This is a genomic window from Thermosynechococcus sp. TG215 (assembly GCF_031583455.1).
Classification (GTDB): Bacteria; Cyanobacteriota; Cyanobacteriia; order Thermosynechococcales; family Thermosynechococcaceae; genus Thermosynechococcus.
This window is the reverse complement of record NZ_CP134178.1, coordinates 401,315-632,000: the sequence shown is the minus strand read 5'-3', so window position 1 is coordinate 632,000 and position 230,686 is coordinate 401,315. Positions and strand designations below refer to the sequence as shown.

Genomic DNA, 230,686 nt, shown 5'->3' with positions numbered 1-230,686 from the left:
GTTGATTGTGGCGTTTCTCACGGGGGCAGCAGCAGCGCAGCACTGGAGTTGGAGAACCACGCTGGCTCTGGTGACTGCCTTTAGTGCCTTTCAGGCGGAGCATCCCTTAACACTACAAATCAAGCAGCGGCGAAGTTGGAAACCCCGTTGCCTGATGTGGGGAGGCGTCTACAGTGCCCTTGCCCTTGGCCTTGCTTTTTATCTTTACCTTGAGGTGCCACGGTTACTTTGGATTTACCTAGGGGCGATCGCCATTTTTGTGATTGATAGTATTGCCGTAGTTTATCGTCAACGCAAAGCCATCTGGAACGAGTTACTCACCTTTGCAGGGGTCTGCTTGGTGGCTCCCCTAACGGAGATGGCCACCACTGAAGAGGTCTCTTTCCTGTCTGTTGGATTATGGCTGTTGAATACCCTTTTCTTTGGCAGTGCGATTTTTGCTGTGAAGCTGCGTAAGCACAAAACCGCCTTTTGGCTCCCTGGTTTGATTTATCACAGTGTTGCCGCTCTCCTCATTGGTCTTTTGTGGTGGCTAGGGTGGTTGCCCCCCTTGGCAGCGGCGGCCTTTGCCATTGCACTGCTCAAGTTTGGCCTCATTGTTTGGCAAGCCAACTGGTACAGAAACACAGCCATAAAAAACGTTGCCTTGCTGGAAACAGGCTCAGCATTTTTATTTCTCAGCCTGATCCTTGCGGCGCTGTTGCCTGCCCATTTGCCTCGACCTTAGCTTTTTTAGCGGTTTTGGCCCAATGCGCCGCCCTTCAGGAGAGGGAGGATTCAAAGCTGTGGAGAGCCTCAGGGGTGCCAACGATCCCCAAGGCTGTAGCCCCTAATGGGAGTAGGAACTACTGTCCGAGGTAAGCGGTCAGAACCTCAGGATTGGTTTGAATCTCAGTGGGGGAACCATCAGCCAGATTTTTCCCCTCTGCTAAGACCCAGATGTGCTGACACAGGGACATGACCACGTCCATATTGTGTTCAATAATCAAAAATGTCACGCCCTGTTGGTTCCACCGCACAATGTGCTCACAAATTTGATGGATCAAGGTGGGGTTAACACCTGCTGCTGGCTCATCGAGGAGCACCATGCGGGGATGGTGCATCATCACCCGTGCCATTTCTAAAAGTTTGCGTTGCCCTCCCGACAAGGCGCCAGCGTAGTCATGGGCCTTAGCGGTTAACCCCACAGACTCCAAAATCTCCCACGCCCGTTGCCGCAGCTTTTGTTCCTCTTGACGAATGCGCAGCGGTTGTAGCCAACTATTCCAGAATTTCTCCCCTGTTTGCAGCGGCGCAGCCAAGAGCATATTTTCGAGAACCGAGAGGCGCGAGAGCACACGGGGCACTTGGAATGTTCGCAGGAGTCCTTGGAGAGCAACTTGGTGGGCGGGCAAATGGCTAATTGGGACGCCGTCAAAGATCACGCGGCCTTGATCGGGGATGAGGAAGTTGCACAACAGGTTGAATAGGGTGGTTTTGCCCGCACCATTGGGGCCAATGAGACCGGTGATGCTGCCGCGGGCAACCCGAATTTCCACATGATCGACAGCGCGAATGCCACCAAAACTTTTGCACAGCCCCGTGGCCACTAGGAGATCCGAAGGCAAGACTTGACTGATACCGCTAGAGACGGGCGCAAGAGAAGATTCATCGACCAAGGCTGAGTTCCTCCTTTTTGCCCAAAATACCTTGGGGTCGCCACATCATCAAGATAATGAGGACAAGGCCAATGAGCATCATCCGCAAGGCCTCTAGGCGACCGCCATCAAGGGGAATAAAGCGGGTCAGGGCAGTGTAGGCCCAAAAGAGAGCAGCGCCGAGGAGGGTACCCATGTTATTGCCTGCGCCCCCCAAAACCACAATGGTCCACGCCTGAAATGTAATCAGGGATACAAAGCCGTCGGGGTTAATAAAGGTCAGCTGCCACGCATAAAACGACCCGGCCACCGCCGCGATCGCCCCCCCCAGAAGGAAGGATTGCATTTTGTAGGCAAAGACATTTTTACCCAAGGCCTTGGCCACTTCTTCATCCTCACGGATGGCTTTGAGCACCCGTCCCCAAGGAGAACGGATCAAACGCTCCAGCTGCCACACCACCAAAGCAAGCACCAATACCAGCAGCCACAACAACCCAGCGCGGTAGCTAAAGGCCCACAGACCAAGGGTCAGGGCTTTGACCACCAGACCCACCAAAGCAGCGGCCAAGGTATTCAGGGCAATGGGAACCACGGCTCGTTTTTCTGGATGGCAATAATAGCTCACAAGGGCGATCGCCCCACCCAGCGTCACCAGTGTCAACCCAAGAGGAAAAATGGCCATTCCCCGGCCTAAGCTTAAGGGGAGCAACGTGGCCCAAAGGCTGAGGGTACCGGCAATGAATAAAGCTGCATAGCTAGGCAGTAACCAGCGGGGGTGCGATCGCCCATACTGCCGCTGTAGCCATTGCCACCACTGCCCTGCAGCCACCCCCACCACAGCCCAAAAAAGAGCAATCATCCCCAGTTTGGTCGGCAGATTGGGATTGAACTGAGCAAGGGGCAGCGGAAACCCATACACCCCCCGACCGCCTCGGGTTAGCCAATCCTCATTGAGGGCAATCAAGCGGACAATTTCTGCCATGCCGATCGTCACAATTGCGAGGTAATCTTCCCGCAGCCGCAGCGTCGCAATCCCCATTAAAAAGCCCAGTCCCATCGCCAGCACCACGCCAGCAAGGACAGCAAAGAACATGGGGACGCCAGCAATCCCCAACAAAATCGTGGTGTAGGAACCAATAGCCAAAAAACCAACATGGCCAAAGTTAATTAGCCCCGTATAGCCCCAGTGCAAATTCAGCCCCAAGCTAAAAAGGGCAAAGGTGGCAGTAAAGATACCAAGGGAAATGAGATAGCCAACCATTTAGATCATCGAAGTTAAGGGCGAGACAGTTGCGCTGCGCTGTTGCGATCGCGCCAGTGGATGAAGGAATCAAAATGAGTATATTTTATACACCTGCCTAGCGATAACCATAGAACCGGGTGGCAAAGTTTTGCGATCGCGTCGGGGACAGTTGACGCGCTTTCAAAATCGCGGCGGTGAGAAATACATAGGCCAAAATCCCCACCACTGCCAAACCCATCGGACCAAAACGGGCGGCAGCCGTATTCCAAAGGGCATGCAGAAAGGCCGCTAGACCTAGGCCAACCATTAAAATCAAGGGCGCTCGATGGGGGCGCAATACACTCAATCCCACACAATAGCCCAAGTAGCCCGTGTAGGCCATGTGCCCCGTTAGGGATCCCAAGACCCGAGGAATCAGTACTTGCAGACCAGCTAAATTACCAAATTGACCGGCAATACTAGGGACATACTGCCCAAGGGTTTCTATCCAAGTAAAACCCAGACCGGCAGCCGCTCCCAAGAGAATGCCATCGAGGGGTTCCCATACGCCCACCTTTTGTTTCCACGGACTCGGCAGCCATCGCCCTAAGCCATAGGCCACAACAATGGGTAACGCCTTGAGGAGTTCTTCCATTAAGCCGGCACCAATGAAGTTGCGGCTGAATAACACCCAAAATGAAGGATGGGGCGGATGCAGTTGGCCGGGTAAAATGGTGCGAAAGAGATAGATCATGGCTGGCAAAATTGGGCTTTGCAGAATCAACATTTCCAGCGTTAATGTGCCCAGTAGAACCCATGCGGGTTTGCGCTTGCCACAGAGTTGATAGATAAAGTAATAGGCAGCACTGCCCAAATAGAGCGCCAAGATGACCTTGAAGGCATCGGGGGAGCCAGCCGTGGCGAAAAGGAGGATAACCGCAACAACCGTAACAATCCCCGGTACCAGATAGGCTTTGCGTACCCAGTCGGGATGAATGGCAAAAATAGGCAGGAGTTGGGTAAGGGTGAGGGGTTGATCGGGCTGGGTACTCACGACTTCGGTGAGGGGAAGATATTCTAGGACAAATTCAGGCCCTTGGCGCCCCAATTGAATGCGATCGCCGGCATTGAGCACAGTTAAGCTCTCTACTCGCTGTTGATTGACATAGGTGCCATTGACACTGCCGAGGTCAGCGATCGCCCACACGGGAATACTGCCACGCTTTTGACAGGTGAGTTGGGCATGGTGGCGGGAAACAGAAGTATAGATGTGAGCGTCAAGGACAATGTGGCAGGTAGCGGGGTCACGACCAATAATGGTCACCTCCTCCTGAGACAGCCAAAACTGCCCCATTTCAGGGGAAACTTGCCGCAGCACACCCGCATACTTCAGCGTTGGATGGAGAGGGGAGCGATCGCGATTCATTGGTACCCGTATCAACTGCAAGGGGGACGATGAGACTCCCAAAGTCCGACCTGCTCAGCACTCACACCCACTATACACTGGGTACTTGATACTTCCTTTGAGCGAAAGGGCGATCGCGAGGGGAAACCATGGTTGTCCATCCTAGGCAGAGGGTTACTTTGGGGGCAGGAGTTGACAAAGGGCAGCATTTTGCGCAATGATAAAGTTCTGCTGATGCGGGGCTATAGCTCAGTTGGTAGAGCACTTCAATGGCATTGAAGGGGTCAGCGGTTCGAATCCGCTTAGCTCCAGTGGAAACGCAAACCATGCTTTTTGTTAGACCGAGGGGTGCAGTCAGTATAGGCTGTCACTTCAAATTAGCACTGCAATGAACCATGGCACCCGCGATCGCATCCACCCGAAACAAGGAGCGCTTAATCCTCCCTTCCAGACCGACCCACAGGCCGAACCGTTGCCCACAGGTCGAGATTCAGGTTTGACTTCCATGTTGGTGAGCGATGAGAACCATGACAAAATCCAGACAGCGGGTTGTGGATTACGGCGAGGTTCTGACGCCGCCGCATATCGTCAACGCCATGCTCGATCTGGTTAAACAGGAAACAGAGCGGATTGATTCGCGCTTCCTAGAGCCGGCCTGCGGCACGGGGAACTTTCTCGTCGAAATCCTGAACCGGAAACTACGCGTGGTGGAAGCGCGCTATGCTAGGGTCCAACTGGAATACGAGCGCTACGCCATCTTGGCCGTGTCGTCGCTCTACGGGATTGACATTCTGGAAGACAACGCTGCGGAATGCCGGCAGCGGCTGTTTGCCGTTTTTGATGAAGCCTACACGCGGCTTTTCAAAGACAAGGCCAAAGCGCCATGCCAAGAAACAGTGCGCTATATCCTCAGCAAAAATATTGTTCATGGCGACGCGCTGACCTTGAAAACCGTAGGGGCGAACCCCCAACCGATTATTTTTCCTGAATGGTCGCTGGTCAATGGCAGCCTGCTCAAGCGGCGGGACTTTGCCTTCCATGAACTGGTGAACCAGGGAGCGATGCGGGAGTTACCGCTCTTTTCGGATGCCGGCGAGGAGGTATTCATCCCTGAACCGGTCAAAGACTACCCGCCGGTGCATTTTCTGGAGGTTGCCCATGCCTACGATGAGTAGCCACAACCCGGACGTGCTCTTGTGCCTAGCCAATCTCTCCAGCGACGAGGTCTTCACCCCGCCGGCGCTGGCTAACCAGATGCTGGATCTGCTGCCGCCCGATCTCTGGAGTAACCCCGACGCCCGTTTTCTCGATCCGGCCTGCAAGTCGGGGGTGTTTTTGCGCGAGATCGCCAAGCGGCTGGACAAGGGCCTGGAAACCCAAATCCCCGATCGCCAAGAGCGCATCAACCACATCATGAAAAACCAGCTCTTCGGCATCGCCATCACCGAACTGACGGCGCTCATCGCGCGGCGCACGCTCTACTGCTCCAAACACGCCAACGGCAAATACTCCATTTGCACCGCCTTTAACACCGAAGAAGGCAACATCCGCTACCGCCGCACCGAGCACACTTGGCGAAACGGCCGCTGCCTCTTCTGCGGCGCCAACGAAGCCAACTACGCCCGCGGCGAGGAACTGGAAACCCACGCCTATGAGTTCATCCATACGGAAAACCCACTCCGTCTTTTCGACGAGCACAGCGAGCCATGTCATTTCGACGAGCACAGCGAGCCATGTCATTTCGACGAGCACAGCGAGCCATGTCATTTCGACGAGCACAGCGAGGAGAAATCGATGAAATTCGATGTCATCATCGGCAATCCGCCGTATCAGTTGAGCGACGGGGGGTTTGGTAGAAGCGCAACGCCCATTTACAACAAGTTTGTCCATCAAGCAAAAAAACTGAATCCACGCTATCTGGTGATGATCATCCCTTCCCGCTGGTTTGCTGGCGGTAAGGGCTTGGATTCCTTCCGAGCCGAGATGCTTGGCGATGATCGCATCCGAAAACTGGTGGACTTCGAGGATGCATCAGAGGTCTTCCCCGGCGTAGATATTGCTGGCGGTGTGTGTTATTTCCTTTGGGAACGGGACGCGCGTGGGACTTGCGAAGTGACCAATGTGCATAAAGGAGAAAAGGTCGTTTCGACACGAAAACTCGATGAATTCCCAACCTTCATCCGCCATAGTCAGGCCGTGTCCATTGTAAGGAAAGTACTCGCTAAGAAAGAAAGGAGTATGAGCGAACAGGTATCAGCTAGTAAACCTTTCGGATTGCGCACTTTCGTGCGCCCCCAAAAATCTGGCGATCTCATACTGCGCTGGCAAAATGGCGAAGGTCCGTATAAAAGGGAGGATATAACCGTTGGCGTGGAAATGATCGACAAATGGAAGGTGATTACATCCTACGTGGGCTATGACCATGCCGGAAATCCCGGAACAGACGGAAGGAGAAGGGTTTTTTCCAAAATAGACATACTACCCCCGAGAACCATCTGCACAGAAACGTATCTGGTAATTGGAGCTTATGATTCCCAAAAGCAGGCTGAACATTTGGCGGCCTATATGAAGACGCGGTTCTTTCGTTTCCTAGTATCGCAGTTCATGTATTCGCATCACATTACAAAAGATGCCTACGCCTTCGTCCCCATCCTTGACATGAACACCGAATGGACCGACGAAAAGCTCTACGAGCGATACGGGCTTACGGAAGAAGAAATTGCCTTTATCGAGTCGAAAATTCGCCCGATGGAGGCTGGTGATGCCTGACACCTGCTTCCCGTTGCGCCGGAAGGAATAGAACATGTCATTTCGCAGGAGCGGAGCGACCTTGTCATTTCGCAGGAGCGCAGCAACGCTGTCATTTCGAAGGAGCGCAGCGACGCTGTCATTTCGCAGGAGCGCAGCGACTGAGAAATCCTACCCATCATGGCATGACGATTTCTCGCTTCGCTCGAAATGACGCACGCACGGCCCGAATGGCGCAACACACCCTTGTCATTGCGCAGGAGCACAGCAACCATGTCATTTCGAAAGAGCGCAGCGACTGAGAAATCCTACCCATCGTGGCATGACGATTTCTCGCTTCACTCGAAATGACGCACGCACGGCTCGAATGGCGCAACACACCCTTGTCATTGCGCAGGAGCACAGTAACCATGTCATTTCGAAGGAGCGCAGCGACTGAGAAATCCTACCCATCGTGGCATGACGATTTCTCGCTTCGCTCGAAATGACGCACGCACGGCCCGAATGGCGCAACACACCCTTGTCATTTCGAAGGAGCGCAGCGACCATGTCATTTCGAAGGAGCGCAGCGACTGAGAAATCCTACCCATCGTGGCATGACGATTTCTCGCTTCGCTCGAAATGACGCACGCACGGCTCGAATGGCGCAACACACCCTTGTCATTGCGCAGGAGCGAAGCGACTATGTCATTTCGAAAGAGCGCAGCGACCATGTCATTTCGAAGGAGCGCAGCGACCTTGTCATTTCGAAGGAGCGCAGCGACTGAGAAATCCTACCCATCGTGGCATGACGATTTCTCGCTTCGGTCGAAATGACGTACGCTGTGCTTGGAATGAGAATTGCTAAGATGAAACCATGACAAAAGATTTTTTCCCGCCCCGTCCCAAAATCGAGCCGAAAATCTACGCCTACGAGGACACCAACCCGCAGTATGCGGGCCTGCTCAAGATCGGCTACACCACGAAGAGCGTGCAGGAGCGGGTGGCGCAGCAGTATCCTACGCTCCGTCCTGGCGAGAAGCCCTACCGCATTGTGCTGGAGGAGCCGGCCATCCGCAACGACGGCACGGGCTTTACCGACCACGATGTGCACCGCATGCTGCGCATCAACGGCATCGCGCATGCCGGCGGCGAGTGGTTCCGCTGCACGGTCAAAGATGTGAAGTCCGCTATCAATGCTGTGCGGGCAGGTCAATTGATAGAAGAACAGCGATCGCTTAACTTCCCCCTGCGCCCAGAGCAGCAAGCAGCGGTTGAGAAGACCATGGCCTATTTCCAGAACTATCGCCGGGAAAACGGCAAGCCGCCCCATTTCCTCTGGAACTGCAAGATGCGCTTCGGCAAGACCTTCGCCGCCTACCAACTGGCCAAGCGCATGGGCTGGAAAAAGATGCTGGTGCTCACCTTCAAGCCGGCGGTGCAAAACGCCTGGGAAGAAGACCTGCGCACGCATGTGGATTTCGTGGGTTGGCAGTTCATCAAGCCGGGCGGCCTCACCTACGAACAGGCGGACAAGAACAGACCCATCGTCTGCTTCGGTTCCTTTCAGGATTATCTGGGCCGCAATCCGAGCACGAACGGGATCAAGACCAAAAACGAATGGGTCCATGCTACCCATTGGGACTGCGTGATTTTTGACGAATATCACTTCGGCGCCTGGCGAGAGAAAGCCAAAGACCTTTTTGAATCCGAAGACGAGCGCGAGCGCAAAGCGGCGGAAGGCGAAGCCATCGACTACTTTGATGAAGACATTCTGCCCATCACCGCGGATCACTACTTGTATCTCTCAGGCACGCCGTTCCGAGCCATTGCCACCGGCGAATTCATCGAAGAGCAGATCTACAACTGGACTTATTCTGACGAACAGAAAGCTAAAGAAGAGTGGCAGGGAGACAATAACCCCTACGCTGCATTGCCGCGGATGGTGCTGATGACCTATCAACTGCCGGATGACATCCGCGACGTGGCGATGAAAGGCGAATTCAACGAATTTGACCTGAACGTATTCTTTTCAGCAGAGGGCGTCGGCGAGCAGGCGCGGTTCACGTATGAAGAGGAAGTCCAGAAGTGGCTCGATCTGATTCGCGGCGCACACTTGCCAACGAGTTTAGACAACTTGCGTTTGGGTGCGCAGAAACCGCCCTTGCCTTATTCTGATGTGCGGCTGTTGAATGTGCTGTCGCATACGCTTTGGTTTTTGCCCAGCGTTGCCTCTTGCTACGCTATGCAGAATCTGCTGGCAAAGAGCCAAAATAAATTCTACCACGATTACAAAGTCATCGTTGCTGCCGGTGCAGCTGCGGGTATTGGGGTCAATGCTCTACCGCCTGTTCTCGAAGCAATGGGTGATCCCCTCAAGACCAAAACCATCACCCTCACCTGCGGTAAGCTCACCACCGGCGTGACGGTGCGGCCCTGGACAGGGATCTTCATGCTGCGCAACACCTCCAGCCCAGAGACCTACTTTCAGGCCGCCTTTCGCGTGCAAAGCCCTTGGATCATCAAAAATCCCGACGGCGTTTCGCCCAATGAGGAGCTGATCCTCAAAAAGGAGTGCTACGTCTTCGATTTTGCGCCGGATCGGGCCTTGCGCCAGATCGCCGACTACAGTTGCCGCCTGAACGTCAACGGGGAAGACCCGGAAAGGAAGGTGGCGGAATTTATCCAATTTTTGCCGGTGTTGGCCTACGACGGCAGTTCCATGAAGCAGATTGACGCCGCCGGGGTGCTCGATATGGCCATGGCCGGGACCACGGCAACCCTGTTGGCTCGCCGCTGGGAAAGCGCGCTGCTGGTGAACGTGGACGACGACACGCTGCGGCGGTTGATGAACAATGAAGAGGCGATGCAGGCGCTGATGCGCATCGAGGGGTTCCGCAATCTCAATCAGGAGATCGAGACCATCATCAACAAATCTGAAGCGGTCAAGAAGGCGAAGAAAGAGGCAAATGACCAGAAACTTTCCTCTCAAAAGAAAAAGCAGCTCACAGAAGAAGAAAAGGAATTCAAGAGCAAGCGTAAGCAAATTCAGGAAAAACTGATCAAATTTGCCACCCGCATCCCCATTTTCATGTACCTGACCGATTACCGGGAACGAACACTGCGGGACGTGATCACGCAATTGGAGCCGGGGTTGTTCAAGAAGGTCACAGGGTTGACGGTCAAAGACTTTGAACTGCTCGTCAGCTTGGGGGTGTTCAACAGCGCGTTGATGAACGATGCGGTGTATAAGTTCAAAAGATATGAAGACCCGAGCTTGGCTTACACAGGGATTAATAAGCATGAAGGGAAAGAGATCGGCTTGTATGATACCGTCCTCTGTCGAGGAAATTGCCCCTCATCCCTGCCTGAAGTTAGCAATTTATAGGAATTGATCTCGGAAGTGAGCGCTTGCTGGCGCAGTTCGAATACCACATCAAGCTCTATGAGGCGCTCTTTATCCAGCACATGATGAATGCCCTGCGCCCCGCTGGGCGCGCCGCTGTGGTGCTCAAGGAAGGGCTGCTGTTTGACTCCATTTGACTCCAAGAAGATGCTGCGCCACATCTGCCGCAAGCTTGTGGAGCAGTTCGAGATCCTAGCGGTCATCAGCCTGCCCAACGGCGTCTTCAACCCCTACAGCGGAGCCAAGACCAGCGTCGGGGTTTTCCGCAAGCCCCTAGGCAGGGACGATGTGCGGACTTCCAAGGTGTGGTTCTATCGGGTGGAAAGCGACGGGCGTGACCTCGGCGCCACCCGCCGCCCGCTACCCGATTTTGCAACCGACGGGGATCTCGCACACATGGTTTCGCTCTGGCTCTACACCTAGCGGCAGGAAAAGGACAGCGGTGTAAGGGCGATCCTCAAAGCCGATGACCTCAAGCAGTTTGAAAGCGAAAAATCCTAGTGGGCAACGATAGACCAGATTCGCGCGATCGACGACAACCCGACCGCACGCCGCTACTGCCGGCACCAAGCCGAGGCCGTCGAGCACGAAAAGCCGGAGGTGCTCATCAATCGCCTGCTGGAGCTAGAGGAGGAAATATACTGAAGACCTGCGCCAGCTTCTGGCGATGGTATCGGGAAATAATTTTGTCAGCAGTTCACAACGCTCGATAAATGCTTAATGATAAATGCTTAATAAATTAGCTTAGTCATGAGGAGGTGCGCACCATGAACGGGAAGACTTCACTGTTGACCCTGATTTTAGAAGGCAGGTTTGTCCGCTCAGGTCGAATAGCTGTTTCACAGCTTTCAGAGCTTTTGTCGAGCCTTCAAAAAGTCTTTTACCGAACCGGCCAAGTGCTCTTAGGCGAAACCGATAGTATTCGCAAAGGACCCAAGTCGAAACAGCTCAAGCAGCTTCTGGAATTAGACCTTATTGAGATTAACCACGGAAGCCCATCAACCCTACTCCGCTTCGACAGGCGAGCTGAACCAAGCTTGTTCCCCGAAGAGGATTTTTTACTTCACATCTTAGAGACTGCTCTTACAGGCATACACGAAGTCCAGGAGCCGGGTGATGTCCTTCCTCGTGGATTTGATCGGGGAGTCTTACTTGCATGGCGTGATGTCGGCAGGCTTTTCCAGAAAGAAGTATATTCAATAACTTTTGAACTCAATCATCGTCCGAGTCCGCTACAGGTTCAGTACACCCCCCAAGCGTTCCAAGTAATCCAGCAGCGGATTCAGGGACCCAAAACTCACCTCACCACCATTGAAGGCCGCTTGCTTATGGCGGACTTCAAAGAAGAAGGTATGCGGTTACGGGTTCATCCTCCTGTTGGTGATCCAGTCGTATGCGTGTTCGACGAGGAGCAAAAGGAAGAGGTACTTGAGAATCTTCTGCGTCGCGTCCGCATAATCGGTGAAGCACTCAGCGATCCTGAGACCGGCAAGATTAACCGAGTGCGTATCCACGACATCGAACCTTTAGAGGAACTCACGGAGGCGATAGAGGAAATTCCGCTCGCTCCAGCAGAAGTTTATGATTTCTGGACTTCAAGAACACTGAAAGAACTTGCCCAAATGCAGGGCGTCCAGCCTGTAGCTAATCTTGCTACTTTATATGGCACTTGGCCCGGCGAACGCAACGATAGCTTTGAGGAGTTTATTCAAGAATTGCGACAAGGCAATGTCATCGGGAGGCATGGCTCGTGACATCCGCCTATCTGCTCTTGAATACTAACATTCTCTCATACATCATGAAAGGTGCGCCAGAGGCGAGGCTTTATGAGAATCATCTCTTCGGCAAAACCTTGGCGATTTCCTTCATCACCGTTGGCGAACTTTGGGCAGGGGCAGAATACGCTGGGTGGGGAGAGCAGAAGCGAAAGAAGCTTGAGAGCGTGCTCCGTAACTTTGTGGTGATTCCTTATGACTACGAAATCGCAAAAAAGTACGGCGAGATTGTTGCAGGACGAAAGCGTATCGGTAAGCCGATTTCCTTTGCCGATGCTTGGATCGCTGCTTGTGCACTGTGCTATCAGGTGCCGCTCGTTACTCATAACGAGAAAGACTTCCAGAATATACCCAACCTTTCCGTAATCACACAGCAAGGTGGTCAGACACCATGACCACGTTTGCCATCACAGTATTCGGCTGAGTCAATACTGTTTGCCGGCGTTAGAGAGACCATCGCTGTTGATGATGGACAATGCACCAATCCATCTGCAAGGGGCGATTCAGGTAGTGGTGAAAGCGGCAGGTCACGCGGTGTTATTTTTACCGAAATCCTCTCCTGATTTGAATGTGATTGAGCACGACTTCAGTGCGCTGAAGCGAGCGCGGAGGTATGCAGGGTCAAACAGTTCGATTGATGAGGTGATTCGCAAGTATTGTGCTGCATAATATCTCATTCTTTATTGGAGTAGCTATATAGGGATTGATTCGGAAGTGAGCGCTTGTTGGCGCAGTAGTCGCAGTAGTTTTTGCCAATGCTCTGGCAGAGGGGCGATCGCCACAATCTCCTCACCTGTACGGGGATGCTGCAACGCTAAGCGATAGGCATGGAGCGCTTGGCCGGGCAGTTTTACTTTTAGCGGTGCACCGCGGCCATAGACAGGATCCCCCAACAGCGGCCAACCCAAGTGGGCGGCATGAACGCGGATTTGATGGGTGCGACCGGTTTCAAGGCGAAACTCCACAAGGGCACAGTGGCGGAAGCGCTCCTGCACGTACCAGTGGGTAATTGCTGTGCGGCCTTTTTCTGGAGGCACCACCGCCATCTTTTTGCGATCCACCGGGTGACGACCAATGGGCGTAATTACCGTTCCACTGTCCTGCGGGGGCTGGCCATAGACGACACCAAGGTAATGGCGCTGCATTTGCCGTGCTTTCAATTGCTGTTGCAGATGGTGTAGGGCAAACTCCGTTTTGGCAACAACCATCACCCCAGAGGTGTCTTTGTCTAGGCGATGCACAATCCCCGGTCGCTGGACACCGCCAATGTCTGTCAACTCAGGGCAATGGGCTAACAGACCATGAACCAGGGTGCCGTGGCGATGACCGGGGGCAGGATGCACCACTAGATCCACGGGTTTATTGAGAATCAGTAACTCATCATCCTCATAGAGAATACTCAGGGGTAGGGGTTCAGGGATTAAATCCAACGGCTCTGGTTCAGGGAGCACCACCTGCAGTACCTCACCACCACTGAGGGGCTGATTTTTGCGATCGCACACTTGGCCATTAATCCGCACATAGCCCTGTTGGATCAGCTGCTGCCAGCGCGATCGCGAGAGTTCAGGATGCCGCTGTGCAAGAAACGTATCGAGGCGATCGCCCCCCTGTTCTACCTTGAAGGTCAGCGATGTCGTCATGCCCCCAACTACACCAGTGTATGCCCAAGGGCTAAACCCACCACTAGCATCCCTAAGACGAGAAAGGGTTGAGCACTGGCTTGGTACTTGACATCGTTTTTCAAGGGATCCCGCAGGAAGTACATATCCTGAAAGACGATTTGGGGAATAATCAGCAAAATCAGCAGCACTGCATAAAGATTGGCATGAATCGCCATCAGGTAGCCCGCAATCCCCAACTGGAAAATGTCAATCATCAGAACACAAATCCATGCGGCGGTAGTAACGCCAAACATCACCGGCAAGGAAGCCAAGCCGAGTTGGCGATCGCCCTCAACGCTTTTGAAGTCATTGACAATGGCAATACCCAAGCCCGCCAAACTGTAAATCAACGTCAAGATCACAATCGTCGGTGTCAATTCGCCAAAAAGGGCGTGACCTGCCCACCACGGTAAAGCAATGTAGCTGGCTCCGAGGGCATAATTCCCCAGCCAACCATTCTTTTTCAGCTTCAGGGGCGGTGCGGAATAAATATACGCCAAAAAGCCTCCCAGCAAAGCAATTTTGGTCACAGGGAACGTGGGATGGTCAGCCCATAGATCGAGTAGAACAGCTAGACCCAAACCTGCGACAACGAGGAAGATAATCTGCGCCCGCACTTGGTTAAGGGAAATCGCCCCTGAAGGAATGGGACGGTAGGGTTCGTTAATCGCATCAATCTCGCGATCGTAGTAATCGTTGAGCGTTTGCGTATAGCCCGCCATCAAAGGTCCCGACAGCAGCATACAGGTCGCTGCCTTGAGCACATCCTCCAGACTCCAGGTAAATCCCCCCGACGAGGCTGCACCACAGACCACGCCCCAAATGAGGGGGATCCATGTAATCGGCTTCATTAGTTGCAGGCGAATTTTCCAGATATTGGTCTCGCCGCTTTTGGCACCCTTCATGCCCAGCAGTTGCCGTGCGGCTGCAGTAGTGGTTTCCGTGGATGTTGAAGTCGTCGTTGAATCGGGGGTTTCCGTCATAGCGCTTGTTGTGCTCAGCAATCACCTCAATGATTATAGTCGTTTCACCTTCCGCCACCTAGGGGGATCATGTTGCCCTCTAGCGTGGGCAGGATGTTAAAAGTTGTCCTCGTAAATTTGCCGATCGCCCGTGGTGTAGGTCAGGATAGAAGCGAAACTCCTTTTAGAATCCTTCTAGAATCCTTCAGCGTCAGTGGAACAACCGCAGATTGTGCCATGACCCCTGTCTCCATCCCTGATTATCTTAAACGCGCTCTACCGGCGGCCATTGCCACGGCGATCGCCACGGTGGGTGTCCTTGCGCTGCGAGTGGGGGGCCTGCTGGAACCGTTGGAATTAAGAGCCTATGACCAATGGCTGCGCTGGCGATCGACACCGGCCACGTCCCAGCGACTGCTGATTGTTGAAATTACCGAGGCTGATATTCAAACCCTCAAGCAGTACCCCATTCCCGACGAGGTGCTCATTCAAGCTGTCAATGAATTGCAGGAGCACCAACCCAAGGTCATTGGCATTGACATTTTTCGCGATTTTCCGGTGCCCGATCGCTTCAAGCTGCCAAGCGATGTGCTGCCCTCCCTCGGACGGGTGATGATGACCCAGCCCAACACCGTTATTGTCTGTAAAGTGGGGGGCGAAACAGATCCCGGAATTGCCCCACCCGCTGGACTGCTCAATGATCAGGTGGGATTTGCAGACATTCCCATTGATGAGGATGGTGTGGTGCGGCGGGCGATTTTGGCAACTCAACCCGAAGCCAGCGATCGCTGCTCTACCCCTCAATCCTTCGCTTTAGCGTTGGCGCGTCTTTTTTTAGGGGTGAATCCCCAAGCAGTGACTCAGAACCGCCTTGACTTGGGAACAGCACGCTTTCAAGCCTTAACCAGTAACTGGGGAGGCTACAGCCACTTAGATGCAGCCGGGTTTCAAATCCTGATCAACTACGCCCGCCCAACCCAGCCCTATGAAACCGTGACCCTGAGCGAGGTGCTCAAGGGGCAAGTCTTGCCCTCTAAGGTGCGCGATCGCGCCGTCCTCATTGGCCTCACTGGCAGTAGTAGTAACGATAAGTTTTTGATTCCAATGACACTGCCGGGGCAAACCAACCGCCTGACCCCCGGTGTTGTGGTTCAAGCAGCGATCCTTGAAGATTTGCTAGCAGCGGCTCTCGATAACCGTTCTCCTATGGGTACATGGCCGCAGGGGGCGATCGCCCTTTGGATTCTGGCTTGGTCTGGCCTTGGTGCCCTGATCATCGCCAAGGGACAGCGCTGGGTGATTGTGCCGCTGCTGGTTGCTGGGGGACTGGGTCTCAGTGGCCTGACATTCCTCCTCTTTTTACAGGGGAGTTGGATTCCGCTGGTGGCACCTCTGGTTGGCTTTGGCAGTGCGGCGGTTTTGATGCTGGGCTATCGTGCCTTCAGTCCTGCAGAATCCACCCCTACCCCCTCTACACCGACGGCTGTTCCCGGTGGCTGCTCAGCAACTCCCTTGGAGTTCATGACTGAAGGCATCAGTCAATCAACCACACCTGAATCAGCCCCCATTCTGGAAATCCCCGAAACCTCGCCAACAGAAGTCTCTCGCCTAGAGACGGATGCCAATGCAACGGTGCTGCAACCGGAAACAGCAATTTCCTTTACCCCCATCGAACCTACCCCACCCCCTAGAGATCAACCCCACACCGCACCTACCCTCCTCACCTCCGTCGTTGATCAAATTCCCCCCACAGAGATCCGCGAGACACCACCACAATCCATCACTGAGCGGGAAACCTTCTTAGTGGTTCACCCTGAGGATGCTGCCACTGCCGCCACCGAATTGCCAGAAACTCCCACAACTGCTCCTGAACCTACCCATATTGATCTTCCTGAAACCCAGAGGGTGGTTCCTACCCCGCAGCCAACAGTTCCCTCAGAGATCCCCTCGACACTGCGCCCTGATTTACCAGAAACCCAACTGACGGTTCCCGAAGCCTTAACAACGATGCCAGAGACCCCTAGCATCCCTACTGTTGATTTACCCGAAACGCAACTCACCCTACCTGAGCCACTAACGACCCCAGAACTGACCTCGACGCCCTCAACCCAATTTGCAACCAGTGTGGACTTGCCTGAAACGCAACTATCCATTCCTAAGACGGCACCGGACATCACCTCAACTCCACCCACCCAATTTACAACCAGCGCAGATTTGCCCGAAACCCAATTGTCAATCCCAGCCACCCCCAAGGGAGACCTACCAGCAACCCAGCCATCCAACCCTGACCCCTTAACCGCGGCGCCTGTGGATCCCACCCAGCGGCCAGAGGTGATTCCCACCACGACAGTCCCCTCGCCGCCCCCCCCAACGACAGAGACGCAAACACCGAGCGGCACCCAACCCAAAACCACCGTCATTTCTGACATCAGCGAAGAACCCAGTGAACCCTTACCACAAACTGTGGGGGGACGCTACCGTGTCCTCAGTCAACTCGGCGAAGGGGGATTTGGGCGCACGTTCTTGGCTGCGGATTTACATCTGCCAGATCATCCGATCTGCGTGGTCAAGCAGTTGGTGCCCTCCCGTAAGGATGAACGTTTTTTGGCCATTGCCCGTCGCCTCTTTCAGCGGGAAGCAGAAACCTTAGCCCAATTGGGTCAACATGAGCGTATCCCTCGATTACTGGCTTACTTTGAAGAGGGGGGATATTTCTATCTCACCCAAGAGTATGTGGATGGGGAATCCCTCAAGGAGGAGTTTGAAAAGAAAATTACCCTCTCCCAAGCCGAAGCCCTCACCATTCTCAAGAGCATTCTGGAAATTTTGCAGTATGTGCATCAGTTTGGGGTGGTGCATCGCGACATTAAGCCTGCCAATATCATGCGCCGCCGCAGTGATCAACAACTGTTTTTGATTGACTTTGGGGCGGTACGCCATGTCCAGCCCGAGGAGTTGCTCCAGCACGGCAAATATACGATCTCCATTGGTACCCGTGGGTATGCCCCTAGCGAGCAAATGGCAGGACGACCGGTGATTGCCAGTGATATTTACTCTTTGGGTATGGTTATTGTTGAAGGTCTGACGGGACTCGCCCCGATGGATTTGCCCTCTGATCGCAACACGGGTGATATGATTTGGCAGCCGGGACGGCATCTTTCGCCGCAGTTTGTTGCCATTATCAATAAAATGATCAAGTATAACTTTCGCGATCGCTACCAGAGTGCTGCAGAGGTGCTCACCGATTTGGCCAAGGCTGGACTTTAGGCCTATAGACCCAAGTTTTAGCGCTGTAGAGGGGGCTTGCAGTTCTTATTTATGCGGCTCAATCGTTGTGAAAAAAGGCTGTATGATAGATAGTACCGTTTCCTTTTTTTAACATTAGACACTTTGGAGGCATCGCAACGTGGCTGGAACGACAGGAGAACGACCATTTTCCGACATTATTACCAGTGTCCGTTATTGGGTGATTCATAGCATCACCATTCCGGCGTTGTTCATTGCTGGCTGGCTCTTTGTCAGCACCGGTTTGGCCTATGATGTGTTTGGCACACCACGCCCCGATAGCTACTATGCTCAGGAACAGCGGTCGATTCCTCTGGTGACCGATCGCTTTCAAGCTAAACAACAAGTTGAAACCTTCTTAGAACAGGTGAAGTAGGATTGCCATGACCAGTAATACCCCCAATCAAGAACCCGTTTCTTACCCGATTTTTACGGTCCGCTGGTTGGCCGTTCACACGCTTGCTGTGCCCACGATTTTCTTCCTCGGGGCGATCGCGGCTATGCAGTTTATCCAACGTTAGGAAGGTGCAGCCATGGAACCGAATCCCAATCGTCAGCCGGTCGAACTGAATCGCACATCCCTGTACCTAGGGTTGTTGCTGATCTTCGTCCTTGCGTTGCTCTTTTCAAGCTACTTCTTTAACTAAATTCTTCTCTATAACTGAATCTGCTTAGGAGGAATTGATCATGTTGTCTGAAGGCGGACGCATTCCCCTGTGGGTTGTGGCCACGGTGGCTGGCATGGGGGTCATTGTGATTGTCGGGCTGTTCTTCTACGGTGCTTACGCTGGTCTTGGCTCCTCTCTCTAACGATTGGGGTCTTGGCGCGTACGCAATTGTAGCCAGATCAGTCCTAGGGTGACTCCCAAAAGAACCGTTGCTGCGGCAGCGGCATAGCCAAAGTCAAATAACGCAAACGCCTGTTGGTAAATATAAAATACCAGCAGGTTTGTTGTATCTAAGGGGCCGCCACCGGTCACCACATAGACCTGTTCAAAACTGCGCAATGTGAAAATCGTTGTTGTGACAAACACCAAAATTAAGGTGGGTCGCAACCCCGGCAGCGTAATGTAGCGAAACTGTTGCCAAGCATTGGCACCATCGAGAAGTGCCGCTTCATAGCGATCGCGAGGAATGGTTTGCAACCCCGCCAAAAAGACCACTAAATTAAACCCCAACTGCTTCCAGCTACTGAGCAAAATTAGCACTGGCATTGCCCAAGCGGGATCACTCAGCCAAGCAATCGGTTGTCCCCCTAAGGTTTGCACCAGTTGATTCACCGGGCCATCGGTTTGAAACAGCCAACGAAACCCTAAACCCACCGCCACAATCGAGGTCATTGTTGGCAAAAAGTAGGCCGTGCGCAGCAGATCCCGTCCCCTGATCCCTTGGTTGAGACCCACCGCCAAGAGTAAGGGCAGCACAATCGTGGGGAGCACCGTTGCCCCTGTGAAATAAACGGTATTGCCAATCACCTGCCAAAAGTCTGGACTCAGGAGCAATTGCTGATAATTTTGCAGGCCAACCCAACGCACCCCTTCTTGACTAAAACTCCCCGTCGTAAAACTAAGATAGACAAGGTACAAAATCGGCAAAAAAACAAAAATTGTCAGAAACAAAAGTGCAGGTAAAAGGAATAACCAAGCGACTCCTATCGGTGACAAAAAAACATCCCCCAATCGTGGGAGTTGCGATCGCGCCATTGGCAAAGGTGATGACCTCAAAATTCATCTTTCTATAAATTCAATCCTAGGGTAGTGGCTCCCAAAATTGGAAATGATAAGATCAAAATCAAAATGCACGCCATCTTGGGGAGATGCTGTGATTCACACTGCGCCATTGCCCACGACTACCCCCTCTCACATTTCTGATCATAGTCGTCTAAAGCTGTTTTCGGGTTCTGCCAACACTGCCCTTGCTCAGGAAATTGCCCGCTACCTCGGTATTGATCTCGGCCCAATGGTGCGCAAGCGATTTGCTGATGGCGAGCTGTATGTGCAGATTCAAGAATCCATTCGCGGTTGTGATGTCTATCTGATCCAGCCCTGTTGCCGACCCGTCAATGACCACCTGATGGAACTGCTGATCATGGTGGATGCCTGCCGCCGCGCTTCAGCCCGCCAAGTGACTGCGGTGATTCCCTACTATGGCTATGCCCGTGCCGATCGCAAGACCGCTGGCCGCGAGTCCATTACCGCTAAACTAGTAGCCAACCTGATTACTCAAGCGGGAGCGAGTCGCGTTCTGGCCATGGATCTGCACTCAGCGCAAATTCAAGGCTATTTTGACATTCCCGTGGATCATGTCTATGGTTCACCCGTGCTCCTTGACTACCTGCGCAGCAAAAATCTTGAGGATATTGTGGTGGTGTCCCCCGACGTGGGTGGGGTGGCTCGTGCCCGTGCCTTTGCCAATAAGCTTGATGATGCGCCCCTAGCCATTATTGATAAACGACGCCAAGCCCACAATGTGGCTGAAGTGATGAACGTGGTGGGGGATGTTAAGGGCAAGACAGCGGTGCTCGTGGATGACATGATTGATACAGCCGGCACGATTTTAGAAGGAGCACGGTTACTGCGGCGGGAAGGTGCCAAGGAAGTCTATGCCTGTGCCACCCATGCGGTTTTTTCACCGCCAGCGATCGAGCGACTCCAAGGAGGGGATTTTGAAGAGGTGATTGTCACCAACACGATTCCTGTACCGGAGACGCAACGCTTTCCCCAACTCACGGTGCTGTCGGTGGCGAGTATTCTCGGCGAAACCATTTGGCGCATCCATGAAGATAGCTCTGTGAGCAGTATGTTCCGCTAAAACCGCTAAAATAGGTGTTCTTAGTCGCCTAGGAGGATTGCAGGCATGGGGCGAATGGCCTTACTCAGCACCAGCAATAAGCAGGGACTGGTGGCGTTGGCTACGGCCTTGGTGCAGGAGTTTGGCTTTACGCTCCTGAGTAGTGGTGGCACCGCAAAGACCTTACAGGCAGCGGGGATTCCCGTGACAACGGTCTCGGAGTACACAGGGGCACCGGAAATCCTTGGTGGGCGGGTCAAGACCCTGCATCCCAAAATTCACGGCGGTATTTTGGCACGGCGCGATCGCCCCGAAGACGCGGCTGATCTGCAAGCCCAAGGGATTCATCCGATTGATCTGGTGGTTGTCAATCTCTATCCCTTTGCCGAAACAATTGCCCAGCCCAACGTGACCCTTGCCGAGGCGATCGAGCAAATTGATATTGGTGGGCCGACGCTGATTCGCGCTGCTGCCAAAAACCATGCCCATGTGACAGTATTGGTGGATCCCAGCCAGTATGAAACTTACCTTCAGGAATTACGATTACACGGGGAAGCTCAACCTGCTTTTCGCCTTGCCTGTGCCCAGCGGGCGTTTGCGCTGACGGCCAGTTACGATCAGGCGATCGCCGAGTATCTCCAAGAAATCACGTCCCCTGGTACTGAACCAGAAATTCTGCCGCCGGTCTTCCACCTGACGGGGCAGCAAAAACAAGTCTTGCGCTATGGCGAAAATCCCCATCAACGGGCTGCTTGGTACATCAGTGGGGCACACCCCAGTGGTTGGGCAGCCGCCGACCTGCTTCAGGGCAAAGAACTTAGCTACAACAACCTGCTAGATCTAGAAGCGGCACGGGCAGTGATCAGTGAATTTTTAGGGGAGGGTGCCCCCGCTGCCGTCATTATTAAACACACCAATCCCTGTGGCGTGGCTGAGGGCAAAACCCTTGTGGAAGCCTACGAACGTGCCTTTGCAGCCGACAGTGTTTCTGCCTTTGGCGGCATTGTTGCCCTGAATCGCCCCTTGGATGTGGCCACCGCTGAAGCCTTCACCCGTACCTTTTTAGAGTGTGTGGTGGCTCCCGCCTGTGAGGAAGCAGCGCTACCGATCCTGAAAACCAAACCCAAGATGCGGGTTCTCACCTTACCTGAGTTGCAGACGGCTCCCACGACGGCGATTCAAACCATTGCTGGCGGCTTTCTTGTCCAAGATATTCACCCCGTCCCCATTGATCCAGAGGCGTGGCAAGTGGTCACCGCCACCGCACCCAGTCCAGAGTTGATGGCAGAACTGATCTTTGCTTGGAAAGTGGTGAAACACGTTAAGTCCAATGCCATTGTGGTCAGTCGCGATCGCCAAACCCGCGGCATTGGCGCCGGTCAAATGAATCGGGTGGGTGCTGTACACATTGCCCTCAGGGAGGCCGGTGAGGCTGCCCGCGGCGCTGTACTGGCCAGTGATGGCTTTTTCCCCTTTGCCGATTCTGTGCAAGCCGCTGCCCTTGCTGGTATTGCGGCGATTATTCAACCGGGGGGCAGTTTGCGGGATAATGAGTCTATCCAAGCAGCCAATGAAGCGGGAATTGCCATGGTCTTTACCAACCGGCGACACTTCCGCCACTAGGAAATAGCGATGGCGGTGCGGCTCGGTATTATCAGTGATCCCCACATTGCTCTGCCGGAGACGATTCCGACGGATCATCCCCCCATTTTTCTCTATGAAGTGAGTATTCCTGCTTTTGAAGCAGCCGTCACTCATCTTCTTGATCTGGGTATTGATGCTTTGTTGATGCCCGGTGACCTGACACGGGATGGCGAAGTCGTTAACCACCGCTGGCTCAGTCGCTATCTGCAAACCCTGCCCATTCCCTGCTATGTGATTCCGGGGAATCACGATGTGCCTCTGCCGCTAGGAGATCACAAGCGTATTGGTTGGGCTGACTTTCCCCAGTGGTATCCCCATGCGGGCTATGGCAAGGGCGCCAAGCATTACTATCAAACCCTGCTTGCAGACAACCTACAACTGATTGCCCTGAATTCCAACCAATTTAGCCCGACAGGTCAGCAGATGGGGGCAGTCGATCAAGGACAACTGGCATGGTTGGCGGCTCTATTGGCAAAACCTTTTGCCGGACTGCGCCTTGTAATGATTCACCACAATGTCCTTGAGCATTGGCCACAACAGAGCCAAAGTCCAATGGGGCAGCGCTACCTCTTGGAGAATCGGGTGGAACTCCTCAACCTCCTGCGATCGGCGGGGGTGGCCTTGGTCTTAACCGGACATCTCCATGTCCAAGACATTGCCTATGAGCAGGGGCTGTTTGATCTAACGACGGGTTCCCTCGTCAGCTATCCCCATCCCTATCGCCGGCTCATTTTGCAGCAACATCCCCAAGGGGGCTGGCAAGTGGATGTGGAATCCTACCGCATTGAATCTCTGAAGACCTATCCCACCTTGAGTGATCTCTCCCGCCAATGGATGCTGCAGCGGGGTGCGGGGTTTATGGTGCGCTTTCTCACCTTACCGCCCTTTAATTTATCGGAAACTGAGGCCCAGCCCCTCGCCCAAGCCCTATCGTCCCTCTGGCCAGAAATTGCCCAAGGAGATACCCAAGTCACACTACCGACCCTACCCGAACCCTTGGCCGCCTACTTTGCCCAGTTTAACCACAGAGCACCAGCGGAGTATCCCCAGCTGCGGGACAACAATACGGTCTTTGTCATTTAGCACCTCGCAATTCCTTTGGTTGGGATGGTAGAGTCCCAAAACCTGCTCTAATAGGGGGTTGAGGCACGAATTGGACGCAAAGTAGTGACGTTTGGTCAGTGGATTGGCTTGCTGGTACTGGGGGTGTGTCTCTACATCCTCTGGGAAATTCGCCAAGTGTTACTCTTGGTCTTTTTGGCGGTGGTCTTGGCAACGGCACTCAACTGGCTGCAATTGCGACTCCAGAGCTGGGGACTACAACGAGGCCGGGCGATCGCCATCAGTATTAGCTTGACTTTCCTGATCATCTTTGGTTTCTTTTGGATGATCATTCCCCCCTTTTTGCAGGAAGCGCAGCAACTGGGTGTATTGATTCCCAAGGGGTTAGGACGGGTGGAAGCATGGCTGGATGAGATGGCTTACCTTTTGCCAAGGAGCGGCTTTGATGATACCCCTGTCATTAATCGGCTGATTACCCAGTTAGAGCCATTCCTTGAGCAAATCTTTAATAACTTCCTTGCCCTCTTTTCCAATACACTGGCAGTCTTATTAAATACGCTGTTGGTCTTGGTGCTGACGGTGATGCTAGTGATTGATCCTCAGTCCTACCGTCGGGGATTCATTCGCCTCTTTCCAGCGTTTTATCGGTCTCGCATTGACACGATTCTCACCGAAAGTGAACAGGCGCTCTTGGCATGGCTGGCGGGCACAGGCTTGAATATGCTGGTCATTGGTGTGGTCAGTGGCATTGCTCTTGCGCTACTGGGGGTGCGGTTGGTCTTGGCCAATGCTTTCCTAGCCGGTTTGCTGGAGGCGATTCCCAATATTGGCCCTGCCCTGAGTGTGATTCCGCCGATGATCATTGCTTTTATTGACAATCCGTGGCGGGCGGTGGCCGTTCTCATTGCCTACATTGTGATTCAACAGTTGGAGCAATACCTGCTGGTGCCTGTCGTCATGGCCAAACAGGTGGCTCTACTGCCCGCTGTGACGCTGGTTTCACAAATTATTTTTGCCATTTTCTTTGGCTTTCTGGGCTTACTGCTGGCACTGCCTCTGGTGATTGTGGGTCAAATTTGGTTTACAGAAATTGTGCTCAAGGACATTCTCGATCGCTGGCAGCCCAGCCCGCCACCTGCAGGGTCAAATCCACCAATTTTGCCGCTGCCCCCGCCGCCCCCACCTGCTGCCGCAAATCCTGCCGCATCTGATGCAATTTCTGAGGATGGCTCAATAGAGACTTAATCTGATCAGCAACCACCGCCGGCTCAATCGGACCCACCAGTTCTGGTACAATTTCTCTGCCTGCCCAGATATTCGGCCACGCCTTGTAGCCGAGACCCTGTTTCACTAAGTCCCAATCCATCTCTGGCGATCGCCACAACTGCCAAAATCGCCGCCAGCCCAATCCCTTGGCCACCAGTGCCCAAAACACCAATGCCGTCCACTGTCGCCCGATCTCTGGCAAGCCCACCAGCAACCCGGCTAACCCATCCCAAGGGTGTGCCCGCTGTACCCGCAGTTGTTGGGCCGGCAAAAGAACAATCATCGGCACATTCAAGGCGGCCAGTTCAGCGGTATTGGCGCCAACGGTCGTCACACAGAGGGCAACCTGCCGCAGCAGGGGATAGTTGGGTAACTGCTGCCAGAGATAGACCTTCGTACCCCTCGGCGTCTCCAGATAGGGTAGCCCCTCACTGGGTTGGATGAGTGTCGCCGTCGTGCCCTCAACGTGCTTGAGTTCGGGGTTAAAGCGGGGATCGGCGTAGCAACTGAGGGTCTTGAGCGTCAGGGTGGGTGCCACTGGAATCACACACTGAATCGGGGGATGAGCAGCAGCTAAATGGTCGGCGATCGCCAGCGAAAGGGGCACCCCCAGCTTGAGCTTATTGGGCTTGGAACCCACCATCAGACCCACAAGGGGAGCATCTGCAGCAACGCCTAACTGTTGGCGCACATCAGGCAGGGAATCGAGGGCAAGGGCTTGCACATCGGTCATCAGATCCCCCACCACCGCCACCTTAGCTCTTGTTTTGCCCACGGGGAGCGGACGCCGCAACCCAATGCCATCCACCCACCCTTGCCAGCGTGCCTGCCACTCACAGTAGAGCACACAGCGATAGCCCAGACGCTTGGCCAACAGCACCGCAAAGAGTTGATCGCCCCCCAAGAAGACCACAACCCCTTGGGCAAACCAATCCCAATTACTACGGGTGGTCTTTGTGCGCAGGAGGTGCCAGAACTCTGCCGCGGGCAGCACCCGATCCACCCCCGCATAGCGGCGCGCAATCCCCGCCTCCTGACCACTGGCATGGGGACAGGGAACAATGACCACTGAAACCCGCAGCCCCTCTCTGACCTGTTGCCGCAGCGTTGTTACAAAGGGATACACCCAAGTGGCCAGTTCACCGGGGCCATTGCTGACAACCACAATTTCAAGGGGAGATGTCATGGGTTATGTTCCCCTTGAATGCAAAATTGGCTGCCGTCAGTCTCCCTAAGACATTTCTTGAATAATGTAGTCAAAGTAGGGTGCCGCCACTTCAGCATCTTCAGTGCTGAGCAGTGCCAAGGAGGCGTCCTTGAGGCAACGAATGGCTTCTGCCATCCCTGTCATTGGCACACCAAGGGAGTTGTACATTTCCCGCACCCCAATAATACCCGTGCGCTCAATGGGGTCTTTGTCACCCGCGAGGATGCCATAGGTAATCAGGCGCATGTACCAGCCATAGTCACGCAGACAGAGGGCACGCTGTTTCTGGCCGTAGGCATTGCCCCCCGGTGAGATGAAGTCAGGCCGCTTCTGCCACAGTTGTTTGCTGGCTTGCTCAACAATGCGTTTCTCATTTTCGGCCAGTGTCGTGGCAATGCGGAGGCGTTGCTCACCCGTTTGGAAAAAGTCACTAATCGTCTGGAGTTCGCCCGTGGTGGGGTAGCGCAATTCATCGTCCGCTTTAAGAAGAACCTGACTAATGACACTCATATTGCTAACACCGCTTAATACATCCCTCATTTTAGAGGACGGCGACCCCTTGTTGACGCCACTCCTGATCAAAATCTCGACGGTTGATAGAGGAATTTAGCGGTGTCGATGGCAAACCACAGCAAGACAGCCCCCTAGAGCCAATCTGCTCCCTTGGTGATAGGATCAATGCGGTTTGCACTGGTTTTCGTTCACCTGTGATTGATCTCAAACAACTGCGAGAAAATCCCCAAGCCTTTGGCGATCGCCTGCGGCGGCGCGGCGGTGACTTTGACCTTGACCGCATTTTAGAATTGGATGCCCAGCAGCGTCAGCTGGAACAACAGCGATCGCACCTCCAAGCCCGCAGTAACGAAATTGGTGCCCTCGTCGGCAAAAAGATCAAGTCCGGCGTTGCCGCCACTGACCCCGAAATTCAAGCCCTCAAGGCCGAGGCCAACGATCTCAAGCAGCAACTCAGTGATCTTGAACCCCAAGAACGGCAACTTAAGGAAGAATTGGAACGCCTGCTGCTAACGATTCCCAACCCCCCCAGTGAGACCACCCCCATTGGCCGCGATGAAACCGAAAACGTTGAGGTACGCCGCTGGGGTGAGGAGTATAAACCGAGCCAGCCTTGTCAGCCCCACTGGGACATTGCGACTCAATTGGGACTCTGGGATGTGGAGCGATCGGTGAAAGTAGCGCAGAGTCGCTTTGTTACCCTCTTGGGCATGGGGGCTGCCCTTGAGCGAGCCTTGATCCAATTCATGCTTGATACGCACCGCGATCGCGGCTATGTGGAGGTCTTGCCGCCCTTGTTGGTCAATAGTGCCTCACTGACGGGAACGGGGCAGTTACCCAAATTTGCCGAGGAAAGTTTTCGCTGTGCCGATGATGATCTCTGGCTGATTCCGACAGCGGAAGTGCCGGTGACGAATCTCTACCGCGATGAAATTTTAGCTGCCGATCAATTGCCCATTTACCACTGTGCCTACACCCCCTGTTTTCGCCGTGAAGCGGGGAGCTATGGCAAAGATACACGTGGCCTGATTCGCCTACACCAATTCAACAAAGTGGAGTTGGTCAAGTTTGTTCACCCGGAAACCTCTGCCGCTGAACATGAAGCCCTTGTGGCCGATGCCGAGTATATTCTCCAAGCCCTGAAGTTGCCCTATCGAGTGATTGAACTGTGTACTGGCGATTTGGGCTTTGGCGCCATGAAGTGCTACGACTTAGAGGTGTGGCTGCCCGCTGCCGGCTGTTACCGCGAAATTTCCAGTTGCTCGAACTTTGGCGATTTCCAAGCGCGGCGTGCCAAGATTCGCTTCAAAGCTGCCAAGCAAAAAGGGACACAGTTTGTCCACACCCTCAATGGCTCTGGCCTAGCCGTTGGACGAACCATGGCAGCCATTCTCGAAAACTACCAACAACCCGATGGGACGGTGCGGGTACCAGCGGTGCTGCAACCTTACTTGAAGTGTAGCCACATTGGCGGGGCAAAATCGTGAACACCACTCTCGGGGCGATCGCCCAAGCTTTGGGGTTAGATACAACTCATCCAGATCTGCCAATCACAGGCATTTCCACTGACTCCCGCCAAATCGCAACTGGCAATCTCTTTGTTGCTCTGCGGGGGGAAACCTTTGATGGCCATCAATTTGTCGATCTGGCCGCCGCCGCCGGCGCGATCGCCCTAATTGTCGAGGTGCCGGTGTCTTCTGCTCTGCCGCAACTTCAGGTAGCCAATACCCTGAGTGCCTATCAACGCTTGGGACAGTGGTGGCGGCAGCAATGTCCAGCCAAAGTCATTGCCGTCACTGGCTCCGTGGGCAAAACCACCACCAAGGAAATGATTGCCGCTGTTCTGAGTCACTATGGCGCCGTCCTCAAAACCGAAGCCAACTTCAATAACGAGATTGGCGTGCCCAAAACCCTTTTACAACTGGAACCCCACCACCAATTTGCCGTGATTGAAATGGGGATGCGGGCGCGCGGTGAAATTGCCCTTTTGAGCCAGATTGTCCAACCGGATGTTGCCGTGATTACCAATGTGGGTACTGCCCATATTGGCCGCCTCGGTTCCCGCGAAGCCATTGCCCAAGCCAAATGCGAACTGCTTGCCGAAATGCCCCAAGGGGGAACAGCCGTGCTCAATGCCGATAGTCCCCTACTTTTGCCGACAGCGGCGCAGGTCTGGTCAGGGCCCACAATTACCTATGGCCTTGAGGGGGGCACCCTACGGGGAATCTATCAACCGCCCCAAACCCTCCACGTGGCTGGACGCACCTACACCGTTCCCCTTGCGGGGGCACACCATGCCTTGAACTTTCTGGCTGTCCTTGGGGTGCTGCAAGCCTTGGACTTAAAGAGCGATCGCCTGCCCCGACAGTTGACGTTAGAATTGCCCAGTGGTCGGGGCGGTCGCTATCGCCTCGAACCCGATATTTGGCTACTGGATGAAACCTACAACGCGGGTCTGGAATCGATGGTCGCCGCCTTGCACCTGTTGCGATCGCTCCCCGGTCAGCGGCATCTGGCAGTTCTTGGCCCCATGCGGGAACTGGGGGACTTTGCGGTTGCCTTCCATGAGCAGGTGGGAGCCACGGTTGCCCAATTAGACCTCGATGGCCTTTTAATTCTCGATAAGGGCGATGAGGGAGCAGCTCTTGCGCGGGGGGCAGGGCGCGTTCCCAGTCAGCAATTTGCTTCCCATGAAGAATTGGTGGCCTATTTGCTGCAGCATTTACAGCCGGGCGATCGCCTCCTCTTTAAGGCCTCCCATGCCGTTGCCTTGGATCGCGTAGTGAATGAACTGCGGCAGCGCTGGCCAAAACTTCAGTCCGGTTGAGACTTGCCAAGAGCGGTGAACTACGCTACATTAAAAAATCGTCAATATTCCTCAGTAGCTCAGCGGTAGAGCGGTCGGCTGTTAACCGATTGGTCGCTGGTTCGAATCCAGCCTGGGGAGTTTAATAACTTGAGCCACGATAGCGACGGCGGCGCTGCCCATCATGCCCATATCTAACAGCAGCAATTGGGGCAACGCTAGGCCAGCCGTCTCCATGCCCTCTAGCACAGCAAGGATGTCAGCATCAAGGTTTTCCCAGATGACCGTAAGGTTTTGACTGCTGAGGATGTTGTGCCAAATTTCTCCCTGCCGTTGGAGGGCTTGTGTCATGAGTATCGTTGTCATCAATGCCTAAATCCTTCGACGGTTGCGAGGGCGATCGCGATGTTAAAAAGACTTAACACTACAATGACAGGTTGGCGATCGCAGAAATGTTCATAGAGAACAGTCGCGCCAACTCTCCCTAGGGAACGGCTACCGTTTCCAACAATTCTGCCACACAGGCCCGCCCTGAGCGCCCTGCTGCTGTAATCAGACGATGAGCTAGAACATGGGGCGCCAATTGCTTGACATCATCGGGGAGGACATAGTCACGGCCATTGAGAAAGGCCAAGGCCTGAGCTGTGCGCTGGAGCATCACGGTACCGCGAGGACTCACCCCCAAGGTAATGCGATCGCTCTCGCGGCTCGCCCGCACAAGGGCAAGAATGTACTTTTGCAACACTGAATCTACCCGCACCTGTAGCACCTGCTGCCGCAACTGTTGGATCTCCGCCAAGCTGAGGCACGGTTCCAGTTGATTGACATCTAAGCCCCCCTGCACCCGTTGCAGCATTTGTAGTTCCTCTTCCTCGGTGGGGTAGCCCAAGCTAAAACACAGGGCAAAGCGATCCAACTGGGCTTCGGGCAGCGGAAAGGTGCCTTGGTATTCCACGGGGTTCTGGGTGGCAATGACAAAAAAGGGCTGGGGCAGGGGGTAGGTGACGCCATCAATGGTGACTTGGTACTCCTCCATGACCTCTAGGAGTGCCGATTGGGTGCGGGGTGTGGCGCGGTTAATTTCATCCGCCAGCAGGATATTGCAGAAGACAGGACCTGGGCGAAACTCAAACTCCGCTGTTTTGGGATTCCAGATATTGGTGCCCGATAAATCCGTGGGCAGGAGATCGGGTGTGGCTTGGATGCGCTGAAAGGTACCCGCCAGCGATCGCGCCAAGGCTTTGGCCAAGAGGGTTTTTCCCACCCCCGGTACATCCTCCAGCAAAACGTGTCCCCCCGCCAGCAACCCCACTAGCATGAGTTCAATGGCAGCTTTTTTGCCCACCATGACCTGTCCAAGGTTATTGATCAGTCGCTGTAGGGGTTCACGCATAGGAGACCACTCGTTCAAGAAGATCAGCCGCTACTTGGCAATCGGCAGCAATTTGCGCCTGTAGGGCAGCCAAACTGGGAAACCGTACCTCTGGGCGAATAAAGGCCTCTAAATGAAGTGTGATCTCTTGATTGTAAAGATTCCCCTGCCAGTTGAATAGATGCACCTCTGTGGTCACTTGCCGACCCGTCACCGTCGGTCGCATCCCAATATTCACCACCCCCAATTGCTCAGTGGCGAACGCTGCCCCCGTAACGCGGCAAGCATAAACGCCGTGGCGAGGCAATAATTTGTCTGGGGGGAGGGCTAGATTGGCGGTGGGAAATCCCAACTGCCGTCCCAACTGTTCCCCTTGAATCACGGTGCCGGTCAATTGGTAGGGGCGTCCCAAAAGCTCCCGTGCCAAGCCCACATCTCCCTCGGCGAGGGCGGCCCTTACTGCTGAGCTACTGACGCGATCGCTCCCCCGACAATAGGGGGGCACAATATGCACTGGAATACCAAAGGCAGCACAGAGGGTGCGCAAATCCGCCGCTGTCCCCGATCGCCCACGGCCAAAGCCAAAATTAAAACCCACACTCAATACCTTGGCCTGCAACTGCTGTACCAAAATCTGCTCAACAAACTCCAAGGGCGACAGTTGGGCAAGAGCATGGGTAAAGGGCAGGACAATCACCTGCTCAATGCCATAGTGGTTCAAAAGGGCACGTTTTTCCGCCTCTGGGGTCAGCAGCAGGCGCTCTTCTCCCGTAAAAAATGCCTGCGGATGGGGCGAAAACGTAATCACTGATCGGTAACAGTCGGGAGGCGCTGCTTCAACAAGCGTACGGATAACCTCCTGGTGCCCGCGATGGACACCGTCAAAATTGCCAAGGGCGATCGCCGTAGGAGTTTGCAAGGGTAGGCCGCTGTTAAATTGACACAGGAAACATTTTGACACATTTAACCAAGGAGCAATAGTCCGGGAAAGCCTTCATTAAGATTTTCTATTCACGTCATAGAAGAACTTCTCTTGAATCCCCCAAGAGGCCTATGCTACGTTGAGTAGCAATTTATCTTTTTGTGCCTAATCTAAGCCTTGGCAGCTTGGAGCGGAGGAACCAACGAATCAGGGGCGCATTCTCCACCGAGAAAGGATACCACTGAATCCTAGCCCGTCAGCTAACTTCGTCGGCATTCAGTTGGAGACTGGCTGTTTTTCACAACTGCTCAGTGTTCCAGTGATTCGGTTTCGTGGGGTTGACCGAATTTGTTACCTTAGAAACTTTTAGGAAGCCCAATGCTGATTGAACACTGGCATACATTCGCTGCTGGCACGATCTTCCTAGGCGTGATCCTCCTGATCATGACCGAGTGGATCAACATTACCATTGCAGCCTTTTTGGGCGCGATTCTCCTTGTCTTTCTCAACATTATGACCCTTGGGGAGGCCATTAGCTACATTGGCCGCAGTCACGGTACTCTCGCTCTCTTTTTCGGCGTCATGGTTCTGGTGCGAGCCTTTGAACCCACTAAGGTGTTCGAGTATCTGGCCACCCAAATGGTTCTGCTTGCCCGCGGTCAGGGAAAACGCCTGCTGCTGGGGATCGTGGCTCTGACAACCCCCATCTGTGCCGTACTGCCCAATGCCACAACAGTGATGCTCCTTGCCCCCCTGTTGCCCCCCATGGCGGCTGAAGTGGGGGTGGACTTTGTCCCCCTGATTATCTTGATGGTGATTGTCTCCAATAGTGCGGGGTTACTCACCCTCGTGGGCGATCCGGCAACCTACATTGTGGGGGATGCCATCAACCTCAGCTTTAGCGATTATCTGTTGCGGTTAAGTTTAGGGGGTGTGCTGGCGATCGCCGTCATTGTCTTTTGTCTGCCGGTTCTCTTTCGCCGCATTTGGCGCAAAGAACTCAACTCCCTTGATCACTTGCCCCACCCCAAAATTAATCATCCCCGCACCCTAGCGGTGGGTTGTGTGATCATCGTCTTTGTCTTGACCTTCTTTGTTATTGGCGATGGCATGGTCGTCAAAGTGTCTCCCCCTGCGGTCGCTTTAATGGGGGCTGCCCTTGCACTCCTTTTATCCCATCAAAGCAAAATCGATACGGTGACCCACATTCTGCGGGATGTGGACTGGGCCACCCTGATCTTTTTTATGAGCATTTTTGTCTTGATCGGTGGCCTAGAAAAAACCGGCATCATTGGTCAACTCTCCCACCTCCTCGCCATTCTCATTGGCCAAAATATCTTTTTTGGCTCACTGCTGCTCTTATTTGCGATTGGCATTCTCTCTAGCGTCATTCCCAATATCCCCCTTGTGGTGGCGATGGTGCCACTGCTGAAAAAATACCTTGTCGATGTGGGTCTAGCAGGTTCAGAAATTCTCCACCCTGGTTATGGGGGTGATTTGCCCCCCCAGGTGCTGCCCCTGTTCTATGCCATGATGCTAGGGGCAACGTTGGGCGGCAATGCCACACTGGTGGGCGCCTCTGCCAACATTGTTGGTGCGGGTGTGGCCGAACTCCATGGCCGCCGCATTAGCTTCAAAACCTTTCTGCGCTATGGGGTGCCGATTACGGCCTTGCAGTTGGGGGTTTCAGCACTCTTTCTAACTGTGCGCTTTCTCATTTGGCGCTAACAGCTCTGGCCTTGGCTTACCATGTGGGATCCCGAAAGAGATAAGCGGTAATGGAGCCATCCTGCTTGCGATCGCCCGCAATCGTAGAAATACAGGCGCGAATTTCCTCGCCATCCTCCAATTCCAACGTACAGGCGCCACAACTGCCCATGCAACAACCCGTGGGAATGTCGACCCCAGCGCGCGCTGCAACGCTCAGCCAACTTTCACCCACTTCGGCCTCAACGGAAACCTGATCCGGCACAAAGGTGACCTTAATCATGGCCTGCCTCCATGATACGTTCCCATCAAATACAGTAACGCCATCCGTACCGCCACCCCACTGGTCACCTGCTGATTCACTAAACTGAACTGCGGATCATCCAGCAATGCCGAACTCAATTCCACGCCGCGATTCACCGGTCCCGGATGCAAAACCCGCACCTCCGGTCGGCACAGGCGCAGCCGTTCATGGGTGATACCAAACTGCTGATGGTACTCCCGCAAACTGGGAATCAGGTGCTGATCCATGCGTTCCCGTTGCAGGCGCAGCGTCATCACAATATCGGCATCAGCAAGGGCAGGTTCCAGTGTCCAGTGGAGCGTTGCTCCATAGTCTGCAAATTCTGGCGGCAAGAGGGTGGGGGGGCCGGCCAAATGCACGTCAGCACCGGCCGTTTTCAGGCTGTAGAGGTTCGATCGCGCCACACGGGAATGGCGAATATCCCCGACAATGGCAATTTTCTTCCCCTGCAACAGGGCACAGCGGGGCTGACGCGGATCGTAGAGTTGACAAAGGGTAAACAAATCTAGCAGGGCTTGGGAGGGATGCTCGTGCAAGCCATCACCGGCATTGAGAACCGCCACCTGACCGCCAAGGCGATCCATTTCTGCTGCAATCGTATGGGGCACCCCCGACTGCTGATGGCGAATCACCATGAACTCTGCCCCCATCGCCCACAGGGTCTTAGCGGTATCGAGGATCGTTTCCCCTTTACTCAGGGCCGAGGTACCGGGCGAAAAGTTGAGAATATCCGCAGAAAGACGTTTGGCCGCCAGTTCAAAGCTATTGCGGGTGCGCGTCGAGCTTTCAAAGAAAAGATTAGCAACCACCCGCGCTTGCAGGGTGGGGACTTTTTTGGTGCGACGATTCAGGACTTCCTGAAAACTGAGCGCTGTTTGCAGCACAATATCTAGTTCCGCCACCGTAAAGTCTTGCAGGGAGAGGACGTGGCGACGCTGCCATTGGAGGGGGGGAGTGAGGGTAGGCGTCATGGACAGGGGGTTAGGGTTTGAGCAAGATCAGCCGCTGTCAGTTGTTCGTAGCGTTCAAAGGGTTGATGGATCCACGGATTTTCCGGCAGGTAATGAACATAGTAGTCCGGACGAATACAAGAGGCCGCTTTGTACCAGAGAACGGCAGTGCGCACTTCCTCCACCGCAAAGCCATATTTGACCTCTAGCCAGCGCAGGGTTTTCTGCAAGGAAAGGCCAGAATCTACCAAATCATCCACTAAGAGGACATGACTGCCAAGGGTAGCGGTGGTCATGGTTAAATCTCGCGCAAAGGTGATGCGACCCCGCTCTTGGTTATTGACACCGCCATAGGAGGACACCGCCAGAATCGCGAGGGGTTGATTAAACAAGCGGCTGAGAATGTCCCCTACCCGCAGCCCCCCCTTGGCCAAGCAGAGGATTTGATTGAACTGCCATCCCGATTCATAGATAGCGATCGCCAACTGTTCAATGGTGCGATGATACTCGTCCCAATCCACGTACAGATCTGCCATGGTGCTAGAAGCTGGCCTTGAACCAAGAAATAGGGATAAACAGCAGCTTGCGCCAATCAGAGACAAAAGCGCGCCGATTAAAGACATCGTAATCGTTGGCTTCGATGACATCAAGAATCTGGCGATAGAGCATCAATGCCGACCACACGGGCCAACGGGCATCCCGCTCTAGGTAAGCCACCCCCACTTCGGCTTCCCGATAAAATTGCCGTGCCCGCTGAATTTGAAAGCGCATCAATGCCCGCCAGCGATCGTCAATCACTCCCCGCTGCAAGTCTTCTGCGGTGTAGTTAAAGGCAGCCAAGTCCTCTAAGGGCAGATAAATCCGCCCCCGCCGCATATCTTCGCCCACATCCCGCAGGATATTGGTCAGTTGATTGGCAATGCCAAGGGCAATGGCTTGATCCTTGAGGGTACCTTTAGCCTGATAGGGATCCACCCAAGGGGAACACAGGCGATCGCTGTAGGGGTTTCCCCCCATCACCTCAAGGGACATGAGGCCGACGGTACCGGCAACGCGGTAGCAATAGAGTTCCAATTCAGCAAAGGTTTCATAGCGACTGCGGTGCAAGTCCATCCGCTGGCCAGCAATCATGTCCCGAAAGGGCTGGATGTCGAGGGGGTACTGTTCCAGCGTTGCCGTTAGAGCTAAATCCATGCCATCGTGGGGACGTCCAGCAAAAATATCCTCAAGGCGCGCTTCCCACTCATCAAGGGTGGCCATGGTTGTCGTTGCGGCTTGGGGGCCATCCACCAGTTCATCGGTGCGCCGACACCAGACGTAAATTGCCCAAATGGCGCGGCGCTTGGCGGGGGGCATCAACAGCGTGCCGAGGTAAAACGTCTTGGCATAGGCGGCAGTGACCTGACGACACAACTCGTAGGCCTCGTCGAGGGAAATCAGGGGAGGGACGTACTCGGCTCTAGGCAGTTGCAGCATTGGCGGCAGTTTGAATAGAGGTTTTAGGGGGCTGCGGGGCGTTGCTCTCTGCGAGCCGCTTCGCGATCGCCTGCGCTGTCAGCTTACCAGAAAGTACCGCACCTTCCATACTCCCTAGGTAGGGCTGCATCGTGTAGCTCCCCGCAAGGAAGAAGTTGGGAATGGGTGTGGCCTGATCCGGACGAAAGGCTTGGCGACCGGGGGTGGCTTTATAGACTGAGCGGGGGGTTTTCACCACCGCCGTTTTCAGCACTTTAGCAGGTTCCGGTAGGTGATTGGGGAAGAGTTTGGCCAGTTCCGCAAGGGTCGCCTCAACAATCTCCTCATCGCTGCGGCCAATCCACTCCGCAGCAGGCGCCAATACCAGCTCTAGCATTGACTTGTCGGGATCGGCATAGCCCTTGCAGGTTTCGCTCATGTCGGCATAAACACTCAACAGGGGCGATCGCGAGAAGAGGAGATGATCCACTGTCGGCAATTTGCGATCAAACCAGATTTGGACGTTAATCACCGGGACGCCTTCGAGGCCATTGAGTTTCTGGAAAAAGGATAGGTCTTGCCACGGCTTCGGCAGCAGCAGTTTAATGGCATCCACCGACATTGCTGAGACATAGGCATCCGCTGTGACTTCAAAGCGCTGTTGTCCCTCGCGATCGGCCATGACAAAGGACTGCACCGAGAGATCCTCATTGAGGACAATCTCCCGCAGAGCCACATTGGTGTGCACTTCACCGCCCCGCGCGGTCACATAATCCACAATGGGCTGACACAACCGTTCGGGGGGTGCCCCATCCAAGAAGGCAATTTTTGAACCATAGCGTTCCCGCAGAAAGCGGTTCATCGCCGTCAGGGGAATCGTGGCCGAGACCTCATCGGGGTTCAGGAAGGTCAGTGCCTTTGAGGCCGCAATAAAAATGTCGGAGTTTACCCGCTCATCAATCCCTTGGCGTTGCAGCCATTCGAGGAGGGTGTACTTGTCCATTGCCTCGACGTATTTTTGGCCGCGCACGATCGCTGGCCACAGCCCCAAGGCAAAGCGGAATTTCTGCTCCCACGTCAGCATATCGTTGTTGCGCAAAATGGAGAGCAGTACATTAAAAGGCGCAGGAATATCGGGAACATCAAACCACGAGAGCACCCCCGGCTTTTCCGGTTGGTTAAAAATCAGGGCATGGCGTTTCCATTGCAGGCGATCGCTAATCCCCAATTCCGCTAGGAGTTGCAGCATATTGGGGTAGGCACCAAAAAAGGCGTGCAAGCCTGTTTCCACCCAATCCCCATCGGCATCCTGCCATGCCGCCACCAAGCCACCAAGGACATTGGCACGCTCAAACACCATGGGGGTATGTCCTGCATCCACTAGATACTTGGCGCAAGCTAAGCCCGCTAAGCCACCACCGGCAATTGCAACTCGCATGAATGACGCTACCCTAACTGACGAAGATGAACGCAACCCCCTAGGGGGACAAAAAGCTGTTCATATTATATTTACAAAACGTTACGGAGGCAGCCGCTTTAGGCTAATGTTGAGCCTGAATTTGCCAAATAGGCCGTACTTCCCATCGGACCAAGGTAGCGGCAGAGGTAGGGCGAAAAGACTTCATAAATCAGCGTAATGGGACGGCGATCGTGCCAAAAGAGATAATGCCGCCCCCAAAAAGGCCCCGCCTCGCCAAAGGCTGCCGCCAAGGTTTCAGAGTGCCCGAGATACACCGCCTGAATGTCGCGATAAAGCTCCACCTTGCGTTGGGCGAGGTTCGTCCAAATGGGCATGGCACGGTTTTGCAAATACTCATCCACATGAGCCGCTTCCCACCAAGAGGTGGCATAGGCCAAACGCTGACCTGAAGCGGTGCGTAGCCACACTTGACGCCGCAGCCGCGGGCCGGGAATGAGTTGCAGTTGCGCCGGGGCGCGATCGCTGGCATGGCCAATGGCGGACATATCTATCACGTCCACTTCCGTGGTTTCACCCGTCAGCAGTTGCAGGTGGCGGGTGGGGGAGCCATCCCCAAGAATCAGGATTTGCCACGCCGGCGCTAAAAGATCATGAGGTAATCCTTGGGCGATCGCCACCGCGTCCCCCTGCCAAATGGGATCAAGGGCATACCAAGGGGTTGAGCAGGTGGAGGGCAACAGCGAAACAGTCAAGGACGGGACACAGTGCTTAACAAAACTTCGTCAATTGTAGCAAGGATTTTATCCGTCCTTCAGGATGGCACGAAAGACCCAGACCTAGAGTACAGTCGTAGTGAGCAGCAATCTTGGGGCAATCTCTATGGCAACCACCGCAGCATCTACCCTAGAACTGACACCGGAACAAACGGCCATTTGGATTAAGGGTCTCTTGAGCATTGCCGGCGCCGATGGTCACTTTGATCCCGAAGAGAAGCAACTGATTGCGAGCCTGATTCGCGAGGAAATTGCCCCAGAAATAGATCTTGAACATTTTGCTCCAGTCACTAATGAAGAACTGGTGGCCACCTTTGGCGGCGATCGCGCCCTTGCGGAAAATTTCGTGCGTACAGCCGTGATGGTGGCGCTTGCCAATGGCATTTACTCCCAATCGGAGGATGCCGAACTGCAACGCTTCTGCAACGCCTTGGGACTGGAAATTACTGCCCTTGAGTCCCTGAAGCACACCCTTGATGGTCAGCACGAGAGCAATGAACAAACCCTGCGCCTATTGGATCCCGTGCGCCACTGGCTGGATGGTTTAGAGGTCAAAGATGCCAAGGTAGCTCGCTTTCTCTGCCGCCTGATTCCCCCCCAATGCCCCTTTGAGCGCGACATTACCCTTTTTGGTCGCAAGATTGTCCATATTCCCCCCCTCTGTAAACTCAATCCCCTTTATGATCAATTAGTGGGGTTGCGCTTCCGCTCGCTCAGCTATTTGGCCGACGAGTGTGGTGAAGATATTACCCCCTACTGTTAGATGGTGCTGACCCGTTTAGATGCCAAACCCAACCAAACCGAAAATTGCCTTTGCCCACCTTGGCTGTGATAAGAACCGCGTGGATACGGAGCACATGATTGGTCTCCTTGCGGCAGCGGGCTATGGGGTGGGTACCGATGAAACCGAAGCCGACTACGTTATTGTCAATACCTGTAGCTTTATCCAAGCCGCCCGCGAAGAGTCGGTGCGCACACTGGTAGAACTGGCAGAAGCCAATAAGAAGATTGTGATCACAGGCTGCTTAGCGCAGCATTTTCAAGGGGAACTCTTGGCGGAGCTTCCTGAGGCGGTGGCCGTCGTTGGCAGTGGCGATTACCAGCACATTGTTGAGGTGATTGAGCGGGTAGAAACGGGTGAGCGGGTGCAACAAATTAGTGCTGTGCCCACCTACATTGCCGATGAAACCGTTCCTCGCTACCGCACCACGCCGGAACCGGTGGCCTATCTGCGGATTGCTGAGGGCTGTGACTATCGCTGTGCCTTTTGTATCATTCCCCATCTGCGGGGCAACCAGCGATCGCGCCCCATTGAGTCCATTGTTAAGGAAGCCCATCAACTCGCCAGCGAGGGCGTCCAAGAAATCATTATTGTTTCGCAAATTACCACCAACTATGGCATTGATCTCTATGGTCAACCCCAACTCGCGGCGCTGATCCGTGCCCTTGGGGAGGTGGATGTACCTTGGATTCGGTTGCATTACGCCTATCCTACGGGGCTAACGCCTGAGGTGATTGCAGCGATACGAGAAACCCCCAATATCTTGCCCTATCTCGATTTGCCGTTGCAACATTCCCATCCAGAGGTGCTGCGCGCGATGAATCGGCCGTGGCAAGCGGGGGTGAACGATCGCCTGATTGAACGGTTACGGCAGGAATTACCCGAAGCAGTGATGCGGACGACGTTTATTGTTGGCTTCCCCGGTGAGACTGAGCACCACTTTGAGCATCTTTGCCAGTTTGTGCAGCGCCATGAATTTGACCATGTGGGGGTCTTTACCTACTCCGCTGAGGAAGGGACTGCCGCCTATGATCTGCCGGATCAGGTTCCAGAGGAAATCAAAATGGCGCGGCGCGATCGCCTGATGCAACTGCAACAACCCATTGCCCAGCGCAAAAATGCCGCTGAAGTGGGCAAAACCATGCCTGTGCTCATTGAGCAGGAAAACCCACAAACTGGGGAATTGATTGGACGATCGCCCCGATTTGCCCCCGATGTTGATGGTGTGGTCTATGTGAAGGGAAGAGCCACCTTGGGCACAATTGTCCCCGTGAAGATTACTGCTGCTGATATTTACGACCTGTACGGCATCATCCCTGCCTAAGTACGGTTTTACTCCTAGGCAGATTGGAATTATTGGGGCTATGGTCAAGGCAGTTGGGGACGTTGCATCGGCTGCTATGGGACGCTCTCATTCCACCATTGATCGGTATGATACCCGTGCTGGCGATCGCTTTTGGCAGTGGCAAGCGGGGGTTGCTGCCTTAGAAAGATTATTGGCAGTCACGCATCCCATTGAGGGCTTTTTAGTTTCCTTCCCCAGCCTCATTCTTCAAGATTGTCCCCTAAAAACCTATGTCCTCATGCCCCAAGGGCGATCGCTGCCCTACCTGCCCCCTACAGACGCCAATCCTGCTTTGCCAGCAATGACCCTTTTGCCCGCAGCGCGAGAAGGCATGAATCCCTTTTGCCTGCTTCTGAGTCCAGAGGTCAATCTTTTACTGATCTATCAAGGGGAGCGCGGACTGCACTTTTCCTTTGCCCCTGAGGAAATTCATGCTTTTTGGCAGCAATTGCGGCAGCAACTTCCCTTAGCCAATCTCCACCCCATTGATCAGTGGCTGGCCAGTGTCGAGATGGTGCCCCCCAGCTATCGTTTGGTGAGTCAGTTTGCTCAATGGCTGCTGGACTATAGTCAACCGGCGGCCACGCCCCTGACTGTGACTTCTACCCCCATGGCTGCGGATATTAGCCTGCTGCAAGCCCTTTCCCACGAGGTGCGCACTCCCCTCACCACCATCAATACCTTTATCCAATTGCTACAACGGCAAGAGAATCTACCGCAGCGCACGTACCAGTATCTGCAAAAGATTGGTCAAGAGATTCAGGATCAAATCACCCGCTTTAATCTCCTGAGTGATGCCGCCGAAATCTTCACTAGTCCTAGCCCCAAACCCCCCCTTGCGTTTGGGCAAACCCACTTGACGGAACTCTTCACGACCAACTTGGCTCGCTGGCAAAAACAGGCGGCGCGTCGTCAAGTCAAATTGGTTCTCGACTATCCGCCCAATTTACCCCTTGTTCTCAGTGATCCAGCGTCTTTGGATCAGGTCTTGACTGGGTTAGTGGAATACTATAGCCAAACCCTTGCCCCAGAGAGTGAACTGAAATTGGTGGTGCAGCGGGCAGGGCAGCACGTGAAGCTAGAATTGCGATCGCCCCAGTACAAACACCGCAGCGATCTGGCCGCCTTGGGGCACCTGCTCCTGTGGCATCCCGCAACCGGCCAACTGAGTCTCAACTTTCAGGCGGCAAAACTCTTAATAGAAGCAGTCGGCGCTAAGGTCATTCAACGGCGCGATCGCCAAGCGGGCGAAATTCTCACCCTTTATTTGCCCATTGCGGAAGACAGCGGCTGACAGCGGGGACAATAGTGACTGGAGCGTCCTGCCAAGCGCAGCCGTTCAATCGTTGTGCCACAGACGCGGCAGGCTTCCCCCTTGCGACCATAGACCCATGCTTGACCCCCATAGCGACCATTCACCCCCGCCGGAGTGACGAAGCTACGAATTGTCGTACCGCCCGCTGCAATCGCTTCCCTCAGCACTTGGCGAATCACCTGATGGAGGTGAACGATCTGCTCAATCGTTAGGGTGTAGGTGGGTAGGGCGGGGTGCAGACCACTCAAGAAAAGACTTTCATCGGCATAGATATTCCCCATGCCGGCAACAACGGTTTGATCCAAAAGTGCCGTTTTTAGCGCGCGACGATAATGCACCAACCGCTCCGCCAAGAACCAAACTGTAAAGGCCTCACTCAGGGGTTCTGGTGCCAAGCTGGCCAGTGTGGGAATCGCCGTTTCGGGGCGGCAGTGTGCAGGAATCCACCAACAGCGACCAAACGTCCGTTGATCCACAAAGCGGAGTTCCGCCCCCGTTGCGAAAAACCAGCGTACACGGGTATGGGAACAAAGGGGCACCGGATCAGTGAGCCACAGTAACTGACCACTCATGCGCAGATGAATGACGAGGTGGCTGCCGTCATCTAGGGTGGCTAAAAGATACTTGCCGCGCCGTTGCCATTGTTGCAGGGCGCGATCGCGCAGGTGATCAATAAACGCTTGCGGCTCTTCAGGAAGCGCAATAGAACGGGCTAGAAGCACCTCCACCCCCACAATGGGTTGCCCAAGGGTGACCACCTCTAGCCCACGACGTACGGTTTCAACTTCCGGTAATTCCGGCACGGTCTGAGAAACTATTTACCTTTTTTGGGCGGAGCCACTTCTTGCACTTCGTGCAGCGCAAAGTTATTGGTGTTCACACCGCTGGCACTGCCGCTGTAGCCGGTGTAATTGACTTTGTCGAAGCGCACAATCACAGGATATTTGACGCCGGGGGTTTGATCCACAGAGGCGACGGTGCCCACTTCGTTGTACCAGTAGGATTCAGGGCGGAGAATCTTGACTTTAGAACCACGTTGCACCATGAGTTATCGTCCTAAAAATTTCTCAACGGCTAGAGTTAAGCCTACTATGACTACTACGGCCTGTTACGCTCACTCCACAAAATTTCACAGAGCACCCCATCTCTGGAACCCAGCAAAGGGCGGTTATGGGTTGGTCGCGTGACGAATCTCGGTGAAAAAAAGGCTGTATACTAGCGGGGAACTCCTTTCCATCATCCTGTTATGGCTAATACTGTCGAAGTGATTAAGCTGTCTGGGGTCTTTGGTGGCCCCCAAGCTCAGGAATTTCGTCAAACCATTGGTGAGCTGGTTCAAGGGGGGACTCAAGCCCTATTGCTGGATTGTGGTGAGGTCACCTTCATTGACAGTTCTGGCTTAGGCGCTCTTGTTGTTGCCCTAAAAACCGTCCGGGCAGGTGGGGGACAGCTTTACCTATGCAATATTCCCAAGCAGATGATGATGCTCTTTGAACTCACGAGCATGGATAAGGTCTTTCACATCCTCAAAAATGAGGAAGAGTTCTTTTCATTGAATCTACCTTCCCAAGGGGCAAGTAACTAGCTTCCCCTGCTACAATAGGCGATTCAGTTATCTGGCAACCAGTTGTGACCCCACCGCACTAGCCAATTGTTCGAGCATCGTTACTGTTGTCGCAAAGTCCACGCAGGGATCGGTAATACTTTGGCCATAGACCAATTGCGAGAGATCCTTGGGAATCGGTTGATTACCCGCCTTGAGATGGCTCTCGATCATCACACCCGCCAAATAACGGGAACCTTGCTGTACCTGCTGGGCAAGATTTTCACACACTAGCACTTGGCGTTGGGCATCTTTGGCAGCGTTGGCATGGCTACAATCCACCATCAGGCGGGGGGTGAGTCCCTTACGCTCTAGGAGGGCAGCCGCCATTTCGATGTGAGCGGCAGAATAGTTAGGGCCCTCTTTGCCGCCGCGCAGTACAAGGTGAGTATCGGGATTCCCAGTGGTGGCAACAATACTGGCACGGCCTTCAGCATTAATTCCCAGAAAATGGTGTGACTGCTGTGCCGCGATCATGGCATTAATTGCGGAATCTAAGTGACCATCGGTGCCATTTTTGAAGCCTACGGGCATCGAGAGACCCGACGCCATTTGACGGTGGGTTTGGCTTTCCGTCGTACGAGCACCAATGGCGGTCCAACTCACAACGTCAGCAATGTACTGGGGAATGATTGGATCGAGCAATTCTGTAGCGGCGGGCATCCCCAAGTTGGCCAAATCCAGCAGCAGCTTCCGTGCGAGGCGTAAGCCGGTGTTGATATCATAGCTGCCATCGAGGTGCGGATCGTTGATCAGCCCTTTCCAGCCTACAGAGGTGCGGGGTTTTTCAAAATAAACCCGCATGACAATTTCAAGACTATCCCGCAGGCGATCGCGCAGCCGCGCCAACTTTTCCCCGTATTCCAAGGCTGCCTTGACATCGTGAATTGAACAAGGCCCCACAATGACCAGCAGTCGGCGATCGCGCCCCTTAAAAATGTCACGAATGCGATCGCGGGTTGTGGCCACAAGGGTGGCTTGGGATTCGGTCAGCGGTAAATCCGCCAGCAGGGTAGCAGGCGTCAACAAGGGTCGCGTCTCAACAACGTGAAGATCAAACGTTTGCGGCATGGATCAGCAATCAGCACTTTTTTCATCATACCTCTCTAGCTACGATCCGCGCGCCACAGTAGGGCGATCGCCACCACCAAGCCAATACCGTGGGGCAACCACGCTGCTGCAAGGGGGGAGAGGGTGCCAATCGTCCCCAGTGCACCGAGAAAAAACGTGAGCACGTACTGACCAAACACCACTGCCACACTAATGCCAAATCCTTGGCGCCCCCGCCGTTGGGAGGGACTGAGGCCAAACCCCACCCCCAAAAGGGCAAAGACCACCGCCAAGAAGGGCTGAGCATAGGCCTGAGCCAGATGAACCTTGAGGGCACGCACCAGTTCTGGCTCTTGATTGGGATCGAGACGTTGCAGGGCACGGCGTGCTTGGGTGATCGAGAGTTCATCCACATCTGTTGGCCGCAGTTGTTGAGATTGGGCAGGCCGCGGCAAGCGGATCTCCTGTTGATCAAATTGCAAGAGATTGCGGCTGACTCCCGTGTGGGTAATCAAATAGGCTACCCCCTGAGAGAGTAACCAGCGACTCTCACGCACATTCCACTCAGCGGATTCAGCGCTAATGACCTGAGTCACCTGTGGTTGTGAAAAGTCCAAAACCGTGATTCCCTGAATGCGGCTGCCATCAAAGCGATGCCCATAATACAGTCGCCGCACATCTCCTTGGCGATCGTACTCAGGGTAGAAAATATCGGTGCCTGAGCCGAGGGTACGCTCCTGTTGCAGTAACTCCCGCATGAGTTTTTGCGATTCATACTTGGCGATGGGTACGGCGATTTCATTGAGCGCAAGGGTCAACCCACTCACAAACAACGCAAAAACCACCACAGGGACGAGGACACGGCGCAGACAAATCCCCACACTGCGCAGCGCAATCCACTCCCCCTCCTCTGAGAGCCGACTCATCGCCCCCACAACCGCGAGCAACACGGCCATCGGAAACACCAAGACCAAGACGCTGGGCAGTTGATAGCCAATCAATTGCAGCAAAATCGTTAGGGGCAGTTGAGCATCGGCAATTTGTCGCACCAGATCAAAAATCGTGCCGACGGTCAGCGCCAAAGTGGTAAAGATTGTAACGCCAAAAACAAACCCCGGCAGCAGTAGCGAGAGAAGATACTGATCTAACTTGGGAAGGGTCGGCAACCAGATCCGCCGCAGTGCTCTGATCATGTCTAGAAGCGAAAATCCTCACCGAGGTAGTATTGCCGCACTTTGGCATCCTGGGCCAATTCCCAGCTATTCCCTGCGGCTAAAATCTGCCCTTCCCGTAAAATGTAGGCGCGGTCAATAATTTCCAGCGTTTCCCGCACATTGTGATCGGTAATGAGAATGCCCATTTGGCGATCGCGCAGCTTGGCAATCATGTCCTGAAGGTCATGCACGGCAATGGGATCCACGCCCGCAAAGGGTTCATCGAGCAGTAAAAAACTGGGGCCTTGCTTACCTGCTGCCAAGGCACGGGCTAATTCGGTGCGCCGCCGTTCTCCCCCTGAGACTCGCCGACCGAGGGTGTGGGCAATGTGGGTGAGGCGGAATTCCGTGAGCAGTTGATCCAAGCGATCGCGCCACTGCCGCCGCGGCACTCCCGTCTCCTCTAAAACCAAGAGAATATTTTCAGCAACCGTCAACTGGCGAAAGATACTCGGTTCTTGGGGCAGATAGCCAATGCCCCGCCGTGCTCGCTGATGTAAGGGAGCTTGGGTAATATCCTCATCATCCAGCCATACTCGGCCATCATCCGGTCGTTCAATCCCCGTTGCCATGTAAAAGGTTGTCGTTTTCCCTGCACCATTGGGCCCCAGCAGACCCACCACCTCTCCGCGAGCCACCGAGAGACTGACGTGATCCACCACCCAACGACTGCCATACCGTTTACATACCCCCTCTAGGCGAAGCGTGGTCGGTAGCGCAAACCGCCCATTAGGGCTGCACAGGTGTAAGAATTTGTTGGTTAGGGTCATCGGGGATCATTAAAATAGATTCGACTTGGCGGCTGGGGGCGGGCAGAGCGACAAATTTTGCTTCCTCAATAAGATATGTGATGGTGTCAGCGCGGAGACTGTTCCCCTGTTGCAAAACATACACATTCCCACTGAGGACAATGCGCCCCTCCCGGCTAAAGTATTGTGCTTGTGCCGCCGTGGCCTGAATTTGGCGGGCGGGATAACGCAGTTGCACATTGCCCCGTGCCGTGATCACGCCTGTGACGGCATTCGCCTGCTGCACATCGGCCAAAATGGTAAGTGCTTGGGAAGGCGTTTCTTGGGAGTCTGCGGGCTGCCAAAAGAGGGGAGCGATTGCTAACCCTACCCCCAGTGTACCCAGCGCCAAAAGGCGGGATGGCCATCGGGAACAAGAGTGCAACATTTCCTTAAAGTCTCCGCCACAATGTCTTTATCCTAGTGGATAAGGGAAAATTTCCGCATCATGCCCGTTTACTTCTATTGGGGGGAGGATCAATTCCGACTCGAGCAGGCCGTGAAAGACCTACGGCAACAAGTGGTCGATCCCCTGTGGGAGAGTTTTAACTTCGAAAAATTTGCTGGGGAGGATGCTGAGGCCGTTCAAGCCGCGTTGGCGCAGGTGATGACGCCGCCCTTTGGAGAAGGCGATCGCTTGGTGTGGCTAGTGAATACAACGCTAGGTCAACGCTGTAGTGCGGAACTACTCGCAGATTTAGAACTCACCTTGCCACAAATTCCCCCGAACTGTCATTTTCTTCTTACCAGTCGCCAAAAGCCCGACAGCCGCAGTAAAGCCGTCAAGCTGCTGCAACAGCATGGCACGATTCAGGAATTTAGTCCGATTGCCGCTTGGAAAACCGCTGAGATTGAACAGCAAATCCGTGAGGCGACTCAACGCTATCCAGTCCGCCTGCCCCCAGAAGGAATACAACTGCTTGCCGAAGCCGTGGGCAATGACAGTCGCCAACTCCACAATGAATTAGAAAAATTGGCCTTGTTTGCGGGCGATCGCCCCCTTACCGCTGAAGACATCACCACCCTTGTTCATGCCACCCAACAAAGTAGCCTCACCCTTGCCAGTACGCTGCTGCGGGGAGACACAGCCACTGCCCTGAGCCAACTGGAGGACTTGCTACTCCAAAATGAACCCCCCTTGCGCCTTTTGGCCACCCTGACGAAACAATTTCGCACCTGGTTGTGGGTCAAGTTGCTCAGCCATGAGCGCGACCATCAACGCATTGCCAAGCTCGCCGAAGTGGGAAATCCGAAACGGGTCTATTTCCTGCAAAAAGAAGTGAACGCTGTTGCTTTGCCGGCCCTTCAAGCCTGTTTGCAGATTCTCTTAACCACGGAGTATCAACTCAAGCTAGGGGCTGAGCCAGTGGCGACTCTACGCCAAGGGATGATTCAGCTTTCCTTGGCCTGCTCACGGCGTTCTTGGGGCGATCGCTCGGGCGGCGGTGACAATTGACTCGGCGGCAACCGCGAAGGTTTGCGACTGGGACGATTCCACGTTTGCCATGCGGCTTTTACCCCGGCAAAAACACTACGGGTGGTCACTTTCGCCTCTTGAACTTGGCGTTTTGCCGCTGCAATTCCTTGATCCACCTGCTTGACGACATTGCCTGCACTTTCTACCCCTTGGCTAATGTCGTCGGTGAGATCGCTAATCTCTAGACCCGTCAAGCGAATTGCTTCTAGGGTAGGGGGCAATTCACGCCCCAAGGTATCAAAGAGCTTTTCGGCACTGCGCGCCGCCCGTGCCAATTCCATAAACGCCGGAATCGCAGCAACCAGAACGGCTGCCAAGCATACGGCCACTAATACCAGTGACACCGCCAACCAAAAAATTGGTTCTGTCACGTTGGTTCGTCCACTGAATCCTGCGGGGGATGTGTCCCGATACTATCACGACTTTCCTAGGGACAACAGTTACGGGAGTGACGCCCAAGGCAAACGCCCACTTGAAAATTTAGGAAAGAGCCGTCACATTCATGGCCAAAACCAAGCGCAGCTAGCAAGTTTGCTACCAAAATTCGCCGCAGTGCTCCGTCTATACCGCAAAGCGGTTAGGTGGTGGTGAGGCGGCGGGCGACCGCAGGGAGCAGCCACTCAATCTCAGCTTGTTGCTGGATATATTGAGCTAGCACCGAACATCGGGCGTGACTAATCGCTATAATGCACTCATGCTCACCCTGACGTACGAGTACAAACTCAAACTAACCCAGCAGCAGGCCAAGCAGATCGACCACGATCTAGACGTGTGTCGCCAAGTTTGGAATGATCCGCTGAGGGAACGCAAAGACTGGATTGCTTCGCGCAAATGTCCAGTCAATGCCTGCTCTGTGCGTAGCGAGTACATCATCCCAGCGGATGCCCCTTACCCCAGCTTCAACGTGCAGTGCCAACGATTGACTGAAGCAAAGCAGTTCAACCCTGATTTAGCGTCGGTTAACGCCCAAGCATTGCAGCAAGTCTTGAAGCGGCTAGACCAAGCGTTTGAGCGGCGGCATTGGTGATGAGCTTACGGGAGATGCTGCAACGAACACATTTTGCGGCTGCTTTAGAAGTCCAACAAGTTCTCAGCCCTGCTCAGCGCCAACAACCGGCGGCTATGAATCGCCAACGCTTAGTGAATTTAAGAAATTATTTTCAACAGGGAGCAACACAACCCTAGTTCCTAATCTGTTGAATATTCTGTTGAATAGGTTGATTGTTGTACTGATTGTTTAGGACTATTTGCCGTGGGCACTGAATTCCATTCCCATTCTTCTCCTTCCCTGCATTCCCATCCCCATCATCACAGTGAGGAATCGCTGCGGGCGATCGTCAATCGGCTCTCGCGCATTGAAGGGCACGTGCGTGGTATCAAAACGATGGTTCAGGATAGTCGCCCTTGCCCAGAGGTACTGATTCAAATTGCCGCAGTGCGGGGAGCGTTGGATCGGGTGGCACGGCTGATTCTCGATGAGCATTTGAATGAATGTGTGACTCGTGCCGCTCAAGAGGGACGCATTGATCAGGAACTCGCAGAACTTAAAGCTGCCCTTGATCATTTTTTGGGATAATGATTTGGGATAGTGTAAGCGATGCCAATGCCTGTGGTTGTTGTCATCAATTGGGTACTGGGAATCATCCTCGCCATTTTTACCCTGATCTTTCTGGTGCGGATTGTCCTCACGTGGTACCCCCAGATTAACCTCACCCAAGGGCCATTGAAAGTGATTTACTGGCTTTCAGAGCCTGTGCTGGCACCAACTCGCTGCGTTGTGCCGCCTCTTGGGGGAGTGGATATTAGTCCCATTATCTGGGTGGGCATTGTCACGCTCCTACGAGAATTGCTCGTGGGGCAGCAGGGACTGTTGTTCATCCTGTTTCCACCGGTCTAGTGGGGACAACAACGATCCTCAGCCCGAAGCCATTTCTCAAGTGGGCGGGGGGCAAGTCGCAATTGTTGAGCCAAATGGCTCCCTATTTACCCCATCAATGTCGCTGTTATGCTGAGCCGTTTTGTGGCAGTGCAGCGCTCTACTGGTATCTCTTTGGCCAAGCCCAACAGGGCGAATTTCAGTTTCAGCAGGTGCGGTTGAGCGATCGCAACCCTGAACTAATGAACTGCTACCAAATTGTGCGCGATCGCGTGGAGGACTTAATTCAAGAACTCACGGCATATCGCCAACAGCACAGCGAAGCTTTTTACTACCACATTCGTAGCTTAGATCAGCAGCAACTTGATCCCCTCACGCGAGCAGCTCGCTTCATCTATCTGAACAAAACCTGTTTTAACGGCCTCTATCGTGTTAATCGTGCCGGGCAGTTCAACGTTCCCATGGGTCGTTATCGCAATCCCCAAATTTTTGATCCAGAGGCTCTGCGCCAAGCGAGCCTTGCTCTGCAAAAGGTGACATTGAGTGTGGCGGATTTTCAAGAGGTCTTAACTTGGGCAACGGCGGGGGATTTTATCTACTTTGATCCACCTTACTATCCTCTTTCTAAAACAGCCAGCTTCACCAGTTACACTGATCAGCCCTTTGGCGAAGCAGAACAGATTGCCCTGGCCAACGTTGTCGCTGAGTTGGCTCAACGGGGATGCTACGTCATGCTTAGCAATGCTTGGGTTGAACCCATGCTGCACCTGTATCGCTCTTGGCACTGTATTGAACTCAAGGCCAGCCGTGTGATCAACTCCAATCGCCACAAACGCGGTAAGATTAGCGAGCTGCTGGTTGTCACCTATGGCTATTTCGAAAGGGAGTGAGATATTTTCAAGAGGGATAAGCTATACTCAAAAATTCATGAATATCACTCAAGAAGCCACGGAATGTTGTGCCTGTGTTTGCCCCCGAGGTCAATCCCATGGAGCGGTTGTGGCAACATCTGCGAGCAGCATGAGCATGGCAGTCGTTCGAGGCGCTGGAAGCCCTGCGTCAAAACCTGCAAGCTGTATTGTTACAACTGACGACGGCAGTGATTCGTTCTTTGACGGGCTGGTCATTCATTACACAGCCTTTATTAACCCTATCTTCAAATTGAATTGGTATTATAAAGCAAATATAAAAACAAAGATTAAAAACCATAATATTGAATCTCTTTATTTGATAAGATTAAAAAAATTATTAAAGTTTTTAAGCGTTAACCAATTTCTTGAATTCCAATTACTTAATAGCCTTCTTAATAACCCTGCGATTTGAAAAATGATCAAATAAAACATCAATGATCAAGAATAAAAATTTTACTGGTAATTCCCTAGGCGATTAAACTACGTTATAGTGGCAGTGCTATTTCGATATTTTCGATAGCAGTACCGCAGATAGGTTTTCAGGAGGTGTCCAATGCTCACGGAAACTCGTCCCCGTGATGTTCAAGTCGCAGAAATTGCGCCCGGGGTTTTGGTCTTGCGATCGCGCACTTGGGATCGGCTGAAGTTTGAAGTGGAGTACGGCCGTCAGCAGGGAACCACCTCCAATTCCTACCTGATCCGAGCACCCCAACCCGCCCTGCTGGATCCGCCAGGGGAATCCTTTACCCAAATTTATTTGCAGGAACTCCAGCAGCACATTGATCTGAGTCAACTGCGGTACCTGATTCTTAGTCATGTCAACTCCAACCGTCTGGCGACCGTCAAGGTTTTGCTGGAAAAAGCGCCCCAGATCATTATCGTCTGCTCTAAGGCAGGGGCAGTAACCTTGCGCTCCACCCTTGGCGAGCAATTGAATCTCTGGATTCCCCGTGCGGAAACACCCCTAGAGTTAGGGGGCGATCGCCAACTGGAGTTTATTGCTGCTGCTACGCCCCGCTGGCCCGATGGCTTGATCACCGTTGATCCTCAGAATCAAATTGTGTTTACCGATAAGCTCTTTGGTGCCCATGTCTGTGGCGATAGCCTCTACGATGAGCAGTGGAAAAAACTCGATGCGGATCGTGCCTACTACTTTGAATGTTTGCATGCGGCGCAAACCCGCCAAGTGGAAAGCATTTTGGATCGCTTGGTAGAACTGACACCGCCACCGCGCCTCTATGCCCCCGCCCACGGCCCGATCGTCAAGTTTAGCCGTAGCCGCCTCTTTCAGGACTATCGCGACTGGTGCCAAGCCCAAACGGAACAGGACACCAAGGTAGCACTTTTCTATGCCTCTGCCTATGGCAATACAGCAATTCTAGCCAACGCGATCGCCCAAGCCCTAACGGCAGCCGGTGTGCAAGTGGAGGCCATTAACTGTGAAACCACACCCCCAGCAGAAATGCAAGCCCTGATCCACAGTAGCGACGGCTTTATTATTGGCTCGCCCACCCTAGGGGGACACATGCCGACACAGGTGCAGACCGCCTTGGGGTTTATTTTGGCGGAGGGCAGCAAAACAAAGTTAGCGGGGGTCTTTGGCTCCTACGGCTGGAGTGGTGAGGCCATTGATGACATTGAACAAAAGTTGCTTGATGCTGGTTATACCCTTGGCTTTGAAACGCTGCGGGTGAAGTTTACCCCCACGGCGAGCGATCTTGAAAAATGCCAAATTGCCGCCAACGAGTTTGCCCAAGCCCTGAAGAAACTGCGCAAGAGTCGCACCGTCCGCCCCCCCAGTCTCGTCGAGGCACAGGTGGATCGCACCGAGCAGGCAGTGAATCGGGTCGTGGGTTCCCTGTGTGTTCTGACCACCCTACCGGAAGGGTGTTTTCACCTCACCCAAGCGGCAGCGATTTTGGTGTCGTCGGTCTCCCAAGCCTCGTTTAATCCCCCCGGTATCACAGTGTCCTTGCCGCAGGAATGGGCAGAAAGCCTCTGCTTGGTGGGCGATCGCTTTGTCTTGAATATTCTCAAGGAAGGCAGTCCCCTCGTTCGCCAATTTCAGCAGGCACAACGCCTTGGTGAGCAACAATTAGCCACCCTTGGCCTCAAAAGCGCTGAGAGTGGTGCCCCGATTTTGCTCGATGCCCTTGCCTATTTGGAATGTACGGTAGAGTCCCGCATGAACTGTGGCAACCACTCGCTGATCTATGCCGTGGTCGAGAGTGGTGAATTGCTGCAAACCAGTGGCTTAACGGCCATCCAACATCGCAAAACCAGTGGTTAGTCCCGAGATCTAAAAGGCAGTTTCCGCCGTCAACTCAGCCGCTTGTTGCTGTGCTAGCTCCTCGGGATGGGTGAGCAGGTAGAGCATTGGCAGATCTTCTTCGCGAATATGGCGCACGACTAGAGCACCAATCGCCTCAATCGTCTCTGGTGTCAGCTTTTCGGGATGACCCTGCACCTGCTCAAGCACCCCACTCAAATCCCGTAGCAGATTTTGGTGAGCCGCACGGTGGGAGAGATAGAGGGGATGGTTGGCAGCAGCCATCAGAGTTTCTTCGTGCTGGAAGTGGCGTTCTGTTTCGCTGGCGCACTCTAGTAATTGCGGCTTCACTTGCGAAAAGGTTGCTCCCTCAGCGATCGCCGAGCGTAACTGCTGTAACATCGCCAGCAGTGCCTGATGTTCCTGATCGATTTCCGCCAAGCCAGAGACAAACTCCGCTTGCCATGCCAGCCCATCCATCAATTAACCCTCCAGACTGCCACAGGGAAAAGACATTTTGACATACTGTGTTCAGCCTAGCAGCCCCGCATCGCAGGAGGTGGGCACCGTTACAAAGTGTAGCGGACTGGTACCTTTGGGCTAAGAAGGCTTAACGGCCACCCAATACTTACTCATAAAGTGGTGCTGCACCTCTTTGACCACTAGGCCTGCTTTTTCTAAGCGGATGTTGAGATCATCTTCAATGTAATTCCGGTAAAAGGGCTCGTGGAAAAGGTTGGCAAAGTTTTCCATCATCGGGCGCTGCTCTGGGGAATCCAGGGCTTGAATCGAGTCACAGATGACAAAGACACCCCCCGGCTGGAGAACGCGGGCACATTCATTGATCACGTTTTGGCGCACTGGGGCGGGCAGTTCATGGAAGAGAAAGACACAGGTGACGGCGCTAAAGTAGTTGTCCACGTAGGGTAGGGTCTCGGCATTCCCTTGAATGAGTTGTGGCAAATCCCCGGTCTGGGTAGCAAGAAGTGAGTTGGCCTTGCGCAAATAGGTGGGCGACAGATCAATGCCAAAGAGGGCTGCGGCCGGGAAACCATAGCGCAGTTGTTTTAGGGTGCGACCAGTGCCACAGGCAACATCGAGAATGCGTACAGGTGGCGTAGGAGGATGAGTGGCAAAATGTTGGGCAATGGGAGCAATCACGCGCCGCCGCATCGCATCTGCCGTACCGCCAAAGAGCAGTTCCACTTGAACATCGTAGAGGTTGGCCGAGGTCTCACTGAGGTAGCCATCGGTTTGGTAGTGGAAGTTTTGGCGATAATACTGCGGATAGTCCTCAAGGCGCACGTCCTTGGCAAATTCCTGAAATTGGCGCGATCGCGCCCGCTGCCACATCTGCAGCAAATCTAGCCACAGTACCGGATAAAAGCGCAAAAATTCTTCCCAAGGGGCATCAAAGAGAAGTGTGGGGGGATACAAGCCAGCCACCGCATCCTGCCAATCCTGCTGGAGTAGGGCTTCATAACGTTCCTTGAGCCATGCTTGCAACTCAGGGCTGAGGGGTTGCGTCCGCTCTTCGGTGGGAAAGAGAGTATTGAGAAGACGAGCACTCAGGGTTTTGTGGGCGATCGCGAAAATGTTTTTGCCCCATTGCAGGGCTTGGTAGCCACGATGAAGCGTCTCTTCCACAAGCGGCAACTGCGAGGTAAAGGGCGCAACCAGCATAGTTCTTAACTAAACTTCATAATTTCCATTCCTCAACTATATCGCAAACCCTAGGGGCAGTACCCCCGTTCGCGGTACCAAGTCACGGCGTCTCGGAGCGCCTCCTCAATTGGCGTCTGGGGCAAGCCCAATTTGGCCACGGCTTTGCGGGCATCGTAAAACATTTTTTGCTGTGCCATGCGCACTCCGTCAACGGGGATGGTTGGTTGTTTTCCCAAAGCCCCCAGCACCACTTCATCGAACCAAGCTACTACGAGGGGAATCACCACAGGAATTTCGCCAAGGGGACGCGGCAATCCAGTTATCGTGGCTAGGCGTCCTAGAATTTCTGCCAGTGTGAGGTTGTGGTGGCCAAGGATGTAGCGTTCACCGGTTTTGCCCTTTTCCAAGGCTAAGAGATGACCGATCGCCACATCCCGCACATGGATCAGGTTCAACCCCGTGTTGACATAAAAGGGCATCTGTCGCCGCAAAAAACGCAGGATCATCTCGCCAGTGGGGGTGGGCTTCGCATCCCAAGGGCCAATGGGGGTACTGGGATTGACAATGACAATATCTTGCCCTTGGCGGATTGCCGCGTGAGCCACCTGCTCTGCCCAGTACTTGGAGCGCTTGTACTCGCTAATCAGCTTTTCGGGGGGGCTTTGGTAGGCTTCGGTGGTGGGTTGGCCACTGGGATCCACACCAATGGCGGCCACGGAACTGGTGTAAACGGTGCGCTCAATGCCAGCCTCACGGGCAGCAGCTAAGATGCGACGGGTGCCCTCCACATTGACGGCATAGAGGAGGGGGCGATCGCGCCGCCACAGACTGTAATGGGCGGCAACATGGAAGAGCACTTGGCACCCTTGCATCAAGGGCACTAAGTCACTGGTGCGGAGATCCCCCTGCACCAACGCCACATCCCACGCTTTGAGATGGGCAGCCTGCTGCGGTTGGCGCACAAGGGCACGGACACGATACCCCCTCTCGGCAAGGACTTGTGCCACATGGGTACCGACAAAGCCACTGGCACCCGTGAGAAAGGCGGTGGTGCTCAATCTTCCTCAGCCTCCATGCTACCGGGGGGCAAGACGGCTGCCGTGACAATCACATCATCCTCATCTAGGCGTTGCAGACGGACGCCCGTGGCCGATCGCGACTGCGAGGAAATATCCATCACCTTTTGGCGAATAATGATGCCGCGACTGGTGACAATCATCAATTCATCCTCGGCATTGACAATCCGCAGAGCCGCCAGTTGATCCTCGTTACTTTTGGCTTTGAATTTGGTGGCGGTAATGCCCATGCCGGCGCGGTTTTGCAGCCGAAACTGTTGCACGGGTACCCGCTTGCCGTAGCCATTGGTGGTAATCACCAGTACCCAAGGGCCTTCACTGTGCGCCACCGTCTCCTCAACGTCTTCCATCTCGGCACTGTCATCCTCCGGGGGGGTAGCAAAACGGTTGGCGATCGCCGCCGGCAGAATATCCATCCCCACTAGTTCATCCCCCGGACGCAGGCTCATGGATTTGACCCCCCGCGTGGCACGGCCAAGGGGGCGCAGTTGATCGTGACTGGCGCGAAAGTGAATCGCCATGCCCTGCCGCGAGCCGATGATAATGGTGTCCTCTTCGCGGGTACGCCGCACCCACCGCAGTTGATCCCCCTCCTCAAGGGAAATGGCAATCAGGCCATTGGTGCGGATATTGCTAAAGGCCGCTAGCGCCGTTTTCTTAATGAAGCCCTTGCGGGTGAGCATCACCAGATACTCATCTTCCCTAAACTCTTGGACGGCAATGACGGAGGTAATTTTTTCCTCGCGGGGAATGGGCAGCAGTTGGACAATGGGGGTGCCGCGGGCTTGGCGCGAGCCACTGGGAATTTGGTAGGCGGGCAAGGCATAGACTAAACCGCGATCGCTAAAGAAAAGAATGCGATCGTGATCATTACAGCTAAAGAAGTGCTCAACGGCATCATCCTCTTTAATCTCTGCCCCTTTGCGTCCCCGCCCATCGCGACTTTGGGCTTCAAAGGTATCCACGGGCATCCGCTTGATGTAGCCCTGCTGGGTAACGAGAATGACGGATTTATCGTTGGCAATTAAATCGGTGTCGCTAATCTCGCCATCCGCTTGCACAATCAGCGATCGGCGGGGCGTGGCAAACTTGGCCTTGAGGTCGGTGACTTCTTTTTCAATAATCTCCAGTACCCGCTGGCGATTGGCCAAAATATCGCGATAATCGGCTATTTGCCGCTGAAGGTCTGCGTGCTCCCGCTCAATTTTTTCCGCCTCTAAGGCCGTGAGGCGTCGCAGTTGCATCTGCAAAATGGCATCGGCTTGGGCTTCACTGAGGGCATAGGTTTGCATCAATTGCTGACGAGCAAGGGTCGTGTCACTCGCACTGCGAATGAGTTGAATCACGGCATCGAGATTGGCCAGCGCCACCAGCAACCCTTGGAGCAGGTGATCCCGTTCTTCAGCCTTGCGCAGGGCATAGCGGGTACGGCGGGCGATCGCCGCTTCACGGAAACTAAGGAACACCTCTAAACTGCGTTTGAGGGTCAGCAATTGCGGCTCGCCGTTGACGATCGCCAGCATATTGGCACCAAAATTCACCTGTAGGGGGGTTTGCTTGTAGAGATTGTTGAGTACCACCCGTGGGTAGGCATCCCGCTTTAGCTCAATCACCACCCGAATGCCATCGCGATCGCTTTCGTCCCGCAGATCGGCAATGCCCTCAATTTTTTTCTCGTTGACCAACTCGGCAATTTTTTCCATCAGCGCTGCCTTGTTGGTTTGGTAGGGCAACTCCGTCACGATAATCGCCTCGCGGGGTTGGCGACCCGGTGCTTCAAGGGTTTCAATCGTGGCCACTGCCCGCAGTGTCATCGAGCCGCGACCGGTGGTATAGGCCTCTTCAATGCCCCCTTGGCCGAGGATATGCCCCCCAGTGGGAAAATCTGGCCCCGGAATGTAGCGCATTAGCTCGCGATCGCTGATCTGGGGGTTATGAATTAAGGCCACCAGCCCATCCACCAGTTCTCCCAAATTATGGGGTGGGATATTCGTCGCCATCCCCACGGCAATGCCAGAGGTGCCATTGAGCAGCAACTGGGGAATCCGCGCCGGTAAAACTAGGGGTTCCTGCTGCGAGCCGTCAAAGTTATCAACAAAGTCAACGGTTTCCTGCTCGATGTCCTGCAAGAGGGCTTCTGTGGCTAGGGCTTGCAGCCGACACTCGGTGTAGCGCATCGCTGCCGGCGGATCATTGTCAATCGAGCCAAAGTTGCCATGGCCTTCAATGAGGGGGTGACGCATAGAAAAGTCCTGCGCCATCCGCACGAGGGCATCATAGACTGCGGAATCGCCGTGGGGGTGATATTTCCCTAGCACTTCCCCCACCACACGGGCACATTTGCGGAAGGGGCGATCGCTGGTCAGCCCCAACTCATGCATGGCATAGAGAATGCGGCGGTGTACGGGTTTGAGACCATCGCGGGCATCGGGAAGGGCACGCCCAACAATAACGCTCATGGCATATTCAAGGTACGAGCGCGAAATTTCGTCCCGCAACTCAGTGGGAATGATCCGAGAAGAATCAGCAGCAAAGCTCATGGGCGTGTTTTACCAAGCAATTAATCGGGAAGCCTTGTTGTTCAGTTGGAAAATTTAATGATATCACGCCAGCCTAAACGCCAACCTTAACCCCTCTCTGCTGCGGCGTTCTAGCCCTCAAGTCAGCCTCAGCGATCGCTGGTTTGCCGGCTCCTATGGCCAAACCTTAACAATCTCTTGCTTTGGCGTTTCTGGATCCAAGCGAAGCCCCTATAATAGCGAAAGACCCTATACGTTGCTCCATCACCAGCCCTCTCTAATCTCTGTATACTGTCGCCTTGGCTCCTCCCTTCGAGTCGTGGCGTTTTTCAGTCCCTAGAGCTGGTTGCTGTTGTCAAGACAACGTTAGACCCCTCAGTCGATTGAACGCTTTCAGACCCATGCAACAATCCGCCTTTTCTTCCCCCGTGCATCAAGTTGGTTACCATGGACAGCCTTGGCTTGTGGCCGAGCGAGATGCCTGTGGTGTGGGTTTTGTTGCCCATCGCAAGGGGATAGCTAGTCATCGCATCTTGACCCAAGCCCTTGAGGGATTGACCTGCCTTGAACACCGCGGGGGCTGTAGTGCCGATCGCGACTCTGGGGATGGGGCTGGCATCATGACGGCGATTCCGTGGGAGTTGTTGCCGGAGTTTGGCGTGCCGCGGCAGCGGATTGGGGTGGCGATGATCTTTTTGCCCCAAGGGGCGGCAACGGCAGCGGCAAAGGGGATTGTGGAACGGGTGCTCAGTGAAAATGAACTGCGCCTGTTGGGCTGGCGAGCAGTGCCCGTGAATCCCAGTGTTTTAGGGCGCCAAGCAAGGCAAAATCAGCCCCAAATTGAACAGCTCTTTGTGGCTTCCAGTAAAGCCAGTGGTGATGAACTGGAGCGGCAGCTCTACTTAGCGCGCAAGCGCATTGAGCGGGCGATCGCCCAAATCAAGGCGGACTGGCGACAGGACTTCTATATCTGTTCCTTTTCCACCCGCACCATTGTCTATAAGGGCATGGTGCGCTCGGCAGTACTGGCCCAGTTTTATGAGGATTTGCGCAACCCCAACTACATCACCCCCTTTGCCCTTTATCACCGCCGCTTTAGCACCAACACCATGCCTAAGTGGCCCTTGGCGCAACCGATGCGGATGCTGGGACACAACGGCGAAATCAATACCCTCTTGGGGAATATCAACTGGATGCGGGCACGAGCCGCCCAACTGAGCCATCCCTATTGGGGCGAAGCCTTTGCGGATCTCATGCCCATTGTCAATGCCGAAAATAGTGACTCCGCCAACCTCGACAATGTGCTGGAATTGCTGGTGCAATCGGGACGGCAGCCCCTGCAGGCAATGATGATGCTGATTCCCGAGGCCTATCAAAACCAGCCCGATTTGGCGGATCACCCCGAGGTGGTGGACTTTTACGAATACTACAGTGGCCTTCAAGAGGCGTGGGATGGTCCAGCACTAGTGGCCTTTGCTGATGGCAAAATTGTCGGCGCCACCCTTGATCGCAATGGCCTGCGACCTGCACGCTACACCCTCACTAATGACGATCTGGTGATTGTCTCTTCCGAGGCGGGCAGCATTCAAATTGATGAAGCAACGGTGATTGAAAAAGGCCGCCTTGGCCCTGGGCAGATGATTGCCGTTGACTTAGAACACCAAGAGCTGCTCACCAACTGGGAAATCAAACAGCGGGTGGCACAGCAGCAACTCTACGGCGAATGGCTGAAAACCTATCGCCAAGAACTTGCCCCTCAACCCTATGGCGAAACCCCCACCCTCGAAAGCCAAACCTGCCTACAACAGCAAATGGCCTTTGGCTTCAGCGCCGAAGATGTGGAAATGATCATTGAGGTCATGGCCAAGGATGGCAAGGAACCCACCTTCTGCATGGGGGATGACATTCCCTTGGCGGTGCTGTCGCAACAACCCCACCTACTCTACGACTACTTCAAGCAGCGCTTTGCCCAGGTCACCAATCCGGCCATTGATCCGCTGCGGGAAAAACTGGTGATGTCCTTGGTGACTCGCCTTGGTGCGCGGGGGAATTTGCTCGTTGAAAGCCCAGAAGATGCCCGCCTGCTGCAACTCAATTCTCCCCTCATTAATGAAGCAGAGCTAGAGGAAATTCTCAAGGCTCCTTTTGGTACCACTCGGCTCTCGACACAGTTTGCGATCGCCCAAGGGCCTGCGGGGCTTGAGGCCGCTGTAAATCGGCTCTGTGAACAGGCCGCTGCCGCCGTCAAAGGAGGCGCCGAAATCCTTGTGCTCAGCGATCGCCACAACCTTGCTGGCGAACCCCATCTTTTGGATGCCGACACGTCCTATATCCCACCCCTATTGGCGGTGGGGGCAGTGCACCACCATTTGATTACCCAAGGCATTCGCCGTCGCGTCTCCCTTGTCGTGGAAACAGCCCAATGCTGGAGTACCCATCACTTTGCCTGCCTGATTGGCTATGGCGCCGGAGCAGTGTGTCCCTACTTGACATGGGAAACAATTCGCCAGTGGTGGCATAGCGATCGCACCCAAAACCTGATGGCCAAGGGCAAACTGCCGCAACTGACACTGCAACAGGTGCAGGCCAACTATCGCAAAGCCGTGGAGGAGGGACTCCTAAAAATCCTCTCCAAGATGGGGATTTCTCTGATTGCTAGCTATCGCGGTGCCCAAATTTTTGAGGCCATTGGTATTGGTGATGACCTGCTCAACAAGGCCTTCATTGGCACTACGTCGCGGGTGGGGGGTCTGACGCTTCAAGACTTGGCTCAAGAAACCATTGCTTTTCACCACAAGGCCTTCCCCGAACTCACCGCCAAGAAACTGGAGAACTTTGGCTTTGTCCAATTCCGTCCCGGTGGCGAGTACCACATGAATAATCCGGAGATGGCCAAGGCACTCCACAAAGCCGTGAGCAGCAATAGCTATGACCATTACGAGGTCTATCGCCGTCAACTCACCGGTCGGGTACCCACAGCCTTGCGGGATCTGCTGGACTTCCAGAGCGATCGCCCCAGTATTCCCCTCGAAGAGGTTGAACCCGCCAGTGAAATTGTCAAACGCTTCTGCACAGGGGGGATGTCCTTGGGTGCCCTCTCGCGGGAAGCCCATGAGGTGCTGGCGATCGCTATGAACCGCCTTGGCGGTAAATCCAACTCTGGCGAGGGGGGCGAAGATCCGATTCGCTTCCAAGTGCTGACGGATGTGGATGGTGAGGGGCACTCTCCCCAATTTCCCCATCTGCGGGGCTTGCGCAACGGTGATACCGCCAGTTCCGCCATTAAACAGGTGGCCTCTGGGCGCTTTGGCGTTACTCCAGAGTACCTGATCAATGCCCAGCAAATTGAAATCAAGATTGCCCAGGGCGCGAAACCGGGGGAAGGCGGTCAACTGCCGGGCACGAAAGTCAGCCCCTACATTGCTATGCTGCGGCGATCAAAGCCGGGCGTGTCCTTAATTTCGCCGCCGCCCCACCATGACATTTACTCCATTGAGGATTTGGCGCAACTGATCTTTGATCTGCACCAGATCAATCCCCAAGCGCAAGTCTCCGTGAAACTAGTGGCCGAAATTGGTATTGGTACGATTGCTGCTGGGGTGGCAAAAGCCAACGCCGACGTGATTCAAATTTCCGGTCACGATGGTGGCACCGGTGCTTCGCCCCTGAGTTCGATTAAGCATGCTGGCAGTCCGTGGGAATTGGGGCTGACGGAGGTGCACCGCGTTCTTTTGGAAAATCAACTGCGCGATCGCGTGATTCTGCGGGTGGATGGTGGCCTCAAGTGTGGCTGGGATGTGGTCATGGGGGCTCTGATGGGTGCCGAGGAATTTGGCTTTGGCTCGGTGGCAATGATTGCCGAGGGCTGCATCATGGCGCGGATTTGCCACACCAATAACTGTCCCGTGGGCGTGGCCACCCAAAAAGAAGAACTGCGCCAGCGCTTCCCCGGTATGCCTGAGCATGTGGTGAACTTCTTCCTCTTTATTGCCGAAGAGGTGCGCTCAATTCTGGCTCAACTGGGCTACCGCAGCCTGAACGAGATCATTGGCCGGGCGGATTTGCTGGTACCGCGCCAAGATGTTACCCTTGCAAAAACTGCACCCCTAAATCTGGATTGCTTGACGAAGCTGCCCGACACGCGGCACGATCGCCAGTGGTTGCAGCACGAAACAGTGCACAGTAACGGTGCCGTTCTCGATGATGAAATTTTGGCACGCCCAGAGGTGCAAGCCGCCATTGAGAAGCAGCAAACCGTTGAATTAGAGCTGCCCATTGTCAACACCGATCGCACTGTCGGGGCACGCATCGCGGGTGCCATTGCCAAAAAGTATGGCAACACGGGTTTTGAAGGTCAGATTACCCTCCACTTCCGAGGCAGCGCTGGCCAGAGCTTTGGCGCCTTCAATCTGCCGGGGATGATCCTCAACCTCACCGGCGAAGCCAATGACTATGTCGGCAAAGGGATGCATGGGGGTGAAATCATTATCAAGCCGCCGGCCAATGCTCCCTATGCGGCTGCGGAGAATGTGATTATTGGCAACACCTGTCTCTACGGCGCCACGGGGGGGTTTCTCTTTGCCAATGGCCGCGCCGGTGAACGATTTGCTGTCCGCAACTCCAAAGCCTCTGCCGTTGTCGAGGGCACAGGGGATCACTGCTGCGAATACATGACCGGTGGGGTGGTCGTGGTCTTGGGCACTACGGGTCGCAATGTGGGTGCCGGTATGACCGGTGGCTTGGCCTACATCTTGGATGAAGCGGGTAACTTCCCCGCCAAGGTCAACCCCGAAGTTGTCAAACTCCAGCGGGTCACCTCTGCCATTGGTGCCGCCCAACTCAAACAACTGATTACTGCCCACCACGAGCGCACGGGGAGTGCCAAGGCCGCAATGATTCTGGAGCAGTGGGAGCACTATTTACCCCTCTTCTGGCAGGTGGTGCCGCCTTCGGAAGCCAATACCCCGGAAGTGGTGGGTGAAGTGGCCACTGACAGCGACAGCAAAGTACTCAGTCCCCTTTCCTAGAGGATTGGTCTTTTTAGGCAGCCTAAAATTAAGGGGAAAGCCTAGGGAGGTCGAGGCCGCCATGCTCAGCAAGCTATCCTTTCGCCATAAGCTCTTGCTGGGGACGCTCCTGCCGATTGTTGTCATCTACACCGGCCTTTTCCTCTACATTCGGGCGCGCCTGATTGGCCGCAGTACTGCCGATTATGAAAAGTGGCAGGGAACGCTGGTGTCCCTCTACGCCGATCAATTTAACGACTCACTGGCGCAGGTGGCGCAACTGGCAACCACCACTGCCTATGCCCTAGAAACCTTCCCCAAGGTCGATGAACAGCAGCTGTATGCATTTTTGCGCCGCAATGTCACTGTCAATCCCTTGGTCTATGGATCGGCGATTGCCTTTACTCCCTATAGCTTTTCTCCCCGCAAGCGCCTCTTTTGCCCCTATATTTATCGGCAGGGGGGCACATGGCGGCAAAAGGATACGGGAACAATTTACGACTACACCCAACCCCAATGGAACTGGTACACAGAGCCAATTCAAAGCGGTCAGCCCCGCTGGAGTGATCCCTATTTTGATCGGGGTGCGGGGGATAGTTGGATGGTAACCTATTCGGTGCCCTTCCGCCGCCAAGGTCAAATTCGGGGAGTCGCCACGGTGGATGTGGCTCTAGAAAGCCTGCAGCAGACCATGAACATTCAAGCCCTCCAAGAAGGCCAGTTCTTTGTCTTGGATCGCAAGGGACGGATTATCTTTCATAACGATGTCCAGTTCATTGGTCAATCTATTTTTTACATTGCCAAGGAAAACAACCACGGCGATCTTGCCGCCCTAGGCAGAGCAATGGTGGCGGGTCAAAGGGGACAGCAATGGGTCACTGATTGGCTTTCCCAAGAGCGCCAATGGGTCTTTTATGCGCCGATTCCCGAGGCACGCTGGAGTCTGGCCATTCGTATCAATGAAGACACACTGCTTGACTTTATTCATGAAGAAACGTGGGCGGGTCTGTGGATTTTGGGGATGTCCTTTGGCTTGATTAGTTTGCTGACTTGGGGAGTGACAGGCTACATCGTGCGCCCCCTGAAGCGGCTAAATGCTGCAGCCCACAAAATTGCAGTGGGTGATCTAGACATTGCCGCTGAGGTGGACACCGCAACTCAGGATGAGTTGGGCAACCTCGGTCGCACCTTTGTGGATATGGCAGGGCAATTAGAGGAAAGTTTTAGTGAACTCCACCGCTTTAATCAACGCCTCGAAGAGGAAGTGGCGCACCGGACGGCTGCCCTTGAAGCGGCCAATCGACAACTGACCGAAAAAGAACGGGTACTTCATGACCACAATGTTGCTTTGGTGCAGCTGAGCCAATCTCCCCATGTGCAACAGGGACACTTTCGTATGGCGTTGCAGGAGATTATCCAAGTGACGGCAACAACACTGCGCGTCCAGCGGGCTTCGGCATGGGAACTCCAGGGCGATCGCCTCAAATGTGTTGTCCAGTACGACCCTGCCGCCAACAACCCTACTCAATCCACCTACCTCACCCAGCCCCCCTATCCAGAGTACTTGAAACTGCTGCGCACCGGGGAACCCCTCGTGGTCAATGATTTACTCACGGATCCGCGCACCCACGAACTGCGGGACTATGCCAAACTTCAGCGGGTGTATTCTCGGATTGATGCGCCGATCATCTTCAATGGTCAATTATTGGGGGTGATCTGTGTTGAGAGTATTGGCGAGCATCGGGTTTGGCTGGTGGAGGAACGCAGTTTTGTCTCCAATGTGGCGGATATTGTCACAATCGCCCTTGCAGCCCATCAACGTCATCAAGCGGAGCGGGAGTTACTCAAGGCCAAAGAGGCAGCAGAGGCAGCCAACAAAGCCAAAAGTATTTTCCTTGCCAACATGAGCCATGAACTGCGCACCCCCCTCAATGCCATTCTCGGCTTTAGTCAAATTTTGCTCAGCGATCGCACCCTTGCACCGCAGCATCGGCAAACCCTTGAAAAGATCAACCGCAGCGGTGAACACCTTTTGGGTTTGATTAACGATGTCCTTGACATGGCCAAAATTGAAGCTGGGCGTATCACGCTTCAGGAAACCACCTTTGATCTGCGGCGGATGCTGCAAACCCTCGAAGAAATGCTCAAGGTGCGAGCTGAAGCTAAAGGGTTGCGTCTGGTCTTTGATTTGCCCGCCAATCTGCCGGTGGCGGTAACCACTGATGAAATGAAGCTGCGCCAAGTATTGGTGAACCTCTTGGGCAATGGCATTAAATTCACCAAAGAGGGGGGCGTCTCCCTCAAGGTCAGCTATAAAGCCCAAGAACCCCCGCGACTCGCCTTTGAAGTCAGTGATACGGGTATTGGCATGACCGCGGCAGAGTTGAAAATGCTCTTCCAGCCCTTTGTCCAAACCGATAGCAGTAAAAAAGTCAGTGAAGGCACTGGGCTGGGGTTGGCCATTAGTCGCCAGTTTGTGCAATTGATGGGGGGGGATATTCAGGTGCGCAGCACCAAGGGGCAGGGAAGTCACTTTTACTTTGAGATCAACATTGGCCTTGGCGATCCCCAAGCGCTAGAGGAGGAAAGGGCACAAACCGTTGTTGGCCTGCGATCGCCCACCTCAGCAGTCCGCATTCTGGTGGTAGATGATATTCCCGAAAACCGCCAACTGCTCACCCAACTCCTAAAACCCGTGGGCTTTCGCTGTCGAGAAGCCGGCAATGGTCAAGAGGCGGTGCAGATCTGGCGAGAATGGCAGCCCCATGCAATTCTCATGGATATTCGCATGCCCGTGATGGATGGTAAAACGGCAACGCGACAGATCAAGAAAGAAGTGAGCGATCGCCTCCGACGCGGCGAAGCCGTCTGCGCCCCGAAAATTCTTGCGGTGACCGCCAGTGGCTTTGAGCAGGACAAACAGGAACTGCTGAATCTCGGTTGTGATGACTACATTGCCAAGCCCTTCCGTCCGCAAACGATTTTTGAACGACTCGCCGCCCAGTTAAATCTAGAGTATGCCTACGAGGATGCTCTGCCCCCCGCAAGTGCTCCCCGTCCTGAGGTGCTGGATCCAGCCGCCCTAATGGTGATGCCCCGCCCTTGGATTGCTGAACTCCAAGAAGCGGCCAAAAAGCTCAATGCCAAGCGCATTCGCGAACTGATTGCTGAAATCCCATCCGAAGAAGCCGCCTTGATTGCAGGCCTTCAGCAACTGGTGAAAACATTCCGCTTTGATAAAATTGTCGAGTTGACGCTGGTTTGATGTTCAGGCTGACGCAACTTTGCCCTACAACATTGGAAAATGCCCGTCAGTTGCACCTCTCATTGACCGCAGAGGAACGCTGTCGCAGTCGTCTCCATTGCCACAGTGATGAGGGGGAATCTCTCTATCTGAAGTTGCCGCGCGGGATGACGTTACAGCCGGGCGATCGCCTTCAGGACGAGGACGGCACAGTAGTCGTCACGGTTCACGCCAAACCCGAACCCACGCTAAAGGTGATGGCTACCACTCCCCTTGACCTTCTACAGGCCGCCTACCACCTTGGGAATCGCCACCTCCCCTTGGAAATTCACACCGATTATCTTCGCTGGGGGGCAGATTCCGTGTTGCAAACCATGCTGGAACAGCGGGGCTTAATAGTAACGTTTGAAGTCGCGCCCTTTTGTCCCGAGCGCGGTGCCTACCATGTTCACTGAGTCAGCGCTGTTAACCTTGTTGCAGTGGGTGAGTCCCGCTTTGCCCATTGGCGGCTTTAACTACTCCGAGGGCTTGGAGACCCTGATTGCCCAAGGCAAGATCACCTCAGCAGCCGCCGTACAGGATTGGCTCACCTTTGAACTGGCTTTTGGCAGTGCTCACTTGGAAACAGCAGTGATGGGGTGGGTTTATGGGGCGATCGCCAAGGGCGATTTTGACGCTGTTCACCAGTGGAATGCGTGGCTCTCGGCTGCCCGCGAAAGCGCCGAACTGCGTGCCCAAAATTGGCAAATGGGAACAGCATTGATCAACCTCGTCGCTGCCCTCGATCGCCTACCGCCAGAACTTCAGACTGGTCAGCCCTACCCTTGGAATGTCAGTGTTGCCTTTTGCATTGCCGCTGCCCTTGCCGACATTCCCCTAGAAACCGCACTTCTAGGCTATCTCCATAGTTGGGTCACTACTCTGATCAATGCAGCGGTGAAACTGATTCCCCTTGGTCAGACGGCGGGTCAAGTGCTTCTGCGCCAACTTCAGCCCCAGATTCAGCAAACCGTGCAGCAGAGCTTAAATGTGACTGACAATGATTTAGAAAGCTGTACCTTGGGCTTAGCCCTCGCCAGTATGCAGCACGAAACGCTCTACTGCCGCCTATTTCGCAGTTAATCCTGTCTAGAAAATGATTTCCGTCGAAACAGCCGTTGACCTGATTCAGCAGCATTTGCCCGATTGGGGCACAGAGACCATCTCTTTGACTGAGCCTCAGTACAGCCGACTAGCAGGAGCCATTACCAGCGATCGCCCCTACCCACCCATTGACCGCATCATGATGGATGGTATTGCCCTGCGGTGGGCCGCCTATGAATCTGGTCAGCGTGCCTTCCCGATTCTGGGGGTTGTCCCTGCTGGTGAGGTACCCCCCACGTTGACGGATCCACAGGCCTGCTTGGAAGTGATGACTGGTGCCGCGTTGCCCCAGAACTGCGATCTGGTCATTCCCTACGAGGCTCTGGAAATTCGTGACGGCATTGCCCATATCCGCCACGCCGAACTGTGGTCGCCCTATCAATTTGTTCACCGCTGTGGCAGTGATGCGCCGGCGGGTCAACAGGTGCTGGCGGCAGGCACCCCTCTACACAGTCCGGCTTGGGGCATTCTTGCCTCTGTGGGGCAGAGCGAAGTTTGTGTCCAGCGCACCCCCCGCACTCAAATTGTTGCCACCGGCAATGAACTGATTCCGCCAGACCACGTCCCTCAACCCCATCAACTGCGCCTCTCCAATGCCTACGCCCTAATGGCTGCCCTCAAGCGCCAAGGGTACAGCCACGTCAGCATCACCCATTTACCCGATGATCCGCTGCAACTGGCAACCCACTACTGCCAAGCGAGCCAAGCGTACGATCTCCTGATTTATTGCGGCGGCGTTTCCAAGGGCAAGTTTGACTATTTACCGCAACTGTGGCGCGATCATGGCGTGCAGCAATATATCCACGGTGTCGCTCAGCGCCCCGGAAAACCCCTCTGGTTTGGGGTGGATCACACGCAGCAAACGGCAGTCTTTGGCTTGCCGGGGAACCCCGTCTCCAGTTTGGTGTGTTTACACCGCTATATTTTGGACATGCCACGCCTCTATGCCCGCTTGGCCACTCCCTTCTCTTTTGAGAAGCCCTTAACCTACTTTTTACCCGTTAAACTAGAAACCACGAAAACTGCTGAACTGATTGCCCACCCCCGTCCGATGCAAAACTCTGGTGATTTTTTGGCCTTGGCTGACAGTGATGGCTTCTTGGAACTACCTGCCTCGCAAGGGATATTTGCCGCTGGGGAGTGCTATCGCTATTTTCCGTGGAGTTAGGGCGGATGGTTGTCACCACAGCTATCCCTAGCCAACGTTTGCTGGATAACCAAGGGCGACACATTCGCAAGTTGCGCCTGTCGGTTACCGATCGCTGTAATTTGCGCTGTACTTACTGTATGCCCGTGGATGCCGCCTTTATGCCCCCCCAGACCTATTTAAGCCCCACAGAGTATGCCACGATTGTGGCTGAACTGGTGGCACTGGGGATTGAGTCGGTGCGCCTAACGGGGGGTGAACCGCTCCTGCGAGCCGAGTTTGCTGAGATTGTCGCAGCCTTGGTGGCAGTGGGGGTGCCAGAGCTAAGCTTAACCACGAATGGGATTCGCTTGGTGCCCTTTTTGCCCCTCTTGGAACAATATGGGGTACGGCGTTTGAATATCAGTCTGGATAGCCTAGACCCCGAAACCTTTGCCGCCATTAGTCATGGCCACCACTTGGAAACGGTGAAGGCGGCGGTGGCCACTGCGGTTCACCAAGGGTTTCAGGTGAAGCTGAACATGGTGGTTATGGCGGGTGTCAATGATCACGAACTGGTGCCGATGGTGGAGTACGCCAAGGGGTTGGGGATTGAGGTGCGCTTTTTGGAGCTGATGCGCATTGGCTATGCTTGCCACTTGGGGGGCGATCGCTTTGTTAGTGCTGCCACGATGATTGAGCGCTTGCGTCAGCATTATGATCTGCGACCTGTGCCACGTCCTTTGGATTCCACTTCGTTTAACTTTGAGACGGCCTGTGGCGGGCAGATTGGTTTTATCGCTTCAGAATCCCAACCCTTTTGTGGCCACTGCTCCCGTTGGCGCTTGTCTGCGGATGGTGTCCTGCGAGCGTGCCTGTTTAAGGAGGCGGGGGTGTCCCTACGGGGCTTAAGTCAAAGGGAACGGTATGCCGCCTATGAGCAAGTGTTGGGCATGAAACCCAGCTTGCGCGGAGCAGAAGTTCACCATGCGATGCACCAGATTGGAGGCTAGGAGGATGCTCTCCCACATCAATGAGCACCAACAACCCCAGATGGTGGATATTAGCGAGAAGGCCGTGAGCGATCGCCGAGCGGTGGCAGAAGCCCTGATTGAATTGCCACCAGTCTTTCAGGCCTATGTGCAAGGGGGAGATCTCTTTCTCACGAAAGGGCCTGTGGTGCAAACGGCGATTATTGCTGGCACAATGGCGGTAAAACGCACCGCTGAAGTCATTCCCTTTTGCCATTCGCTGCCGATTACCAGTTGTCGCTTTGAGACGGATATCGAGTCACTTGAGAGTGGCCTTAGAATTCGCCTGCGCTGTGAGGTCAAAACCCGCGATCGCACCGGGGTGGAAATGGAAAGCCTGCATGGGGTGGCGATCGCAGCCCTCACAATCTACGACATGGCCAAAGCCCTCAGCCCCCATATTGTGATTCGCGAGGTGCGCCTGCTGGCGAAAAGTGGTGGCAAGAAAACCCTCGGCCAATATCCCCTCTACGGCCTTGTGCTCACTGGCGGCCAGAGTCAGCGCATGGGTCAGGCCAAAGCCCTGCTAGACTACTACGGCGAACCCCATGCCCAGTACCTCTACAATTTGTTGGCTCAATCCTGCGAACAAGTCTTTCTCTCAGCGCAACCCAATCAATGGCAGGGGACTCCCCTTGCCGATTTGCCAACCCTCCCCGATACCCTGCCTCAGATTGGCCCCATTGCCGGCATCCTAACAGCTTTACGTGCCTATCCCCACGTGAACTGGTTAGTGGTGGCCTGTGACTTGCCCTATTTGACCACAGAAACCCTTGCGCCCCTGTTGCACCATTACCGCGAAGATGTGGTGGCCACCTGCTATCACCATCCCCAAGAGGGTTTCCCAGAGCCATTGTGTGCCATTTATACCCCCCAAGCTCTGCCGGTATTTGAGGCCGCCTATGCAGAAGGGATCTACTGCCCTGTGAAAATTCTCCAGCGATCGCCCTGCCAGCGGATTGCCCCACCCCAGCCGACCATTACTGCCAACATCAACACCCCTGAAGATTATCTGGAAGCCCTACACCATGTCCGACAGCCCTAAAACTATTCATCTACACTACTTTGCCCAGTTACGCGAGCAAAGCCAACGGGAACAGGAGGAGCGAGTGACCACCGCCCAAACCTATGGCGAGCTATACCAAGAACTAAAGACCCAGTACGGGTTTACCCTTGATCTGACCCATGTTAAGGTTGCGGCTAATGATACGTTTGTGACACTGGATCAACCCCTACGAGCTGGAGATAAGGTCGTCTTTATTCCCCCTGTTGCCGGGGGTTAACTAAGCGATGGTGATCAAGCAATTTTCCCTAACCAATACTCCCCTAGAGCCAGCTCAGTTGTGGCAGCCCCTAGCCAACTTGCGAGCCGGTGCCTTTGTTAGCTTTGAGGGTTGGGTGCGCAATCACAACCACGGCAAGATCGTCACTGCCCTAGAATACGAGGTCTATCCTGCCTTGGCTCTTAAAGAAGGAGAACAGATCCTAGCAGAAGCCATTGGGAAATTTGACTTGCTGGGGGCGATCGCCAGCCATCGCTATGGAACGCTAACTCTTGGCGAGATTGCTGTGTGGGTAGGGGTGACGGCGCCTCATCGCCAACAAGCCTTTGCTGGTGCGGCCTACATCATTGATGAAATTAAACACCGCCTACCCATTTGGAAAAAGGAATACTATCTAAATGAGCCAGCTACTTGGGTGTATTGCCGTGAGCATCACCATTACGGTCTGTTTGATGACGACGGGGGACAACCGTGGGGGCTAAGTCGTCTCGCTTCAGCCAGCGATGGATAGTGGCGCAACTGACTTGGAAGATTTGAGTTGCTTCACTAATTTTGCCACCTTGCTGGATGTAGGAGACAACCCGCTCTCGTCAGTCCAAGCTATAGCTCATATTCTTGAGTAACATTCATGACGCTTTGAGTATAGCCTAACCTCTCAAATGCGCACAGAAGAAACAGAACTGGCATGGGAGGGCAAGTATGACCAATCAGTTTACCTCATTCAGCGCTGGAACCAAGAGGGTATGCTGTAGGACATTCTCAAGAAACTGTATCAATTAACACCCTTTACTATCCGAAAGTTGCATAAGATGAAGAGCCACAAGAGCCACAATTGCATCAATAGACATAGACGCAGAGGGAGAACACAGCAAGTATTATGCGACTTGATCAGTTTCAATCTTTTTTAGCTGTTGCTGAAACGGGGAGTTTTCAAGCGGCAGCGCGGCGGTGTGGGGTGACGCAACCCACAATTAGTCGGCAAATTCAAGCTCTAGAAGAAAGTTTGGGGATGCAACTTGTTCACCGCTCGAATCGCGCCAAGTTAACTGTGGCGGGGGACTTGTTTTTGCGCCGTGCCCATCGCATCTGGCAAGAGTGGCAGGCCGCCAATGCTGAACTCAAAGCCATGCAAAATGGCCAGCAGCAGGAACTCTGCATTGCCGCTATTCACTCCATTTGCCGCTACTTTTTGCCCACGCTGTTACCGACGTTTTGCCAAGCATTTCCCCAAATGCAGTTGCGGGTGACTGCCCTAGGGAGCGATCGCGCCCTCAAAGTCTTGCAGGATAGCCTAGTAGATCTAGCAATTGTCATGGGCGATCGCCACCTCTTAAAACAGGCGGAATGGGTGATTGAACCGCTGTACAGTGAGCCTGTGCAAGTGCTAATGGCGGCTGAACATCCCCTCGCTGTTAATGAGACCTTGACATGGCAAGAACTAGCTCGCTTTCCCCATGTGGTATTTAAGGATGGCTATGGCATGCGCCGCTTGGTGGCTGAAGAATTTAGCCGTCGGGGTTTACCTTGGCAACCCGCTCTTGAACTCAACACGCCTGATGCGTTTATTGCTGTGATCCGCGAAAGTGAGATGGTTGCCTTGCTGCCGCGCTCTGCCCTCAAGGAAGCGCTCCACGATCCTGCCCTAGGGATTCGTGATTTATCCACGCCACTGCCCCTGCGTCAGGTGTTGGCCATTACCACCCGCGATCGCCTGACCTTACCGCCCGTTGCCCAGTTGCTTACGTTGATCCGCCAGCAGGCTGCCCATGAGTCCTCTTTTTCGTGATCTCCTTAAAAAAGTCGGCAGTGGTGCCCACACCCACAAAGACCTGAGCCGCGCCGAGGCAGCCTTGGCGTTGCAACTCATGCTGGAGCAGGTGGCAACCCCTGCCCAAATTGGGGCGTTTTTGATTGCTCATCGGATTAAGCGACCCACCTCGGAAGAGATGGCGGGTATGCTCGATGCCTACAACGAGCTAGGGCCAAAGATTCCAGCGGTTGAGACCAGTTGCCCCGTGATCATCCTCAGTCAGCCCTATGATGGTCGCGATCGCACGTTTCCCCTGAGTCCTTTAACAGCATTGGTTTTGGCGGCTGCTGGGATTCCAGTACTTCAACACGGGGGCGATCGCATACCCACCAAAGAAGGCATTCCCCTCATTGAGCTATGGCGATGTTTAGGGGTGGACTGGTCAACCCTAACCCTAGAACAAATCACCCACTGCCTAGAGCAAACGGGTTTAGGTTTTGTCTATCTCCCGCGTCATTTTCCAGCAGCCCAAGGGCTAGTCCCCTACCGGGAGCAAATTGGTAAACGTCCCCCCATTGCCACATTGGAATTAATCTGGAATCCTTACCAAGGGCGCAGTCACCTCGTAGCAGGGTTTGTTCATCCGCCGACGGAAGGGATCATGCGCGATGCCCTCTATCTCCACGGTGTTCATGAATTTACTACCGTCAAAGGTCTTGAAGGCAGTTGTGATTTGCCCCGCGAACGCACCGCCATTATCGGCCTTGCCCGTGATCAAGACCCTCCTTGGCAACGCCTGCGTCTCCATCCCCAAGAGTATGGTATGGCCAGCAGTAATGTGCCTTGGCCAGCGGACACAACAACTGCTGCAAAAATGATGGCTGCCGTCTTAGCTGCCGAGGAGCAGCTCCTCACCACCTCCGTTATCTGGAACAGTGGGTTTTACCTGTGGCAGGGGGGCAAAGCCGATAGTCTCAATTCCGGACTCGCACTCAGCAGCGAACTCCTCCGTAGTGGTCGGGTGGCTCAACACCTACAGAAATTGCAAACCATGTTGGAGAAGATATAGATGTTGCGGGAGCGACTGCGCTTTAATTGGCAAGAACTCAGTGGCAGTTTTGGTGATTTGGGTACGGATTTGCCCCTACTGGTGGGGATGATCATGGCTGCCCAGTTGGATAGTGCTAACGTCTTCACTCTGTTTGGCGTGGCACAAATTCTCACGGGGGTATTCTATGGCCTTCCCATGCCGATGCAACCCCTAAAGGCAATGGCTGTAATTGTGATGACGGAAAAACTCACTGGATCTATCCTTTGGGCAGGGGGACTGATGGTAGGAGCGATGATGTTGGTGTTAACGTCCACCGGAATCCTGACCCGACTGGCTCGCTGGATTCCCCAACCCGTGGTGCGGGGGTGTCAATTGGGACTGGGACTGTCCCTAGCCGCCGTTGCCCTCAAGACCTACTTGCCCGCGGGTGACCTCTTTGGTTATCTGTTGGGTGCCATGGGCTTTTTGATCTTGCTCCTTTTACCCAAGGAACGGGGAGTTCCCGCAGGGTTACTGGTGGTGTTGCTGGGGGTGGGTGTAGCGATTAGCCGTGTTCTGGCTGAGACAGAATTGCAGTTAACCATTGCTTGGCAGCTTCCCTACCTGCAGCCTTTAGATCCTCAGGCCTTGATTCCCGGACTCGTGCTATTGGCACTGCCGCAGTTACCCCTATCGATCGCCAATGCAGTGATTGCAACCCAGCAAACTGCCCACGATCTCTTTCCCGATCGCCCCCTCTCGATTCGCCAAATTGGCCTCACGTATAGCCTCACCAACTTGATCCTGCCCTTCTTTGGTGGTGTCCCCCTCTGCCATGGCTGTAGCGGTTTGGCAGGACACTATGCCCTTGGTGCCCGCACAGGTGGGGCGGTGGTGATCTATGGCAGTCTCTACCTTCTCTTGGGTCTCTTTTTTGGTTCCAGTGTGGATAAGCTGCTGGAAATTTTTCCCCTCTCGATTTTGGGGGTCATTCTTTTGTTTGAAGCGTGGGTACTCATGGGCTTTATTAAAGATCAAGCCGCCATGCCCGCAAATTGGATGATTACCCTCTTAGTGGGGGCGATCGCCCTCAGTGTGCCCCAAGGCTTCTTAGTGGGCACCCTTGTTGGTACAACTCTGTACTACCTCAGCAGAAAAATGCCACTACAACTCTCCTAGCCCTCTAGGCCAGACCAAATTCCTGCAATGCTGGCCAAAAATTGCGATTCTCGTGGCCGGGCTGGCTGAGCTTCACAAGGGCAAAGCGTTGGAGGGGGGTCAGGGCTGACCATTTTTCCACCGTCAGGCTGTGGTGAGGTACCTTGGTCAGTTGTTGCTGCACTGTCTCTGGCAGTTCAGTGGTGATGTCCCAAGGGTAGGGTTGGCGAATCTCTATATCACTCGGTGGGGTTCCATGGGTATGGGTCACCCAATCCCGCAGTTGCTGACGATAGTCTGCCTGAGCTTCGGGGGTGTCGCAGGGAGTCACCACAAGCCATTGTCGCTGTTCTTGGGAAAGTTGATGCCAGTGGAGCAGCTTCAGCTTGACCCCACATAAATCTAGTTTATAGCGAACAATCATTGGAATACAGCGTAACGAAGCCGTGAATTCAGCCTCAAACGCAAAGAAGTGGGACATCAATAGCCATAACCCTCCACAGGGAATCAGATTCTATTATTGCTTGAGGGCAGTGCCGCTTTCCTGCATGGTGGGGGTATGGGGCGTCTGCCGCAACTTCAGGGGCAGCACCTGCACCGCACAGGCTTTGAGTTCTGGCTGCTTTGAGACCGGACAGGCAATGGGATGGGTCAGTTGGTTTGCCTCACCGCTATCAGCAAAGAGAAAGCCCCAGTGCATGGGTACAAAGAGAGTGCCCGGACGAATGGCCTTGGTGAGGATGACCGGCAGGCACACTTGACCGCGACGCGATCGCACCTCTACCCAATCCCCGTCTTTGAGATGTAAGTTTGCGGCATCGTCGGGGTGCATTTCCACAAAGGGATCGGGGTGCATTTTTTGAATTTTGGCAATGCGACCGGTACGGGTTTGAGTGTGCCAGTGGCCGTAGAGACGACCCGTTGTCAGGGTAAAGCTATAGATGTGATCGGTGGGTTCCGCCACGCCCTGACTGTGGGCAAGGCAAAAATATGCCCGTTGATTGGGTGTGTGAAATCGCCAGTCAGTATAGAGGCGTTTGGGTTTGCGGGCTTCTTCATCATCCATACCGGCAGGACAGGGCCACTGCAAGGCGCCTAAACGGGCAAGGCGTTCGTGGCTCAGACCCGATTGATCGCAGGGGCGACCGGCAGTGAGTTGGACAAATTCGGCATAGACGGCAGCGGCATCGGCAAATGGGAAGAGATGCCCATATCCCAAGCGGCGCCCCACCTCAGCAAAAATTTCCCAATCAGGGCGAGCCAGACCGGGGGGCGATCGAAAGGCGGGGGCAAGGGTGACGCGGCGTTCAGAGTTAGTCATCACACCTGTTTTCTCACTCCATTGCGCCGCCGGCAAAATCAGATGGGCATAGGCTGCTGTTTCAGTGGGAAAGTAGGCATCCTGATAGACGGTAAAAGGAGATTTGAGAAAGGCCGCCTTGGCACGCTCTAAATGGGGAAAACTAACCGCAGGATTGGTGGCCGCAATCCACAGCAGACCCACTTCTCCCTGTTCTAGACCTTCGACAATTTGCCATGCCGTGCGACCGGGGCGATCGCTTATTTGCCCTCGCGGCAGTCCCCAAAAGTCCTCTACCTCTTGGCGATGCTGTGGATTGGTCACTTGGCGATAGCCGGGCAACAAATGGCTCAAGCCGCCGGCTTCGCGCCCCCCCATGGCGTTGGGTTGCCCCGTCAGCGAAAAAGGACCACTCCCTGGGCGGCCAATTTGCCCCGTCAACAGGTGGAGATTGATGAGACAACGAGCTTTGGCCGTCCCTTCAGCAGACTGGTTAATGCCCATTGACCAAAGGGAGAGTACCGCTTGGGCATGCCCCCAATAGCGAGCCGCCTGTTCTAGATCACTTTGAGCAATGCCACAGCGTTCCGCTACCCAGTCTGGGGTGTAGGCCGCCAGCAGCTTTACATACTGGGCAAAGCCTTGGGTACACTCCTCTATAAACTCAGCATCGATCTGTCCCCATTGCAGTAGCAAATGGCCAATGCCGTGGAGCAGATCAATATCCGTGCCAGGTCGGATGGCAAGGTGCAGATCCGCCACTTCCGCTGTCGGGGTGCGCCGCGGATCCACAACAATCAACTTGACGCGGCGATCGCGCTTGTGGTGGTTGCGCAGACGATTAAAGACAATGGGATGGCATTCGGCAGTATTAGTACCCATAAGGAACGCACAATCGGTAGCCTCCAAATCGTCGTAGCAGCAGGGGGGGCCATCAGCGCCGAAGCTAGCCATGTAGGCCGACACTGCCGAGGACATACATAGCCGCGAGTTGGCATCAAAGTTGTTCGTACCCAAACAGCCCTTGATTAGCTTTTGCGCCACATAGTAGTCCTCGGTTTGAAATTGACCGGAACCGTACATACAAATGGCATCGGCGCCCCGCTCACAGCGTACCCATTGGATGCGTTCCACAAGGCGGGTCATGGCCTCGTCCCACGAAATGACCGTAAAGGGCTGATCCAAACGCTCCCGCCACAGGGGGTAAACCAAGCGATCGCGATCAAGGGCTTCTAGAATAGTTGCCCCCTTGACACAGACCATTCCTTGGGAGGAGGGATGCTGGCGATCGCCCCGAATTTTATAGGCTCCCTTGCCTTGAGGGACTGCTTCTAAGCCACAGCCCACCCCACAGTAGGGACACAGCGAGGACACTGGCTCACTTGGTTCAGGCACAGCACGCCCTTTTTCCTCAAACCGCAGGAATTCACAGGAACAGCACCTGACCCCTTGCTCTGAGCAAATGATCAGATCCGCTGTAGCATCGCCATGGAAAAAAAGCTCTTGCCTCGGAAACACTACCCGTTGCCAAGTGGGCTGATTTGACAAATAAATCTGCTGAACGCTCTCGCTGGTATTGCGGTAGTAGCAGAGGTAACGACTGGACTGAACGGCTAACGAGCCAACCCGTGGGGTACTCATACGCTACTTAGTGCCCAAACCGCGTGTACAGAAAGTCAACCACTTGGTTGCGGAGATGGTAGTACTGCGGATCCTCAAGGAGTTGCGATCGCCGCCGTGGCCGCGGAAAAGGAATCTTCACAATATCGCCAATGCCGGCGGCAGGGCCATTGGTCATCATCACCACCCGATCCGCGAGGTACAGCGCCTCATCAATGTCGTGGGTAATCATCAGTACCGTCAGTCGGTGGCTGCGCCAAATCTTTAAGAGTTCATCCTGTAACTCCTCCTTCGTGATGGCATCGAGGGCACCAAAGGGTTCATCTAAAATCAACACTTCAGGGCGAATGGCGAGGGCGCGGGCGATCGCCACCCGTTGTTTCATGCCCCCCGACAGTTGAGCAGGGCGTTTGTGGGCAGCCGTTGTTAGCCCCACTCGTTCCAAGTGCTCCTCGACAATTTGGCGCCGGCGTTGGCGAGTTTTCTGGGGATAGACAGACTTCACTGCTAGCTCAATATTTTGATAGGCCGTCAACCAAGGCAGCAGCGCGTAGTTTTGAAACACCATCATGCGATCCGGCCCCGGACGGCGCACGGGCACGCCATTGAGAGTAATTTCCCCTCGTGTTGGCGCTGTAAAACCCGCAACCATATTCAAGAGTGTGGTTTTGCCGCAGCCGGAATGGCCAATGAAACAGACAAATTCGCCGCTGCTCACCTCAAGGTGAATATCCTCAAGTACCACCTGGTCGCCATTAGCCGTAGGGTAGGCTTTGCTCACCCCATCAATGTGTAGATGCTGGGTGGCCGTTAAATGGGGGTCAAGACGATAGAGGGTTTCCATAGACTTCTCTCAAAAATACCTAGACAGCAACAACCTCTTGGGGATCAACAGTGCGAATATCAAGGCCACGGCGAATCGCAGCCGCCTCAATGTAGCCAAGGGGATTATCGGGGTCAAAGGGCAGTCCATCGAAAAGAGCAAAGGCAGAACGATCTGGCTCATTATCTACAACCTTCAGTTCCCGCGCTGCCGCCCCAAAGAGATCTACCCGCCGCACCTGCTCAACAATTTCTAGCCAGTTTTTTGGGAAGGGCGTAAGTTGCCAGCGAGCCAATTGGGTCATGATCCACAGCCCTTCCAACCGCCCAGGACAGGGAGAGCGATCCACGTAGAACTGGTGAAACCGGGGTTGAAAAGCAGCAACAATGCCATCCCCCCAATCAAGGGGATCCACAAAGCCGGCATAGGCATCCTCAGGAGTACACCCCACATACTCTGGCCGACAAAGCAGTTGGGCAATTTCGGGGCGATGTTTGATCGTATCGCAGTACTCACAGGCTTCGATCAATGCCTTGACCAACGCTTGGTGTAGCTGCGGGTTGGCCTGCACCCAATCGGAACGCATACCCACAACTTTTTCCGGGTGACCCGACCAAATATCCAAATCCGTAGCGACAATCACCCCAATACCCTCGCGCACTGCATGGGAATTCCACGGTTGACCGACACAAAAGCCACTGATATGGCCGGCCTTGAGGTGATAGATCATTTGGCAGGGGGGAATCACCAACAACTCGACATCGTAATCGGGGTCAATGCCAGCGGCGGCCAGCCAGTACCGCAACAGGAGATTGTGCATTGATGCGGCATGAACCACTCCCAGCCGGGGGCGATCGCCCGTGCGCTGAATATAGGCGCGCAGATCTTCAGCAGTCTTCACCCCCTGCTGCCACAACTGGCGACTAAAGGTGATGGCATTGCCATTGCGACTCAGCACCAACGAGGTCATCAGCGGTTGTGAAGGCTGACCGTTTAACCCCAAGGTCATGGCTAAGGGCATGGCCGCCAACAGTTGAGCGCCCGTCAAGCGACCCGCGATCACCCCCATCACCAAGTCCTGCCAGCTTTCTTCGCGATGCAGCGTGACTGGCTCCAAACCATACTTAGCAAAGAAGCCCATTTCCTTGGCAGCAATGAGAGGCGCACTGTCTATCAGGGGCATAAAGCCAAGGGTCAGACCTGCCGGCACTGTTGGTGCAACCATGGGCACCTCCAAAGGCGGGCGGCGGCGTTTCTGCTGATTGAGAAAGGCAATCATCTCATTGCGCAGGCCATAGTAGCTGGGATGGTTGAGCACGTCATGGCGATTGCGGGGACGGGCAAAGGGAATTTTGAGAATTTGGCCAATGTGGGCTTCAGGGCCATTGGTGAGCAGCACCACGCGATCAGAGAGCAGTAGTGCCTCATCCACATCATGGGTGACCATAATGCAGGTGGTTTGACTGCCTTGACACACTTGCATCAACTCATCCTGCAAAGAGCCTCGCGTCAAAGCATCAAGGGCACCAAAGGGTTCATCCAGCAGGAGCACCTCCGGTTGAATCGCCAAGGCACGGGCGATCGCCACCCGTTGCTTCATCCCCCCCGACAGTTGGGCAGGGAACTTCTCGCGGGCTTTACTGAGGTGCACCTGTTCCAGCGCCGCCTCTACCCGCTGTCGTTGCTCTGCCTTGCTCAAATGCCCCAGCACCGCTGCCACCGCCAAGGCCACATTCTGGTACACCGTTTTCCAAGGCAACAGCGAATAGTTTTGGAACACCACCATGCGATCGGGACCCGGTTCCGTCACTTGCCGTCCTGCCATCACCACGCCACCACTGCTAGGCCGCTGAAAGCCAGCAATGATATTCAAGAGCGTGGACTTGCCGCAGCCAGAGTGACCGACAAGGGAAATAAACTCCCCTTTTTGGATTTCGAGGTGGATATTCTTGAGAGCAATGTAGCGATCGCCCCCGGGCAGATCAAAAACCTGATCCACATGGTCAATTTCAATAAACGGTAAAGACTTGGCCATAGGGTTAAACAACCTAATGTTCGACAGTAAGGGGAAAAGAGGGGAGGATGGGTTACGTGAGGGAGCTAGGAATGCGCCTCTTCACCGTGGCTGAGCAGGCAACCCACAAAGGCTACCGAGCGATCCAGAACCAGGCCGACAATGCCGACATAGATCACGGCAACAATAATTTCACTAATCAGAGAACTGTTCCAGGCATCCCAAATAAAGAAGCCAATGCCGACACCGCCAATGAGCATCTCCGCTGCCACAATCGCCAACCAAGACAGCCCAATGCCAATGCGCAGCCCCGTAAACACATAGGGCACCGTTGCTGGTACGAGAATATTCAGGAAATAATCCTTGCGGGAAAGCTGCAACACCCGTGCCACATTCTTGTAGTCCTTGGGAATTTGCTGCACACCAACAATTGTGTTGATGATAATCGGCCAAATTGCGGTAATGAAGATCACAAAAATCGCTGCCGGTTCATTGTCCCGCAGAGCCGCCAAGGAAATGGGCAACCACGCAAGGGGGGGCACCGGACGCAACACCTGCAAAATGGGATCCACTGCATCGTAGAGCACTCGACTAGAGCCAATCAGCATCCCCAGCCCCACCCCAATGACTGCTGCCAAGGAAAAGCCAACGGCCACCCGCCGCAGACTGGAGAGAATTTGCCACCCCAACCCCACATCCGTGCCACTCCCTTGATAAAAGGGATCAACTATCAACCCCCAAGTTTCAGTAATAACAGTGAGGGGCGTTGGCAGGCGAAGTAGCCCCGCCATGCAGACAAACTGCCAAATGACCAAGAAACACAGCGCCCCCAAACTACCCAGTACCACTTTGCGGAACATCGCTGACTTCTTGAGATGCTTTAACCAGCGCCGCCGTCGAGATTGAGTGAAACCCATAGAAGAACTTGCCATTGCTCTTTACCTCTAAACTTTTTTCAAATCCAAACCACTCAAGTAGGCCTGAGGATTTTGGGGATCAAAGGCCACACCATCAAAAAAGGTCTCCACGCCCCGAGAGGTGGTGGTGGGAATTTCCGCTGCCGGCACCCCCATCGCTTGAGCGGCTTCGCGCCACAGATCCTCACGGTTCACTTTTTGGATGAGAGCTTTAGTGTCCATATTCGGCGGCAAATACCCCCAGCGAATGTCCTCCGTCAGGAACCACAGATCATGACTTTGGTAGGGATAAGAGGCATTGTCTCGCCAGAACTTCATCGCTAGATCGGGGTTGTCAAAGGTACGGCCATTGCCAAAGTCAAACTTACCGAGGGAGCGATCCAAAATATTCTTCTCGGGTACCTTCAACCATTGCCGCTGGGCAATTATCTTGACCATTTCTGGTTTATTTTCAGGTTGGTCACACCACTGTTGTGCTTCCATCACAGCCATCAATAGAGCTTTAGTGGCCTTCGGATGCTGATCAACCCAATCCGCCCGCAAAGTCAGCGATTTCTCAGGATGATCCTGCCAAAATTCACCCGTGGTAATAGCATCAACCCCCACCTTTTGATTCACCGCTTGTTGTGGCCATGGCTCACCCACACAGAAAGCTTCCATGGTTCCAGTTTTCACATTGGCCACCATTTGCGGAGGAGGCACAACGATCACAGAAACGTCCTTCTCAGGATCAATGCCGCCGGCAGCCAGCCAGTAGCGCATCCACAGATCATGGGTGCCCCCTGGAAATGTCACTGCCACTTTGATCTGCTCTTGCTGATTCTGGGCACGCCGTTCAGCACGGGTTTTAGCAAAGGCCTCCTTCAGGGGGCTACTGTCAGTCCTGATATTGAGATCCTTGTAAGCATTAGCCAAGACAATTCCCTGACCATTTGTGTTTAACCGCGCCAAGATATACATGGGTACAGGTTTGCCACCGGTAATGGTTCCCACGGTCATCAGGTAGGGCATTGGTGTGAGAATGTGGGCACCATCAATGCCACCCCCGGCAGAACCCAAGACCAAGTTGTCGCGGGTCACGCCCCAAGAAGCCTGCTTAATCACCTCCACATCGGGCATCCCATACTTGGCAAACAAGCCCTTTTCCTTGGCAATAATCAGGGGAGCCGCGTCCGTCAGAGCAATAAAGCCCAGTTTCGCTCCCATCACTTCTGGAGTTTCCGCTAGGGTGGTGGGTTGGGCAACATCACTAGTTTGCTGGCTATTACCACAACCGTGGGAGATCAATGTCACGGCCGTTGTAGCCGCAGCGGTCACGAGAAAGTGACGCCGGGAGAAAGTCACCATTGGTTTACAAATCCTTTAATTCCTAAACAATCGACAAGGCTAATTCAGCGTGTATCGGAACCTGCAGCGTATGTGAACTGATGGGCTGAGCACCAAAGTGATCAATCAACAGTTGGCGCAGTACCTCCGGCAGTTCATCACAGGGAATCGCTTTTTTCACACAGGTGCCCAGCTTGGCATCCTTACCGACCTTGCCACCCATGTACAAATCCACGGCATCCACGGTTTCGCCGTTACGACGGGCTTTTGTACCCATTAGGCCAATATCGGCTACTTGGGGTTGACCACAGGAGTTGGGACACCCGGTCCAGTGAATGCGCACCGGTTGAGAGAGCACCAGTTGTTGATTCAGCCAGCGGACGAGGGCAAGGGCACGATTTTTGGTTTCAATGAGGGCAAAGTTGCAAAACTGAGCACCCGTACAGGAAACGAGGGCACGTTCTAAAGGCGGTGGTTCCGGCCGAAACTTAGTGAGGAGGGGTTCGCGCAGCAGGCTTGGTAAAACAGCGCTAGGTACATGGGGAATGATCAGATTTTGCTCCACGGTCAGCCGCACTTCCGATTGACCATAGACTTGAGCTAGCCGTGCCAACTCGTAAAAATCAGTGGCATAGAGGCGCCCTACGGGCACATGCAGTCCCACATAGTTCAACTCCCGCTGTTTTTGGCAATGCACCCCCAGATGATCTCGCTTGTCCCAGTCAATTTCATCCTTGGGAGCGGCACTGAGGAGTTCAAAGGGGAGTTTAGCGGCGACTGCTGCCCGGAATTTCTCGATACCCCATTCATCAATCAGCCACATGAGCCGCGCTTTTTGGCGATTGCCCCGTAGGCCATGGTCACGGAAAATTTCAAGGATGGCACGTGAGAGGTGCACCACAGCATCATCGGGAGGCACCCAAGCATTGAGGGGGATAGCGGCAGCGCAACGCCGAGCAGAGAAGAAACCACCGACTAAAACATTGAAGCCCAAACGCCCTTGCCGATAGGCAGGCACAAAGGCAACATCGTTAATTTCCGCATGGACAGAGTTATCCCGCCCCCCCTCGATCGCAATGTTGAATTTGCGGGGTAGATTGCTGAATTCCAAATTCCCCTGACCATTGTTGGTAATCATGGCCTGCAATTTCATAATCAAGGGGCGAGTATCAATGAGTTCGGCCGCATCAATGCCCGCCACTGGCGATCCAGTGAGGTTGCGCACATTGTCCATGCCGGATTGCACAGAGGTCAGGCCACAGGCTTGCAGCCGCTCTATGATTTCAGGAATATCCTCAATGGGCAGACCCCGAATCTGAATGTTTTGACGGGTGGTGATGTCACCATTGCCGTTCTCACCATAGCGATCCACAATTTCGCCAAGGGTTCGCAGTTGTTGACTGGTGAGAATCCCATTGGGTACCCGCAGCCGCATCATGAACCTGCTAGGGGTAACGGGGCGAAAGAAAATCCCAAGCCACTTGAGGCGAACATCGCGGTCAGCTTCAGGAATGTTTTCCCAGCCCATGGCTGCGAATTTCTCTAGCTCTTGTTTAACCGCTAAAACATCTTTCTCTTTTTTAATGGCTTCAATTTTGTTGCTCACGGTTGTTGCCCTTGGTTTCAACGGGTTACTTGAACACCCAATTTAGGCAGGTCAATCATGAACATTTGTAAATTTTGCTACATTTTCTTTGTCGCTATACAGTTTCCGTATTAAAAATATGCCAAAACTGTATCTAACCTTAACTTCAGGGCGGGAGATTAAATCTGCCCAAACAACTAAAACAGCCCAAATTGCTCTATAACAAGATGACAGCCGGTAGCGGTAGCCACTATTTTAGAAAAAGGCTGTTGATGACAATAAATTAAGCGATAAATAAAAAGCTGCACCCTGAGGTTAGCCCTAGCTAGGACGCAGCACGCAACGTTCTAATGATTTTGCAGGTGGATGGGGGGTCTAAGTGCCAGAGGTCCAAGAGTTCATGTACTCCACCTGTTCGGGAGTGAGGGTGTCAATGGCAATGCCCATGGCTTGGAGTTTCAAACGGGCAATTTCTTGATCCACTGCTGCGGGAATAGGGTGGATGCCGGCTGCCAACTGACCTTTATTTTTGACAAGATACTCACAGCCAAGGGCTTGGTTGGCAAAGCTCATATCCATCACACTGGCGGGGTGGCCTTCGGCAGCCGCAAGGTTAATCAGGCGGCCTTCACCCAAAACAATGATGGATTTACCGCTGGGGAGAATGTATTCCTCGGTGAAGTTGCGCACGACGCGGACTTCCTTGGCGAGGGTTTTCAGGGTGGCAAGGTCAATTTCAATGTCAAAGTGACCAGAGTTGGCTACCATTGCCCCATCTTTCATGACGGCAAAGTGCTCGGCGCGAATCACATGCTTATTCCCCGTCACGGTAATGAAAATATCCCCAAGGGGCGCCGCCTCAAGCATGGGCATGACCCGGAAGCCATCCATGACTGCTTCAATGGCACGCACAGGATCAATTTCCGTCACAATCACATTGGCACCCATGCCCCGTGCCCGCAGCGCTGTCCCTTTACCGCACCAGCCATAGCCAGCCACGACAACGGTTTTACCGGCAAGCAGAATGTTCGTTGCCCGAATGATGCCATCGAGGGTAGATTGACCAGTGCCGTAGCGGTTGTCAAAGAAGTGTTTGGTGTCGGCATCGTTGACATTAATGGCGGGGAAGGTGAGGACGCCATCGCGGAACATGGCCTTGAGGCGGACAATGCCAGTGGTGGTTTCTTCGGTGGTGCCAATAATGTCACTGAGTTGGTGCTGGCGTTCTTTGACAAGGGTGGCAACCACATCACAGCCGTCATCAATGATGATGTTGGGACGGTGATCAAGGGCAATGTTGACATGGCGCCTGTAGGTGGCGGTGTCTTCCCCTTTTTGGGCAAAGACCGGGATGCCGTAGTTCACCACTAGGCTAGCGGCGACATCGTCTTGGGTGGAGAGGGGATTACTGGCAATAAGAACCGCGTCAGCACCGCCGGCTTTGAGGGCGATCGCTAGATTGGCGGTTTCTGTGGTCACATGGCAGCAGGCGGCCAAGCGAATACCGGCAAGGGGCTTTTCCTTTGCAAAGCGATCGCGAATCTGCCGCAGTACCGGCATCTCCCGACTGGCCCACTCAATGCGCTGCTGCCCTAAGGGTGCAAGGCTCAAGTCTTTGACATCGTGACGAACAGGGGCTTCAGATTTAATCGGAGAAGACACCATACTGCGGTTCCTTAAAAAAGGTTACGGCTCCCCATTATACGCAAGAATCGCCTAGGGGGAATTCTTCCGCAGTACCCAACTGGTCACCGTGCCGCCGGGGAAAATGAGCAAATTCACGGTGCCAATTTCCAAAAGATGCCCCTTGCGATTGCGAAACTGAAAGGTGCAGAGATCCACCCCCCCTATTAGTTGACAACCCATCAGTTCGCTATAGCCTTGACCGACGAGATAGGCCACAATCGGGGTCGTTGTTGTCGGATTCACCATTGCTGGATTAACCACGGGTTGCCAACCCCGATCAAGGAGGCGTTGGCGGGCATCCGCATAGCTCATGCCTTGGCGTAAACGCGGCACCCGCTGCGCAAGGGCACTTGGTGCAAAGCCAACCCCTGCTGCCAGTAAACCAAGGGCAATGAAACGTTTCAGCAATACCATAGCAATTGCTTGTTAAATGCCAATCGCTATACGCTGCAAGGGTCAGGTTCATACAGGTTCCAGAGGTGAAACTTAAGCCCCCACGGCTTCTTTGGCAGCGTAGAGCACTTCTACGGTGATCTCGCTAATCCCCTGTTCGCGGGCAAATTTTTCGGTGTTGCGCTTCACCTTGCCGCGCACAAAGCCGGGAATCTTGTTTAATTCCGCTAGCCCATCCGCGGTCCATGTCAAATCCGAGTCGGCGGAAAGCCCCTTGTGAATCACTTCCTTGGTGTCATGGCCACCAAAAATCTCTAGCAGGTGATCTTCCATGCCCAAGGTAAAGGAGTTGTAGATTAAATCCACCAGTTGATTCGTGCCCTCATAGCCCAAGAAGGGGCGATAGCCCACGGGAAAGTCTTGGATGTGGATGGGCGCTGCAATGACGCCACAGGGAATGTTGAGGCGTTTGCCCACATGGCGTTCCATTTGGGTGCCAAAGATGGCCGCGGGTTCAACGCGGGCGATCGCGTCCCCCACCACGGTGTGGTCATCGGTAATGAGTACTTCGTCACAAAAGCCCGCCACCTCTGCGCGGAACCAATCGGCATCGTATTTACAATAGGTACCTGCCCAAACAACGTGGATGCCCATTTCCCGACTGAGAATTTTGGTCATCGCTGCTGCATGGGTATTGTCCCCAAAGACCACTGCTTTTTTGCCGGTCAGGTTTTGGCAGTCAATGGAGCGAGAAAACCAAGCAGCTTGGGACACTTCGCGAGTTTGGTGCTCAATAAAGGCCTCATAGTCCACATTGGCCCCCTGAGCATTGAGCACCGCTTGAATGGCACGGATACAGCGGGCGGTTTCCACCACACCCATCGGCGTAATGCTGACGCTTGGCAAACCAAATTCGGTTTCTAGGTACTGGGCGGTGAGGCCGCCAATTTCCCGATAGGGGACAAGGTTAAACCATGCTTGGGGCAGTCGGGCAAGGTCGTGGACGCTGGCCGCCGCAGGAATCACCAGATTCACCTCAATCCCAAGGTTGGCCATGAGTTGTTTCAGCTCGCGGCAGTCATGCTGATTGTGGAAGCCGAGGGTGGTGATGCCAATAATGTTGACGCTAGGGGTGGGGGTTTTGTTGGTCACTAAGGTGCCTTGGCGGCGGGCTTTGTCAATATAAAACTGCACGATTTGCTCAAGGGTGCGATCGGCGGCTTGCAATTCATTGACGCGATAGTGATTGACATCCGCCAAGAGGACATCGGCAGTGGTGCTGAGGCTGGCGCGTTGGACAAAGTTTTGTAAGTCTTCCTGAAGAATGCTAGAGGTGCAGGTGGGGGTGAGCACAATTAAATCAGGGTGCTCTTCAGTGTCTTTGCGGGTGATATTGTCCACCACTTTTTCTTGGGAGCCGCGTGCCAAGACATGGCGATCGACAATACTGGCGGTGACAGGCGTAAAGTCGCGCTCTCGCTCGAGCATCGATCGCATGACGTTGAAGTAGTCATCTCCAAGGGGCGCGTGCATAATGCCATGAACATTTTTGAAGGAACTGGCAATGCGCAGAGTACCAATGTGGGCCGGCCCTGCATACATCCAGTAGGCAAGTTTCATCGCGTCAACTCCTTGGGCAAAGGCATTTTGATGTCCGATCGCGATCGTAGCGAGGCTCTTTCCCTCGCCTGCCAAAACGTTGGAAAACTTCAAGGAAGCGGGAATGCAGCTTAACATCTCAACATCTTTCCCCTCTCCCCTAAAATTGATAGATGTTGCAATTGCGATTCAGTTTGCCCCCTTTTAAGGACACCCACGCATGGTTGCTTGCGAATTTAGCCCCGGTCTTGACGGTATTCCCGTTGCTCAGTCGGCCATTAGCTATGTGGATGGCCAAGCAGGCGTTCTTGAGTATCGCGGTGTCCCGATTGAGGAACTAGCGGAGAAAAGCACATTTTTGGAAACTGCCTTCCTCTTGATTTGGGGTTACTGGCCGAGCAAGGAGGAGTTGGCGGCCTTTGAGCACGATATTACCTACCATCGCCGCGTGAAATATCGCATTCGCGACATGATGAAATGCTTTCCCGACAGTGGCCACCCCATGGATGCCCTACAGGCCTCGGCGGGCGCCTTGGGATTGTTCTATTCGCGGCGGGCCCTCGACGATCCGGAGTACATTCGGGCAGCAGTCATCCGCCTCTTGGCCAAAATTCCAACAATGGTGGCGGCGTTTCAACTGATTCGCAAGGGGAATGATCCGGTCATGCCCTGTGATGAGCTGGACTATGCGGCCAACTTTCTCTACATGCTCAATGAGCGGCGTCCCGATCCCTTTGCGGCACGGGTATTTGATATTTGCTTGATTCTCCATGCCGAGCACACGATGAATGCCTCTACCTTCTCGGCGCGGGTGACGGCCTCGACATTGACAGATCCTTACGCTGTGGTTGCTTCAGCGGTGGGTACACTGGCAGGGCCGCTCCACGGGGGCGCCAATGAAGAGGTGATCAATATGCTCGAGGAAATCGGCAGTGTCGAGAATGTGCGTCCCTATGTGGAAAAGTGCGTTCAGAATAAGATCAAAATTGCCGGCTTTGGCCACCGCGTGTATAAGGTCAAGGATCCCCGTGCCACGATTTTGCAGAAGCTGGCGGAGCAGTTGTTTGATAAGTTTGGTGGCGATCGCTACTACGACATTGCCCTGAAACTGGAAGAAGTGGTGGGTGAATACCTCAGTTACAAGGGGATTTATCCCAATGTGGACTTTTACTCGGGGCTTGTCTATCGGCGGTTGGGCATTCCCAGTGATCTGTTTACGCCTGTGTTTGCGATCGCCCGCGTGGCCGGTTGGCTAGCCCACTGGAAAGAACAACTGGAGGCCAATCGCATCTATCGCCCCACCCAAGTCTATACGGGTGCCCACAATCAGCCCTATGTGCCCATGGAGGAGCGCAATCATCGCCCCTAGCTCTTGATCCTCAATTCCCCCCCCTGAAGACAGTCCTTTTCTGAAAATGCATATAGACCTAGGGCAATCAAATACTCTCCTGTACTTGCTTTCACAGCCTTGAGCGTGTTCCATCCTTGGGAAAAGGGCTGTAAGCTGCTTTATAGTGGCGGTACCCTTGTGGAGTTTCTGATGGCAAAGGCAAAATCAAGCAAACGGCAAGCATCGAAAACCTCAAAAACATCAAAAACGGCGAAATCCACCCCACCAACCTCGACGCAGCAGGCAGCAACCATTGCGCCTGAACCCACCCCTGTGGATCCCGCCAGTCTCACCTACGAGGCGGTGATTGGCCTAGAGATTCACTGCCAACTGAGTACCCAAACCAAAATTTTCTCGTCCAGCTCAACCCAGTTTGGCGCACCCCCGAATACCAACATTGACCCAGTGTGTTTGGGTTTGCCGGGGACACTCCCCGTCTTGAATGAAAAGGTGCTCGAGTATGCCGTGAAGGCGGGCTTAGCCCTCAATTGTCAGATTGCCCCCTACAGCAAATTCGATCGCAAGCAGTATTTTTATCCCGACTTGCCGAAAAACTATCAAATCTCGCAGTACGACCTGCCCATTGCCCAGCATGGCTACCTTGAGATTGAACTGGTGGATGACAACGGCACCGCCCACCGTAAAAAAATTGGCATTACTCGCCTGCACATGGAGGAAGATGCCGGCAAACTGGTTCACGCGGGGAGCGATCGCCTGTCTGGCTCCACCTACTCCCTAGTGGACTTGAATCGGGCAGGGGTGCCCCTTGTGGAAATTGTCTCTGAGCCAGATCTGCGCACGGGTCAAGAAGCTGCCGAGTATGCCCAAGAACTGCGGCGTATTCTCCGTTACTTGGGGGTTTGCGATGGCAATATGCAGGAGGGGTCGCTGCGCTGCGACGTCAATATCTCCGTGCGCCCCATGGGCAGCAACACCTTTGGCACCAAGGTCGAGATTAAGAACATGAACTCCTTTAGTGCCATCCAACGCGCCATTGACTATGAAATTGAGCGGCAAGTCGCTGCTGTGAAAGCGGGCGAAGCCATCGTTCAAGAAACCCGCCTCTGGGATGAGGCCACGCAGCAAACACGCACCATGCGGGTCAAGGAAGGCTCCAGTGACTACCGCTACTTTCCTGAACCCGATCTCGGCCCCATTGAAGTCAGTGCGGAGCAACTGGCCACTTGGCGTGCGGATTTGCCTGAACTGCCAGCGCAAAAGCGGCACCGCTACGAGACCGAGTGGGGCCTGCCCCCCCAAGATGCCCGTGTCCTTACCGATGAGCGAGCCGTTGCCGAATACTTTGAAGCCACTGTTGCCGCCGAGGCACCCCCGAAATTAGCGGCCAACTGGATCATGGGGGATATTACCGCCTATCTCAAGGAACAAAAACTGGCGATCGAGGCACTACCTCTGAAACCTGCTGAATTGGCGGAGTTGATCCAACTCATTGAGGCGGGCACTATCAGTAGCAAAATGGCCAAGGATCTGCTGCCGGAATTACTGGCTCAAGGTGGCTCCCCGAAAGCCCTTGTCGAGAAAAAAGGCCTCAGCCAAATTTCCGATGTGGCTACCCTAGAGGCAATGATTGATGAAGTGCTAGCAGCGCACCCCAATGAACTGGAACAATACCGCGCGGGCAAAACGAAACTTCAGGGCTTCTTTGTTGGCCAAATCATGAAGAAAACCAGCGGGCGCGCTGATCCCAAGCTGACCAATCAACTCTTGGCCAAAAAGCTAAACGCCAGCAGTTAGAGCAGCGTGCAGCGTCGGTAACAGGTGGGCAATCAGTTGTTCAGGATAGACCCCTAGAGCAGTGGCCTCTCGTTCTGCCTGAAGGCCGGCTTGGGCATGCCACCAAACCCCACCATAGGTGGCGCTGAGGGCTTCCTGCTGCGCCAAAAGGCCACCAATGAGGCCAGTGAGAACATCCCCACTACCCCCTCGGGCAAGGGCAGGGGTACTGTGGGGGTTGATCCAAAGCTCACCCTTCGGAGAGGCAATGGCTGTGCGTGCGCCCTTGAGAAGAACAATGGCATTACTGCGGCTCGCGGCGGCGGTCACTTGATCAAGGCGATCGCCGGTGACAAGGTCTGGAAAGAGCCGCCGAAATTCGCCATAGTGGGGGGTCAAAATGGTCGGACTTGGCAGCGGCCATGGCGAGAGCGTCGCTAGGACATTCAAAGCATCGGCATCCAAGACAAGGGGTTGCCCGGCATCGAGAACGGTTTCCACAACGGGCACCGCCTCAGGGGTTAGCCCCGGCCCACAGGCAATGGCTGAGAACTTGCTCAAGTCTAGTGGTTCCGGCAAGCCAGCGATCGCCCCCCTCGCTGTTTCTGGACAGCCAACAACAATGGCATCGGGGACTCGTGAGAGCACAAGGGACTTCAGGGACTGGGGCACCGCCACCACCAGCATTCCCACACCCGTACAGCGTGCAGCAAGGGCACTGAGGAGAATACTGCCGCCAAACTGGGCAGAGCCGCCAATGAGTAACAGTTGTCCCTGCTGATACTTGTGGGTAATGGGCGATCGCGACAGGGGCAATTCTTGCCAACAGGAAGCATCTAAGCAATATCGCCGAGGCGCAGTCGCCAACACCGCTTCAATCAGCGTCGAGGGAACATCAAAGGGAATTAACACCCCCTGCCCCACCCAAGGCTGTGCTTCCTCTACCAGTAGCCCCCGCTTCCAGAGTCCTAAACAGAGGGTGCGATCGGCCTGAATTGCCGTACCCAAAACTGCCCCGGTATTACTGTGTAGCCCCGAGGGGACATCAATACTCACCCGTGGTTGCCGCCACGTGTTGATTTGGTCAATGGCAGCGGCAAGTTCACCCGTCAGTTCCCGCTCTAGGCCAAAGCCAAAAAGACCATCCACGATCAGGTCAACCTCTTGCAAGCTGTCCACTGTCTCGACAAAGGGCAGACCGAGAAAGCGGGCATAGCGGGCATGATCTGCCGTCAGGGGTTTCAAACGTTCAAAGGGCTGCCAGACCTTCACCCCATAGCCGCGGTGCCATAGTTCCCGCGCCACCACCAGAGCATCGCCGCCATTGTGCCCCGGACCGGCCAAAACCCCAACACGGGAATACGGTGGAAACTGACGCTGGAGAAAGTCGCTGAGGCGTTGTCCCACCTTTTCCATCAGGGCAGCCACTGGAAAGCCGGCATTGAACATCGCCCCTTCGATTGCCTGCATTTCAGCCGTGGTGACAATGGCTGGAAAGGTTGTTTTCATGACTGTCCCACCCAACACTGACCCAAGGGAACCGCTTGGCGCGCACCTGTGACTTGGGGCAAATTCCCCGGCAAGCCCAACTCATGCCAGTAGGCGAGAATAGCGAAGGCGATCGCCTCTTTGGCATCCACCGGTACGCCCGCCGTCGCAGTGGTTTCCACGGGAATGTCTCCTAAATGCACCTGAAGGCGCTCCCTGAGAAAACGATTGTGGGCACCGCCGCCACAGAGGAAGAGCCGCTGCGGTTTTTGGGGCAAAAATTGGCGATAGCTCTCAACCATACTGCGAGCCGTAAATTCCGTCAGTGTGGCCAGCAGATCCGCAGGCGCCAGACCAGCAGCCTCAGTGCGGCATCGCTGCCAAAAGGGCAGACCAAAGTATTCTCGCCCTGTGGACTTTGGCGGCAGCTGCTGAAAGAAGGGGTCTTGCAGCCAGTGCTCTACTAGGGGATCGATAATTTTGCCCTGCCGCGCCCATGCCCCATCGGCATCGTAGGTGAATTCACCCCCCGATAACTCCGTTACGGCCAGATCAAGCAGCACATTGCCGGGACCTGTATCCCAACCCATGACCCCTTTGCCCTCAGGATCCTCTCGTTGAGGCGGCAAGTAGGTAACATTGCCGATGCCACCGATGTTTTGCACACAGCGGACTTCCGTGGGATGACTGAGAAGACACCAATCGATCCGAGGCACAAGGGGCGCTCCTTGGCCGCCTAGGGCAATATCTTGAGCACGAAAGTTAGCAATGGTGGTAATCCCCGTGCGCCAAGCAATCCAATCTCCCCGTCCCAGTTGTAGGCTGTAGCCGAGGCGATCGCCCGTGGGGGGGCGATGAAAGACCGTTTGGCCATGGGAGCCAATGAGATCTGCGCGGGGATATCCCTGTTGAACCGTTTGTGCTGCCAAAGCAAAGGCCTCGGCGATCGCCTCATCCAACTCCGCCAACGCTGCAAGGGTCAAGGGTTTTGCGCCACAAATGTCGAGAATCTGCTGCCGTAGGGCTGTGGGATAGGGCACCGTACAAAAATTCAGCACCTGTACCTCAAGGTCGCGATCGCCCCCCTGTAGCTCCACTAAGACCGCATCAATGCCATCCACCGAGGTACCGCTCATGAGGCCAATAACGCGCATCTTCACCGCCTACAGCAGTTGATACTTGGTTTCCGCCAAGCGGTAGAGGGGGCGCCAAACCAAGCGGTTGGTCAAAACCACCAATAGTGACATGACTGCCGTGGCGGCCATCAGTAGGGGAAAATCCCCCCGAACGCTAGCCTCAGAAATCGTGGCCCCCAAGCCAAGGGTTTGCTCCGTTTGATTCTGAAATTCCACATATTCACTGACGATGCTGGAGTTCCAAGCGCCGCCTACCGCCGTAATGATGCCCGTAATCAAATAGGGAAAAATGCCGGGCAGGATCAGGGTGCGCCACCGCTGCCACCAAGAGAGTTGATAGATCACCGCTGCTTCAAATAATTCCGTGGGAATCGCTTGGGCACCGGCAATGACATTAAAGAGGATGTACCACATCGTGCCCAGCATCATCAGCGCCACAGAGCCAATCTCCAAACCCCCACCCACATTGGCCAGCGCCAACAGCAGCACTGGAAACAGCGCCGTAGCCGGTACCGATGCCGCAATTTGGACAATGGGTTGCAACACTTGAGCAGCACGGGGATTGCGACCGATCGCCACCCCCACTGGAACTGTCCACAGTAGGGAGAGAACCAGTGCCACCGCTACCCGCACCGTGGTCAGAACCGCCCCTAGACCAATTTGCTGCCAATCTTGCCAACTGACACCAAACATTTGCCGCAAAAAGGCGATCGCTCCCCAACCCACGAAGGCGGCAAAAATCAGCAAAATGATGGGGGTTATCGGCCAGTTGCCTTGGTCATTCTGGGGGGCAACAGATTGACGTGGGGGTTTGGGGCGCAACTGCTCATCCAGTCGTTCCCAGGCGGGGGCAAAGATATTTTGGTGGAAGGCTCGCAACGTGGGCGATCGCCGCAGGAAATCAAGAACGAAGGATTTAGGCACATTCTCCGCCTCGACCATTTCCATCTTGAATTTTTCGCCCCAAGCAATGAGAGGGCGCCACACCAGAATATCAATTACAATAATGATGCCAATTAATACCGCCAGACCGTAGGCCAATGCTGCATAGTCCTGTTGGTTGGCTGCTTCCGCCAGATAGGAACCTAACCCCGGCAACGTAAAGGTTTTCTCGCCAATGGTAAAGGACTCGATCGCCATCAGGAAAAACCAGCCCCCCGCCACTGACATCACACTATTCCAGATCAGGCCAATGGCACCCGCCGGCAAATCCAGCGTCCACACCTGCTGCCACCACCCCAGCCGATAAATTTTTGCCACCTCCCGCAGCTCCCGAGGCACGCTAATCAAAGACTGATAAAAGCTAAACGTCATATTCCAAGCCATTCCCGTGTAGATGAGGATAATGGCCGCCAATTCCACGCCAATACGGCTCCCCGGAAAGAGGGCAATCAGTGCCAGCACCACCCCCGGCAAAAACGACAGCACGGGAATCGATTGCAGAATATCCAGCAGCGGCAGCAGGATTTTTTCAGCAGTGCGATTGTAGTAGGCAATATAGGAATAGAGGATGCTAAACACCAAGGAGATGACGTAGGCAATCAGCATCCGCAGCAGCGTTTGAGCGGTGTAACTGGGCAAGACCGCTGGACTCAGCTCAATGGTGATCGTGGGGTCATACTGTCCTGTAAACTGCGCCGCCGTGTTGACAATCCAAAAGATCAGGGCAATCAAGGCCAAAATAATCAGGCCATCTTGCCAAGTCCAAGCACGATTCAGCGTTTGATTATCGGGGGTAAGGGGGCGTGCCATCGCGGCCTCCAGCGGTAGTCTCCACGAGGCAAATTATAGCCACATCCCTGTAGCCACAAAAGTTAATGTCCAATGCAAGCCAGAACACCACCGGATTCCCTGACCTATGCCTAAGATTTAGGAGAGCATGAAGTTATCCCCCTCTCCTATGCTGTTTCGTCGCACCAAAATTGTGGCCACCATTGGCCCTGCCAGTCGATCGCGGGAAGTGATTCAGCAGATGCTAACCGCCGGCATGAATGTGGCACGGTTAAATTTCTCCCATGGTGACTATAAAGATCATGCCGAAACCATTACTCTGCTACGACAAGTGGCCAATGAAGCAGCAACCCCCTTAACCCTGCTGCAAGACTTGCAAGGGCCGAAGATTCGCGTTGGCCAGCTTCCTGAAGGGAGCATCGAATTAGTGGAAGGGGAGCAAGTCCACCTCGTGCCGCTCACTGAGGAAGAGACACAAGGCATTGGCATTGATTATCCCTATCTTGCCGAAGAGGCGCAGCCGGGGATGCAGGTGCTCTTGGATGATGGCCTCTTGGAATTGGTGGTCGAGGCCATTGCGGGAGATCGGGTCACCTGCCGGGTGGTGCAGGGGGGCACGCTCAAAAGTCGTAAGGGGGTAAACTTGCCGGATCTCAATCTGCGGCTGCCTTCCCTCACAGACAAAGACAAGCAGGATATTCAATTTGGCATTGAGCAGGGGGTTGATATTATCTCCCTGAGTTTTGTGCGCCGAGCTGAGGATCTCTGGGAGTTGCGGGAGTACTTGGCGGCCCACGGTGCCAGTGATATGCCCGTGCTGGCAAAAATTGAGAAACCCCAAGCAGTGGAAAATCTCTCAGCGATTTTGGGGGTGGCCAATGCAATCATGGTTGCGCGGGGCGATCTCGGTGTGGAGATGCGGGTAGAGAAGGTGCCGCTGCTGCAAAAGCAAATTATTCGCGAGTGCAACTACCGCAGTATTCCTGTGATTACGGCAACCCAAATGCTAGAGAGCATGATTCACAATCCCCGTCCGACGCGGGCAGAGGCCAGTGATGTCGCCAACGCCATTCTTGATGGTACAGATGCGGTGATGTTGTCGGGCGAATCTGCTGTGGGGGCTTTTCCTGTGCAGGCGGTGAAGATGTTGGCGCGGATTGCAGCGGATGTGGAGCCGCATCTTGAGTTTGACAATATGCCCGCCTACCGCAATGATGAGACCCATGCCCTAGGTGAAGCCTTAACCACCATTACTCAAATCCTCGATCTGCGGGCGATCGCCTGCTTTACGGAAACGGGCTATACCGCAACCATTGCCTCTGGGGAACGGGTGAAACCCATGATTGTCGCCTTTACCGATCGCCCCCGCGTTTATCACTGGATGAATTTGCTCTGGGGTGTGAAGCCGATTCTTTTGGAAACGCTGCCTATGACGTTTGAAGGGATGATTGCCGTGGCTGAAAACCAACTCAAGGAGCGCCAGATGGTCACTGAGGGCGATAAAATTTTGATTCTGGGCGGCATTCCTGCCCAAACTCCCCAAGGAACGAATTTTATTAAAATTCATACCATTAGCGCCTAAAGGGGAACAGAATCCGAGTGGGAGGCGGTCTGGAGAGAAACAAGGTTCATGAGTTTTTTGCTGAGCTGTGGTGAATACCGCTGTGAAACATCCGTTAACGCCTTTTTATACCCTCAGTCTTGCCGTGCTTCTTGTTGGGGGATCTGTGGTGGTTGCTGAGCGACCCGCCGTGAGCCAAGAAGCCCAACGTACCCTGACGGTTACAGGTCGAGGGACAGAAGCCATTTCAGCAACTCTTGCCCAAGTCAGCCTAGGGGTCGAGGTGCAAGGTCGCACGGCTCAAGAGGTACAGCAAGAGGTGGCGCGGCGAGCCAATGCCGTTTTGGCGGTTCTGCGGGCACGGGAAGTCAGTCAACTGCAAACCACGGGGCTGAGCCTCAGTCCCAATTATCAGTACACCAACAATCAGCGGATACTGGTGGGCTATATCGGGCGCAATACGGTGAGTTTTCGCGTTGCTAGCGATCGCGTGGGGTCCCTTCTTGATGCCGCTGTCCAAGCTGGCGCAACCACGATTGACAATATTAGCTTCACCGCACCAGAGGCGACGATTGCCGCTGCCCAACGCACTGCCCTGCAGCGAGCGACCCAAGATGCCCAAAGTCAAGCCCAAGCGGTACTCAGTGCCCTCAATCTCCAACCGCGCCAAGTGGTGAGCATTCAAATTAATCAGGCGGCACCCCCGCCAAGACCCCTTGCCGTTCGCGCAGCAAACATGGCCGATAGCACCCCTGTGGTGTCCGGGGAATTACAGGTAGAGGCGAGTGTAACGCTGCAAATGAGCTACTAGGTCTCGGTAATGTCTGTTGATTTCCGTTGGTGGTTGGCGAGCGGTGCGGCCTTGGTTGTCATTTCCCCAGTGCTAGCTCAGGCGCCGGCAACAATTGAAAAACCGCAAAAAGTGCTCCCTTTGCCGGGTGCCCTTGATCGGGTGCCTGTGTTGAATAGCAATAGCCCAGAGGTGGTGCAGCGATCAGGGATTCTCCTGTCCACATTTCCGCCAGAGGGCAAAGCAACTCCTAGTGCCCACTTGAACTTTGCTTTTCGCGATCGCTTTGATATTTTTGCCCACCATATTGCGAAGCCCCTCGACCCACAGGATCTCACGACCCTCTACCTAGGGATTCTCGCCTACAACCCCAGTTCTGAACCGGTAACGGTGAATTTGATCCATGCCGCCAGTTACTTGAGTCAGCCGGATGCGCCCTTTCGTCCTCTGCCCAATCAGCAGGCCAATGATCTCGGCCAAGTTTTTGCTGGTCCGGGCGATCGCGTCATGCTGGATATTTTGCGACAACGGCGGCAATCGGGATGGCCCGCACAAATCATGATTCCCCCGCGCAGTTATGCCCTGATCGCCAATTTACCGATTCCGGTCAAGGGACTCGACCCCCCCCTCAATGGCCGTTCGCTGCTGATTCGTGCCCGCAGTAGTGGCAACCTCTACCTCGCCAGTTTAGCCCGCTTTGGCAATGAACCGCCGACCCTAGAGCAATGGCAGCAGACACTGACGGCAGGGGAATTGGTCACCCCCCGCGATCGCGCCCCCACCCCCCCCGATCAAGGGGGCAGCATTATCTATGGCCGAGTGGCGGGTGTCGCCCTTGGCTCCCGCTGGCACAATCCCCAACAACAACCAATTCCGATTCCCGCCGCGGGGACCGCCTTCTCCTATCCCATTAGTTCGTTAGTGGCAGGGCGCTTGGGCACAGGACAAGTGCAAACGGCTCCCCTCGTGGTGCGCTATCCCGATACGGCCTATGCTGCCCATGGCAACTATGGCATTGAATATGATCTGGTGCTACCGCTACAAAACACCAGCGATCGCCCCCAGACCCTGCGCCTTGCCCTCCAAACCCCCATCAAATTCGACGCCCCCGCTAGGGGCTTACGGTTCTTTGCTGAACCACCCAACCGCATCTTTTTCCGAGGCAGTGTCCGATTGCGCTTCCGCGATGATCAAGGCACCCCCCAAAGTCGGATCATTCACCTTGTCCAACGCCAAGGCCAGCAGGGAGACGATCTGGTGCGGCTCACGCTACAACCCCAAGAAATCCGCTGGGTACAGTTCACCCTGCTCTATCCGCCGGATGCCACCCCCCCCCAAGTGTTGACAATTGAAACCTTGGCAGATCCTCTGTCGCGCCCCTAAGTAAAATAAGAAAATCCCCTCACCCTTGCTGATCGGGTTAGATCAGCCGCATTTTTTATGAAGGGCTACCATGCTAAATCCAGACCTTTCTACGATTGAACTCACGAAAGACGACTATGAACGCTATTCCCGCCATCTGATTTTGCCAGAGGTGGGTGTTGAGGGTCAAAAACGCCTCAAAGCTGCCAGCGTGCTTTGCATTGGCACGGGTGGATTGGGATCGCCTTTGCTGCTCTATCTCGCCGCTGCCGGTATTGGTCGCCTTGGCATTGTAGATTTTGATGTGGTGGATAGCTCCAATTTGCAACGGCAGGTGATCCACGGCACCTCTTGGGTGGGCAAGCCGAAAATTCAATCGGCGAAGCACCGCATCCTTGAGATCAATCCCTACTGCCAAGTGGATCTCTACGAAACTCGCTTGAGCGCCGCCAATGCCCTTGAGATTATGGCGGACTACGACATTGTGGTGGATGGCACCGATAACTTCCCCACCCGCTACTTGGTGAACGATGCTTGTGTGCTCCTGAATAAGCCCAATGTCTATGGCTCCATCTTTCGCTTTGAGGGCCAAGCCACGGTCTTTAACTATGAAGGCGGCCCCAACTATCGTGATCTCTATCCGGAACCGCCGCCACCGGGCCTAGTGCCCTCCTGTGCGGAAGGGGGCGTTCTTGGGATTCTGCCGGGTATTATTGGCGTCATCCAAGCCACGGAGACGATTAAAATTATTCTTGGCAAAGGCACAACCCTCAGTGGTCGCCTCTTGCTCTTCAACGCCCTAGAGATGAAATTCCGTGAACTCAAGCTGCGCCCAAACCCCGAACGGCCAGTCATTGACAAGCTCATTGACTACGAAGAATTTTGTGGTATTCGCCAAGCCAAAGCACAGGAGGCCGCCCAAATAGCAGAAATTCCCGAAATGACCGTCCAGGAACTCAAAGCCCTCATGGACAGCGGTGCCCAAGATTACGTTCTTGTGGATGTGCGCAACCCCAACGAGTACGAAATTGCTCGGATTCCCGGCGCTGTACTCGTTCCCCTCTCGGAGATTGAAAATGGCCCCGGTGTGGAGAAAATCCGCAATCTGGTGAATGGCCATCGCCTCTTGGTGCACTGCAAGATGGGGGGTCGCTCTGCCAAAGCCTTGGGCATACTGAAACAGGCTGGCATTGAGGGGATCAATATCAAAGGGGGCATCAACGCCTGGAGTCAGGAAGTCGATCCCAGCGTACCCACCTACTAACCCCAACTTGAGGGCGGGGCTGCGTAAGGGGATGTTGCGATACATGAACTTTCTTAAAGAGATGAACGCTCTCTCTCGCGCGATCGCCCGCCCTTGCCTAGAATAACCACTTAGGTTCGTGCCTGTGCGCGGACATGACGGAATGCTAGGGAAATAAAAATCATGGCAGAAGAACTGGTTAAGCCATACAATGGTGATCCCTTTATCGGTCACCTATCTACACCCATTTCTGACTCTGGCCTAGTCAAGACCTTTATTGGCAATCTCCCCGCCTATCGTCAAGGCCTCTCGCCCATTCTGCGGGGGCTAGAAGTAGGGATGGCCCATGGCTACTTTCTCATTGGTCCTTGGGTCAAGCTCGGTCCCCTGCGGGACTCCGATGTGGCCAACTTGGGCGGTTTGATTTCTGGTATCGCCCTGATTTTGATTGCCACGGCCTGCTTAGCGGCCTATGGTCTAGTCAGTTTTCAAAAGGGTGGCAGCAGCAGCGATCCCCTGAAAACCGGTGAGGGTTGGAGTCAGTTTACGGCTGGCTTCTTTGTGGGGGCTATGGGTGGTGCCTTTGTTGCCTTCTTCCTCCTCGAAAACTTTGCTGTTGTGGATGGCATCATGACCGGCCTCTTTAACTAGGGCCTTGGTCACACTTTACTTTTGATCACCCAGAAGGAGAACCGCTGATTATGATGGGATCTTACGCTGCATCCTTTTTGCCTTGGATTTTTATTCCCGTGGTGTGCTGGCTGATGCCCACGGTGGTGATGGGGTTGCTGTTCCTCTACATCGAAGGAGACGCCTAAACCGAGGGGTAGCTTATCCAGCTAAATACACAGAGTGAATTGCGAACTGGTTAGGGAATGTCCTAGCCAGTTTTTTATTGTTAGCCAGTTTTTGCTTGACGAGGGATCCTCAAGCCGCCGCGCCACTCAGCCGTTTTTTCAGGGAATTCACCCGCCGTTGGGCGATCGCATTGTTGGGGTCGTATTTCAGGGTGTGCTGATAGGCCTCAAGGGCTGGCTGGGCTAGATTCTTTTTCTCATAGGCATGGCCTAGGTTGTTGGCAGCCGTGATGTACTCAGGCTGATTTTTCAGAGCCTCCTTGTACTGGCGAATTGCGAGATCATACTGCTCCTGCATGAAATAGGCATAGCCAAGGGCATTGTAGATGGGAGCCACATAGGTTTCACCTTCACTTTCAGCCGCCTTCAGGGCTTTTTGAAACAGGGGAATCGCTTGACTGGCCAGTTTTTTGGTGAGGTAGATGCTGCCGAGTTCAAAGTATTCTTGAGTGGTCCCTGGTTCCTGCTTGAGTTTTCGTTGCAGGCGTGCCAAAGTAGATTCAATGCGGCGGGTTTTGAGGATTTGTTTGACCACAAACCAAGCTGAGACGCCGAGTAGAATAATCAACACACTTAAATAAACCGCAGGTAAGGCATTCTCCATGGTAAGTCGTATCCCCAGTAACAACCGATCATTCTAAAATTGAGGCTCTACGCATTTATTCCTTAGGTCTATGATAAACAGAGGCGACCCCTTTAACCCTAGAAATCTCGCAATTTAAGCCACTGACTATGAATCCACCTGTGGTTCCCGGCAATCGTCCCCTCACCCCCCAGCAAAAGGACGGGTTGGCGTGGGTTGGGCGTTGGGGCGGTCGGGATGTGGTGCTGGCGATCGACCTCACGGAAAGTGTCGGCCTCAATGATCCAGGGCGGCTCCACCTACGGCAGATCATTGAAAAAACCTTAACCAAGGGGGACACCGTTCATATTCTGCCCTTTGCCATGACGGTGCGATCGCCCGTGGTCTTTGAATACCAAGGGTCTGTGGATATTCCCAAAATTTTAGAAGCGGTGCCCATGAATGCCGGCACTGAGCAGGGTACCGATATTATGTGTGCCGAACTCTTTGTCTATCGCTATTTGGCGCAACTCAACCAAGACCGCCTCCACAATCAGCAACCGATCAAAAACCAGTCGGTGATTTGGATTACGGATGCTCCCCTCAACCTTCCCCAAGGGCAAGCGGATCAATGGATAGAAGTCCCCAATAGTGTCTGTGGTCTAGCCGATACCCCAGAAGCCCAAGAGCGCAGCCAATGGTTTGCGGCTCTACCAATGCAGCAGCGCAGTATTCAGCCCGGCAACTTTCAGCTAACCGTTGTCGATGTGCCAGCCACAGTGCAGGAATTTTGTACCCCTAAACCCGGCGGCGGCGACATCTGTCTAGTGGACGCCTATCTTCGGGGACAACTGGGGTGGCAGATTCTGCTGGCGAGTGTCTTGGGGGTGTTGGTTCTTGGGGCTGGCTTGTGGTTCGCTGTGCATTGGCTGCGGCAGCAAATTCCTTGGTCTGTCACTGTTCAGGTGGGGGATCAAGAGTATCGCTTTGCCCTCAAGCATGGCCAAAAAATTGGTGTCGGCGGTAGTGTCGCTGGTACGTTCTTGGTGGTGCCTTTGCCCAGTATGATGGCGATCGCCATCCTTGAACGGCGAGATCAAAACCTGATCATTCATGCCCTAGAATCAGGAGAACTCACCTGTGATGGTCAGCCAATCTTTGGCTCGATCACCATTCCTAAACAGCGTAGCTTTGCTCTCCTTGCATACAAGGATAAAATCATCAGGATAACCCTATAAAGTGATTCCTTAAGGTTGATCTCTTTCGTTTAGCAGCAGACTCATAGGGGGCTGGATGTTTACCACAGATACCGCAGAAAACAATAATTTGACCGTTATGCCCGTTATCTGCGTAGGGCTAGGGGGCACCGGGCGAGATGTTCTGGTACGCATTCGCCAAAATATCATTGAAGAATTTGGTTCCTTGGCCGATCTACCCATCGTCAGTTTTGTGCAAATTGATACCGATCGCGGGGGGCCCATTCCCAGTTACCGAGGCCAAAGCATTGAATTTACCCCGGCTGAGGAAGTCCATATCCGCGTTTCCCTCAACGAAGTCAATGAATTTAAGCAGAACTACGAACGGCGGAAAAAAAATACCTATGTGCAAAATTCCGACGACCATATCCTTGAATGGTTTCCCGATCAACTGATTCGCAACCTCAGCGCCATTGAGCAGGGAGCAGGTGCCGTGAGGGCAGTGGGTCGTTTTGCCCTCTTCAAAAATTATGATCGGGTGGTGAGAACCTTGAACTTAGCCCATGGCCGTGTGGTTGGTGCTGATGCGGGTGCCCTGATTGCCCGTGGCATCGAAGTCAGGCCGGGGTTACGGGTTTTTGTGGCGGGTTCCCTGTGCGGCGGTACCGGTAGCGGCCTGTTTCTCGATATCGGCTACATTCTGCGGCGGCTCTTTGCCGAAAGTGTGCCCAACTTTGAAACCTACGGCTACTTTGTCGTCAGTCCCGATCTCTACGGTGGCAACGATGTCGTCAAGGCCAACTGCTACGCTGCCCTCAAGGAATTGGACTATTACACCCGCAAGGGCACCATTTTTAATGCCCAATACCCCGGCGAACGCCGTCTAGGGGAGTCTCGCCCGCCCTACGACTACATCTACTTGATGTCCAACGCCACCCCCGGCGGCACATTCATCATTCCCCCAACGGATCCCAACGCCAAGGGCAAAATCGCCAACACCATTGCTCAGAAAATTTGCCTCTTTTTGAGTAGTAGTGCGACGGCTGCCGCTGCAATCTCTGCCCGTGACAATTTGCGTTCCATTGATGCCACCGAAGAATACGATAAACACCCCCGCCCAAATCGCCAGCGCTACATGGCCACTGGACTGGCGAGCATTTACTTCCCCCAAGACAAGATCAATTTGCTGGCCGCCAACCAAATCAAAATTCAAGTGTTAGAGTTCTGGAAAAATGGTCTTGGTCAAGCCCCCACTAACAGCCAAATGCAGCAGTTCTATACAAGTCAATTTGACTGGGGGACGGATGATCTAGGGCAACTGCTGAAACAACGGTTAGAAAAAGTCCCCGTGCAGGGAGGAACGCTAAGTGCCAATTTAGAACGCTGGCGCAACGATCAATATAGTCAAATTAGTGCAGCCCAATCCCGTGGGCAACAAGATCTGTTAAAAACGCAATTTCCCCAGAATGCCATGGCACTGCTGAACTATGTGCGCCCTGCAGAGAACAGCAAAGAACGGGGGGTTTGGCTCACGCCAATTGTTGAGCACACGTCAGACGTGACCAATGACATCAAAGCCAGTATTGAAAAATTTCTAGAGCAAATCCTGCAACCAGATCACCAATTCTTTGGCCTCGACAATGCCATTAACTGGCTACAGGGACTCAAGACTAACTTCGAGCGTGTCCGTGCTCAATACGAGGCGAATCGTCCCCAAAATGCTGATGCGGAACTGCGCAATATCACTACCCAACTGCAAAATGAGGTGCAGGCAATTCAGGGGCAGCTTCTTCCCTTTGGCAAAACGGCAAAAATTCAAACTGCCTTTCGGGTGGCTGTGGATCAAGTGCTGACCCTCGCTCGCCAAAATTACCAATCGCAGGTGAGTCGTCAAGCCCGGGTGGCTACAGAAGACCTGATTGTATTTACGAATCAAAAAATTGCCCAGTTGGTGCAGTTACGCAACTTCATCCAAGAAAATATCCTCGTACTGCAACGGCGGGGTGAAAAGCTCTCGGAAGTCAATGTTCAAGAGCGAATTGGCTTGCCCATTGTCAATCCCCAAGACACCGAAAATGCGATTAATGCGGTGTTGCCCCCCAAGGAAGGGGAGCGGCGCTTGGCTCTGGAACAGCTTTCTACTGAGGTGATTCAAAAAGCAGTGGTTGTCAGCACAGAGGCGCCACCGAGCTTAGAACGCTTCCTCAAACCCCAGTTTACAGCGGAAGTTCCCATTGCCCTTGATCAAGTGGTGGACAGACGGATTTCGACCTTGATGCTGGCACTGCGGGGATCGGCAATTCAGCGTTTTATGGAAATGGGCAGCCGCGAGCAGTTGATTGCGTATTTAACATCGCTGAAGAATCAGTCGGACATTCTGCTGCCTCTGAATCTTAATGACGGCTATTTTAACAACGCCCCCCATAAGCGAACGGTCTTCATTGCCTATCACCAACCCCCCACAGAGGATGCCTATGTGCAGGCCTTTACCCAACTGCTGACGGAAACAGGGATACTGGGGAATGCACAGCGGGTGCAATTGCCGGCGTCAGAACAGCATCAAGTGATTTTCATGACGGAGTATGCCGGCTTTCCCCTGCGGTTGATCAATGATTTGACGGCCAAGAATTTCCAGTATGCCTACGAAAACCGAGGCGACGCGGGCAATTTTGACGCCCTGCATACCAATAAAACGATTACGCTCACGGATATTTTGCCGCCCCCGCCAGAAGTGGTGCGGGAAGTGCAGGAGCTGTTCTTTAAGTGCCTCGGCTTGAGAATGTTTGCCCTAGAGGGCGATAATCTTGTCTTTGATCCTAAAAACAAGGGCAGGAAAATTACCTTTGGGAATGATTGGTCAGTCGTTATTGATCAATTAACTTGGGTGCAGATTCGCAACCAAGATCAACGTACCATGACATTAACAGATGTCCTTCACCAACAACTGAATGGGGTAATTGAGCTTCTAGTGAGTAATCCCCCGCAATGGCAAAAGGACTATCGGCCACATGTGATGACACTCATTGAGGAAATTCGCGCCTACTCACCCGATCACATTAACTTTGCCATGGTGCCAATTGTGGCAGGGACAGAGATTCAAGGCCTCACGGAGATTGCCCAAAAGGGCATTCTTGAGGAGTTGATTGAGGAACTGGACAAACGCATTGAGGATCGCTGGAGCCAAACATTGACCTCGGGTACAACTCGGAGCGATCGCCTACTCAATCAGTCACCACCCCCTGAGCAACAAGATGTTGACGCGGCAGATGAGGATGATCAAGACAAACTAGAGCAATAACGCATTGTTTTCCCTGAGGTAAAAAGAATGGAGCTGTTTAGCCTGTTTCTAGAAGAGGTGCAGGGTTCGCCCATCCTCCAACTCTTTATTGGCACGCCGATCCTCATTGCCTTTATGAGTGCTGTGCTGCGGTGGCGCCTTTTTTTACGGTTAATGGAGTTTATCCGCTGGCAGTGGGCTGTGGCCAGTGAGACGACACAAGCGCCCGTTCTCATTCAGAACCTGCGGCAGCGGATGACGCGCTGCTTAGAAAAGTACGACGAGATCAATACAGTTACCTTGGTGGACTACATGCTTGGCCAAGAACGGCTGTGGGGCATGTCCCTAGAACAAATTGAGTACCTGACACGGGTAACCCCCAACTTACTGATTGCGATTGGGTTGCTGGGCACGTTTTTGGGAATCACGATCAATGTCTTTAGCATCATCGACAACTTGGGAACACTGGATATTTCTGCCCTTCAAGGGGAAAATCCTGCCCAACAGAATGTTGTGATTCAGGAATTGTTCACTCGGTTCCGTCAGCCGCTGCGGGGAATGGCGCTGGCCTTTGTGTCGAGTTTGGTCAGCCTTTCGCTGGGAATTTTGCTAACCTTTATCAATTCTATTTGGAATACCACTTTGGCACGGCGGCACTTTTTCACAGCTGTAGAACTGTATCTGGATCATGAACTAGCTAGTGAACAACGAAACCCCACTGGACGGTTGATTAAATCCATTGATGACAACTTTTCTATCTTTTTAGAGAACTTCCATGAAACTGTCACTAGCGCAATTAGAGAACCCCTCGAGCGGGAATTGGCCAATCTTAGGCAAATGTACAGCAGGAATATTGAGCTAGCGGAGAGGGTCTTTGCCAGAATCGATAACGCAGCGGGCAATCTTGTGTCTGGGGCAAATATCTTTCAGACCGCAGTGCAGACATTGGAAAATAGCGAGTTTGCGGAGAAATTTAGTACGGCAACACAGCAACTTGCGCAGTTTATTGATCAGTTGACGACAGCGGCGGCGCGATCGCAAGAACTGAATAGTCAAGTGATTGCCCTGACCACCAAGGTTTCAGAAACCCTAGAGCGGGTCAATCGCACCCACGTGAATTTTGAGGAAATTGCCAGCGATCTCAGCACCACCACGACCACCTTTAGACATATTCACGACATGGTTTTGGGCTTGGTCAACCAGATTGAGCAGGTGAATCGGCAAGTGGCGCAGAAGTCCACGGAACTGGCACAAGTCGCAGATCAACTGACGGAACTGCTGGCGATCGCCCAAAGATCACAAAATACCCTGAGCCAAAATCAACAGGAACTCCTAACGATGCTGCGCTCTATGGAGCGACTTAGTAATGATGTTGGCCAACACCTCCTCCAAGGGAATGAGGAACTGCGGCAAGTGCGTTTTGGTGTTAGCAAGTTTTGCACGGAAGTGTCCAATATTATTGAGCAGAACAAAACCAGTCAAGAGCAGTTGCTCACTCTTTTGAGGAAGAATACCTCCCATGTCGAACAACTGAGTACAGCCGCAAACCAAATTTCCCGTGTCACAGAGCAGTTGGATCGGCAATATAAATCCCTCACCGACCAGTTAACAACTCTCAGAAATAGCTTTGAAAACTATCGCAAGCAACGCTCCGCAAGCGATGGCGATCGCCAGAGCCAGATCAAAGCCCTTGAGAAGTGCCTAGAGCAAGTGACGGATCAAATTACCCAAGTGGTCAACGAGCAGTTAAGCCAATTGAAGAAACACAGCCAAGACTCTAGCCAATCAATGACCAAAGCCGTTCAATCCCTTGAGCAAATCAATGGCAACTTGGTGACTCTCTCCCAAAAAATTACACCCGCTCCCACGCAAACTTAGGTAATTGTCTATGCGCCCACTCCGTCGCTCTTGGCAACAGGAATCAGAGGACTTCAACCCTTGGATGTCCTACACGGATCTGATGTCTGGCAGCTTGCTGATTTTGAGCTTAATCACGTTTTTCATGATGATTTTTATGATTGTTAATCAAAAACAAGTGAATGAACTGAGAAAACAGCTTCAAACCCAACAGACTGTCCAAGGACCGCCGCCGATTCTCTTTATTCCAGATAATGAAAAATTTCGTTTCCCTGCGGGCAGTGCGCAACTCTCTGAACCGTTTCGCCAATACATTTGGGTAAATTTAGCCTCAATGGTTATGGATACCCGTGAAAAGTATGGTATTGACACCGTGGAAATCATTGGCCATACCGACGGCCAGCCCAATCAAGGCAGTGGCAGTAATCTCGATACATTGCTAGAGCAGGCGGCAGCCAGTAATACATTGAACCGCTTGACCCCCGGCTCGAATGCTGATCTCGGTCTAATGCGGGCACTGGCGATCGCCAACGAACTCCGCAAGGCCCAAGCAAAACAACCCAAACTGGCTGGCCTGAAATTTCGCGCCTACTCTGCGGGGCAGCTCTACTTGCTCAATGGTCAACTCGCACCAGCGAACCGCAATCCAGATGCTTCCCGGCGTCGTATCGAAGTGCGCTTTACCCGCACAGGAGAAACCCGAACAGCTCGTTAAAATCAACGTTACGGATTTTTACGTCGGGATTGGGCACGGGATATTTTGGAAAAGGGCTGTACTAAACGCCAATCCTTGCCTTGCTAGAGCAGGCGGCAGCCAGTAATACATTGAACCGCTTGACCCCCGGCTCGAATGCTGATCTCGGTCTGATGCGGGCACTGGCGATCGCCAACGAACTGCGCAAGGCCCAAGCAAAACAACCCAAACTGGCTGGCCTGAAATTTCGCGCCTACTCTGCGGGGCAGCTCTACTGGCTCAATGGTCAACTCGCACCAGTAAACCGCAATCCAGATGTTTCCCGTCGTCGTAGCGAAGTGCGCTTTACCTGTATGGGTAGCACAGAAACCGCCCGCTCAACCAATTGCCAACCTAGGGATCACTGGTCACGGCAGCTTCTTCCTCTTTGGGGGGCGTCGCAGCCACACTTGGACTCGGGGCAGGGTTGGGGGGTGGTGGCTGAGTTTCTCCTAGGGAAGTGGCATGGAGTGCCAAGAATTGCTGCTCAAGCTCCTCACTCGAAGCCAGTAGGCGGCTGAGGATTTTAATGAGGCGTCGCAAATCAGACTGGAACGATTCATCGCCCGTGAGTTTGAGCAAGTCATTCGTGAGTTTTTGGGCATTGATAAATGTTGCCCGTGCTGCATCTAGGGTTTGGGCGATCGACAGCATAATGATAGGACTGCTCAGTGTCCCAGAGACTTTATTGAGATTGGCTGCTGCCTCAGCACCATTTTTAATGAGGGCATCCAAATTGGCCAATAATTCCCCCTGCTCCAGCTGCTTGGTCAGGGGACGAAGGGCATGAAGCGTGGTTCTCAGATCGCGGGCCGCGCCATCAATGTTGCGCAAGGCGGAGTTAATCGTGTTGCGGTTGACCTCAACCATTTCACTGATCTGGTTGGCCGCACGGGTCACCGCTTGCGAGGCTGTGCTAAAGTTCCGTAGTTCAGCACGGGCTTCATTACTGAGGGCGTTGAAACTATCGAGGGCAGTGGTCACCTTCGTCAGGGATTGATCGGCACGATTGACGGTGCGGGTTGCGCCCAGAATGAGGGTATTGGCGTTATTGATAATCCCTGATTCTTCCAGCGCTAGGGTAAAGCGGGTAGCTGCCCGTATGAGGTCTTCGAGGCTGGCTGTTCGGACGCCCGTCACGCGATCGCCATTGCAGTAAATCAAGTCTGGTTGGCACTTGGGGGCAAAGGCAGTGACGCCCTCGGGAATCTCCGGTACTCGCTCCTTGGGGGTAAAGTCCAAGAAAGCCTGACCAATAAAGCCCGACTGGCGAATCTCCGGTACAGCACTACGGGGAATCAACACATTATTGACGCGCACACTCACTTGGACACCATTGGCGTCAAACCCAATGGCCGTGACGCGACCCACTTGGACACCGCGATAGCGCACCTGTGTCCCCACCGCTAAGCCGGGTGCTGTATCCAATTCCACCTCAAGGGTGTAGCTATTGGTACCGGCAAGGTTGCCCCGCAACCAGAGTAGGCCGACCCCTAATGTGGCTAAGCCCGCAAGGATCACCAGACCCACCAAACTTTCCTGCACACGCCGTGACTGCATCATAGGGATAGATCACCGCAAAAAATTTTTGGAATCTATAGCAACTATAGTTTACTCTGGACGCCTTGAATTGCCGCTTTTTGCCAGTGCTCTCCCCAAATTAGGGTGTGCATTTGCCAATTGGGATCGGGTTGGGGGTAGTCTTGACGGTAGTGGCCTCCGCGGCTTTCCTCCCGAAAGAGGGCACTTTTGAGAATTAAGTAGGCAATGTCCAAGAGATTGCGTAGCTCGCCCCATTCCCAAAGAGTTGTCTGGGCGGCTGTATTGCTGAGGGTATAGCAGTGATTGGGGTTGAGTTCACGAAGGGCGATCGCAATCGGATGAGCCAGCAATTCTTGGCGCCATTCTTTCACTTGGGAAAGAGCGGCCATCAGTGTGGGAGCATCGCGACAAATGCCAGCACTTTGCCACAGGAGTTCCCGCAGATCTTGGCGCCACTGCCGAAAACTCACTGGCTCAATTTCAAGGGCTTGCTGGCTAACAGGGGACACCGCCAAGGGAAGGGGCTGAGGGTGCAGATGTGCCAGTTGAGCTGAAAAGACAAAGCATTCCAAAAGGGAGTTACTCGCAAGGCGATTGGCACCGTGGACACCAGTACTGGCAACTTCACCAACGGCATAGAGGCCGGCAAGGCTGGTCTTGGCCTGTAAATCGGTGACGACTCCTCCCATCCAGTAATGGGCTGCTGGAGACACGGGAATGGGTTGCTGTTCAACATCAATGCCCCACTGCCGACAGACAGCAATGATTTTCGGAAAACGGTAGTGCAGGCGATCGCGAGAAATCGGTCGTAAGTCCAGCCAGACATGGGGGGCATGGCTCTGCTGAAGGTGACGGTAAATGGCGCGACTGACAATATCCCGTGGTGCCAGCTCGCCAGCAGGATGGTAGTCCGCCACAAAGCGATGCCCTGTGTGGTCTATGAGATGTGCCCCTTCACCGCGCACTGCTTCACTGATCAGAAATCGCGGTGCTCCCTCAACGGCAAGAGCGGTGGGATGAAATTGGAAAAACTCGACATCCCGAATGTGTGCTCCTGCCCGCCATGCCATTGCCACACCATCGCCAGTGCTTAAGGGGGGATTCGTGGTTTGGGCAAAAACTTGACCGCCGCCCCCTGTGGCGAGAACAACTGCCCCCGAGCGCAGCCACTGAAGTTGTCCCTGACGCAACAGACACACCCCACAGCATCGTCCCGACTCTAGCCACAGATCAAAGACAAAGCTATTGGGCAGAAGCGCGATATGGGGTGCAGCAGTGACCTGTTCGAGCAGTGTTGTAATCAGGGCTTGACCTGTGGTGTCAGCGGCATGAAGTACCCGAGGACGAGAATGAGCCGCTTCGAGGGTCAGAGCCGGGCGATCGCCCACGCGATCAAAAGCTACCCCCATCGCCAAGAGCCGCTCCACCTGTGCCGGTGCCTGCTCAACCAAAAACTGGACACTCACTGGATCACAGAGGCCAGCCCCCGCAGCAAGGGTATCTTGGGCATGGAGTAGGGGAGAATCCGCCGGGTCAATGGCCGCAGCCATACCACCTTGTGCCCAGCCACTGGCAGATTGGCGAAGGTCAGTTTTGGTAATCAGGCCAATGCGATAGCTAGGGGGAAGGGCAAGGGCAGCACTGAGACCCGCAGCACCACTGCCAATGATTAAGACATCAAATCCAGAAGTTGCGGGAGTCAACGCTAACCCAAAATTGATCTAATGAGGGTAGTTATTTGTATAGCCCATTATTATAGCGATCGCCACCCTCAACGAGAGCCGTTTCCACCTCGGTCACCGTAAAGTGATCCAAGTTTTCCCGCAGAATTTCCTTTTGCCGCTCCGTCAAGCCGGGAATATTCAGGACATCTTCAACGGATTGGTAGGGGGCATTTTTAACGATTAACTTAGCTAGGGTTGGGTATAACCCCCGGTATTGAATAAAGGCGGCAATGTTGGTATTGTTAAGGTCAATTTTTTCACCATAGGCAGTGCCAAGTTTCTCATCTATCACATTGACCAGTTCTTCCTCGGTGGATGCAGTTGCCGCCAAGGTTGGGGCACTCCAGTTGATCCAGCCCAACAGGCTAACGCCCACGAAGTAAGCCAGTGCTAGCCAGCGGCCCAAACGTTGCATAATTCCTTTACCTCCCAAATCTCACAGGTCATTACAAAAAACAGCGGTTCATTAAGAGTCAAAGCAAAGAACTGACCACATCGCACAGCGAGCGCAGGCGGCGGTAGCCGATCGCCAGCAGGGTGACAGAGGAAACTGAGGCATCACGCCCACAATAGACTGATGTCTAGACTGCCCCCTACAGGTGATTCAATAATATCAGAGGGAGGCCGTCCCTTAATCCCTTTTTTCAGGTGTTTAGTGCAGGGTGTCCCTCCCTTTGATGGCTTGGGCAAGGAACCGATGGAGGTCATCAAAGCTGCCCACGTAGGCGGGTACAGGAGCATCATAGCCCTTGAGGTTCAGCACTTGGGGTCGAAAGGGGACAACGGTTGGACAAGACTGCACAAGGTAGTGGTAGGTGGTTGCCCCCATAGCCAGATCAGCGGCAATGGTTTTGGTGGCACTCTCAAGGCGAAAGGCAGCGTTAACGGTATCTCCCAGAGCAGTATAGTCGGGGCGATCGCCACTCCCCGTATTACCCACCATGGCATAGCCCGTATTCAAACCAGAACCAATGCGCAGTGGCCACGGCAAGGGATAGTGCTGGTGCAGTTCTCCCGTCATCAGCCGTAAATCCTCTAAGGCAGAGAGGGTGTGGCAAATTTCTTGATAGCCAATCTCCTCGCTTTCGTGGATCCAAACCGCCATGACCGCATCGCCAATGTACTTATCAACCCAACTGCCGTACTGACGAATAATCTCGCCCGCCCGATGAAACCACGTGCCAATTAGCTCCGACAGTAGCTCCTCTTCGAGTTGCCGCGTTAGCTTGGTAAAGTCACGAATATCCACCACCAGAACCGTCAACAGGCGGCGGACATGGAGCAGTGCTGTGGAGGAGCCTTCGGATTGAGGCAAAGACAGAGTGGCATTTTCGGCAAATAGGGAGGCAAAGGGTTCGTTAAAAAAGTCCAGTTCCGTTTGGCCAAAGGTAATGCGATCGCCATTGTGCAGGGCCACGGGAATACTGACGCGGCGACCATTGACGAACGTGCCATTGCGACTGCCGAGATCAATGAGATAAAACTCCCCCTGTCCCATGCGCTGAATCATGGCATGGTTCCGTGACATCCAGCGATCGCTGAGCACAATGGAATTGTCTTCACTGCGGCCAATGGTCCAGCAGTTCCCCCCTGTCAAGGGAAAATAACAAACCGTGTCCTCACTCACCAGTGCCAGATGGGGTTCTGAGGGGGGTGGGGTCTCAAGGTGAACGACCTCAGGGGCGCCGGGAATCTGCGAGAGGGTATGGCGGAGTTGATTAATAATTTGCTGCTGACGCAAAATAATCGCCACTAACTGTTGGGCAGGTAAGGTCTCGAGGATCTTTTGGTCGGGCAAGTTAAAGGTCAGGTCAGCATCCATGGGGGGTAAAATAGGAGAAACACTTTATCATGGTTGCGAAATCACCGTGGGTCAGCTCTCCCCCCAGCGCCACCGATGTGTAGATGTTTCAAAGTCAAATCCAGCAATAGATCCAGTCTAGCAAAGGAGCTTTGTCTGGCTCAATAGATGCAGTTTGTGCGGTAGCACCAATCAACCATAGAACGATCGCCAGAGGAAGCATTAGTCAGCATTTGCCCTCGTAAAAATTATTAACCTTTCCCCTAGGGTTGGGTTGAAGCCCATCCGCTAAAATGATGGCAGCTTTGGGAGGGATTGCTCTCTCCGTGAATGCACTTTGACCTGTCTGCATTTGAGGACAACACTCCATGCGTCGATTGTTAGCCCTACTCCTTGTCTTGACCCTGTGGCTAGGTTTTACCCCTCTAGCCGCCGCTGATGTGGCAGGACTCGTCCCCTGCAAAGATTCTCCTGCCTTTCAAAAACGTGCTGCCGCTGCTGTGAATACCACCGCTGATCCCGCCTCCGGTCAAAAACGGTTTGAGCGCTACAGCCAAGCCCTATGCGGCCAAGATGGTTTGCCCCACCTCGTTGTGGATGGTCGCCTCAGCCGTGCCGGTGATTTTCTCATTCCCAGTGTGCTCTTCCTGTACATTGCCGGCTGGATTGGCTGGGTGGGTCGCGCCTACTTGATTGCTGTGCGCAACAGCGGTGAGGCCAATGAAAAAGAAATCATTATTGATGTGCCCCTTGCCATCAAATGCATGCTCACGGGGTTTGCTTGGCCATTGGCTGCCCTCAAGGAGCTGGCATCGGGTGAACTCACCGCCAAAGACAACGAAATCACCGTTTCCCCTCGCTAGCTTCACTGTTTGTTGACTGTCATAAGGACGAGTACCATGAAACACTTTTTGACCTATCTTTCCACCGCGCCCGTGCTGGCCGCCATTTGGATGACGATTACCGCTGGGATTTTGATTGAGTTTAATCGTTTCTATCCCGACTTGCTCTTCCATCCCCTCTAAGTGAACCCTTAACTTTGGAACAAACTCGGTACAAGGGTGGAACAGCGTTCTGCCCTTTTTTTGTCGCAATTGCTGCCGAGAGGCTATAGAATACTTATTTGTCCTAAAATAGCAGCCGTAGCCACCAGCGCTGACGCTTGCTGTTAACCCATCCAGTTCAATGAAAGAGGATCCCCATGGCAAAGCGGGTGCAAGTTGTCTTGAATGAAACCGTCAATAAACTCGGGCGAATGGGTCAAGTTGTCGAAGTCGCCCCCGGCTATGCCCGTAATTACCTATTTCCAAGAGGGATTGCCGAGCCAGCAACCCCCAGTGCCCTGCGGCGCGTAGAGCGGCTCCAAGAAAAAGAACGGCAGCGGCTTGCCGAACTCAAAGGCGTTGCTGAAAAACAAAAAGCCACCCTCGAAAAACTGGCCACCATTACCATCTCAATGCCCGTGGGCGAAAAAGATATGCTCTTTGGCAGCGTTACACCCAAAGATGTGGCCGATGCGATTCAAGCGATTACGGGTGAAACCATCGATCGTCGCGAAATAACTCTGCCGGAGATTCGCAAATTGGGCACCTACACGTCTGAAATCAAGCTTCACCCCGAAGTGAGTGTCAAACTCAATATCCAAGTCGTTGCCGATTAGGGCTAGCCTCCTTGATGGTTCAGGAGCCAAGTTTTCAGCCCGATAGCCAACTGATTCCCCCCCAGAACCTCGAAGCGGAAGAGTGGATCTTGGGGGGTATTCTCTTAGACCCGGAAGCCATCAACCGCGTGGTGGATATTTTGCCGGTTGAGGCCTTTTACCTCAGTGCCCACCGCGAGATCTATCGGGCAGCGGTTTCGCTCCACAGTCGCGGCAGCCCCACGGATCTGCTGTGCGTTACCGCTTGGCTACAGGATCAGGGGCTATTGGAACGAGTTGGGGGGCACACCAAGCTGGCGGAACTGGTCGAGCGCACAGTGAGCGCGATCAATATCGATCGCTACGCCCTCTTGGTCAAGGAAAAATACCTGCGCCGTAAGCTTATTGAAGCCGGTACCCATGTGGTGAAGCTGGGTTACGATAGCAGCCTCTCATTGAATGTGATCTTGGATCAGGCCGAGCAGCAGATCTTTAGTGTGACGCAGGATCGGATTCAGCAGGGATTGACCCGCACCGATGAAATTCTTACCCGCACGTTTACGGAATTGGAGCAGCGGGCGATCGGTCATATTCAGCCGGGTCTATCCTGCAATTTCTATGATCTGGACAACATGACCCAAGGCTTCCAGCGATCGGACTTGATTATCATTGCCGGTCGTCCTTCAATGGGCAAGACGGCGATCGCCCTACAGATTGCCCGTCGCATTGCCGAAATTCATAATCTGGGGGTGGCGATCTACAGCCTTGAGATGTCCAAGGAGCAACTGGTGCAACGTCTCCTTGCCAGCGAAGCCCGCATTGACAGCAACTATTTGCGCGCAGGGCGCATTAGCCAACACCAGTGGGAACCCCTAAGTCGGGCGATCGGTATTCTCTCGCAACTGCCCATCTACATTGACGACACTCCCAATCCCACCCTTGGGGAGATTCGCTCCACTGCCCGTCGTCTCCATGCCGAGCATCCCAATGGCCTCGGCCTCATTTTGATTGACTATCTGCAACTAATGGGTGGCGAAGAAACTACCGAAGGTCGGGTGCAGGAACTCTCCAAAATTACCCGCTCCCTCAAGGGACTGGCGCGGGAACTCAATGTCCCTGTCATTGCCCTCTCCCAACTCAGCCGCAGTGTTGAATCACGGCAAAATAAACGCCCCCTGATGTCTGATTTGCGCGAATCCGGCTCCATTGAACAGGATGCCGACTTAGTGATTCTGCTGTACCGCGATGAATATTACAACCCTGACACCCCCGATCGCGGCATTTGTGAACTCCTGATTGCCAAGCACCGCAATGGCCCAGTGGGCACCGTCAAGCTCCTCTTTGACCCCCAATACACTCGCTTTGAAAACCTTGCCCGCGATTAGTCGAGTGGGGAGAGCGTTCTGTTTCCTCACCTTGGAGGTTCGGTGTCAACGATAATTGCTCGTATCTATACTGGGGTCATGTCCTGATGAGGAAACCCATCAATGCGTACGACTTTTGCTCAACCAGCAACAAAATGTGTCTCGGCCACCTTCAAGGAAGAGGCCAAAGTCAAAGAGGCGATCGAACGACTCTTGAATCGCGGTGTGCCCAAGGAAAATATCTCAATCATTGGCCGCAATTTTCAGTCTGAAGCCCGCATTAGTGGATTTATTACTAAGAAAGATATTATTTTGGATGGCGTCACCACGGGTGCCCTCTATGGCTCGGTGTTTGGTTCACTGCTGAGTTTGCTGACCGGAGTCGGCGTTCTGTTTATTCCTTTTATTGGCGTTGTGGCTGCTGCTGGCCCTCTGGCGGCTGCCCTTTTGGGGGCGACCAGTGGTGCGCTCTATGGTGCTTTGGGCGCCGGCCTAGGATCCGCACTGATTTCCTTGGGGATGCCGCAGGACAAAGCTGCCATTTATCAAACGCGGGTACAGGCAGGTGAATTTTTGCTGGTCGTTGAAGTCCCTGAGGACAAAGCCGGCGAGATTTTTCTCCTATTGCAATCCGCTGGCGGTCAAGAGGCAGCCATTACGGAGATGCAAATTCCGCGTCAGCCTGAGGGGCAGTTGTCTGGGCCAGAGGATATTTCCCCAGAGGTACGCGCAGATCTCTCGGAGGCCGCTCAGTCTAAATTTGTCGAAGCCTACAACGAGGCGCTGAAGGAGTCCAACGATGAAAAAAATGCCCTCATTAAGGCGTGGGAGCACATCAAACGCCTCTTCCAACGGGATGATAAAGGCATCTACGGCAGTTAGGCGTTAGCCCCTTCTTCCCCTTCATTGCGCTTGAGGGGGGACTAACAACTATTGAGTTTGCATGACTTTAATTCTCCTGTGGCCGCGATCCGCCAAACAGCCAATGGAGGTTGACCCCCACCCCCGGCGACCCCTGACCGACAAGACCTGCATTGGGAATACTGCTGCCGACTGCCGTTGATCCATAGAGATCAATGCCTAGTCCCCACTGGGGCACGACGTAACGCAAGCCGGCACTATAGACCCCCGTTTGCCCAAAGACCGGCGTGGCTTCGGCAATGAATTGGAGGTTGCGGACTACCTCAACATTGAGGCCGACCCCCACACCACCGACGATTTTTTGGCTGGGACTAAAGATGCCCAACTTGGGATTCAACAGGAGTGCCACATTCTTGGTTGGCTCATACATAAAGGCCAGTTCCAAGCCGCCTAGGGAACGACTGCCACCTCCCCCCTGCTTAATGCCACGATTAAATGAGCCTTGAAAGGCCAAAGAAAAGGGATCCCCTTGAGCCTGATCGAGGAAACGCAACTTCGCTGCTAGCCCCAACTGCAAGTTACCGCTGTAGTTGATGTTTTCGATGAGGGTTTCGCCGCGTTCCCACTGTTCAATGGCAATGGCAAATTGGGCATCGTAGGCAAGACCAAAGCCCACCTGAAAACCGGTTCCTGTGGTGCCGCTATTGCCCCGCAGGTGCAGCATCCCCGGATCAAGGGTGCTGGGGGAGGTAAGGGTGAGGCCATTGAGTAAAAGCTGGCGATCGCGATCCGTGAGGGGTTGCCGAGGCCCACTGCGAAAACTGGGCAAAAAGGGTGGCGCAAAATCAGGCCCCATATTGGGGGTATAGCTTAATCCCGCCATGACACCCACTTGATCCGCACCGGGCAAAAAAGCCAAGGTACGACTTGCAGGTGTAATGCCAAAGGCGTTGGTGGCTGCCAAATCAATACTCACTGAAGGGTTCACTAGAAAGCGCACACCGGCACTCCACACGGGCAGGTTGACGATCGCGCCATCGCTACTGCGCACGGCATTGCCCCCCGGACCGACGGGCATATTGACATCGGCAAAAAGATTAAAGCGAGGATGGGGCTGCCAACTGATGCCTGTGCCAAAGTTGAAGTTCGTGCCGTAAAATTCCCCTCCCTTGTTCACTGTGTCGGGAAAATAGGTGAGGTTGGGCGTAAAGTGCCACTGCAACTGGGGATTAAAGGAATAGGTCATTGGCGCTTGCAAGGAGGCGGCAACCGTCCACGTTCCGGCTCGTGCGGCACCCGGCACAAAGAGGAAATTGTCCGATCGCACCCGTACTGCCTCTAGGGAGCCAGCCACAGCCACCGATAGATTCTCGCCGCGATGCACTTGATATTTGAGACCAGCAGCGATCGCCCCAAACTGAAGGTCGGGCTGTAGCCCCTTCACCAAGCGTCCCAAGGGATCGTCGTAGTAATTGCCACTAAAGCTCACTTGCAAGCGATGATTGATCGCATAGTCAATGGAGCCATAGAAAATTTGCAGACCGCCGCCGCCCCCAGCCACTTGGGGATCATAGTTGCGAATTCCCCCCCGTAGTTCAAGGGTTTGCTCCGGCAAGATATTGGCAGTCTCCAAGTTAAAGAGACGGGTGGGCGGACGCATTAAGGGAGGAATGCGATACTGGGGTTCCTCGGCAATGACGGGTGTCGGTGCCTGCTCAGCTACAGGGGGCAAAATGGGTTGCGCCAGTTCTTCTGGCGTTGCTGGCTGCCACGGGCGATCGCCCCTAGGTTCGGGAACGGCTTGCCATTGGGGCAGTGCTTCCACCGTTGGTGCCACTTCAAAGGTGGGGTGAGTTATTGGCCGAGCCTCAATTTGCCATTGGGGCGGGCTAGATTGCGCCGTTGCCGCGAGGGGCAGCCATACACCTGCACTAAAGCCAAGGGCCAGCGTCCATTTGCCATTCATGCCACATCACTCACACCACCATCTCTCCCAGTTAAACCGATCGCTCCCCTTTCTGGCAAATTTATTCCCACTCAATGGTTCCCGGTGGCTTGGAGGTAATGTCATAGACCACCCGATTCACCCCCGGCACCTCGTTGACAATGCGGTTGGAAATGCGCTCGAGGAGATCGTAGGGCACCCGTGCCCAATCAGCGGTCATTCCATCTTCACTGGTGACAAACCGCAGCACCACTGGATAGGCATAGGTTCGCTGATCGCCCATTACCCCCACAGTGCGAATCGGCAGCAGCACCGCAAAGGCTTGCCAAAAGTCGTGGTACATCTCGGCGCGGTTAATTTCCTGCCGCACAATCAGATCCGCATCCCGCAGAATCTCTAGGCGTTCCGGGGTCACTTCCCCCAGAATCCGAATCGCTAAACCGGGACCGGGAAAAGGATGCCGCCGCACAATTTCTTCGGGCAGACCCAGCGATCGCCCCACTTGGCGCACTTCATCCTTGAAGAGCTTGCGCAGGGGTTCCACCAGCTTAAAGCGCAGGTTTTCCGGCAGACCGCCCACATTGTGGTGGCTCTTGATTTTCACCGCTACGCGCTCGCCGGTTTGCGGGTCAATGTTGGTATTTGCCGATTCAATGACATCGGGATACAGCGTGCCCTGAGCAAGGTAGTCAAAAGGCCCTAGCCGCTGCGACTCTTCTTCAAAAACGCGGATAAATTCATGGCCAATGCGTTTGCGCTTTTCTTCGGGGTCTGTGACGCCCACCAGTTGGGCAAGGAAGCGATCGCGGGCATTGACGTACTCCACCTTGATGTGAAACTGCTCTTGAAAGAGCTTGAGGAGTCGCTCCGGTTCGCCTTTGCGCATGAACCCTTGGTCAATGAACATACAGGTGAGTTGATCGCCAATGGCGCGGTGGAGCAAAAAGGCCAGTGTCGAGGAATCCACCCCCCCCGATAGGGCAAGGAGTACCCGTTTGTTCCCCACTTTGGCGCGCACTTCACGGATCGCTTCTTCGACAAAGGCAGCCGTTGTCCAAGTGGGTTCACAATCGCAGATGTGATAGACAAAGTTGCGGATCAGGGCAATACCGCCCACGGAGTGCACCACCTCTGGGTGGAACTGAACGCCATAGAGTTTCCGCTCTGGATGGGCGATCGCCGCCATTGGCGTATTGTGGGTATGCGCCAAGACGCGAAAACCGGGGGGCAACTCGGTGACGCTATCACCATGACTCATCCACATAATTGTTTCTTGCTCAACATTCGTGAGCAGATCCGTGGGGTCGTCAATAAAGAGCGCTGCCTTGCCATACTCGCCAGCGGTGGCTCGCTCCACAGTTCCCCCCAACTGTTGCACCATCAGTTGCATGCCATAGCACACGCCAAGGATGGGAATGCCGAGGTTCCAAATTTCTGGATCACATTGGGGAGCATTCTCGTCATAGACGGAGTTGGGGCCACCGGAGAGAATGATGCCCTTGGGGGCTAATTGGGCAAGTTGCTCAGCAGTGGTGCGGTAGGAAATGACCTCGGAATAGACTTGGGTCTCACGAATGCGGCGGGCAATAAGTTCGGAGTATTGCGACCCAAAATCAAGAATGACAATAAGTTGGCGTTGCAGGCCTTGGCCGGCGGCTGTGGCGGGTTGGTGGAGGGTGGAGTGAGTCAACGTTGCAATCCTTCTGATCCCAAATGGCTAATACTTTCCAGAATACCGCCCTTTTCTGAAATATAGTGTAGGCAAATGGGGGTGTGATCCTGTCTGAGAGCGGTCTTGGCTTGCATCGTTGGCTGTATCGCTGCTGTGGCTGGCGGAGGAATCTGCCCAACGATGGTACGATCGCTATCTAAGTAGCGAATGTAACGAATCACCTGCATGAGTGCCCCCCTTACTGTTGAGTCTGTGTTGGCCGTTCTCCGTCCTGTGGAAGATCCCGAGTTACGGCGATCGCTAGTGGAACTCAACATGATCCGCGATGTTGCCATTGAGGATGGCACGGTTCGCTTTACACTGGTACTGACAACCCCGGCTTGTCCCCTACGGGAATTTATTGTCGAGGATTGCAAGAAGGCCGTCTTTACTCTGCCGGGGGTGATGGATGTGCAAGTGGCGGTTACCGCTGAAACGCCGCAGCAAAAGAGCCTGCCCGATCGCACCGATGTAGCAGGAGTCAAGAACATTATTGCCGTCTCCAGTGGGAAAGGGGGGGTCGGCAAAAGTACCGTTGCGGTGAATTTAGCCCTTGCCCTTGCCCAAGCGGGGGCTGCCGTTGGCATTATTGATGCGGATATCTATGGGCCGAATGTTCCCACGATGCTGGGGCTAGAGGATGCCATTGTCGAAGTGCGCAAGGAAGCCAGAGGCGATGTCCTGTTACCTCCGGTAGCTCATGGTTTGAAAGTGGTGTCGATGGCCTTCCTGATTGATCGTGATCAGCCGGTCATTTGGCGCGGTCCCATGCTCAATGGCATTATTCGCCAATTTCTCTACCAAAGCGATTGGGGCGCATTGGACTATCTGATTGTGGATTTGCCCCCCGGCACTGGGGATGCCCAACTCACACTGGCGCAAGCGGTACCAATGGCAGGTGTAGTGATTGTAACAACGCCCCAACCTGTTGCCCTTGGGGATGCGCGGCGGGGATTGCGGATGTTTCAGCAGTTGGGAGTCACAGTCCTTGGGCTAGTGGAAAATATGAGCTACTTTATTCCCCCCGATTTGCCCAATCGTCGCTATGACATTTTTGGCAGTGGGGGCGGCGAAGCCTTGGCGGCGGAAATGGGTGTACCCCTTTTAGGACAGGTGCCTTTGGAATTGCCCGTGCGGGAAGGGGGAGATTTGGGTCAACCGATTCTCATTGCGGATCCGCAGTCTGCTTCGGCGCAAGCCCTACGGGCGATCGCCCAACAGGTGGCGGCACGGGTCTCAGTGGCCGCCCTTAGTCCTGTGGGATGAGTAGTCAGCGGCTCAAGATCAAAAATCCCCTTTTTTGGTGGGCGGCTGGCCTCGCCTTAATTAGCGATCGCCTGACGAAAGCATGGATTGTGGCCACCTATGCCCTAACAGTGCCGCCGCAAACAACGCCCATTATCCCCGGTGTCTTTCACATTACCTACGTTACAAATACTGGGGCGGCTTTTAGCCTCTTTGCCAATGGCAGTGTCTGGTTGCGCTGGCTGTCTCTCATCGTGAGCTTGGGTCTGATCACTTGGGCGGTGCTCGGTCCGAGATTAAATCGCTGGCAGCAAGTGGGCTATGGCTGTTTACTGGGTGGCGCCTTAGGCAATGGCATTGATCGCTTTCTCACGGGCGAAGTCGTTGACTTCTTGGATTTTCGCTGGATTCAATTTCCCGTCTTTAACGTGGCGGATATTGCCATTAATATCGGCATTGCGTGTCTTTTGTGGTCGGCATGGCGGCAGCGCTAGCTCGTGCTCCAAGAGAAATCTGCCAAATCCACAAGGAATGTTTCCAGTTCCCCTTGGCGGGTACCGCCGTAGAGGACATTCACTTGATAGACCCATTGATTCGTCCAATCCAGCGCCGTCAACCAGCCACTGCGGCGATGATAAGCACCGGTTTCAATGTCTATCCAGCCAGCACCCCGCACAATTTGTCCTGCTTGGACATCGGGAAACGTAAAGGTAATCGTGTGGCCGATCACAATCGTTTTATCCGCAAAGTAGGGGGTGGGGTGGCTTAAAAACGGCTCACGGATCCAGCAGCACTCTTTACTGGTTTGCTGTGCTAAGGGCAGGCTGGGATCAAGACCAGCATGGACAATCAACACATTGCCCAAATCCTGATAAAGGGGCAACCTGTGCAGCCAGTCGAAGTGCTGCCAAAGCAACTCCGTGGAGGTGTAGCTGGCAAGGGTCTCATTGCCACCACTCCTTGACCAGACAAAAAGCTGCGCAGGATTGATTTGTTTGCCCTTAAAGGCGAGGAGCATCATATCTTCATGGTTGCCGCGCACAGCACCATAGCCACCTTGGCGCACAAATTCCACGACAGCGGCACTACTCGGCCCGCGATCCACCAGATCCCCAAGAAAGTACAGGCGATCGCCCACCCGAGGTGAGATGAGATCCAGTAAACGGCACAGGCCTTCATAGTGACCGTGGACATCCCCAATGAGAACAAGGCGATTGTCCTTTGGCCACGCGGCGCGATCGCCCACTCTCGTCACTCCTAGGGTGTCGTCACGGGTGTGAGGGACAAAGAATTGGGAGCGGCCGGCACTTGAGTCGTGTTCTCATAGCTAGGACCAAGCAATGTCGCTACTGTCAGCACTTGGGGTGGGGTGGCATCGGGTGGGTAGAGTAGATCCACAATAACATCCCGTTTTTCACTTGGACGCATATTTAATGTCACTAATGGTTCTCCCCGCTGACCCCGCCGCTGTACCAAGTGGACATAGCGCTCTTGCCTCTGTCCTAAATCATCTGTAAAGCGAACACGCACCGTTCCCCGGAAAAACACTTGGGGAGCCGGGGGTTCCAAAAATTGGAGGACGACACTGCGGTGATCTTGTTTGAGAGGGGTTTGCAGCGTTAGCACCACCGACTGGAACTGACGGGTATTGTTGACCAAGGGCAAGGTCAAACTATAGTGAACACCATAATTGCCATGGGCGTAGTAGGCGGTGTCTGGATAGCGTACCAACATGGGGGCACTTTGAATTTGACCCGTGCCAAGGGTGCCGCGGTGCAGCGTACTAATGCCATAGGAGATGGCTCGCCCCGGTGCCGGAATCGTTAAAGCCTGTCCATGGCTTTGGCCATCGGTGAGGGTGGCTTGCCAGCGAGAGCCTTGACTGACACCGGCCACACGGCCATAAAAGAAGCGCCCAAACTGACCACTATTGGGGGGCGTGGGTGGAATGTCGCGGGGGGTAACCAGTTGACCGCGATGGAGCATTGCCCACCATTCCTCTAGGGTGGGTGCCCGTTCGGTGCCCTGCTCGTTCATGCGGGCAAACATTGACATTTGCGCTAAGTAAATCGGGCCACTACTTTCTAAATACATCAGGGTGGAACGGCCATTGGAGGAGGAGACCTCACCAAAGGGATTTGTATCCGGGATTAGGGGTAACTTGGGGCCGACGCTGCCATCGGCATTGAGCATAAACTCTGCCCGAACCCGATTGAGTACCGCATTGGGAAATTGAGTGGGCAACGGCAGCGGCAAATTCGCCAGCATCCGCGCTTCGCGAGGGGGAATGGTTATCTGTGAGGGAAAGAACGTCTGCCGTACCCCCCGCAGCACTTGGTTGGTGACGCGACTCCCAGGCCCTGAAAAAACAAAGCCCGTGGGGTTATCGAGCATGGCGGGCAAATTGCGGAAGGGAGCATCTGGCGTACTTAAAAAACTAGCGGCTTGATGAAATCTCACCGTGACATAGCGATCCGTTGGGTTATAGGCAAGCAGCCCCAAATAGAGGGTTGGCGTACTCACCGCCCGATTGGATTGGGTAATGTGGTGGGCAAAGACATCAAAGCGCCCCTCTAAGGGATAGTTGAGGTGAGCCGCCGGTTGCCATTTCCCGTGGGGTGGAAAGGTGGAGAGGAGAATCCCCTCAGAGCGCACCATCTCTGGACTATTGCTGTTAAACACGGGGACATCGTCCAACTTGCCGGGTAAAGGACGAATGTCTTGGGGGAAGTAGGCAAAATTGGTGGGTGTGACGTAGGCCGTTGCCGCAGGTGGCGAGGGGACTTCAGGGGGTCTTAGATTGGCGGGTACAGTATTGGCTTGGACAACAACATTCGAGCGAAGCGAATATCCCTGTACCAGAGTGGATGCATGTTGGGGTGGAGTTGCTAGAGCGGCTTGTGCCACAAGAATGGGAGCAAGCATATTCGATCCAAACCACAGCATTACATGAGTGAGCAGTTCGCAAAAGTCAGGACAGGATCATCGTTTCTGCCCAAAAGTTGCATTCCCAAAGTATAGCCTAGGTTTGTAGAAAATCCGCTCAAGACCGCATAGAGCTCGCGGCATGAACGTAATTCCGGTTTAGCTTGCTGCGCGTAATGCCAGCCTAGAACTGGGTTTCAGACTGCGCCAAGTGCTGATTAGAAAGTGGTCTAGGCCAATTCTCGATTGTTCAGTGTCCTATAGATTGGCCACGCTCAGCACTGGACAAGTTGATGCAGGATAGCCTCTGATCTGCTGGAGGTATCCCTTATTTTAGAGTAAGTTCTGTATCCCTAGATTGGTGTCAAATATTCAGAAAATCTAAAGAAACTCAACAAAGTCTTAAGGTTTTTGCTGCCATGTTTATAATTCTCTCAGAAGCGGTAGTTGGCCGCCCGTGAGGATTGAGTACTGTCAATTTTATGAAGCCCCGCATCTTAATCATTGATGATGACCCTGCGATCGCTGACGTTTTGGCAATTAACCTGCAAATGGCGGGCTACGAGGTCACAAAGTCCTTAGATGGGATGCAAGGGCAAGCCCTCGCCGTGCAACTCTCTCCCGATCTGATTCTCCTTGACCTGATGTTGCCCCAAGTGGATGGCTTTACAATTTGCCAACGCCTGCGCCGCGATCCCCGTACTCAAGATATTCCGATTTTGATGTTGACGGCCCTCAGCCAAACCCATAATAAAGTGGAAGGATTTAATGCCGGTGCCGATGACTATCTCACCAAGCCCTTTGAATTGGAGGAAATGCTGGCCCGGGTACGCGCCCTCTTGCGCCGCGCCGATCGCATTCCCGCCACGGCAGGCCATCGCGAAATCCTCAGCTATGGGCCATTGACACTAGTGCCTGAACGATTTGAGGTCTCTTGGTTTGGCAAAATTATTAAGCTGACGCGCCTTGAATTTGAACTCCTGCACTGCCTGCTGCAACGCCATGGCCAAACGGTCTCCCCCAGTGAAATTCTCAAGGAAGTCTGGGGCTATGACCCCGATGATGATATTGAAACTATTCGCGTCCACGTCCGCCACCTGCGGACAAAACTAGAGCCGGATCCGCGGAATCCGCGCTATATCAAAACCGTCTATGGGGCTGGCTATTGTCTAGAACTGCCCAGTCAGATTGAGCCACCATCTGCATCCTAGGTTGGGTTGTTCGCAGTCGGTAGTTGTAGAGGCTTGAGGGGAACCGCTTGGGCAAAGACCTCCTCATTGATGGTTTCACCAATCTTGCTGAGGCGTTCTGCCACGGCTTGGCGAAAGCGAATTTGTAGCTCGATCGCCAAACTAGAAAAGTCCGTGATGGCAGGGTTGAGGGTGAGGGTGTTCCCTGTTCGTGTTAGAACGCCCGCTTTGACATAGTTGGCGATCGCCCGCTTAATCTCCTGCTGACCAATGCGCTGCTGCCGCCGACGAGCTTGCTCAAGAATAATATTTATCATTCTCTCAAAAGGGGCATTGCGGGGACGATGGGCAATTAACCACTGTCCCACCTGAGTCAGTAAAAAATCGGCCGCCACTTCATCGGCAAAAATACCACGATAGATCGAGACGGTGTGAATGGTTTGGGGACTGGAGGTGCGCAGGGTGTAGCGCTCAGGTAGGTTATTGCGCCAGCAGAGAATCGTTCTACCCAATTGACCATTCACCGCAACGCCAATTTGTAACTGATGGTGTGTGGTTAAGTAGGCCACTAATTCAGAGGGCTTGCAAAAGCCAAATCGCAGCGGATCCAATTGGGGGGCAACGGATCTCATTTCTAAAAATACGGTATTAAAGACCATACCCCTAGCCAATTCTCGCCGTCTTGTTGCATCAGTGGTGTAGTAGGAGAATAGCTCCAAAAGTTTTTCAGTTTCCCGTTGTTGAATCGCCGATGGCGGAATTTGTTCATAGTTCAACGGCTCAATGGGAAGACGCCGAGGTGAGAATGGCGCGGTGCGATTTTCTTGATTGGGTTGACGCGGGGGAGGCGTGCCGTTTCTGCCATTGGTGGCGGGGTCGGACTGAATGAAGGGATTCTCAAGGAAAATAAATCGGTGGCACACCCGCTGAAAACTATCACTGGCGGCATTACGGTAGGCACAGCCAATCACGGTTTTACCGTAATCCCGTAGGCGTAGGGCAATGGAGCCAAAGCCACCATCGCCGGAGATGAGCACAAAAGTATTGATGTCGGGATGCTGGTAGGCTAGATCAATGGCATCAAGGGCAAGTTGAATGTCCGCTGCATTACGCTGATTGTGATTGCGACCATAGACGCCAACCCGCTCGATTTGCGATCGCTCCAGTTGAGCGTTGAGGGCTTGGAGAATTTGATTTTGCCAGTTCCCATAGGCACGCTGGATGGCGATTTCCCCCAGATCAATAGTGCTTTTAATTGCCTCCAGAACGTTGTCTAGGGAAACAAGCTCATTCACTTTGGCGGGGTCTAGTCGCTGCCCTTGGTTAAAGACTAAGTTCTCAATGTCGTAGAGGACAGCGGTTTTTAGGGCAGTTGCTGGGGGTTGGGGTCTTTGCAGGAGTGTCTGAATGGTTTGCAGAGCGGCACTCTGGGCATGAATGGCTTCAATGAGCGGTTCAAGTTGCTGGGCAGCTAGTGGGGAGGCGTCCCTTAGATTGTCCGTGAGGGTTTGCCGTGTCTGGGCGATCTCGTGGAGAATCGGGTGCAGGGCTTCAGGAAGTGCTTGGTGCAGGTGCTGTTCAAGGTCAGTGAGTTGTCGGCGTTGTTGTGCCAGTTCTTGCAGCAGAAGTGCCTTGAGTTCGGTGCTCTCTGGGGAGGAGGAGAGGACGGTGTGAATGTCTCGAATGAGGCGATCGCTACGGCGTTGGTTCTTTTCAATGAGGGGTGCACCTGCAAGGGCACCGATGCCACTCCCTAAAAGGGTTGCTAAGGGTTGTTGGGGTTGAATCAGTGTGGCAATACCACCGAGGGCGATCGCGCTAACAGGAGCAATCAACCAAAGCTCTGGCTTCATTCAAAAGGGAAATGTGATAGGAATAACATGAATTAGAGAATCATGATAGCAAAAAATCTTTAGGCACTGAGTTGGGCTTGGCGCAGTTGGCCACAGGCGGCTTGCCGATCCAGACCCCGCGATCGCCGAATGCTGGCGGTTACCCCCAAGGCGTGCAGTTGAGCCAAAAATTGTCGCAATTGCTGATCACTGGGACGCTGATAGGCTGCTTCTGCAATGGGATTGTAGGGAATCAGATTGACATGGCTCTGAAAGCCCCGCAATAGCTGCGCTAGCTCCTCAGCATGCTGGGGGCGATCGTTGACCCCCGCCAGAACGGTATATTCAAAGGTGACGCGGCGCCCCGTTTGCTGCACATAGGCACGACAATCGGCAATTAGCTGTCTGAGGGGATAGTGCTTGGCGCTGGGAATGAGCTGCTCTCGCAGGCCTTGGTTGGGGGCATGGAGGCTGACGGCAAGGGTGATTTGCAACTGATATTGTGCCAGTCGCTGAATTTGTTGGGGAATACCAACCGTTGAGAGGGTAATGTGCCGCTGACCAATGCCAATATCGCGATTCAAGCAGGTGACCGCTGGGATAACAGCCGCTAAGTTTAAGAGTGGCTCTCCCATACCCATAAACACCACATGGCTGACGCGCCGCCTCATTTCACTCTGGATCGTTAGCACCTGATCGACGATTTCATGGCAAGCCAGATTGCGGCGATAGCCCCCTTTGCCCGTGGCACAAAAATCACAGGCCATGGGGCAACCCACTTGGGAAGACACACACACCGTCAGGCGATCGCCACTGGGAATGCCCACCGTTTCAATGGTTTCGCCATCAGCTAAGGTCAACAGAAGCTTCACAGTGCCATCTTGGGCATCATGGCGATAGCGAATCTCTGAGCGGCCAATCTCTACTCCTGCGAGGGTATCACGCCACCGTTTGGGAAAAACTGTAATCTCTTGGAGCGATCGCGCCCCCTTTTGATAGAGCCACTGATGGAGTTGTTGTGCCCGATAGCTAGGCTGCCCTTGGGCTTCGACCCATGCTTTCAACTCTACTGCGGACTGTCCCAGCAGCGCCATAGTGTTCAACCGCTTCACTTCCCCTTGATCCTAACAAACTGCCAACCTGCTCTTTTCTGGAATAGGGGCACAAGAAAGAACGCTGAGGCGCTGGGACAATTGCTTTGCAGTTTTGCTAAGAGCAGTTAATCTTTCTCTTGCTGACGGGTCAGCAGCACTAAAATTTGCGAGACCCCAGAGAATGCCAGCTGAGTTTTGTCCAAGATTGTGGCGCATGCAAGCACCTCTGGATTCAAATATTCTCTGATACGGCTGATATTCAAAGATAGCCCCTTGACTTGGTTTGAGAGTTTTTGTTAGATTTAGAGGTGCTTGAAAATCTCTGAACCTATTCCCCAGAGCGGGATTGACAACTGAATACTGGCCGAGGCTAAAAATTTTACAGTCACAAAAAAACCAAGTGCCAGAGGTGCTTGAAAAGTGACTGTGCTAAGCTAGTCCTAGAGGCATTTCTAGGGCGCCGCTGTGCCTCTACCTCTGATGCCGTAAGGCGTTGAGCACGCCTTGGTCTTTTGGCTTTTGCCTTTGCCTTGGTGTGCCTCTACCTCTGATGCCGTAAGGCGTTGAGCACAGAACGCCACATAAAACCTCCAGAAGGTAAAAAATGTGCCTCTACCTCTGATGCCGTAAGGCGTTGAGCACATAACCAACTGCAATGCCAGTGGCAATAAGTCTGTGCCTCTACCTCTGATGCCGTAAGGCGTTGAGCACAGATTTAATTTAACTAGATCGAAAGATCTAGGGGTGCCTCTACCTCTGATGCCGTAAGGCGTTGAGCACTTTTGCCCGTAGGCGGGTTCCAAGCTTTTCAAGCTTGGGTGCCTCTACCTCTGATGCCGTAAGGCGTTGAGCACATCGCGGATCTTTTGCGCTTTGGGACTGTTCGTTAGTGCCTCTACCTCTGATGCCGTAAGGCGTTGAGCACACGTCTTTGGTAGGCTTAGTTTGACTAAGCCATTTGTGCCTCTACCTCTGATGCCGTAAGGCGTTGAGCACGCTTTGCGCGTTCGATGGGCGCCACTCGCGATGGTGCCTCTACCTCTGATGCCGTAAGGCGTTGAGCACGATTAACAGGGCGGCAGTTAGCATTTGAGTATTCTGTGCCTCTACCTCTGATGCCGTAAGGCGTTGAGCACGCTCTAAAATCGCCTAGAAGGCCTCTCAAAATTGGTGCCTCTACCTCTGATGCCGTAAGGCGTTGAGCACGCGACGGGACGAAAACGGATGAGGATAAAAGAAGTGCCTCTACCTCTGATGCCGTAAGGCGTTGAGCACTTACCGTTATAGGAAATTTCCAAACCCGTTTGTTTGTGCCTCTACCTCTGATGCCGTAAGGCGTTGAGCACTAGTTATGCAAGATGCTTTTCAAAGTAAACGAGAGTGTGCCTCTACCTCTGATGCCGTAAGGCGTTGAGCACGAAGCGTTAAGCTTCTCAGACATGTATGGGAAGCGGCAGTGCCTCTACCTCTGATGCCGTAAGGCGTTGAGCACACTAAGGCCACGACTGCCCCTAAGGCCACGACTAAGTGCCTCTACCTCTGATGCCGTAAGGCGTTGAGCACCGAGCAAGAGGGGCGAGCAAGAGGGGCGAGCAAGAGTGCCTCTACCTCTGATGCCGTAAGGCGTTGAGCACACCGCCTTCTGCCCCGACTGCCTTCTGCCAAGACGTGCCTCTACCTCTGATGCCGTAAGGCGTTGAGCACACGCGGGATAAAGGTCTTTCCCGCAAACTAAAGGTGCCTCTACCTCTGATGCCGTAAGGCGTTGAGCACCGAGCAAGAGGGGCGAGCAAGAGGGGCGAGCAAGAGTGCCTCTACCTCTGATGCCGTAAGGCGTTGAGCACACCGCCTTCTGCCCCGACTGCCTTCTGCCAAGACGTGCCTCTACCTCTGATGCCGTAAGGCGTTGAGCACACGCGGGATAAAGGTCTTTCCCGCAAACTAAAGGTGCCTCTACCTCTGATGCCGTAAGGCGTTGAGCACAGTAGTACAAGGTGGCAGAACTTTCTAGAGTTACGGTGCCTCTACCTCTGATGCCGTAAGGCGTTGAGCACCTATTAATAACATTTTGATCTAAATTTACGTTAATGTGCCTCTACCTCTGATGCCGTAAGGCGTTGAGCACACGTCACGGCCGATTTCCGTGACAACCTGACTGTGGTGCCTCTACCTCTGATGCCGTAAGGCGTTGAGCACCATCTCGATCGCATAGCTCTTTGCTGTAACTGGCAGTGTGCCTCTACCTCTGATGCCGTAAGGCGTTGAGCACTACCCCGCTAAAAACTCCCGCTCGGCACACGCCAAGGTGCCTCTACCTCTGATGCCGTAAGGCGTTGAGCACAGCATGGCATTAAACTGCTCTTTTTTTATTTCGTGTGCCTCTACCTCTGATGCCGTAAGGCGTTGAGCACACAGTGGATCGGGCGGTAGTTCTAGCGCGTCTGGTGCCTCTACCTCTGATGCCGTAAGGCGTTGAGCACTTATCAAAACAACCAAACATTGAGAAAGACATTTGTGCCTCTACCTCTGATGCCGTAAGGCGTTGAGCACCCCTTGTGCAGGCATTATTATGGTTGAGATTAAATCGTGCCTCTACCTCTGATGCCGTAAGGCGTTGAGCACGGGCTCTGCGGGGTGTTTAGTTACGCCCCACCAAGTGCCTCTACCTCTGATGCCGTAAGGCGTTGAGCACTAGGTGGCCTCGTAAATATATTTTTTAAGACCCGTCGTGCCTCTACCTCTGATGCCGTAAGGCGTTGAGCACTGGATAAGCGCTTACATTCTGAAATCCCTAGGGTTGTGCCTCTACCTCTGATGCCGTAAGGCGTTGAGCACCCCAAGAAGGATAAGGAAAGGGATGTTCGCCCCAGACTGTGCCTCTACCTCTGATGCCGTAAGGCGTTGAGCACTAATGAGCCTAACCCCCCCCCTAACCCCTACTAGGGTGCCTCTACCTCTGATGCCGTAAGGCGTTGAGCACAACAGTTGCAACATCTGCGGTTTTAATTTGCTCTCGTGCCTCTACCTCTGATGCCGTAAGGCGTTGAGCACGGCTATAATGGAACCATTCCCCATTCCCCTAACCCCGTGCCTCTACCTCTGATGCCGTAAGGCGTTGAGCACACATGGCTGTGGCGACGGATTTTTCCTGTGGTTCCTGGTGCCTCTACCTCTGATGCCGTAAGGCGTTGAGCACTCATCCTTGGCCTTCTTGGTCTTGGGCGTCATCCTGTGCCTCTACCTCTGATGCCGTAAGGCGTTGAGCACATGAGCTTAACCCCTAGCCCCTAGGGGTAGCGTGTGCCTCTACCTCTGATGCCGTAAGGCGTTGAGCACCCCAAAACAATCTGCCCATGACCGTGCCTCTTCGTGCCTCTACCTCTGATGCCGTAAGGCGTTGAGCACGAGTTGCTGGTAGAACATTTGGCAGTGTTTTGAAGTGCCTCTACCTCTGATGCCGTAAGGCGTTGAGCACTCGAGTTCTGTACTGAACCATGCCCGCAGATTTAAGTGCCTCTACCTCTGATGCCGTAAGGCGTTGAGCACAGCATCGGCAGATTAATCGACAAGGCACTATCATGTGCCTCTACCTCTGATGCCGTAAGGCGTTGAGCACCAACCCTTACAGAATTAGGCTAGGCTTTAGAAAGCCAGTGCCTCTACCTCTGATGCCGTAAGGCGTTGAGCACCTTGCAAGGGTTAACGGCGATGCGGGATGGGATGTGCCTCTACCTCTGATGCCGTAAGGCGTTGAGCACTGGATTCGCTCGGCAGCAGGGGCGGGAACTCGCATCACCCTTGATTTGCCGATGCCGTCAACAGTTGTTGCAGGTAGGTCTGCGCAGGGGAATAGTCAGGGTTAAATTCAAGGGTCTTTTGAAAATAGGCGATGGCGCGATCGCGCTCCTGAAGGGTCATGTAGGTAAAACCTAGACTATAGGCAGGTTGGGTGGTCATCCACTGGCGATCGAAGGGTTCAGCGCGATCGTAGGTTCCCTGCTCAAAGAGTTCTAAACAGCGGTGAAAGTAGGGCAAGGCTCCGCGATGCAAGCCCAATTCAAAGATGAGTAACCCCGCCACATAGAGTAGGGGCGGATAGCGATCAAAGAAGCGTAGGCCATAGCTGAGGTAATACTGAGCCGTTTCGTAGTCCTTGGCCTCAAAGGCACGGTAGCTCACCCAAAAAAGAAGATGGCGCAGCCAAGTCGTCTCCTGAGGCAGAATTCCCTGTGCCACGGCAGGGGCAATTTGCTCAAGGGCTTGTTCATACCAAGCTTGGGCGCGATCGCCATCGCCACAGGCGGCATAGTGATCCCCAAGACACACCAAGTTTTGCAGTCGGCGATCGCCCTGCTGCACCATTTTTTCGAGGATGGGAATATTGCGATCGCGAAGCTTTGCCAGAAACTGATCTGGCGTCTGTTGGTTGTGGTGAATGAGATAGACCCCCTGCAACTGACCCACCACCGCTGGGCGTTCGCGGTAATAGAGTTGCTCATGGAGTGCCCCGGCAAAGTGAAGATCAGGAAAACGGCGGCCAAAGCGGACATTCCAAAACTCACTCCAGTTGCGATCGCTCGCCTGTTCACGGCGCAGCAGACTCCACTGATTGATAGCATCCCCACTTGCAGCGCTCAACTGGTCTCGCCATTGGGGATCTGTAACCACCAATTCTTCATCGGCATCAATGTAAAAGACCCACTCCCCGCTTGCATGGGCTAGGGAGGCATTGCGGGCGGCAGCAAAATCTGCTTGCCAGACAACGGCGTGGACATGGGGGGTAAACTCGCGGGCAATGGCGATCGTCCCATCGGTGGAACCCGTGTCCACAACAATGATTTCATCCACCCAAGGCTGCACCGACTGCAAGCAGCGCCGTAATTGATGGGCTTCGTTTTTGACAATCATGCACAGAGACAGCAGCGGAGCCATAGCAGCGAAGGCACTACAGCCGTTTGAGATACTTGGCTTCCAGCAAAAAGGCACCCCGCGCTAGGCGCACGACCCAATAGTTCCCCGGTTGCTGGCCGAGGATCACCCCCTCTTCACCGAGGGTGAGGATACTGGCGGGACGCAACATTGGCATTGGCTCCGCTGTTTTCACATAGGGGGGCAGTTCCACAAGGCGAACGCGATCGCCCACCGCAAAGGCTTCTTCCATTCCCACCAAAAAATGCTCGAAATGCGTAATTCTGGTAGCACAATTTTCAATTTAATATACTGGTTTCGCCTGTGAGATTTTTGTCAAAAGTTTTAGAGTGTCTTCAAGTAGCTTAATAGGTCGGCCATGTCTTGGGGTTGGGCTTGAAACTTGGGCATGGGAGGGGTATCGCCGCTAATAATTTGCTGGATGAGCTTTGCTTGCGATCGGCGGTGGCTAATCTGCACAAGGCTAGGACCCACTTCGCCCTTGCCATCAATGCCATGACAAGCCGCACAGTTGAGAATAAAAATTTGCTCGCCGCGACTCGGATCGCCCACCGCTGCTCGTACCGATTGAATGTAGGGATCCCGCAGGGGCAATAGCAGAGAAACCCCCCAACCGCCACCCACCACCAGCACGACCAAGACAGGCAGCAGCCAGCGCCATACCGTTGATCGAACCCCAACTGTGTTGACTAAACTCATTCACTTATCGGGAAAGATTAAAAATTGTTTATTATTGTTACAACTGCATTCTAAACCCTGAGCTCAGCGAGATTCAAGCCACTAAGTAAAAATTCCTAGACAAAAGCAAGGGCTTGAGCTATCCACTAAGGACTGTGAAAGCGACGATACACCATGCGCAATGCCTCGCGATCGCCGACATTGCCGGGGAACAGCACCACTGGTAATTCGGGAAAACGGGGATGATCAGCACCTGTGCGCACCACGGAGCAGCCGGGAATCACTTGCCCCAAGAGGCGAACGGTGGCTAGGTTTAACCCTTTGCTGAGGACATCGTTGGAGGTGATGCCCCCCTTGCTGATCAGATAGCGCAAATCGGCGGGTAACTGTTGAACAATTGCCATCAGCACTTCCGAGACTCGCTGCCCAAAGGCTAACCGTGTCGCTGCATCCGCGAAGGTGAGTTCCTCACGACTGGTAAAGATGACGGGGGTTTTCTCACTGGCGATCGCCTGATCCACTGCCGCCAAGACTTCGTTGATAATGTCAGGTTCAGCCGCCCCACTGTCGCGCAATCGAGCCACGGGCACTTCAATGGGAAACACATCGGGTTCCTCCAGCAAAGCGGTCAGTTGTTCAGTGGTTTTGCGCACGTGGGAACCCACCAAAATCGCACCATAGCGGCCAGGGCGGCAATAGGTGGCCATTGCCTCTGGGGGGGTGGGCTGGGGCGGCAGCTGCGCTAAGGCCGTGAGCAAACTGGCAGCACTGCGGAACAAAAAGCGTTTTCCTTGGCTGGCAAGCTCAAGCACTGCTGCTGCAAACTGGTCTAAATCCTCTTGGCTCTCGGCATCCACCACCCCGCAGACATTGCCTTGTAACTGACTCAAGCGGCTGCGCAGGGTCTCTGGATTGCGCACATCGGCAAGGACAAAACGCTCTACGGCTGCGGCGGGGATGCGCCCTTGGGTCTTTTCGGCCACATAGTCGGGTAAGTAGCTGTGGTGATAGCCAAAGACGGAATCGCGGGCAAACTCCGTTTCATGAACGGGCACCGGCTGACCTGCAACAAGCAGATAGTGCTGGCTATCACGGGTAATGCGCCCCCCCTCTAAAAAGGCAGGCACCAGAAAATGGGCATCAAAGGGTCCCAGTTCAGCGGCAATCACATCGGTTTCCAGAGGATAGTGGCCGCGGAGGGTGGAGTCGGAACGGCTGACAACCATGTAATCGGTGGTGCCGGTTTGGGCGATCGCCGCCTTCAAATGACAGCAAACGGTGCGCGTGACCTCCGCTGCGATTTCTGGTGGCAAAGCACGGGTATTGGTGAGGATAAAGAAAATGGGCACAGGATCGGTGAGGCCACGACAGAGGGTATCCACATCCCAGCGGGTCAACAGCAGGCAACTGTGAACTGTCTGCGAACCGGTGGGGTCATCATCTAGAACAATCATTTTTGGGCGCGTCACCGAGGGCATCTCCGACACTCTTTCGTTTGCAGTTTATCATTGGGGCGATCGCGACAGTTCTTTTCTAAAACATGGGGTACCTAGGGTGATAAGAATTCTTGAGAACTCTTGAAAAATCCGATCTGGTTGCTCCCTATGAATGCTGAATATGTTGTCAATGGATTATTGGGTGCCTGTTTAGGGGATGCCCTTGGTGTACCCATGGCACCGTCTTTTGAATGATTAGTTTTAGCACGAAGAAAGCTGAGGCTTAGACGCTGAAATACTTGGCGGTGGGATGGTAGCAGATGATCGCCGTGGTGGATTGCTCAGGGTAGAGTTGTTCACTCTCGTCCATATACATCCCCATGCGATCGCTCTCGAGGAGTCGCAGTTGCGTATATTGATCCTGCATATTGGGGCAGGCAGGATAGCCAAAGCTATAGCGGGAGCCTTGGTAGCGCTGGGCAAGAATATCGCGAATCGACTCTGGATCGGGAGTGCAGCCCAATTCACGGCGAATGCGGGCATGACACCACTCTGCGAGGGCTTCCGCCGTTTGCACCGCCATGCCGTGGAAGTAGAGGTAGTCACTGTATTGATTGGCCGCAAATAGCTCCTGCGCCACTTGGGTAGCAATTTCACCAACGGTCACCGCTTGCATGGGAAAGACATCAATGATGCCCGATGCCACAGGGGCAAAAAAGTCGGCAATACAGAGGCGGCGGCCACTCTTTTGACGAGGGAAGGTAAACTGGGCGATCGCCCGCTCAGGGATGCAGGCACTTTTGTCACCAACCCGCTGCGGATCGTAGATATAGACCGTGTTACCCTCACTTTGGCAGGGGAAGTAGCCATAAATCAGTTCAGGATGGAGTAGGTTTTCCGCAAGGATGCGCTGTTTCCACTCCTCAAGGATGGGATAGACCTTCTCGGCAAGGAAAGCATCATAGGTGGTACGGTCTTGATCCTTGGGTTTGCGAAACTGCCACTGACCCGCAATCAGGGCTTGGAGATCCAGATAGGCAAAGACCTCAGAAAGGGGAATCTGATCCGCCTTGAGGTGACGAATGCCCCAGAAGGGGGGTGTGGGGCGGGGAATCTCCACCGCAACAGCTTCAGAACGGCGTGTATCTACTACTTCTGGCGTTTCGGGTTCAGTCACCGAGGGGGGTTCGGGGGCGATCGCCGGTGTGGCCTCTGCCTCTGGGGGAGAGACCGTTGTGCCATCCAAAAATCCTTGGCGATCGTCCCACTGCCCTGCGGCCTTTGCCCGCATCAACCGATCCATAAAGTGCAAATCGGCAAAGGCATCCTTGCCGTAGATCACTTGACCGTGGTAGGTGGCGCGGCAATCCTCGTAGACAAATTTGGGTGTGAGGGCCGCCCCCCCCAGAATCACGGGAACGGTAATGCCTCGCTCATTAAAGACCTCCAGATTCTCCTTCATAAAGGCGGTGGATTTCACCAAGAGGCCACTCATGGCAATGCAGTCTGCCTGATGCGCCTCATAGGCTTGGATGATATTTTCAACGGGTTGCTTAATCCCCAAGTTAATCACCCGATAGCCATTGTTGGTGAGGATAATATCCACCAAGTTTTTGCCAATATCATGGACATCCCCCTTCACCGTGGCAATCACAACCGTGCCCTTGGCGGTGTCCCCCGTGGCAGATTTCTCCATAAAGGGTTCGAGGTAGGCGACGGCGGCCTTCATCGTTTCTGCGGACTGCAAAACAAAGGGCAGTTGCATCTGCCCAGCGCCAAAGCGTTCACCCACCACCTTCATGCCATCGAGCAAGAAGGTATTGATAATTTCAAGGGGAGCATAGGTTTCAAGGGCTTTGGCGAGGGTGTCCTCCAGCCCCAGGCGATCGCCATCAATAATGTGGCGCTTTAGCCGCTCCTCAATGGGCAGGTTCTCCACCTGCGAGCGATCCGGTTGGGTGGTTTTGCCCTCAAAGAGGCGGGTCAGTTCCGCAAGGGGGTCATAGACACACACGTCCCCCTCAAATCGCCGCCGATCATAGATCAGATCACGGCACACTTCTTGGTGCTCTGGCTCAATTTTCGCCAAGGGCAGAATCTTGGCAGCACTGACAATGGCAGCATCCATGCCCGCCTGCATCGCCTCATGGAGAAACATCGAGTTCAGGACTTGGCGAGCCGCTGGGTTCAAACCAAAGGAGATATTCGAGACCCCCAGCAAAATATGACAGCCGGGGAGTTCAGCGCGGATACGGCGAATGGCGGCAATGGTTTCCCGACCGTTGACCCGATCCTCCTCAATCCCTGTGGAAATCGGCAGTGCCAAAGGGTCAAAGAAAATCTCGTAGGGGGGAATGCCGTAGTCAAGGGCGGCTTTATAAGCCCGTTCAGCAATGGCAAACTTTTTCTCAGCCGTTCGTGCCATTCCCTCTTCATCAATCGTGCCGACCACAACGCCAGCGCCATAGGTTTTCGCCAGTTCCAAAACTTTGTAAAAGCGGGGTTCACCATCCTCGAAGTTGGTGGAGTTGAGCAGGCATTTGCCCCCCGCCACCTTTAGCCCCGCTTCCATCTTTTGCCACTCCGTAGAGTCAAGCATCAGGGGCAGGGTGACATTGGTAACCAACCGCGACACCAACTCGTGCATATCCCGCACGCCATCGCGCCCCACATAGTCCACGTTGACATCAAGGATGTGGGCACCTTCACGCACTTGGGCACGGGCAAGGGCAACGAGGCCATCCCAGTCTTCGGCATTGAGGAGATCGCGGCATTTTTTCGAGCCACTGGCATTGAGCCGCTCACCAATGATCAGGAAGGAATTCTCTTGGTCGTAGGGCTGCGGGCTGTAGATCGAGGCAGCCGCGGGAATCCGTTGGGGCGATCGCGCCTTGGGGGTCAGGGTGGCAGCAATTTCGGCAAGGGCAGCAATGTGATCCGGTCGAGTGCCGCAACAGCCGCCAATCACTTGCACCCCAAAGTCCTCGACAAAGCGGGTGAGGGCTAGCCGCAGTTCCATCGGTGTTAATTTGTAGTAGGCACAACCACCAATGTTCTCAGGCAAGCCGGCGTTGGGAATGCAGGAAATCACAAAGGGGGAGTGCTGCGAGAGGTAGCGGATATGCTCCGTCATCAGGTCAGGCCCTGTGGCGCAGTTGAGTCCCAAAATATCAATGGGATAGGGTTCCAGAATCGTCAGGGCAGCACCAATTTCCGAGCCAACCAGCATCGTGCCCTGCTGCTCCATCGTCACGGAGACCATGAGAGGGCGGCGTTCTCCCCGCTCTCGAAAGACGGCCATTACTCCATTGAGTGCCGCCTTGATTTGCAGCACGTCTTGGCAGGTTTCAATAATAAATAGGTCAACCCCGCCATCAAAGAGACCCGCCGCTTGTTCGCGAAAAGCTGTGTAGAGGGTGTCGTAGTCGATGTGGCCAAGGGTGGGGAGTTTGGTACCAGGCCCCATTGAGCCAGCGACAAAGCGGGGTTTTTCGGGGGTGCTAAATTCAGCGGCCACGGACTTGGCCAGTTCGGCGGCTTTCTTGCTAATTTCGTAGGCGCGATCGCCCAAATTGTATTCACTGAGAACAACGGAGGAGGCTCCAAAGGTATTTGTTTCAATGACATCGGCGCCTGCTGCCAAAAAGTCCCGATGCACCTTGGCCACCGCCTCTGGCTTGCTGATGACCAAGTATTCATTGCAGCCTTCGTACGCCTTGCCCCCAAAGTCCTCTGCCGTCAGGTTTTGCGCCTGAAGATTCGTGCCCATTGCGCCATCAAAGACAATGACGCGCCGCGGTTCTGCATGGAGATACTCAAGAAACGACATAGACATCCACCAAGGCCAGCCGATTTGCACCAGAGGGTTTTTCTGATTTTAATCTCTCCGGGAGCGGTACAGCCCTTTGCTCACGGATGGAACTGACAGCTCGGCCTTGACACTTCTTGCGACAAAAAAATTAGGGGTGCAGAAAAAATAGAATTCAACACCCCCCCTTCAAAAAACTGAGTACTCAGCCTGTTTTTGATGACAGTATTTCTCTGTTCTTGTTGTTTCCATTTAATCTACTTCCCCGAAGGGAAGCAAGTAAACATGGAACTAACCTTTTCTCAAATGTATGGCAAGCGTGTTTCCATTTAATCTACTTCCCCGAAGGGAAGCAAGCAAGTGCGCTGGCAAACCGTTTTATTCATATTCACTTCTGCGTTTCCATTTAATCTACTTCCCCGAAGGGAAGCAAGCTGCCAGCCGTTAAGTGGATCGAGTGCGGCAAGCTTTAGTTTCCATTTAATCTACTTCCCCGAAGGGAAGCAAGATGACTTTTTTGGGTGGGATAACTTTTTTCCTGCCCGTTTCCATTTAATCTACTTCCCCGAAGGGAAGCAAGCTGGAGTACAAAATTCTGCCAGCACAGCTTTTGAAATACCTGTTTCCATTTAATCTACTTCCCCGAAGGGAAGCAAGTTGATATCCGCTTGGCATGTGCCGAGCGGGAGTTTTTGTTTCCATTTAATCTACTTCCCCGAAGGGAAGCAAGCTTTAAACTTTAATTAAAAGATTGCCGATCAAAAGACTGTAGTTTCCATTTAATCTACTTCCCCGAAGGGAAGCAAGGAAGTAGGCTAATATTGTAATCTGCTGCAATTTGATTTAAGGTTTCCATTTAATCTACTTCCCCGAAGGGAAGCAAGCTGCGGAAAGTTTTAGTGGACTGTTAAAAAGTCCAGTTTCCATTTAATCTACTTCCCCGAAGGGAAGCAAGGATTATCGAGCAGAATACGTAATAGAACTATACGAAAAGTTGTTTCCATTTAATCTACTTCCCCGAAGGTAAGCAAGACTTAATGCAGCTCCACCTGAGCTGCAAAATTTGTGTTTAAAAATGTTTCCATTTAATCTACTTCCCCGAAGGGAAGCAAGTTAATTGATTATCCAGCATACGCCAGCTTGTTCAGACGTTTCCATTTAATCTACTTCCCCGAAGGGAAGCAAGTTAAAAATGTGGGATAACCAAAGCGAGTTTACTGACTTAACAGTTTCCATTTAATCTACTTCCCCGAAGGGAAGCAAGAGCATCTTCAATATAGCCTCTCCCTGAGCGGATTGCAACCCCCTGTTCCGAGGGATCCCCTGCGAGGGGTGTCAAATCATTTTCTACGAAGCCACTGAAAATACTCAAACCCTCTTCTAGAGCGACTCCGAGGGATTCTACGCAAGAATCAGAAATTGGGGCACTCGAATAGATCCGTCGGCAGAGAAAATTGACTAGCGTAACGCATCCCTCCCCGGAGAGTGTGCAGTCTGGGAGGCGGCTAATTCTTGAGCCAACAGTTGCTGGTAAATCTCTTCGAGGTGGGGTGTGATCAGGTTGCTTTCAAGGCCGTAGCCCAGACTAGTCCACGTATCCGACAGTAGGGCAAAAACTTCCTGTACACGTCCCTCCCGCAAGAGTTGGGGAATATCGGCATTCCAAGCGGCCGGATCTGTCAGCCAGCGATAGACCACCTGATCTTGATACTCTGGGGCAAAGCTATAGCCCTGCCAAAACCAGCTCGGCGGTTGGGGATGATAGCGGGCGGCTTTTTCTTCCCAAGTGGTGGTGAGAAATTGATAGCGGCCTGCGGCGGTGGTACATAGGTGCTGATTGGGACCGCGGCGAATGGGAATACAGCGATCGGGATGCTGGCTGAGGTCTTGGACGTGTTCGCCACCATAGAGCAGGGTGTAGGGATTGGCGTCGTTGGCCTCACTGGCAGAAATGGTGCGCATCAGTGCCCGTACATAGGGATCACCCCCCTGCATGACTAAGGGGGCAATTTGACCCGGCTGCCAGCGGTACCAGTACCACCAGAGGGCACTTGAACGCGACCCAAAAAAGAAATAGCCCATGCCCACTAGAAGAGCGATCGCCAGCAACCAACGGGAAAACCGCACCAACTGATCCTCACACTGCCGCAATTGAGCGGAATAACTCTGGATAGGCGGCTGGGGTTTGATCAGGACGGCTGACCACCTCAAAAATTTTGTTGTAGGCACTCGGCTCGCCCAAGGCTGCCACACAGATTTCCGCCACCCGCGATCGCGCGATAATCCCCTCAAAGAGGGTATCTGCTGGGGCAATGATCGGAAAGCCACCGTCATCGGTTTCCTTCAGACCCCCCGGCCGCACAATCGTGTAAGTTAGACCGCTTTCTTGGAGATAACGTTCTGCCTGCTGCTTCCAATACAAAATCAGCCAAAAAAGATTCAGGGGATGGAAAAATTGCGAGACACACAGCGACGAGACGAGAATAAACTGCTGCACATGGGCAGCTTTGGCGGCATCCACCAGATTCTTGGTGCCCAGATAATCCACACTTAGGGGTTCCAAGGGGTTGAGGCTGGGGCTGGCTCCCGTGGCACAGATGACTGCTTCACACTCTTTGAGCGCCGGGGGCAGCGTCTGCGGTTGGGTCACATCAGCGGTGCGAATCTCTACCGTTGGCCAGCGCCCTTGGGCTTTGGCGGGATTGCGCACAACAGCGATCGCCTGATGCTCAGACGCTTGTAGGGCATTCACAATGCGATGACCCGTGCGACCTGTGGCACCAACCACGGCAACTTTCACAAGCTGTTCCTCCGATGGCAACGCCTTTGATCATAGGGGAATATCCCAGTCTTCTTCATCCTCAGGGGTAGCGTCCTTGGGGGGTGGCGGCGTCAGAATGCGGTATTCGGCATCCACAACCTCTTCTGGGGGTGGCGGGGCTTTGGCGGTGGCTTTGCGGGAAGGGCGATATTGGTACGAGTAGGTCGTGCGGGGGCGATCTTGAATCTCTGGTTCGCGGGGGGCTGGCTCAGGCTCGCTAAACCAATCCTCCACATCGCTGGTATCGATCTCTGGTTCATCCTCCGGCGGACGCATCGAGGCATCCAGTTCTGGTTCAGGGGGTTGCGATCGCGGGGTTGGCCGCGCTACTGGCGCTTCTGCGGTTAGCCAGAGTAAACACTGCCCCGCCACGATTCCTGAGAGGGCTGCCACCACAAGCCAAGCGGCAAGGGGGAGCGCCGGAGTTTGCTGTCCCAAAAAGCGCAGGGAGACCAGCGGCTGCCAATTTTGGACGACCAGTGTACTGAGCAGGGCGATCGCCCCCAGATAAATCCAAGCGCGCATTAGGAAAGGGGTCCTTGCCAACGTTGCAGCGGCACACAATCCAACCCTAACTGATCAAGGGCACGGGCGATGACAAAATCCACCAGATCCTCAATGGTCTGCGGCCGGTGATACCACGCAGGGATGGCGGGTACAATTCGCGCCCCGGCCATTGCCAATTGGGTCAGGTTTTGCAGATGAATGAGACTAAAAGGCGTTTCGCGGGGCACCAGCACCAACGGACGGTGTTCCTTGAGGTGGACATCGGCCACCCGCTCTAGGAGATCCGAACTCAGTCCTGCCGCCAACTTAGCGACCGTACTCATACTACAGGGGAGAATCACCATGCCCAAGGTGCGAAAGGAACCACTGGCGATCGCCGCTGCCACATCCGTGGGTCGGTGACAGGTGAGGGATCCCGTCCAGACTTGGGCTTGTTGGCGCCAAAACAGTTCCTGCTTCTCGGGCTGAATCGGCAGGGTGAGGCCATATTCTGCTTGCCACACCTGGTGCACGGCCTTTGATGCCACTAATTGAATAGGATAGTCCGCCTGTAATAGAAATTTAATGGCACGCACTGCGTAAATGAGACCCGATGCACCCGTTACACCCAAAACAATTGGCAAAGAAGAGGAGGTCACAACCGCGATCACCAAACAAAACCGTTATAAGGTTAACAAAGTTAGGGCAACCGTCCCCTTTTGATGCACTGCAATCCCGCCCAACGCGACTTGGTAAATGCCCATGACAGCGCCTGACCCTGCATTTTCTTCCCCCAGTGAGTGGGCAGCCGTCTCTCCCGAAGTGCTCGGGGAGTTATTTGATGCGGCCTTGTTGGAGGGACTCGTGAGTAGTGAAACCCCAGACATAGAAGCACTGTTTCAGGATTTGACTCCCCTCGATCTCAAACCAGCAGCGGGTGCGATCGCCCCCGAACAGTGGCAACAACTGCAAGCCCAACACCAGCAAATTACCCAGCACCTTGAGGAAACCCTGACCTACCTTGCCAAGGTGAAAGCATTGGCCTACCAGCTTCAGGCCGTAGCCAGTGAGTTTGTGCCCACTCCCAAATACCGCCGCCGCCAACCGCCCCCTCCCCATCCCTTGGAATATCTCACGGCTGAACTCCTGCGGGCGATCGCCCACACCCAAGCCAGTTTAGAACCGGTCTATGAACCCCTCCATCAACTGGGGGAAACCCTCAATGGTACCTCGACGCCACAGATTAGTGAATTTCCCCTAGAGCCTTAGTTAGGGGGCATGCGTGGCGGCTCCAATTGCGGTTCACTGGGGACGGGAGGGGTCGGTATCGGCTCAGGACTGGGCAGGCTTTCTGGGGTGGGAACTGGGCTTGGACTGGGTTTCGGGGTGGCAGTTGGCTCAGGGGTGGGTGTTGGTGTGATTGTCGGTGGAGGCGGAGGTGTTGGTGTTGGTTCAGGCTTCGGCGTGGGGGCTTTAACTGCCAGTTGCAGCAGTTCCGGCACAGTGACAAAGCGATAACCTTTTTGCCGCAGGCGACGAATCAGCGTGGGGAGAGCTTTGCGGGTAGTGGCGCGATCGCCGCCGCCATCGTGGAGCAAAATAATACTACCCGGTTTCACTTCCTTGAGGGTGCGCTCAACAATGTCCGCTGCTGTGGTGTTGGGGCGGGTGTCGTGGGTATCCACCGACCACAGGATGATGGCGTAGTTTTTCGACTTGGCATAATCCACTAGCCCCGTGGTCAGATTGCCCCCCGGTGGCCGAAACAGGCGCGTTTGCGCTTGGCTTTGCTTGGCAATGAGCGCAGAGGTGTTTTCAATTTCTTGCTTGGCGACTTCAGGACCAACGGGCTGATAGGGATGACTCCAACTATGGTTGCCAACGGCATGACCGGCTTTGACAATGTCAGCAATGATATCGGGGTACATGAGGGCGTGCTTACCAATCACAAAAAATGTGGCTTTGACCTCCTCCTCCTTGAGAATTTGCAGCACTTGGCGGGTTGAGGTTCCCCAAGGGCCATCATCAAAGGTCAGCGCCACCACTTTTTCGGGCTTCAAGGGTTTGACTTGAGAGACCAACTGCCCCCAAAACTTGCTAGGACTGAGAAAGCGTGGCACATCCGCTGCTAGCGTTGCCGATGCTGCAAACAAGGCCAAGACCACCGACAGGTACCACTGCCGTCCCATGGATACTCCTTGAGCGATGGTGACTTAGGGGGCGATCGGCGTTGGCTCCTTCAGCAGTGGAAATCCTAGGGCTTCCCGTTGTTGCACATAGGTTTGGGCGACGCGCCGTGCCAAGCCCCGAATGCGACCAATGTAGCGCGTGCGCTCTGCCACCGAAATCACACCACGGGCATCCAGCAGGTTAAAGGTGTGGGAACACTTGAGCACATAATCCAAGCTGGGTAGTACCAACTGCTTTTCCAGAAGCTGCTCCGCCTCCTGCTGGTAGAGACTAAAAAGGGTGAACAATCGTTCCGGATCTGAGGCCTCGAAGTTGTAGGTGGACTGTTCAATTTCCCCTTGCAAATGGACATCGCCATAGGTGAGCGTGGGGTTCCAGCGGATACTGGCGATCGCATCCACCTCCTGGAGGTACATGGTCAACCGTTCCAAGCCATAGGTAATCTCAATGGAGACCGGCCGACAATCTAAGCCACCACACTGCTGGAAATAGGTAAACTGCGTCACCTCCATACCATCGAGCCAGACCTCCCAGCCCACACCCCACGCGCCAACGGCCGCATCCTCCCAGTTGTCTTCAACAAAGCGAATGTCATGCTCTTGGGGGCGAATGCCAAGGGCGCGTAGCGACTCCAAATAGATCTCTTGGATATTCTCAGGGGACGGCTTAATCAGCACTTGGTACTGGTAGTAGTACTGATAGCGGTTGGGATTCTCGCCATAGCGGCCATCTCCGGGTCGGCGACAGGGTTCGACATAGGCCACTGCCCAAGGCTCAGGGCCGAGGGCACGCAAAAAGGTATGGGGGCTTTTGGTACCGGCGCCCTTTTCCACGTCATAGGGCTGGGCAATCAGGCATCCCTGAGCCGCCCAAAACTGGTGCAGTGTGGCAATAACGTCCTGAAAGTACATGGGCTTAGATGTGGATGCCGCACTCGGTTTTGCCCATGCCACGCCAGCGACCTGCCCGTTCGTCTTCCCCTTCGGCTACAGGGGTAGTGAGGGGTTCATCGCCAATGCTGGCATAGCCGCGATCGTGGAGGGGATTGTAAATTACTCCGTGCTCCATCACGTAGGCCCATGTTTGTTTGCGTGTCCAAGCAGCGAGGGGATTAATTTTCAGACGACCCTGCTTGTCCAGTTCCACGTAGGGCATATTGGCGCGGGTAACCGCCTGATCGCGACGCCGTCCCGTAATCCAAGCCACCGTATTGAGTTCTGCTAAGCCCCGTTGCAGTGGTTCAATTTTAGTGAGATGGTGAAACTGCTCAACATTGGTTTCCCAAAGCTTGTCGCCATAGCGAGCAGCAAAGGCCTCACGACTGTCCACATCGGGGGTTTTGTAGGTGCGCAAATCCAGACCATATTTTTCCTTGGCCTGCTGCACAAATTCAAGGGTTTCTGGAAAGTGATGCAGCGTATCCAAAAAGAGAACAGGCACCGGCGGATTGGGGCGTAGATCACGGTAGAGCAAATCTGTAATCATCATGTCATCGACATTAAAGGCACTGGTCTGCACCAGCCCTTGGGGAATTTCAGCCACTGCCCACGCTAGAATTTCACGGGGATGTGCCCCCTCAAAGCGTTGGTTCAGGGCATCGAGGTCAAAGCTTACGGATGCAGCCATAGGAGGTTTTAGCACGGTTTTAGAAAGCATTCTTTAGCTTACCAAAGAATTGGGTCTAAAGCCCCGCCCTGCGACTCGCGATCGCCCCCCTGCCAACAATTTCTCCAACTTTGACACTAGCGAGGCATTGGGTACCCTTCAATCCAAGTCATGCCAGCATTTTTGGAAGTCGCATTATAAGACCACGTTTGCGGGCTGGAGGTCAACACTGCATACCGCCCCGGCGCTACCACAATTTCGGGTTGCACGACCCAATAGTAGCGATTTTCCAGCCGTGCAGGCCATGTGCCCACCACTTGCCGCGTTTCCACATTTCAGAGCATCACTTGTCCAGCAGGGGCACCCCGACCACCGTTCCAGTGATTGGAATAGCCATATAACTCTATTATGACTTTTGGCCTTGGCACTGCCTCTGTGCGAGTTCGCTCTGCCAACAACCGTGCTGCTGTCGGCATTTTTGCTTCGGGTAACACAGTGAGTTGCATCAGCGCTAGGCTCAATGGCAATGTCTCAAGTGACTCCAATTCATTCAGATAGACCCGATGCAGGTGATGACTATTCACCAACACCTCATAGGGTTCAAAGGACACCTGTTCCACTTGACGATGGGGATAGAAGCAAAAATTTTTTCAGGTTGCCAGTGTAACCGTTTGCCAAGACACGCCCGCCTTCATCGCACTCAACACGCCAATGGCCTCGGCATAGGACTGGCAAGGGATTGTCTCTATCCCCAAATCGACAGCTGTAACATTGAGGGTTGTGGTATTGTTAGTCACCGTTAGGATGGGGACGCCCTGTTGAGCCAAGGCCAGAATTCCCCGTCCACCAAGGGCAGTGGCGGGTACAATCACCGCATTCACCTCCTGTCGCCACAGCGCCTGCGGGGCAGTCGGGCTATAGCGGGGAGCACGACTCAACCCCACCAACACGGACGGCAAAAAGGTATAACCAATTTCTTCGGCAAGGGCACGGGGGTGCACAGTCTCCTCTAGGGGCAATGGTTGCAGGGCGGGGGCATGGGCTGCCGGAAGCTGAAAGTGCTGGACAACCAAATGACTAATCACCGCTTCTGCCCCGGCGAGGGGATCGACACCTTGGCCACTGCGATAGTGGTGCAATGCGTCTGTGCCCGGATCATCCGGAAAGCGGGTCACAATTGCGATCGCCTCTGCCTGAGCCACTTGAATCAGCTTTTCTGCCGCCCGCAATAAACTAGCGGGGTTCGCCAGAGTCCCCCAGGTTGCCCCCGAGGCAGCGGTTTGCAACTGCACGCCCAAGGGTTCATCTGTAATCACAGGTTCAGTCATCATTAGACCCAAGGTGGCAGAACAGGCCGCCGCTGCTTGACGATGGCGCAGTTGGAGATCCGCTTCAATCGCTGCATCCAGTAACAGGCCAATGCGATTTGGACGCGGTGGCAGCAATCCCCAACGGCCAACCGCAAATTCATCAAGGGCATAGCCTTCCACATACCAAACATTGGGCAGTGGCCAATAGAGCATCGCCCCATTGAGAACGTTAGGATGGGTAATCAGGCGATCGCACACCTGCGCCAAAGCACGAACAACTGGAATCGCATCACCCGCATAGCCACCAATGGCAGCCCCAATGCCCGTTGGAATGATCAGAACGGCCGTCAGCACGTCAGCGACTAGCCTGGGTAGGGAGGGGAGCCGGCTGCACGGCCACGGTCACCGTTTGACCCCTACGGCGCACTTCCAGTTCCATGGTGCGACCAATGCCTGTGCTTTCCACCATTTGCTGCACTTGATCCGCTTTGGTGATGTTTTGGCCATTGATACGACGGATCACATCGCCGGGTTGCAGACCCGCGCGGGCGGCTGGCGAGTTAGGCAGGACTTGAAAAATCAAAACCCCCGAACTTTCTTGGACGCGGACGGGACTATTGGGATTAGCGTTGAGACGTTGCTGCACCTCAGGGGTGAGATTGGCCATGCGAATACCCAAGAAGGGGTGATCGACGCGACCGTTGGCAATCAGTTGGTTGGCAATTCGTTGAGCCGTGTTGATGGGAATGGCAAATCCCAAGCCCTGGGCACCACCAATAATCGCGGTATTCATGCCAATGACTTCTCCCCGTTGATTCAACAGGGGGCCACCAGAGTTGCCAGGGTTAATGGCCGCATCGGTTTGAATGAAGCCCACCCGCTTATCGGGCACGCCAATATCACCGCTGGAACGTCCCGTCGCACTAATGATGCCCGCAGTCACCGTATTATCGAGACCCAAGGGATTGCCGATGGCGATCGCCCACTCACCGGGACGTAAATGATCAGAATTGCCAAGGCGCACCACCGGTAAATTGTTGGCATTCACCTTGACTACGGCCACATCCGTCAGACGGTCTTGACCCAAAACCTGCCCCTCAAACGTGCGGCCATCCTTGAGGGTTACTCGCACCCGGTTAGCACCATCCACCACATGGGCATTGGTGAGGATCAAGCCATCACTGCTAATGATAAAGCCAGACCCAAGACCCCGCTCCTCGCGGCTGCGGGGGGGCATCATTGGCCCAAAAAATTCCTGAAAGAAAGGGTCATTAAAGATGGCGGGCACACGGGTCTGCACCGTACGGGAAGCATCAATCCGCACCACCGCCGGGCCGACTTGCTCAACAGCACGGGCAATAAAGTTAATGTCATTTCCCGCTGGTAGCGGTGCCGGTAACTGCGCCAAGCTGGGGGTCACCAAGGGCGATGACGCTGGCATTAGGTGGGTGGCAAACATTGCAGCGGCTGCCCCCAATGCCATTAACGACAGATAAGTGACCGATTTACCAAGACGCACTGTCATAGGTGATTGCCCTTTTGCTGACACTGGTTCTTGAAAGTAGACGGCAATTGAGGCAAGCAAGTTCCGACTTCTAGTCTACCACTTCAGGAGGTTGAATTTCTCCATGTCAACAGTGTCACGGTTGCGATAGATGGCCAAAATAATGGCTAAACCCACGGCTGCTTCGGCGGCTGCTACCGTAATCACAAACACGGCAAAGACTTGCCCTTTGATTTGCTGGCCATCCAGATAGTTGGCAAACCCAATCAAGTTGAGGTTGACAGCATTCAAAAGCAACTCAATGGACATGAGCACACGCACAGCATTGCGACTGGTGACAAGGCCATAGATGCCAATACAAAACAGCAGTGCTGCCAAGATCAAAACATAGGTTAACTGCATCGTCTTCCCCTATTTTTCAGACAAGGCTACAGGTTCACGGGGACGTTCCGGCAACTCCAAGGGGGGTACCACCTCTTCCCCTAAGATGGGTTCAGGTTCCAAGACCAGTTCGCGCCGTGCAAGCACCACTGCCCCAATCAAGGCCATTAACAGCAAGACCGAGGCCAACTCAAAGGGCAGAAGAAAGTCACTAAAAAAGTGCTGGCCAATGGTTGTGATACTGTCAGTCGTGGGCGGCAGGGAACTGAGCTGCCAAGGAGTTTGCAAAATCATTTTTGTCAGCAGGGCAAAGACGCCAAGGGAGACTACTGCGGCACCCCCCTGACGCAGCCAACGCCCCGGCACTGGGGTATAGGCCTCACGCTTATTGACGAGCATGATGGCAAAGAGGATGAGAACGTTCACTGCGCCGACATAGATGAGAATTTGCGCCGCTGAGACAAAGTCAGCATTCATGAGGATATACAGCCCAGAGATGCTCAGGAACACGCCCCCCAGCAAGAAGGCAGAATAGACAACATTGTTCAGGAGCACAACGCCAAGGGCAGCAACAATCACTGCAGCGGCAAGGGCAAAGAAGGTAATCGTTTGGGTCAGGGTGGCTAAGTCCACAGCAACAACTCCTAGTTCTCAGATGATTCAGCAGTGTTGGCGATCGCCTCTGGACGCTCTCCCGCCCGTTGGGTACCCGCAGGCAAATCATGACCAGACATTACCCCCACCGGCAGGTAGGCAAACTCGCGGATCGGGGTCACCATCGGATCTTGGGTCACTTTATAGGGAATGCGTCCCATTGCCACACTGTCGTAGTTCAGCTCATGGCGATCGTAGGTGGCCAGTTCGTACTCCTCTGTTACTGAAAGGCAATTGGTGGGGCAGTATTCCACACAGTTGGCACAGAAGATGCACACACCAAAGTCAATGCTGTAGTGTTTCAGTTCTTTCTTCTTGATCTCTTTGTTGAAGACCCAATCCACCACCGGCAGGTTAATCGGGCAGACGCGCACGCACACTTCACAGGCAATGCACTTGTCAAACTCAAAGTGAATCCGTCCCCGAAACCGTTCCGAAGGAATGAGTTTTTCGTAGGGATATTGCACCGTCACCGGCCGCCGCCGCATGTGATCAAAGGTCACGGAGAGGCCTTGACCAATGTACTTAGCGGACTGCACTGCCTCTTTGGCATAGTTGGTAATCTGATGGAGGAATTTCATGGTGTCACCTCATGGAAATGGGGAGTTTCTTAACCGCCAAAGGCTACGGGAAAGGCGAGCTTCAAGCCAGCGGTCAGCAGCAAGTTCACTAGACCCACGGGTAATAGGAATTTCCAACCAAGGTCTAGGAGTTGGTCAATGCGCACACGGGGCACAGTCCAGCGCAGCAGAATCGCCAAAAAGACAAAGAAGTAGGCCTTAATCAGGGTCATCGTGATGCCCAGCACCGCAAAGGCAATCTGCAAAAAGGGATTGCTCTCACTCACCCCAAGAAGATTAGCAATGGTTTCTAGGGGAATGGGAAAGCTCCAACCCCCAAAGTAAAGAACACTGACCAAGAGTGCCGAAAGCACAAGATTAACGTAGGCACCGAGGTAAAAGAGGGCAAACTTCATGCCAGCGTACTCTGTTTGGTAACCAGCCACGAGTTCTTCCTCGGCTTCCGGCAAATCAAAGGGGAGGCGCTCACACTCTGCCAGAGCTGCAATCCAAAAGATCAAAAAGCCGATGGGCTGCCGCCAGACATTCCAAGTGAGGATGCCATACTCCGACTGCTGCTCGACAATTTCCACCGTACCCAAGCCATTGGACATCATGGCCACTGCCAACACCGCCAAGGCAAGGGGAATTTCATAGCTAATGGATTGTGCCGCTGCCCGCAGTCCCCCCAGTAGGGAGTATTTGTTGTTGGAGGCATAGCCCGACATCAGCAGGCCAATGGGCGCAATACTGGAGAGGGCAATCCAGAGAAAGACCCCCATCGCCAAGTTGGAGATCAGTAGGTTTTGGCCAAAGGGGACAATAATATAGGACAAAAAGACAGGAATCACGACCACCGCCGGCCCAAGGGTAAACAGCCAGCGATCGGTATTCGCGGGGAGAACATCTTCCTTAAAAATCAGTTTTAGGCCGTCGGCTAAGGGTGCCAAAATCCCCAATGGACCAATGTATTCCGGGCCAATACGCTGTTGCACAGCGGCAGAAATTTTCCGTTCTAGCCAAACGGCCACCAGTACGCCCACGGTGGCCACAATGAGCATCATTAACATTGGCAGGGGTAACCATAGCAACTTGGCCAGATCATGGGAGAGGCCAAGGGATTCCAATGCACGAATAAACTGCCCCTGTAAGTCAATACCAGATTCCATAGCGATTCGATCGCGCCCCACCTACAGACACGCTCTACAGTATAAGGGTTTTATTTCCGTTACGAAGATAGATCTGGGGCAAATTTTTATCACCACAAGTATTACAGATGTTTATAGTTTACACCTCGTGTCTTTGGGTCTCAGATGCCAGTAGGATCAAGGGAGAGAGCCAATTTTGCAGGAGAACAGGGTGGCGATCGCAATCCAAAATGCGGTGATTTGTACCCCAGAGGGAGAACTGCGACAACAACAGGTACGCCTTGAGGGCGATCGCATCACCGAAGTCGCAGAAACTGTCACCATCCACCCAGAGGATACGGTTATTGATGCGACTGGTCTCACTCTCCTGCCCGGTGTGATCGACCCCCAAGTCCATTTTCGTGAACCGGGCTTAGAGCACAAAGAGGATCTATTTACTGCCAGTTGTGCCTGTGCCAAGGGGGGGGTCACCAGCTTTTTGGAAATGCCCAATACTCGGCCACTGACCATTGATCAGGCCAGCCTCGACGATAAACTCGCCCGTGCTGCTGCCAAATGTGTTGTTAATTATGGCTTTTTCATTGGCGCCACTAAGGAGAATCTTGCCGTCCTCAACAGCGTCCAGCCCGTCTGTGGCATCAAGATTTTCATGGGGTCAATGCACGGCCCCCTTTTGGTGGATGAGGAGCCAATTTTAGACCGTATCTTTAGTGAGGGCAAACGCCTCATTGCTGTCCATGCCGAAGATCAAGGGCGAATCCGTGCCCGTCGCGAACAATTTGCTGGCATTAGCGATGTGGCCGTACACTCGCAAATTCAAGACGAGATTGCTGCCCTCAACGCCACCCAGTTAGCAGTGAAGCTCTCCCGTAAATACGAACGCCGCCTGCACATTCTCCATCTGTCTACAGGAATTGAAGTGGACTTTCTGCGCGAGCACAAGCTTCCTTGGATAACGGTGGAAGTTACCCCCCAGCACCTATTGCTGACCACAGAGGCCTATGCCAACATTGGCTCCCTTGCCCAAATGAACCCGCCCCTACGCACCGCAGGAGATAATGAAAAACTCTGGCAGGGACTATTGGATGGGGTGATTGACTTTATTGCCACCGATCATGCTCCCCACACCCTAGAGGAAAAGGCGCAGCCCTATCCCCAAAGCCCTTCGGGTATGCCGGGGGTGGAAACCTCTTTGCCCCTGATGTTGACCCAAGCAATGGCCGGTCGCTGTACGGTGCCCCAAGTGGTGCGTTGGATGTCCACTGCCGTTGCTGCGTCCTACGACATTCCCAATAAAGGCAAAATTGCCCCCGGTTACGATGCGGATCTGGTGCTCGTGGATTTGCAGACCTATCGCCCAGTGCGCCGCGAGGAACTGCTCACCAAGTGCGGCTGGAGTCCCTTTGAGGGCTGGTCATTGACGGGGTGGCCAGTTTACACCTTTGTCAATGGTGAGATTGTTTTTAGCCAAGGGCGGGTGAATACCGACGTGCGTGGCCGCCCCCTTCAATTTGGCGGCTAAGGGGGAGCGATCGCGAACTGGAATGAGACATTACTGGGTTCCTATGAACTCGTGCTAATCTGAGGCAAAGGAATAGCGTAACTCTATTTAGGCAACACAATGCGTATTCTGGTTACTGGCGGTGCTGGGTTTATTGGTTCCCATCTAGTTGATCGGCTGATGGAAGCGGGTCATGAGGTCATTTGCTTAGATAACTACTTCACTGGTACAAAGCGCAACATTCTGCGCTGGATGGGTCACCCCAATTTTGAACTGATCCGCCATGATGTCACCGATCCGATTCGCCTTGAGGTGGATCAAATCTATCACTTGGCTTGCCCCGCCTCGCCAGTTCACTACCAGTACAACCCCGTCAAAACGATTAAAACCAATGTCATGGGCACCCTCCACATGCTGGGGTTGGCCAAACGTGTAAAGGCACGGTTTCTCCTTGCTTCCACCTCAGAAGTCTATGGTGACCCGCTGGTGCATCCCCAATCTGAGTCCTACTGGGGGAATGTCAACCCCATTGGTATCCGCTCCTGTTACGACGAAGGCAAGCGGGTGGCAGAGACCCTCACCTTTGACTACCACCGCCAAAACAATGTGGATGTGCGGGTGGCACGGATTTTTAATACCTATGGCCCCAAAATGCAAGTCAACGATGGCCGCGTAGTCAGCAATTTTATTGTTCAAGCCTTGCAGGGCATTCCCCTCACCGTTTATGGCGACGGCTCCCAAACCCGCAGTTTTTGCTATGTCAGCGACTTAGTGGAAGGGTTAATTCGGCTGATGAATAGCGATCACATTGGCCCTGTGAATCTGGGCAACCCTGATGAATACACCGTGCTGGAGCTAGCCCAAAAAATCCAAGCCCTGATTAATCCGGGGGTGGAAATTCAGTTTAAGCCCCTGCCCAGTGATGACCCCCAGCGCCGTCGTCCTGACATTACCCTTGCTCGCACGGTGTTGGGCTGGCAACCGACCGTCCCCCTCCTAGAGGGATTACAGCGCACAATTCCTGACTTTGCCGAGCGGTTGGGCGTGCCCTATACGCCTATGATGGTGGAAGTTTAGGGAGGCCACAGGGAATGCGGGTATGTGTGATTGGCACCGGCTATGTGGGCTTGGTGACGGGAGTGTGCTTGGCACATATCGGCCATGAGGTGATTTGCATTGACAACAACATTGATAAAGTTAAGCTGCTGCAACAGGGGGAATCCCCCATTTATGAACCCGGTCTGACGGAGTTACTCCGTGGGTGCATTGCCAGTGACCACATTCGCTTCAGTAGTGATCTTGGCGCTGGGGTGGAGTTTGGTGACGTGCTCTTTATCGCCGTCGGTACACCCGCCTTACCCAATGGTGAAACCGATACCCGCTATGTGGAAGCGGTTGCCCGCGGTATTGGTGCCCATTTGCATTTGGGGTACAAAGTCATTGTCAACAAATCCACAGTGCCGATTGGCTCAGGAGACTGGGTGCGAATGATTATTCTCGATGGTGTGGTGGAGCGCGAACCGGATCTAGCGGATGCCATTAAAGGGGGGGCGACCCATCCGCCGTTGGATTTTGATGTGGTCAGCAACCCTGAATTTCTGCGGGAAGGTTCAGCGGTCTATGACACGTTTAATCCCGATCGCATTGTCTTGGGTAGTAGTAGCCGCAAAGCGATTCAAATCATGCAGGAACTCTATGCGCCGATCATTGAACGTAAGTATGCGGCTGATCCCACCTTGCCCCCCGTGCCGGTGTTGGTGACGGATCTCAGTTCGGCGGAAATGATTAAGTACGCTGCCAATGCCTTTTTAGCCACTAAAATCAGCTTTATCAACGAAATTGCCAATATTTGCGATCGCGTGGGGGCGGATGTGGTTCAAGTGGCCAAGGGGATTGGCCTAGATTCCCGCATTGGCGAGAAATTTCTGCAAGCGGGCTTGGGCTGGGGTGGTTCCTGTTTTCCCAAGGATGTTTCGGCGCTCATCCACACGGCGGAAGACTACGGCTACGATGCCCAGTTGCTCAAAGCAGCCGTTCAAGTCAACCAGCGGCAACGCTTTATTGTCATTGAAAAACTACAACAGGTGCTAAAAATCCTCAAAGGTAAAACCATTGGCCTTTTGGGGTTAACGTTTAAGCCCAACACCGATGATCTGCGGGATGCCCCTGCCCTGAATTTGATCGAGGAACTGTATCGCTTGGGTGCCAAGGTCAAGGCCTATGACCCCCTCGTGTCCCAGTCGGGTCTGCGATCGGGTCTCTCCCATGTGATTGTGGAAACGGATCTGCTGCACCTTGCCGATGGCTGTGATGCTTTGGTGCTGGTGACCGACTGGCCACAGTTCCAAGAGGTGGATTATGGGGAACTGGCCAAGGTGATGCACCAACCCGTGATCATTGATGGCCGCAACTTCTTGGATCGCAAGGGGCTAGAGTCACTCGGCTTCCGCTATGTGGGGATTGGCCATTAAGCATGGAACCGCCCAGCCTGATCTATGAGCAGGCCTACTGGCAACAGGGCTATTGTCGCGTGGTCGGTGTGGATGAGGTGGGTCGGGGTTGTTTGGCGGGGCCAGTGGTGGCAGCAGCCGTAATTTTACCAGTAGACTGTGTGCCTCTTCCAGAGGTGCGCGACTCCAAACAGTTGAGTGCCCGCCAGCGATCGCGCCTCTTTGGGCAGATTTATAACCAAGCGATCGCCATTGGCATTGGTAGTGCCAGTGTGGCGGAAATTGATCAGGTGAATATCCTGCAAGCCACCTATCGAGCCATGGCGCGTGCCCTAGCGCGGGTTGCCCCTTGGGATCATGCCCTGATTGACGGCAAATTAACAAAAACAGCGCCCTTTGAAAAGGTAACGGCCATTATCGGGGGCGATCGCCACAGCTATAGTATTGCCTGTGCCTCGATTATTGCCAAGGTACGGCGCGATCGCTTCATGGCACGCTTAGCTCGGCGTTATCCCCAGTATGGCTGGGAACGCAATGTGGGCTACGGCACCCCCCAACACCGTCAAGCCCTTGATCAGTACGGCCTGACCCCTTGGCATCGGCGATCGTTCTTGAAATCCTTGCTTCATACCGACTTACACTTGTGTAATGCCATCACAGGACATTGACGCTCATCCCGCTAACGCTAGGCGTATAGCAGGAGATTCCCCGTTCACAGAGTCTTGACTAGATGACCCGAAAGTCATCCCCGCCAGAACCTCTCCAGGGGCATTTTCAAGACGGTGCGCCCCACCGCCTATCAATCGATTCCGCAACACGAATGCAGCGGCAATATCCCTAGGCATTGAACAGCCACAGGGGCACTCATGCCAACGGATTGATAGCGTTTTGCGGACTGCTTCGCCACAGTTGGGACACTCTTGAGAGGTGCCCGCTGCTTTCTCCTTGACAACCACCTTGCCACGCTTGCAGGCCACCCAAGGCAACACCGAGTTCAGGAATGGCCCATGACCCGCATCCAGCATGTGCTTGCCCAGCGTCCCACGACTGAGGCCAATCAGATTCAAATCCTCCACCACAATCACATCAGCCCCGTCGCAAAGTTGGTGGGCAACCTTGAAGTGACAGTCCCTGCGGGTGCGGGCAATCTGTTCATGCAGCTTCGCCACCTTGCGTTGAATCTTCTTCCAGTTGGCTGACCCAATCTGTTTCCGCTTCAGTCTGCGTTGCAGCAATTGAAGCTTGCGTTGCATCTCTACGAAAAACCTAGGCCGTGCTAGTTGAAGTCCGTCCGAGGTGGAGAGAAAGTATTCTAGGCCAACATCGAGGCCAACCACCCGCTTCAAGACTTGCTGCAATGCTTGGGCGTTAACCGACGCTAAATCAGGGTTGGTCTGCTTTGCTTGGGTGAATCGTTGACACTGCACGTTGAAGCTGGGGTAGGGGGCATCCGCTGGGATGATGTACTCGCTAGGCACAGAGCAGGCATTGACTGGACATTTGCGCGAAGCAATCCAGTCTTTGCGCTCCCTCAGCGCATCATTTCAAACTTGGCGACACACGTCTAGATCGTAGTCGATCTGCTTAGCCTGCTGCTGGGTTAGTTTTAGCCTGTACTCGTACGTCAGGGTGAGCATGAGTGGACTATAGCTATTAGTCGCGCCCGATGTTCGGTGCTAGCTCAATATGTCCAGCAAGAAGCTGAGATTGAGTGACTGCTCCCTATGGTCGCCTATCACCTCACTACCACCTAACCGCTTTGCGGTATAGGCGGAGCACTGCGGCGAATTTTGGTAGGCTGAAGAAGAATGGCAAAGTATGACGTTTTGTTGAGGATTCCATGCGGGTTTCCCTTCGCTGGCTACGGGAATTAGTGGCTGTTGATCTCGATGTGATGACTTTGGCCGATCGCCTGACGATGGCGGGGTTTGAAGTCGAAGAAATTGAAGATCGGCGCACATGGGCGGAAGGGGTTGTGGTGGGTCATATTTTGGCCTGTGAACCCCATCCCAATGCCCAAAAATTACGGGTCTGCCAAGTGGATGTGGGTCAAGGGGAACCCCGCACGATTGTCTGTGGGGCACCCAATGCCGCCGCAGGCTTGTATGTACCTGTGGCACTACCGGGGGCATATCTGGCCAAAATTGATCTGAAAATTCGACCGGCAAAACTGCGGGGCGTGAAATCTGAGGGGATGATTTGCTCCCTTGCTGAGTTGGGGCTAACCAAAGCGTCTGAGGGCATTCACACATTCGCTGATGCAGTAACCGTCGGGGAAGATGTACGTCCTCTCCTCGGCTTGGATGATGTGATTTTGCACCTGACCTCAACTGCCAACCGTGCGGATGCCCTGAGTATGGTAGGCATTGCCCGTGAAGTGGCCGCACTTACTGGTGCTCCCCTGACGCTACCCGCCCCAAAGGCGATCGCCCCCAAAAAGTCTCGTGCTAAGGTGCCTGTACAGCTGGCGATCGCCGACTCCCAAGCCTGCCCTGCCTACTGTGGCACACTGATCACCAATGTCCAGATTGCCCCTTCGCCCCATTGGCTCCAGCAACGCTTAGAGGCTGCCGGTTTGCGTGCCATCAATAATGTGGTGGATATCACCAACTACATCCTGCTGAAGTGGGGTCAGCCCCTCCATGCCTTTGATTGGGATCGGTTGCAAGGGGTTGCTACCCAAACCCCAGTGAGTGTCGGCGTGCGTTTTGCCAAGGCCGGGGAAACCCTGAAAACCCTCGATGGTGAGCAGCGGGTGCTGAGTGCCGACAATCTCCTGATTACCGCCGGGGATGTGCCCGTTGCCCTTGCCGGAGTAATAGGGGGCGAAGAGACTGAAGTTTACGAGGGTACGCAGAATGTCTTCCTTGAGGCGGCACTCTTTGCCAGTCCAGTGATTCGGCGATCGGCTCGCGCCCAAGGATTACGCACGGAAGCTTCGGCTCGCTATGAACGGGGGGTGAACCCCGCAGAACTAGAGGCGGCCACCGCTGAAGCGATCGCCCTATTGACTGAAGTGGCTCAAGGGACAGTGACCTACACTACACTAGCGGATCAGCGTCCGCCCCTTGAGCGCACCCTCACCCTGCGGCTGGAACAAGTGCACCGGCTCTTGGGGGCCGTGGTTGCTGACGAAGCGGAGAGCGAGGAAGTCGCCTATTTGGACGCAGAGACCGTTGAAGAGCTACTCAGCCGCCTTGGCTTTCACCTCAGCCGTCAAGAAACCTTTGAGGACGAGTTAGTGGTGTGGTCGGTGACGGTGCCCCCTTACCGCTTCCGGGATATTGAGCGAGAGGTGGATCTGATTGAGGAGATTGCGCGGCTCTACGGTTACGACCGCTTTGAGGAAACCTTGCCCGCTCAATCGGAATTGGGAGCACTACCGCTGGAACTCACCCTACTGCGGGAGCTACGGGCGGCCTTTCGCGGGGCGGGTCTGACGGAATTGATGCACTATTCTTGGGTAAAAGGTGGTCAGCCCAACCAAGTGACCGTCGTGAATCCGCTAGTGGCGGAGTTTTCCTCGCTGCGTACGGATCTAATTACGGGTCTCGTCCAAGCCTTCCGCTACAACCAAGAACAGGGGAATCCGCCCCTCAATGGTTTTGAAATTGGCCGTGTTTTTGGTCAAGATGAAGAGGGTCTCTGGGAAAGCGATCGCCTTGGGGGCATCATCGGTGGCGATCCGTGGCAGGGGAAATGGGTACGCCGCTCACAGCAAGCCCAACCCCTCACATGGTATGAAGCCAAGGGGATTCTCGAGAGTGTCTTTCAGCGGTTTGGTTTGCATGTGGAATATCAGAGCGATCGCCAAGACGAACGCTTGCATCCGGGGCGGACGGCGGCCCTTTGTTTGAATGGAGAACGGCTCGGTATTTTTGGCCAGTTACACCCGCAGTATGCGGCGACCCTCGACCTGCCGGCGGCGGTGTATGTCTTTGAACTGGATCTGGAGGTATTCCTGAGCCGCCTTGAGGAACGCTATCGCCAGATTATCTTTCAGCCCTTTTCAACTTATCCCGCCAGCGATCGCGACCTCGCCTTTTTTGCGCCGGCGGATCTCACTGTGGCAGAACTCAGCCGCACCATTTGGAAAGCTGCAGGCGGGCGCGACTCCCTCCTTGAGAGTGTCGAGGTTTTTGATGAGTACAGTGGCACTGGTGTTCCCGAAGGGCAGCGCAGTTTGGCCTTTCGCCTCACCTACCGCGCCAGCGATCGCACCCTCACCGAGGCCGAGGTGAATGAATTACATCAGCGCATTCGCGACAGCCTTGTGGAAAAATACGCCGTGACCCTCCGTAGCTAAGAAAAAACCATGAACACAGTATTGACGACCGATTGGCAGCACCTTGCCGATTTAGCCCTTGCCGATGAATGCCTCAGCCGCGATCAAGCGCGGGCGGTGTTACAAGCCGCGGATACTGAACTCCTGAATCAACTGGCGGCCGCCTATCGGGTGCGCTACCACTACTGGGGGAATCGGGTACGGCTGCACTATCTGCTCAATGCCCAAAGTGGTCTCTGTCCAGAGGATTGCCACTACTGCTCACAATCAAAAATCTCCACGGCTGAGATTGAAAAGTATCCCCTGCTCTCGCAGGAAAAAATTCTTGCTGCGGCCGATCGCGCTGCCCAACTCAAGGCTGGTACCTTTTGCATGGTCATTTCCGGGCGATCGCCCAATGAGAAGGTCTTTGAGCAGGTACTTGCTGCTATTCGGGCAGTTAAGGAGCGCTATCCCCTGAAAATCTGTGCCTGCTTGGGCTTACTCACCGCTGAGCAAACGGCACGGCTAGCGGCAGCAGGCGTCGATCGCGTCAATCACAACCTAAATACCTCGGAAAACTTCCACGGCGAAATTTGCACCACTCACACCTTTAGCGATCGCGACCAGACCTTGGCCAATATCCAAGCCGCTGGAATTACAACTTGCTCTGGCGGCATTTTGGGTATGGGGGAATCCGATGACGATGTCATTGATCTTGCCCTTTCCCTGCGGCAGCGTCAGGTGACCAGTGTACCAGTGAATTTTCTGATTCCCATTCCGGGGACACCCCTTGGGACACAGCACAACCTCAATCCGCGCCACTGTTTACGCATCTTGGTGCTGTTTCGCCTATTATTGCCGCGTCAGGAGATTCGCATTGCCGGTGGCCGTGAAGTACACCTGCGATCGCTGCAACCCCTTGGCCTCTATGCTGCCAACTCCATTTTTGTCGGCGATTATCTAACGACCCCCGGCCAAGCCCCCCACCAAGACTGGCAAATGATTGCCGATGCTGGCTTTGTCCTTGAAGACCCCGAAGGGCGGGCGATCGCCCCATAACATAATGGGCTACCCATCGCTAAACTAGGGATTGGCGGCGCTACTGTTGCGGAGTCTCCGATGGGCATTTTTGGTGGCCTTTTGCTAATTGCGGCGATTGCCCTCTTTTTTGTACAGCGCCACTATCGCCTGAAGCTGCGTAGTCTTAAGCTAGCCACGCCATCCACCACGGCGGATCTCCATCAGCTCCAACAGCAGGTGGCGCAGGAAATTGGCGGTGGCAACCTACGGGAATATGTGAAGGTCTCTGGTCAGATTGTTGTCGATCAGCCCCTGATCTCGGAGTTAAAGCAGGTGCCCTGCGTCCATTACCGCATGTGTGTCAGCCGCGAGTATGAAGAACAGGTGCGCGAAACCGATAGCGAAGGCCGCACCCGCTGGCGCACTGAACGCCGCTCCGACACGATTAGCAGCAATAGCCAAACCATTCCCTTCCGCGTGCGCGATCGCTACGGCGAGATTGAAGTGGATCCGCGGGGGGCTGATATGGAAACAGTCCAAGTCCTCGATGAATTTCGACCCGCCAATAACACTGCCCGCTTTGGCTTTGGCAGCTTCCAAGTAAACGTGGGCAGCCTCACCTTTGGCAGTGGCAATACCATTGGTTATCGCTATCAGGAATGGATCACGCCAGTGGATCGGCAGGTGTTGGTCGTGGGCACCGCCAGTGATCAAACGGGCACGCTACGCATTGAACGTCCCACCGTCAAGGGACAAAAGTTCTTTGTCTCCCTGAAATCAGAAGACAGCCTGAGTCAAGACACCAGTAATGCCGTGCTCTATTCAACCATTGGCGCTGCCGCCTGTGGTGGGTTGGGGATTTTGTTAATCTTGGTGGGGCTGCTGTAGGAGTTCACTGAGGGCTAGCCAGTCTTCCAAGCTAAGGGCTTCGGCGCGGCTATTGACATCTCGCCCCAACTGAAGCAGCGCTTGGCGCACTTGATCGGGTTCGACAAGGGACTTGAGGGCATTGGCCAGCATCTTACGGCGAGTGGCAAACCCCTGTTTCAGCAACGTTTCTAACCATTGGGGCGATCGCACCCTTGGCAGTGTCGCGTGGGGTCGCAGACAGATCACCACAGAATCCACCTTAGGCGGCGGCTGAAAGGCGCGGGGGGGCACTGCACAGACCGGCTCACAGGTGGCCAGAAATTGCATCCGTACGGAGAGGGCACCGTAGGCCTTGCTACCGGGGGTGGCCATCAGGCGATCGCCAATTTCTTTTTGCACCAGTAGAATCAACCGCTCAAAGGCCGGGCGACGCGGTCGGGCAATACTGCCAAGCAGATGCCCCAGTAACGGCCCTGTGATGTTGTAGGGGATATTGGCCACCACTTTGTGGCAGTTCAAGGGGGCTAAATCAACCTTGAGAATATCCCCCTCAATCAACTGAAATCGATCCCCGCTGAACCGCTGCCGCAACTTACTGCACAGATTCCGATCCAGTTCAACGGCCACCACCTCAGCACCACTGGCTAGAAGAGGGCGAGTGAGGGCACCCCAACCGGGACCAATTTCTAGGATGCGATCGCCCGCGTGCAGTTCAGCCGCTGCAATGATCTGAGCTAAAACCGATTCACTACGCAGCCAATGCTGGCCAAACCGTTTGCGGGCACGAATCACCTAGCGCGGCCCCAAGCCCACCGTGGGCGCATAGACTGCCTGATCCCCTAGTTCCGCTTCAATGCGTAACAGGCGATTGTACTTGGCAACCCGTTCACTGCGGCAGAGGGAACCGGTTTTAATTTGACCCGCACGGGTAGCTACAGCCAAATCCGCAATCGTGGTATCTTCGGTTTCGCCAGAGCGGTGGCTAATCACCGAGCGGTAGCCCTTGCGAGTCGCCAGATCAATGGTTTGCAGCGTTTCTGTCAAGGAACCAATCTGATTGAGTTTAATCAAGATGGCATTGGCCACGCCATTGTCAATCCCCCGTTGTAAGCGTTTGGGATTGGTGACAAACAAGTCATCCCCCACGAGTTGAATACGACTGCCAAGGGTTTCGGTCAAGAGTGCCCAGTGATCCCAGTCCTCCTCCTGCAAGCCGTCCTCAATCGAGACAATGGGATAGTTGCTCACCAATTCTTCATAGTAGCGAATTAACTCAGAGCCAGTGCGGCTGGCATTATCAAAAACATATTTGCCGTCTTCATAAAATTCATTGGCGGCGACATCGAGGGCAAGGGCAACGTCAGTGCCGGGGGTGTAACCTGCGGTTTCAATCGCCTGAAGTAAAATATCCAAGGCCGCTTGGTTGGAGTCGAGGTTAGGCGCAAAGCCCCCTTCATCCCCCACCCCGGTCAGTAACCCCTTATCAGCTAGCACTTTACTCAGAGCGGCAAAAACCTCTGCCCCCCAGCGCAGTCCCTCCCGAAAACTAGGGGCACCAATGGGCATGATCATGAATTCCTGAAAGTCAATGTTGTTGGCGGCATGGGCACCCCCGTTGATCACATTCATCATCGGCACGGGGAGGACATTGGCCAGAGGCCCCCCCAAATAGCGGTAGAGGGGTTGACCGAGATATTCTGCGGCTGCTTTGGCCGTGGCAAGGGAAACCGCAAGAATGGCATTGGCGCCAAGGTTGGATTTGTTCTCACTGCCATCCAGTTCCAAGAGGCACTGGTCAATCACTGTCTGATCAAGGGCGTTGAGATCCACAAGGGCACTGAGAATCGTGGTTTCAATGTTTTCCACCGCTGTGAGGACACCTTTGCCACCATAGCGCTTGGGATCGCCGTCCCGCAGTTCATGGGCTTCAAAACTCCCCGTTGAGGCACCACTAGGAACCTGCGCCAGTCCAACAATGCCACAATCCAGTTCAACTTCTGCTTCTACCGTGGGGCGCCCCCGCGAGTCGAGAATTTCGCGGGCACGAATCGTTGCGATCGCCGTATCCATCATCTGCTTGTTCCTCAATATGCAGCTAGATTGTACGATAGATGCCCGATAAAACTGAAATGGCTTAAGGATGACCTAAGCTATAAAGTGTCCTGTATTGCATTGCCTTTCTTGTCTGAGACTGGTTTAATTTGACTCAATTTTGGTGTCTATCATCCACAATTGGGGGAAAACGATTACTAAGACTTTTAGCCAGCTTCACTTGCCCGACCATTCGTAGGAATCCATTATGACCACTATTGCCCGAAGTCGTTCCCCGCAGTCTGAAGTACTCACCCACCCTATCACCACAGAGACCGTTCACTATCAAGTTGTGCATTGGATTAGGGGTCGCTTTCGGATTCGCATTCCTCGACTGGGCTTTGATGCTGAATATGGGGCACGGCTGCTCTACATTGTGGGCAGTTTACCCGCGGTGACAACGGCACGCATTAACCCCCCTGCCCGCTCCCTTGTGGTGGAATATAATCCCAAGCTCTTTGGGGAAGCCCTAGCAACGATTCAAGGGCAAATTTTTGAGTCGATTCAAGTGGCGGCCAATCCAGATCTTCCCGCCCTAAGTACTGAGAAGGCCACCCCTGCGGCGGAAGCTCACGAAATTAACTATTGGGAACGCTTGGGCTTACCGGCTCTGGGCTTGGGGTTGAGTGTGGCCTCCCTGATGGGGGTACCGATTCCCGGCTATGTGATTGCCAGTGTGGTGATTGCCGGGGCAATGCCGGTGTTTCGGCGAGCATGGGAAGCGATTCAAGAGGAGAAACAGTTAACGATTGACTTCCTCGATGGCTTGGCCATTTCCCTCCACACCATGCAAGGGCACTATTTTGCCCCCTCCTTTATGCTGGGTCTGATTGAGGGGGGGGAAGTGATCCGCGACCTCACGGCACGGGGATCGGAGCGCGCCAACCTTGATTTGCTGGATTGCCTCGGCAAAACCGCCTTTGTGGAACGGGACGGGGTTGAGGTTGAAGTTGAAGTGAAAGACCTTGTCGAGGGCGATCGCGTGGTCGTCTATCCGGGGGATCAAATTCCCGTTGACGGCATCATCCTGCGGGGTACAGGTCTCATTGATCAGTGCAAACTCACGGGCGAGTCGGTGCCGGTAACGCGCAGCGAGGGAATGGAGGTTTTTGCGTCAACGCTGCTGGTCGAGGGGCAACTGGTGATCTTAGCGGAGCGAGTAGGCAACAATACCCGTGCAGGTGTGATTGTGAACTTAATGCAGTCGGCACCGGTGCATGACACGCGCATTGAAAACTATGCTGCCATGGTGGCCAACCAAGCCGTCATTCCAACCTTGGCCATTGGCACAGGTGTTGGCTTACTCTCAGGGGATCTCAATCGGGCGATCGCCCTGCTGACCCTTGACCTCGGTACAGGGATTCGGGTCTCGGTGCCTACCACGATTTTGTCGGCGCTCACCTATGCGGCTCAACATGGTGTTCTCATTCGCAGTGGTCGGGCGATTGAAAAACTGGCGCAAATTGACACGATTGTCTTTGATAAAACGGGCACCCTGACCCAAGGTCATGCTGGCGTGACGGATATTAAAGTCATGGATCCGCGCTTCAGTGCTGATGACATTCTCAGTATGGCCGCTAGTGCCGAGCAGGGACTCACCCACCCTGTGGCTGAAGCCATTGTCCGCCATGCTCGCGAAACCCATCAGCCCCTCTTTGACTGTGAAGACTGGGAATACCGCGTTGGCCTCGGTGTGGCCACAAAAGTGCGGGGTGTGGATCTGCGGGTGGGCAGCCGCCGCATGATGGAGCAGGAAAACATTTGCCTGATTGATCTCAATGAACGTTTCCCCGATCTCGATTCTGGGCGGGCGTCAATTGTCTATGTGGCCGGGGATGGGCGTTTGATTGGGGTGATTCTCTACAGTGACCCAATCCGCAATGAAAGTCCTGAAGTCATCCGTGAACTCAAGGGGGCAGGCATTACTCCCCATATGCTGACGGGTGACATTGGCCGCGTTGCCCGTGCGGTGGCCAAAGACTTAGGCATTGCCCCTGAGCATATCTACGCCGAAGCCTTCCCGGAAAAGAAAGTGGAGGTGGTGCGTGCCCTCCATGACAGCGGTAAAGTCGTGGCTTTCTGTGGCGATGGTATCAATGACTCTGCCGCTCTTGCCTATGCCGATGTCTCTATTTCCTTTGCCGGGGCAACCGATATTGCCCGTGAAACCGCCGATGTGGTGCTCATGGAGGATGACTTGCGGGGATTGACCCTTGCGATTCGGATTGCCAAGCAGGCGATGGAAATTGTCTGGCAAAATACAGCGATCGTGGCCATTCCTAATATTGGTGCGCTGCTGTCGGGGGTCTTCTTTGCCCTTGACCCGATTTTGGCGGTGGTTATTAACAACGGCACAGCCATCTTAGCGGAGTTGAATGGATTGCGCCCCTTGGCGGGTCCCGGTGGCTCGTTGCCCTTACCGCCCGTCAAAGACACACAGGAATTTCTTGCCGAATGGGAAGCCACCCATCCCGATCATCCGGTGCAGCATATTCCACCCAAAATGACTGGCTCTCAGGCTGAGCCTTCGCGGTTGGCTGGATAAGCAAGGGCGGCCAATTCACGGCGGCTGAGGGGGCGAACGGCTCTGGGGCGAAGATTGCCGAGGTGAACTGGGCCGATCGCGATCCGTTGCAAGGCAACAACAGGATAACCCAGCTGATCGGCCACACGGCGAATCTGGCGGTTGCGACCTTCGTGCAGGATGATTTCCAAGAGGGAGCGATCGCCCTCGGTGCGCAGGAGCTTAACGGCTGCGGGTAGTGTCATCACCCCGTCCAAGGGAACGCCCTCTCGCCAGTGTTGCAAGACCCCTTCCGTAGGCTGTCCCTGCACCCAAACGCGGTAGGTTTTGGGGATGTGATGGCGGGGATGACTGAGATAGTAGGTAAACGCCCCATCATTGGTGAGCAGCAGGGCACCGCTAGAGTCGGCATCTAAGCGACCCACAGGATGAAGACCGGCCACACCCTGATACCTAGGCGGCAAAAGATCCAAAACGGTGGTGCGCCCTTGGGGATCGTGACAGGTACAGAGAACCCCCTTGGGCTTATGGAGCAGCAGGTAGAGCCGTTGGGGTGGGCGGGGTGGGTTCAGGGGTTGTCCTTTGTATTCAATGCGATCGCGCGTGGGATCCACTTTGTCCCCCAATTTTGCCCGCTGACCATTCACGAAGACCTGACCACTGCGGATGAGTATTTCTGCATGGCGTCGCGAGGCCACTCCCCAATGGGCAAGGACTTTTTGTAATCGCTCAGTTGTCATAGGGGGTATAGTTGCTTTCTAGGATGTGGTGGCACTTTTGAGGGAAATCTCTATAGACCAATCGTTGCCACAGAGTTGCCAATCCCCGAGCAGAATTGGTAGAAAAGAACTGTCCAATCCTTGCCTAATTATCTGCCGTGAGGAGTTCTATGAAATTTCTTTACAAACTCGCCGCCTTAGGGTTAATTTTAGTGGGCTTTTCGACAACGCTGGTTGCCTGTGGTGGTGGCGGCGGTGGTACCGATAACCAAACGCCAACCGAGTCCCCCAGTCCGCAAACACCAGGGCAGTAGTTCCTTTTAGCTTTTAGCGATATTGTCTATTCTTAATGATACTGAAGCTAGGGGTAGCCGTCAGGGTTGCCCCCTTCTAATGGGAAATTGGCATTCTCCAGCAGGCGATCCAGTTATCCAAGGGAGCTTTCTAACTGATACTGCTGCCAAAGGGATTGATATAACCCCCCTGCTGCCACCAGTTGATCATGGGTACCCTGTTGAACAATGCGCCCTTGATCCATGACCAGAATGCGATCGCAGGTGGCCGCTGCTGACAATTGATGGGAAATAAAGAGCACCGTGCGTGTGTGCTGTTGCTGCCGCAGCGCTTGTAAAATTTGGCTAGCCGTTTGGTTATCAACGCTGGCGAGGGCATCATCGAGGACTAAAATCGGCGCATCCACCAGTAGGGCACGGGCTAAGGCGGTTCGTTGACGCTGTCCCCCAGAGAGGGTAATGCCCCGCTCGCCCACAAGGGTGTCGTACTGCTTAGGAAAGTTGAGGATCTCATTGTGAATTTGGGCTTGGCTGGCGGCGGCAATCACCTTTAGCTCCGTGGCATCGGGTTCGCCGTAGCGAATGTTGTTTTTGATTGTGGTGCTAAAGAGAAAGCTTTCTTGGGGCACGTAGGCGATCGCCCCCCGCAGATCAGCAAGGCGCAGCTGCGTAATGTCAATGCCATCCAGAAAAATCTGATTCGGGGCAATCTCCAAGAGTCGAGGCAGGGCACTGGCCAGTGTGGATTTGCCACAGCCAATGGGGCCGACGATCGCCACCATTTCCCCCGCTTGAATTTCAAAACTAAGTTGATTGAGGGCAGGGGTGCGGCGATTGGGGTATGTAAAAGTTAGATTCTGACAACGCAGGTGTCCCTGAACGCGATCGCGGGGTAAGGCAACAGCATCTGGGGCATCCGTAATGCGGGGTTCCACGCTCAAGATGGCTTCAATCCGGTCAATGCTCACTTCCCCCCGTTGGTAGGTGGTAATCGTAAATCCCAAGAGTGCCGTCGGGAAAATCAGCCGCTCAATGTACAGCAGCAGGGCAATAAAATCCCCCACCTGAATCGTATTGGCAGCAATCATGCGGCTGCCAAACCACAGCAAAATCAGCAAACTAAAGCTGACCATCCCCCCCAAGAGGGGAAAGAGAATGTTGCGGGTTTTGGCCAGTACCAAGTTATTGCGGAGTAAGTCTTGATTTAACTGGTCAAATTGGCGTTGTTCATTGGCTTCTTGGCCATAGATTTTAATTAGGGCAATGCCACTCATGTCCTCTTGAATGAGATCGCTGAGTTCCGCGAGGCTTTGTTGCACATCGAGCTGCTCTGCCCGCAGGCGATCGCTAAAGGTTTGGACAATAAAAAGAACCGCTGGATAAACGGCGATCGCCCCCAAGCTCAACCCCGGATGAATTGCCAGCATCACGGGCAGGGTCATACCGTAGGCAAACACGGTGTTCGCCGCACTCAAAAGGGCAAAACCCACCAGACGGCGAATATTATCCACATCACTGGTGGCACGGCTAATGAGATCCCCGGGGGTATTCTCCGCAAAGTAACTGGGTTCTAAACGCAGCAGATGCTCAAAGAGCCGTTGCTTGAGGTCAAATTCCACTAATCGCCCAGCACCAAAGATCCAGAGGCGCGAGGCCATGCGAATGAGCCACATCAGGGAGGCTAAGCCAATCAGCAGCAGGGCATAGAACACCACCCGCTGAAAGTCAAACTTGGCCTGCAATTCATCAACCGCAGTACCAATGAGCAGCGGCAAATAGGTGCCCAAAAGGTTGACGATAAAAAGCGCAACAATCCCCCCCCAAATTTTTGTTTGGTGAGGACGCAAATAGGCCAAGAGGCGACGAAAACGGCCAGAGCGGCCAGCCTTAGGAAGAGTAACCATATCCTCAACCTAACAGATGTTGTCCCCCTAGGGGGGAGCGCTTTCGAGAAACTGGTTGAGGTCTTCCACGAGACGATTTAGCTCTGCCTCTGTCGTCAGGCGCATGCGATCATCTCGCACGGTCAATAGAACCTTGGCGGCATAGGGATTGGGCCAGATATTGGGATTACAAAACACTTCGAGGAAGACCTCGCCCACGTGCTGATATTCCATGGCCGCTTGGGGAGACAGGGGAGTACCGCTGGCTTTGGCATGGGCGATCGCCCGCATGCGTTCCATTAAAGTCTGAATCTCTTGCCGTAGGGCCTCTGCGGCTGTCCGAGAGAAGCGAAAACTCACCGAGCCTTCGACCAAGTTCACCCGCATCCGATAGTCATCCATAGGCTCTGGCTGCACACAACTGTTGTCATTTGCTGTCATTATAGGTGTCCGTTCACAAAGGACAGCCCTAGGGAGCCTCCTCCCCCTGCGGGGGATCTACGCCCTGACCCACCAGATATTCATAGCGCAGCAGTTCAAAACTCCGCTCACCGTAGCGATCGTGAATGTGTTCGCAGCAGCACTGAATGGCAAACTCGTCTAGCTCCTCAGGCGTAATCCCATACAAATCCTCAAAGACTTCTGGCGTGACGCGGCAAAAGCGGGGGCGATTCTCGTAGATACGACAGCGGCGGCTGAGGGGGTCAAAGTGAATACACCAGCCATCGGCACCAATGAGGGATTGGTAGAGGGCAAATTCCTCTGCATTGAGAATGGTGGGCACTTCTGAGCGATCGCGCAACTCAAGGTAACAACAGGCGCCACACCCCTGCATGCATTGCCATTTTCTCATCGGGATCATGTTGAAGATAAAGCGACCGTTTCTGTTGAGGTCAGTGCATCTGGGGGCACTTCCTCCAGCCAAATTTGATCGCCTCGCGGATCAACCCGACTCACCCGCACCAGTACCGATTCTCCCAACTTTGCCTGCCGTTGAAAGCGCATGGCCAGTTCTAGCCCCAAATCCTCCAGCAGTACTAGCCCCAGTCCCTCTTCCGGACGCAACCAACGCAGCACAATGCCCCGCCACACCTCTTCGCGATGCCGCCGCAAGTACTCTAGGCACCAATAACGATTGGTCTGCCGCTCCACCAAAGCGGACTCCTGAACCGAAGACATCAGTCCCAATAAAATTTCATTGAGTTGTTCTGGTGTCAGGGGCGGCCTTTCTCCCCGCAGGTGGGCTTTAATCTGACGGTGTGCCAGCAGATCCGTGTAGCGACGAATCGGGGAGGTCACTTGGCAGTAGGCATCAAGACCCAGACTGGCGTGGGGATTGGGTTGGGTACTCATTTCACTGCGGGGCATACAGCGACGAATGGCACAGTCCCGCACCATTCCAGCGGGCAGTTGCAACAATTCCTCCTCTGGGGGCAGTTCTGGCGGTGATTGACTGCGAAAGGGCAGAGGGATGCCCTCACGGGCGCCAAAATGGGCGGCTACTTCACCGGCAAGAATCATCATTTCTGCCACCAGTTGGCGGGCGGGGGAGTCATGGAGGGGCGAGATTTCCACCTCTTCACCAGCCACTTTAATGTTGGGTTCAGGGATATTAATGCGAATCGCTCCCCGTTGTTGTCGCCACTCACTACGCCGCTGTCCCCATTGGGCGATCGCCAGCAGATCCGCTTCCCCAGTCACCCCCTGCTCCAAAATCATGTCCACATCGTCATAGCTCAGGCGATAGGTGGGGCGAATCCAACTGGGGCAAATTTCGTACTCCAGCACTTCGCCGTTGTCGGCTAAAAGAATGCCAAAACTCAGCGCACAACAGGTTTGTCCCGCGACCAAACTCATCGGTCCTGTGGCCAACTCCGTGGGAAACATGGGAATCATCCCCGTTGGTAGATAGACTGTTGTGGCGCGGCGGCGAGCCTCCTGATCCAAGACATCATCCACCATCACCCAGCGGGTGGGATCGGCAATGTGAATCCACAGCTTTTGGCGATCGCCCACGACTTCGAGGCTGAGGCCATCGTCAATTTCTTGGGTGCTTTCGTCGTCGATGGTATAGACCTTGAGATGGGTGAGATCGCGGCGCAGGGGAGCGTCAATATCTGTAGGGGGTGAGGTGAGGCGTTCATGGGCCACAGCAAGTACCTTGGCAGAGAATTCAACGTCAATTTGACTCCGGCGCAGGAACAGATTTTCGTGCTCTGACCAGAGGCCGAGATCCACCAACAGTTGGAAAGCGCCCAAGGGTTGGGTGGGACGCTGCAATTCACTGAGCAGATCAATCGCCGCTTGGTGTTGGGGACTGGGTTCAATGGCTATAGCATAACGTTCTAACTGCTCAAGGCGTTTGCGATCGCTGGCAGACCACGCCACAGTTTCCCCCTTCAGGGCTTGGGTCAAATGTTCACGGAAGCTAACTTCCTCCGCTAAGCGTTGGGCTTCCCGCTCGCTTTGATGTTTGAGTTCTGCCACTTGGGTAGCCGGTCGAGCCTCATAGGTTTCCCCCTTGAGCTTGAAGTAGAAACGATCCTCGCTAAGGAGATAGTAGGCCGCATAGCAGGCCACCGCCGATCGCTCCGAAAACAGCAGCTCCGCTAGATCCGCTGGCGTAATGGCGCGGTTTTCCTCGCGGATAATTTCCCAAGCCACTTCTAGACTGTCGGCATCCAAGAGCGGCTGCACCTGCTGCCAAAATGTGGGAATCTCTTGGGGATGAAACCGCTCCTCGGGCACCGTAAAGGTCAGTTGGCGCGGATGAATGGTGTGGGCTTGTAAATGCTGATCAATGGCAATCCAATGCTTTTTACCTTCGGGGCGATCGATCACCGCCAAGCGACGCTGGTTATTGACCCGAAATTCAATGAGGGTGCCTTTCTCCACGGCTGCCGTGCTGTACCATAACCTGACAATTATAAAGTTTATTGCCTCTGACTGAGCAGCAGGGGATAACCACAGTAGCGTTCTAACAGCACAATGGCGACAATATCATCAATGGGTCGGGGGGGCAGGCGCAACCCCTTGGGAATCAGCCGCTGCCAACCCTGGGGCGGAAAGAGTTGCCAATAGCGATCGCGGGCATCTAGGGTACTATTGCGCTCATCCACTGGAATAATTTCTACAGCCAAAGCCGCTTGCAATTGTTGCTGCCACTGGCGGGAGGTGGTTTGATTGCCCATAATCACCTGTTCAAATGGGTAGGCTTGATGCCACTCTTGGACACGGGCGATCGCGCGATCGCTGGCCACCACTTCATAGCGCACCACTTCTTGACCAAGGGCAAGGGCTAACCCACACTTGTCCCGCCCTGGATCAAACCCCAATAAATACTTAGTGCGACCCATTTACGTCATTTGCTAGAGTGGAAAGGTTATCGAATTGGGAGCGATCGCCCTGTGAGCCTACCCGCTGCGACCATCCGTCGTCTGTTGAATGTACCGCAAGTTGCCGCCATTTGGGTCGGTGGTGGCCGCAGTCTAGACAGCGAGAACGGCGAGGTCTTTTGTGCGGCTTGGCTCGATCCCAAGGATCAGGGGGTACGCAGCATGGAGGTGGGTCAGTTTCCACCCACCCCAGAGCAACTGATGCGGCTGTTGGTGCAGGCGATCGAATATCCCCGCCATCCCCAAGCTCAGCCCTGCCGTCCCCACACCATCATCGTTGATGACCGCGAGTTGCAATTTTTTCTGCGCGGTGTGGTGGCTCCCCTCGATATTCAGGTGGAGTATCAAGCCCACATTCCCCTGCTGGCTGAATTTTTTGAATTCATTGCGGCGGAACTCACCAGTGATGATGAAGATATCGAGGTGCTCCCCCCTGAATATGTTTCTCTGTACAAACAGAAAATTAGGGAATTTGCTCAACTGGACATCTGGCGGCGCCTAGACAGTCTTACCCCCCTTAAACTCCACTGCGACGCTTGGGACTCTTCCACCCTCTTTGCGGTACTGGTGAACCCCCAAGGGGCCAACCGTGACTTTGGTCTAATGCTCTACCGCGGGGAGGAGGCACTACGCAACTTTTGGCAGCAGATTGATCAAGAATATCCCTACATTGACGAAGACGATGATGAGCGCTTAGAGGAAACGGTTCTGCGCAACGATTGTCTCTTCTTGAATTTTTCCGAGGTTGACGAAGAGGATTTAGGCAATGATCTCTCTTTTGTCCTCAAGGGGCATCTTTACACCATTGAACCGGGTGTCATCCATCCTTTGGAGGGAATGCGACCCTTTTACGCCCCTGAAGAAGCGGAAATGGTCTATGTGGCAATCGAGGCTCTGATCAAATTCTGGAAAAAGACCAAGAAACAGTTTGAGAAGGAGGAGTGCCCTGAACTAGACCTGAGGTTCAAGATTCCTTCACCCCGCCATTCTGCCCTTAGTTATCAGGTGCACGTGGCAACAGTGCCAGAGATGATGGCAGAAATCAATGGTGACCCTGAGGAGAGCGAATCACAGCACCAGATTCCCATTGATACGGAAGCAATTCCGGGGGAAGCCTATATCCTCTTTAAGTTGTTTCCGCCGAAAGAGCTACAGGAATTACAAGCAGCCGTCTCTTACCATCAACGGGGGGAGATTCCCGAGGCGTTTGAGGGCTATCCCGTGTTGACGATTCAAACCAAAAAAGCCGCAGCGGAGACGCTCGCCGCCAAAATTGCTGAGGAGGGCGGCATTCACCATCTAACGGTCTTTCCCCTCTCAGGTTCCGAGCAAATAGTCATGCTCCTTGCCCAAACCAATGCCAACCATCTTTGGCTTTTGGATACCTTTGACCCCGAAAGTGGTTCGCTGCTCCTCGATTGGATCAAGGAGGTCAATGACCTTGAGGGCGCCTGTGGCCTTGCTGTGGCCTATGGCATGACGGGCAAAACGCGGATGCAGCCAACCCTCAAGCAAATCGTGGGACTTTTTGAAACGTCTCTGGTTTTTAGTTTCGTGGACACCCAACGTCCACCGACCCCTCAGCCCATTGAGATTTCTAAACGCTAGAGAACGGTGAAGTCCCTACGGATTCTACTGCTTCAGGCACGGGGCGATCGCACTACGCAGCAGGAGGAATTGGCAGAATTTATCCGCTTGAGCGGTTTGGCCGCCGAGCAATTTACAGTGCTCAATGGCTTTGAGTGTGCTGACTTTACCCCCGACTGTATTCAAGGCTTTGATGCCCTTTTTATCGGTGGCTCCAGTGATGCCACAGTGCTCAAGCCAGAGATCTATCGCTTTGTACCGCCGGCAATGGACTTAATTTTGGCCTGTATTGAGCAGGAGATCCCCGTGTTGGCCTCCTGCTTTGGCTTTCAATTGGCAGTGCAGGCCTTGGGAGGGCAAGTGATTGTAGATCGCGAGGCCATGGAAATGGGCACCTACCCTTTGTATCTCACCCCAGCAGGGGTTGCGGATCCATTGTTTGCTGGCTTTCCCAATCCCTTTTTGGCCATTTCCGGACATCAGGAGCGCGCCTTGACCCTGCCAGCGGGAGCGACCTTACTGGCCTACAGTGAGTTGTGTCCCTACCATGCCTTTCGCTTGGAGGGCAAGCCCTTTTATGGCTTTCAGTTTCATCCCGAGGTGGACGATCGCGACCTGATTGCCCGCATTAGCCGTTATTGCGATCGCTATCAATTGGGCACTGCCGAACTGGAAAAACTCAAGCAAACAGCCCGTCCTACCCCCTACGCCAATCAGTTGATCCGCCGCTTTGTTGAGGTGGTGCTGGGCTATATTCCCAGTTGTGCTTGAATCTCTGCTAGTTGCTCCTCTAGGGTGGTGGCTTGCAGCCAATGGATGCCGGGTTCTGCCCGAAACCATGTCCGCTGTCGTTTGGCAAATTGTTGGGTGTGCTGTACCGTGAGGGCAATCGCCGCCTCAAGGGTGAGTTCTCCCCGCAGATATTGGCGCATCTCGCGATAGCCCAGTGTATCTAATAGGGGCAGTTCATCACCGTACTGCGCTTGCAGTTGCCGAATTTCATCGAGCCATCCCATGGCCAGCATTTGCTGGGTGCGTTCTTCAATCCGTGCCCGCTGCTGTTGGCGATCGCCCCCTGGCAGGGCAAAGTACCCAATCGGGTAGGGAGGCGGTTCGCGCCGCTGCTGCTGGCTGAGGGGTACCCCCGTTACGTAATAGACTTCCAAAGCCCGCAGGGTACGCACGTGATCGTGGGCATGGATGCGTTGCGCCGCCACAGGATCCACCTGTTGAAGCCATTGATAGCATTCCTGCTGACCCAGCGCCATCAACTGTGCCCGTAGATGTGGTTGCGGTGGGACTTGGGGCATTGTTAGCCCTTGGGTAATACTGCGGATGTACAATCCTGTCCCCCCCACCAAGAGGGGTGTGATCCCTTGGGCGTGGTAGTGGGCAATGAGGGCTTGGGCTTTGGCTTGGTAAATCGCTAGGGTCAAAGTATCGCGGGGGTCACATATATCAATGAGGTGGTGAGGCACCTGCTGTTGCTGGGCGGGGGTGGGCTTGGCGGTGCCAATATCAAAGCCGCGATAGACTTGGCGGGAGTCGGCACTCAAAATCACACTGTTCAATTGCTGCGCGAGGGCGATCGCCAGTGCCGTTTTGCCGGTGGCCGTTGCCCCCCCAATAACAATTAGCCCTGCATCCCCCACTCAAATACAGCCTGAAAATTTCCTAGAATCGCCTATAACCCTTATGTGCTAAAATTTAGGTCAGATTTGACATTTAGGCAAGTGAAGACGCATTTGCCTCGATTCTATAGCAGTTAGGGAGTTGCCATGACCGCCGAGTATTCCTCTGCCCAGTTGCGGGTACTCAAAGGCCTTGAACCCGTACGAACCCGACCGGGGATGTACATCGGCAGCACTGGCCCCAAGGGACTCCACCACTTGGTTTATGAAGTCGTGGACAACTCCGTTGATGAAGCCTTAGCGGGATACTGTTCCACCATTCTAGTTCAGATCAATGCTGATGGCTCCGTCACGGTCACCGACAATGGGCGCGGGATTCCAACGGATATTCACCCCGATACCGGCGTCTCTGGGGTTGAGACGGTGATGACGGTGCTCCACGCCGGGGGCAAGTTTGGCGATGGTGGCTACAAAGTCTCAGGGGGGTTGCACGGTGTGGGTGTCTCTGTGGTCAACGCCCTCTCGGAATGGTTAGAAGTGACGGTGTGGCGCAATGGTTTTGTCCATCATCAGCGCTATGAACGGGGGGTTCCCATTACTCCCCTCGAAAAGACCCCCGATAGTGAGGAACGGCGGGGTACCTCAGTGACCTTCTTTCCTGATCGCCAGATTTTCACAGAAACGATTGAATTTGACGCCAAGGTGCTGATGACACGGCTGCGGGAACTGGCCTATCTCAATGCCGGCATTCGTATTGATTTCAAGGATTTGCGCGTTACGCCCCCCTTGAGTGAAACCTACTGCTATGAAGGCGGTATCCGTGAATATGTTCGCTACATGGTGCAGGAAAAGGAACCCCTTCACCCAGAGATCATCTACATTCAGGGGGAAAAAAACGATGTGCAGGTGGAAGCAGCCCTACAGTGGTGTGCCGATGCCTACAGTGAAAACCTGCTAGGCTTTGCCAATAATATCCGCACCATTGATGGCGGTACCCACATGGAGGGGCTAAAGGCAGTCCTAACGCGGACGCTCAATGCCCTTGGCCGCAAGCGCAATAAACTCAAGGAGGGGGACGCCAATTTGGCGGGGGAAAACATTCGCGAAGGCCTCACCGCCATTATTTCAGTAAAGGTGCCCAACCCTGAATTTGAAGGGCAGACAAAAACCAAACTCGGCAATACCGAAGTACGCGGCATTGTGGATGCCATTGTGGGCGAAGCCCTAACGGAATACCTTGACTTTCATCCGACCGTCACCGACACGATCTTGGAAAAAGCCATCCAAGCCTTTAATGCGGCTGAAGCGGCGCGGCGGGCACGGGAAATGGTACGGCGCAAGTCGGTGCTGGAGTCTTCGACGCTGCCGGGGAAATTGGCGGATTGCAGTTCACGGGATCCCGCTGTCTCGGAAATTTTCATTGTCGAAGGTGATTCTGCGGGTGGCTGCTTTGCTGGTGATACAAAGGTGGCTCTCGCCGATGGCCGTTGCCTCAGTTTTGTGGAGTTAATGGCAGAACAAGCGGCAGGCAAGGAGCATTTTGGCTACACAGTTCGCCACGATGGCACGATTGGTATTGAGCGACTGGTCAACGTCCGCAAAACTAAAACAAATGCTGAAGTCATTAAGCTCACCCTTGACAACGGCGAGGTGATTACCTGCACCCCCGATCACCGTTTCATGCTCCGCAATGGTGAGTATAAAGAGGCACAGGCGTTAACTCCCGATGATTCCCTAATGCCACTTTATCGAAAAGCATCTAGCAGCGCTGATTCGGGAATTACGATCGATGGCTACGAAATGGTTTGGGATCCTCGATCAAATTCTTGGCTGTTTACCCACATGCTTGCAGATTGGTATAACCGCTGGCAAGGAAAATACGCCTTAGAAAGTGGTGAGCATTGTCATCATGTTGACTTCAACAAGCGAAACAATAATCCCACGAATCTGATTCGTCTGTCTGCTGATGCACATCTTGAACTTCATCGCCAGCACATTGATAAAACCTTAGATCATCCTGAAGTTAAGGAGAAGTGCCGTCAGAAGCGGAAAGAAGCACTATCAAAGACCTACTTTGACAAGACAATTAAAGCCCTAAAGAAAATTGAGTTAGAACAAGGTAATATTGATTTAGAGTCTTATCGCGAATATCGTTGCCAAACACGTGATAAGTCGCTCCTACACTTTGAAACTTTCTGTAATCGGTACTTTGATGGCGATTCAAATCGTGCCTTAGAAGCAATCAAAAACTATAACCATCGCATTGTCTCAATTGAGGTTATGGGTGAAAAGATTGATGTTTACGATTTAGAAGTGCCGGGAACCCATAACTTTGCGCTGGCCAGTGGCGTTTTTGTTCACAACAGTGCCAAACAAGGGCGCGATCGCCGCTTCCAAGCAATTTTGCCGCTGCGGGGCAAGATTCTCAACATTGAAAAAACGGATGATGCCAAAATCTACAAGAACAATGAGGTGCAGTCCTTAATTACTGCCATTGGTCTGGGCGTGAAGGGAGAGGAGTTTGATCCTGCCAAGTTGCGCTATCACCGCATCATTATTATGAGTGTGGCCGGGGATGAACCCACCCTTGTTATGAATGCCTACGGCCATGTGGAATTGGTCAAAATTGGCGAGTTTATTGATCAGTGCATTGAGGGGCAACGGATTGCTGAGCACTATCAGGTGATGTCCTTTGATCCCAAGACGGGTCAGACTCGCTTTCAACCCCTGAAGGCAGTGATTCGCCATTCCCATGAAGAGCCAATGTATGCAATTCAAACCCGCTACCATCGCTCCATTAAGGTGACGGCCTCCCACAGTGTCTATGTTTATGAAGACGGTCAGATCAAGTTGAAAAAAGGAAATGAGATTCAAGTGGGCGATCGCCTCGTTGCCAGTCGCCGTTTACCGCGTCCCCCAATTGTTGAGCGCATTGATCTGCTGCACTTGTTTTACCAAGCGGGTCTCACGGAGGGGCTGTATCTCAAGGGGGAAGGTGTCAAAGCCCTGTGTGGCCAACAACTGCTAGCCCGGGTTGAGTGCTCCTCGGAGGGGCAAGAACCGCGTGTTGCCTATGATCCCCAGCTGTGGGAACCCCTACGGCAAGCGCGTCAAGTCCAAGGGCTAAGTCAACAGGCCGTTGCTGCCCAAGTCGGGGTAAACCAAGCCATCACTATTTCCCAATGGGAACGGGGTCAAACCACGCCCACACTGAAGCACTTCCTCAATTATCTAGAGGCCATTCAGTGGCATCAGCCACTCCAATACCAAACGTTGCCGTCGCGGCTTGAGAGGATGCAGCATCAAAGTGACGACAGCAAAAATGCCCCCTACCGCCAAATCAGCGATTATCAGCCCCTCGATAGCTTTACCCTTGCGGAACTAGAGTGCCTCACTGGGGAGGTGCAACTTGTGCCCCATGCCCACCATGACAAAGCTTTTGGCCGATATTTAGAGGTCAATCGGGAGTTATTGTGGTTTTTAGGCTGGTATGTAGCCGAGGGAAGCCTGAGTCAACATCAAGTTAGCCTCAGCTTGGGGCGAAAAGACCAGCCCTTTATCCCTGAACTCTGCCGTACCATTGAAACCCTCTTTGGCGAGTCTCCTCACTGCGATGCTGACCCTGAAAGTCAAGGACAAAAACTCTACTTCCACAGTGTCTTGGCAGCCTGTTTACTCAAAGCCTTGGGGGTGGGGGGCAAAGCCCACGAGAAGTGCCTGCCCTCCTTGGTGTGGCGGGTGCCACTAGAGCTACAGTTGGCCTTTTTGGAGGGGTATTTCCTCGGCGATGGGGCGATCGCCCGCAGCCACATCTCTATGACCACCACTTCTCCTACCCTCAAAGATGGCCTCCTCTACCTGTTTGGTCAGTTGGGCTGGGTAGCAAGCTGGACAACCTTACCAGCAGAAGCAGTGGCGAATTCACAGCTACAAACCCGCCACGAAGTCTATTGCCTCACCCTGAGCGGCAAGCCCCAACTGGAAGCGACGTTGCCCATTTGGCAGCGTCATCCCCACAGTGAATCCCTGAAGGCCTATCTGGCTTTGCCCCACCACAAGCCACTGGCTTTTACCCCTATTAGTAAAGACTTAATAGCACTAGAGGTGACGCAAGTTGCGGAAATTCCACCCGTGGGTGAGTATGTCTATGACTTCTCAGTGGAGGGGGATGAAAACTTTATTTGCGGTGTCGGTGGGTTGTGTGCCCACAATACGGACGCTGATGTGGATGGTTCCCACATTCGCACCTTGTTGCTGACCTTTTTCTATCGCTATCAGCAGGAATTGATTAACCAAGGCTTTGTCTATATTGCCTGCCCACCCCTGTATAAGGTTGAACGCGGGCGACAGCACTTCTATTGCTATAGCGATCGCGAGCTGCAACAGCAGATTGCCGCCTTCCCGGAAAATGCCAACTACACGATCCAGCGCTTTAAGGGTCTCGGGGAAATGATGCCGCAGCAGTTGTGGGAAACGACGATGAACCCAGAGACGCGCATTCTCAAACGGGTGGAAATTGAAGATGCTGCTGAGGCCGATCGCATTTTCACCATCCTCATGGGCGATCGCGTGGCACCTCGTCGCGAATTTATCGAGACCTATGGCCCACAGTTGGCCCTAGAAAACCTCGATATCTAAAGCCAGCCCCCAGAGTAGATGTGCTATAGTAGCTCTAGTTTGGCTGCGACGTTGGTGACTGCCAATATTGTTTTGTGATCTACAATTGCAAAACATTTGGGAATCAACACTGTGGGCGGCAGTAGACTGGCCATTGAGCCAGAAACTTCTAAGTCTACGGTTAGCATTCCCCCCTAGGCTTTACTAGGTCATAAACTGAGGTAAAACGGCGTCGCGGTTAGACTTTTCCTAACCATGAACCATCGCTACATTCTCCTGTATAAGCCCTATCGAGTGCTTTGTCAGTTTCAAGATCAAGAGGGGCGATCGACCCTCAAGAATTATGTTCCCATTCCCGATGTTTATCCCGCAGGGCGATTGGACTATGACAGCGAGGGGCTGGTTCTTCTCACCAACGATGGTTGGTTGCAGCACCGCTTGACGGATCCGCGCTATGGCCATCCGCGTACCTACTGGGTACAGGTAGAAGGTGAACCCAACCCCGCAGCTCTGACGCAGTTGGCCGAAGGCGTTGTCATCCAAGGCTGTCGCACGCGACCTGCGGTTGTCCAGGTACTGGCACAGGAACCCCCTTTACCACCTAGGGAACCACCCATTCGTTATCGTCGTTCTATTCCTACCCACTGGCTAAGTCTAACGTTGCGGGAAGGTCGCAATCGCCAAGTCCGCCGCATGACGGCTGCGGTAGGGTTACCCACGCTGCGCTTGGTACGCGTGGCGATCGCCAATCTGCAATTGAGTGGCCTTGCCCCCGGAGAATGGCGCGAGGTTCTGCCCCAAGAACGGCAAGCCCTTTGGCAAGCCTGTGGTCGGCGACCGCCTCGACTTGCTTAGCACTTAGCATTCCTTAATAACCGAGGGCGTCTATATTAAGATGAGGTAACACTTGTTATTTTTGACTGCACTGCATTCACGAGGTCGTCCCATGGGACAGCCGTTTCTCAGCAAAGTTGGTCGTCCATGGCTGATCGGGGGGGCGATCGCCATCGGATTAGGCAGCTTGGCATTCAGTTTGAACTATTGGCAGCAACGTCAACGGGTCAATGAAGAACAGACAATTCAGGCAGCCCTTGCTAATCCCATGAGCGATCGCATTACCGCCTTGGGTCGATTGGAACCCGAAGGGGAAGTTGTGGCCGTCAGTGCTCCCTCAATGACCGAACGGCTAGGGCAGTTGTTAGTGCGCGAGGGCGATCGCGTGGTGGCCGGTCAACCCCTTGCCTATTTAGATACCTATCCGGAGCGCAAAGCCGAACGCGATTTGGCGGTCAGTCAGTTGCAGGAAGCCCGCTTGCGCTATGAGGCCGAAACCCGCCTCGCCCTTGCTCAAATTGCCGAAGCCGAGCGGCGGCGCGATCGCGCCAATGAACCGGCCATTGCTGCCATTCAAGCCCAGCAGGCTACGATTCAACGCATTCAAGCGGAACTCGAGACCGCCAACCGCGAATATCAGCGTTTTGCCCAACTTTTTGCCAATGGGGCAGTGTCGCAACAGGATCTCGACGATCGCACGGTTCGCGTCCGGAGCTTACAGGAAGAATTACGCAACGCCCAAGCCAACCTTGTTCGCCTACAGGAGGAACGGCGTACGGAACTTGCCACCGCCACTGCTCAGATCGAAGCCGCCCAAGCCAATCTGGGACGGGTACAAACCCAAGTGCAGCTCCTCTCAGCGGAACGGAATCTGCAACTGGCGGAAGCCCGCCTTGAGCGCACCATTATTCGCGCCCCCCGCAATGGTCGGGTGCTGCGGATTCACACCAGAGCCGGCGAAACCATCAATGAACGCGGGATTCTCGAACTGGGCAACACCGATCAAATGTATGCCGTTGCTGAAGTCTATGAAACCGATGTTCCCCGTGTGCGGGTGGGTCAGCCCGCGGAAATTCGCAGTCGTGCCTTGAAGGCCCCCATTACCGGCCGCGTGGCGCAAGTGGGTTTGGTGGTGGCCAAGAATGACGTGACTGATACGGATCCAGCCGCAAAAACCGATGCGCGGGTTGTGGAAGTGAAAATTCGCCTTGACAACAGTGAGCCGGTGGCGGGTCTAACCAATATGCAAGTGGAAATTGCCATTGATCCGCGCTGAGGTTCAAGGATGATTTTTGCAATTCCCTTAGCTTGGCTACAACTGATTCGAGAGCGCATTCGGCTCTTGGTGGCGATCGCGGGCATTGCCTTTGCAGTGGTGCTGATGCTGATGCAGTTTGGCTTTCGCGATGCCCTCTTTAAGGCGGCAGTGCGCTTCCACGAGAGCTTAAACACCGATATTGTCCTCATTAGTCCCCAATCGACGGCGCTGATTGCCATGCGCAGCTTCCCGCGGCGGCGACTCTACCAAGCAGCGGGCTTTGAAGGGGTCGAGTCGGTTTCTCCCCTCTACCTGAGTTTTGGTCTCTGGCGCAATCCCATTAACAAAAGTACTCGCCAACTGATGGTGATTGGCGTCGATCCGCTGGCGGTGTCCATTGCCGTATCCGATACCCCCCACTGGCAAGATGCGATTAAGCTAGCGGACCATGTTCTTTTTGATGCCCAATCCCGCGCTGAGTTTGGCCCGATTCCTGAGCTATACCGCCAGGGGGAAGAGGTCACGACCGAAGTCTCTGGCCGCAAAATCACCGTGGCAGGCTTGTTTCGCATGGGAGCCAACTTTGGTGCCGATGGTAATTTGCTCACGAGTGATTTGAACTTTTTGCGCCTTTTCCCCGAACGTCATCCGGGGCTGATCGATGTGGGTTTAGTACGGGTGCAGCCGGGGGTGAATACGAAAGCATTGGCACGGCGGATGAATGCTTCCCTCGGCAATGATGTACTGGTGATGACCCGTGAGGAGTTTGCTGAGTTTGAGCGCAGTTATTGGGAAAAGAGTACCTCCATTGGCTTTATTTTCTCCCTTGGTGCCCTGATGGGATTTATCGTTGGCTCCGTGATTGTCTATCAAATTCTCTACACCGATGTCACGGATCACTTGGCGGAGTATGCCACCCTCAAGGCCATGGGCTACCGCGATATCTTCTTCTATGGCGTGGTCATGCAGGAGTCCTTGATTCTCTCCTGTATGGGCTATGTTCCAGGCTTTATCGTGTCATTTTTACTCTACATCCTGATTGCCAGAGCCACGTCACTGCCAGTGTGGATGACCGTAGAGCGCGCCAGTTTGGTCTTTACCCTCACGGTCTTAATGTGTACCCTTTCGGGAGCGATCGCCATGCGGCGGATCCAAGCAGCTGATCCTGCCGATATTTTCTAGGATGGTGTTATGGAGCCAGTGATCCACATTCAAGGCCTCAATCACTACTTTGGTCAGGGGCAACTGCGCAAGCAAATTCTCTTTGATCTCTGCGCTCGCATTGAGGCGGGTGAAATTGTGATCATGACGGGGCCTTCGGGGTCAGGGAAAACCACACTGTTAACCCTGATCGGTGCCTTGCGATCGGCACAAGAGGGCAGTCTGCGGGTTCTGGGTCAGGAGCTACGCAATGCCACAAAAGAGCAGCAGATTCAAATTCGGCGGCAAACGGGCTACATCTTCCAAGGACACAATCTGCTCCATGCCTTGACGGCTCGCCAAAATGTGCAAATGGCGCTGGATTTGCAACCCCACCTCAGTCCACAGGAAGTTCGAGAGCGGGTGGAAGCCATGCTCTGTGCCGTTGGCCTTGGAGAGCGCCTTGACTACTATCCCCATGAACTTTCGGGGGGGCAAAAGCAACGGGTGGCGATTGCCCGCGCTCTCGTGGGACATCCCAAAATTGTCCTTGCCGATGAACCGACGGCTGCCCTCGATAAAAAATCCGGTCGCGATGTGGTGGAAATTATGCGTACCCTTGCCCGCGAACAGGGCTGCACCATTTTAATTGTGACCCACGATAACCGTATTCTTGATGTCGCCGATCGCATTATTCACATGGAAGATGGCCGCCTCTCAGAAACCACAATTGGCCTTTCCGCCTAGCCTAGAATAGAGGCAAGCAGTGCAGGGCAAATCCGCTGATCATGTTTGCAGCTCCGCAGGGGACAGTGCCAATGTTGGAGAGTGGCGATCGCCTCAGTCGCGAGGCCTTTGAGCGCCTATATGCCCAATGTCCCCATATTAAAAAAGCTGAACTCATTAACGGAGTCGTGTACGTGGCCTCCCCTGTGCGGGTGAATTCCCACAGCCGTCCCCACAGTCTCGTCATGGGCTGGTTGATGGCCTTTGAAGTGGCAACAGCCAACGTCATGGTGCTCGATAATGCCACCGTCCGCTTAGATGCCCAAACAGTGGTGCAACCCGATGCCCTGCTGCGCCTTGTCAATGGCACCTCCCGTATCAGCGAGGATGATTATCTTGAAGGGGCGCCTGAACTCATTGTCGAAATTGCCAGTAGCAGTGCCGCCTACGATCTCCACGACAAACTAGAGGTTTATTGTCGCTGTGGGGTTCAGGAATACTTGGTCTGGGTGGTACGGGAGCAGGATTTTCACTGGTATCTCAGGGAAGGAACAAGCTACCGCCGTCAAGCGCCCGATGACCACGGCATTTTTCGCAGTGGGCACTTCTCTGGATTGTGGCTACACTGGCCAGCCCTAAGAGACGGTCATTTAACGCTTGTTTTGGAAACCCTGCACACAGGATTGAAGTTGCAGCAAACCCCATAACTATTAGTGAACTGTCGCTTAACTGTAAGAACTCTGTGCTATGGTCATAGGTAGCGGCTTGCAAGCGCGGCAGTGGCACTTGTCAACTCTTCTCGTTTCCAACAGCTTCATCTTGCCAGAGGTCTCCGGCGGCAGTGTTTGCCGTAAGCGGAGTTTTTGGTGTGCTTGACAGGGCAACGCCTCTTCATTTAAGATGCAAGATCCGCGTTTTAGCGATACCCTCTAGAGGATATACATGGCTAGTAATCAGATTTACACGCCACCCGCTTTTACCTTGCCAGACCTTGTCGAGATTCAGCGGGCCAGCTTCCGATGGTTTCTGGAAGAAGGACTCATTGAAGAGCTAGAGAGTTTCTCCCCCATTACTGATTATACCGGCAAAATTGAGTTGCACTTTTTGGCCAAGGACTACCGACTCAAGGAGCCGAAGTATAGCGTCGATGAGGCCAAGCGGCGGGATGCTACCTACTCAATGCAAATGTATGTCCCGACTCGCCTCATTAACAAAGAAAACGGCAATATCATTGACCAAGATGTGTTCATCGGCGATCTGCCCCTGATGACCGATCGCGGCACGTTTATTATCAATGGTGCAGAGCGCGTCATTGTCAACCAGATTGTCCGCAGTCCTGGTGTTTACTACAAATCAGAAACCGACAAAAATGGTCGCCGTACCTACAATGCCAGCCTGATTCCTAACCGAGGGGCTTGGCTGAAGTTTGAAACCGACAAGAATGATTTGCTGTGGGTGCGCATTGACAAAACCCGCAAGCTTTCAGCCCATGTTCTCCTCAAGGCCTTGGGGTTAACCGATAGCGAAATTCTAGAGCGGCTGCGTCACCCCGAGTACTACCAAAAAACTGTTGAAAAAGAAGGCAAATTCTCCGAAGAAGACGCCCTCATTGAATTGTACAAAAAACTACGCCCAGGGGAGCCGCCCACGGTTTCAGGGGGACAACAGCTTCTGGAGTCGCGCTTCTTTGATCCCAAACGCTATGACCTTGGCCGGGTGGGTCGCTATAAGCTCAACCGCAAGTTGCAGCTGAATATTCCCGACTCGGTACGCATCCTCACCCCAGAAGATATTCTTGCGGCCATTGATTATCTAATTAACCTCGAGTTTGATCTGGGCACGATTGATGACATTGACCACTTGGGCAACCGCCGCGTCCGTTCTGTGGGTGAATTGCTGCAAAACCAAGTGCGCGTTGGCCTCAATCGCCTAGAGCGGATTATCCGCGAGCGGATGACGGTGTCTGACACGGATTCTTTGACGCCCACTTCGCTGGTGAATCCGAAGCCATTGGTGGCGGCCATTAAGGAATTCTTTGGCTCTAGCCAGCTTTCCCAATTCATGGATCAAACCAACCCCCTCGCGGAACTCACCCATAAACGGCGCTTGAGTGCCCTAGGCCCTGGGGGTCTCACCCGTGAACGGGCGGGCTTTGCGGTGCGGGATATTCACCCGAGTCACTATGGTCGCATTTGCCCCATTGAAACCCCTGAAGGCCCCAACGCTGGGTTGATTGGTTCCTTGGCGACCCATGCCCGCGTCAATGAATATGGCTTTATTGAGACGCCTTTCTATCCAGTGGAAAATGGTCGGGTGCTGAAGGATCGCCCCCCCATCTACATGACCGCTGACGAAGAGGATGATAAGCGGGTGGCGCCGGGAGACGTGCCCACCGATGAAAACGGCTACATCCTTGGGGATGTGGTGCCGGTACGCTATCGTCAAGATTTCACCACCACCACCCCCGATCAGGTGGACTACGTGGCAGTTTCGCCAGTACAGATTATCTCTGTGGCCACCTCGCTGATTCCCTTCCTAGAGCACGATGACGCCAACCGTGCCCTCATGGGATCCAACATGCAGCGGCAGGCAGTCCCCCTGTTGCGACCGCACCGTCCCTTAGTGGGTACAGGTCTAGAGGCTCAGGCAGCACGGGACTCTGGGATGGTGATTCTCAGCCAGACCAATGGTGTGGTCACCTATGTGGATGCCAATCAAATTCGCGTCAAAACCGATAACGGCCCTGAGATGACCTACACGCTGCAAAAGTACCAGCGCTCCAACCAAGATACTTGCTTGAATCAACGACCGATTGTCTTTGTCGGCGATCGCGTGCAGGCAGGACAAGTGATTGCTGATGGCTCCGCCACTGAGGGGGGCGAACTAGCCCTTGGCCAAAACATCCTTGTGGCCTATATGCCTTGGGAAGGCTACAACTACGAAGACGCCATCCTGATCAGCGAGCGGCTAGTTCAAGAGGATGTCTATACCTCCATCCACATTGAGAAGTACGAGATCGAGGCGCGGCAAACCAAACTTGGACCAGAGGAAATTACCCGCGAAGTGCCCAACGTGTCCGAGGATGCCTTGCGACAGTTAGATGAAAACGGCATTATCCGCATCGGTGCCTTTGTCGAGGCGGGCGATATTCTCGTTGGTAAAGTCACCCCCAAAGGGGAATCGGATCAGCCCCCCGAAGAAAAACTCCTGCGTGCCATCTTTGGTGAAAAGGCGCGGGATGTGCGGGATAACTCCCTGCGGGTGCCCAATGGTGAAAAAGGGCGCGTTGTCGATGTGCGCGTCTTTACCCGTGAGCAGGGAGATGAACTACCCCCCGGTGCCAATATGGTGGTGCGGGTCTATGTGGCCCAGAAGCGCAAAATTCAGGTAGGGGACAAAATGGCCGGCCGCCACGGCAATAAGGGGATTATTTCCCGCATTCTCCCTGTGGAGGATATGCCCTTCCTGCCCGATGGTCGCCCCGTGGATATTGTCCTCAATCCCTTGGGGGTGCCTTCACGGATGAATGTGGGGCAAGTCTATGAGTGTTTGCTGGGCTGGGCTGGGGAGTGCCTTGGTCGTCGGTTCAAAATTACTCCCTTTGATGAAATGCACGGCAAGGAAAAATCCCGCGAAACCGTCCATGCCAAGCTACAAGAGGCCAAAGAAGTCACGGGTCAAGATTGGGTCTTTAATCCTGAGGATCCGGGCAAAATGGTCGTCTATGATGGCCGCACCGGTGAACCCTTTGACCGGCCAGTGACGGTGGGGATGGCCTATATGCTGAAGCTCGTGCACTTGGTGGACGATAAGATCCACGCCCGCTCCACAGGGCCTTACTCTTTGGTTACTCAACAGCCCCTCGGTGGTAAAGCCCAGCAAGGGGGTCAGCGCTTTGGCGAAATGGAGGTGTGGGCATTGGAGGCCTATGGTGCCGCCTATATTCTCCAAGAGTTGCTGACGGTCAAGTCCGATGATATGCAAGGACGCAATGAAGCCCTCAATGCCATTGTTAAAGGGCAATCCATTCCACGACCGGGCACGCCAGAGTCCTTCAAGGTGCTGATGCGGGAGCTGCAATCCCTGTGCTTGGATATTTCCGTGCGCAAGGCCAGTATTCCCAGCTTTGATGACGATGGCGAAATGAAACCTGACCCCGAGGTGGATTTGATGGTGGATGTCAGCCCTCGCCGTACCCCGGCACGACCCACAATTGACTACAGTGCCCTCGACGACACGGACGACAAAGAAGGGGCAACGACATTCTAAACACTTAGAACTGAGTCAGCTTGTTTGGGGGGCGATCGCCCCCTTGATCCATTCACCGCCAAAGGATTTGTGAGTTTATGCCCAGAATCGAGCAACGCTTTGATTATGTAAAAGTGTCTCTCGCGTCACCGGAGCGCATCATCCAATGGGGGCAGCGCACGCTCCCCAACGGTCAAGTGGTGGGCGAGGTGACTAAACCAGAAACCATTAACTATCGCACCCTCAAGCCGGAGATGGACGGCCTCTTCTGCGAGCGGATTTTTGGTCCTGCTAAGGATTGGGAGTGCCACTGCGGTAAATACAAGCGGGTGCGCCATCGTGGCATTGTCTGCGAACGTTGTGGCGTTGAAGTCACCGAATCGCGGGTGCGCCGCCATCGCATGGGCTACATTAAGTTGGCTGCCCCAGTGACCCATGTCTGGTATCTGAAGGGGATTCCCAGCTACATGGCGATCCTGCTGGATATGCCCCTGCGGGATGTAGAGCAAATTGTCTATTTCAACTCCTATGTAGTGCTAGATCCGGGCAATCACCCCGGTCTCAGCTACAAGCAGCTCCTAAGCGAAGATCAGTGGCAGGAAATTGAAGAAGAGATCTACAGCGAAGACTCGGAGCTAGAGGGTATTGAGGTGGGTATTGGGGCTGAAGCCATTCAACGCCTGCTTCAGAATTTAGATCTGCAAGGGGAGGCCGACCAACTGCGGCAGGAAATCCTCAACTCCAAGGGGCAAAAACGCGCCAAGCTGATCAAACGGCTGCGGGTCATTGACAACTTCATTGCCACTGGAGCAAAGCCGGAGTGGATGGTTTTGACGGTCATTCCCGTGATTCCACCGGATCTGCGGCCAATGGTGCAGTTAGATGGCGGGCGTTTTGCCACCTCTGACCTTAATGACCTGTACCGCCGCGTCATTAACCGCAACAACCGCCTTGCCCGCCTGCAAGAGATTCTCGCCCCCGAGATTATTGTGCGGAATGAGAAGCGCATGCTTCAAGAGGCGGTGGATGCCCTGATTGATAATGGTCGTCGCGGTCGTACGGTAGTGGGCGCCAATAACCGTCCCCTGAAGTCCCTTTCCGACATTATTGAGGGGAAACAGGGTCGCTTCCGCCAAAACCTGCTGGGGAAACGGGTGGACTACTCCGGTCGTTCGGTGATTGTGGTGGGGCCAAAACTGCAAATGCACCAGTGCGGCCTGCCTCGGGAAATGGCCATTGAACTCTTCCAGCCCTTTGTGATTCACCGCTTGATTCGCCAACAAATTGTCAACAACATTAAGGCAGCAAAGCGGATGATCCAGCGCAATGACCCCCAAATTTGGGATGTGCTGGAGGAGGTGATTGAGGGTCACCCCGTGCTGCTCAACCGGGCGCCGACCCTCCACCGTTTGGGGATTCAGGCCTTTGAGCCGATTCTGGTGGAAGGGCGTGCCATTCAACTGCACCCCTTGGTGTGTCCTGCCTTCAACGCGGACTTTGACGGTGACCAAATGGCGGTGCACGTGCCCCTCTCGATTGAGGCTCAAGCGGAGGCGCGGATGCTGATGCTAGCCTCAAATAATATTCTGTCGCCGGCCACGGGCAAGCCGATTATTACTCCCAGCCAAGACATGGTTTTGGGTTGCTATTACTTGACGGCAGAAAATCCGAAGCTGCCAGATTATAGCGATCGCTACTATGCCAACTTCCAAGACGTGGTCATGGCCTACGAACAGGGACACTTGCCGCTCCATGCCTTTGTCTGGGTGCGCTACGACGGTGAGGTGGACGATGGTGATACCAGTGAACCTCAGATTACGACCTATGAAGATGGTTCCCGTTTACTGGAGTATTCCCTGCGGCGGGTCAAGGAGGATGCTAACGGTCAACTGATTTCCCAATACATCCGCACCACCCCCGGTCGCATCATCTACAACCAAACGATTCAAGAAGCCCTAGCCAGTTAATTTGGGAGACCCCAACACCATGACTGAGAAAAAGCCTGTTTTCTTTAACCGCATCATTGACAAAAAAGGCTTGCGGAACCTAATTGCTTGGTCGTTTAGCAACTTTGGCACCGCCCGCACAGCGGAAATGGCCGACAAAGTCAAAGACCTTGGCTTTCGCTATGCCACCCGCGCCGGTGTCTCCATCAGTGTTGATGACCTGCTCGTGCCCCCGAAAAAACAGGAACTCCTCGAAGCTGCTGAAAAGGAAATTAAAACCGCTCAAGAGCGCTACTCGCGGGGTGAAATTACGGAGGTAGAACGCTTCCAGAAGGTGATTGACACTTGGAACACCACCAACGAAGAACTGAAAAACGAGGTGGTGCGGCACTTCCGTAATACTGATGTCCTCAACTCCGTGTATATGATGGCCTTCTCGGGGGCACGGGGGAACCTCTCGCAGGTGCGCCAGTTGGTGGGAATGCGGGGGTTAATGGCCAATCCCCAAGGGGAAATCATTGACCTGCCGATTAAAACCAACTTCCGCGAAGGGCTGACGGTGACGGAGTACATTATCTCCTCCTACGGTGCGCGTAAAGGACTGGTGGATACAGCACTGCGGACGGCGGACTCCGGTTACCTGACCCGGCGCTTGGTGGATGTCTCTCAAGATGTGATTATCCGCGAAGAGGATTGTGAAACGGAGCGGGGCATTACGCTGCGCAGTATGACGGTGGGGGATAAGGTACTGGCGCTAGAGGATCGGCTTTTGGGTCGAGTGGTGCTCAATGATGTCTGCCATCCGGAAACGGGCGAAGTGCTGGTGGCCAAAAATCAAGCCATCTCTGCTGATCTAGCGAAGAAAATTGTTGATGCGGGTATCGAAGAAGTAGTGGTGCGATCGCCCCTCACCTGCGAGGCCACTGGCTCTGTGTGTCGTCTCTGCTACGGCTGGAGCCTTGCCCATGCCCAACTGGTGGATATGGGGGAAGCCGTAGGGATTATTGCGGCTCAATCCATTGGTGAACCTGGTACGCAGTTGACCATGCGCACATTCCACACCGGTGGGGTGTTTACGGGGGAAGTGGCTCGCCAAGAACGCGCTCCCTTTGCTGGCACGGTGGAGTACGGCAAGAAATTACGGGTACGTCCCTACCGCACTCGTCACGGGGATGATGCCTTTATTGTCGAAACCGCTGGCAAGCTTGTGATCAAAGGTGGTCAGCAAAGCCAAGAATTTGACCTCTCCCAAGGGTCAATTGTGCTAGTGGCAGAGGGTGAAACCGTTGAAGCGGGTCAATTGTTGGCGGAAGTGGCGCAGGCCTCCCGCAGTGTCCGCAAGTCCACGGAGAAAGTGACCAAGGATGTGGCCTCGGATTTGGCGGGTCAAGTGAAGTTCGTCAACCTCGAAGCAGAGGAGAAGCGCGATCGCCAAGGCACCACAACGCGCATTGCCCCCAAAGGTGGCTTGATTTGGGTACTGTCTGGGGAAGTCTATAACCTGCCCCCCGGTGCGGAGCCAGTGGTGAAAAATGGCGATCGCATTGAAGCCGGAGCCGTGCTGGCAGAAACCACGGTGAAAACCGAGCATGGCGGTGTCGTGCGTCTCCCTGAGCAACAGGACAGCAAAGGCGGTCGCGAGGTGGAAATTATTACTGCCTCGGTGATGCTCGATAAAGCCAAGGTGCTCAAAGAAACCCAGCAGGGACGCGAGCATTACATTATTGAAACCGCCACTGGTCAGCGCTTCTCCTTGAAAGCTGCCCCCGGTACGAAAGTCGCCAATGGTCAAGTGGTGGCCGAACTCATTGACGATCGCTACCACACCACGACTGGCGGTATCCTCAAATATGCCGACATTGAAGTGGCCAAAAAAGGCAAAGCCAAGCAGGGCTACGAAGTCCTCAAGGGGGGGACGCTCCTGTGGATTCCCGAAGAAACCCATGAGGTCAATAAAGACATCTCGCTGCTCATGGTCGAGGACAACCAATACGTCGAAGCAGGGACGGAGGTTGTCAAGGACATCTTCTGTCAAAACAGCGGTGTCGTCGAAGTCATCCAGAAAAACGACATCCTGCGGGAAATTATTATCAAGCCCGGCGAACTGCACCTTGTGGATGATCCGGAAGCCGCGCGGCTGAAGCATGGTGTGTTGGCGCGTCCGGGTGAAGAGGTACTCCCCGGCCTTGTGGTCGAAACCCTCTCGCAAGTGGATTATCTGGAGGACACTCCCGAAGGACCAGCGATTCTGCTGCGCCCCGTTCAAGAATTTAGCGTGCCTGATGAGCCATCGGTACCCAGCCAAGACTCCAGTGATAGCTCAGGACAGTCCATTCGCCTGCGGGCTGTGCAGCGGTTGCCCTACAAACACGATGAGCGAGTTAAGTCCGTTGATGGCGTTGATCTGCTGCGGACACAGTTAGTCCTTGAAATTGGCAGCGAAGCCCCCCAACTGGCTGCTGACATTGAAATTGTGACGGATGAGGTGGATCCAGAAGCCCAGCGCCTCCAACTGGTGATTCTGGAATCCTTGGTGATTCGCCGTGACATTGCTGCCGATCAAACCCAAGGCAGTACGTTTACTTCCCTCTTGGTCAAGGATGGCGATCACATTGGCCCCGGTGCCGTGATTGCCCGCACGGACATCAAAGCCAAGCAGGCAGGTGAAGTGCAGGGAATCTTGCGCAGTGGGGAATCGGTTCGCCGTATTCTGGTCGTTACTGAGAGCGATCGCCTGCGGATCGAGACCAACGGGGCTAAACCCACGGTCAAAGTTGGCGATCTCGTGCGTCCCGGCGATGAACTGGCCAAGGGGGTGACTGCCCCAGAAACAGCAGCGGTCATGGCGGTGGCCGATGAGCACGTGATCCTGCGCTTAGCTCGTCCCTACCTTGTCTCGCCGGGGGCAGTGCTGCAAATTGAGGACGGTGACCTTGTGCAGCGCGGGGATAACCTCGCCCTGTTGGTGTTTGAGCGGGCGAAAACGGGGGACATTATTCAGGGGTTACCTCGGATTGAAGAACTCCTTGAAGCGCGCCATCCTAAGGAAAAATGCGTGCTGGCTGTGCGCCCCGGCACCTGTCAAGTCACCTACAACAGTGATGACAGCGTAGATATCAAAGTCATTGAAGAGGATGGCACGATTCAGGAATACCCTGTCCTGCCGGGTCAAAACCCCTTGGTGGTGGATGGTCAAAAGGTCAATCTCGCTGACCCCCTCACCGATGGCCCTGTGGATCCCCACGACATCCTCTCCATTTACTTTGAGTACTACAAACCCCAAGGGTTGCTCAAAGCCGCCCAAATTAGCCTTGAGAAGGTGCAATCCTTCTTGGTCAATGAGGTGCAGTCGGTGTATCTCACCCAAGGGATTGAGATTGCCGATAAACACATTGAGGTGGTCGTCCGCCAGATGACCTCGAAAGTACGGATTGATGATGCCGGCGATACAATCGTTCTCTCTGGGGAACTCATGAGTCTGCGCCAAGCGGAGCAAGCCAACGAACCCATGGCACTCACCGGTGGTGCACCTGCCCAATATACCCCTGTCCTCTTGGGGATTACCAAGGCTTCGCTGAATACCGATAGCTTTATTTCAGCCGCCAGTTTCCAAGAGACAACACGGGTACTCACGGAAGCAGCCATTGAAGGCAAGTCCGATTGGCTGCGGGGACTCAAGGAAAACGTCATCATTGGCCGTCTCATCCCAGCGGGCACCGGCTTCAACAGCTACGAGGAAAGTAGCAACGGCGACGAAGAGTGGGAAGAGGGTGAAGATCGCTTGGGTCAAACCCACGTTATCAGCCCTGAACCCGAACCCCCCTCAATGACGGTCAATGTGACCGCTGACCTCGGTGAGGATGTCCTCATTGACGATGAAACGGCGCCCCACGTGATTGAAAAAATCACTGGACGGACTCGCGATTTTGAATTCGCCAGTAGTGATGCTGACGATGAAGAGGACGAACTCCTAGACGAGGACGATGACTATGGGGAGGAAGAGGAGGATGACGCCTTTTAACTAAAACTCCCTTGACTAAAGAAGGCTACGGTAAAGGTGAGCACCTAATCTAGGAGCAAGCGATGGGTGCACTTGCCGTAGCTTTTTTTGGTCTCAGGTCGCAGATCATGCCCAACACCGCCGAACGTTTTGGCAGGGATGCGAGAAACCTGTGCCATACCTTAAAATTGGCAGTAGAGGGGTCAAAGTAAAAATCACGATTTCATGCCTGTTCCAGCGTATTCCAGCCTGAGGGCTGATCACTTTCGTCATCCCCGCGATCGCGAGGCCACCCAAGCCCTCCAACAACTGCCGGGGTTAGATCTTCTCGTGCGATCGCTCCTAGGTTCGGTGGCGGAGCAGGCCTTTTATCTTGAAAATATTGGCAGCAGTCTGCGCCTAAGTGAACAGCAACTTCCAGACATTTACGGGCTTCATATCGAGGCTTGCCGTATTTTAGGCCTAGAGCCACCCCAACTGTATCTGAAACAGCATCCTGTCCCCAATGCCTATACCTTTGCCATGCGGGGCAAGCAGCCCTTTGTGGTACTGCACTCCTCCCTTGTGGAATTGCTGACACCCAAGGAATTGCAGGCAGTACTGGCGCACGAGTTGGGACATCTCAAGTGCGAGCATGGCGTGTATCTGACGATCGCCAACCTGCTGCTGTTTGCCACCAGTCAACTCTCCCCTTGGGGCTTGCTCTTGGCGCAAGGACTGCAAACCCAATTGATGCATTGGTTGCGCTGTGCTGAACTCACCTGCGATCGCGCGGCCTTGTTGGTGACCCAAGACCCGCGGGTTGTGGCCTCGGTGCTGATGAAACTCTGTGGTGGCTCGCCCCAGTGGAGCGATCGCCTGAATCTCGATGCCTTCATTGCCCAAGCACGTGACTATGAGGCCGCTGATCGGGGTTGGTACAACCTTTTCAAGGAATTGCAGGCCAGTCAACTGACTCACCCACTACCGGTGCTGCGGGCACGGGAAATTCTAGATTGGGCGGAAACGCAGCAGTACGATCGCCTCGTCAAGCAATTACATCCCGCTCGTCAATAACGATGGCCAAACCGATTCCCTATCAACCCCTTCTGCTGCGCCTTGCCCATGGGGCGATCGCGATTTTGGCACTCCTCGCTTTTCATTCCAGAGGAGCGGCGGATCGGGAACTGGTGGCGTGGCGGTAGGCTCAAGCCTTCCAATCAAGTGTTGTTGGGTCTAGAAATTGTTATTTTGCTGGGGATGGTGATTGCTTTTGTTTTGCCCGCTATCATAACTGCTCGATAATGCCCCGCAGGCGATCGTAGTCATCCTTGAGGAGTCGGTTCAGGTATTGGGCTGCCTGCACCAGCCACTGGCGATCGCGCTGGCGGAGTTGATACAAGGAACGCAGCGTTGCCGCCACCAAGGCATCCCCAGGACCATACCGCAGGGTTAATAGGGTGCGCAAAAAGGTCAATGTGCCGCTAAAGGCAATCACTTCCTCAACAGGACAGCCATAGACCTGCTGGTGCATTTGGGGTGGGCGGGGGGGCAAATGGTGATAAAAGCGTTCCTGTTCCTGAAAGCCAGTGATGGCGATCGTGATCTCAGTTTTCAACATGGCAAAAATATGGGGCTGCTCTTGCCGTAGTTGCTCTAGGGATAGCCCCAAGGCGGTGGCACGGTGAATGGTGTCAATGGGAGCCGTTACTACATAAGCAACAACGCCATAAATGACGCGATCGCCTTCAGGAATCCGCACCCAACTACCCAAGGCGGGCACCACGGGAAAGTCGAGGCTAGCGGGTTCGTGGCACTGGGCAATGCAGTGATCCGTTGCTGTCTGGATAATTTCCGCAAAGGGCTGGGGGGGAGGCGATCGCCGCGCCATCGTTTACTTTTTCGCTTTCGCTTTTCCTTTGGGCGTGGTCACCACTGGCTCTAGCTCACTGAGCTGAAACGTAACCAATTTATCCCAGTTCCCGCCTTCAAAGAGCACTGCCACTTTGCCATCTGTAACCCGCTGTACAATCCCCTGAAATTGGTAGTAGGTATCGTTGGGATTGGTGACCTTCACGGTCATACCGGGGAGAATTGTCATTGCTAAGTCGCTGGCCATTGTCTCATCCCAAAGAGGTCATGTGCCTTTATTATCCCCTGACCTTGGCCGCTTCCAACTGGAGTTAGACTTGCAACAAGATTCAGTCTCCGCAATGGGTTGGATGATCTTTTCTTCAACGGAGAGGGAGGGATTCGAACCCTCGGATAGGAGTTACCTGCCTATCAACAGATTAGCAATCTGCCGCTTTCGACCACTCAGCCACCTCTCCTTTTTGAGGGTTCCTTATTGTAGATCAGTTTTCTCCCCCTTTTCAATCCTCGTGGTCTGCGGCTGTTGCTCTAGGGGGCGATCGCAATCGAGAATCCATGCTAGAGTTTTGCAGAATGGGTGTGTTGTGGGAGTGAAGCACATGGCTGGATGCTGGCAAGCTTTAGCAGTGCTTAGGCGAATTCCTCTAGGGGCTGAGTTGAGTAGGTTGTGCGTCTAAGTCCTCATGATGAATGCTCTTGCCTTGAATCCCAAGACAATGCTGATGGCCGGACTCCTCGCGATCGCCCCCGTGACGCTGTCTAGCTCGGTTCAAGCTACACCCACCACGACTCCAGTGGCACAGGCATCTTCCCAAACGCCAGCCTCGGATGTCCTCACGCCCCTCAACCCCAATCCCGATAGACTGGCGCTTCCTGAAACGGTCAACATTGATCTCAATCAACCCCTCACCCTCGAGCAAGCGATTGAGGTGGCGATTCGCAATAACATTGGCCTCCAGATTAGTGAGCTACAACTACAACGGGCACGGGCACAACTGCGACAGGTGCAAGCACAGCTTTATCCCACCCTTGCGTTTCAAGCCAGCATTGGCCAAAATACCTCCCCCGGTGGCCAGCCTGCCTACCTGCCCCTCAACTTTCAGCAGCAGCTCTCCTTGCAACAGCAGCAACAGCAACAGGCGCAGCAACAGCTTCTCACGCAGCAACTGGCCGCCAGCAGTATTTTGAATACTCAGGTGCAACGACTACAACAGCGATTTCAAGGCCCCCAACTCACGGCGTTTTCGGATCAGCAAAACCTTGAGCTGCAACAGCAACTGCAACAACTGCAAAATAGTGCCAGTCAGGCGGCTACCCCCTCCAACTTCACTCCCATTACCCTTGCACCAGTAAATCAACTCAACTTTACGAACTTTTTCACCAATCTTTTTGGGGCAACGAGTGGGGCAACATCGAATGCAGTCCTAGTGATGAACTATACGTTGTTTGCGGGGGGCGGGCGATCGGCGGCCATTGCAGCAGCTCGCAACCAAGTGCGCTTCAGTGAACTGGAGGTACAGCGTCAACGCCAGCAACTGATCCTTGAGGTAACCAATGACTATTACTTGGCACAACAGGCAAAGGTACAGGTGCAAATTGCTGAAGCTGCCGTAGCCAACGCCCAAGTGACTCTGCGGGATGCGACGGCCTTTGAGCAAGCAGGGATTGGGACGCTCTTGGATGTGTTAACTGCCGAGGTGAACCTTGCCAATGCCCAACAAAACTTGAGCCAAGCGCGCCATTTGGAAATCACCACTCGGCGACAGTTGGCACAGCGATTGAATGTGAATCAGACGGTGGATGTGGCGATCGCTGACCGCGTTGAACCCGCTGAAGAATGGTCACTTTCCCTTGAGGATAGTATTCTCCTTGCTTATCAGAACCGTGTTGAGCTAGAGCAGCGGCTGCTACAGCGCACGATTGCCCTGAACAATCGTCAGGTAGTATTGGCGGCTACCCGTCCCCAACTGAGTCTCTTTGCCAGTGGCAATCTGCTGGACAAGGTCACGGATGATCTGGCACCTCGTTTTGGCTATGGCGTAGGACTGCAAATGCAATTAGCCCTCTTTGATGGCGGCAATGCCCGCGCCAGTGCGGCTCGCCAAGAAGCCCTTGCAGCAACCGCTGAGGAACAATATGCCAATCAGAAAAACATCATCCGCCTAGAGGTGGAAACAGCCTACACCAATCTCAGAGCCAATGAGAAAAACATTGCTACAGCACGGACAGCGGTTACCCAAGCCACTGAAGGGCTGCGCCTCGCTCGGCTGCGTTTTCAAGCGGGGGTAGGAACGCAACAAGAAGTCACCAATGCCGAAACGAATTTGACCCAAGCCCAAGGGAACCTTCTTGCTGCCATTTTGAACTATAATCGCTCCCTAGCCGCATTAAAGCGGGCTGTGGGCTATCCAGAACAAACACGTTTAGGCGCAAGGCAATAAAGGATGGGCGATCGCAAGCGGGCATTAATTACCGGCATCACGGGTCAAGATGGATCTTATCTGAGTGAGCTACTCCTTGAGAAGGGCTATGAAGTCCACGGCATTATTCGCCGCACCTCCACCTTTAACACCGATCGCATTGACCACATTTACGTTGACCCCCACCAAGAGGGGGCTGCCCTGCGCCTGCACTATGGCGATCTCACCGATGGCGGTACCCTACGGCGGATTTTAGAACTGAGCCAGCCCGATGAAATTTACAATTTGGGAGCGCAATCCCATGTGCGGGTGAGCTTTGATGCGCCGCAATACACCGTCGAAACGGTGGCCATGGGGACGCTGCGACTCCTAGAGGCGATTCGCGAATACCAAGAGCGCACGGGCAAACAGGTGAAGTTTTACCAAGCGGGTTCCTCGGAGATGTTTGGCCTTGTGCAGGAAGTGCCGCAGCGGGAAACGACCCCCTTTTATCCCCGCAGTCCCTATGCCTGTGCCAAGGTCTATGCCCACTGGCAAACGGTGAATTATCGCGAGGCCTATAATCTTTTTGCCTGTAATGGGATTCTCTTTAACCATGAGTGTGTGACTGGCACCACACCAGTGATTCTGCGGCGGCGGGGACTGATGGATATTCTGCCCATTGCCGATGTTGTTCCCCATCGCAGTGATGCCAAGCAGGGTAAACGCTACACAACCGACTTGGCACCCGAGGATCGCTTTGAGGTCTGGGATGCCGAAGGCTGGACCAGTGTGACCTGTATGACGGCCACTTGGAATGGCGGCGATAAAACCGTTCATCGGATCATGGCAGGGGCGGCTCTCTACGAAACAACTGCTGATCATCAAGTTTTTGTCCTCGATAGGGAAACGCCCTGTGCGAAGGAGACACAGCAGGTTCAGGTGGGCGATCGCCTTGCCCTCATTGATCTGCCCCCCCCTACGGAGCAAGTGGATGTCAGCCCCAGCGAAGCTTGGCTCCTCGGGATTCTAGTTGCAGAGGGGCATCTTACCCCTGACGGTAAAGTGAAAGTCGCTAGCCAAGACCCAGAATTATTGGCGCGGGTCAGTGCCACATGGCGAAAAGTTGCCGCAGGATATACCAGTGAGTACACTGCTGCGAGCAGCTTCCCAAACGCTCAGCCTGTGACCCAACTGCATCTCAATGGCAATTGCGACTATGGCCGCTACCTCTACCCCCAAATCTATACCCGTGAGGGTCACAAGCGGATTCCCCAACGCATTCTCAACGCTGATCATGCGGCTCGCTTGGCGTTTCTTGAGGGCTTTAACGCTGGGGATGGTTTGCGCACTACCCCTTGTACCTATGAATTTCAGGGCTTTTGCACGGCTTCACCCGTATTGGCGGCAGGCCTCTATTGGTTGGTGAGCACCACCTTAGAGCAGCGTATTACCCTTGGCCTCGAAGAACGGGGCGATCGCACCTACTACAAGCTGAATTTGAACAGTCCCCAGACCACCCAATCGGGACAGCATCTCTGTAAACCCAAGGACGAAGTCATTAAAGCCCACGCGATCGCCCATGAAGGATGGGTATTCGATTTGGCAACCACCTCTGGCACCTTTCATGCCGGTATTGGCCAAGGCTGGATCCATAACTCCCCGCGGCGCGGTGAAACATTCGTGACCCGCAAAATTACCCGTGCCGTTGCCCGCATTGTGGCTGGCCAGCAAAACAAGCTGTATTTGGGGAACCTAGAAGCGAAGCGAGATTGGGGCTACGCCAAGGACTATGTGCGTGCCATGTGGCTGATGCTGCAACAGGAGCAACCCGATGACTATGTGGTGGCCACAGGCGAAACCCACTCCGTGCGGGAATTTTTAGAACTCGCCTTTGGTCATGTCGGTCTCAACTGGCAGGACTATGTGGAATTTGACCCCCGTTATTTGCGTCCCACAGAGGTGGATTTACTCTTGGGGGATCCAACCAAAGCCAAAACCGTTTTGGGCTGGCAGCCCTCGGTTACCTTTCCGGAACTGGTGGCGTTGATGGTGGAAGCGGATCTCCATGCGGTGGGGATTCAAGGAACAACCCCCAAAACCACCTCCGACACCGTGCTGGATCTCATTGCCCAGCGGCAGTTTATCAGTAAGGCAGACTAGTGATGGATCTCAGTAAAAAAAGGATTCTTGTCACCGGTGGGGCGGGATTTTTGGGACGCCAAGTGGTGGCGCAGTTGCAAAACGCCGGGGCAGTGCCTGAGCAAATCACAGTGGTGCGATCGCGCGACTACGACCTACGCCAACTCTCTGCTTGCCAAGCCGTCGTTCAAAACCAAGATATTATCATTCACCTTGCTGCCCATGTGGGGGGAATTGGCCTCAATCAAGTCAAGCCCGCTGAACTTTTTTATGACAACCTGATGATGGGGGCACAACTCATTGATTGTGCCTATCGCGCGGGAGTCGAGAAATTCGTCTGTGTGGGGACGATTTGCGCCTATCCCAAATTTACCCCTGTTCCCTTCAAAGAAAGCGATCTTTGGAACGGCTACCCCGAAGAAACCAATGCCCCCTACGGCATTGCTAAAAAAGCCCTTCTCGTGCAATTGCAAGCCTATCGGCAGCAGTATGGCTTTAATGGTATCTATCTCTTGCCCGTGAATCTTTATGGGCCGGGGGATAACTTTGACCCCCTGAGTTCCCATGTGATTCCTGCTTTAATTCGCAAAGTTTACATTGCTCAGCAACAGGGGGAGAGGGTGATTCCCGTGTGGGGGGATGGCAGCCCTAGCCGCGAATTTCTCTATGTTGAAGATGCTGCCCGTGGGATTGTCATGGCCACCCAAGCCTACGATCATCCTGATCCGATTAACCTCGGTACGGGTGAAGAAATCACCATTAAGAATTTAGTTGAACTCATCTGCGACCTGATGGACTTTCAAGGCCAGATTGAATGGCAAACCGATAAGCCCAATGGTCAACCCCGCCGCTGCCTAGATACCACTAAGGCAAAAGAGGCCTTTGGGTTTCGTGCCCAAATTCCCCTCAAAGAAGGCTTAGAACGTACAATTGCTTGGTACCGTCAGCACGCTACGTCCCTATGAGACACTGGATCCAGCTTATTCAGGAGATTGCCCAAGACATCTTCCAAGAATTAGGCAGTGGTTTCAGCGAAGCCATCTATCAAAAAGCTTTTGAGGTTGCCCTGCGGGAACGGCAAATTGAGTACGAAGAACAACGCAAGGTACCGATTTTCTTTCACGGTTATTTTGTGGGGGAGGCCATTCCCGATCTCATTGTGCGTGACCATGGCCAAGCGGTTGTAGTCGTTGAACTCAAGGCTGTTCAGAACATTGGCGATAAGGAAGTCAAGCAAGTCAAGAAGTATATGGAAACCCTCAAAATTCCTGTAGGGGTTGTCGTCAACTTTTCCACTTCTACAGCAGGGGATCGGCCGCAAATTATTGAAGTGAACCTATAGCTATTCCAATAAAGCATGAGATATCATCCAGCACAATACTTGCGCATCACCTCATCAATCGAACTGTTTGACCCTGCATACCTCCGCGCTCGCTTCAACACACTGAGGTCGTGCTCAATCACATTCAAATCAGGAGAGTATTTCGGTAAAAATAACACCTCGTGACCCGCCGCTTTCACCACTGCCTGAATCGCCCCTTTCGGATGAATCGGTGCATTATCCATCATCAACAGGGAACGTTTCTCTAACGCTGGCAAACAGTATTGACTCAGCCAGCTCACAAACCCTAACGCATTCAAATATCCTGAAAACAGCATTGGGGCGATGAAGTCTTTCTGGTGTCTATACCGTCCTGCGACTCAACTCTCTCTTTTCTGACGCTTCCCCGCTCGCTCTCCATCAATTCGTTGGCCTCGCGCTGCGATCCTGTTGCAACTAGACGAAAAATTGACTCTGCCCGACGAGTAGCTGTTCTGGTTCAAAAAGCCACCTACGAATGGCCTGCCAAATATGGCAAAGCTCTCTTAGAGGAATTTAACCGCCTCAAAAATGAATTTCTCAAGCGACGGGAAGAGAGACTATTACCTTACTTTCCTAACGAACCCAACCCAAATGCTATCCCAACAAATTTCCTCTGGGCGCGAACGATGACGTGTCCCTACTGTGGGGGGGTGATTCCGCTTTCGCCCAACTGGAAGCTGGCACCCGAGGAAGCACTGGCGATCGCCCGCGGGCATGAATTCCGACATGGCCGCCACCTCGCCTACGGCTACGGTTGATCTCGATCCCGTCCCTGATTTGGACTTGAGCCTACCGCCCCAGTCTGAACCCGCCTATACCTTGGCCGACTTGCGATCGCTGCTTGAGCAACCCCACCTACTGCCGCCGGGCGTCACCGTCAAAATTGGCCTTGGTAGCAAAGATGTGGCCTACCTTGCCCCCGGCCTACCCCAAGCGGTGCGGGTCACCACTGATCCTGAGTACTACGATCAGCACTGCGATAGCGTTGAACTTTGGTCGCCGGGCAGTCCCCTCTTTCCGCCACCGGCGATGATTCCCGAACCAACCCCTTCCAAGGACATTACTCGTGGTGAATTTCTAGCGTTGATTGGCGATCGCCAAAAATCGCCGTGCCAATGCGCACCATGGTTGCCCCGGCCTGTACCGCAAGGGGATAGTCCTGCGTCATACCCATGGAATACTCCTGCCACTGCAGCTGCTGCCACGGTTTTGTACGCAGTTCCTCGCCCCAAGCCCGCAATTCCTGAAAGACTTGCAATTGTTCTGCGGGAGGCAACCCCAAGGGCAGAATCGTCATTAGGCCACAGCAGCGCAGATGGGAGAGGGCATCGAGTTGGGGCAGGGCTGCTTCCAGTTCGGATCTTTCCCAGCCGTGTTTTTGGGGATCGGGGCGGAGCTTCACCTGCAATAGACAGTGGGGACTGGGAGTGTCGGTTTCCCTAAGAATGGCATTGATGCGCTCGGCTAATTTCCAGCGGTCAACGGTGTGGATCCAGTCAAAGAGTTGCAGCGCCTGCCGCACTTTATTGGTTTGCAGGTGGCCAATGAGATGCCAAGTAATATCCGTGAGGTCAGCCAATTCAGCGCGTTTGCTGGCTGCTTCCTGGACGCGACTTTCGCCAAAATCCCGAATGCCAGCTTCGTAGGCAGCCCGAATCGCGGCCGCTGGCATAAACTTACTCACGGCAATCAGGCGGACATGGGGGGGAAGTGTTGATTTGAGGTGGGTGGCGCGATCGCGAATTTCAGCAGCGGATAACACAGGCAATTTGCGGGCAAGGATGCTTTTTGATCCTAAAACCCTGTTGCAAAAAGTGAAACCATGGCAGGATTTTCAGTCTCCTTGACTAGGCTAGAGGGTAGGATTCAGAACGCTACTATGGCTGTGCCCCTCAAACTCTCCCTTGGCCTCATTGGTTTACTCGCTCTCGGTACCCTTTTAGCGGGGAAGTTGCTCTCCCCAGGAGAAAACTTTATGTCCGCTGCCCAAGGTCAACCCAATTGGGGAATTGAATCAAACCCCTCGCCACTCTCTAAACCTGAACCGCCACCGCGCGTTTCTGTGGCTGATTATGATCGCTATCGCCAAGTCATTGAGCGCACCCGCAGTATGATCCACAACTCAGAAGCGCGGCGGCTTGCCGAGCAATATGGTTTGAACATTCTTGACATCACATGGGAGGACACCGCTCGCTACCACAACTCTGCCGTCGGCCCTAATATCAGTGACATGACGATTCAAATTCAGCAGTACAACCCACGCACCAAGGGTTATGAACTGAGTCTGATGCCCGTGATTCGCTTTCCCAATTTTAGCGATCGCACAGCGGATATTCCCCTTGAGCGCTTCTTTATCCTTGTGGGCAATGAAAAGGGCAAGCCACTCCAACGGGTCAACCTCAAGGAATTTCTTGGTAACTTCCGCAAGTATCTCCACAACCCGCGATCGTGGGCAGGAAATCGTCGCTCCCTTTTGGCCGATCGCGATAGCCATGTCCTCGTCAGTGCCCAAGCCTGTTTCCTACCCATTCCCTCCCAAGGGGAAGCCACCTTTAACCCTGTGCTGTTTAACTACCAAAGCTATGAAAAGAACCCAGCCGTCTTAGCCATTTTGGTCACGCGCCAAGGTACCAGTGCCACCGTTATTGACAACAAGCGGGATGCCTTTGAAGCCGGCAGGACGTGGGGACAGCGATTATTTTTCAATAAGAATGGCGAACGGGCGAGCCTAGTGGGACAACGCGCCAGTGATTTTGGAGTGAGAAGCGGCGGTGGCGAGATCACCTCTGCCCAAGCGGAGGCAGCAGGAATGAATATGGTGATGCTGATCCAAGTGCCCCTGAAGCAAGCCCCTCGGCCCCGATCGGTTATGCCCCCTTTCTCGATGCCCGCCCCCGCCCTCATGGAGGCAGCACCTAGCGCTGGTCGCTCCAATGTCGAGGCGGCAGTCATTAGTTATGGCAAGGTGGAAGGCCCCTTCACTGAAATTGATAACCTGCCGATCGAGCGGGATCCCCGCTTCCCCATCCGCGTCACGGTGCAATTTTATAAAGCCACCGATAATGGCGTTGTTGCTGCCGAAGATATGCGCCACATCCATGATCAAATTGCCAAGGTCTATAGCAATGCCGATTATGTCGGCAGCCTCGTGATTGATGGTGACACTGGGCGCCCCACGGAATACACAGGCAGCAAGCAGGAACCCCCCGGCTGGTGGGACGACTTCTGGCAACGGCACCAACAAAATACTGGTCAAACCCGTGAGGAAGCCCTAGAAATGTTGCGGCGATTGCGGGGCAAAGACTGGATGCCGAGGTCGCAAGGGGAATTGGAACAGGCACTGAAGGCGCTGCAAAATTCGTCCCAATAGAGCTAACGCCGCTGCTGCTTACTCACCCATTTGCGACTAAAGCGCAGTTCCATGCCGACGCCCTCTGCCCAGACTTGCAATTGCTTGAGGAAGGCTTGGCGATCGCTCCCTTGGAGAACGGCCAATTGATCGGCAGCTTCAAGGGCATAGGGATAGCCTTGACCGGTAATCAGCTCCCCGCAGAGCCAGCGAATCACCTGATCCAGTAAGCCCGCTTCGTAGAGCCAGAGAGGGAGTTCGAGGCGCACGGGATAGCCTTGATGGGCCTTGAGGTAGCAAAAGCCAATGCCCTTGGCCCAAGCACCGTAATTTTCAAGGATGCCGCCGCGATCGCAGATAAACACAGGGGAGCGATCGCCCCATTGGGTCAACACCGTGCTCAACAGTTGGGCATCCGAGAGGTGGGGACTCGGCGCCAGCTGCTCCAGATGTCCTAAAAGGGTCACCAAATCCCGTGCCTGAGAGCTATCAATATAGGCCACCAAGGGAATCTGGTGTTGCCGGCTCGCGGCAAGGGTTTGGCACAGTGCCGCCACATATCGCCTCTGCCACTCGGGGGCATAGGACTCGGCAAACGTGGCCACAAAGGAGCCATCAAACAATAGCAACGCGGGTGCGGTTACCTCGGCCATGCGCTCCCGAAGGGTTTTTAGTTCCAGTTCAAAGCGGCGCAGGTGGATATAGCGTTCGTGGAAGCGATAAATTTGCGGCTGTCGCAACTGTTCTTCCGCTTGGCGCAGTTCCGCTGGTGTAATTAGTTCAAGGACAATTTCCTTGGCGTAGGGGCGATCGCGCCGATGGGGATTGAGAAACCACCCCGCCTGTACCACACCCACGGGCAAAAATAGCTCTTCACTGGGCACAATCTGGGAACCATCCACCGCCACAGTGGTGACATCCATGAGTTGAGTCATTGCCCACTCCCGCGCCGCCTGACGATGGGGCCACTGTACCCCCAAGGGAATGCGCCACCCCTGATGCCATGGTTCAATAGGACGTGCCCCCCAATCTGGGATCTGCGGATCAATGGCAGCGGTGATGTCGGCAATGGTTTGCTGCTGCCATGTCTTGAGAGCCTGTTGATAGGCCTGTCGCACCTGAGCTAGGGCGGTGTCATAGCTGAGAAATTCGGCCTTTTTATGATTTAGTTGCTGCACCAGTTGGAAAAGGGGTAACACCATGACTGGGAAAGACTAGAGAAACGCCTCTTGCTATTCTCAACGGAATAGGTATGGGTTTGCCTTGTGTCCCCTCCTGCGGTAGATATTAAGGTGTCCACTGACCCTCCCCCAAAAACTGTGAAGGCACTCACCCTCCTTGGCTCCACTGGCTCCATTGGTACCCAAACCCTTGACATTGTTGCCCAATATCCCGATCGCTTTCGTATTGTTGGCCTTGCTGCCGGGCGCAACTTGGAGCGACTGATTCCGCAAATTCGCCAATTTCAGCCGGAGATTGTCAGTATTGCCGATGCCAAGCAACTGCCAGAGTTAGAGGCGGCACTGGCCGATCTGCCCCAAAAACCACAACTGGTGGCGGGGGAATGCGGTATTGCGACGGTAGCGGCCTATGGGGATGCCGATGTTGTGGTCACCGGCATTGTTGGTTGTGCCGGTCTGGTGCCGACGATCGCCGCCATTAAAGCGGGTAAAGATATTGCCTTGGCCAATAAGGAAACGCTGATTGCCGGTGCGCCCGTGGTTTTGCCGCTGCTTCAGGAGTACGGTGTCAAGCTCTTGCCCGCTGATTCTGAGCACTCGGCGATTTTTCAGTGTTTGCAGGGGGTACCCGAGGGAGGACTGCGGAAAATTATTCTCACTGCTTCCGGAGGCGCTTTTCGTGATTGGCCGGTGGAGAAACTCTCGCAAGTGACGGTGGCCGATGCCCTCAAACACCCCAACTGGTCAATGGGACCCAAAATTACTGTGGACTCGGCAACCCTGATGAATAAAGGCCTAGAGGTGATTGAAGCCCACTACCTCTTTGGCATGGACTACGACAATATCGAGATTGTGATCCATCCCCAAAGCATTATCCACTCGCTGATTGAGTTGCAGGATACCTCCGTGCTGGCGCAGTTGGGCTGGCCAGATATGCGGTTGCCGCTGTTGTATGCCCTCTCGTGGCCAGAGCGAATTCCCACGAATTGGTCGGCACTGGATCTGGTGAAGGCGGGGGATTTAACCTTTCGATCGCCGGATCACCAAAAGTATCCCTGTATGGGGCTGGCCTATGCGGCGGGTCGCGCTGGGGGAGCCATGCCGGCAGTCCTGAATGCTGCCAATGAACAGGCGGTGGCGCTCTTTATTGCCGAGGCGATTTCGTTCCTTGAGATTCCCCGCCTGATTGAGATGACCTGCGATCGCTACTCTGCCCAAAACATTAACAACCCTACCCTAGAGGACATTTTGGCCGCCGATCGCTGGGCGCGAGAAACGGTACAGGAGTTGGCACAACGGGGAGTTAGCCCCATGATTGCGCTATAGAGTGTGTCAAAATACCATACAGATTGCTTCAGAGGAAAACCAATGGATACCCGCGCATTCAAGCGATCGCTACACAGTTCCGAAAACTACCACCGCAAAGGCTTTGGTCACGGTGAGGAAGTAAACCAGCAGCTGCAAGGGGAGTATCAAAGTTCGCTGATTCAACAAATCCGCGCCAATGGCTATCGCTGGCAACAGGGGGATATAACGATTCGCTTGGCGGAGGCCTTTGGCTTTTGTTGGGGGGTAGAACGTGCCGTTGCCTTGGCCTATGAAACCCGCACCCACTTTCCCACGGAGCGCATCTGGATCACGAATGAAATTATCCACAATCCCTCGGTGAATGAGCGCCTGCGGCAAATGGCCGTGGAATTTATTCCGGTGGTCAATGGGGCAAAGGACTTTAGTGAGGTGCGCCAAGGGGATGTGGTGATTTTGCCCGCTTTTGGTGCCAGTGTCCAAGAAATGCAACTGCTGAATGAGCGGGGCTGCACGATTGTCGATACCACTTGCCCGTGGGTGTCGAAGGTGTGGCACAGTGTTGAAAAGCACAAAAAGGTCAATTTCACCTCGATCATTCACGGTAAGTACAACCACGAAGAAACGATCGCCACCAGTTCCTTTGCGGGCACCTATTTGATTGTGCTCAACCTCGAAGAAGCCCGCTATGTCTGCGATTACATCCTCAAAGGGGGCGATCGCGAGGCCTTCATGGCCAAGTTTGCCAAGGCCTGTTCTGCGGGCTTTGACCCCGATCGCGATCTGGTGCGGGTCGGCATTGCCAATCAAACAACGATGCTCAAGGGGGAAACCGAACAAATTGGCAAACTCTTTGAACGCACGATGATCCAAAAGTATGGTCCCGATCGCCTCAATGAGCACTTCATGAGCTTCAATACCATCTGCGATGCCACCCAAGAACGCCAAGATGCGATGCTGAACTTGGTCAAGGAACCCTTAGATCTGATGGTGGTAATCGGTGGCTACAACTCCTCGAATACCACCCACCTTCAAGAAATTGCCATTGAACATGGGATTCCTTCCTACCACATTGATTCTGCCGATCGCATTGGGCCGGGGAATCGCATTGAACACAAACCGCTGCATCACGCTCTCACCGTTACCGAGAACTGGCTGCCCGATCGCCCAATCACCATTGGCATTACGTCCGGTGCCTCCACTCCCGACAAGGTGGTCGAGGCGGTTCTCAATAAAATTTTTGCCCTGCGGTCTGTGGTAGCGGTTTCCTAGGCCTCTGATGCTTGGGTCAAATCCCAAGCGGGCGATCGCTGACAACTGATCTCGTAGAGGGCAATACCGACTGCCACTGATGCATTGAGGCTATTGGTGCGCCCCGCTAGGGGAATAGCGACAATCTCATCGCAGTGTTTTTGGGTTTGTAGGCTAATCCCTTCCCCTTCACTGCCAACGACAACGACCGTGGGGCGATCGAAGGTAATTTTCGGTAGGGGCACCGCGCCACGTTCCGAGAGGCCATAGATCCAATAGCCCGCCGCCTTCAGGGTTTCAAGGGCTTGATTGAGGTTAATCACCCGTGCCACCGGTAAATACTCCAGCGCCCCTGCAGCGGCTTTGGCCACTGTTGCAGTAATGCCCACGGCTCGCCGTTGAGGAATAATCATTCCTTGCATGCCCAGTGCTTCTGCGGTGCGGATCATGGCACCGAGATTTTGCGGATCCATAATGCCATCTGCCGCTAGAAGAACGGGTTGATTCACGGTTGCGGCCTTGGCCAAGAGATCCTCAAGAGACCAGTAGTGATAGGCAGCCACCTGAAGGGCAATCCCCTGATGGCGCCCCCCTTGGCACAGTTGATCGAGGCGTTCGGGGGTTACAGTATCAATGATCGCTCCTTGCTGTTTAGCTTCATTCAAGCGTTGATGAAAGCGTGGATCATAGCGCAGCGAGGGAATCACCCAAATACGGTTGCAGGGACGGCCACTTTCAAGGGCTGAGAGCACGGCATGGCGACCATAGAGGAGTTCGGGGACATCCTCGGCAGTTGGGGGTGCTTTCCGAATTGGTTGAGCTGGGGTGCGTCGCTGGGGGCGAGGAGGGCGGGTCGCGGTCGGTCGGTTTTTTTTGCGGGGACGAGGTTTCTCGGTCATGAAGAGTCACTAAGATTGCAGATCTTCCCTAGGGTGTTCGCTGAAACATCGCAAGGGGGCGATCGCCATCATAGAACGTCAATGTATTTCCCTCAATGCGGTAGCGGTTCGTTTGCTCAAGGGTCTGTAAAAACGACATCTCCATCCTTTGTGCCCGTTGGCCAATACAGGCGCGCCGCGTTGTCGCCACTGCCGAAAACCGCAATTGCTGGCCATTGACGCTGTAACCACCGTTAAAGTTATTGCAGCCACTAAAGCCCGTTGCTCGCTGGGCATTGCTATCAAACTCAATAAACGCCGTATTCATGGGATTGCGCGGTGGCATCGGCATATTGGCTAGGCGCTGCAGTTGCCAGCGGCCACTGAGGGGACTTTCCGTCGCACCCGCTTCAAAGGTTAATAGCAGGCGATTGCCCTCAAAGAGTTGCAGCGTATTTCCTTGAACGCGGTAGCGATTGGTGCGACTTAGCCCCTGTAGCATCTGGGTTTCCACACTCTGAAGGGGTTCTTGGCCGCAGAGGCGTTGGGTGGTGGCTAAGGGGGCAAAAAGCAGCCGCGGGCCGTTGGCGGTGTAGCCACCATTAAAGCTATTACAGCCCGTAAAACCATTGGCACGGCGGTTAGCACTATCAAACTCAATAAAGGCGGTATCCACTGGTACGGCTTGATTGCCAATGCGTCTGAGACGCCAGCGTTGACCGCTGAGGCTCAGTTCTGGGGGTTGGGAGGGAGGGTTATTTGCTGTTGCTTGTGTGGAAACCGCCACAGGCACCAAGCGCGGCAGGGGTAGGAGTCCCCCTTCGAGGCGATAGGTGACAGTACTGATGCGACTGGGGCAACAGAGGGGATCATTGGGCGTGTAGCGGGCAAAGTCTGCGGTGAAGGTGCCATCGTTTTGGAACTTGACCTCGCCTAGGAATGAGCCATCAGCGCGGGAATCCATGAGATTCGGCGATAGCGTTCCCAAGTAACGTCCTCCGGAAAAAACAAAGGCCTGATACCCCATCGGGCGACACATGCCATCAAAGCGACTATTGCCAAGAATAATTTCCACATTCTGATGGCGAATGGGGGTGCCCACGAGATACCAGCCTCGCTGTTGGATCAGGCGATCGGCCATGGATTGGGGAGAACGTAGGGTGCTGCGACAGCGGTTCAACTCACTGGGATCAGGATTGCCCCGTGGGGGAATCTCTAGGATAGGAAGGTTGGGATTCCAGTTGCGCGGCGGTTGATCGAGCCAAGACTGGGGGGCGGCGAAACTCATGGGGGCGATCGCCAGCGTTGTGGTGACTGTGTAGAGCGTTGCCAAGCCAACCGCAGTGGGAAACTTAATCATGGTGATGAAAGACCAAGCTCTATGGGGGTATCTCTAGGGACGTACAGAGAGTATAGGGGTTCCCTATCGATTCCCTCGCAAAAGATCAAGAAACCTTTAGCAAGGACGCTAGGGTCAGACCTTGGGCGATGCTGTAGTGCCCATAGCTAAAAACGCGGGGCACATCGGAGTGCAGATGCTGGGCAATTTCGCGGTAGGCGTAGGGACTGCCATAGACCACCAGACCCGCCAGTTGATTTTGGGCTTGCAGTCGTTCGAGGGTGGCGATCGCTGGCGCACTTAAACCCGCTTTGCCTCGGAAGGGATTGCCACGACTAAACACCTGCACTAAGGTCGGTGCCTTGGGGAAGCCCTCAATCATGGTGAGGGGCGTTTGCTGATCAATCACCACCCGTTGGTCAAAGCCCCAAGTGGGGGGCAGTGTCAATGCGGGACAAGTACGGTTCAAAAAGCTAGCGTGCAGAGTATCATCCACGATCAGACAATTCACCCCTAAGGGCACAGGTTGCAAGGCTTGGCCAGCCCGCTCGAGACTGTCTTGGGCAATGGTGGTGGCCACCTCAACGGCTGGTGTCGTTTGGAAATAGTCCAACTGTAATGCTAGAGGCTGAAGGCGAGCCTTCGCGGCTTGAATGCGGGCTACAGCGGCCTGAATGCGCTCAGGAGGAATCCGCCCTGACTCAACGGCGGCAACCACCGCTTCAATGGCTGCCGGCGGATCCAAGGGCATGAGCAGAATATCGGCACCTGCTTCTACGGCTTTGACGGCAGCTTCGGCGGTACCGTAGGTGTTGGCGATCGCCCCCATGACCAAGGCATCGGTTACAATTAGACCCTTAAACCCCATCTCTTGGCGCAGGATTCCCGTGAGAATCGGGGGAGACAGGGTGGCGGGTCGCTCGGCATCCAAGGCGGGTAGGTGGACATGGGCGCTCATGACGGTATCCACCCCGGCAGCAATGGCAGCAATAAAGGGCGGCCATTCAATAGCTTGCAGGCGATCGCGATCGTGGGGAATCACGGGCAGTTCCAAATGCGAATCCGTGGCTGTATCCCCATGGCCGGGAAAATGCTTTGCCGTTGTGAGCACTGGATAGGCCCGTGCCCCTTGAATAAACGCGGTCGCAAGGGCACTCACAATGTCTGGCTCCTCGCCAAAGGCACGGACATTAATCACTGGGTTCGCCGGATTATTATTCACGTCCACCACCGGGGCGAGAACCCAATTCAAGCCAATGGCTAAAGCTTCGGCTGCGGTGTATGCCCCCATTTCCTTTGCAAGGTCAACTGCCCGTTCGCGGTTCTTTTGGGCAATGGCACCTAAAGCTGCTGGCGGGGGAAATTGTGTGGCACCACTGAAGCGTTGACCAACCCCCTCCTCAATGTCAGCAGCCAACAGCAGTGGGATCGTTGCCCAAGATTGGAGCTGGCAACAGCGTTCTGCCACTTCGACGGCACTGCCCCCCAAGAGAATCACCCCACCAACTCCCCAGTCTTTAATCCAGTGTTTTAAGGTGTTTTGGGGCGGCTCCCAAGCGGGATACTGAATCTGGCTGTCGTAGAGGTAGCCACTGGCTCGTACAACCACCATCTGCGCCACCTGTGCCCGCAGCGAAAGCTCAGAAAGAGGGGGAATAAATGTCATGGGTGTGATCTCATTCAGAGCAAAATTTCACAAATGAATAACTTTCTTATTCAGCATATAAAAAATTGTCTCAAACTCCCTCAGGTCACTGGTCTGATTTTTTATACTAAAAGTACAGCCTTTACAGCCCTTTTCTAAGTACGGGCTGCATAAGGGGAAATGAACCTCCTCTATAGGAGCCTTAGTTGTTTTGAGTGTGTTCCATTCATGTGAAAAGGGCTGTACCTAATGATCTTGAGGCAAAGTCCGATTCCGTTGCTCCGGTAGAGCAAGTTTCAAGTTTTTCCTGCGGTGTTCAATCATTAAGCCAAAGGCTGAAGCCTAAATCGCTTTCTTTAGGAGTTGACCTATGTTAAAAGCACTACGTGAGAAACTGCAAAGTATGATGGTCTTTTTGATGGAGGCATTTGGGCGCATCTTCACCCCTCGCAATGATCACTATCCTTCCACAGGAGCACAGCCCTTCACGGGAACACCCTCCCGTAAGAGTTAGTTACTGTCTTCCGCAAGCAGAATCCCTGTAGAGACTTTACAGGTAAAAATAACTGGTATTCCTTCCGCATCAGCTCCGCCATAGCGGCAATCATGGGGCTGGTGCAGTTTTTTATGAGCTTGGGGCGATCGCCCAAACTGTTAAAACCTAGAAATAACGCTCAGCGCTAAGGGTACCACCAAAAGGTTGCAACCACTGAATCTAACGGCATATTTCAGAATCAGTTAAGGAATATTTCAGATATTGAATTTCCCGTTAACATTTGAGCATTCCCAAAAGCCTATGCTAACTTAAAAGTAGGCACAGAAAGAAAGGTTAACGATAAGAGTGAACTTAAGGCTTGTGCCTCCCAGTCCTTGAGTTCGGGATAAAGCAAAGTTACTCCAAGATAAATCTCACTCCTGTCTTGCGAGTAATATCAAAACCAATCCTTTGAGCTTCACCGTTGTATAGTTGTCCTCTCGCTTTATCCAGCCTTATCGTTTGTGTGGTTACTGCCGAAGTCCCCATCCTGTCGTCCATGGGAGTTAAGGCAAAGCTAGGTAACCTCCTAGTATCCAAGGTCGTCAACGTTGACAGCAATCCATTACCTAGTGTCCATGCTCCAAGCTTGATCGGTTGAGATCGCCTAGTGGGGGTTTTGATCGCCAGCTAAAACCACGTTTTGTCCACGTTAGTTGTTGAGTTACTTCGTCATTGCTAACTTCGTTAGGGGTCTTGCTGCCATCAGCTTGACCCCCTCGTTTTATGTTTAGGCTATGGCGTGAGTTGCGGTTGTCGCATGGCGCGTGCCAGTTCTGCTGCTACTTCTGGACGCGAAAACTCTGGAGGTGGCAATTCGCCCCGGCGCAGCATTTCCCGTACCTTTGTCCCTGAGAGGTGAATGCGCTCTTCGGGTTTGCTGGGACTGGTTTTACTGGTGGCCATAGACTGGGTGCGGGTGCAGTAGAAGGCATGCTCAAATTTCAAGGGAATAATCCCCAAGGCTGCTGGATCAAATTCATCGAAGATATGTTGGGCATCGTAGGTGCCGTAGTAGTCCCCCACACCCGCGTGATCGCGACCAACAATGAAATGGGTACAGCCGTAGTTCTTACGGACGAGGGCATGGAAAATCGCTTCCCGTGGCCCTGCATAGCGCATCGCTGCCGGATTAATGGCCAGAATCACCCGATCTTTGGGGAAGTAGTGCTCGAGCATGATTTCATAGCAGCGCATCCGCACATCGGCGGGAATGTCATCCTCCTTGGTGGCACCTACGAGGGGATGCAAAAAGAGACCATCGACGATTTCAAGGGCACATTTTTGGATATATTCGTGGGCGCGGTGGATCGGATTGCGGGTCTGGAACCCCACAATGGTGCGCCAACCTTTTTCACGGAAGAGGGCACGGGAATCCACCGGATCAATGCAGTAGTTGGGAAATTGGGGATGGGGATGCCGCTCTAGGAGCCAAATCGGGCCTGCAAGGTTGACTTCTCCCTGTTCATAGACCACCTTGACACCGGGGTGTTTGTCATCTTCAGTGCGATAGACACAGCGCGCCTCACGGCGTTTGTCATAGGTATATTTTTCGGTGAGTTCGAGAATACCCAAAAACTGACCCGCTGCGTTATCGAGGCGAATGGTTTGGCCAATTTCTAGGCGAGCAGCCACCTCCGCACTGACAGAGAGGGTAATGGGAATTGACCAAGGCAAACCATTAGCAAGGTACATTTCTTCAACGACCCGCTCGTAGTCGGCCTGTCCCATAAACCCCGTCAGAGGACTAAAGCCACCAATGGCGATGAGTTCTAAATCGGAGACAGCGCGCTCATCAAGGGTAATGCGGGGCAATTGATCGGCACGGGCGAGCCACGCCTGTTTTTGTTCGGAGGAGAGAATCCGATTGACGAGGATACCGCCGTGGGGGGCGATCGCATCCTTTGTCTGTACTGTCGGTGATGGACTCAATGTGGAACTCCTTTTTGGGGTTGGATGAACCTGTTGCAAAACTTCATAACTAAGATAGAAGTCATTATTGGACGAATAGGTGCATGAGACAACTGGTAGACCCCTATCGTTATGGCGTCGAGCGGGAGTGGTGCTGGCGAGGATGGCAGAGTCGCTATAGCTTTTGGTGGCCTGCTGCTGTAGATGAGAAGAAGGGGAGATCTCCAGTGATTTTGCTCCACGGCTTTGGGGCGTCTCTACGGCATTGGCGATACAATCTTCGGGTTTTGGGAGACTATCAGCCGACCTATGCTCTCGATTTAATAGGATTGGGGGCAGCAGAAAAGCCCATTGCGGCCTATGGGGCTGAGTTTTGGGCGGCTCAGGTTCATGCCTTTTGGCAAAAGATTGTCGGGCAGCCAGCGGTGATTGTTGGCAACTCCATTGGGGCGTTGATTGCCCTGACCTGTGCTTATCGCTATCCGCAGATGGCGGCGGGGGTGGTGATGCTAAGTCTGCCGGATCCAGCGGTGCGCGAGGAGTTGATTCCGAGGGCGATCGCTCCCCTTGTGAGCGGAATTGAACAGATTTTTACGGCTCCTTGGCTGCTGCGCACCCTTTTTTACACGATTCGCCGTCCCTTCATTGTCAAGCGTTGGGCACAATTGGCCTACGCCAACCCCAACTGTGTGGATGATGAATTGCTGGACATCCTGCTCACCCCTGCCTATGACCGTGATAGCGATCGCGCCTTTGGGCAAATCATTCGCGCCATGAGCCGCACGGACTTTGGGCCGAGTGCCAAGACAATGCTCAAGAGCGTGCCCCAACCCCTATTGCTGATTTGGGGACGACAGGATCGCTTCATCCCGCCAATGCTGAGCCAGCAGTTTCAACAGGTACAACCAAGGATGCAGGTGGTGGAGTTGGATCACACGGGGCACTGTCCCCACGATGAGCAGCCCGATCGCGTCAATGCGTTGCTTTTGGATTGGTTGCGCAGCCACGAACTTGTGAGGGGTTGAGTCCTACGGTTGCAGGCTCTATGATCACGACAATCTTCAGAGTTGGCATGGCAGATGTTTAGGCTGATTACAGTTTTCTGGGCGTTTATTTTTATTGGTGTTTTGCTGCTGTTGGGGCGAATTGTGCGGCAGCGTTGGGCACTGATGCGATCGCTCTATATGCCCAGTTCAGTCATTGCGGGCGTTTTGGGACTCATTCTTGGCCCTAGTGTCCTTGGGGCGATCGCCAGTCAAATTGCTCCCAACTCCGGTTTAGGGAACGGTCTTTTTGCCGAAGACATCCGCGAAGTTTGGAAACAGTCTCCCAGTATTTTCATCAACATAGTTTTTGCCTGTCTATTTCTAGGGGAGATCATCCCTAGCCCTCGGGAAATTTGGCAGAAAGCTTCACCGCAGGTCGCCTTTGGTCAGATTTTGGCTTGGGGGCAATACGTGGTGGGGCTGCTGCTGACGTTGCTCGTTCTCACTCCTGTATTTGGCATGGATCCAATTGCTGGTGCCCTGATTGAGATCACCTTTGAGGGAGGGCATGGGACTGCCGCCGGCATGGCCGATACCTTTAGGGAGTTAAACTTTACCGCTGGGGCTGATATGGCCTTGGGCTTGGCCACTGTGGGCTTAGTCTCTGGGGTGGTTTTTGGAGTGGCACTGATCAACTGGGCACGGCGCACAGGGCGCTTGCAGATCAAACCCTTGGTGGACTCTGAAACCGCGGAGAATCTCGACCCTCATCCCCACGATGACCTAGAAACACGGCAACGGCGGCGACAACTGCTGCGGGAGTTACTCATTGATCCTTTGTCATTAAATTTCTGTTTTGTGGGTTTGGCGATTATTGTGGGCTGGGTGATTCTTGAAGCGCTGCGACTCCTAGAGCGTCTCACTTGGGGACAAACGGGTTTAAAGCTCATGGCCTATGTGCCCCTATTTCCCTTGGCGCTGATCGGTGGCATTATTGTGCAGCTCATCCTGACCCGTTGGCGCAAACAGTACCTGATTAGCCGGCCACTGATTAACCGTATTGGCGGTGTCGCCTTGGATGTGACGATTATTACCGCCTTGGCCACCCTCTCTTTAGCCGCCATTGGTGAAAATCTCATTCCCTTTCTCCTCTTGAGTGTGGGGGGAATTGCTTGGAATCTCTTTGTCATGCTCTATTTAGCGCCGCGAATTTTGCCCATGTTCTGGTTTGAGCGGGGAATTGGCGACATGGGGCAATCGATGGGGGTGACATCTACTGGGCTATTGCTGATTCGTATGGTGGATCCCCACAACCAATCGGGCGCCTTGGAAAGTTTTGCCTACAAACAGATTCTTTTTGAGCCGATTGTCGGCGGTGGGTTATTTACGGCGGCGGCACCAATTCTGATCCGTAATTTTGGGGTGGTGCCTGTACTGGCGCTCACGGGCGGGCTGTTAGGCCTGTGGTTAGTGTTTGGATTCTGGAACTATGGCCAAATCCGGCGATCCTTGGCGCAAAATTGACCCCATTCAGGGAGAACCCTAGAATAGAAACGACTTGAGCCGCTGTGCTGTCTCAGGTAAAAGCCGTGTTGTGAGTTTGCCGATGACCTCTGTGCTCCTCAAATCCGTTGTTGAAAGTGATGAACGTGCCGATCTGCGCCAATTTTCACGCATCCTGCAACTAGGGGAAAAACGCTATCTCCTGCGCAATGATATTTTGGGCGCCTTTGCAGATTACTGTCGCGACCTCGATCGCCCTGTCCCCACACCCTTCGAATCCCGCCTCAGCAAGCTGGTGTTCTATACCCAAGAGATCATTGTTGACAACGAAAGTCTGTGTTGGATTATTCGGCCACGGATTGCGCAGCAGGAGGTGTGTCGGCTGCTGGTGGAGGATTTGACGATCGTGCCGATGACAATTCCAGAGCTACTGGATCTGCGCGATCGCCTAGTCAATCGGTACCATCCCAATGAGGGGGATGTTTTTGAAATTGATGTCCAGCCCTTCTATGACTACTCGCCAATTATCCGTGATGCCAAGAATATCGGTAAGGGGGTGGAATTTCTCAATCGCTATTTATCCAGCAAGCTTTTCCAAGACCCGCGCCAGTGGCAGCAGAACCTCTTTAACTTTTTGCAAATTCACCGCTACAACGGCTATCAACTTCTGATCAATGAGCGGATTCGCTCTCCTCAACACCTCTCAGAACAGGTCAAACAAGCCCTAGTGGCACTGAGCGATCGCGCCTCCGACGAGGCCTACAGTGAGTTTCGCTTTGAACTCCAAAATCTGGGCTTTGAACCGGGTTGGGGCAATACGGCGGCACGGGTACGCGACACCCTAGAAATTTTAGATCAACTCTTAGATTCGCCCGATCACCAAGTGCTAGAGGCCTTTGTCTCGCGGATTCCGATGCTCTTTCGCATTGCCCTCATTTCTCCCCACGGCTGGTTTGGCCAAGAGGGGGTGCTGGGGCGACCCGACACCGGCGGGCAGGTGGTCTATATCCTCGATCAAGTGAAAAGCCTTGAAAAACAAATGCGGGAGGATTTAGAACTGGCCGGGCTGGGGGTACTGGCGGCACAACCTAAAATTATTGTGCTCACCCGCCTGATTCCCAATGCCGAAGGGACGCTGTGCAACCAACGCCTAGAGAAAATCTACGGCACCAACAACGCCTGGATCCTGCGGGTGCCGTTTCGGGAATTTAATCCCAAGGTGACCCAAAACTGGATTTCTCGCTTTGAAATCTGGCCCTATTTGGAAACCTTTGCCATTGACGCGGAGCGGGAGTTGCGGGCGGAATTTGGCCATGTGCCCGATTTAATTATTGGTAACTATTCCGATGGCAACTTGGTGGCTTTTTTGCTGGCGCGGCGAATGAAGGTGACCCAATGCAACATTGCCCATGCCCTCGAGAAATCCAAGTACCTCTTTAGTAACCTCTACTGGCAGGACTTAGAGGATAAATATCACTTCTCAATGCAATTTACGGCGGATCTGATTGCCATGAATGCTGCCAACTTCATCATCAGTAGTACCTACCAAGAGATTGTGGGGACGCCCGATAGCATTGGCCAGTACGAGTCCTATCAATCCTTTACGATGCCTGACCTGTACCATGTGGTGAACGGCATTGAACTCTTTAGCCCGAAATTTAATGTGGTGCCACCGGGGGTGAATGAACAGGTTTACTTTCCCTACTACCACTATACGGAGCGGCTAGAGGGCGATCGCCAGCGGTTGGAGGAACTGCTCTTTACCCTTGAGGATCCGCAGCAGATCTATGGTTACTTAGAAAATCCGAACAAACGCCCTCTCTTTTCGATGGCACGGCTGGATCGGATTAAAAACCTCACAGGACTGGCAGAAGCCTTTGGCCGCAGCAAAGAACTGCAAGAGCGGTGTAATTTAATTTTGGTGGCAGGGAAATTGCGTACCGAAGACTCCAGCGATCGCGAGGAAATCGCCGAAATTGAGAAGCTCTATCAAATCATCCACGAGTACAATCTCCACGGTAAGATTCGCTGGCTAGGGATTCGTTTACCGAAAGCAGATTCGGGGGAAGTTTACCGCATCATTGCCGATCGCCAAGGGATTTTTGTCCAGCCGGCGTTGTTTGAAGCTTTTGGCCTGACGATTTTGGAAGCCATGATCAGTGGTCTGCCCACCTTTGGTACCCGCTTTGGTGGCCCTCTGGAAATTATCCAAGATGGGGTGAATGGTTTTTATATCAACCCAACCCACCTAGAAGAAATGGCGGAGACTATCCGCCGCTTTATAGAGGCTTGCGATCGCGATTCGCAGCAGTGGCAACGAATTTCCAAAGCGGGTATCCAGCGGGTCTATAGCACCTACACTTGGAAAATTCACTGTACACGCCTGCTTTCCCTTGCCAAGATCTACGGCTTCTGGAACTTCTCTTCCCAAGAAAACCGCGAAGACATGATGCGCTATATGGAGGCACTCTTCTATCTGCTCTATAAACCCCGCGCCCAAGCCCTATTGGCAGAGCACATGCAGCGGTGATATGGGTTTAGCGACTAGGCGGGAAGCCCCGCGATCGTCGAGAGTATGTTACACGTAATGGTAATCGATCGCCCAGCGAGCCAATTCAGTGCGATTATGGCAGCCGGTTTTACCCAAAATATTGCTGACATGGCTTTCTACGGTACGCTGACTGACATGTAGTTCTGCCGCAATTTCACGATTCAACATTCCGCGGGCAACGTATTGGAGAATTCGGGTTTCTGTGGGAGTGAGTTCGACACCGGGGGGTGGTGTAGGCGCAGGAGGGGATTGCAGTCGTTGCGCTTCCCGCAGGCGAGCCGTTTGTTTGAGGAGGGCTTGGATTTGGGCGAGGAGTTCATCCGGTTCGAAGGGCTTGACTAGGTAAACATCACCGCCGGTTTGCAACCCTTTGATGCGATCGTGGGTTTGCCCCTTGGCCGAGAGAAAGAGCACCGGTAACCAACTGAGGTGTGTTTGTTGTCGCACTGCACTGACAAAGCTATAGCCATCCATCTGGGGCATCATCACATCACAAACAATTAAGTCGGGCGTCTGCTGCTGCAGAATTGCCAGACCTTCGTTGCCATGGGCTGCCGTCAGTACACGATACCCCTGCATCTCAAGGTAATCCTTGACCAAGAGGACAAGATTAGGGTCATCATCTACCAGTAGAATTGTGGCATTTTGCGCAGGGGACGCCTCAAGGTTCATACATTCAGAGCAGTTAACGGTGCTGACGCCAAGTCTTACTAAGAATGAGGGTGCTCCTATAGGATAGCTTATTCCTGTTGGGGGGAAGCATTGGCCAGCTCTGGAGACATCTCCTTTGGCGCCGTGGCAATCTGAGAACGTCCCGCTGCCTTAGCGGCATAGAGGGCATCATCGGCTATCTTCACCAGTTGTAGTAAGGTCTCCCCGTGGGTGGGAAACTGACTGATGCCGGCACTAAAACTCACCTTGAAGCTGTCATGGTTGGGGGCGTGGAAGGTATGGTTGCGCAATCGCTGTAAACAGATGGCAAGGCGGTGTTTGGCCACATCAAGGGAAATATCATAGAGGGCAATTAAAAATTCTTCGCCACCCCAGCGAGCCACGACATCTTCCATCCGTAGGGACTGTCGCAACATTCGAGCGGTGGTCACCAATACCTGATCGCCAACGTCGTGACCATAGGTGTCATTGATGCGTTTGAAATGGTCTAAATCCAAAACGGCGATGCAAAGAGTTTGCTGTTGGCGGTTGGCAAGGGTCAAAAAGCGTTCAATCTCTTCTGTGGCTTTACGACGATTGCTCAATCCCGTGAGGGGATCTACCTCTGCCAAGCGTTTCAGGAGGCGGGTACGCTCTAGGCGATTGATGATCCGCGTCATTAGCTCAGGGCCGACAATTGGCTTGCTAACAAAATCATCGGCGCCAGCGGCAAAGAGTTGGGTGACAAGGGCTGGATCAGTGGTTGCGGTAAGAAAAAGAATTGGCAGCTGATTCCAGTGAGGATCATTGCGCACCACTTGGCAGAGTTCTAGGCCGTTAATGCCGGGCATTTGGACATCGAGAATGACCAATTCGGGGTTGGTGGCCTCTAGGACATCCCAAAATTGATCGGGATCCTGAAGGGAGGTGACACTCATTCCCCAGGGTTCCAAGAGCCGTTTCAAGATGGCTAGGGTGACGGCGTCATCATCCACGGTCAGGATACTAGCGGAGGTCATTTCTTGAGGTTGCAGTAACTGTTCGAGAGTCTGCAAGAGTCGCTCAAGATCAACAGGCTTACTCAAGGTGATCCGTGAGCCAAGGCGAATGGCGGCGAGGCGATCGCGCCAGGTGTCACGGGCAGTAAATACTAGGGCGGGGATGGGGGGACGATGTTGCCGCAACTGCTGCAAGAACTCGCGGGTGGTTACCTCATCAGGCATCACTTCAGGATTGAGAATGACAGCATTGGGCCAGCATTCCTCAAGTAAGGTGTTGACCAGCGGCCAGCTATCCATTGCGACGTAGCGGAACCCACCATCAACGGAGTGCTCCTCAAGGGAGCGAACTAACTCGGCGTCGTTATCAATGTGCAGGACAAGGGGCAGGCCTGAGTCGTTATGATTGTCAGGCTTGGAGGTGGCGATCGCGCTGAGGAGCTGCTGGACGATTTCAAGGAGCGCTGCTGGGGAGCAGGGATAGTGGTAATAAATCACTTGGGTTTCTGGCTGGGTTGGCCAATCCTTGCGGGTAAGAATCAAAATTGGCTCTTGAAACCCGCGATCGCGCACCTGCTGGCAAAAGGCCTCAACTGCCGTGCCTAAATGGGACTCATCCACAATCAATAGGTGATAGCGACTACTGGCCAATAGTCCCCAGAGGTCTTCAGAGCGAGCAACGACATCCACCCGATGATCCGCAGTGGTCAAGATAGAGACCAACGTTGCTGCCGTTGCCACGTCGTCGTGATAAAGCAAAATGGCCATACTTGCTCGCCAACAGCCTATTGCTATTACCCTACTGCCTTGGCTTGATCTTGCTCAAGTTCTCGGAGATACAGATTGCCGCTGGAGGGGAGTTACATATCTTTACATTTTATCCTTGCCAGATGCTAATAATTCTCAATAGTGGTGCTATAGTAGGCCTAGGCTTTATTGAGATTTATCCTCAATAAGTTCAGCGTCGATATTATGCGTTTATCGAAGGAGGAATGTATGGCGATCGCCAGTGAATCCCCAACCTCTGTGACTACACCACCACCAACAGGTGCAGGTTTACAAACCTATGGCCAAGCCAATGTCAAGTACGACTGGTGGGCAGGCAATGCCCGATTCGTGAACCTGTCGGGTCTATTTATTGCTGCCCATGTGGCGCAAGCAGCGCTAACTGTCTTTTGGGCGGGTGCCTTTACGCTCTACGAAATCTCCCAATACAAACCCGATCTACCCATGGGGGAACAGGGCTTGATTTTGCTGCCCCATTTAGCGACCTTAGGGTTTGGCATTGGCGAGGGCGGTAAAGTTGTGGATCTGTACCCCTACTTTGTCATTGGCGCCGTGCATCTCATTTCCTCAGCCGTGCTGGGTGCGGGTGCCCTCTTTCATACCTTTCGTGCCCCTCACGATCTCAGTACCGCCACAGGGCGGGCGCGGCGCTTCCATTTCCGCTGGGACGATCCGAAACAACTGGGGATTATTTTGGGGCATCATTTGCTCTTTTTAGGGTTTGGTGCCTTGCTATTAGTGCTCAAAGCAACCATCTGGGGCGGGTTGTACGATGCCAATTTGCAGACGGTACGCCTTGTCACCCAGCCCACCTTGGATCCCTTTGTCATCTATGGCTATCAAACCCACTTTGCCACTATTGACAATTTGGAAGATCTCGTGGGCGGGCATATCTATGTTGCCCTCTTGCTCATTGCGGGTGGCATTTGGCATATTCTTGTGCCGCCGCTGACTTGGGCGCGAAAAGTGCTGATGTTTAATGCTGAAGCGATCCTTTCCTACTCCCTTGGCGGCATTGCCCTCGCGGGATTTGTGGCGGCCTATTTTTGTGCGGTGAATACCCTCGCCTATCCCGTAGAGTTTTACGGACCACCCCTAGAAGTGAAACTGGGAATTGCTCCCTACTTTGCGGACACCATCGATTTACCCCTTGGGCAGCATACTCCCCGTGCTTGGTTGGCAAATGCTCACTTCTTCCTTGCCTTTTTCTTTCTTCAAGGGCACCTTTGGCATGCTCTGCGCGCCATGGGATTTAATTTCAAGCAATTAGAAGCTTTTCTCAATCCAGTTGTTGAAAGTTAATCGCAATATTTCTCCGCTTGAGCTATAGGTGCTGCCCTCGGTCAGAGCGATCGAGGGTTTTTTATGAATTCAAGGCAGGCTTTCATTTTTTTGGGAACGTTTGGTACCCCTCAGCTGTCGGGCGATCCCTGGCGCAAAGAAAATCAAAAAGGCAACTTGCGCCGTGAAGACCCAGCCATAGTACCGCAGGACAGGATGTAAATCCCACTGCGCCATAAACCCTAGACTGGCCACTGTCCATAGGAGAATGAGGGTTGGCAGCAGCAGTTGGCGTTTTGGCCGAGCCATGATTAAGATTCTGCTGGAGTGTCGTTTTGCATGGCCTGCATGCGGGCTTTGGCTTTGGCCGCACTCTTTTTCAGGGCTTGCAGACGTAGTTCATAGCGTTTGCGTTGGCGGCGATTGGGGGCTTGCTCAATTAGGAGCTTGAGGGCACTGCCAAGGCTTTTGTAGGCGTTGGGGAGTTCATAGCCAAAACGAGTCGCAAGGGCGATCGCCCGCTCATCAGCAGCAATGGCTTCCTTGAGAACCTTTTCACCATTATTGCGCTGGTAGAGCCGCCAGCCCGAAAAGCCACACAGCCCAAGGGCAAGCAGCAGCAACAGGCCATCCTGCACCCAAAGTTCTCCCACAGCACCCCCTAAACCAATCGCTAGTGCTGCCATCTCCCAGCCATCGCGGGGAATCGTGTCATTTTGAATGCGGGCGACCTCATGCCAAAAGAGGAGATTGCGCTGATCCTTGGCCAATTGATCCCAACGGGCTAAATCAATTTGAATCTCCACCTCATCTTTGCCAATTTCTTCGCAGGTAATGAGGGGAGGATTCACCCCACTGGCCGGTTCGATCGTCACCCAGCTTTGCAGCTCTGGTGGCAAGAGAGACTTGAGACGACGCAATTCTGCTAAGTCAGAACGGGCAACTGAGGATGCAGCCGAGGTCATAGCACAAGAAAATCCAAGGGTATTTCTTACCTATCTTAACAGTTTAAGGCTAACCAATCGGGATGACAGGATTTGAACCTGCGACCCCTTCGTCCCGAACGAAGTGCGCTACCAAGCTGCGCTACATCCCGACAACTTATCTAAGATAACACTTGCTGGGGTTTTCCTCAATGGCGATGGAGCGGTTGGCACAACCTAGGAAATTTAGTCCAGTTTTAGTCCATAGTTCAAACTAAGGCAGTGAAAACCCTCTTCAGAAGGGAGTTTGAAAAATCTGCTCTATTGCGGCACCCACAATCGGTCAAACAGAACCAGTCAGGTAGAGCCGTTTTCCAAGGGTTTAATAGCAACGCTTGTCTCTGGGGATGGCAACTGTAAACCTTAAGGAGAAGAACATCCCCCTCTCAAGTACGGTCAGATTTCGAGATCACCTTAAGTCGCGTGTTTGCCCTGATTCGTCTTGTTCATCTGCTCACAGCAGAACATTGCCCGCCGAGACAGCTCTACCGCACCAGAAAAACGATCCTAGTCGCTCTTCTTTACCTGATTGACAACGCTCGGCTTTTTCCCGACATGGACGATCCGCAGGTGTGGTACACCGATTACTACGATTTAATCGTTGCTGCCAAAGCGCTGGGAAGGGGGGATGACACCTTACCCCACTGACCTGAAAAACCCAATGAGTTCAAACGCTACTTGGACATCACAAGCTCTGACCTCGCTGGCCTGTTTATTTGTTTTATCGAGGCGGAGATGACCCAATCGCAGAAAAACAGCATCAAAACTTGGCTAACGACAAAACTTAGGCAAATTTTCAAGCTGCCTTTATGAGCAAGGGTGATTTCTAAACCCATAGGGACTTTCGTCGTTTTGAGCGGGTTTGATCGCCGTGACTTGCAGGAGCTTTGCGCATCCATAAAAAACGCTCTTTGTAAAATCTCTTATGAGATTAAATATCTTAATAAAAGACTTTTTACAAGTCTCAATATCTCACTTAAGACAAAATTCACACCAAAACTTTCAAATAGACCCAGCTCTTAGGATGATTGGAGATAGGTTAAGACTTGCTAAAGTCACAGTGCCACTGCAAAGCTGTGCTATAAATTGAGAATTATATGCAATAACTAGCTTTCAAAAAATCATTAAATGCAATATGTCATCACCTTTGTGGCCACCCTTTACCTATATCGCCGACCCCCATTCTCGAAGACAGCGATGGAGACGAGGCATGTCTAATCTGATTTCCCTTGCTGAAGCTAAGGTGGGCGATCGCTACTGCATTGTGAAGTTAATGTGCAGCAATACCCAGCAACTGTTGGGGATGGGTCTGGCACCGGGGGCGATAATTAGCATCTTACATCGGGGCGATCGCGGGGCAGTCATGGTGGCTCTTGACTCAAAGCGGTTTTGTGTGAACCACGAGCTAGCCCAAAACATCTTGCTCAAAGAGCTGGAATTGGCAGCTGTAAACCTACGCAGTGCCCCCCTTGGTGCTCGCCTGCGCATTATCGGCTATGCCCCTACCACCCCCAGTTACAAACGCAAATTATTAGCCATGGGTTTAACCCCCGGCACCGAAGTTGAGGTTGTCCGCCATGCCCCCTTGGGTGATCCCACAGATATTAAGGTGCGAGGCTTTCATTTGAGCTTGCGTAAGGATGAAGCTGATGCCCTCAAAGTCCATCTGCTCTAGCAAAGGAGTGTGACATGGCAGCAACAATTGCGTTAATTGGTAACCCAAATTGTGGCAAAACAACAATTTTCAATGGTCTTACGGGGGCAAATCAGCGGGTAGGGAACTGGCCAGGAGTTACTGTTGAGCGCAAGGAAGGCCGCTATCGGGATCGCGACATCACTGTCCAAGTTGTGGATCTACCGGGGGTCTATGCCCTCGATGCTGAGGATAGCACTGGCTTAGACGAGCAGATTGCCCGCAAGTTTCTATTGGCGGGGGAATATGACTTGGTAGTGAATATTCTGGATGCCGCTAACTTAGAGCGCAATTTTTACCTCACATCACAATTGCTTGATCTAGGAGTCCCCCTCATCCTTGTCCTCAACATGATGGATGTGGCTCGTGCCACCAAAATCAAGATGGATATCCCAGCCTTGAGCCAGCGCTTAGGTCTACCGGTGCTGCCTTTTTGTGCCAAACAACAACAGCATTTTGCTCAACTGCGGCAAACTATTCGCACTGCCTTGGCAGCACCACCTGTTTCTAGCGTTAGTGTGCCCCAACCCCCTGTGATTGAAGAGGCTATTGCTGATTTGCTGACTCAAGGCCTCAAAAATCGGGCACAGGCCTTGGCTTGGCTGCAATATATTGAATCAGTTCCCAATGATGTTGTAGCACCACTGCGCCAATGGCGAGAGCGGATTCACCAGACCCTAGGAGAAGACATAGACCTTGTGATTGCCGATAGTCGCTATTGCTGGATTCAGCACCTAATGGCTGAGGTTCTGGAACAGGGCGATCGCCTGACAACAACAGTCTCTGATCGCATTGACCGCATTGCACTCAACCGCTGGTTGGGAATTCCCATTTTCTTGGCCGTCATGTACTTGATATTTCTCATCTCAATTAACGTGGGGGGTGCCTTTATTGACTTTTTTGATATTGGTGTCGGAACGCTGGTCGTGGGTTGGCCGACCCAAGTGCTGGAAACATTTAATGCCCCCGGTTGGCTCATTGGTCTTCTGGCAGAGGGAGTGGGGGGCGGTATCCAAACAACGGCAACATTTATTCCTCAAATTGGCTTGCTCTTTATTTTTCTCACACTTCTTGAAGACTCTGGTTATTTAGCACGGGCAGCCTTTGTCATGGATCGGTTGATGCGCTGGCTGGGCTTACCCGGTAAGTCCTTTGTACCGATGATGGTTTCCTTTGGCTGCAATATCCCCGGCATTATGGCCACCCGCACACTCGAGAATCGGCGCGATCGCCTGATGACGATTTTGATGAATCCCTTTATGTCCTGTGGTGCCCGCCTACCGGTCTATGCCCTGTTTGTTGCTGCTTTCTTCCCCCGCAGCGGCCAAAATATCGTGTTTTTGCTTTATATGGTGGGAATTGCCGCAGCCATCTTCACGGGATTCTTGCTGAAGCGCACCCTCTTTCAAGGAGAGATTGCTCCGTTTGTAATGGAATTGCCCCCCTACCGTTTACCCACCTTCAGAGGGGTACTCCTGCGGGCTTGGGAGCGGCTAAAAACCTTTATTAGTCGAGCGGGCAAGATGATTGTCGTCCTTGTGGTCATTCTCGGACTGCTCAACTCTGTCGGCACCGATGGTCGCTTTGGCCAAAAGGATAGTACTCAATCGA

General features: G+C 54.0%; 193 protein-coding genes, 4 tRNA genes, 1 other RNA gene, 6 pseudogenes, 2 CRISPR repeat arrays and 1 riboswitch (2 of these 207 cut by a window edge). Of the genes and pseudogenes, 108 read left to right on the top strand and 96 right to left on the bottom strand.

Annotation, left to right across the window (positions count from 1 at the left end; translation table 11 throughout):
* Positions 1-727 carry the 3' portion of a YwiC-like family protein gene (locus RHJ02_RS02890; protein ID WP_310744786.1) on the top strand. It extends 107 nt beyond the left edge of the window, so the window shows 727 of its 834 coding nt (coding positions 108-834); the start codon falls outside the window, past its left edge; it ends in the stop codon at positions 725-727.
* A 118-nt stretch (positions 728-845) separates the two neighbouring features.
* Here the strand turns inward: RHJ02_RS02890 and RHJ02_RS02885 are convergent, their stop codons facing one another.
* From RHJ02_RS02885 to RHJ02_RS02875, 3 genes are all read right to left on the bottom strand, one after another.
* Positions 846-1,658, bottom strand: a complete 813-nt coding sequence (locus RHJ02_RS02885) for an ABC transporter ATP-binding protein (RefSeq protein WP_225901634.1) — start codon at positions 1,656-1,658, stop codon at positions 846-848.
* Entirely contained in the window at positions 1,648-2,898 is a 1,251-nt protein-coding gene (locus tag RHJ02_RS02880) for a branched-chain amino acid ABC transporter permease (RefSeq protein WP_310744785.1), read from the bottom strand. The genes RHJ02_RS02885 and RHJ02_RS02880 overlap by 11 nt, the downstream gene beginning before the upstream one ends.
* A 97-nt stretch (positions 2,899-2,995) precedes the next feature.
* A complete protein-coding gene (locus RHJ02_RS02875) occupies positions 2,996-4,327 on the bottom strand; it encodes a PrsW family glutamic-type intramembrane protease (RefSeq protein WP_310438004.1) in 1,332 nt (443 codons plus the stop codon).
* A gap of 175 nt (positions 4,328-4,502) precedes the next feature.
* Between RHJ02_RS02875 and RHJ02_RS02870 the strand changes: the two genes are divergently transcribed.
* From RHJ02_RS02870 to RHJ02_RS02830, 9 genes and pseudogenes are all read left to right on the top strand, one after another.
* Positions 4,503-4,575: transfer RNA gene (locus RHJ02_RS02870), tRNA-Ala, on the top strand.
* A gap of 207 nt (positions 4,576-4,782) precedes the next feature.
* The gene (locus RHJ02_RS02865; protein ID WP_225901632.1) at positions 4,783-5,439 is read left to right on the top strand and encodes a DNA methyltransferase; all 657 of its coding nucleotides are present in this window, start codon (positions 4,783-4,785) and stop codon (positions 5,437-5,439) included.
* Positions 5,423-7,033 carry an Eco57I restriction-modification methylase domain-containing protein gene (locus RHJ02_RS02860; RefSeq protein WP_315863706.1) on the top strand — a complete coding sequence of 537 codons (1,611 nt, stop codon included), beginning with the start codon at positions 5,423-5,425 and terminating at the stop codon, positions 7,031-7,033. Before RHJ02_RS02865 ends, RHJ02_RS02860 begins: the two co-directional genes overlap by 17 nt.
* An 835-nt stretch (positions 7,034-7,868) precedes the next feature.
* Complete coding sequence (locus RHJ02_RS02855) at positions 7,869-10,379, top strand: GIY-YIG nuclease family protein (protein WP_310800435.1); 2,511 nt, start codon at positions 7,869-7,871, stop codon at positions 10,377-10,379.
* A 23-nt stretch (positions 10,380-10,402) separates the two neighbouring features.
* A complete protein-coding gene (locus RHJ02_RS02850; protein WP_206200984.1) occupies positions 10,403-10,534 on the top strand; it encodes an N-6 DNA methylase in 132 nt (43 codons plus the stop codon).
* A complete protein-coding gene (locus RHJ02_RS02845; RefSeq protein ID WP_310822145.1) occupies positions 10,521-10,820 on the top strand; it encodes an N-6 DNA methylase in 300 nt (99 codons plus the stop codon). Before RHJ02_RS02850 ends, RHJ02_RS02845 begins: the two co-directional genes overlap by 14 nt.
* Positions 10,821-11,164: 344 nt before the next feature.
* Complete coding sequence (locus RHJ02_RS02840) at positions 11,165-12,151, top strand: hypothetical protein (protein ID WP_206200982.1); 987 nt, start codon at positions 11,165-11,167, stop codon at positions 12,149-12,151.
* Positions 12,148-12,567, top strand: coding sequence for a type II toxin-antitoxin system VapC family toxin (locus tag RHJ02_RS02835; RefSeq protein WP_302678794.1), 420 nt, complete (start codon positions 12,148-12,150; stop codon positions 12,565-12,567). The genes RHJ02_RS02840 and RHJ02_RS02835 overlap by 4 nt, the downstream gene beginning before the upstream one ends.
* 25 nt (positions 12,568-12,592) lie before the next feature.
* Positions 12,593-12,841, top strand: a pseudogene (locus RHJ02_RS02830) (transposase); the annotation flags it as partial.
* Between the two features lie 23 nt (positions 12,842-12,864).
* On the opposite strand, the gene RHJ02_RS02825 reads toward RHJ02_RS02830, so the two are convergent.
* Together RHJ02_RS02825 and chlG are read right to left on the bottom strand one after the other, a co-directional pair.
* Positions 12,865-13,812, bottom strand: a complete 948-nt coding sequence (locus RHJ02_RS02825) for an RluA family pseudouridine synthase (RefSeq protein WP_310744779.1) — start codon at positions 13,810-13,812, stop codon at positions 12,865-12,867.
* A gap of 8 nt (positions 13,813-13,820) precedes the next feature.
* Complete coding sequence (gene chlG / locus RHJ02_RS02820) at positions 13,821-14,816, bottom strand: chlorophyll synthase ChlG (RefSeq protein WP_206200978.1); 996 nt, start codon at positions 14,814-14,816, stop codon at positions 13,821-13,823.
* 216 nt (positions 14,817-15,032) lie between these two features.
* Between chlG and RHJ02_RS02815 the strand changes: the two genes are divergently transcribed.
* From RHJ02_RS02815 to RHJ02_RS02795, 5 genes are all read left to right on the top strand, one after another.
* Positions 15,033-18,062 carry a CHASE2 domain-containing protein gene (locus tag RHJ02_RS02815; protein WP_310800433.1) on the top strand — a complete coding sequence of 1,010 codons (3,030 nt, stop codon included), beginning with the start codon at positions 15,033-15,035 and terminating at the stop codon, positions 18,060-18,062.
* A gap of 139 nt (positions 18,063-18,201) precedes the next feature.
* A complete protein-coding gene (psbE, locus tag RHJ02_RS02810) occupies positions 18,202-18,456 on the top strand; it encodes a cytochrome b559 subunit alpha (protein WP_149820457.1) in 255 nt (84 codons plus the stop codon).
* Between the two features lie 7 nt (positions 18,457-18,463).
* On the top strand, positions 18,464-18,601 hold the full coding sequence (psbF, locus tag RHJ02_RS02805) for a cytochrome b559 subunit beta (RefSeq protein ID WP_099798824.1): 138 nt from the start codon (positions 18,464-18,466) through the stop codon (positions 18,599-18,601).
* A gap of 12 nt (positions 18,602-18,613) precedes the next feature.
* Entirely contained in the window at positions 18,614-18,727 is a 114-nt protein-coding gene (locus RHJ02_RS02800; protein WP_149820459.1) for a photosystem II reaction center protein L, read from the top strand.
* Positions 18,728-18,770: 43 nt separating this feature from the next.
* The gene (locus tag RHJ02_RS02795) at positions 18,771-18,890 is read left to right on the top strand and encodes a photosystem II reaction center protein J (protein ID WP_099798822.1); all 120 of its coding nucleotides are present in this window, start codon (positions 18,771-18,773) and stop codon (positions 18,888-18,890) included.
* Here RHJ02_RS02795 and RHJ02_RS02790 read toward each other — a convergent pair.
* Positions 18,887-19,783, bottom strand: a complete 897-nt coding sequence (locus RHJ02_RS02790) for a carbohydrate ABC transporter permease (RefSeq protein ID WP_206200976.1) — start codon at positions 19,781-19,783, stop codon at positions 18,887-18,889. The genes RHJ02_RS02795 and RHJ02_RS02790 overlap by 4 nt on opposite strands.
* A gap of 73 nt (positions 19,784-19,856) precedes the next feature.
* On the opposite strand from RHJ02_RS02790, the gene RHJ02_RS02785 reads away from it, so the two are divergent.
* The 4 genes from RHJ02_RS02785 to RHJ02_RS02770 all read left to right on the top strand — a co-directional run bounded on the left by RHJ02_RS02785 (position 19,857) and on the right by RHJ02_RS02770 (position 24,821).
* Positions 19,857-20,891 (top strand): ribose-phosphate pyrophosphokinase, encoded by a 1,035-nt coding sequence (locus tag RHJ02_RS02785; RefSeq protein WP_149820465.1) that lies wholly within the window; start codon positions 19,857-19,859, stop codon positions 20,889-20,891.
* Between the two features lie 45 nt (positions 20,892-20,936).
* On the top strand, positions 20,937-22,493 hold the full coding sequence (gene purH, locus RHJ02_RS02780; RefSeq protein ID WP_206200975.1) for a bifunctional phosphoribosylaminoimidazolecarboxamide formyltransferase/IMP cyclohydrolase: 1,557 nt from the start codon (positions 20,937-20,939) through the stop codon (positions 22,491-22,493).
* Between the two features lie 9 nt (positions 22,494-22,502).
* Entirely contained in the window at positions 22,503-23,597 is a 1,095-nt protein-coding gene (locus RHJ02_RS02775) for a metallophosphoesterase (RefSeq protein WP_206200974.1), read from the top strand.
* Between the two features lie 84 nt (positions 23,598-23,681).
* Positions 23,682-24,821, top strand: a complete 1,140-nt coding sequence (locus RHJ02_RS02770; protein ID WP_399379748.1) for an AI-2E family transporter — start codon at positions 23,682-23,684, stop codon at positions 24,819-24,821.
* 1,252 nt (positions 24,822-26,073) lie between these two features.
* On the opposite strand, the gene apcD is transcribed toward RHJ02_RS02770, so the two are convergent.
* A complete protein-coding gene (apcD, locus tag RHJ02_RS02760) occupies positions 26,074-26,559 on the bottom strand; it encodes an allophycocyanin subunit alpha-B (protein ID WP_190278062.1) in 486 nt (161 codons plus the stop codon).
* A 197-nt stretch (positions 26,560-26,756) separates the two neighbouring features.
* On the opposite strand from apcD, the gene serS reads away from it, so the two are divergent.
* From serS to RHJ02_RS02745, 3 genes are all read left to right on the top strand, one after another.
* On the top strand, positions 26,757-28,049 hold the full coding sequence (gene serS, locus RHJ02_RS02755; protein WP_310743341.1) for a serine--tRNA ligase: 1,293 nt from the start codon (positions 26,757-26,759) through the stop codon (positions 28,047-28,049).
* Positions 28,046-29,389 carry a UDP-N-acetylmuramoyl-tripeptide--D-alanyl-D-alanine ligase gene (gene murF, locus RHJ02_RS02750; RefSeq protein WP_310800431.1) on the top strand — a complete coding sequence of 448 codons (1,344 nt, stop codon included), beginning with the start codon at positions 28,046-28,048 and terminating at the stop codon, positions 29,387-29,389. Before serS ends, murF begins: the two co-directional genes overlap by 4 nt.
* A 48-nt stretch (positions 29,390-29,437) precedes the next feature.
* A tRNA-Asn gene (locus RHJ02_RS02745) sits at positions 29,438-29,509 on the top strand.
* Positions 29,510-29,852: 343 nt separating this feature from the next.
* On the opposite strand, the gene RHJ02_RS02740 is transcribed toward RHJ02_RS02745, so the two are convergent.
* Complete coding sequence (locus RHJ02_RS02740) at positions 29,853-30,761, bottom strand: MoxR family ATPase (RefSeq protein WP_206200971.1); 909 nt, start codon at positions 30,759-30,761, stop codon at positions 29,853-29,855.
* Positions 30,754-31,701: a bifunctional riboflavin kinase/FAD synthetase gene (locus RHJ02_RS02735; RefSeq protein ID WP_310800430.1), complete on the bottom strand. Its 948-nt coding sequence runs from the start codon at positions 31,699-31,701 to the stop codon at positions 30,754-30,756. The genes RHJ02_RS02740 and RHJ02_RS02735 overlap by 8 nt, the downstream gene beginning before the upstream one ends.
* A 113-nt stretch (positions 31,702-31,814) precedes the next feature.
* Positions 31,815-31,953: riboswitch (cyclic di-AMP (ydaO/yuaA leader) on the top strand.
* A gap of 87 nt (positions 31,954-32,040) precedes the next feature.
* On the opposite strand from RHJ02_RS02735, the gene RHJ02_RS02730 reads away from it, so the two are divergent.
* On the top strand, positions 32,041-33,390 hold the full coding sequence (locus tag RHJ02_RS02730; protein ID WP_310743339.1) for an ArsB/NhaD family transporter: 1,350 nt from the start codon (positions 32,041-32,043) through the stop codon (positions 33,388-33,390).
* Between the two features lie 16 nt (positions 33,391-33,406).
* Here RHJ02_RS02730 and RHJ02_RS02725 read toward each other — a convergent pair whose 3' ends face one another.
* The 6 genes from RHJ02_RS02725 to RHJ02_RS02700 form a co-directional block, all read right to left on the bottom strand.
* Entirely contained in the window at positions 33,407-33,652 is a 246-nt protein-coding gene (locus RHJ02_RS02725) for a 2Fe-2S iron-sulfur cluster binding domain-containing protein (protein WP_206200968.1), read from the bottom strand.
* The gene (locus tag RHJ02_RS02720; RefSeq protein WP_310453237.1) at positions 33,649-34,644 is read right to left on the bottom strand and encodes an aspartate carbamoyltransferase catalytic subunit; all 996 of its coding nucleotides are present in this window, start codon (positions 34,642-34,644) and stop codon (positions 33,649-33,651) included. Before RHJ02_RS02720 ends, RHJ02_RS02725 begins: the two co-directional genes overlap by 4 nt.
* Positions 34,641-35,159, bottom strand: coding sequence for a phosphoribosyltransferase (locus tag RHJ02_RS02715; protein ID WP_149820490.1), 519 nt, complete (start codon positions 35,157-35,159; stop codon positions 34,641-34,643). Before RHJ02_RS02715 ends, RHJ02_RS02720 begins: the two co-directional genes overlap by 4 nt.
* Positions 35,160-35,163: 4 nt before the next feature.
* Positions 35,164-36,099, bottom strand: a complete 936-nt coding sequence (locus RHJ02_RS02710) for a phytoene synthase (RefSeq protein ID WP_206200965.1) — start codon at positions 36,097-36,099, stop codon at positions 35,164-35,166.
* Positions 36,083-37,516, bottom strand: coding sequence for a 15-cis-phytoene desaturase (gene pds, locus RHJ02_RS02705; protein ID WP_206200964.1), 1,434 nt, complete (start codon positions 37,514-37,516; stop codon positions 36,083-36,085). The genes RHJ02_RS02710 and pds overlap by 17 nt, the downstream gene beginning before the upstream one ends.
* A 98-nt stretch (positions 37,517-37,614) precedes the next feature.
* On the bottom strand, positions 37,615-38,250 hold the full coding sequence (locus RHJ02_RS02700) for a chorismate lyase (RefSeq protein WP_310800429.1): 636 nt from the start codon (positions 38,248-38,250) through the stop codon (positions 37,615-37,617).
* A 127-nt stretch (positions 38,251-38,377) separates the two neighbouring features.
* Here RHJ02_RS02700 and RHJ02_RS02695 point away from each other — a divergent pair, with 127 nt between their 5' ends.
* The 3 genes from RHJ02_RS02695 (at position 38,378) to RHJ02_RS02685 (ending at position 41,691) form a co-directional block, all read left to right on the top strand.
* On the top strand, positions 38,378-39,034 hold the full coding sequence (locus RHJ02_RS02695) for a Mo-dependent nitrogenase C-terminal domain-containing protein (RefSeq protein WP_206200962.1): 657 nt from the start codon (positions 38,378-38,380) through the stop codon (positions 39,032-39,034).
* Between the two features lie 19 nt (positions 39,035-39,053).
* On the top strand, positions 39,054-40,376 hold the full coding sequence (gene rimO, locus RHJ02_RS02690; protein WP_310800428.1) for a 30S ribosomal protein S12 methylthiotransferase RimO: 1,323 nt from the start codon (positions 39,054-39,056) through the stop codon (positions 40,374-40,376).
* A gap of 76 nt (positions 40,377-40,452) precedes the next feature.
* A complete protein-coding gene (locus RHJ02_RS02685) occupies positions 40,453-41,691 on the top strand; it encodes a sensor histidine kinase KdpD (protein ID WP_302678781.1) in 1,239 nt (412 codons plus the stop codon).
* Here the strand turns inward: RHJ02_RS02685 and RHJ02_RS02680 are convergent.
* Both RHJ02_RS02680 and RHJ02_RS02675 read right to left on the bottom strand, forming a co-directional pair.
* The gene (locus RHJ02_RS02680) at positions 41,661-42,515 is read right to left on the bottom strand and encodes a DNA-formamidopyrimidine glycosylase (RefSeq protein WP_206200959.1); all 855 of its coding nucleotides are present in this window, start codon (positions 42,513-42,515) and stop codon (positions 41,661-41,663) included. The genes RHJ02_RS02685 and RHJ02_RS02680 overlap by 31 nt on opposite strands.
* Positions 42,516-42,526: 11 nt before the next feature.
* Complete coding sequence (locus RHJ02_RS02675; RefSeq protein ID WP_011057407.1) at positions 42,527-42,757, bottom strand: photosystem I reaction center subunit IV; 231 nt, start codon at positions 42,755-42,757, stop codon at positions 42,527-42,529.
* A 201-nt stretch (positions 42,758-42,958) separates the two neighbouring features.
* Here RHJ02_RS02675 and RHJ02_RS02670 point away from each other — a divergent pair, with 201 nt between their 5' ends.
* Entirely contained in the window at positions 42,959-43,297 is a 339-nt protein-coding gene (locus RHJ02_RS02670) for an STAS domain-containing protein (protein WP_206200958.1), read from the top strand.
* Between the two features lie 27 nt (positions 43,298-43,324).
* Here the strand turns inward: RHJ02_RS02670 and RHJ02_RS02665 are convergent, their stop codons facing one another.
* From RHJ02_RS02665 to RHJ02_RS02650, 4 genes are read right to left on the bottom strand one after another with little or no spacing between them, the layout of a single operon-like run.
* Positions 43,325-44,386 carry a 3-deoxy-7-phosphoheptulonate synthase gene (locus tag RHJ02_RS02665; RefSeq protein ID WP_206200957.1) on the bottom strand — a complete coding sequence of 354 codons (1,062 nt, stop codon included), beginning with the start codon at positions 44,384-44,386 and terminating at the stop codon, positions 43,325-43,327.
* 35 nt (positions 44,387-44,421) lie between these two features.
* Positions 44,422-45,558 carry an LptF/LptG family permease gene (locus RHJ02_RS02660; RefSeq protein ID WP_206200956.1) on the bottom strand — a complete coding sequence of 379 codons (1,137 nt, stop codon included), beginning with the start codon at positions 45,556-45,558 and terminating at the stop codon, positions 44,422-44,424.
* A 2-nt stretch (positions 45,559-45,560) separates the two neighbouring features.
* A complete protein-coding gene (gene lptB, locus RHJ02_RS02655) occupies positions 45,561-46,349 on the bottom strand; it encodes an LPS export ABC transporter ATP-binding protein (protein WP_302677272.1) in 789 nt (262 codons plus the stop codon).
* The gene (locus RHJ02_RS02650) at positions 46,309-46,755 is read right to left on the bottom strand and encodes an LptA/OstA family protein (RefSeq protein ID WP_302677271.1); all 447 of its coding nucleotides are present in this window, start codon (positions 46,753-46,755) and stop codon (positions 46,309-46,311) included. The genes lptB and RHJ02_RS02650 overlap by 41 nt, the downstream gene beginning before the upstream one ends.
* A gap of 60 nt (positions 46,756-46,815) precedes the next feature.
* Here RHJ02_RS02650 and holA point away from each other — a divergent pair, with 60 nt between their 5' ends.
* A complete protein-coding gene (gene holA / locus RHJ02_RS02645; protein WP_310800427.1) occupies positions 46,816-47,823 on the top strand; it encodes a DNA polymerase III subunit delta in 1,008 nt (335 codons plus the stop codon).
* Here the strand turns inward: holA and RHJ02_RS02640 are convergent.
* A complete protein-coding gene (locus RHJ02_RS02640) occupies positions 47,760-48,215 on the bottom strand; it encodes a hypothetical protein (protein ID WP_206200953.1) in 456 nt (151 codons plus the stop codon). The two genes, holA and RHJ02_RS02640, sit on opposite strands and share 64 nt — an antisense overlap.
* 323 nt (positions 48,216-48,538) lie before the next feature.
* Between RHJ02_RS02640 and RHJ02_RS02635 the strand changes: the two are divergent.
* The 7 genes and pseudogenes from RHJ02_RS02635 to RHJ02_RS02605 form a co-directional block, all read left to right on the top strand.
* Positions 48,539-48,856 (top strand): annotated as a pseudogene (locus RHJ02_RS02635) (helix-turn-helix domain-containing protein); the annotation flags it as partial.
* A gap of 29 nt (positions 48,857-48,885) precedes the next feature.
* Positions 48,886-49,029, top strand: coding sequence for a hypothetical protein (locus RHJ02_RS02630; protein WP_206200952.1), 144 nt, complete (start codon positions 48,886-48,888; stop codon positions 49,027-49,029).
* A gap of 67 nt (positions 49,030-49,096) precedes the next feature.
* Positions 49,097-49,420, top strand: coding sequence for a metal-sensing transcriptional repressor (locus tag RHJ02_RS02625; protein WP_206200951.1), 324 nt, complete (start codon positions 49,097-49,099; stop codon positions 49,418-49,420).
* Between the two features lie 27 nt (positions 49,421-49,447).
* A complete protein-coding gene (locus RHJ02_RS02620; protein WP_315863713.1) occupies positions 49,448-49,741 on the top strand; it encodes a YggT family protein in 294 nt (97 codons plus the stop codon).
* Positions 49,741-50,610 carry a DNA adenine methylase gene (locus RHJ02_RS02615; RefSeq protein ID WP_310437981.1) on the top strand — a complete coding sequence of 290 codons (870 nt, stop codon included), beginning with the start codon at positions 49,741-49,743 and terminating at the stop codon, positions 50,608-50,610. Before RHJ02_RS02620 ends, RHJ02_RS02615 begins: the two co-directional genes overlap by 1 nt.
* Positions 50,588-51,043, top strand: a complete 456-nt coding sequence (locus tag RHJ02_RS02610; protein ID WP_310800425.1) for a hypothetical protein — start codon at positions 50,588-50,590, stop codon at positions 51,041-51,043. Before RHJ02_RS02615 ends, RHJ02_RS02610 begins: the two co-directional genes overlap by 23 nt.
* 141 nt (positions 51,044-51,184) lie before the next feature.
* Positions 51,185-52,921: a diflavin flavoprotein gene (locus tag RHJ02_RS02605; protein WP_310437979.1), complete on the top strand. Its 1,737-nt coding sequence runs from the start codon at positions 51,185-51,187 to the stop codon at positions 52,919-52,921.
* A 9-nt stretch (positions 52,922-52,930) separates the two neighbouring features.
* Here the strand turns inward: RHJ02_RS02605 and RHJ02_RS02600 are convergent, their stop codons facing one another.
* The 4 genes from RHJ02_RS02600 to gyrA form a co-directional block, all read right to left on the bottom strand.
* Entirely contained in the window at positions 52,931-53,380 is a 450-nt protein-coding gene (locus tag RHJ02_RS02600) for a hemerythrin family protein (protein ID WP_206200947.1), read from the bottom strand.
* A gap of 120 nt (positions 53,381-53,500) precedes the next feature.
* Entirely contained in the window at positions 53,501-54,583 is a 1,083-nt protein-coding gene (locus RHJ02_RS02595; protein WP_310800424.1) for a class I SAM-dependent methyltransferase, read from the bottom strand.
* 50 nt (positions 54,584-54,633) lie between these two features.
* Positions 54,634-55,623 carry a hopanoid-associated sugar epimerase gene (gene hpnA / locus RHJ02_RS02590; protein WP_310437978.1) on the bottom strand — a complete coding sequence of 330 codons (990 nt, stop codon included), beginning with the start codon at positions 55,621-55,623 and terminating at the stop codon, positions 54,634-54,636.
* Positions 55,620-58,181, bottom strand: coding sequence for a DNA gyrase subunit A (gene gyrA / locus RHJ02_RS02585; protein WP_310453230.1), 2,562 nt, complete (start codon positions 58,179-58,181; stop codon positions 55,620-55,622). Before gyrA ends, hpnA begins: the two co-directional genes overlap by 4 nt.
* A 380-nt stretch (positions 58,182-58,561) precedes the next feature.
* Between gyrA and gltB the strand changes: the two genes are divergently transcribed.
* From gltB to RHJ02_RS02525, 12 genes are all read left to right on the top strand, one after another.
* A complete protein-coding gene (gltB, locus tag RHJ02_RS02580; RefSeq protein WP_310800423.1) occupies positions 58,562-63,187 on the top strand; it encodes a glutamate synthase large subunit in 4,626 nt (1,541 codons plus the stop codon).
* A 61-nt stretch (positions 63,188-63,248) separates the two neighbouring features.
* Positions 63,249-66,431: an ATP-binding protein gene (locus tag RHJ02_RS02575; protein WP_206200943.1), complete on the top strand. Its 3,183-nt coding sequence runs from the start codon at positions 63,249-63,251 to the stop codon at positions 66,429-66,431.
* Positions 66,431-66,865, top strand: coding sequence for an urease accessory protein UreE (gene ureE / locus RHJ02_RS02570; RefSeq protein ID WP_206200942.1), 435 nt, complete (start codon positions 66,431-66,433; stop codon positions 66,863-66,865). The genes RHJ02_RS02575 and ureE overlap by 1 nt, the downstream gene beginning before the upstream one ends.
* Positions 66,855-67,532 carry an urease accessory protein UreF gene (locus tag RHJ02_RS02565; RefSeq protein ID WP_310800422.1) on the top strand — a complete coding sequence of 226 codons (678 nt, stop codon included), beginning with the start codon at positions 66,855-66,857 and terminating at the stop codon, positions 67,530-67,532. Before ureE ends, RHJ02_RS02565 begins: the two co-directional genes overlap by 11 nt.
* Positions 67,533-67,545: 13 nt before the next feature.
* On the top strand, positions 67,546-68,721 hold the full coding sequence (locus RHJ02_RS02560) for a molybdopterin molybdotransferase MoeA (protein ID WP_206200940.1): 1,176 nt from the start codon (positions 67,546-67,548) through the stop codon (positions 68,719-68,721).
* Between the two features lie 5 nt (positions 68,722-68,726).
* Positions 68,727-69,692, top strand: a complete 966-nt coding sequence (gene moaA / locus RHJ02_RS02555; protein ID WP_190278050.1) for a GTP 3',8-cyclase MoaA — start codon at positions 68,727-68,729, stop codon at positions 69,690-69,692.
* 4 nt (positions 69,693-69,696) lie between these two features.
* Positions 69,697-70,755: a cyclic pyranopterin monophosphate synthase MoaC gene (gene moaC, locus RHJ02_RS02550; RefSeq protein WP_302678770.1), complete on the top strand. Its 1,059-nt coding sequence runs from the start codon at positions 69,697-69,699 to the stop codon at positions 70,753-70,755.
* On the top strand, positions 70,739-70,993 hold the full coding sequence (locus tag RHJ02_RS02545; protein WP_302678769.1) for a MoaD/ThiS family protein: 255 nt from the start codon (positions 70,739-70,741) through the stop codon (positions 70,991-70,993). Before moaC ends, RHJ02_RS02545 begins: the two co-directional genes overlap by 17 nt.
* 7 nt (positions 70,994-71,000) lie before the next feature.
* Positions 71,001-71,504 (top strand): molybdenum cofactor biosynthesis protein MoaE, encoded by a 504-nt coding sequence (locus tag RHJ02_RS02540; protein WP_225901625.1) that lies wholly within the window; start codon positions 71,001-71,003, stop codon positions 71,502-71,504.
* A gap of 366 nt (positions 71,505-71,870) precedes the next feature.
* On the top strand, positions 71,871-72,779 hold the full coding sequence (locus RHJ02_RS02535) for a LysR family transcriptional regulator (RefSeq protein WP_206200936.1): 909 nt from the start codon (positions 71,871-71,873) through the stop codon (positions 72,777-72,779).
* Positions 72,760-73,812 carry an anthranilate phosphoribosyltransferase family protein gene (locus tag RHJ02_RS02530; RefSeq protein WP_206200935.1) on the top strand — a complete coding sequence of 351 codons (1,053 nt, stop codon included), beginning with the start codon at positions 72,760-72,762 and terminating at the stop codon, positions 73,810-73,812. Before RHJ02_RS02535 ends, RHJ02_RS02530 begins: the two co-directional genes overlap by 20 nt.
* Positions 73,813-74,952, top strand: a complete 1,140-nt coding sequence (locus tag RHJ02_RS02525; protein WP_206200934.1) for a putative sulfate/molybdate transporter — start codon at positions 73,813-73,815, stop codon at positions 74,950-74,952. It begins immediately after the preceding gene.
* A 4-nt stretch (positions 74,953-74,956) separates the two neighbouring features.
* Here the strand turns inward: RHJ02_RS02525 and RHJ02_RS02520 are convergent, their stop codons facing one another.
* From RHJ02_RS02520 to bchB, 10 genes are all read right to left on the bottom strand, one after another.
* Entirely contained in the window at positions 74,957-75,412 is a 456-nt protein-coding gene (locus RHJ02_RS02520) for a nitrate reductase associated protein (protein WP_206200933.1), read from the bottom strand.
* A 36-nt stretch (positions 75,413-75,448) separates the two neighbouring features.
* The gene (locus tag RHJ02_RS02515; protein ID WP_310800421.1) at positions 75,449-77,872 is read right to left on the bottom strand and encodes a nitrate reductase; all 2,424 of its coding nucleotides are present in this window, start codon (positions 77,870-77,872) and stop codon (positions 75,449-75,451) included.
* A gap of 7 nt (positions 77,873-77,879) precedes the next feature.
* Positions 77,880-78,695: a nitrate ABC transporter ATP-binding protein gene (locus RHJ02_RS02510; protein ID WP_310800420.1), complete on the bottom strand. Its 816-nt coding sequence runs from the start codon at positions 78,693-78,695 to the stop codon at positions 77,880-77,882.
* Between the two features lie 19 nt (positions 78,696-78,714).
* Positions 78,715-80,709, bottom strand: a complete 1,995-nt coding sequence (locus RHJ02_RS02505) for a nitrate ABC transporter ATP-binding protein (protein ID WP_206200930.1) — start codon at positions 80,707-80,709, stop codon at positions 78,715-78,717.
* A gap of 65 nt (positions 80,710-80,774) precedes the next feature.
* Positions 80,775-81,620, bottom strand: a complete 846-nt coding sequence (gene ntrB, locus RHJ02_RS02500; protein ID WP_310744761.1) for a nitrate ABC transporter permease — start codon at positions 81,618-81,620, stop codon at positions 80,775-80,777.
* 12 nt (positions 81,621-81,632) lie between these two features.
* A complete protein-coding gene (locus tag RHJ02_RS02495; protein WP_310743328.1) occupies positions 81,633-82,952 on the bottom strand; it encodes a CmpA/NrtA family ABC transporter substrate-binding protein in 1,320 nt (439 codons plus the stop codon).
* 22 nt (positions 82,953-82,974) lie between these two features.
* Positions 82,975-84,537, bottom strand: a complete 1,563-nt coding sequence (locus RHJ02_RS02490; protein ID WP_310743327.1) for a ferredoxin--nitrite reductase — start codon at positions 84,535-84,537, stop codon at positions 82,975-82,977.
* Between the two features lie 354 nt (positions 84,538-84,891).
* Complete coding sequence (ahcY, locus tag RHJ02_RS02485) at positions 84,892-86,181, bottom strand: adenosylhomocysteinase (protein WP_206200926.1); 1,290 nt, start codon at positions 86,179-86,181, stop codon at positions 84,892-84,894.
* Positions 86,182-86,232: 51 nt separating this feature from the next.
* Positions 86,233-86,616 (bottom strand): hypothetical protein, encoded by a 384-nt coding sequence (locus RHJ02_RS02480; protein ID WP_302678758.1) that lies wholly within the window; start codon positions 86,614-86,616, stop codon positions 86,233-86,235.
* Positions 86,617-86,688: 72 nt separating this feature from the next.
* Complete coding sequence (gene bchB / locus RHJ02_RS02475; RefSeq protein WP_310744967.1) at positions 86,689-88,215, bottom strand: ferredoxin:protochlorophyllide reductase (ATP-dependent) subunit B; 1,527 nt, start codon at positions 88,213-88,215, stop codon at positions 86,689-86,691.
* Between the two features lie 199 nt (positions 88,216-88,414).
* Here bchB and RHJ02_RS02470 point away from each other — a divergent pair, with 199 nt between their 5' ends.
* Complete coding sequence (locus RHJ02_RS02470) at positions 88,415-89,563, top strand: citrate synthase (RefSeq protein WP_206200924.1); 1,149 nt, start codon at positions 88,415-88,417, stop codon at positions 89,561-89,563.
* Positions 89,564-89,836: 273 nt separating this feature from the next.
* Positions 89,837-91,339, top strand: coding sequence for an Asp-tRNA(Asn)/Glu-tRNA(Gln) amidotransferase subunit GatB (gene gatB, locus RHJ02_RS02465; RefSeq protein WP_310800572.1), 1,503 nt, complete (start codon positions 89,837-89,839; stop codon positions 91,337-91,339).
* Here gatB and RHJ02_RS02460 read toward each other — a convergent pair.
* From RHJ02_RS02460 to RHJ02_RS02450, 3 genes are read right to left on the bottom strand one after another with little or no spacing between them, the layout of a single operon-like run.
* Positions 91,322-92,827, bottom strand: a complete 1,506-nt coding sequence (locus RHJ02_RS02460) for an NAD(P)H-hydrate dehydratase (RefSeq protein ID WP_310743323.1) — start codon at positions 92,825-92,827, stop codon at positions 91,322-91,324. The genes gatB and RHJ02_RS02460 overlap by 18 nt on opposite strands.
* Positions 92,824-93,960 (bottom strand): anhydro-N-acetylmuramic acid kinase, encoded by a 1,137-nt coding sequence (locus RHJ02_RS02455; RefSeq protein ID WP_206200922.1) that lies wholly within the window; start codon positions 93,958-93,960, stop codon positions 92,824-92,826. Before RHJ02_RS02455 ends, RHJ02_RS02460 begins: the two co-directional genes overlap by 4 nt.
* Positions 93,961-93,969: 9 nt before the next feature.
* Positions 93,970-95,694: an ABC transporter permease subunit gene (locus tag RHJ02_RS02450; RefSeq protein WP_310800419.1), complete on the bottom strand. Its 1,725-nt coding sequence runs from the start codon at positions 95,692-95,694 to the stop codon at positions 93,970-93,972.
* Positions 95,695-95,821: 127 nt separating this feature from the next.
* On the opposite strand from RHJ02_RS02450, the gene pyk reads away from it, so the two are divergent.
* The 6 genes from pyk to RHJ02_RS02420 all read left to right on the top strand — a co-directional run bounded on the left by pyk (position 95,822) and on the right by RHJ02_RS02420 (position 101,447).
* The gene (gene pyk / locus RHJ02_RS02445; RefSeq protein ID WP_206200920.1) at positions 95,822-97,255 is read left to right on the top strand and encodes a pyruvate kinase; all 1,434 of its coding nucleotides are present in this window, start codon (positions 95,822-95,824) and stop codon (positions 97,253-97,255) included.
* 82 nt (positions 97,256-97,337) lie between these two features.
* A complete protein-coding gene (locus RHJ02_RS02440; protein ID WP_310800418.1) occupies positions 97,338-98,045 on the top strand; it encodes an SIMPL domain-containing protein in 708 nt (235 codons plus the stop codon).
* A 9-nt stretch (positions 98,046-98,054) separates the two neighbouring features.
* Positions 98,055-99,407, top strand: coding sequence for a DUF3370 domain-containing protein (locus RHJ02_RS02435; RefSeq protein ID WP_206200918.1), 1,353 nt, complete (start codon positions 98,055-98,057; stop codon positions 99,405-99,407).
* 70 nt (positions 99,408-99,477) lie between these two features.
* Entirely contained in the window at positions 99,478-100,650 is a 1,173-nt protein-coding gene (gene moeB / locus RHJ02_RS02430) for a molybdopterin-synthase adenylyltransferase MoeB (protein WP_310800417.1), read from the top strand.
* 162 nt (positions 100,651-100,812) lie between these two features.
* Positions 100,813-101,280, top strand: coding sequence for a photosystem I reaction center protein subunit XI (locus tag RHJ02_RS02425; RefSeq protein WP_206200916.1), 468 nt, complete (start codon positions 100,813-100,815; stop codon positions 101,278-101,280).
* Between the two features lie 50 nt (positions 101,281-101,330).
* On the top strand, positions 101,331-101,447 hold the full coding sequence (locus tag RHJ02_RS02420; protein ID WP_149820283.1) for a photosystem I reaction center subunit VIII: 117 nt from the start codon (positions 101,331-101,333) through the stop codon (positions 101,445-101,447).
* 109 nt (positions 101,448-101,556) lie between these two features.
* Here the strand turns inward: RHJ02_RS02420 and RHJ02_RS02415 are convergent, their stop codons facing one another.
* Positions 101,557-102,090, bottom strand: a complete 534-nt coding sequence (locus RHJ02_RS02415; protein ID WP_206200915.1) for a tetratricopeptide repeat protein — start codon at positions 102,088-102,090, stop codon at positions 101,557-101,559.
* A gap of 128 nt (positions 102,091-102,218) precedes the next feature.
* On the opposite strand from RHJ02_RS02415, the gene RHJ02_RS02410 reads away from it, so the two are divergent.
* The 4 genes from RHJ02_RS02410 to RHJ02_RS02395 are packed head-to-tail and all read left to right on the top strand — an operon-like array spanning position 102,219 to position 109,093.
* Positions 102,219-103,286: a hypothetical protein gene (locus tag RHJ02_RS02410; protein ID WP_302677238.1), complete on the top strand. Its 1,068-nt coding sequence runs from the start codon at positions 102,219-102,221 to the stop codon at positions 103,284-103,286.
* Between the two features lie 55 nt (positions 103,287-103,341).
* The gene (locus tag RHJ02_RS02405; protein WP_310453213.1) at positions 103,342-106,542 is read left to right on the top strand and encodes a tubulin-like doman-containing protein; all 3,201 of its coding nucleotides are present in this window, start codon (positions 103,342-103,344) and stop codon (positions 106,540-106,542) included.
* A gap of 27 nt (positions 106,543-106,569) precedes the next feature.
* The gene (locus tag RHJ02_RS02400) at positions 106,570-108,399 is read left to right on the top strand and encodes a hypothetical protein (protein ID WP_302677236.1); all 1,830 of its coding nucleotides are present in this window, start codon (positions 106,570-106,572) and stop codon (positions 108,397-108,399) included.
* A 10-nt stretch (positions 108,400-108,409) separates the two neighbouring features.
* Positions 108,410-109,093, top strand: a complete 684-nt coding sequence (locus RHJ02_RS02395; protein WP_302677235.1) for a hypothetical protein — start codon at positions 108,410-108,412, stop codon at positions 109,091-109,093.
* Between the two features lie 372 nt (positions 109,094-109,465).
* On the opposite strand, the gene RHJ02_RS02390 is transcribed toward RHJ02_RS02395, so the two are convergent.
* The 4 genes from RHJ02_RS02390 to RHJ02_RS02375 form a co-directional block, all read right to left on the bottom strand.
* Complete coding sequence (locus RHJ02_RS02390; protein ID WP_206200913.1) at positions 109,466-110,674, bottom strand: MlaD family protein; 1,209 nt, start codon at positions 110,672-110,674, stop codon at positions 109,466-109,468.
* A 41-nt stretch (positions 110,675-110,715) separates the two neighbouring features.
* Complete coding sequence (gene nadB / locus RHJ02_RS02385) at positions 110,716-112,356, bottom strand: L-aspartate oxidase (RefSeq protein ID WP_206200912.1); 1,641 nt, start codon at positions 112,354-112,356, stop codon at positions 110,716-110,718.
* A gap of 31 nt (positions 112,357-112,387) precedes the next feature.
* Positions 112,388-112,792: a photosystem II complex extrinsic protein PsbU gene (gene psbU, locus RHJ02_RS02380; RefSeq protein WP_302677231.1), complete on the bottom strand. Its 405-nt coding sequence runs from the start codon at positions 112,790-112,792 to the stop codon at positions 112,388-112,390.
* A gap of 237 nt (positions 112,793-113,029) precedes the next feature.
* Positions 113,030-114,199, bottom strand: a complete 1,170-nt coding sequence (locus RHJ02_RS02375) for an adenylate/guanylate cyclase domain-containing protein (protein ID WP_225901623.1) — start codon at positions 114,197-114,199, stop codon at positions 113,030-113,032.
* Between the two features lie 347 nt (positions 114,200-114,546).
* On the opposite strand from RHJ02_RS02375, the gene RHJ02_RS02370 reads away from it, so the two are divergent.
* From RHJ02_RS02370 to RHJ02_RS02350, 5 genes are all read left to right on the top strand, one after another.
* The gene (locus tag RHJ02_RS02370; RefSeq protein ID WP_206200909.1) at positions 114,547-115,041 is read left to right on the top strand and encodes a Photosystem I reaction center subunit III; all 495 of its coding nucleotides are present in this window, start codon (positions 114,547-114,549) and stop codon (positions 115,039-115,041) included.
* Positions 115,042-115,077: 36 nt separating this feature from the next.
* Positions 115,078-115,203 (top strand): photosystem I reaction center subunit IX, encoded by a 126-nt coding sequence (psaJ, locus tag RHJ02_RS02365; RefSeq protein ID WP_011058244.1) that lies wholly within the window; start codon positions 115,078-115,080, stop codon positions 115,201-115,203.
* A gap of 176 nt (positions 115,204-115,379) precedes the next feature.
* Positions 115,380-115,838 (top strand): 50S ribosomal protein L9, encoded by a 459-nt coding sequence (rplI, locus tag RHJ02_RS02360; protein ID WP_302678747.1) that lies wholly within the window; start codon positions 115,380-115,382, stop codon positions 115,836-115,838.
* Positions 115,839-115,852: 14 nt separating this feature from the next.
* Positions 115,853-117,202: a replicative DNA helicase gene (dnaB, locus tag RHJ02_RS02355; RefSeq protein WP_206200908.1), complete on the top strand. Its 1,350-nt coding sequence runs from the start codon at positions 115,853-115,855 to the stop codon at positions 117,200-117,202.
* Between the two features lie 102 nt (positions 117,203-117,304).
* Positions 117,305-118,063, top strand: a complete 759-nt coding sequence (locus tag RHJ02_RS02350; protein ID WP_206200907.1) for a ChaB family protein — start codon at positions 117,305-117,307, stop codon at positions 118,061-118,063.
* A 67-nt stretch (positions 118,064-118,130) separates the two neighbouring features.
* On the opposite strand, the gene RHJ02_RS02345 is transcribed toward RHJ02_RS02350, so the two are convergent.
* From RHJ02_RS02345 to RHJ02_RS02335, 3 genes are all read right to left on the bottom strand, one after another.
* Entirely contained in the window at positions 118,131-120,008 is a 1,878-nt protein-coding gene (locus tag RHJ02_RS02345) for a hypothetical protein (RefSeq protein WP_310800416.1), read from the bottom strand.
* Between the two features lie 61 nt (positions 120,009-120,069).
* Positions 120,070-121,677 carry a glutamine-hydrolyzing GMP synthase gene (gene guaA / locus RHJ02_RS02340; protein WP_304941102.1) on the bottom strand — a complete coding sequence of 536 codons (1,608 nt, stop codon included), beginning with the start codon at positions 121,675-121,677 and terminating at the stop codon, positions 120,070-120,072.
* Positions 121,674-121,886 carry a hypothetical protein gene (locus RHJ02_RS02335; RefSeq protein WP_302678745.1) on the bottom strand — a complete coding sequence of 71 codons (213 nt, stop codon included), beginning with the start codon at positions 121,884-121,886 and terminating at the stop codon, positions 121,674-121,676. The genes guaA and RHJ02_RS02335 overlap by 4 nt, the downstream gene beginning before the upstream one ends.
* Between RHJ02_RS02335 and RHJ02_RS02330 the strand changes: the two genes are divergently transcribed.
* Together RHJ02_RS02330 and lspA are read left to right on the top strand one after the other, a co-directional pair.
* Positions 121,885-122,964, top strand: a complete 1,080-nt coding sequence (locus tag RHJ02_RS02330) for an Mrp/NBP35 family ATP-binding protein (protein ID WP_149820305.1) — start codon at positions 121,885-121,887, stop codon at positions 122,962-122,964. The two genes, RHJ02_RS02335 and RHJ02_RS02330, sit on opposite strands and share 2 nt — an antisense overlap.
* Complete coding sequence (gene lspA, locus RHJ02_RS02325) at positions 122,961-123,437, top strand: signal peptidase II (protein WP_310744754.1); 477 nt, start codon at positions 122,961-122,963, stop codon at positions 123,435-123,437. The genes RHJ02_RS02330 and lspA overlap by 4 nt, the downstream gene beginning before the upstream one ends.
* On the opposite strand, the gene RHJ02_RS02320 is transcribed toward lspA, so the two are convergent.
* Entirely contained in the window at positions 123,434-124,189 is a 756-nt protein-coding gene (locus RHJ02_RS02320) for a metallophosphoesterase family protein (protein ID WP_310800414.1), read from the bottom strand. The two genes, lspA and RHJ02_RS02320, sit on opposite strands and share 4 nt — an antisense overlap.
* 11 nt (positions 124,190-124,200) lie before the next feature.
* A complete protein-coding gene (locus RHJ02_RS02315) occupies positions 124,201-125,868 on the bottom strand; it encodes a DUF3370 domain-containing protein (RefSeq protein ID WP_310800413.1) in 1,668 nt (555 codons plus the stop codon).
* A gap of 482 nt (positions 125,869-126,350) precedes the next feature.
* On the opposite strand from RHJ02_RS02315, the gene RHJ02_RS02310 reads away from it, so the two are divergent.
* Positions 126,351-127,079 carry a response regulator transcription factor gene (locus RHJ02_RS02310; protein ID WP_206200901.1) on the top strand — a complete coding sequence of 243 codons (729 nt, stop codon included), beginning with the start codon at positions 126,351-126,353 and terminating at the stop codon, positions 127,077-127,079.
* On the opposite strand, the gene RHJ02_RS02305 is transcribed toward RHJ02_RS02310, so the two are convergent.
* The 11 genes from RHJ02_RS02305 to RHJ02_RS02255 all read right to left on the bottom strand — a co-directional run bounded on the left by RHJ02_RS02305 (position 127,076) and on the right by RHJ02_RS02255 (position 144,801).
* A complete protein-coding gene (locus RHJ02_RS02305; RefSeq protein WP_310800412.1) occupies positions 127,076-128,911 on the bottom strand; it encodes an NYN domain-containing protein in 1,836 nt (611 codons plus the stop codon). The two genes, RHJ02_RS02310 and RHJ02_RS02305, sit on opposite strands and share 4 nt — an antisense overlap.
* Before the next feature lie 59 nt (positions 128,912-128,970).
* Positions 128,971-129,984 (bottom strand): 23S rRNA (adenine(2503)-C(2))-methyltransferase RlmN, encoded by a 1,014-nt coding sequence (rlmN, locus tag RHJ02_RS02300; protein ID WP_206201582.1) that lies wholly within the window; start codon positions 129,982-129,984, stop codon positions 128,971-128,973.
* 465 nt (positions 129,985-130,449) lie between these two features.
* Positions 130,450-133,742: direct repeats of the CRISPR family, unit length 36 nt; unit sequence GTGCCTCTACCTCTGATGCCGTAAGGCGTTGAGCAC.
* Positions 133,743-133,776: 34 nt separating this feature from the next.
* On the bottom strand, positions 133,777-134,916 hold the full coding sequence (locus tag RHJ02_RS02295) for a glycosyltransferase (protein ID WP_310800411.1): 1,140 nt from the start codon (positions 134,914-134,916) through the stop codon (positions 133,777-133,779).
* 13 nt (positions 134,917-134,929) lie between these two features.
* Entirely contained in the window at positions 134,930-135,145 is a 216-nt protein-coding gene (gene sipA, locus RHJ02_RS02290) for a regulatory protein SipA (RefSeq protein ID WP_302677217.1), read from the bottom strand.
* Between the two features lie 92 nt (positions 135,146-135,237).
* A complete protein-coding gene (locus tag RHJ02_RS02285; RefSeq protein ID WP_302678739.1) occupies positions 135,238-135,612 on the bottom strand; it encodes a cytochrome c in 375 nt (124 codons plus the stop codon).
* Between the two features lie 125 nt (positions 135,613-135,737).
* The gene (locus tag RHJ02_RS02280; protein ID WP_310800410.1) at positions 135,738-137,069 is read right to left on the bottom strand and encodes a four-carbon acid sugar kinase family protein; all 1,332 of its coding nucleotides are present in this window, start codon (positions 137,067-137,069) and stop codon (positions 135,738-135,740) included.
* A gap of 241 nt (positions 137,070-137,310) precedes the next feature.
* Complete coding sequence (gene metH / locus RHJ02_RS02275; protein WP_310800409.1) at positions 137,311-140,862, bottom strand: methionine synthase; 3,552 nt, start codon at positions 140,860-140,862, stop codon at positions 137,311-137,313.
* 217 nt (positions 140,863-141,079) lie between these two features.
* A CRISPR array of direct repeats spans positions 141,080-142,099; the repeat unit is 36 nt; unit sequence GTTTCCATTTAATCTACTTCCCCGAAGGGAAGCAAG.
* Between the two features lie 194 nt (positions 142,100-142,293).
* Complete coding sequence (locus RHJ02_RS02270; protein WP_399364952.1) at positions 142,294-142,917, bottom strand: lysozyme; 624 nt, start codon at positions 142,915-142,917, stop codon at positions 142,294-142,296.
* A gap of 55 nt (positions 142,918-142,972) precedes the next feature.
* Positions 142,973-143,635: an SDR family oxidoreductase gene (locus RHJ02_RS02265; protein WP_310800408.1), complete on the bottom strand. Its 663-nt coding sequence runs from the start codon at positions 143,633-143,635 to the stop codon at positions 142,973-142,975.
* Between the two features lie 30 nt (positions 143,636-143,665).
* Positions 143,666-144,181, bottom strand: coding sequence for a hypothetical protein (locus RHJ02_RS02260; RefSeq protein WP_310453206.1), 516 nt, complete (start codon positions 144,179-144,181; stop codon positions 143,666-143,668).
* Positions 144,181-144,801, bottom strand: a complete 621-nt coding sequence (locus tag RHJ02_RS02255) for a flavin prenyltransferase UbiX (RefSeq protein WP_302678735.1) — start codon at positions 144,799-144,801, stop codon at positions 144,181-144,183. Before RHJ02_RS02255 ends, RHJ02_RS02260 begins: the two co-directional genes overlap by 1 nt.
* Positions 144,802-144,904: 103 nt before the next feature.
* Between RHJ02_RS02255 and RHJ02_RS02250 the strand changes: the two genes are divergently transcribed.
* On the top strand, positions 144,905-145,411 hold the full coding sequence (locus RHJ02_RS02250) for a hypothetical protein (protein ID WP_206200891.1): 507 nt from the start codon (positions 144,905-144,907) through the stop codon (positions 145,409-145,411).
* On the opposite strand, the gene RHJ02_RS02245 is transcribed toward RHJ02_RS02250, so the two are convergent.
* The 11 genes from RHJ02_RS02245 to nuoH all read right to left on the bottom strand — a co-directional run bounded on the left by RHJ02_RS02245 (position 145,408) and on the right by nuoH (position 153,515).
* Positions 145,408-146,331, bottom strand: coding sequence for a polysaccharide deacetylase family protein (locus tag RHJ02_RS02245; protein WP_206200890.1), 924 nt, complete (start codon positions 146,329-146,331; stop codon positions 145,408-145,410). The two genes, RHJ02_RS02250 and RHJ02_RS02245, sit on opposite strands and share 4 nt — an antisense overlap.
* A gap of 24 nt (positions 146,332-146,355) precedes the next feature.
* On the bottom strand, positions 146,356-147,243 hold the full coding sequence (gene glyQ / locus RHJ02_RS02240; protein ID WP_206200889.1) for a glycine--tRNA ligase subunit alpha: 888 nt from the start codon (positions 147,241-147,243) through the stop codon (positions 146,356-146,358).
* A 4-nt stretch (positions 147,244-147,247) separates the two neighbouring features.
* On the bottom strand, positions 147,248-147,958 hold the full coding sequence (gene cysH / locus RHJ02_RS02235; protein WP_255521485.1) for a phosphoadenosine phosphosulfate reductase: 711 nt from the start codon (positions 147,956-147,958) through the stop codon (positions 147,248-147,250).
* A gap of 116 nt (positions 147,959-148,074) precedes the next feature.
* Positions 148,075-148,269 (bottom strand): hypothetical protein, encoded by a 195-nt coding sequence (locus tag RHJ02_RS02230; protein WP_206200887.1) that lies wholly within the window; start codon positions 148,267-148,269, stop codon positions 148,075-148,077.
* A gap of 3 nt (positions 148,270-148,272) precedes the next feature.
* Positions 148,273-148,548, bottom strand: coding sequence for a DUF2887 domain-containing protein (locus tag RHJ02_RS02225; RefSeq protein WP_310743310.1), 276 nt, complete (start codon positions 148,546-148,548; stop codon positions 148,273-148,275).
* 39 nt (positions 148,549-148,587) lie between these two features.
* A complete protein-coding gene (locus RHJ02_RS02220; protein WP_302678731.1) occupies positions 148,588-149,601 on the bottom strand; it encodes a DUF3326 domain-containing protein in 1,014 nt (337 codons plus the stop codon).
* 1 nt (position 149,602) lies between these two features.
* Positions 149,603-150,772, bottom strand: a complete 1,170-nt coding sequence (locus RHJ02_RS02215; protein ID WP_206200884.1) for an HhoA/HhoB/HtrA family serine endopeptidase — start codon at positions 150,770-150,772, stop codon at positions 149,603-149,605.
* Between the two features lie 75 nt (positions 150,773-150,847).
* Positions 150,848-151,153, bottom strand: coding sequence for an NADH-quinone oxidoreductase subunit NuoK (gene nuoK / locus RHJ02_RS02210; protein WP_011056517.1), 306 nt, complete (start codon positions 151,151-151,153; stop codon positions 150,848-150,850).
* 9 nt (positions 151,154-151,162) lie between these two features.
* Positions 151,163-151,765: an NADH-quinone oxidoreductase subunit J gene (locus tag RHJ02_RS02205; RefSeq protein WP_206200883.1), complete on the bottom strand. Its 603-nt coding sequence runs from the start codon at positions 151,763-151,765 to the stop codon at positions 151,163-151,165.
* Between the two features lie 11 nt (positions 151,766-151,776).
* Positions 151,777-152,367: an NAD(P)H-quinone oxidoreductase subunit I gene (gene ndhI, locus RHJ02_RS02200; RefSeq protein ID WP_310743309.1), complete on the bottom strand. Its 591-nt coding sequence runs from the start codon at positions 152,365-152,367 to the stop codon at positions 151,777-151,779.
* A gap of 29 nt (positions 152,368-152,396) precedes the next feature.
* Positions 152,397-153,515, bottom strand: a complete 1,119-nt coding sequence (gene nuoH, locus RHJ02_RS02195; RefSeq protein ID WP_206200881.1) for an NADH-quinone oxidoreductase subunit NuoH — start codon at positions 153,513-153,515, stop codon at positions 152,397-152,399.
* A gap of 190 nt (positions 153,516-153,705) precedes the next feature.
* Between nuoH and RHJ02_RS02190 the strand changes: the two genes are divergently transcribed.
* From RHJ02_RS02190 to RHJ02_RS02175, 4 genes are all read left to right on the top strand, one after another.
* Positions 153,706-155,016: a dihydroorotase gene (locus RHJ02_RS02190; protein WP_310800407.1), complete on the top strand. Its 1,311-nt coding sequence runs from the start codon at positions 153,706-153,708 to the stop codon at positions 155,014-155,016.
* Positions 155,017-155,115: 99 nt separating this feature from the next.
* On the top strand, positions 155,116-156,072 hold the full coding sequence (locus RHJ02_RS02185) for a UDP-glucuronic acid decarboxylase family protein (protein WP_149820594.1): 957 nt from the start codon (positions 155,116-155,118) through the stop codon (positions 156,070-156,072).
* A 14-nt stretch (positions 156,073-156,086) separates the two neighbouring features.
* A complete protein-coding gene (locus RHJ02_RS02180) occupies positions 156,087-157,466 on the top strand; it encodes a UDP-glucose/GDP-mannose dehydrogenase family protein (protein WP_310743308.1) in 1,380 nt (459 codons plus the stop codon).
* A 2-nt stretch (positions 157,467-157,468) separates the two neighbouring features.
* Positions 157,469-158,113, top strand: coding sequence for a ribonuclease HII (locus RHJ02_RS02175; protein ID WP_206200878.1), 645 nt, complete (start codon positions 157,469-157,471; stop codon positions 158,111-158,113).
* 3 nt (positions 158,114-158,116) lie between these two features.
* Here RHJ02_RS02175 and RHJ02_RS02170 read toward each other — a convergent pair whose 3' ends face one another.
* Positions 158,117-158,923 (bottom strand): transposase, encoded by an 807-nt coding sequence (locus RHJ02_RS02170; RefSeq protein ID WP_302678727.1) that lies wholly within the window; start codon positions 158,921-158,923, stop codon positions 158,117-158,119.
* A 362-nt stretch (positions 158,924-159,285) separates the two neighbouring features.
* Here RHJ02_RS02170 and pheT point away from each other — a divergent pair, with 362 nt between their 5' ends.
* The 3 genes from pheT to RHJ02_RS02155 are packed head-to-tail and all read left to right on the top strand — an operon-like array spanning position 159,286 to position 163,620.
* The gene (pheT, locus tag RHJ02_RS02165; RefSeq protein WP_310800406.1) at positions 159,286-161,751 is read left to right on the top strand and encodes a phenylalanine--tRNA ligase subunit beta; all 2,466 of its coding nucleotides are present in this window, start codon (positions 159,286-159,288) and stop codon (positions 161,749-161,751) included.
* A 9-nt stretch (positions 161,752-161,760) separates the two neighbouring features.
* Entirely contained in the window at positions 161,761-162,771 is a 1,011-nt protein-coding gene (gene bioB, locus RHJ02_RS02160; protein WP_206200876.1) for a biotin synthase BioB, read from the top strand.
* A 60-nt stretch (positions 162,772-162,831) separates the two neighbouring features.
* Entirely contained in the window at positions 162,832-163,620 is a 789-nt protein-coding gene (locus RHJ02_RS02155) for an E3 ubiquitin ligase family protein (RefSeq protein ID WP_302677196.1), read from the top strand.
* On the opposite strand, the gene rsmA is transcribed toward RHJ02_RS02155, so the two are convergent.
* Positions 163,597-164,391, bottom strand: a complete 795-nt coding sequence (rsmA, locus tag RHJ02_RS02150; RefSeq protein ID WP_315863398.1) for a 16S rRNA (adenine(1518)-N(6)/adenine(1519)-N(6))-dimethyltransferase RsmA — start codon at positions 164,389-164,391, stop codon at positions 163,597-163,599. The genes RHJ02_RS02155 and rsmA overlap by 24 nt on opposite strands.
* A 3-nt stretch (positions 164,392-164,394) precedes the next feature.
* A complete protein-coding gene (eno, locus tag RHJ02_RS02145) occupies positions 164,395-165,675 on the bottom strand; it encodes a phosphopyruvate hydratase (RefSeq protein ID WP_206200874.1) in 1,281 nt (426 codons plus the stop codon).
* A gap of 226 nt (positions 165,676-165,901) precedes the next feature.
* On the opposite strand from eno, the gene RHJ02_RS02140 reads away from it, so the two are divergent.
* A complete protein-coding gene (locus tag RHJ02_RS02140; protein WP_302677194.1) occupies positions 165,902-168,238 on the top strand; it encodes a heavy metal translocating P-type ATPase in 2,337 nt (778 codons plus the stop codon).
* Here RHJ02_RS02140 and RHJ02_RS02135 read toward each other — a convergent pair.
* Positions 168,208-168,957: a pseudouridine synthase gene (locus tag RHJ02_RS02135; protein WP_310437955.1), complete on the bottom strand. Its 750-nt coding sequence runs from the start codon at positions 168,955-168,957 to the stop codon at positions 168,208-168,210. The two genes, RHJ02_RS02140 and RHJ02_RS02135, sit on opposite strands and share 31 nt — an antisense overlap.
* Before the next feature lie 149 nt (positions 168,958-169,106).
* Between RHJ02_RS02135 and RHJ02_RS02130 the strand changes: the two genes are divergently transcribed.
* Positions 169,107-169,250 (top strand): hypothetical protein, encoded by a 144-nt coding sequence (locus RHJ02_RS02130; RefSeq protein ID WP_206200871.1) that lies wholly within the window; start codon positions 169,107-169,109, stop codon positions 169,248-169,250.
* Between the two features lie 113 nt (positions 169,251-169,363).
* Here RHJ02_RS02130 and RHJ02_RS02125 read toward each other — a convergent pair whose 3' ends face one another.
* From RHJ02_RS02125 to RHJ02_RS02105, 5 genes are all read right to left on the bottom strand, one after another.
* A complete protein-coding gene (locus tag RHJ02_RS02125; RefSeq protein ID WP_310744746.1) occupies positions 169,364-171,133 on the bottom strand; it encodes an ABC transporter ATP-binding protein in 1,770 nt (589 codons plus the stop codon).
* 27 nt (positions 171,134-171,160) lie between these two features.
* Positions 171,161-171,514: a hypothetical protein gene (locus RHJ02_RS02120; protein WP_206200869.1), complete on the bottom strand. Its 354-nt coding sequence runs from the start codon at positions 171,512-171,514 to the stop codon at positions 171,161-171,163.
* A gap of 67 nt (positions 171,515-171,581) precedes the next feature.
* Complete coding sequence (locus RHJ02_RS02115) at positions 171,582-171,965, bottom strand: YkgJ family cysteine cluster protein (RefSeq protein WP_302678721.1); 384 nt, start codon at positions 171,963-171,965, stop codon at positions 171,582-171,584.
* 5 nt (positions 171,966-171,970) lie between these two features.
* Positions 171,971-174,007 (bottom strand): ribonuclease R, encoded by a 2,037-nt coding sequence (locus RHJ02_RS02110; RefSeq protein ID WP_310800405.1) that lies wholly within the window; start codon positions 174,005-174,007, stop codon positions 171,971-171,973.
* A gap of 38 nt (positions 174,008-174,045) precedes the next feature.
* Positions 174,046-174,468, bottom strand: a complete 423-nt coding sequence (locus RHJ02_RS02105; protein WP_206200866.1) for a resolvase — start codon at positions 174,466-174,468, stop codon at positions 174,046-174,048.
* Positions 174,469-174,519: 51 nt separating this feature from the next.
* Here RHJ02_RS02105 and RHJ02_RS02100 point away from each other — a divergent pair, with 51 nt between their 5' ends.
* A complete protein-coding gene (locus tag RHJ02_RS02100) occupies positions 174,520-176,115 on the top strand; it encodes a DUF6930 domain-containing protein (protein WP_310800404.1) in 1,596 nt (531 codons plus the stop codon).
* Positions 176,116-176,121: 6 nt separating this feature from the next.
* Positions 176,122-176,865 (top strand): type 1 glutamine amidotransferase, encoded by a 744-nt coding sequence (locus RHJ02_RS02095; RefSeq protein WP_206200864.1) that lies wholly within the window; start codon positions 176,122-176,124, stop codon positions 176,863-176,865.
* Here the strand turns inward: RHJ02_RS02095 and miaA are convergent.
* Complete coding sequence (gene miaA / locus RHJ02_RS02090; RefSeq protein ID WP_310744745.1) at positions 176,844-177,746, bottom strand: tRNA (adenosine(37)-N6)-dimethylallyltransferase MiaA; 903 nt, start codon at positions 177,744-177,746, stop codon at positions 176,844-176,846. The two genes, RHJ02_RS02095 and miaA, sit on opposite strands and share 22 nt — an antisense overlap.
* Positions 177,747-177,872: 126 nt before the next feature.
* Here miaA and RHJ02_RS13050 point away from each other — a divergent pair.
* From RHJ02_RS13050 to RHJ02_RS02030, 13 genes and pseudogenes are all read left to right on the top strand, one after another.
* A pseudogene (locus RHJ02_RS13050) lies at positions 177,873-180,263 on the top strand (ATP-binding protein); the annotation flags it as partial.
* 21 nt (positions 180,264-180,284) lie between these two features.
* Positions 180,285-182,363, top strand: a complete 2,079-nt coding sequence (locus tag RHJ02_RS13045) for a helix-turn-helix domain-containing protein (RefSeq protein ID WP_315863712.1) — start codon at positions 180,285-180,287, stop codon at positions 182,361-182,363.
* 37 nt (positions 182,364-182,400) lie between these two features.
* A non-coding RNA gene (gene ssrS / locus RHJ02_RS02080) (6S RNA) lies at positions 182,401-182,587 on the top strand.
* A 10-nt stretch (positions 182,588-182,597) separates the two neighbouring features.
* Positions 182,598-183,197 carry a pseudouridine synthase gene (locus tag RHJ02_RS02075; protein ID WP_206200861.1) on the top strand — a complete coding sequence of 200 codons (600 nt, stop codon included), beginning with the start codon at positions 182,598-182,600 and terminating at the stop codon, positions 183,195-183,197.
* Between the two features lie 91 nt (positions 183,198-183,288).
* A complete protein-coding gene (locus RHJ02_RS02070; RefSeq protein WP_206200860.1) occupies positions 183,289-184,452 on the top strand; it encodes an ABC exporter membrane fusion protein in 1,164 nt (387 codons plus the stop codon).
* A gap of 9 nt (positions 184,453-184,461) precedes the next feature.
* Positions 184,462-185,616, top strand: coding sequence for an ABC transporter permease DevC (gene devC / locus RHJ02_RS02065; RefSeq protein WP_310743298.1), 1,155 nt, complete (start codon positions 184,462-184,464; stop codon positions 185,614-185,616).
* Positions 185,617-185,625: 9 nt separating this feature from the next.
* Positions 185,626-186,321, top strand: a complete 696-nt coding sequence (locus RHJ02_RS02060; protein WP_206200858.1) for a DevA family ABC transporter ATP-binding protein — start codon at positions 185,626-185,628, stop codon at positions 186,319-186,321.
* A 41-nt stretch (positions 186,322-186,362) separates the two neighbouring features.
* Positions 186,363-187,007: a Uma2 family endonuclease gene (locus RHJ02_RS02055; protein ID WP_206200857.1), complete on the top strand. Its 645-nt coding sequence runs from the start codon at positions 186,363-186,365 to the stop codon at positions 187,005-187,007.
* Positions 187,008-187,242: 235 nt separating this feature from the next.
* The gene (rpoB, locus tag RHJ02_RS02050; RefSeq protein ID WP_206200856.1) at positions 187,243-190,569 is read left to right on the top strand and encodes a DNA-directed RNA polymerase subunit beta; all 3,327 of its coding nucleotides are present in this window, start codon (positions 187,243-187,245) and stop codon (positions 190,567-190,569) included.
* Between the two features lie 77 nt (positions 190,570-190,646).
* Positions 190,647-192,515 (top strand): DNA-directed RNA polymerase subunit gamma, encoded by a 1,869-nt coding sequence (locus RHJ02_RS02045; protein ID WP_310744742.1) that lies wholly within the window; start codon positions 190,647-190,649, stop codon positions 192,513-192,515.
* 19 nt (positions 192,516-192,534) lie between these two features.
* Positions 192,535-196,515 (top strand): DNA-directed RNA polymerase subunit beta'', encoded by a 3,981-nt coding sequence (locus RHJ02_RS02040; protein ID WP_206200854.1) that lies wholly within the window; start codon positions 192,535-192,537, stop codon positions 196,513-196,515.
* Between the two features lie 204 nt (positions 196,516-196,719).
* Positions 196,720-197,550, top strand: coding sequence for a M48 family metallopeptidase (locus tag RHJ02_RS02035; protein WP_206200853.1), 831 nt, complete (start codon positions 196,720-196,722; stop codon positions 197,548-197,550).
* A 2-nt stretch (positions 197,551-197,552) separates the two neighbouring features.
* A complete protein-coding gene (locus tag RHJ02_RS02030; protein ID WP_302677173.1) occupies positions 197,553-197,678 on the top strand; it encodes a hypothetical protein in 126 nt (41 codons plus the stop codon).
* 83 nt (positions 197,679-197,761) lie between these two features.
* On the opposite strand, the gene RHJ02_RS02025 is transcribed toward RHJ02_RS02030, so the two are convergent.
* The 3 genes from RHJ02_RS02025 to RHJ02_RS02015 form a co-directional block, all read right to left on the bottom strand.
* Positions 197,762-198,364, bottom strand: a complete 603-nt coding sequence (locus tag RHJ02_RS02025; protein WP_206200851.1) for an HAS-barrel domain-containing protein — start codon at positions 198,362-198,364, stop codon at positions 197,762-197,764.
* A gap of 3 nt (positions 198,365-198,367) precedes the next feature.
* Positions 198,368-198,592, bottom strand: a complete 225-nt coding sequence (locus tag RHJ02_RS02020; protein WP_225901621.1) for an NAD(P)H dehydrogenase subunit NdhS — start codon at positions 198,590-198,592, stop codon at positions 198,368-198,370.
* Between the two features lie 119 nt (positions 198,593-198,711).
* Positions 198,712-198,803 (bottom strand) — tRNA-Ser (locus RHJ02_RS02015).
* A gap of 225 nt (positions 198,804-199,028) precedes the next feature.
* Here RHJ02_RS02015 and RHJ02_RS02010 point away from each other — a divergent pair.
* From RHJ02_RS02010 to RHJ02_RS01990, 5 genes and pseudogenes are all read left to right on the top strand, one after another.
* A complete protein-coding gene (locus RHJ02_RS02010; RefSeq protein ID WP_310800402.1) occupies positions 199,029-200,786 on the top strand; it encodes a TolC family protein in 1,758 nt (585 codons plus the stop codon).
* A 3-nt stretch (positions 200,787-200,789) separates the two neighbouring features.
* Positions 200,790-201,365 (top strand): annotated as a pseudogene (locus tag RHJ02_RS02005) (GDP-mannose 4,6-dehydratase); the annotation flags it as partial.
* A 1,032-nt stretch (positions 201,366-202,397) separates the two neighbouring features.
* Positions 202,398-202,907: pseudogene (locus tag RHJ02_RS13125) on the top strand (GDP-mannose 4,6-dehydratase); the annotation flags it as partial.
* Positions 202,908-202,909: 2 nt separating this feature from the next.
* Positions 202,910-203,851, top strand: a complete 942-nt coding sequence (locus RHJ02_RS01995; RefSeq protein ID WP_149820529.1) for a GDP-L-fucose synthase — start codon at positions 202,910-202,912, stop codon at positions 203,849-203,851.
* A complete protein-coding gene (locus tag RHJ02_RS01990; RefSeq protein WP_302678709.1) occupies positions 203,848-204,228 on the top strand; it encodes a GxxExxY protein in 381 nt (126 codons plus the stop codon). Before RHJ02_RS01995 ends, RHJ02_RS01990 begins: the two co-directional genes overlap by 4 nt.
* Before the next feature lie 23 nt (positions 204,229-204,251).
* Here RHJ02_RS01990 and RHJ02_RS01985 read toward each other — a convergent pair.
* Positions 204,252-204,644, bottom strand: a pseudogene (locus RHJ02_RS01985) (transposase); the annotation flags it as partial.
* A 231-nt stretch (positions 204,645-204,875) separates the two neighbouring features.
* On the opposite strand from RHJ02_RS01985, the gene RHJ02_RS01980 reads away from it, so the two are divergent.
* Positions 204,876-205,007, top strand: coding sequence for a hypothetical protein (locus RHJ02_RS01980; protein WP_255521481.1), 132 nt, complete (start codon positions 204,876-204,878; stop codon positions 205,005-205,007).
* 302 nt (positions 205,008-205,309) lie between these two features.
* Here the strand turns inward: RHJ02_RS01980 and RHJ02_RS01975 are convergent, their stop codons facing one another.
* Positions 205,310-206,011 carry a YggS family pyridoxal phosphate-dependent enzyme gene (locus tag RHJ02_RS01975; RefSeq protein WP_310800400.1) on the bottom strand — a complete coding sequence of 234 codons (702 nt, stop codon included), beginning with the start codon at positions 206,009-206,011 and terminating at the stop codon, positions 205,310-205,312.
* A gap of 117 nt (positions 206,012-206,128) precedes the next feature.
* On the opposite strand from RHJ02_RS01975, the gene RHJ02_RS01970 reads away from it, so the two are divergent.
* Entirely contained in the window at positions 206,129-207,619 is a 1,491-nt protein-coding gene (locus RHJ02_RS01970) for a hypothetical protein (protein WP_225901620.1), read from the top strand.
* A 2-nt stretch (positions 207,620-207,621) separates the two neighbouring features.
* Here RHJ02_RS01970 and RHJ02_RS01965 read toward each other — a convergent pair whose 3' ends face one another.
* Entirely contained in the window at positions 207,622-208,800 is a 1,179-nt protein-coding gene (locus RHJ02_RS01965; protein ID WP_206200844.1) for a DNA double-strand break repair nuclease NurA, read from the bottom strand.
* Positions 208,801-208,917: 117 nt separating this feature from the next.
* On the opposite strand from RHJ02_RS01965, the gene RHJ02_RS01960 reads away from it, so the two are divergent.
* The gene (locus RHJ02_RS01960; protein WP_310800571.1) at positions 208,918-210,105 is read left to right on the top strand and encodes a 1-deoxy-D-xylulose-5-phosphate reductoisomerase; all 1,188 of its coding nucleotides are present in this window, start codon (positions 208,918-208,920) and stop codon (positions 210,103-210,105) included.
* A gap of 42 nt (positions 210,106-210,147) precedes the next feature.
* Positions 210,148-211,356 (top strand): 4-hydroxy-3-methylbut-2-enyl diphosphate reductase, encoded by a 1,209-nt coding sequence (locus tag RHJ02_RS01955; protein WP_310800399.1) that lies wholly within the window; start codon positions 210,148-210,150, stop codon positions 211,354-211,356.
* On the opposite strand, the gene rlmB is transcribed toward RHJ02_RS01955, so the two are convergent.
* The 3 genes from rlmB to RHJ02_RS01940 form a co-directional block, all read right to left on the bottom strand.
* Positions 211,353-212,234: a 23S rRNA (guanosine(2251)-2'-O)-methyltransferase RlmB gene (gene rlmB / locus RHJ02_RS01950; RefSeq protein ID WP_310743293.1), complete on the bottom strand. Its 882-nt coding sequence runs from the start codon at positions 212,232-212,234 to the stop codon at positions 211,353-211,355. The two genes, RHJ02_RS01955 and rlmB, sit on opposite strands and share 4 nt — an antisense overlap.
* Before the next feature lie 28 nt (positions 212,235-212,262).
* Entirely contained in the window at positions 212,263-213,573 is a 1,311-nt protein-coding gene (locus RHJ02_RS01945; protein ID WP_206200841.1) for an META domain-containing protein, read from the bottom strand.
* Positions 213,574-213,658: 85 nt separating this feature from the next.
* Positions 213,659-215,218, bottom strand: coding sequence for a glycoside hydrolase family 3 N-terminal domain-containing protein (locus RHJ02_RS01940; RefSeq protein WP_310800398.1), 1,560 nt, complete (start codon positions 215,216-215,218; stop codon positions 213,659-213,661).
* 349 nt (positions 215,219-215,567) lie between these two features.
* Here RHJ02_RS01940 and RHJ02_RS01935 point away from each other — a divergent pair, with 349 nt between their 5' ends.
* The gene (locus tag RHJ02_RS01935; protein ID WP_181495457.1) at positions 215,568-215,711 is read left to right on the top strand and encodes a hypothetical protein; all 144 of its coding nucleotides are present in this window, start codon (positions 215,568-215,570) and stop codon (positions 215,709-215,711) included.
* A gap of 756 nt (positions 215,712-216,467) precedes the next feature.
* Here the strand turns inward: RHJ02_RS01935 and sat are convergent.
* On the bottom strand, positions 216,468-217,664 hold the full coding sequence (gene sat, locus RHJ02_RS01930; protein WP_302678705.1) for a sulfate adenylyltransferase: 1,197 nt from the start codon (positions 217,662-217,664) through the stop codon (positions 216,468-216,470).
* Positions 217,665-217,747: 83 nt separating this feature from the next.
* Between sat and RHJ02_RS01925 the strand changes: the two genes are divergently transcribed.
* The 3 genes from RHJ02_RS01925 (at position 217,748) to RHJ02_RS01915 (ending at position 222,662) form a co-directional block, all read left to right on the top strand.
* Entirely contained in the window at positions 217,748-218,668 is a 921-nt protein-coding gene (locus RHJ02_RS01925) for an alpha/beta fold hydrolase (protein WP_206200838.1), read from the top strand.
* A gap of 54 nt (positions 218,669-218,722) precedes the next feature.
* Positions 218,723-220,153: a sodium/glutamate symporter gene (locus RHJ02_RS01920; protein WP_206200837.1), complete on the top strand. Its 1,431-nt coding sequence runs from the start codon at positions 218,723-218,725 to the stop codon at positions 220,151-220,153.
* Between the two features lie 82 nt (positions 220,154-220,235).
* The gene (locus tag RHJ02_RS01915) at positions 220,236-222,662 is read left to right on the top strand and encodes a sucrose synthase (protein WP_206200836.1); all 2,427 of its coding nucleotides are present in this window, start codon (positions 220,236-220,238) and stop codon (positions 222,660-222,662) included.
* Between the two features lie 48 nt (positions 222,663-222,710).
* Here RHJ02_RS01915 and RHJ02_RS01910 read toward each other — a convergent pair whose 3' ends face one another.
* Both RHJ02_RS01910 and RHJ02_RS01905 read right to left on the bottom strand, forming a co-directional pair.
* Entirely contained in the window at positions 222,711-223,355 is a 645-nt protein-coding gene (locus RHJ02_RS01910) for a response regulator transcription factor (RefSeq protein ID WP_310800397.1), read from the bottom strand.
* 68 nt (positions 223,356-223,423) lie between these two features.
* Positions 223,424-225,100: a diguanylate cyclase gene (locus RHJ02_RS01905; RefSeq protein ID WP_206200834.1), complete on the bottom strand. Its 1,677-nt coding sequence runs from the start codon at positions 225,098-225,100 to the stop codon at positions 223,424-223,426.
* Positions 225,101-225,328: 228 nt separating this feature from the next.
* On the opposite strand from RHJ02_RS01905, the gene RHJ02_RS01900 reads away from it, so the two are divergent.
* Positions 225,329-226,420 carry a chlorophyll a/b binding light-harvesting protein gene (locus RHJ02_RS01900; RefSeq protein ID WP_206201572.1) on the top strand — a complete coding sequence of 364 codons (1,092 nt, stop codon included), beginning with the start codon at positions 225,329-225,331 and terminating at the stop codon, positions 226,418-226,420.
* Positions 226,421-226,489: 69 nt separating this feature from the next.
* Here RHJ02_RS01900 and RHJ02_RS01895 read toward each other — a convergent pair whose 3' ends face one another.
* The 3 genes from RHJ02_RS01895 to RHJ02_RS01885 form a co-directional block, all read right to left on the bottom strand.
* Entirely contained in the window at positions 226,490-226,708 is a 219-nt protein-coding gene (locus RHJ02_RS01895; protein WP_310800396.1) for a hypothetical protein, read from the bottom strand.
* A 2-nt stretch (positions 226,709-226,710) separates the two neighbouring features.
* Positions 226,711-227,364 (bottom strand): DUF3318 domain-containing protein, encoded by a 654-nt coding sequence (locus RHJ02_RS01890; protein ID WP_310743289.1) that lies wholly within the window; start codon positions 227,362-227,364, stop codon positions 226,711-226,713.
* A gap of 57 nt (positions 227,365-227,421) precedes the next feature.
* Positions 227,422-227,495 (bottom strand) — tRNA-Pro (locus RHJ02_RS01885).
* Between the two features lie 1,022 nt (positions 227,496-228,517).
* On the opposite strand from RHJ02_RS01885, the gene RHJ02_RS01880 reads away from it, so the two are divergent.
* Positions 228,518-229,057, top strand: coding sequence for a ferrous iron transport protein A (locus tag RHJ02_RS01880; RefSeq protein ID WP_399364497.1), 540 nt, complete (start codon positions 228,518-228,520; stop codon positions 229,055-229,057).
* A gap of 14 nt (positions 229,058-229,071) precedes the next feature.
* A protein-coding gene (gene feoB, locus RHJ02_RS01875; RefSeq protein ID WP_302677156.1) for a Fe(2+) transporter permease subunit FeoB crosses the window boundary here: on the top strand, positions 229,072-230,686 show its 5' portion. It continues 683 nt past the right edge of the window; the window shows 1,615 of its 2,298 coding nt (coding positions 1-1,615); it begins with the start codon at positions 229,072-229,074; its stop codon lies off the right edge, out of view.

Bases quoted from the DNA above. Each gene is read 5' to 3' on its own strand.
- RHJ02_RS02880 (WP_310744785.1), bottom strand. From the start codon at position 2,898: ATGGTTGGCTATCTCATTTCCCTTGGTATCTTTACTGCCACCTTTGCC.
- RHJ02_RS02865 (WP_225901632.1), top strand. From the start codon at position 4,783: ATGAGAACCATGACAAAATCCAGACAGCGGGTTGTGGATTACGGCGAG.
- RHJ02_RS02860 (WP_315863706.1), top strand. From the start codon at position 5,423: ATGCCTACGATGAGTAGCCACAACCCGGACGTGCTCTTGTGCCTAGCC.
- RHJ02_RS02855 (WP_310800435.1), top strand. From the start codon at position 7,869: ATGACAAAAGATTTTTTCCCGCCCCGTCCCAAAATCGAGCCGAAAATC.
- RHJ02_RS02840 (WP_206200982.1), top strand. From the start codon at position 11,165: ATGAACGGGAAGACTTCACTGTTGACCCTGATTTTAGAAGGCAGGTTT.
- RHJ02_RS02825 (WP_310744779.1), bottom strand. From the start codon at position 13,812: ATGACGACATCGCTGACCTTCAAGGTAGAACAGGGGGGCGATCGCCTC.
- chlG (WP_206200978.1), bottom strand. From the start codon at position 14,816: ATGACGGAAACCCCCGATTCAACGACGACTTCAACATCCACGGAAACC.
- RHJ02_RS02815 (WP_310800433.1), top strand. From the start codon at position 15,033: ATGACCCCTGTCTCCATCCCTGATTATCTTAAACGCGCTCTACCGGCG.
- psbF (WP_099798824.1), top strand. From the start codon at position 18,464: ATGACCAGTAATACCCCCAATCAAGAACCCGTTTCTTACCCGATTTTT.
- RHJ02_RS02800 (WP_149820459.1), top strand. From the start codon at position 18,614: ATGGAACCGAATCCCAATCGTCAGCCGGTCGAACTGAATCGCACATCC.
- RHJ02_RS02790 (WP_206200976.1), bottom strand. From the start codon at position 19,783: ATGGCGCGATCGCAACTCCCACGATTGGGGGATGTTTTTTTGTCACCG.
- RHJ02_RS02785 (WP_149820465.1), top strand. From the start codon at position 19,857: ATGATAAGATCAAAATCAAAATGCACGCCATCTTGGGGAGATGCTGTG.
- purH (WP_206200975.1), top strand. From the start codon at position 20,937: ATGGGGCGAATGGCCTTACTCAGCACCAGCAATAAGCAGGGACTGGTG.
- RHJ02_RS02775 (WP_206200974.1), top strand. From the start codon at position 22,503: ATGGCGGTGCGGCTCGGTATTATCAGTGATCCCCACATTGCTCTGCCG.
- apcD (WP_190278062.1), bottom strand. From the start codon at position 26,559: ATGAGTGTCATTAGTCAGGTTCTTCTTAAAGCGGACGATGAATTGCGC.
- RHJ02_RS02740 (WP_206200971.1), bottom strand. From the start codon at position 30,761: ATGCGTGAACCCCTACAGCGACTGATCAATAACCTTGGACAGGTCATG.
- RHJ02_RS02730 (WP_310743339.1), top strand. From the start codon at position 32,041: ATGCTGATTGAACACTGGCATACATTCGCTGCTGGCACGATCTTCCTA.
- RHJ02_RS02725 (WP_206200968.1), bottom strand. From the start codon at position 33,652: ATGATTAAGGTCACCTTTGTGCCGGATCAGGTTTCCGTTGAGGCCGAA.
- RHJ02_RS02720 (WP_310453237.1), bottom strand. From the start codon at position 34,644: ATGACGCCTACCCTCACTCCCCCCCTCCAATGGCAGCGTCGCCACGTC.
- RHJ02_RS02715 (WP_149820490.1), bottom strand. From the start codon at position 35,159: ATGGCAGATCTGTACGTGGATTGGGACGAGTATCATCGCACCATTGAA.
- RHJ02_RS02710 (WP_206200965.1), bottom strand. From the start codon at position 36,099: ATGCTGCAACTGCCTAGAGCCGAGTACGTCCCTCCCCTGATTTCCCTC.
- pds (WP_206200964.1), bottom strand. From the start codon at position 37,516: ATGCGAGTTGCAATTGCCGGTGGTGGCTTAGCGGGCTTAGCTTGCGCC.
- RHJ02_RS02695 (WP_206200962.1), top strand. From the start codon at position 38,378: ATGGCAACCACCGCAGCATCTACCCTAGAACTGACACCGGAACAAACG.
- rimO (WP_310800428.1), top strand. From the start codon at position 39,054: ATGCCAAACCCAACCAAACCGAAAATTGCCTTTGCCCACCTTGGCTGT.
- RHJ02_RS02685 (WP_302678781.1), top strand. From the start codon at position 40,453: ATGGGACGCTCTCATTCCACCATTGATCGGTATGATACCCGTGCTGGC.
- RHJ02_RS02675 (WP_011057407.1), bottom strand. From the start codon at position 42,757: ATGGTGCAACGTGGTTCTAAAGTCAAGATTCTCCGCCCTGAATCCTAC.
- RHJ02_RS02670 (WP_206200958.1), top strand. From the start codon at position 42,959: ATGGCTAATACTGTCGAAGTGATTAAGCTGTCTGGGGTCTTTGGTGGC.
- RHJ02_RS02665 (WP_206200957.1), bottom strand. From the start codon at position 44,386: ATGCCGCAAACGTTTGATCTTCACGTTGTTGAGACGCGACCCTTGTTG.
- RHJ02_RS02660 (WP_206200956.1), bottom strand. From the start codon at position 45,558: ATGATCAGAGCACTGCGGCGGATCTGGTTGCCGACCCTTCCCAAGTTA.
- lptB (WP_302677272.1), bottom strand. From the start codon at position 46,349: ATGACCCTAACCAACAAATTCTTACACCTGTGCAGCCCTAATGGGCGG.
- RHJ02_RS02650 (WP_302677271.1), bottom strand. From the start codon at position 46,755: ATGTTGCACTCTTGTTCCCGATGGCCATCCCGCCTTTTGGCGCTGGGT.
- holA (WP_310800427.1), top strand. From the start codon at position 46,816: ATGCCCGTTTACTTCTATTGGGGGGAGGATCAATTCCGACTCGAGCAG.
- RHJ02_RS02630 (WP_206200952.1), top strand. From the start codon at position 48,886: ATGCTGCAACGAACACATTTTGCGGCTGCTTTAGAAGTCCAACAAGTT.
- RHJ02_RS02620 (WP_315863713.1), top strand. From the start codon at position 49,448: ATGCCTGTGGTTGTTGTCATCAATTGGGTACTGGGAATCATCCTCGCC.
- RHJ02_RS02610 (WP_310800425.1), top strand. From the start codon at position 50,588: ATGGCTATTTCGAAAGGGAGTGAGATATTTTCAAGAGGGATAAGCTAT.
- RHJ02_RS02605 (WP_310437979.1), top strand. From the start codon at position 51,185: ATGCTCACGGAAACTCGTCCCCGTGATGTTCAAGTCGCAGAAATTGCG.
- RHJ02_RS02600 (WP_206200947.1), bottom strand. From the start codon at position 53,380: ATGGATGGGCTGGCATGGCAAGCGGAGTTTGTCTCTGGCTTGGCGGAA.
- RHJ02_RS02595 (WP_310800424.1), bottom strand. From the start codon at position 54,583: ATGCTGGTTGCGCCCTTTACCTCGCAGTTGCCGCTTGTGGAAGAGACG.
- gyrA (WP_310453230.1), bottom strand. From the start codon at position 58,181: ATGAGCTTTGCTGCTGATTCTTCTCGGATCATTCCCACTGAGTTGCGG.
- gltB (WP_310800423.1), top strand. From the start codon at position 58,562: ATGCAACAATCCGCCTTTTCTTCCCCCGTGCATCAAGTTGGTTACCAT.
- RHJ02_RS02575 (WP_206200943.1), top strand. From the start codon at position 63,249: ATGCTCAGCAAGCTATCCTTTCGCCATAAGCTCTTGCTGGGGACGCTC.
- ureE (WP_206200942.1), top strand. From the start codon at position 66,431: ATGTTCAGGCTGACGCAACTTTGCCCTACAACATTGGAAAATGCCCGT.
- RHJ02_RS02565 (WP_310800422.1), top strand. From the start codon at position 66,855: ATGTTCACTGAGTCAGCGCTGTTAACCTTGTTGCAGTGGGTGAGTCCC.
- RHJ02_RS02560 (WP_206200940.1), top strand. From the start codon at position 67,546: ATGATTTCCGTCGAAACAGCCGTTGACCTGATTCAGCAGCATTTGCCC.
- moaA (WP_190278050.1), top strand. From the start codon at position 68,727: ATGGTTGTCACCACAGCTATCCCTAGCCAACGTTTGCTGGATAACCAA.
- moaC (WP_302678770.1), top strand. From the start codon at position 69,697: ATGCTCTCCCACATCAATGAGCACCAACAACCCCAGATGGTGGATATT.
- RHJ02_RS02545 (WP_302678769.1), top strand. From the start codon at position 70,739: ATGTCCGACAGCCCTAAAACTATTCATCTACACTACTTTGCCCAGTTA.
- RHJ02_RS02540 (WP_225901625.1), top strand. From the start codon at position 71,001: ATGGTGATCAAGCAATTTTCCCTAACCAATACTCCCCTAGAGCCAGCT.
- RHJ02_RS02535 (WP_206200936.1), top strand. From the start codon at position 71,871: ATGCGACTTGATCAGTTTCAATCTTTTTTAGCTGTTGCTGAAACGGGG.
- RHJ02_RS02530 (WP_206200935.1), top strand. From the start codon at position 72,760: ATGAGTCCTCTTTTTCGTGATCTCCTTAAAAAAGTCGGCAGTGGTGCC.
- RHJ02_RS02525 (WP_206200934.1), top strand. From the start codon at position 73,813: ATGTTGCGGGAGCGACTGCGCTTTAATTGGCAAGAACTCAGTGGCAGT.
- RHJ02_RS02520 (WP_206200933.1), bottom strand. From the start codon at position 75,412: ATGTCCCACTTCTTTGCGTTTGAGGCTGAATTCACGGCTTCGTTACGC.
- RHJ02_RS02515 (WP_310800421.1), bottom strand. From the start codon at position 77,872: ATGAGTACCCCACGGGTTGGCTCGTTAGCCGTTCAGTCCAGTCGTTAC.
- RHJ02_RS02510 (WP_310800420.1), bottom strand. From the start codon at position 78,695: ATGGAAACCCTCTATCGTCTTGACCCCCATTTAACGGCCACCCAGCAT.
- RHJ02_RS02505 (WP_206200930.1), bottom strand. From the start codon at position 80,709: ATGGCCAAGTCTTTACCGTTTATTGAAATTGACCATGTGGATCAGGTT.
- ntrB (WP_310744761.1), bottom strand. From the start codon at position 81,620: ATGGCAAGTTCTTCTATGGGTTTCACTCAATCTCGACGGCGGCGCTGG.
- RHJ02_RS02495 (WP_310743328.1), bottom strand. From the start codon at position 82,952: ATGGTGACTTTCTCCCGGCGTCACTTTCTCGTGACCGCTGCGGCTACA.
- ahcY (WP_206200926.1), bottom strand. From the start codon at position 86,181: ATGGTGTCTTCTCCGATTAAATCTGAAGCCCCTGTTCGTCACGATGTC.
- RHJ02_RS02480 (WP_302678758.1), bottom strand. From the start codon at position 86,616: ATGGTATTGCTGAAACGTTTCATTGCCCTTGGTTTACTGGCAGCAGGG.
- bchB (WP_310744967.1), bottom strand. From the start codon at position 88,215: ATGAAACTTGCCTACTGGATGTATGCAGGGCCGGCCCACATTGGTACT.
- RHJ02_RS02470 (WP_206200924.1), top strand. From the start codon at position 88,415: ATGGTTGCTTGCGAATTTAGCCCCGGTCTTGACGGTATTCCCGTTGCT.
- RHJ02_RS02460 (WP_310743323.1), bottom strand. From the start codon at position 92,827: ATGAAAACAACCTTTCCAGCCATTGTCACCACGGCTGAAATGCAGGCA.
- RHJ02_RS02455 (WP_206200922.1), bottom strand. From the start codon at position 93,960: ATGCGCGTTATTGGCCTCATGAGCGGTACCTCGGTGGATGGCATTGAT.
- RHJ02_RS02450 (WP_310800419.1), bottom strand. From the start codon at position 95,694: ATGGCACGCCCCCTTACCCCCGATAATCAAACGCTGAATCGTGCTTGG.
- pyk (WP_206200920.1), top strand. From the start codon at position 95,822: ATGAAGTTATCCCCCTCTCCTATGCTGTTTCGTCGCACCAAAATTGTG.
- RHJ02_RS02435 (WP_206200918.1), top strand. From the start codon at position 98,055: ATGTCTGTTGATTTCCGTTGGTGGTTGGCGAGCGGTGCGGCCTTGGTT.
- moeB (WP_310800417.1), top strand. From the start codon at position 99,478: ATGCTAAATCCAGACCTTTCTACGATTGAACTCACGAAAGACGACTAT.
- RHJ02_RS02425 (WP_206200916.1), top strand. From the start codon at position 100,813: ATGGCAGAAGAACTGGTTAAGCCATACAATGGTGATCCCTTTATCGGT.
- RHJ02_RS02420 (WP_149820283.1), top strand. From the start codon at position 101,331: ATGATGGGATCTTACGCTGCATCCTTTTTGCCTTGGATTTTTATTCCC.
- RHJ02_RS02415 (WP_206200915.1), bottom strand. From the start codon at position 102,090: ATGGAGAATGCCTTACCTGCGGTTTATTTAAGTGTGTTGATTATTCTA.
- RHJ02_RS02410 (WP_302677238.1), top strand. From the start codon at position 102,219: ATGAATCCACCTGTGGTTCCCGGCAATCGTCCCCTCACCCCCCAGCAA.
- RHJ02_RS02405 (WP_310453213.1), top strand. From the start codon at position 103,342: ATGTTTACCACAGATACCGCAGAAAACAATAATTTGACCGTTATGCCC.
- RHJ02_RS02400 (WP_302677236.1), top strand. From the start codon at position 106,570: ATGGAGCTGTTTAGCCTGTTTCTAGAAGAGGTGCAGGGTTCGCCCATC.
- RHJ02_RS02395 (WP_302677235.1), top strand. From the start codon at position 108,410: ATGCGCCCACTCCGTCGCTCTTGGCAACAGGAATCAGAGGACTTCAAC.
- RHJ02_RS02390 (WP_206200913.1), bottom strand. From the start codon at position 110,674: ATGATGCAGTCACGGCGTGTGCAGGAAAGTTTGGTGGGTCTGGTGATC.
- psbU (WP_302677231.1), bottom strand. From the start codon at position 112,792: ATGCAACGTTTGGGCCGCTGGCTAGCACTGGCTTACTTCGTGGGCGTT.
- RHJ02_RS02375 (WP_225901623.1), bottom strand. From the start codon at position 114,199: ATGGATGCTGACCTGACCTTTAACTTGCCCGACCAAAAGATCCTCGAG.
- RHJ02_RS02370 (WP_206200909.1), top strand. From the start codon at position 114,547: ATGCGTCGATTGTTAGCCCTACTCCTTGTCTTGACCCTGTGGCTAGGT.
- psaJ (WP_011058244.1), top strand. From the start codon at position 115,078: ATGAAACACTTTTTGACCTATCTTTCCACCGCGCCCGTGCTGGCCGCC.
- rplI (WP_302678747.1), top strand. From the start codon at position 115,380: ATGGCAAAGCGGGTGCAAGTTGTCTTGAATGAAACCGTCAATAAACTC.
- dnaB (WP_206200908.1), top strand. From the start codon at position 115,853: ATGGTTCAGGAGCCAAGTTTTCAGCCCGATAGCCAACTGATTCCCCCC.
- RHJ02_RS02350 (WP_206200907.1), top strand. From the start codon at position 117,305: ATGCGTACGACTTTTGCTCAACCAGCAACAAAATGTGTCTCGGCCACC.
- RHJ02_RS02345 (WP_310800416.1), bottom strand. From the start codon at position 120,008: ATGAATGGCAAATGGACGCTGGCCCTTGGCTTTAGTGCAGGTGTATGG.
- RHJ02_RS02330 (WP_149820305.1), top strand. From the start codon at position 121,885: ATGAGTGCCCCCCTTACTGTTGAGTCTGTGTTGGCCGTTCTCCGTCCT.
- RHJ02_RS02335 (WP_302678745.1), bottom strand. From the start codon at position 121,886: ATGCAGGTGATTCGTTACATTCGCTACTTAGATAGCGATCGTACCATC.
- lspA (WP_310744754.1), top strand. From the start codon at position 122,961: ATGAGTAGTCAGCGGCTCAAGATCAAAAATCCCCTTTTTTGGTGGGCG.
- RHJ02_RS02315 (WP_310800413.1), bottom strand. From the start codon at position 125,868: ATGCTTGCTCCCATTCTTGTGGCACAAGCCGCTCTAGCAACTCCACCC.
- RHJ02_RS02310 (WP_206200901.1), top strand. From the start codon at position 126,351: ATGAAGCCCCGCATCTTAATCATTGATGATGACCCTGCGATCGCTGAC.
- RHJ02_RS02305 (WP_310800412.1), bottom strand. From the start codon at position 128,911: ATGAAGCCAGAGCTTTGGTTGATTGCTCCTGTTAGCGCGATCGCCCTC.
- rlmN (WP_206201582.1), bottom strand. From the start codon at position 129,984: ATGGCGCTGCTGGGACAGTCCGCAGTAGAGTTGAAAGCATGGGTCGAA.
- RHJ02_RS02295 (WP_310800411.1), bottom strand. From the start codon at position 134,916: ATGGCTCCGCTGCTGTCTCTGTGCATGATTGTCAAAAACGAAGCCCAT.
- sipA (WP_302677217.1), bottom strand. From the start codon at position 135,145: ATGGAAGAAGCCTTTGCGGTGGGCGATCGCGTTCGCCTTGTGGAACTG.
- RHJ02_RS02285 (WP_302678739.1), bottom strand. From the start codon at position 135,612: ATGAGTTTAGTCAACACAGTTGGGGTTCGATCAACGGTATGGCGCTGG.
- RHJ02_RS02280 (WP_310800410.1), bottom strand. From the start codon at position 137,069: ATGCCCTCGGTGACGCGCCCAAAAATGATTGTTCTAGATGATGACCCC.
- metH (WP_310800409.1), bottom strand. From the start codon at position 140,862: ATGTCTATGTCGTTTCTTGAGTATCTCCATGCAGAACCGCGGCGCGTC.
- RHJ02_RS02270 (WP_399364952.1), bottom strand. From the start codon at position 142,917: ATGGGCTATTTCTTTTTTGGGTCGCGTTCAAGTGCCCTCTGGTGGTAC.
- RHJ02_RS02260 (WP_310453206.1), bottom strand. From the start codon at position 144,181: ATGCGCGCTTGGATTTATCTGGGGGCGATCGCCCTGCTCAGTACACTG.
- RHJ02_RS02250 (WP_206200891.1), top strand. From the start codon at position 144,905: ATGACAGCGCCTGACCCTGCATTTTCTTCCCCCAGTGAGTGGGCAGCC.
- RHJ02_RS02245 (WP_206200890.1), bottom strand. From the start codon at position 146,331: ATGGGACGGCAGTGGTACCTGTCGGTGGTCTTGGCCTTGTTTGCAGCA.
- glyQ (WP_206200889.1), bottom strand. From the start codon at position 147,243: ATGTACTTTCAGGACGTTATTGCCACACTGCACCAGTTTTGGGCGGCT.
- cysH (WP_255521485.1), bottom strand. From the start codon at position 147,958: ATGGCTGCATCCGTAAGCTTTGACCTCGATGCCCTGAACCAACGCTTT.
- RHJ02_RS02215 (WP_206200884.1), bottom strand. From the start codon at position 150,772: ATGACAGTGCGTCTTGGTAAATCGGTCACTTATCTGTCGTTAATGGCA.
- nuoK (WP_011056517.1), bottom strand. From the start codon at position 151,153: ATGCAGTTAACCTATGTTTTGATCTTGGCAGCACTGCTGTTTTGTATT.
- ndhI (WP_310743309.1), bottom strand. From the start codon at position 152,367: ATGAAATTCCTCCATCAGATTACCAACTATGCCAAAGAGGCAGTGCAG.
- nuoH (WP_206200881.1), bottom strand. From the start codon at position 153,515: ATGGAATCTGGTATTGACTTACAGGGGCAGTTTATTCGTGCATTGGAA.
- RHJ02_RS02185 (WP_149820594.1), top strand. From the start codon at position 155,116: ATGCGTATTCTGGTTACTGGCGGTGCTGGGTTTATTGGTTCCCATCTA.
- RHJ02_RS02180 (WP_310743308.1), top strand. From the start codon at position 156,087: ATGCGGGTATGTGTGATTGGCACCGGCTATGTGGGCTTGGTGACGGGA.
- RHJ02_RS02175 (WP_206200878.1), top strand. From the start codon at position 157,469: ATGGAACCGCCCAGCCTGATCTATGAGCAGGCCTACTGGCAACAGGGC.
- pheT (WP_310800406.1), top strand. From the start codon at position 159,286: ATGCGGGTTTCCCTTCGCTGGCTACGGGAATTAGTGGCTGTTGATCTC.
- bioB (WP_206200876.1), top strand. From the start codon at position 161,761: ATGAACACAGTATTGACGACCGATTGGCAGCACCTTGCCGATTTAGCC.
- RHJ02_RS02155 (WP_302677196.1), top strand. From the start codon at position 162,832: ATGGGCATTTTTGGTGGCCTTTTGCTAATTGCGGCGATTGCCCTCTTT.
- eno (WP_206200874.1), bottom strand. From the start codon at position 165,675: ATGATGGATACGGCGATCGCAACGATTCGTGCCCGCGAAATTCTCGAC.
- RHJ02_RS02140 (WP_302677194.1), top strand. From the start codon at position 165,902: ATGACCACTATTGCCCGAAGTCGTTCCCCGCAGTCTGAAGTACTCACC.
- RHJ02_RS02135 (WP_310437955.1), bottom strand. From the start codon at position 168,957: ATGACAACTGAGCGATTACAAAAAGTCCTTGCCCATTGGGGAGTGGCC.
- RHJ02_RS02130 (WP_206200871.1), top strand. From the start codon at position 169,107: ATGAAATTTCTTTACAAACTCGCCGCCTTAGGGTTAATTTTAGTGGGC.
- RHJ02_RS02125 (WP_310744746.1), bottom strand. From the start codon at position 171,133: ATGGTTACTCTTCCTAAGGCTGGCCGCTCTGGCCGTTTTCGTCGCCTC.
- RHJ02_RS02120 (WP_206200869.1), bottom strand. From the start codon at position 171,514: ATGGATGACTATCGGATGCGGGTGAACTTGGTCGAAGGCTCGGTGAGT.
- RHJ02_RS02115 (WP_302678721.1), bottom strand. From the start codon at position 171,965: ATGAGAAAATGGCAATGCATGCAGGGGTGTGGCGCCTGTTGTTACCTT.
- RHJ02_RS02105 (WP_206200866.1), bottom strand. From the start codon at position 174,468: ATGGGTCGCACTAAGTATTTATTGGGGTTTGATCCAGGGCGGGACAAG.
- RHJ02_RS13045 (WP_315863712.1), top strand. From the start codon at position 180,285: ATGAGTGTGGCCGGGGATGAACCCACCCTTGTTATGAATGCCTACGGC.
- RHJ02_RS02075 (WP_206200861.1), top strand. From the start codon at position 182,598: ATGAACCATCGCTACATTCTCCTGTATAAGCCCTATCGAGTGCTTTGT.
- RHJ02_RS02070 (WP_206200860.1), top strand. From the start codon at position 183,289: ATGGGACAGCCGTTTCTCAGCAAAGTTGGTCGTCCATGGCTGATCGGG.
- devC (WP_310743298.1), top strand. From the start codon at position 184,462: ATGATTTTTGCAATTCCCTTAGCTTGGCTACAACTGATTCGAGAGCGC.
- RHJ02_RS02060 (WP_206200858.1), top strand. From the start codon at position 185,626: ATGGAGCCAGTGATCCACATTCAAGGCCTCAATCACTACTTTGGTCAG.
- RHJ02_RS02055 (WP_206200857.1), top strand. From the start codon at position 186,363: ATGTTTGCAGCTCCGCAGGGGACAGTGCCAATGTTGGAGAGTGGCGAT.
- rpoB (WP_206200856.1), top strand. From the start codon at position 187,243: ATGGCTAGTAATCAGATTTACACGCCACCCGCTTTTACCTTGCCAGAC.
- RHJ02_RS02045 (WP_310744742.1), top strand. From the start codon at position 190,647: ATGCCCAGAATCGAGCAACGCTTTGATTATGTAAAAGTGTCTCTCGCG.
- RHJ02_RS02040 (WP_206200854.1), top strand. From the start codon at position 192,535: ATGACTGAGAAAAAGCCTGTTTTCTTTAACCGCATCATTGACAAAAAA.
- RHJ02_RS02035 (WP_206200853.1), top strand. From the start codon at position 196,720: ATGCCTGTTCCAGCGTATTCCAGCCTGAGGGCTGATCACTTTCGTCAT.
- RHJ02_RS02030 (WP_302677173.1), top strand. From the start codon at position 197,553: ATGGCCAAACCGATTCCCTATCAACCCCTTCTGCTGCGCCTTGCCCAT.
- RHJ02_RS02025 (WP_206200851.1), bottom strand. From the start codon at position 198,364: ATGGCGCGGCGATCGCCTCCCCCCCAGCCCTTTGCGGAAATTATCCAG.
- RHJ02_RS02020 (WP_225901621.1), bottom strand. From the start codon at position 198,592: ATGGCCAGCGACTTAGCAATGACAATTCTCCCCGGTATGACCGTGAAG.
- RHJ02_RS02010 (WP_310800402.1), top strand. From the start codon at position 199,029: ATGATGAATGCTCTTGCCTTGAATCCCAAGACAATGCTGATGGCCGGA.
- RHJ02_RS01995 (WP_149820529.1), top strand. From the start codon at position 202,910: ATGGATCTCAGTAAAAAAAGGATTCTTGTCACCGGTGGGGCGGGATTT.
- RHJ02_RS01990 (WP_302678709.1), top strand. From the start codon at position 203,848: ATGAGACACTGGATCCAGCTTATTCAGGAGATTGCCCAAGACATCTTC.
- RHJ02_RS01980 (WP_255521481.1), top strand. From the start codon at position 204,876: ATGACGTGTCCCTACTGTGGGGGGGTGATTCCGCTTTCGCCCAACTGG.
- RHJ02_RS01970 (WP_225901620.1), top strand. From the start codon at position 206,129: ATGGCTGTGCCCCTCAAACTCTCCCTTGGCCTCATTGGTTTACTCGCT.
- RHJ02_RS01965 (WP_206200844.1), bottom strand. From the start codon at position 208,800: ATGGTGTTACCCCTTTTCCAACTGGTGCAGCAACTAAATCATAAAAAG.
- RHJ02_RS01955 (WP_310800399.1), top strand. From the start codon at position 210,148: ATGGATACCCGCGCATTCAAGCGATCGCTACACAGTTCCGAAAACTAC.
- rlmB (WP_310743293.1), bottom strand. From the start codon at position 212,234: ATGACCGAGAAACCTCGTCCCCGCAAAAAAAACCGACCGACCGCGACC.
- RHJ02_RS01945 (WP_206200841.1), bottom strand. From the start codon at position 213,573: ATGATTAAGTTTCCCACTGCGGTTGGCTTGGCAACGCTCTACACAGTC.
- RHJ02_RS01940 (WP_310800398.1), bottom strand. From the start codon at position 215,218: ATGACATTTATTCCCCCTCTTTCTGAGCTTTCGCTGCGGGCACAGGTG.
- RHJ02_RS01935 (WP_181495457.1), top strand. From the start codon at position 215,568: ATGTTAAAAGCACTACGTGAGAAACTGCAAAGTATGATGGTCTTTTTG.
- RHJ02_RS01925 (WP_206200838.1), top strand. From the start codon at position 217,748: ATGAGACAACTGGTAGACCCCTATCGTTATGGCGTCGAGCGGGAGTGG.
- RHJ02_RS01920 (WP_206200837.1), top strand. From the start codon at position 218,723: ATGTTTAGGCTGATTACAGTTTTCTGGGCGTTTATTTTTATTGGTGTT.
- RHJ02_RS01915 (WP_206200836.1), top strand. From the start codon at position 220,236: ATGACCTCTGTGCTCCTCAAATCCGTTGTTGAAAGTGATGAACGTGCC.
- RHJ02_RS01910 (WP_310800397.1), bottom strand. From the start codon at position 223,355: ATGAACCTTGAGGCGTCCCCTGCGCAAAATGCCACAATTCTACTGGTA.
- RHJ02_RS01905 (WP_206200834.1), bottom strand. From the start codon at position 225,100: ATGGCCATTTTGCTTTATCACGACGACGTGGCAACGGCAGCAACGTTG.
- RHJ02_RS01900 (WP_206201572.1), top strand. From the start codon at position 225,329: ATGGCGATCGCCAGTGAATCCCCAACCTCTGTGACTACACCACCACCA.
- RHJ02_RS01895 (WP_310800396.1), bottom strand. From the start codon at position 226,708: ATGGCTCGGCCAAAACGCCAACTGCTGCTGCCAACCCTCATTCTCCTA.
- RHJ02_RS01890 (WP_310743289.1), bottom strand. From the start codon at position 227,364: ATGACCTCGGCTGCATCCTCAGTTGCCCGTTCTGACTTAGCAGAATTG.
- RHJ02_RS01880 (WP_399364497.1), top strand. From the start codon at position 228,518: ATGTCATCACCTTTGTGGCCACCCTTTACCTATATCGCCGACCCCCAT.